We start from the raw sequence: 227,810 nt of genomic DNA on the forward strand, positions 1-227,810 counted from the left end.
CACCCAGCGGTCACCGGTCCAGGTCATGGCCTCGCAGTGCCCGTAGGCGACGCGTGCCTCCTCCACCAGACGTGCGTGCAGCTCCAGGAGGACGCACGCCACCGTCCAGTCCTGCCCGTCGGTCCCCTTGACCTGGCCTGCGGCGGGGGTCGCGGTCACGACCAGGCCGGCCTCCTTGGTCTGCCCGGACTGGCCGGCGGCGGTGAGGAAGTCGGTGACGTTGCCTGTCATCACCCAGTCCGCAGGGTCGGCATCACCGGTTGACCAGGACCGGTAGATCTCGTGCGTGGCCGGGACCGACATGGCCTGGATGACGGCGACGTCGATCGCTGCCAGCTGCGCCACGGCACCCTCCGGGGTCTGGGGGTAGCCGGTGGGGACGTCCACCGGACCGGTCCTCGTCGGTGAGGGGACGCCCAGGGGTTCGGCGACCGTGGTGGTCACCTGCCCCTCGCGGTAGGCGCGTGGGTCGTCCACGGCCAGCATCTGCGCGTCCGCGATCTGCTCGCGCCGGGCAGGCCCCTCCTGCGGCAGGGTGGCCTCGTCCAGCACGACCGGTGAAGGTGCCCTCTCCTGCGTGACCGGCCTCTGGGCAGGCTGTTCGGCCACGACCTGCCAGATGAACAGGCCCAGCCCGGTCAGTAGGACCAGTCCTGCACCCAGGGCTGCAGCGAGGATGGCCAGCAGCTTGCCCCGCCCCCACGCCTGCGGTGTCGTCGTGGGCATCTCAGACGCACCCGGTGCCCATCATCGCGTCCAGGATCCCCGGCAGGATCAGGTAGGCGATCACGGCGATGAAGACGATGACCAGGCCGATGATGCCGCCGGTGCTGGCGTGCGGCATGCCGAACATGCGTCCGCCGGCGATCGCGGCCACCGCGATGATGACGCCGAGGAAGAACAGGATGCCCACGCCCCACAGGACGTAGCCGAGGATGTTGTCGACGTGCGCCTGCGCGCCCGGGGGCGCCTGCGGGCAGACGGCGGCGACGAACGTGGCGGCCTGCAGACCGGCGTCGGAGACGTTAGCGAACATGCTGGGTGTTTCCCTTCTGGTGGTGGATAGAACTGCCAGCCAGCTGCAAGAGCTGGGCGATCGTGGTCGCGGCGCTGAGCACGCCGCCGGGCAAGGGTGAGGTGTCCAGACCGCGAACGGCCAGGCCGGGGTCGTGGGGCACCTCGACCAGGCCCTCTTCGAGCAGGGAACTGGTCCGCGGGCCGATGCAGGAGGCCACCTCGCGGGGCCAACGTCGACGTCTCGGGCCCTGGACGGCCACAACCACCCCTTCGGGAAGCGGGTCGAGCTCGTGCAGGACCCCCTCGAGCCGGCGCAGGCCGGGGACGGTGGCGGTGGTGACCAGCACCACCCGGTCGGCGTCCAGCACGCTCGAGCGGACCCAGCCGGCGGACCGCACCAGAGTGCCCATCGGCCATCCGGCGTCGAACACGTGCAGCACCGGCCCGTCCTGCGGGTCGGGGTCTGGGGCCGGGATCTGGTCGGGTGAGGCGTACCCGTCAAGCAGCCGGTCCAGGACCAGCAGGTCACGGTGGCCACGGACCCATCCCGACCCGGTCTCCCCCAGCTCGGCGGTGGCGAACCCAGTCAGGCCGCTCGTTCCGGCCGGACTGGCCTCGACCACCCGCACCGGGAGCTCCAGCGCGGTCGCGACCGCGACCGCGACCGTGGTGGCCCCGGCCGACCCGTGGCAGCCCAGGACGGGCAGCACAGGCGCGCCAGGGTTCCAGGGGGCGCCCTCGCCTTCTCTGGCAGGGGGTGCGTGCATGCGACGCGGCGGCAGGTCCGTGCCCCCTGGGCGGAACCGGCCGTCCTTGACGGCCAGCCAGGCGCGCTGCAGCTCGGCCACGCTGACCACGCTCACGATTCGCCCCCCGGTCCTGCCATGCGCTGGTGCCGACGCGCGATCGCCTGTCGCACGTCCTCGGTGGGCAGCTGGGCAAGAGCGGTCTTGGCCTCCTGCACCTGCCGCAGACGGCGGACACAGTCGTCCAGCTCGGCCAGCACCTGTGGGCCGGACGCCGACAGCTGCAGCAGCTGCTCAACATCGGCTCCAGCGTCCGGTTCGTTCATCACGCCTCCTAAAGCGCGGCAGCGAGGTCCTGGGTCTCACGCCGAGCGAACTGTTTTGGCGTAGGTGTCCTGCAGTGCCCGCAGCGCCCGCTCGGCCCGCCGGGTGACGGTCGCTCGGGACACGCTCCATTCCCTGGCCACGTCGGCAGCACTCGACCGGGCGAACAGGCCGCCCCGGCCGCGGCCACCGCGAGGGGTGTCGGCGTGCTCGGCCAGACGCAGCAGCAGGTGACAGTCGTCCTCGTCCACCACGCCGGCGCCGGTGGCGTCCTCGAGGAGCTCGTGCAGCGCGCCGATGTGGGCCGCCGCAGCACCCTGCGGTACGCACGTACCGACCGGGCGCGCGCCGACACCAAGTGCCATGAGCAGTTCGGGGTCTGCCGACGGGACCTCGGCGCGGGCCGCACGCGGATCCATCGACAACCCCAGGTCGGTCATCACCTCCCGACGCGTGTTCATCAGGACCGTCGCGGCGACCCAGATCCCTTTGGCCCAGCTGACGGTGCGGGCACTGATCCACAGCTGCGCGGCCACGAGCTCGTCGATCCGTTCGCTCAACGGCATCAAGGCATGGGCGATCCCCACCGCGCCCGGAAGAAGCAGCCACAGCAAGGCAGCCGTCGCCGCCGGGTCGTCCCCCCCGTCCGCCGCCCCCAGCTCGGCCAACGCCAGCAGAACCTCGTTCGCCTCATCCGGGGTCGCCAGCCTGACCCACCCCGGTAGCTCCAGGAGTTCGTCACAGACGCCCAGCACCGGGTGCGCGCACTGCCACTCCTTCCATCGGGCACACGCGGACACCAGCAGGTCCCCGTGCGGCTGCTCCAGACCAAGCTGCGTCGCCAGGCTCACCTCGAGCTCCTCTCGTCGTGCGATCACGACGAGAAAGGTCGCCAGACAACGCTCCCGGTTCCGTCTCTGCTAGGCCCGATCTAGCCGGTGCGCCAGAGGGGAGACGCTGTGAAACCGCAGGTCAGACCGCGTCTCTGAACGTCTCCGGAAAAGTCCGTGCGGACCCCTTGCCAATCCCGCCGGATCCCCGCACCAGCAGAAGTCGACCTGGCCGGCGACCCTGCTGGCACAGGTCCTTACGAAGGCGCTCGACCGGTGCGCCCCGGAGGAAGGACGTGACCATGAGTGACGCGGGACGAGGACAGCACGACGAGAGTGCGGAGTAGCCGCTTCCCTCCGGGAGCCATGACGGAGACAGGCGAACAGTCAGAGTGTTGTGGAGTCTGGTGCAGGCAGTCCCGACCGCCCACTGGGTGTGGGAGCGGCTACGAGAGGTCCTCTCTGCCCTCGGGGGATAGAGGAGCAGCGCCAGTGCGTGATGCGCGCTTTTATGTCCGGGCATAGAGCAACCCCCACGCGAGGGGGAGACTCCGGGGAGAGTTGCGTGGGGGTTGCTGCCTGCGGGGCCGCTAGGTCAGACGGCTTCCTTGCGGTCCTCCAGCCAACCGTGGCGATCAAGGATGCGCTGGGTACGTTCGGGCAGGTCGCCCGGTGGCAGGTCGGGGTCGTCGGTGCGGTTGCAGACGTCGGTCTGCAGCAGCCGGACCGCCTCGGCGGTGTTGCCCTCCCGTGCGGTGACCGCGACCAGGTCGAGCGTAGGGATCTCCTCGTCCGGGGCGGCGAGGAAGGCGATCTCCGCGGCCGCCCGCGCCCCGGCCAGGTCGCCGGTCTGCAGGTCGTGGGTGGCGACGATGTGGGCGACGTCGACCACCGCGCAAGTCATGTGGTGGTCGAGCCGGTCCCCCTCGAACAGCCAGGCCCAGCCGCCGCGGCGAAGCTGGTCGAAGGGGCGCCCCTGGACCAAGCGCAGCGCAGCCTTGAGGTCCTCGATGCCCTCGCCGCCGCCGCGGGCGACGGCCCGGGTACGGAGCCGGCGGAAGAGGTCGACGTCGACCAGCAGGCCGAGCACCTGGTAAACGTTCACGCCACGTTCGCGGGTGGCGGGGGCGTCCTGGACGTGCGGAATGTGCAGCTCGCCGGTGACCGGGTCGGTGCCGAGCCAGTCCCGGCACCGGCCGATGTAGTCGCGGGTCCTGGTCTCGGTGATCCCGAACGCTCGGCCGTCTGCACGGTGGTGACCCCGTGCGGATGCAGCGCCAGGTAGGCCAGCAGCTCGGTCATGTACCCCTTGCGCTCGGCCAACGGTTTGCCCCACGTCTTGGCCTGGACCGGGCCCAGCAGGCTGAGCCGGGGGACGCGGACGACCGGGTCCCACCATGCGGCCAGGTCGGCATCCAGGGTGGGGTCGGCCTGCAGCACCTGCCGGGCGACGTCGGGCTCCACGCGCGGGGCCAGCGTCGAGAGGTCCTCTGCCGTGGTGGCCGCCTCCTGCTCGTAGACCTCATCCCCCTCGGGCAGTAGCGTCGCCAGGTCCTGGTGGTCGACGGCCGCGTCCCGCCCGGCGCTGTGCTCAGGGCGAATGGCGCCGGCCTGGTCGGTCCAGCCCCGCCAGTCCTCCTCGCACTCATCGCTGTCAGGGGTGGCTACCGGCATCGGCACGTCGGCCTCGGCGTGCGACTGGGCCAGCAGCGCCGCGCACCCGGCCGCCTCGTCGGCAGTCAGGCCCACACCGACCAGGTCCAGCCCCGCGGCGGGGATACGTACCCGCCCGTCGGCGGTGGCTTCGATGTGCACCGCGGTGTCGGTAGGGGTGCCGCTGCGGACGACCACGGAAGCGCCCGTGCTCCCGGCGTGCTGGACCAGCAGCTGGCGCAGCTGGTCAGTGGCCGCAGACGCCACACCGTCGGCGCTGAGCAGGACCAGCCGGGCCGGCCAGGTGTCCTCGCCGTCCTGGCGCACCCGGGCGGTGGGCACGTCCCCCTCCCCCACCCGGTCGATCACGCCGACAACCTCGGCGACCAGGTCCTCGACGGCGCCGACGTCCGCGACGCGCACCCGGGCAGGGTTCATCGGGGCGACCTCGGAGGCGATACCGACGCAGTCCAGCCGGACCCCGGCCGACCACGGGTTCACCGCGACCTCCGCAGCCAGGTAGCGGGCCAGGTCGTCCACATACTCGTCCTGCCCGGTCAGGGCCACCTCCAGGTCCTCCAGGTTCAGCAACCACGCCGACCCGTCGTCCCCGGCGCCGATGGAGACCAGCAGCGGGAACGGTGCAGGAGCGTCCTGCTCGAGCGGGCCGATCTGCTCCACCGGCGTGCCAGCGGGCAGGAACCAGTGCTGCCCGTCCCCGGTGTCCTCCCACGGGGCTCCCAGGTCGGCCGGTTCGGACAGGTGCAGCCACAGGCCGTCACCGGCCAGCTGAACGGCCGCCACGGCCGGGACGGGGGCCCCGGTTGCAGCGCAGGCACCACCGAGGCGACGCAGGGCCTGGTCCAGCTGTTCCAGGGTGGGAGCCGCCGACCGGCCGCGGGTCTGGATCGTCTTCTCCACGGGGGCCAGGACCGGGTCGGGCGAGGCGAGGGCACGTCCGGGGCGGCGGGTCCGGAACCGGGAACGGCGGCGCAAGGTGAGCGCGAGGAACAGCGCCCCTCCCAGCAGGGCCCCGGACCCGACGATGCCCTCCAGCAGCCAGGCCGGTGGGGTGTCCTCAACAACGTCCCCGGCAGCGTCTCTGTCGTCTCCCCCAGCGTCTCTGCCGTCTCCAGCAGCGTCTCTGCCATGCCCGGCAGCATCCCCACCGACGACGGTAGGACCGACGTCTCCACCAGTGTCGGGTCCGGCCTGCGCGGCGCTGTCGACGATGGAGCTGGCGCCCGCGGCGGCACCCAGGGTGACGCCTGACCGGGCGGCCGCGCCACCTGCCGGGCTCGCCTCGGCGGGCTGCTCCGGCTCGGCTGCGTCGTCAGGGGTGTCTGGCTGGGCCCCCAGGGCGGTGCCGACGCCGGCGGTAGTCCGTGCACCCGCGGTGGTCGGCGCCGACCGTTCCTGCTCCTGGCCCCCGGCCGAGTCGGGCAGGTCCAGGCGCCAGCCGGGATAGATCAGGTCGGGGTCGCTCAGGCGTCGCCCGTCCGGCTGGACGGTGCCGGTGGAGGCCTCGTAGATCTCTGGCCACCGGTCGGCCTCGCCCAGGTGCTCGGCGGCCAGGCCGCTGAGGGTGTCGCCGGTCTGCACCACCACCTCCTGCTCCTGGCCGGCCTGCTCGCCGGTGCCTGTCCCGGCTTCGGTCGCGGGGAGCTGCAGCACCATGCCGGGGGTGACCCAGTCGGCGCCACCGGCCAGGCGCTCGGGGTTGAGGTCGACGATGCGGTGGTAGTCGTGCCCGGACCCCAGGTGCTGGGCGGCGATGGACCACAGGGTGTCCCCAGGGCGCACCACGTAGGGGTTCGTGGGCTCCTGCTCGGTGGTGGTTGCAGGAGTCGCCGTGACCGGGGCAGGGGCCGTGTCGGCTGCGGTTGTCACTGGGGCGGAAGCAACCGCCGGCGCGGTGACCGGGCCGGGGGCCGCCGTGGCCTCCGGAACGGTCCCGCCGGGGGCGGCGATGAACAGGGCCAGCGCGGCCACAACCAGGGGTCGCATGCCGGACTGGGGCAGGGACAGGGCCGGCAGCCTCGGAGCTCGGACGCCGCGCAGCGCCGAGACGGCCTCGACGACGATGCTCAGGCTCAGGGCGGCCCAGACCACCCAGCCGAGCAGCTTGGCCCCGGTCAGGGCCAGGGTGCCGTCGTCGGGGCTCAACAGGGCGTCGCGGACCTCCTCCAGGCTGGGGAGGGTCTCCGGCAGCGGATTCCCGCCCAGGGCCAGCAACAAGGCGGGCAGTCCCACCAGGATGCCGGCCAGGACGACCAGGGCGCCCAGGCCGATGAGGCGTTGACGCAGCTTCATTGCTCCACTCCTCCCACGGATCGGGTGATCCGTGCCTGCGCCGTGCCGGTGGCACTCAGGCTTCCCACGCCGATGATCGACAGGAACTTGGTCGGGTAGACCGAGGTGACGTCGACGCTGATGCTGGCCGGGCCGGTCACGGACGCCGAACCGGTGACTCCGGTGCTGGAAAGGTAGGCCTGCGCGGCCGCTGCGGCCTGGCCGGGGTCGGCCACCGCCCCCAGGCCGCGGACCCCGGTGGGCGTCTGCACCTGCTGGCCCCCGACGCGGGCGGCCTCACGGGCGGTGGCGCGGGCCTCCTGCATGGCGTGCAGGTGCCCGGAGACGTCCACCGCAAGCCCGACCATGATCAGGAACGAGGCCGCGATGACGATGACGAACATCCCCACTGAACCGCGCTCTGTCTGCTCCCGCAGGCCAGCCCTCACCCTGTTCGTGGTCATCGCGTTCACCCCTGCCTCGAGCGGTAGGTGTCGATCGGGGAAGACATCGTGGCCTCCAGGGTTCGGTTGCCAGGGATTCCTGGGAATGCCAGATCGGACATGTCGACCTGGCACGACACGGTCGCGGTCACCAGCCCTGGTGTGCCGGGGTCCTGCGCGAAGGCGCTGGTGTCCACCGACACCGACCGGGTCGCGCAGCGCACGTCCTGGTTGGCCAACGACGCCGACGCTGCCCCGGTCGCAGAACCGGACGCCTCCCCGGCCGACCGGGCGATCGAGGCGGCCCGGGCCGCCTCGGCGGCCGCGGCCTGCACGGACTGCTGGGCCAGGGCGTACCGGCCGGCGAAGAACACCGCCAGGACGAAGAACAGCAGGACCGGGCCCAGGACCACCATCTCCACCGACACCGACCCCCGGTCGAACCCGTCCCTGCGCGCGCGGATCATCCGGTGATCCTCTCGGTCGGGAAGCTGGCCGACTGGGCCACCGACGGGTTCAGGAAAGGGATCAGGCTCTGCGCCTGCCCGGTGACGGTCACCGTCGCGGTCGTGGCCGACCGCGACCCGGTGACGGCGGGGTCGATCACGACGCCACTGCCGGCATCGGCGATGAACGAGGTGGCTGCGGAGATCCCGGCACCGGCCGAGGAGCTCTCCGCGGCGGCGACGCGCGCACCCTCGGTGGCCGCGCCCAGGGCGACCGCGCGGGCGTGGAACCACAGGCCGCCCTGCACCATGCTGAACAGCAGCAGGAACACCAGCGGCAGCAGGACGACGACCTCCACCGAGCTCGAACCACGGTCCCGGGGCGTGGCACCCAGAACACGCACCCGTCCCCGGGGACGTGGTTCGAGTCGGCGGGTCATCAGCTCAGGCCACCCAGCTTGCCGGTCGCCCAGGCGGTCAGCAGGCCGACGATGACGGTGGCCAGGGCGAACAGGCCCAGGGCGATGACGACGGTCTCCACCGAGATCGACCCCCGCTCACCGCGGGAGATGATCTCCTGGCGCAGACGCCGCGGCCAGGTGAGCACCTGGGCGCTGTAGTGAAAAGTGGACTTCTTCATGGGTTTCTCCCCTTCGTGATGGTGCGGATGGTTCTTGAGTTCGTCGGATTGGTGTCCTGGCGGCAGGGTTCGCGTGGTGGTGCCGTGTCGGTCAGCTCCCCACCATGCGCAGGACCTGGGGGGTGATGAGGATGAGCAGGAAGATCATCCCGAGCAGGGTCATCGGCAGGGTCATCCGTTCGCTGACCTCGTTGGCGCGGGTCTTCTGCGCGGACAGGATCGCCGAGCGCATGCTGGCCGCTCGGGCCTTCAGCTGGGGGTAGACCCGTCCACCGTCCTCACCGGCCAGGCGCATGATGTCGGCCAGCTCGTGCAGGTCGGGCATGTCGATCTCGTCGCCCAGGTGCCGCAGCGCGTCCCAGGGGGTGATCCCCGACCAGCGGGTGCGTGCCAGCTCCTCCCGCATCCGACGAAACACCCAGGAGTCCCCGACCGCGGCCGCGGCCTCCATCGACTGCCTCGGGCCTGACCCGGAGGCCATCTCCAGAGCGACCAGGTCGACGAACGCGCCCAGGGAACGGGCGAACTCGACCCGGGCGTCGCGGGCGTCGGTGACCACGTTGTAGGTCGGGACGAACCACAGCACCACGGTCAGCACGAGGGTGGCCAGGACCGGGACGTACACCGGGATGGAGAAGGAGAACATGGCCGCGGCGGACAGGACGGGGCCGGCGACCAGGCCGATGAAGGCGTACAGGATCTTCTCGCCGTAGAACCGCGCCGGGGTCATCCCCAGCACGGCCAGGTCGGCCGGTGCCACTTTGCCCCACAGGTTGGCCGGCAGGTGCCGGGCACCCCAGGCACCCAGCACATCGCGCACGTCCCGGTCCGCACCGGACCCCTTGACCTGGGGTTGGGCCAGGGCGGCGTTCTGGGCCTCCCGGGCACCGGCCGGGGAGAGCCGGGCCAGCGCCTGCCCCAGGTCGGGGTGGGACGGGACCAGCTGGAACAGCACCAGAGCCAGGCCGGCCCCGACGAGCCCGCCGGCTGCCAGCAGCAGCTGCAGCGCGGTCATGCCGCACGCTCCCGCACGGAGGTGCCGATGAAGCGCGGCATCGGCTTGCCGCGGGCCATCGTGCGCAGCCAGATCAGCATCCCGACGTACATGGCCAGGAAGGTGCCCAGCAGCACCTGCCCGACCGGGGTCCCGTAGGGGGCGATGTAGTTCCCGGACAGGGACAGGAAGACCAGCACCGACAGGGTGATACCGGTGATCAGGCGCGCGTTGCTGCGCGGCTTGGCCCGGTCGGACTCGATCTCTCGCCGGGCGCGCACGTCCTCACCCACGGACTGCGCCAGCGCACCCAGCACGGTGGCCAGGCCGCCGCCGCGGCGGCGGGCCCCCAGGGCCAGGTTGGCGGCGATCAGGTCCCCGGTCGGGTCGTCCAGGTCGTCGGCGAAGGCCCGCAGCGCGTCCTCGGTGGCCCACCGGGCCCGCAGCCGGCCTGCCAGGCGGGTCACCTCCGGTTTGATCGGCTCAGGGGTGGAGCGCAGGGACCGCAGCAGCGCCTGCTCCAGCCCGACCCCTGCCCCCAGGGTGCCCGCCACCGTGCGCACCCACTCCTCCATCGCCTCCAGCCGCTGGACCTCCCGCTGCGCAGGGGGCGCGGCCAGCAGCACCGGGACACCGGCCAGGGCCAGCGGAGCGATGACCAGGGCGATCACCCACCCGGTCAGCACCGCCACCAGAGCGCCGATGCCCAGACCGATGCCGGCCAGCATCCGGGTGCGTGGGCTCAGCCTGCTCCGACGTGTGCTGGCCCGGCGTGGCCGGGCCGGGGGTACCGGCCGGGCCGTCAGCCCTGCTCCCAGGGCGAGCAGGCCACCGGCGACCAGGGCGCCGGCGACCGCGACGAGCACGGTGCTCATGCCCCGGTCCCAACTTGTGCGTCGGTGAACCCGGCCAGGTCGAAACCGAACCGGGCCAGGTCGCGGTAGTCGTCGGGCAGGACGTGCGGGCGGGCGACCGTGGACCCGGGGTCGGCCTTGAACACGTGCGTGACCGCGTACCCGGTCTGCTTCTCCCCCAGGGCGACGGCGATGATCTCGGAGACGAAACGGGACACCTGCGCGCTCCCGTCGTCGGCCGGCAGGGTCTGCTTGGTGACGTGGACCACGACGTCGACACCGGAGGCGACCGCCCGCAGGGCGAACTCATGGGTCGCGTGCTGCCCCGACTCCATGACGCAGGTCACCAGCTTCTCCACCGCCCCGACCGCGTGGGCCGCGTGCGTGGTGGAGATGGACCCCGACCCCGACTGCATGGCCTTGAGCATCGCCGCGGCCTCCGGGCCGCGGACCTCACCGACGATCTGCCGGTTCAGGTTCATCCGGAAGCTGCCGTGCAGCGCCTGGTCCAGCGTGTACTCCCCCGCCCGTGACCCGTCCGGGCCGACCTCACCGGACCCGGGCCTGGCCTCCCAGGCGAACACGTACGGGTGCCGGTCGGGCATCTGGTGCAGGTGCAGCTCGTGCTCGGTCTCGAAGGTGCCGATGACCTCATACCGGGGGATCTCGTTGCACAACGCCCGCACCATCGTCGTCTTGCCCGCACCCTGGCGCCCGAGACCACGACCGAACGCCCCGAACGGACCACCGCGGCCAGGAACGAGGCCGCGACCGGGGTCAACGCGCCCAGGTCGACCAGGTCCTCCAGGGACACCTGGGTCAACCGGTGCCGACGGATCACCACCTGCGGCCGCGGCGTCACCCACGCCTGCGCCGCCAGCCGGGCACCCCCGTCGAGGCGCAGGTGCAGCTCGGGGTGGGACGGGGAGAACGGGCGGGCGTTCACCTCCGAACGGGAGGCCACGAAGGACAGGAAGTCCACCAGCTCCTGGTCGGAGTCCGCCACCGGCGCCGCCATGACCTGCCGGCCCCCGGTGAGCTCCACGGTGACCTGGTCGTGGCCGAAGATCATGATGTTCTCGACCTCGGGATCATCGACCAGCGGCTGCAACCGGCCCAGCCCGAACACCGCGTCGAACACCGCCCGAGACAGGGCGTTCTGCACGTCGGCGTCCCAGGCGGCCTCCCCGGCGCGGAGCCGCTCGGTGGCCTCCTGACCCAGCAGCTCGGTGATGATCGCCCGTCCCCGCTCCTGCTGGGCGCCCCGGTCGTCCTCCCCGGTGGGGGTCCCTTCCTGGGACAGGCGGTCGGCGGTCTGCTGCCGCAGGCTGGCCACCAGCTCCCAGTCCAGTCCGCCCCGAGACCAGCCGTGCCGGCCCGACCGAACCCCGTCCCTGGTCTGCAGGAGCACGACGTTGTCGCCCCGACCCTGCTCCGGGTGGGAGGCACCACGTGCGCAGGGGTGACCGGCATGCTCGCCCGTGCCCTGGGTCAGGGTGAATCCCCCGCGCCGGCGGCCACGGGACGACCCCGCGGTGGTCTCCGTGGTGGGCGGGGTGGTGAACAGCGGCAGCCCGGTCGGGTCGCAGCTGGCCGTCCCCTCGGGCTGGACGGCGTAGTTCTCGATGCTCACGAGGGCACCTCACTCAGATCGCGGGTGGTGCTCGCGACCCGTTTCCGGGCGGCGTCGTCGAGGTGCCGCAGGCTGGCCACGAGCTTGCTCGAGCCCAGCCGGCGCACCTGCGCCCCGGCGGAGAACGCGGCCGCAGCCTTCGGGTCCCAGGCCACGGATGCCAGGACCGGGGACCGGCCGCCGCACAAAGGGGCCAGGACCTTGCCGACCTCGGCCTCGCTGTAAGGCCGACCGGGGCCGACGATCACCACGCCCAGCGAGGACGACCCACCGACCTCCTCGAGCTCGGTGTGCAGGGTGGCCAGCCACGACCGCAGGGCCGACAACGACACCAGGTCGGCCCGGCACACCACCAGGGCCAGGTCCGCCCCGTGCAGCAACGGCGTGGGCGACCCGGCCAGACCCAGACGCCCCACGTCGACCAGGACGTCCTGCCCCGTGCCCTCCAACGCCTTCAACGCGGCCAGCAACGGCTCCCACAGGCCGACCAGCCCCCGCGCCTGGCTGTGCGACCGGGTACCCGGCAGAAGCCCGACCTGTGAGTCGGGCAGGGACATGGTCAGCGACGGCAGCGCCGCCCGCAGCCGGCCCTGCTGCTGGGCCGTCCAGGCCTCCAGCAGCGCGTCCGGGGGCATCATCTGCCCGCGCAGGTACCCGGCCAGCATGGACGCACCGCCGGTGGGGTCGGCGTCCACCAGCACGGTGGGCCGTCCCCGGGACAGCGCCCACCCCAGGGCGGTCGTGGTCACCCCCGGAGAGCCGGAGGCCGAGGTCAGCGTGATGACCGCCATCTCAGTCGCCCTCGCGGCTGTCCAGCACCAAGGCGGCCCGCCCCGCGGAGGCCCACTGCGCGATCCGTGCCGCGTCCTGCTCCGGGACCAGGACCGAGACCACCGTCTGCGGCGACTCCACCGAGGCAGTCACGCCGACCACCTCGGCCCCGAACACGGTGTCCGCGGACTCGAACGCCGCCGGGTCCCCGGCCTGGCCGGGGGTGGCCACCACCCGCACTCGGTCCCCCACCATCAACGGTTCCCCGGGCATCAGCCCGGACGTCAGCGCCAGACCCACCACGGACTCCCCCGCGGCGGGGACGACCTGCTCGGCGGCCGCATCCGGGGTCAGCAGCGCCCCGGCGGACAGGTCGCGGGCGGCACGCTGCCCGACGAAGGAGTCCAGGTCGCCGGCCGGCACCAGCGCCAGGGCCGGGTCCGCGGTCACCTGGACCGTCATCAGGTCCGCCGCGGTGATCGTCTCCCCCCGCATCACTGTGTCCCGCACCGCCACCGCACTCGTGGCATCGGTGTTGGACAGGTACACCCACACCGCCAGCAGGGCCCCCATCACCACCAGACCCAGACCCGCCAGGGCAAGCAACGGCCGGCGGCGCAGCTTCGGCGGCGCCGCCACCCCGCCCGTCCCTGCCACAGGTGGTGATGTGCCGGGCGGGATCGAGCCGCCGGTGCCGCCCTGACCGTCGGCCTGGTCGAACTTCTTCGCCATGTGCGTCTCTCCCCGATCTTGCTGGTCTGGCGCGGTGCTTGCGCTGTCCCGCACCGAACCCGTGACGTTGCCTGCGCTACTGGCTCAGCACCTGGGCCTCCCCCATCACGATCTGCCCCTCCTGGACCAGGTCCATCTCGATGTTCCGGACCGGCCCAGGCCGGCCCAGGTGATGACCCAGTACGAGGTCGCCGAGACCGGGTAGTGCCCCTGTGCCTCGTACCGGTGGCCGCAGTCCGGGCTGTCCATGTCACCGAACCGGTCCTCGTACGGGGTACCCGGGGTCGTGCAGACCACCGTCGTCCCGTCCCCCATGTCCCACTCGATCCGGTCCACCTCAGCGGTGGCGGTCACCGACCACGGCCCGCTGGTCGCGGTCCTGGTGATCGGCCCCCACGTCGACCCGCCCAGGTCCTGCACCCACATCCACGTCGGCAACCCCACCAGCCCGACCCGGCCCGGCCCCTGCTCGGGCACGATCCCGATCTGAATCGCCCTCAGATTCATCGACTCCACCGCCGCCCGGACCAGCTCCTCCGGGTCCGGAGGCGCACCCCACGGCGGGGACGGTGCCCACCGAGGGATCGTGTCCGCAGGGAACGGATCGGACAGGGTCACTCCCCGGGAGCACCAGAAGATCGCCCCATCGGTCCGACCGCTCCACGCCGGATCGCTCCACGGCAGCTGCGGGTCGGCGTACTTCGTCCAGCACGCCCAGTCATACGACCAGTACCAGTCGTGCACGACGCACGGGACCACACGATCCACCAGCGGGTCAGCACACACCGGCTCCTCACCACCACTGCCATCCCCAGGATCCCCAGGAACGTCTCTCGGGAGCGCCGGGTAGTCCGGCGGCGGCGGCGGAACGTAGATGAGGCACTGGCCCGTTATCGGACTGACTTCCCGACACTCTGGCTCGGCCTGGGCCGGCGCACTGGCCAGGGTGGAGACGGTGGATCCCATGATCAGCGTCAGGGTGGACCACAGGATCGCTAGCCGTCGCACGGCTCGTTCCGATTCGTGTCCTCGACGATGTACCAGCCCAACTGGGCCGAGTCGTCACGCTCCAGGACGTAGTCCTGCAGCGTTCGATCCAATCGATCCTCCGTGATGACCGAGTTACCGTCCTCGTCAACCGCTTGGACAGCCGACACGTCTAGACACGCCACCGCCTCTGCTGTCTCCCCGCCGACGGTGACCTCGCGTGCCTCGACATCCATGGTCCCGCTGAAGCTGAGCTCTTGGGCCTGTGCCGCCATCACCTCGGTGACCCATTTCTCCCGGGCAGCGTCCCGAGAAAACGGATAGATACCTTCGATCGATTCATCGCCGTTGAAGGCGTCGCTCAACGCGACTGTGTAGAGCTGCAGCGTCTCCTCGATGTCAGCCTCGTCCTGCTCCTCTGCCGACAGCTCCGGCGGCGCACTGGCGGTCTGGGCGTCGTCGGCCGGCGCTTCGGTCGTCGCGACGGGTTCCGCGGTGGTTGGCGCCGCTGTGCTGGGCGCCGGCGTGGTGCTGCCAGCGCCGGGGGCATCGGAACAGCCAGTGAGGGCCAGCATCCCCACTGCGACCAGGCTCGCCAGTCTTATCCGGGTGCTCGACATACCTCGGCCTCCTTCCATGCCAACCAAAGCGGCCAACCTGCGGTCTGGGTCTCACGCCCTGACAAGTTGGCACATTACCGCTAGTCCCTGACGACCAACCGCCATTTCCAGAAGCTGTGGATAACGTGCAGCAACTGACCGGCGACCCCCTCTAGACCTTGGGCGATCTCGAGCCTAGAGGCCGGACCCAGCCCCGCCGAGGGTTCTTACCAAACCTTTACCCGAGTCCGCCCGACCACGGCGCCTGCTCAGATCAGGGCCGCTCGCCCGTAGCACTGCGAGCCCTCATCAGCGCCGCTTCGACCTGTGCGGGATCGACGTCTAGAGCACGGGCTAGCGCGCGAACGACATCCGCGCCTGGCACTCTGACGAAGTCCCCGCTCTCCCACCGTCGCAACGTCGACGACGACGTGCTGGCGATATCGGCGAGTTCTCTGAGAGTCATGCCTCGGACGACACGCAACTCGCGCAGCGTTCCGCCCTCTCTCCCATCGACTGCAAGAAGCTCGATGGGATCAACGCCCAGCACCTCTGCGACTCGAAGCAGCGTGCTAGGACGAGGCGTTGCGACGCCTCGTTCCCAGGCCGAGATGGCAGCAGCGCCCTGCACCCCGACCTTGAACGAGAGCGCATGCTGCGACATGCCCTTACGGAGCCGCAGTTCTCGTAGGTGACCTGTGTCCATACGTGGGCGGGCGTACGGGACGTGATTGGTCTCGCTCAAGTCGCCCACACCTTGAATATAGATGCGTGCCCACCGGCACATGGCGGATCGGGACTGCTGTACCTATAGGTGACATCTGGCTGACTATGGCCCGGGTCGACAGATGCTCGACCCCGGGGCAGGATCTAGGGCGCCGAAGGGAGATCCATGTACCTGGGTGTCGTGGTGATGGCCGTTGCCGCGGTCGTGCCCGTCCTTGCGCTGTATGCCCTCCACCGGAGAACGGCGGTGACGCCGGATCTCTTGGAGGTGCTTCCGTTCGAGTCAGGCTGGATCCCGGAGCAGCACGCGCTGTCCAGGTACCACGTGCGGTGGTACCTGACGACGCTAGTCTTCCTGGCCTTCGACGTCGAAATGCTCTTCATGTACCCCTGGGCCGTCGTCGTTGCCGAGATCGGGACCACGGCGGTCGTCGAGATGTTTCTGTTTCTGGCCGCGCTGTTCGTCGCCGTCCTGTGGGCATGGCGGGAAGGCGCGCTGCGATGGGTCTGAGCCACGCAAGCCTGGCTCTCGCTGCCCGGCACGCGCACGCCCTGGTGGTCGAGGTTCCAGGGTGGGCGCGCACGCGGATGCTCGTCGAGGGTGCGGTCGTCGGGCGCGGATGGCAGCTCGCGCCGTCCCCTGCAGATGCGGACGTCCTCATCGTGTGCGGCACGCCCGGACCACGGTTTTGCGAGGCCGTCGACCTCGTGTGGCAGCAGATGCCGGGGCCGCGGGTGCGCGTGCAGGCCCGGGGGCACAACGACGTCGTCGCCGTGCTCGACGACGCGCACGCCCTCCTCCTTGACCGCGTTCGCCACCGGCAGGATGCGGAGAACCGCCCAGGAGCAGACGACCTGCTCAGAGGCAGACGGCACGACGCGACGGCCGGGCACGACCGCGGTGGACACGACGACCACCCTGCGCAGGGTGACGCCGATGAAACGGTTCGTGGACAAGCTGAACACCGAGGCCATGCCGGTCACGAGGGTCCTGCACAGGAGACGGAATCTCTTCCGACGGGAGGAGGGGCGGAGACGACCCGCCCCGAGACGGGAGAGCAGCAGCAACATTCCGAGGGGCACGGAGCTCGCCATGCCGGCGGCGTCGACACAGAGCAGCATGACTCTGACACCCGGGAACACCACCACAGGCACCAAGGCCACGACACCGGCGATGCCCCCCAGGACCGCCGCGGGCACGAGGCTCACGACGGGCACCACGACGACAACAGGCACCATGACCATGGTGGAGGCGGTGCGGACGGCGGACACGCCCACCCTGAGCAGCACGCCGGACACGGCGGACACGCCGACCATGAGCAGCACGCCGGACACGGCGGACACGCCGACCATGAGCAGCACGCCGGACACGGCGGACACGCCGACCATGAGCAGCACGCCGGGCACGGCGGACACGCCGACCATGAGCAGCACGCCGGGCACGGCGGCCACGCGGGCATGGACATGGCTCCGGGCGGGCTTCCCCTGGCCGAGGGTGGTGGGGACCGGGACGGTCTGGAGATGGACGTCCTGGAGGTCCGGCTGGGCCCGGTGCTCCCTCACTGGCCTGCGGGCCTGGTGCTGCACTGCTCGCTGCAGGGGGACCTCGTGACGCAGGCCCGTGCTGAGGTGTTCGGCGCCGGAGACCAGGGCGGGGACGAGGCCGACGCGCGGGCACGCGGGCTCGACAACCTCGTCTCCGTGCTCGCGCTGGCCGGATGGGACGATGCGGCGGCCCAGGCCAGACGGATCCGGGACGCGGCACTGGAGACTGGCGGCGGGCCTTCGGACCCGGGCGTCGGACGGCTCCGCCGCCGGGTGCGTCGTTCGTGGGCGCTGCGCTGGTCGTTGCGGGGGCTGCGCCCGCTGACCGAGGAGGAGGTCCGCCACCACGGGCTGCCCGTGGACGTCGTGGGTGACACCTACGACCGCTTGCTTCGCATGGTGGACCGCGCGGCCGGCGGGGAACGGCGGCACGACGTCCGCCCAGCCGTCTGGACCGACCACCTGGCGCAGCTGGTCGTCGGACTGGATCTGGCAGCAGCGCGTCTGGTCCTGGCCAGCCTCGACGTGCACGGGCTGCGGGCCGGCCAGGCCGAGCACGAGGTGTCCCATGGTTGACCCGATCGCGATGCCGAACGTCGCAGGATCGGACTCGCCGGTCGTCACGGTGGCGCCCGGCTGGGCGTTCGCCGCGGTCACCGTTCTCGGGGCCCTCGTCGTGGTCGCCGCGGTGCTCGACGGTGCCCTCTCCGCACGTTCCAGCGGCGGGCCGGGCGGTGCACCCGGCGGAGCTGCCCGGCCCTTCGGCGAGGCCGCCCGGCTGATGCGGCAACGGCGTCGCACCACGGTGCAGGCCGACAGCCTGCTCTGGCGCATCGGTGGTGCGGGGCTGCTCGTCACGGCCGCGCTGATGGTGGCGGTCGTGCCGCTGGGCCGGTGGACGATCTTCGACCTGGACGTGGGCGTCATGTGGTTCAACGCCATGGACGTCATGGTCTGGGCCTTGGTGTGGTTGACCGGGTGGGGCGCCAACTCGGCGCACTCGCTGGTCGGGGGCTACCGGTTCCTGGCCCACGGACTCGGTTACGAGCTGCCCCTGATGTTCGCTCTGGTCGCCCCGGCGATCGCCGCGGAGAGCCTGAACGTGGGCAGGGTCGCCGCGGCCCAGGACGGGCTGTGGTTCGTGGTGTGGATGCCGGTGGCCTTCCTGGTCTACCTGCTCGGGGTCGCGGCCTTCTCGGTGGGGGGGCCGTTCGCCCCGGCGCTGGGCAGCGACGTCGCCGGCGGCGTGCGGGCAGAGCTGTCCGGTGTGGACCGGCTGGTGTTCGAGACCGGCCGCTACGCCCTGCTGGCGGCCGGTGCGGCGTTCGCGGTCCCGATGTTCCTCGGCGGAGGTGCCGGTCCGCTGCTGCCGGACTGGGCCTGGGTGCTGGTCAAGACGGTGACCGTGCTCTCGCTGCTGGTCTGGTTGCGTCGGCGGTTGCCGGCCTTCCGGCCGGACACGTTCATGGAGGTGGGGTGGCTGGTGCTGCTTCCGGCCGTGCTGGTGCAGGACCTGCTGGTGGCCGTCGTCGCCGTATGGAGGTCCTGACCGTGCTCGCAGACATCGCCTTCTGGGGCCTCGGGCTGGTCGCGGTCCTCAGCGGCGCCGCGGTCTTCTACGTCGACTCGATGGCCCGGGCCACGTACGCCCTGGCGCTGTCCTTCGTCGCGGTGGGCCTGCAGGTGCTGTTCCTGCAGCAGAACTACGTGGGCGTGGTGACGATCCTGATGATGGTCATGGAGATGGCGGTCATGGCCGTGTACATGGTCATGTTCATGGGGATGAACCCCGCCCTGATGCCGATGAGCATGGTGCACAGCAACAGGACCGCCGCCGCGGCGGCGGTCCTCACGTTCCTGGTGCTGGCGGCGGGCGTCCTGCTGGTGGACTGGCCCACCCGTCGGGGGAGCCCACCGCCGGACGTCACTGTGGCGCTCGGCGAGGCGCTGATGGGCCCGAAGATGCTCGTGATGGCCGTGATCAGCCCGGTCATGGTGGCCACCATCGTGGCCGGGGTCGTACTGGCGGCTCACCGCACCCGGTACGACCGGTTCGGCGACGACCTGAGGCGGCCCACCCCCGACGACCCCCAGCCCGGAGGTGTGGGCCGATGACCCTGGAGGCGACCCTGCTCATCGCCGCGGCGATCTTCTCCGTCGGTCTGTACGGCGCGATCTCCCAGCAGGTCGTCGTCATGGTGATGATGGGCCTGGAGCTGATGATCAACGCGGTCATCCTGGCCGCCGCTGGGTTCTGGTGGTTCCTGGCTCCGGCCCCCACCGGGCAGGTCCTGCTCCTGGTGATCATCGCCGCGATGACCCTGGAGATGGCGATGGGCTTCGCGGTCGCCACCCTGCTGCACCGTGAACGGCAGGCCGACATGACCGACATGGCCACGGACCTGTCCCGATGAACCAGACCACGGCCCAGGCCGCGCTGTGGCTGCTCGTGCTGCTGCCCGCGGTCGTCGGTGGCGCGCTGGCACTCTCGCGGCTCGAGCGTGCGGTGGTGCCCACATCCCTGGCCACGGCCGGCCTCACCGCCGCCCTGTCGGCGATCGTCGCCGTGGCCCGACCGCAGGTGTCGGTGCCGTTCATGGCCGGCAGCGACCTGGCCCTGGGCGTGGACGCCCTGTCGGCCCTGGTCGTGCCGACCGTGGCGGTCGTCACCCTGCTGGTGCTGCTGTTCTCCGCCGGTGAGATCCGGCGGTCGCGGGCACGGTTCCACGGGCTCATGCTGCTCTTCGCCTCCAGCGCGCTCATGACCGCGACCGCGCAGACGCTGCCCGCTCTGCTGTTCGCCTGGGAGGTCATGGGTGCGACGTCGTTCGCGCTGATCGGGTTCTGGTGGCGCGAGCAGCACCGGGTCTCCGCCGGGATCACCGCGTTCGTGACCACCCGCGGAGCCGACGTCGGTCTCTACCTCGCGGCCGGGGCCGCCCTCGCCGGTGGCGGCGGGCTGGCGCTGGCCGACCTGTCGGGCAGCAGCGAGGGGTGGCGGCACGTGGTGGCGGCCGGTGTCCTGGTCGCGGCGCTGGGCAAGGCGGCCCAGCTGCCGTTCTCGTTCTGGCTGTCCCGGGCGATGGAGGGCCCGAGCCCGGTCAGTGCGCTGCTGCACTCGGCCGCGATGGTCGCCATGGGCGGCTACCTGCTGCTGCGGACCGAACCGTTGCTCACCTCCACCGGCTGGGCCGCGCCGGCCGCGGCCTGGATCGGCGCGCTGACCGCGTTGCTGCTCGGAGTCGTGGCCCTGGCCCAGCAGGATCTCAAGCAGCTGCTCGCCGCCTCCACCTCGGCCCAGCTGGGGTTTGTGGTGATGGGTGCCGGGCTGGCCTCGGTCGGCGCAGGCGCGGCACACCTGGTGGCGCACGCCGCGACCAAGGCGCTGCTGTTCCTGGCCGCCGGGGCCTGGCTCACGGCGCTGGGCACCAAGCACCTGAGCGGCCTGCGCGGGGTCGCCCGGCGCTGGCCGCTGGTGGGCTGGGCCAGCACGCTCGGCGTGCTGTCGTTGGCCGGGGTCGCGCCCCTGGCCCTGTGGGCGACCAAGGACGCGGTCCTGGCCGCGGCTCTGGCGCAGTCGCCGTGGTTGTACGCGGTCGGCCTGGCCGCCGCCGCCCTGTCGGCGGCCTACGCCGGCAAGATCCTGGTCGCGGTGTGGCGGAGAGTCCCTGCCGCGGAGCGCGCCCTGGTCGAGGGGCACCTGGACGAGGAGGAGCCGGGCACCGGGCACGTCGGAGCGCTCGAACGCGCACCGATGGTCCTGCTCGCCCTGGGTGCGCTGGTGCTGGGCCTGCTCGCGCTGCCGCCGGTGGGCGACACGCTCTCCCGCGCTCTCGGGGAAGAACCTCTGCACCCCACCCTGCTGGAGATGCTGGCCTCGGCGGGGATCGCGCTGGCCGTGCTCGCGCTCCTCTGGTGGCGACCTGCACCGCAGCCCCGGTGGGCGCGCGGCTGGCTCGGTCTGGAACCGGCGACGCGGACCGTCGTCGTCCTGCCGACCCTGGCGCTGGCCCAGGTGCTGGCCCGCTTCGACGACCGGGTCCTGGACCGGGTCGTGACCGGGGCTGCCTCGGGCGCCCTGGGCCTGGCGCGCCGGGCGGCGAGGTTCGACGACCGGGTGCTCGACGGTGCGGTCGAGCTCAGTTCCGGGGCGACCGTGGAGGCGGCGCAGCGGGCCGGCCGGGCGGACGACCGCTGGTTCGACGGCGCCGCGGAGGAGCTCGCGGCAGGGGTGCGCCAGCTCGGTCGGATGGCACGTCGCCCGCAGAGCGGGCAGCTGCACCACTACTACGTCCAGGCCGTCGCGGTCCTCGCGGTCGGCGTCCTGCTCCTGCTCGCGGTGAGGTGAACGTGCTCAGTCTGATCGTCTTCCTGCCCATGGCCGCCGCGCTGGCCCTGATGGCCCTGTCACGCCTGGGCGACGGTGCTGCACGGTGGGTCTGGGTGGTCGTCGCCGCCGGCGACCTGGCGCTCGTCGCTGCGCTGTGGCTGACCTACGAGCCACCGGTGGCGGGTCGGCTCGCGTTCGAGGAGCGGGCCGAGTGGATCCCCGGGGTGAACAGCAGCTACCACGTCGGGGTGGACGGGCTGTCCCTGCCTCTGGTGGCGATGACGGCGGTGATCTTCCTGGCCTGCGCGGTCTTCGCGCTCCGCAGCAGCGACCGGCCCCGGACCCAGGCGGCGCTGTTCCTGTTCCTGCAGAGCGTGAGCCTGGGGCTCTTCGTCGCCGCCGACCTGATCCTGTTCTTCCTCTTCTTCGACCTGTCCATCGTCGGCATGTACTTCGTGATCGCCGGTTGGGGCCACGGCGAGGCCGGCCGGTCGGCGATGAAGTTCTTCCTCTACACCTTCCTGGGCTCCCTGGCCCTGCTCGCCGGTTTCATCGGGCTCTACATCGCCGCCGACCCGCACACGTTCGACATGGTGGAGCTGGCCGAGCAGACCCCGCTGGAGGGGTCGTCGCTGGCCGGGGGGCTGGTCCTGGCCGCGATCCTGGTCGGGCTGGCCGTCAAGACGCCCACGGTGCCGTTCCACACCTGGCTGCCCCCGGCGCACACCGACGCACCGGCCATCGGCTCGGCCGTCCTGGCCGGCGTCCTGCTGAAGATGGGCACCTACGGATTCGTGCGGATCGCGATGCCGATGCTGCCCGAGGCCTGGCGGGCCTCGGCCTGGGCGGTCGTCGTGGTCGGGATCGTGTCGGTCGTGTACGGCGCCCTGGTGGCGCTGGCCCAGACGGACTTCAAGCGTATGGTCGCCTACACCTCGGTCAACCACATGGGCTACGTCGTCCTGGCCGTCGGCGCCGCCGGGATCGTCGCCGACGACACCACGCAGGCGCGGTCCGTGGCGGTCACCGGCGCCGTCACCCAGATGGTCAGCCACGGCCTGATCACCGCTGCCCTGTTCCTCCTCGCGGGGGTGATGTGGGACCGGGCCGGCACCTACGACATGGCCTCCTACGGAGGTCTGGCCGGTCCTGCCCCCAGGCTCGCGACCCTGTTCGCCGTCGGTGCGTTCGCCTCGCTCGGCCTGCCCGGCCTGTCGGGTTTCATCGCCGAGTTCCAGATCTTCACCGGCAGCATCGCCGCGGCACCGGTCACCGCGGTCGCGCTGGTGGGCATCCTCATCACCGCCGCGCTGTTCCTGCGGGCGCTGCAGCGCATCTTCACCGGTCCGACGAGGGGCGTCTCCGCCGGCTTCGGCGACCTGCGTCCCGCCGAGCTGTGGGCCATCGCTCCGCTGCTGGCACTCTCGCTGCTCATCGGTGTCCTCCCCCGCCCGCTGCTCGAGGTGATCGAGCCCGCGGCGCAGGTCCTCGTCCAGCTCGTCGGGAGGTAGGCCGCGGTGGAGTCCATGGCCATGCGGCCGGCCCTGCTCGCACCGGAGATCGTGCTGTTCCTCGGCGGGCTCGCGGTGCTGATGGGCGGGTCCTTCCTGCCGCGGACCCGACAGTGGCTCACCCGTGTCGTCGCCGCGGCCGTCCTGCTCGTGGCGGCCACCCTGGCCGCCCTCGACCTGCCCGGCCCGGCGCAGGTGGCGATGGAAGGCACCTTCACGGTCGACACCACCACCGGGGTCGCCCGGATCGTCGCCGCGCTCGGCACCCTCGTCGTGCTGGCGCTGGCCTCCGACGAGATCGCCGGCACACCCCGGGAGAGCGAGACCTACGCGCTGCTGCTGTTCTCGACCACCGGCACCCTGATCCTGGCCGGGGCGGACGACCTGCTCGTCGTGACCGTCGGGTTCCTGCTGGCCAGCGTCCCCCTCTACGGCCTGATCGGGATCGCGCGCACGCCCCTGGGCGCCGAGGCGGCGATGAAGACCTACCTGCTGGGTGCCCTGTTCGGCATCCTCCTGCTGGCCGGGGTCACGCTGCTCTACGGTGTGTCAGCCACCACGCCTACGCCGAGCTGAGCGACCGGCTAGCTGACGCGCGGCAGGCGTGGTCGCCGCCGGCGTCGTGGCGGTGCTGGGTGGGTTGCTGTTCAAGGCCGGAGGCGCCCCAGGACACTTCTGGGTCCCCGACGCGGCGCAGGGTGCCGGCGGAGCGGTCGCGGCATTCCTCACCACCGTGCCCAAGATCGGCGCGGTGATCGCCGCCTACCGGCTCGTCGCGATGCTTCCCGACACCCTCGCCTGGCCGTTGCTGGTCGCGCTGCTGGCCGTGACCAGCATGACGCTGGGAAACCTCGCCGCCTACTGGCAGAGCGACCCCCGGCGACTGCTGGGCTGGTCCACCGTCAGCCAGGTGGGCTACCTGTTCGTGCCGGTCGCGGTCGCCGGACGCAGCGACCTCGCGCTGCCCTCGCTGCTGCTCTACCTGACCGGTTACACCGTCACCAACCTCTCCGCGTTCGCCGTCACCACCGCCCTCCCGCGACGGCGCGAGCTGCGCTCCTACCGGGGCATGGGCAGAGCCCATCCGTGGCTCGCCGCAGCCCTGGTCGTGGCGCTCCTCGGACTCGTCGGCACCCCACCCACCGTGGTCTTCGTCGGCAAGCTGACCACCACCGCCGCGGCCTGGGACGCCGGGTACGCCTGGCTGGCCGTCCTCGTCCTCGTCAACACCGTCGTCAGCCTCTTCTACTACCTGCGCTGGATCGCGCCCCTCTACACCCGCCCCGAGACACCGGAGCAGCACCAGGAGGACGCCGGCACACCCGGCCGTTGGTCACGCACCACCGCGATCGCGACCGCAGCCCTGAGTCTCCTCCTCGGCATCGGGTCCGGAGCCCTCTGGGCCTCCTTCTCCCCGTGAACCGCCCCTGCGCACCTCGAGCCCGGCAGCTGGGACGCCGGACGGTGCGAGGCCGACGGCTCGACGAGCGGATCCCACGGCCCCCTCGCCCCGCACGGGCCGGTTCCGGTCGCGACCGGTTCGCCCCGGGCCTACCGTCGGACGTGGCCGGCTCCCAGGCCGGCCCTGCACCAGATCCAGACACCGGCACCGACGCCGGACACGACGGAAGGGAGCAACACGATGACCCACCACGTGACCACGATGCTGAAGACCTACCCCAAGGACCTGGGGTCGATCGACCAGCAGAAGCTCGCCGAGTGCATCGAGGCGTGCTTCGAGTGCGCCCAGACCTGCACAGCCTGCGCCGACGCGTGCCTGGCCGAGGACATGGTGGCCGACCTGGTCACCTGCATCCGCAAGAACCTCGACTGCGCCGACGTCTGCGCCGCCACCGGCAACGTCCTGTCACGGCAGACCGGGAACAACCTCGAGACGACCCGGGCCGCGCTGGAGGCCTGCCGCACCGCCTGCCGGGCATGCGGCGAAGAGTGCGAGCAGCACGCCCAGATGCACGAGCACTGCCGGGTGTGCGCCGAGGCCTGCCGCCGCTGCGAGCAGGCGTGCGCCGACCTGCTCGCCAGCCTGGGCTGAACAGGTCGACGGGCGCCCGGTGCCCGGTGCCCGCTCCCGTGGGGTTGCTCCCGCGGGAGCGGTGCGGACTCAGGCGCGCGTTTCCTGGCCGTGGTCGGCCGCGTAGGCGGCGAACACCTCCTCGGGGTCGCCGCCGGTGTGCAGGAAGTTGTCGTCGAGCTCCGAGCTGAGCTGCTCGATCGCCAGTGACAGCTGACGCCCGCTGCGTCGCACGATCGTCTGCGACGAGGCCAGGGCCACGTCGCACAGCTGGAGCGCGTAGGGCAGCTGGCGTGCCAGCGCGAGGTCGGGCTCGCTCTCCTGGAAGTAGAAGCCCTCACTGTGCTGGGCGAAGTCGATGCGCACCTTGAGCACCTCGGCTGCGAGGGTGTCGAGCACCCGGGTCATCACCGCGGCGTCCTCGTCCTCCACGCTCTGCGCCCAGTCGCTGTCGGCCAGGCCCTTGAGCTCCAGGGCGAGGGAGCGACGACGGGACAGGGGCGGGTAGATCTGCGTGAACCACGTCAGGGCGGCGGTGAGCAGGGCGAACCCGGTGAGGGCCTGCAGGGGTGAAGCCGTCCGGATCCACAGGTCGGTCGCCACCATGTCCCCGTAGCCCAGGGTGGACAGCGTGACCGCCGACAGGTACACGGCCTCCAGGACGTCCGGGTAGTCCGAGGGATCCACCCCGGAGGAGTACATGAACCCCTCGGGGACGTGCGGCAGATAGATCAGTGCCCACCCGAGCAGCTGCAGCAGCACCCACAGCAGGATGACCAGGACCATCGCCAAGGGCCCCACGGTCGAGCCCAGGCGGTGCCCGGTCGCCCTGGAGATCCGCCACGCCCCGACCAGCACCAAGCGGCTCAGACGCCCCTGCCCGGTCGGGTGCAGCAGGGTGTGGAACATGTCGTGGAGACCGATCACGATCACCACGATCCCGGCGACGGTCGCCAGCACCTCCATCACCATGCGCCTCCCCCGGTGGTAGGCCTCCCGGTCTGCCGTCGGCACCAGCGAAGGAAGGGCACCTGTCCTGTCCCACGGGAGCTGAACCTCACGGGTTCGCCTCGAATTCCGGTACCGGGCGCTGCTCGGCCTCCTCGGTGGTGGTCACCGCGCCGTTCTGCTCGATGTCCTCCACGAGCCACTTCATCTCGGCGATCTCCTTGCGCTGGGCCTCGATGATCTCGTCGGCCAGCTCGCGCACGCGGACGTCGTCGATGTCGGCGCGCTCGCTGGTGAGGATGGCGATCGAGTGGTGGGGGATCATCCCGTTCATGTACGCCTGGTCCTCCACGAAGGTCTGGGACCGGGACAGCCACAGCGCGGTCAGGCCCAGGACGAGGGCACCGGCGATGATGGCGAGGTTGATCGTGACGTTCTTGTACATCATCCCCCACATGAAGCCGAGCATGATGATGGCCATCGCCGAGCCCATGAGCAGGGCCATGTAGACCCGCTCCTCGCTGAACGTCATGTGCGCCCAGGTCCAGGCGTTGGTGTAGGTCAGCAGGAACATCGTCACCGTCGAGGTGGTGATCATCGCGGCGAAGATCAGGTACATCTTCCGCTCGTGCTTCTTGTGCTGGTGCTGGTCCTGCTCGGACTGCTCGTGGGGGGAGGACTCGTGCTGGTCGTGCTGCTCGTGGGGGCTGGACATCATCGGTTCCTTCACGATCGGTCAGGGGTGGTGCGGTCAGGGGGGCACGGCGCGAGGGCAGGTCGGGCTCAGCCGTCCGGCTCGTCGAGGCGTCGGCGACGCTCCAGGTAGTCCTGCTCGTCGATCTCGCCGCGGGCGTAGCGCTCGTCGAGGATCCGGCGCGCCGCGGACCTACGGCCGGAGGCGCTCGCCTCCTCGGGCGCGTGCGCCGGTGGCTGGTCGACCGGTCCGCCTGTGCGGGCCCGGTCGCCGCCGGAACGGACCAGCAGCGCCACGACGGCCACGGTGGCGATGATGATCAGCAGCCACACGACCCACATCCAGCCCATGCCCATGCCCATCCCCCATCCGTTGCCATACATTCCTTCTCCTTCCGGTCGTGGTGGTGTCGGTCGGTCGGTGGGTCAGCTCTTGCCGGGCGGGGTCACCGGGCCTGGATCGTGCCCATCATGCCCAGGTCCTCGTGGTCCAGGATGTGGCAGTGGTAGACGGTCCGCCCACCGAAGTCGGCGAACCTGATGCGGACGGTGACCTCGCCGCCGGCGGGGACGTTGACCACGTCCAGCCACAACGGCTCCTCGGGGCGCCGTCCGTCCACGTCCATGACCTGCATCGGCCACACGTGCAGGTGGAAGGGGTGGTCCAGCGGGCCCACGTTGCCGATGGTCCACTCCTCGACGGTGCCCAGCCGCACCTGCTGGTCGACCCGGTCGGGGTCGAACGAGCGTCCGTCGATGGTGAAGTCCATCATCCCGCCCGGTCCGCGGCCCCCGCTCATCATGCCGCCGCCCATCATCCCACCCATGCCCATCTCCATGGTCAGCTCCCGGCGCCGGTCGACGTCGACGTCGCGCAGGTCGGCGAGCGGACCGTCCGGACCACCGGGGAGCCCGCCGGCGCCGCCCTCGCCGGACCCGCCGGCCCCCGACCCGCCGTCCCGGCCGACCTCGAGGTGGGCCAGGAGCTGCTCGGCGTCCTCGGGGCCGACCGCGCCGCCCATCATCTGGCCGCGGTCCACGGGTGCGGCGACCAGTTCGGCGTCGCCCTCGGTCAGGTCCACGAGCAGGTCCATCCGGTTGCCCGGGGCTAGCACGACCTCCTCCAGGCCCACAGGCGTCGTCAGCCGGCCCACGTCACGGCCCACGACCTGCCCGTCGGCACCCTCGCCCCGCAGGCGCAGCGAGACGAAGCGGGAGGAGCAGGCGTTGACCACCCGCCAGCGCTCCCGCTCGCCCGCCCGGCCGCGCAGCCGGGGCTCGAGCTGGCCGTCCACCAGGACCCGCTCGCCCTCGCGGCCCATCATCCGCTCCGGCATCGAAGGACCCACGACGGATCCGTCCTGGGACAGGGTGATGTCGGAGACGACCAGGACCCGCTCCCGGTCCACGGCCGGCGGGTCGTCCTCCTCCACGACGATCGCGCCGTAGAGGCCGGCGAACAGCTGGTCGGCCACGCTCCCGTGGTGGTGCGGGTGGTACCAGTACACCCCCGCCGGGTGGTCCTCGGGCAGCTGGTACTCGTACTGGTGGGCCTCCCCGGGCCCGACCTGCACGAAGATGTTGTCACCGTTCCCCTCGGGGGTGACGTGCAGCCCGTGCACGTGCAGGTTGGTGACATGGTCCAGCTGGTTGTCCAGCTCGATCCGCAGCAGGTCACCGGGCCGCAGCCGCAGCGTCGGGCCCGGCACCCCACCGTTGTAGCCCATCGTCCTGGCCGACCGACCGGCCACCTCGTGCGTGCCGAACCTGGCCTGCAGCTGCACGTCCAACCGGCCGTCGCTGCTGGCCAGCACCTCCGGCTCCACCAGCTCGCCCCCGGGATCCCCCGGCGCCCCCGGGGTCGTCAGCTCGCGCCACAGGCCGGTCCCGCCCACGACCGTGCTCACCACGCCCAGACCCCCCAGGGTCAGGGCGGTCCGCCGGCTGACCGACCTCACGACCCGTCCTCCCCCCCGGGCCAGCACGGCCCGACGCTCCTCGTACTCCTGCGTGCTCAGCTCTCCAGCGGCGTACCGCTCGTCCAGGACCTGCCTCGCCCGCGGCCCGCCGGAAGACGTTCGAAGGTCCGCGCCGCCGGAACCATCTGCCAGGCCACCAGCCAGCACGCGCACGGCCGTGTAGCCGAGCAGCGCGACCCCGACCACCAGCAGGACCGACCACAACCAGGTCACCGGGTCAGGCTCCGCCGTCGTGGAGGTGCTCCACCATGCATGTCAGGTCCTGTCACAGGTCCTCCAGCATCTGTTCCATCACGTCGATCTCGGCCTCCTGGTCGGCCACGACCTGCTGCGCCAGCTCTTGCGCGTCGGGGTCCTGCCCGTCGGTCAGAGCCCCTTCGGCCATCAGGATGGCCCCACGGTGGTGCTCGATCATCAGCTCCAGGAACCGGCGGTCGAACTCCTGCCCGGAGTGCGACTCCAGCTCGGCCATGGCCTCCTGCTGGGTCATCCCCTCCATCTGCATCGTCGTGCCCATGTCCCCGTGGCCCATGTCGGCCATGTCGTCCTCGGGCGCGGGTGGCTCACCCCAGGCCTGCAGCCAGGTGTGCATGAGCTCGATCTCGGGGCCCTGAGCCGCCTCGATCTGCCCGGCCAGGTCCTGCACCTGCGGGGTGGCGGCGCGTTCCTGGGCCAGCTGGGCCATCTCGACGGCGCCTCGTGGTGCACGATCATCTGCTGGGCGAACTGGGTGTCCATCGCGTTGTGCGAGGTCTGCACCGCCGCCGTCGCCGTCGCCGTCAGGGTCGGCGGGTCGTCGTCGGTCCCGGTCTGGCTGCTGCAGGCACCGAGCACCAAGGTCAGCGCGAGGGTGGCGGTCAGGACTGGTCGCGGTGCTGAGAAGGTCACGAGGGTCCACCCTGCACCGCTCACCTGCCGGGAAGCCTCAGGTTCGATGGAGATTCGATGGAGATCCCAGGGGCAGGGCCAGGCGGAGGGTCGCCCCCGTCCCCGGCCCGTCGCTGGCGGCGGACAACGTGCCCCCGTGGGCTTCCACGATGGCCCGGCTGATGGTCAGCCCGATGCCCGAGCCGGACCGGTCCCGGTCGCGCGCGCTGTCGCCACGGAAGAACCGCTCGAAGACGTGCGGCAGCTGGTGGGCGGGGATCCCCTCACCGTCGTCGACGATCTCGACCACCGCCACCGCGCCGTCGCGGACGGCCCGCACCGTGACCTGGCCACCGGGCGCCGTGTGCCGCAGGGCGTTTCCGAGCACGTTGGTCAGCACCTGGCCCACCCGTACCGGGTCCACGTCGACCACCAGGTGCGGGCCTGCGGCCGGGTCCACGTCGACGAGCAGATCCACCTGCTTGCGGGCGTACGCCTCCCGCATCGTCTCGGCAGCCAGGCGCAGCAGGTCGGGCACAGCCACCGGTCGCCGGTCCAGGAGGAGACGTCCCTCCTCGGCCCTGGACACCTCGTCGATGTCCTGGGCCAGCCGGGCCAGCCGGTCGGTCTGCTCGGCCAGCACGGCCCGGGTCTCCGGTCCCGGCGGCACCAGGCCGTCCGAGAGGCCCTCATGGTATGCCGTCAGCGTGGCGATCGGGGTGCGCAGCTCGTGGGCCAGGTCGGACAGCAGTCGCCGCCGCGTGTCCTCGACCCCTTCCAGGCGGGCAGCCATCACGTTGAACGCCTCGGCCAGCGTGTCCAGCTCGGTGCCCGAACCGACGTCGGGCACCCGGGCGTCGTAGTGGCCCCGCTCCAGCTCCTGGGCGGCGTCCGTCAGGTCGGCCAGGGGCCGGCGCAGCAGCCGGGTCAGGAACCAGGTGACCCCACCCGCCGCCAGCAGAGAGATCAGCAGCCCCAGGCCCACCGCGAGCAGCGAGGCGTCCCGGTAGGCCAGCTCAACGTGCACCATCTCCGACGCCCCCTCCGGCAGGCCAGCCCGGAGCAGGTGCTCGTGGAAGATCGGCGGTCCGACGACCGCAGCGACCAGTCCTACGGTCAGGGCACCAGCCACGAGCACGACGGCCTGTCCCACCAGCAGACGGGTCGCCAGTCCGGCCCTCCGGAGGACCCACGTCTCTTCCCGAGGGGCCCGCCGCGTTCGTCGAGGGGGCAGGTCCGTGCTCATCCCGGTCCCATCCGGTAGCCGACCCCCCGGACGGTAGCCACGTAGCGACCCTCCTCAGGGGCGTCGCCCAGCTTCCTGCGCAGGTGGGCGATGTGGCTGTCCACGAGATGTTCGTCACCCACCCAGCCGCCACCCCAGACCTCTTCGATCAGCTGGCGTCGGGAGAAGGCGGTCCGCGGGCGGGAGGACAGGGTCAGCAGCAGGTCACGCTCGGTCGGCGTCAGGTCCACCGGTCGCCCCGCCAGCCGCACCTCCAGACCCGCCTGGTCGACCTGCAGGTCACCGAACACCCGCATGGGCTCCACCGGGTGGTCCCCGCGGGAGCGGCCTGCCCGGGGTCGGCGGAGCATGGTCTGCACCCGGGCCACCAGCTCGCGCACGCTGAACGGTTTGGTCACGTAGTCGTCCGCGCCCACCGACAACCCGATCAAGGTGTCCACCTCGTCGGCCCGGGCGGTCACCACCACCACATAGCAGTCAGAGAAGGTCCGGATCCGGCGCAGCACCTCCACCCCGTCCATCCCCGGCAGCCCCAGGTCCAGGACGACCACGTCCGGGTCCTGGGCGCGCGCGGCCTCGACGGCCTCGGGGCCGGTGTGGACGACCGAGGTGCCGTAACCGGCCCGGGACAGGTAGCTCGAGACCACGCCCGCCAGTGCGCGCTCGTCCTCGACGATCAGGACACGGGCTTGATGGGCAGGGGAGTTCGTCACGGACATGCCCGCATCATCGCGCACCCGGGAGCGTGGCCCCGCCAGAACCTTCATCGAACCTACAGGCATCGCACGCAACAGACGCAGCAGACGGGACGAGACTCGCTGCGAGGTGGACCCCCGACCTGAGGAGAAGCGATGATCTGGAGCGGTATCGGCCTGACCACGCTGCTGGTCACGATCATGCTCACCGTCGCCCTCTGGACCACGGTCCTCATCACCGTCCGGGCTCTCCTGCCCCGCGGACGCTCCTCACGGAGGGGCCCGGACCTGGGCACGCGCCGACGCCGGACCGCCGGTCCCCCTCAGTGATGCTCCCGTGATCCGCCGGCGTCCTCACCGAGGACGAGGGGCGCAGAGGACGCCCGTTCGGACGACGGCAGCGGAACCCGTTCGACTCGTGACGCTTCTGTCGCGTTGAACTGCTCGCAGCGCCGGTAGACCAGTCCATGAGGATCGACGACGACCGACTCCCGCACCGCCCGCACCGGCCCGCTGAGGGCGGTGCGGGCAGCAGGGTCAGGGCATCGGGTGCGCGTGGCTGTGCTCCCAGCCTGCTTTGCCCTGGTGCATACCCGGATTGTGCGATCCGTCGAAGCCCATCATCTGGGCGTGCATCTGCACGTGCTGACCGAACGCGGCGTTGTCGTCGTCCGCCTGGGCAGACCCGGCGACGACCAGCCCAGGACCTGCCAGGGCGACGACAGCGAAGACCTTGACGAACTTGTGCATGAGTGTCCTTTTCGCGAGTGGGCGACAGCCGGTCGGCTGCCGCCAGTCCGATCGTGACACCCGCGGTGGGGGCTGGTGGGCCGAGGACGAGTTTCTCCATCAAACCTTCGTGATCGGGGTGAGGAGTCCTTGCCCGCCACGGTCAACCGTCGGCGGGCAGGGCCGGGGAACCGGGAGCTTGTGGAGGTTGGTTGGAGGCACCCGTCGACCGAACATCAATTCTCCATGGGACCGCCGCAGATCCGCTGCCCCGGCACGTGAGGCTGGTCCGTGTCCAGCCTGAGGCCGCAGAGAGGAACACGCGTGACGACCACCAGTACATCCCGACCCGTGCAGATCGAGGTCGTGGACAGCCCTGGATGCCACTCGTGCGACGAGACGCACCGCGTGCTCAGCGGGCTCAAGAAGGACGGGTATCTCATCGAGGTCAGGTCCTTCGACGCCCGCACCGCACCGGGTCAGGACCGGATGCAGGAGCACCGGGCCGGGCTCACCCCGCTGGTGCTCGTCGACGGGGCCTTCTTCAGCCAGGGCGGGGTGTCCCGCCGCGAGCTGATCACCCTGCTGGAGAACTGAGATGGGAGAGCTGCTCACCACCGGTTCGGTGCTGGCCGCTTTCCTCGCCGGAGGGGTGGCCCTCTTCGCCCCCTGCTGCATCGTGTTCCTGGCCCCCAGCTACCTCGCCGCGGCCGTCAAGAACCGGCGGTGGCGACTGCTCCCCCTCACCTTCCTGTTCGCAGCCGGTCTGGGCCTGGTCATGGTACCGATCACCCTGGGCATCGGCCTGGTCGCCTCCGCGGTCGCGAACTACCACACCCCGCTGTACTACGCCGGCGGCGCGCTCATGCTGGCACTCGCCGCAGTCAGCCTCTCCGGGCGCATGCTCACCCTCCCCGCCTCGCTGCGCGCGCCCGACACCCGGGGCGGCGACGGGCTCAGCTTCTTCAGCCTCGGCGTGTTCTCCGGCATCGCCAGCAGCTGCTGCGCCCCCGTCCTGGCCGGGGTCATGACCCTCTCGGCTCTCTCCGGATCCGCCGTCGGAGGTTTCGCCCTCGGTCTGGCCTACACCTTCGGGATGGTCTTCCCCCTGTTCGTCATGGCCCTGTTCTGGGACCGCTTCCGCCTGGGGGAGCGACGCTTCCTACAGGCACGCCCCGTCCGGCTGCAGCTCGGCGGCCGGGTCCTGGCCACCAACTCGATCAACATCGTGGTGGCGGCCGCCTTCACCGCGATGGGCATCTTCGTGATCTACCTCGCCGGCACCGGGACGATGACCAGCGGCCCGGAGTCCCAGGTCGAGATCGGCCAGGGCCTCGCCGGTCTGTTCGACCGCTTCGAGCAGTGGGTCTCCCCGCTGCCGGAGCCCTTGCTGGGCCTTGGCGTGATGGCGCTGGCCGCCGTCTTCGTCGTCGCGACCCTGCGTGACCGACGGCGCCCGCAGGCGAGCCCCGTCAGAAAGAGGGCGTCTCCGAGGCCGACGCCCCCGCCGACACCTGCCACCACGCGCCGGCGCTGCACACCGGTGCCGTCCCCGACGACGCAGAACACCGCTGAGGAGAAGACGTGTCCACCAGAGCCGCCCGCGAGTCCCGTCTCGCCAGGATCGAGGCGCAGGAGCAAGAGGCCGAGAAGCGCCGACGACGACGCCGGTTGACCGTCATCAGCGTCGCGCTCCTGGCCGTGGTCACCGTGGTCTCGGCCATGCTGCTGACCTCACGCCCAGCCTCCGACGCCCAGGCCCGCCCGGCGCCCACCTTCACCCTGACCGACACCGACGGCCAGGTGGTCAGCCTGGAGCAGTTCCGCGGAAGCAACGTCCTCCTCTACTTCAACGAAGGTGCCGGTTGCCAGTCCTGCCTGGTTCAGATGGCCGAGATCGAGAAGGACGAGGACCTGTTCGCGGACCTGGACCTCACCGTCCTACCCATCGTCATGAACACCCGCGACCAGATCACCCGCGACATGCAGCTCAACGGGGTGCGCACGCCGTTCCTCCTCGACGACGGCACCGTGTCCGACGCCTACAACACCCTGGGCAAGGGCATGCACGCCGGACTGCCCGGCCACAGCTTCGTCCTCATCGACCGCAACGGCCAGCAGCGCTGGTACGGGGAGTACCCCTCCATGTGGCTCTCCCCGACAGACCTCCTCATACAGGTCCAGGAACACCTGCCCGCCTGACCCACCCGCTAGGCCGCATCCTCGAGCTCACGCTCGTGATCCTCTCGGTCATCACGCGAGCTTCCCCGCCGACCACGCCGGCGCGTCAGGCAAAAACCACCGCTTGGTGGACAGTCCCGACGGTGGCGTGACCACCAGCCTGCGGTGTGGCCAAGCCCGAGCTGGGGGCCTCCGCCGCGGCTCTCGTGTTGGCCGCGGCCCGAAGTTGATGCCACGTGGTGGACCTCTCGTACTCGACTGGTGGGACCTGCCCACGCTTGAGTGGAGCTGGCCCTCCTTGCACAAGTCCACCCAGCCGGCATTCGCGTACGCGACCTCACGCCCTGCACCCATTCGAGCCGGCGGCACCTGTCGGCCACGTCATGCATTCTGAGATCCTGACGGCCTGCGGAGCCGCTGGCCTTCCGCCAAGTCCGTACACGCCATGGTCGACTCCGGGGTGCCAGTGCGTCGGGGGCACCACCGGGATGCGTAGACATCGGCTCCTGGCCGAGGGTGGCTTCGCTCTGCTGCTTGCCCGAGGGGCCGTCACGAGCGGTGTGACAGCCACCATGGCGGCAGGCGTCACTAGCAGTCTCAACTGGCACACTACTGCCACACCGGGAGCGTTTCGACTGTATGCCCAGGTCAAACGCTTGCGGGTTATACTCCCGTCACTCACCCCGAGGTCCTCGTCGAGGACAGCAGCAGACCCCCGGGCCGTCGGCCCGGGGGTCTGCTGCGTCCGTGGGGTGGGCGGCCGGCTCAGACCTTGGGGCCGCTCTCGCGCCCGGGCAGTCCGGACTCCTTGCCGGAGTCCTTCAGCTGGCGGGCCGCCTTCATCCGCAGCTGGCGGGCCTCCCGCACCAGCGTGGCGGACTTCTCGGCCTTCTTCTCGGTGCCCTTGCTGTCCCGCGGGGGCAGCAGGATGGTCTCCTCGGCGGCCATGCCGGCCGCCAGCTCGCGCCCCCGCTCCAGCTCGGAGTCCAGCTCGGCGCCCAGGACCAGCACGTTGTTGATGATGAAGATCAGCAGGAGCAGGACGATGACACCACCGAGGGCTCCGTAGGTCGCGTTGTAGCTGCCGAAGTTGGCCACGTAGAAGCCGAAGGCGGCCGCGGCCAGGATCGACACGACCACCGCCAGGGCGGCACCGGGGCTGAGCCAGCGGAACTTCGGCTGCTTGATGTTCGGGGTGCCCCAGTAGAGCAGCGCCACGACGACGATGAGGATGAGCAGGATCACCGGCCACTTGGCGATGTTCCAGACCGTGGTGGCGGTGCCGGAGAGCCCGATCGCGCCGAAGACCAGCTTGGAGACGGTGCCGGACAGGGTCACCGACAGGACGATGGTGATGAGCAGCAGGAGGATGACCACGGTCAGGCCCACGAGCCAGGGCCGCAGCTTCCAGACCGGGCGCCCCTCCTCGACCTCGTAGACGTTGTTCATCATCCGGCTGAACGCGTTGACGTAGTTGGACGCCGACCACAGGGCACCGAGCAGACCGACGATCAGCAGGATCCCCGCTCCCCCGGCCTCGTCCATGCTGTTGAGGTACTGCACGACCGTCTCGATCGTGCCCTGCTGCAGCCCCAGCTCGGCGCCCAGGTCCTCGATGGCCGTCTGCGTGGCCTCGCCCTGGTCGAGGAAGCTCAGCGAGGTCGACAGGGCCAGCAGCATCGGCGCCAGCGACATGATCGCGAAGTAGGTCAGCGCGGCGGCCAGGTCGGGGCCGCCGTCCTCGCCGAACTCGGCGACGACCCGCTTGGCCACGGCCTTCCAGTCGGGCTTGTCCAGCTCGGCGGGGCTGTCGGGCCCCCGCTCCTCGGCCTGGTCGAAGGCCCCCTCCTGCTGGTCGCGGGCCATGGTCTCCCGGTGCTGCGTCTCACTCACGCGCCCCAGTGTGGCACGCAGGTCCGACCCCGGCAGGTCGGGTCGCCCCGTCCGGGGCCCGACCCGGGTATGCCGAAGGGCCAGGTCCGGGGGCGGACCTGGCCCTTCTCGCGGTGCGCCCACAGGGACTCGAACCCCGAACCCGCTGATTAAGAGTCAGCTGCTCTGCCAATTGAGCTATAGGCGCGACAGCCGACGACTGTAGCACCGGGGGCAGCCCCCGCCCAAAACGCGCGGGGGGGGGGCGGGCACCCGCACCCACGGGCGCGACGGCATACGCAAGGATGGGCCCATGCGCGCCCTGGTCAAGCCCCGTCCCGGTCCAGGCCTGGAGCTGATGGAGGTGCCCGAGCCCTCCCCGGGGCCGGGCGAGGTGAAGATCCGGGTGCTGCGGGCCGGGCTGTGCGGCACCGACCTGCACATCGAGTCCTGGGACGACTGGGCGGCCTCGATGCTGCGGCCGCCGCTGGTCGTGGGGCACGAGTTCTACGGGGAGGTCGTCGAGGTCGGCGAGGGGGTGCCCGACGACGAGCGCTACGGGCTGCGGCCCGGCCAGCGGGTCTCGGTGGAGGGGCACGTGGTGTGCGGGCACTGCCGCAACTGCCGGGCGGGCCGGCGGCACATGTGCGTCAACACCTCCAACCTGGGGGTGAACCGGGACGGGTGCTTCGCCGACTACGTCGTGGTGCCGCACTCCAACGTGTGGGTGCAGCCCGACCTCATCGACCCCGACCTGGGCGCGGTGTTCGACCCGCTGGGCAACGCGGTGCACACGGCGCTGTCGTTCCCGCTGGAGGGCGAGGACGTGCTCATCACCGGGGCCGGCCCGATCGGGGTGATGGCCGCCGCGGTCGTGCGGCACGCGGGTGCCCGGCACGTGGTCGTCACCGACGTCTCGGCCCCGCGGCTGAAGCTCGCCGCCGCCGCGGGGGCGGACCTGGTCCTCGACGTGTCGACGGAGCGCATCGCCGAGGCCCAGGAGCGGCTGGGGATGACCGAGGGCTTCGACGTGGTGCTGGAGATGTCCGGCAACCCGCGGGCGATGGCCGAGCTGATCGACAACTGCACGCACGGCGCGCGGGTGGCGATGCTGGGCCTGCCCTCGGAGCCCTACGCGATCGACTGGGGCAAGGTCATCACGCACATGATCACGCTCAAGGGCATCTACGGCCGGGAGATGTACGAGACCTGGTACAAGATGACCGCGATGCTGCAGACCTCGCAGGTGCTGCGCGACCGCGTCCGCTCGGTCATCACCCACCGTTTCCCGGCCGAGCAGTGGCAGGACGCCTTCGACGCGGCCCGCTCCGGCGAGGTCGGCAAGGTCATCCTGGACTGGAGCTGAAGGAGAAACCATGTATGCCGTCAAGGACCAGCTGCGCGCCGAGCTCGACCAGATCGAGGCCGACGGGCTGACCAAGCACGAGCGGCTGATCACCACGCCGCAGTCCTCCCACATCGCCACCACGGCCGGGGAGGCGCTGAACTTCTGCGCCAACAACTACCTGGGCCTGGCCGACCACCCGCAGATCGTCGACGCGGCCCGGAAGGCCCTGGACGACTGGGGCTTCGGGATGGCCTCGGTCCGCTTCATCTGCGGCACCCAGACCCAGCACCGCGAGCTGGAGACCGAGATCGCCGACTTCCTCGGCACGCAGGACTCGATCCTGTTCCCCTCCTGCTTCGACGCCAACGGCGGCATCTTCGAGGTGCTCCTCGGCCCGGAGGACGCGGTGATCTCCGACGAGCTCAACCACGCCTCGATCATCGACGGGGTGCGGCTGTGCAAGGCCAGCCGCTACCGGTACAAGAACCGGGACATGGACGACCTGCGCGCCCAGCTGCAGGCCGCGAGCGACCAGGGCGCCCGACGGACCCTGGTCGTCACCGACGGCGCGTTCTCGATGGACGGCTACCTCGCGCCGCTGCCGCAGATCTGCGACCTGGCCGAGGAGTTCGGGGCGCTGGTCATGGTCGACGACTCGCACGCCACCGGCTTTCTCGGCGAGGGCGGCCGCGGCACCCCCGAGCACTTCGGCGTGATGGACCGGGTCGACATCGTCACCGGCACCCTGGGCAAGGCGCTCGGCGGCGGCTCCGGCGGCTTCGTGGCCGCCCACACCGAGGTCGTCGAGCTGCTCAAGCAGCGGGCCCGCCCCTACCTGTTCTCCAACGCGGTGGCCCCCTCGGTCGTGGCCGGCTCCCTGGCCGCGCTGCGGCTGGCCCGCGACTCCGACGAGCCCCGGCGCGTGCTGCGCCGCAACGCCGAGCTGTTCCGCACGCTGATGACCGAGGAGGGCTTCGAGCTGCTCCCCGGCGAGCACCCGATCGTGCCGGTGATGTTCCCCGGCGAGGACGGCGCCCGTCAGGCCAGCCAGGTCGCCGACGCCATGCTCGCCGAGGGCGTCTACGTCATCGCCTTCTCCTACCCGGTCGTCCCCCGCGGCAGGGCCCGCATCCGGGTCCAGCTCTCCGCCGCGCACTCCGAGGAGGACGTGCGCGCCTGCGTCGCTGCCTTCGTCTCGGCCCGCGAGCGGGTCGGCTGAGCCGGGCCCGACTCCTCAGGCGGGGGCGCCGCAGCCCCCCGCGCCGCAGGCGCACCCGCCGAGGCCTCCGCCCCCTCCGCAGCCGTCGGTGTCGACGGCGGCGGAGGCCGCACGCAACTCCTGGTCGGTCAGCGGCGTCGCACCGAGCCGCTCCCCCAACGTCGCGAACACCTCGACAAGCCGGCGCACGTGCCACTGGGGCTCGTCCACCTCGTGCCGGTGCACCTGGGCACCGGTGAACCGGTCGGCCAGCCAGCCGGCGTGGCCGGCGGGACTCACGGCGGAGTCGGTGCCCCACCACACGTCCACGGGGCAGCGGACCACGGCCGGGTCGACGCCCCAGGGCTCCTGCGCCTGGGCCAGGTCCAGCACGATCCCCTCGGCCCCGGCGTCTGCGCCCAGCCCCAGCTCCAGCTGCTCGCGCAGGAAGACCGGGTCCTGCAGGGCCAGGGAGTGCAGCATCCGCTGCTGCTCGTCCAGGTCGCGCACCCACTCGTGCTGCTCCATCGCCGGGCTCCCCGCGTCTGGGGCGACCGGGGCCTGCGGCCACACCAGGGTCAGGGCCGCCACCCGCTCCGGGTGCAACGCCGCCAGCGCCACGGCGGCGGGGGTGGCGCCGCCCGCCGCCAGCAGCCCGACCGGCCCGTCCACGCCGGCGTGCGTGAGCACGTCGAGCACGTCCTGGGCCAGCTCGCGCGCCGGACGGACCTCGCCGCCGGGGGTGTCGCCATACCCGGGCCGGTCCACGGTGAGCACCCGCAGCCCCAGCGCACGCAGCGCGTCCCGGGCGGGCGTCGCGCTGAAGCGGGAGCCGGGGGTGCCGTGCAGGGCCACGACGGGGATGCCGTCGGCGGCTCCCTGGACGCGGTAGGCGGTCCCGCTGGTGGTGGTCGGCGTGCTGTCCGTGCTGGTGGTCACGGGGCCCATCGTCTCAGAGCCAGCCCGAGCGCTTGAACGACCGCCGGAGCAGGAGGACGGCGACCACCATGAGGAGCACGGCGAGCGGGTAGCCGAGCACCCAGTGCAGCTCGGGCATGTGGTCGAAGTTCATGCCGTAGACGCCGGCGATGAGCGTCGGGACGGCGATCATCGCCGCCCACGCCGAGATCTGGCGCATGTCGGCGTTCTGCTGGACCCCGATCTGCGACAGATGGGCCGAGAGCACGTCGGTGAGCAGCGCGTCGTAGCTGTCGATGCTGGCCAGGGTCGTGTCGAGGTGGTCGGCCACGTCGCGGAAGTGCAGCTGCAGCTCCGGCGAGGTCACCGGCCCGTCCGGCTCGCTCAGCTCGAGCAGGGGCCCGCGCAGCGGCAGCGCGGCCCGGCGGAACTCCAGCACCTCCCGCTTGAGCCGGTAGATGGTGCTCGAGTCGGTCCGGTTGCCGCCGCCGAAGACGTCCATCTCGATGGCCTGCAGGTCCTGCCCGACCTCGTCGTCGATCTCCCGGTAGGTGTCGACCACCTTGTCGAGCAGGCCGTGCAGCACCGCCAGCGGGCCCTCCCGCAGCAGCTGCTGCTCGTGCTGCTCGAGCCGGGCCCGGACGCTGTGCAGCGGGGCGGCGTCCCCGTGGCGGAGGGTGACCACGAAGTGGTCGCCGATGATCGCCATCACCTCGCCGGTCTCGATGTCCGAGGTCGCCTCGACGTAGCGCAGCGTCTTGACGACGGCGAAGACCGTCCCGTCGTAGCTCTCCACCTTGGCCCGCTGGTTGCCGTGCAGCACGTCCTCCACGGCGAGCGGGTGCAGCTGCAGCTCGCGCCGGACGAGGTCGAACTCGTCGGGTCCGGGGTCCTTGAGCCCGACCCACAGGAAGTCGGCGTCCGGTCGCCCGGGCTCCCGGAGCGCGGCCAGCTCGTCGCTGAGGTCGCCGCACGGGTGCCGGTCGCCCGACCGGTAGACGGCCTGGTCGACGATCACCGCGGGGCCCCGGTCACGGCATACCGGACCACCGGCGCCGGCTCAGCCCCGGTGGAAGGTGCGGCGCAGCACGCCGAGCAGCAGCGCGGCCCCCGAGACGCCGCCCAGGCCCATCGCCAGCCGGTCGTAGCGCGGGGTCCCGTCGGCCTGGAAGGCCGCGTCGTTGGCCTTGCCCTTGAGCGAGGCGACGGCGTTGGTCTTCAGGGTCTGCGGGTTGATCCGGTAGGTGAGCTCGTCGACCGTGCGGGACATCCGGCTGCGGGTCGCCGCGATGTCGGCCTCGATCTCCTGGGGGGACCGTGCGGGCTTCTTGTCGGCCATGTGCGTCCTCGTCCTGATGGGGTGGGCGTGCTGATCACCTGAGACGATAACTCAGAACCCCTGTTCCCGAACCTCGGAGGTGCACGTCATGACCCGTCTGGAGCCCGGACAGCCGGCCCCCGCCTGGACCCTGCCCACCGCCGACGGCGGCGAGCTGAGCCTGTCCGACCTCGCCGGCCGGAAGGTGATCCTCTACGTCTACCCCGCGGCGATGACGCCCGGCTGCACCACTCAGGCGTGCGACTTCCGGGACAACCTCGGTGTCCTCGAACGGGCCGGGTATGCCGTCGTCGGCATCTCCCCGGACTCCCCCGAGAAGCTGGCCCGGTTCGCCGAGAAGGAGGGGCTGACCTTCCCGCTCGTCGCGGACGAGTCGAAGGAGGTGCTCACCGCCTACGGCGCCTACGGGGAGAAGCAGAACTACGGGCGGACCGTCATGGGCGTGATCCGGTCGACCTTCGTGATCGACGAGGAGGGCCGGATCGAGCTGGCCCGCTACAACGTCAAGGCGAAGGGCCACGTGCAGATGCTGGCGCGGCAGCTGGGCGTCGAGCTGGGATGACCGCGGTTAGGCTGGTCCGCGCGCGCTCGTGGTGGAACTGGCAGACACGCAGGATTTAGGTTCCTGTGCTCCGGCGTGCGGGTTCGAGTCCCGCCGGGCGCACCGCCGACCCGGTATGCCGCGCCGCTCACCCGGGCAGGCGCACCGTGCCGGACACGGTCGTGACGGTGTCGCCCCCGACCCAGACCTGCCCGTCGCGCCGCTCGACGTGCACGCGCCCGTCCCGGTGACGGCGCATCCCCTGCCCGGCGACGTAGCGGTCCGGCAGCCGGCCCGCGCCGACCAGCCACTGGGCCAGCCCGGCGTTGAGGCTGCCGGTCACCGGGTCCTCCCCGAAGTCCGTGCCGTCGCCGTAGAAGGCCCTCACCTCGACGTCCTTGCCGACCGACGCCGGGTCCGGCCAGCGTCCGACCAGGCCCACCTTGAGCAGCCCGGCGAGCGCCGGGACCGGCTCGACGGCCAGCACCTCCTCGGCGGAGCCCAGCTCGATGCCGATCCAGCCCGGCCCGTTGTCCACCCAGGCCATCCCCAGCACCCGGGCGGGGTCCAGGTCGAGGGCCGCCAGGACCTCCTCGGCCCGGGCGGGGTCGACCTCGCCCGACCGGAGCAGCGGCGGGGCGGCGAACGCCAGCCGCTCCCCGCGGCGGACCGTGACCAGGCCCACGCCGCACTCCTGCACGACCCGCCCGGCGTCCCGCGGCACCCCGCCGGCCTCGAGCCAGGCGTGGGCGCTGCCGAGCGTGGGGTGTCCGGCGAAGGGCAGCTCGCCACCGGTGGTGAAGATGCGCACGCGGTAGTCGGCCGCGGGGTCCGTGGGCGGCAGGAGGAAGGTCGTCTCGGACAGGTTGGTCCACCGCGCGAACTGCGCCAGGGTCTGCTCGTCGAGCCCGTCGGCGTCGTGGACGACGGCGAGCGGGTTGCCGCGCAGCCCGTGCGCGCTGAAGACGTCGACCTGGCTGAACCTGCGGGGGGTCGTGGTCACGATCCGCTCCCTCCTGCCTCGACGACGAGCCCTTCCCGCGCCACGCCGGGGGTGCGCACCTGCCACGTCCGGCCCCACGAGCGGGCCTCGGCCACCACCACGTCCACGAGGTCGGTCGTGGTCAGGCACAGGACGGTCGGGCCCGCGCCGGAGACGACGGCCGCGTGCCCCAGGGAGCGGAGACGGTCGACGGCGCCCATGGTCGTGGGGTAGACGTCGCGCCGCTGCTCCTGGTGCAGCCAGTCCTGCGTGGCGTCGAGCAGCATCGAGGGGTCGGCCGTCAGCGCGTGCACGAGCAGGGCCGACCGGCCGGCCTGCCGGACGGCGTCCCCCCGGGGCACCTGCGGGCCCAGCACCGCCCGGGCGGTGGCCGTGTCCACCCGCGTCCCGCGGGGCCGCAGGACGACCGGCACGACGTCGGGGTGGAGCACCGGGCGTGCCGTGCGCACCACGGAAGCACCGGGCATCCAGGAGACGGTCAGCCCGCCGTACACGGAGGCCGAGGAGTTGTCCGGGTGCCCCTCGGCGACCCCGGCGGAGGCGTTGACCAGCGCCAGGTCGGCGGCCGTGAGCTCACCGCCGCGGACCAGCGCGAACCCCAGCCCCAGGCCGCCCACGATCGCCGCGGCCGAGGAGCCCAGCCCCGCCGACAGGGGGATCCGGTTCCGGCACGTCAGCCGCAGCCCGTAGCCCTCCAGCCACCCGTGCCCCCCGGCCTCCAGCGCCTCGCGCAGGTGGCGGGCGACGAGGTGGCCCTCGTCGACGGGCAGGTCGGCGGCCCCCTCCCCCTCGAGCACGACCTCCAGGCCCACGTCCGCGGGCAGCACCTGCACGGCATACCCGTCCCGGATCCCCAGCCCCAGCCCGACGGCGTCGAACCCGGGCCCCAGGTTGGCGGCGCTGGCCGGGACCGAGACCGAGACGGTCGCGCCGACGGGCGGCGGCGACATCACTCCAGCTCGAGCGCGCGGGCGGCGCTCACCACGTCGACCGGGACCCGCACGGGGTCGACGTCGGAGCCGTCGGCGCCCTTGAGGGCCCACTGGGGGTCCTTGAGCCCGTGCCCGGTCACCGTGCACACGACCGTGGCGCCGGCCGGGACGAGACCGGCCGCGTGCGCCTTGAGCAGCCCGGCGACCGAGGCCGCGGAGGCCGGTTCGACGAAGATCCCCTCGCGGGTGGACAGCAGCCGGTGCGCGGCGAGGATCTCCTCGTCGGTCACGCTGTCGATCAGGCCCCCGGACTCGTCCCGCGCGGCCTCGGCCTGGGCCCAGGAGGCGGGGTTGCCGATCCGGATGGCGGTGGCGATCGTCTCGGGGTGGTCGACGGGGTGGCCCAGCACGATCGGGGCGGCGCCGGCGGCCTGGAAGCCGAGCATGCGGGGCCTGCGCGTCGCGGGGGTGGTCCCCCCGGCACCGGGTGCGCCGGGGTCGGCGTACTCGGTGTACCCCCGCCAGTAGGCGGTGATGTTGCCCGCGTTGCCCACCGGCAGGCAGTGGAGGTCGGGCGCGTCGCCGAGGGCGTCCACGACCTCGAAGGCGGCGGTCTTCTGGCCCTCGATCCGGGCGGGGTTGACGCTGTTGACCAGCTCGACCGGGTAGGCCTCGGCCAGCTTGCGGGCCACGGTGAGGCAGTCGTCGAAGTTGCCGTCGACCTGGATGAGGGTGGCCCCGTGCGCGATCGCCTGGGACAGCTTGCCCATCGCGATCTTGCCCTCGGGCACGAGCACGCCGCAGGTCATCCCGGCCTTGGCCGCGTAGGCCGCCGCGCTGGCGGAGGTGTTGCCGGTCGAGGCGCAGATGACCGCCTTGGCCCCCTGGCGTGCGGCGTCGCTGATCGCGGCGGTCATCCCACGGTCCTTGAACGAGCCGGTGGGGTTGAGGCCCTCGTACTTGACGTGGACCTGCGCGCCGACGAGCTCGGAGAGGTGCTCGGCGGGGATGAGCGGGGTGCCGCCCTCGCGCAGGGTGACCACGGTCCCGGTGATCGTCGCGGGGAGTCGGTCGGCGTACTCGGCGATCACGCCGCGCCACTGGTGCGCCATGGGCAGTCCTCGAGGGTCCTGGGGAGGGGGCAGGTCAAGGGTATGCCGTGCGCGGGCGTGGTCCGGACGTGGGCCGGGCGGGCCCCTGCGCCCGCCCGGCCCGTCCGGGTCCGCCTGCACCGGCCCCTCAGTCGCACCACCCGTCCTGGACCGGCTCATTGCGCGTGGGGCCCTCGCCGGCGGGCACGTCGTAGAAGGTGGCGTAGAGCACGACGTCGGTGTCCCCGCCGTTCCACGCCGTGTGGACGATGGTGCCGGGGTCGACGAACGCCTCGCTGGTGCCGTAGAGCCGTTCGACGCAGTCCGTGCTCTGCTGGTAGGTCAGCTGCCCCTGCGCGACGGAGACGACGACCGGACCCGGGTGGGTGTGCCACTGGAAGGCCGCCCCCGGGGCCAGGTCGACCCGGGCCACGATGATGTCGCCGGGGTCCTTGAGGTTGAGCACCTCGGTGGGCCCGCCGTCCAGCGAGCGCTTGATCTTCACCTCGATGTCGTCCGGGAAGTCGGCGCGGCCGGCCAGGACCGTGACCTCCGGCCCCATGGCGGGGGCGGAGGCTCCCGGGTCGTCGGCCGACGCCCCGGACGTCCCCAGGGCGGCCAGGCCCGCGGAGGCGGCCAGGGCCAGCGTGGCGGCGCCGGCGGTGCGCCGACGACCTGTCTGCGTGGTGGTCTGCATGGTCGTTCTTCCTTCGTGCTGCTCCGGCCCGGTCCCGGGCCGTCCGGGCTCCTGCCCCTGCGACAGGAGCTGTCGTCCCGTCACCGGGACGTCTCCCCCGTCGCGGGGGGGATGTTCTGGTTGACCCGGAAGGTGTTCTCCGGGTCGTAGCGGGCCTTGACCCGCGTGAGCCGGTCGTGGTTGCCGCGGTAGGCGGCCTTGACCCGGTCCGCCCCCTCCTCCATGAGGAAGTTGACGTAGGCGCCCCCGGCCGCGGACGGTCGCAGCGCCTCCCAGTAGTCCCGGCTCCAGCCGGTGATGAGGTCTCGGTTGGCGGGGTCGGGGTCGATCCCGACGATGACGCCGGCCCAGCCGCCGGACCGGTGGGGGAAGGCGGTCGCGTCCTCGGCCACCCTGGCGACGGCGCCGTCGACCGGGTAGAGGTGCATCGTCGACAGGGCGCTGGGCAGTCGGGTGCCGTGCTGCACGTGCGTGCTGACCGCCTCGTCGGTGATCCGGTCGTAGAAGTCGGCCTTCCAGTACCACTGGTAGCCCGGCGGGTAGAGGGCGTCGAAGGCGCTCTGCAGCGCGCTGAAGGGCATGTCGTGCAGGCCCACGAGCAACGGCTCCCCGAAGGCCGCCAGCTCGTCGAGCACCTCCTGGCCCCGGTCGTGCGGGCCCGTCCAGCACCAGACGATGTCGCAGACGTGGCGGTCCCACAGGGCCTCCGGGAAGGGTGGCCCGGAGGGCACCCGCAGCATCCCGAGCCAGCCGCTGACCTCCTCCGGGAGGGCGGGCAGGACCTCGCGGTACCACCGCAGAACCTCGGCGGCGTCCGCCGCGTCGTAGAGCACGGGACCCCCCAGGACGATCCCGCCCTCGCCCACGGGGTGGGAGCGGAACCGGAAGGAGGTGACCACCCCGAAGTTGCCGCCGCCGCCGCGCAGCCCCCAGAACAGGTCCGGGTGCTCGTCCTCGGATGCGGTCACGACGGTGCCGTCGGCGAGCACGACCTGCGCCTCGAGGAGGTTGTCGACCGTCAGCCCGTAGCGGCGCGAGAGGTAGCCGATGCCGCCGCCGAGGGTCAGACCCCCGACACCGGTGGTGCTGATCAGCCCGGAGGGGACGGCCCGTCCGGCCGGCACGGTGACGTGGTCCACGTCGCCCCAGGTGGCCCCGCCCTGCACGCGGACCGTCCCGTCCGAGCGGTCCAGGTGGACGCCGCGCATGGCGACAGGTCCACGACGAGGGCGTCGTCCCAGACTCCGAGGCCGCCGGCGTTGTGGCCGCCGCCCCGGACGGCGACGGTCATCCCGTGCTCCCGGGCGAAGAGCACCGCCCGGGAGACGTCGACCTCGTCGGCGCACCGGGCGATCGCGGCGGGACGGCGGTCGATCATGCCGTTGTGGACGGCACGGGCAGCGTCGTAGCCGGCGTCCCCCGGGAGGATGACGCTGCCGCGCAGGAGCGTGGCGAGGGTGTCCACGGGTACGGCGGTCTGGGTGGCGGTCATGGGTTCTCCTGAGGTCGGCGTCCGACCGGGGTGGTCGGGCGAGCCACGCCCGACGCTAGGGAGGACACCGTTCGCCCAGCGTTCGCACCGCCCCCGGTCAGCCCTCCGGCAGGTCCGCGAGCGAGAGCCGGCAGCGCTCGGCCAGCAGCCGGCTGCCCTGGGCCGTCGCCAGCTCCAGGGCGGCCTCGAGGGCTGGACGCCGCTCGCCCGTCGGACGCAGCAGCCCCCGTCGGCGCTCGATCTCGGGCAGCCACCACAGGTCCTCCTGGGCCCGGGCGTTGGCCGCGGCGGCGTCGAGCACGGCACGGGCCTCCGACGGGTCGGCGGTCACGTCGGCCAGCAGGCTCAGGAAGTAGCCGGACCGGGCCCCGACACCCGTGGCCCGCTGGTCGGTGATGGCGCGCCGGAGGCGGGCGGCACCGGCCTCGCCCCCGTCGATCCAGCCGTGCAGCGCCTCGCCCCAGCTGCCGTAGTAGCCCAGCTCGTAGCGCCCGCACTGCTGGGCGAGCTCGTCCACGAGCGGGACCAGACCGTGGCGGTCGTCGCGCAGGTGCGCCGTGACCGCGGCGTAGGCCAGGGCCAGGGCGCGGTCGTAGGGGTGGGTGCCGGCCCGGTCCAGTGCCTCCTGCGACGCGGTCGTGGCACCGTCCGTGTCACCGAGCAGTGCCCGGGCGTGGGCCGCCCACGCCCGGGCGTGCACCTCCGGGCGGGACCCGACCGCCAGCCGGAACGAGGTCAGGTCCTCGGCGATGGCTCCCTCCAGCTCGTCCAGCCCGTCCCGGGGCCGACCCAGGTGCACCAGGGTGGCGCCGACCGCGAAGCGGCCCACGGCCACCCTGACCCGGTCCCCCGAGCGGGTGGCCGCCGCCCGGGCCGCCTCCGCGGTCGCCAGGGCCTGCCGGTTGGCACCGCGCACGTAGTCGGTCCCCCACAGACCGGTCAGCACGTCGGCGAGCGCCGGGTCGTCGTGCAGGCGCCCCGCCAGCTCCTGCGCCCGCTCCAGGGTGCTGCGCAGCGACGGCGAGGTCCAGCCGTGCCGGGCGTTGAGGACCGCGGCGAGGTCGTGCAGGCAGTCCAGCTCGTCGCGGTCGCGCGCAGGTCCTGCAGGGAGCGCCTGCAGCTGGAGCGCGGCGGCCCTGAGGGACTCGATGGACCGGTCCGCGGCGAACACCCGGCCGGCCGCCCGGGCGGCCTCCCGCAGGTGCCGGACCGCCCGTTCGGGCAGGCCTGCCCGGGAGTACTGCTCCCCCAGCAGCGCGGCGACGTCCTCGAGGTGCTCGCCGTGCAGCCGCTCCAGCGCCTCGCCCACACGCAGGTGGACGAGCGCCCGCCGCGCCGGGGTCGCCAGCTCGTAGGCCGCGTCCCGGAGGAGGTCGTGGGTGAAGTCGTACCCCCCGGGACGTTCGACGAGGACGGCCGCCCGGCAGAGTTCGTCCAGCGCCTGGACGGTCGTCGCGTCGTCCAGGCCGCCGGCGAGCCGCAGGAGCGGCAGCGACGCCGACCGCCCGACCGCCGCGGCGACCACGGCCAGCTGCTGGGCGGCACCGCCGAGGACGGTCAGCCGGTGGGTCAGCACGCCGCGCAGGTCTCCCGTGGGCAGGTCCGCCGCCGGGAGGGTGCCGGCGCGCTCGTGCCGGACGAGGAGCCGGGCCGCCTCGACGAGGTGGAGGGGGAACCCGCCCGTGGCGGCGTGCAGCGCGGCGCAGCGGTCGTCGTCCCACCGTTCGTCCCCATGACGGCGGACCAGGGTGCGACCCTCGGACGGGGTCAGCGGCCCGGTGCGCACGACCAGGGTCGGCACCTGGGTCCGGACACCGGCCGTCCACCGAGCCAGGTCGGTGCTCTCCTCCAGTGCCCCGGAACGGGCGGTCAGGACGAGGAGGAGGCGGGCCGTCGGCTCCCACCGGGCCAGGGAGGACACCAGGTCGAGGGTGTCCTGGTCGACCCACTGGACGTCCTCCATGACGAGCACGGCAGGCGCCGAGGCCGCCAGCCGACGCACGAGGTCACGGACGAAGTCGAGCCGCTCCCAGCTGGCCGCACCCCGCGTCGACCCCTTCCCGGGCCCCGAGGGCAGCGGTCGGGCCGGCTCGCCCGCGAGCCAGTCGAGCACGGGTGCCATCGCGACCGCCCCGCCCATCGCGTGGCCACCGCCGGTGGCGGTGCGCAGGCCACGTCGCCTGGCCGCTGCGAGCAGCTCCTCCACCAGACGGCTCTTGCCCGACCCCGCCTCTCCGTGCACGAGGGCGACCCGCAGGCCGGAGGTGGTCGCGGCGTCGAGCTGGGACACGAGCGCCGCCAGCTCCGGCTCCCGCCCCACGAGCGGGTCCCTCTCCCCGGCGTCCGCCGGACGGACCGCCCTTCCGGGCGGGTCCTCCGACGCGCCGCCCGCGCGCCCCAGGAGCTCGGCCAGCAACGACTGCGCGGCGGCCCCCGGGTCGACCCCGAGCTCGTCCCGGAGCCCCCGGGCGCACCGGTGGTAGGCGGCCAGGGCCCCGGGTACGTCGCCGACGTGGGCCAGGAGGCGCATCAGGGCCACGTGGCCGGCCTCCTCGAGCGGCCGCAGGCGCACGCGCCGCCGGGCGGCGTCCAGGGCCGGCCCGTGGACGGGCGAGGACGGGTCCAGGCCGGTCGCCGTCCCGACGAGCAGGTCGCAGGCGTCGACGAACTCCTGCTCCACCTGCGCACGCAGGTCGACCGCCCATCCGTCGTCCAACCCGGGCAGCAGGTCGCCGCGGTAGGTGCCGAGCAGGTCGCGCCCCAGGGCGAGGAGCGTCTCCTCGGGGGCACCGTCGGGACGTGCGCCCTCCACGGCCGCCCGCAGCCCGGCGACCGTGGCGCGGAGGTCGAGGAGGTCCACCGTGCAGCCGGGGCCGTCGTGCCAGGTGAGGTCGGTGGCGGTGACCTGGAGGCACCCGTCCCCGGCGAACAGCCGGCGCAGGTGGTGCAGCTCGCGACGCAGGTTGGTCAGCGCCTGGGCGCCCGCGGTGTCCGGCCACAGGGCGGCGGCCACGGTGGCCCGGGGCTGGGGGACCCCGGCGTGGGCGGCCAGGTAGGCCACGAGCGAGACCGTCCGCGGCGAGCTGGGTGCGGCCGACCCGTCCTGCTGGACGGCGGCCCGCTCACCGAGCAGCAGGAACCGCATAACCCGTCTACCATCCCACGGGCGGACGGACCCGTGCTCGCTCCGGGCGGCCCCGACCCTACGGCTGCAGGGTCCTCAGGTCCTCGGACAGCGCCCGGAAGGCCTGCCCGCGGTGGGAGACGGCGTTCTTCTCCGCCGCGGAGTGCTCGGCCAGGGTGCGCCCGTCGGGCCGGAGCAGCAGCGGGTCGTAGCCGAAGCCGCCGTCGCCCCGCGGGGACCGGGCCAGGGTGCCCCGGCAGTGACCCTCGCGCACCACCTCCCGGCCGACGGACCCGGGGCCCTCCCCCGGCACCACCAGCGCCGCGGCGCACACGAAGCCGGCTCCCCGGTGCTCGTCCGGCACGTCGGCGAGCTGGGCGAGGAGGAGGGCGTTGTTGGCCTCGTCCCGCGAGGTGCCGGCGGCCTCGGCCAACGGCCCCGCCCACCGGGCCGAGAAGACCCCCGGTGCGCCGCCGAGCACGTCCACGGCCAGGCCCGAGTCGTCCGCGAGCGCCGGGAGGCCGGTGGCGCGCGCGGCATACCTGCCTTGAGCAGGGCGTTGTCGGCGAAGGTGACGCCCGACTCCACGACGTCCTCGAGCCCGGCGAAGGCGTCCAGGCCGACCAGCTCCAGACCGGTCCCGGCGAGGGCCTGGGCGAGGATCTCCCGCAGCTCGACGACCTTGGCGGGGTTGCGGGTCGCCAGCACGAGGCGACGGTCGGTGCCGGTCACCAGGTCGGAGGGCCCTGGTCGACGTCGGCGCCGACCTCGTGGGAGTCCGCGCCGCCCATGTCGTCGGCGCCGAAGGCGGCCTGCTGGCGCGCGGTCAGCTCGGCGCAGCCCTCCGCGGCGACGTCGAGCAGGGCGTCCAGCAGCTCACGGTCGAAGGGGACCCCCTCGGCCGTGCCCTGGACCTCGACGTAGCGGCCGTCGCCGGTCATGACCACGTTCATGTCCGTGTCGGCCGTGACGTCCTCCTCGTAGTCGAGGTCCAGGACCGGCTCGCCGTCGACGACGCCGACGCTCACCGCGCAGACGGAGCCGACGACCGGCTCGGCCGAGGCCTTGACCAGGCCCTGGGACCGGGCCGACTCGACGGCGTCCACGAGGGCCACGAACGCGCCGGTGATGGCGGCGGTGCGGGTGCCGCCGTCGGCCTGCAGGACGTCGCAGTCGATCTGGATGGTGTTCTCGCCGAGGGCCTCCAGGTCCACGACCGCCCGCAGGGACCGCCCGATGAGCCGGCTGATCTCGTGGGTGCGTCCCCCGATGCGGCCCTTGACCGACTCGCGGTCGGAGCGGGTGTGGGTGGCGCGCGGGAGCATGGCGTACTCCGCGGTGGTCCAGCCCTTGCCGCTGCCGCGGCGCCAGCGCGGGACACCCTCGGTGAAGGACGCGGCGCACAGGACGCGGGTGCGGCCGAACTCGACGAGGACGCTGCCCTCGGCGTGGTCGAGCCAGTTGCGGGTGATCCTGATCTCCCGCAGCTCGTCGGGGGCGCGGCCGTCGTGGCGGGTTCCGGTGGTCATGGGGCCAGCGTATGCCTCGCGCCGGCGGGCGGGAGCAGAGGACGGGGGCCCGCGACGGCGGCGTGCCCCGGACCTCGTCGAGGTCCGGGTCGCGCCGGGTCGTCGGGAGACGTCCTCAGACCTGCGGTCCGCTCCCGGGTGTGGAGCTCGTGGGGGCCGGGTCGCCCGAGGGCTCCTGGGCCTTGGCCTCCACCTTCTTCAGCGACCGCGCGGCGGCGTCGCGCCCACCGAGGCCGTAGGCCAGGGCCGCGGCTGCCGCGGCGCCGACGACGACGGCGCCGAAGGCCAGGTTGATGATCGAGTCGGCGATGCCCATGTACTTCAGGCCCATCGCCACGAACAGCGCGATCGTGGCCCAGTAGACGACCGTGGTGGCCGTGCCGGTGCCCATCGTGCGGCGCAGCAGGTTGGCGATGAAGACGCCGGCCGCGATGATCGCGCCGCCGAAGATGACCCGCCCGCCGAGGGCGGGGATCTCCTCGAGGATGTCGGTGACCTCCGGGAACTCCAGGACCCGGGCCGCCATGACCGCGAAGAACAGCAGGATGGCGATCTGGGCGACGCGGGCGATGATCGAGGAGGCGCTGCGACCCTCCGGGACGGCGCCCAGCTCGGCGACCGCCCGGTCGGTGCCCAGCCCGCGCAGGGTGGTCTCCAGCAGCTGGGCCGCGAAGCGGGCGATGACGTAGCCCAGGCCCAGCAGGATGGCCGCGGCGATGATCCGCGGGATCGCGTCCAGGATGACTGTGAGCATCTGCTCGGCCGGGTCGGAGATGGCCGAGATGCCCAGGATCTGCAGGGCGGCGATCGTGACCACGATGAGGATGACCGCGAACAGCAGGTTGGCCACGACGGTGGACAGGCGGGTCCCGGAGCCGGAGGCCGCCGCGTCGTCGGTGGCGGTGGCCCCGTCGCCGGCGGTGGCGGTGGCCGGCCGGCCCCCGGTCTCGGCGGAGGCGCGGTCGCCCAGGCGGGCGACGGCCCGGTCGAAGCCGGCGGAGTCGAGCGCGGTCTCGGTGATCTGCTTGACGATCTTGGCGATGATCCAGCCGATGAAGAAGACGAAGCCGGCACCGATGATGTTCGGCAGGTAGCCGAGGATGTCGCCCAGCATGCCCTGGACGGGAGCCAGGACCTGGTCGAGGGCGAAGACCTGCAGGATCGCGATCAGGCCCAGCAGCCAGACGAGCAGCGACCCGATCTTGCCGACGGCCTGGCCCAGGGACTCCCCGTCCCGGGCCTCACGCTGGAAGAAGTCGAGCTTGGCGACGAGCTTGGTGATGGCCCACTGGACGGCCTTGGCCAGGATCCAGGTCGCGACGAGGATCAGCAGGGCGAGAAGGGCCTTCTCGGCCAGCCCCACCCAGTCGTAGTCACGTCAGGCGTTCATGGTTGCTCCTTGCACGAGACAGCACGGACAGTGACTTGTGTCACTCCAGCCACGGTAGCAACTCTGGAAGAGTCCTGGGAGGTGGACGGGGCGTGGTCCCCGTAGGCGCAGGTCAGAGGACGGTCGCTGCGAGGAACACCAGGTATGCCGCGAGCGCCGCCCAGGCGACGCCGGCCACCCACGCGGCCGGGGCGCGCACGGCATACAGCACCCCGGCGAGGGCCAGGAGCGCCCAGCACAGCGGGTGCCCCCACCGCACCGCCAGCTGCTGGACCCCGTCGACCTCGGTGGCGCGGTCGGGCACCACCACCGTCCAGAGGGTGGCCATCGCCAGTGCCAGGACGGCACCGACGAGCCCGACGGTCCGGCGCCGGCCCTCCGCCCACCCCCGGACGTCCCGCACCGTCACGTCGGGCCCACCGGGAGGGTCGCGTCCGGGACGGCCAGCTCCACCTCGCCGGGCCAGACCTCCGCCGCCTCCGCCCGCGCCTCCTGCGGGTCGGTCCAGGGGGGCAGGTGGGTGAGCATCAGCCGGCGGGCGCCGGCGTCGCGGGCGGCCTGCGCGGCGCGCCGGGCGGTGAGGTGGACGCCCCGACCGGTGTCCCGCCCCTCGAGGTAGGACGCCTCGGACAGGACGAGGTCGGCGTCGGCCATCAGCGGCGACAGTCCCGGGCAGGTGTCGGTGTCACCGGTGTAGGCGAGCACCTGGCCGTCGGCCTCGACCCGCAGCCCGTAGGCCGGCACCGGGTGCAGGACGGCGTAGGGGGTGACGGTGAACGGGCCGACGGTGAACGGCCGTCCGTCGACGAGGTCGACGAAGGCCATCCCCTTCAGCGGCTCGGGTCCGGCGACCCCGTAGGCCCGGGCCATCCGCTCCGCCGCCCCCGCGGGTGCGTGGACGGTGAGGTCCTCGTCCGCCGGGGACGGCCCGTAGGCCCGGAGCACGCGCAGCCCGGTCAGGTCGAGGCAGTGGTCCGGGTGCAGGTGGGACAGGACCACCGCGTCCAGCCGCACGGGGTCGGTATGCCGCTGCAGGGCGCCGAGGGCGCCCGGCCCCAGGTCGAGGAGCAGCTGCCAGGTGCGTCCCTCGGCCCGGGTCCGCACCAGGTAGCAGCTGGCCGGCGAGGCGGGGCCCGGCAGCGAGCCGGTGCAGCCGACGATCGTCAGGTCCATGGCCCCATCGTGCCCGCCCGGCGTGGTCCGTGTCCCGTGCCGGACGTCACGACCTCAGACGTCGGCCCGCGGCCCGGGCAGCACGCGACGGAGGATGTCGGCGACGCTGACCAGGCCGACGACGTCGCTGCCGTCCGCGACGACCGCGAGCTGCTCGGCGCTCTCCCGCATCCGGCGCAGCGCCTCGTAGACCGGGACGCCCGGAGCGAGCACGAAGGCCGGTCGCGCCGTGGCCCGGACGGGGTGCCCGCCCTCCTGGGTGAGGGTGTCGCGCACGTGCACGACCCCCGGCAGCCCCCCGTCCGCCGTGGCCAGCAGGATCCGCAGGTGCCCGCTGCGGGCGGCGGCCTCCTGGACCTCGTCGACGGTGGCGTCCACGCCGACGGCGACCGGCTCCTGGTCCTGGGGCACCAGCTCGCCGACGGTGAGCCGCTCGAGCTCGAGGACGTCGGAGATCTGGCTCTGGAAGGACTCCTCCAGGACGCCGTGCGCGGCGGACTGCTCGACGAGGTGCCGGATGGTCTCGGCGTCCCGGCCGCCCACGGCGGCACGGTCGACCGGGGTCACGCCGCTGGCGCGCACCAGCCGGTTGGCCAGGGAGTTCACCCCCACGAGCAGGGGCCGGACCACGGTGACGAAGGCCCGCCCGGGGATGCCGACGAGCTTCGCGGCCAGCTCGGGGTGGGCGATGGCCCACGACTTGGGGGCCATCTCGCCCACGACGAGGTGCAGGAAGGTCACGAGCAGCAGCGACAGCGCGAAGGAGGTGCCGCCGGCGAGCCAGCCGGGGACGCCGAGGGCCTGCAGGGCCGGGCCCAGCCAGCTGTCGACGGCCGGCTTGGTGATCGCCCCCAGGGCGAAGGTGGCCGCCGTGATGCCCAGCTGGGCGCCGGCCAGCATGAGCGTGAGCTCGTCGATCCCGCGCAGGGCCGCGCGGGCGGACCGGGAGGTCACCGCCTCGGCCTCGAGACGGTGGCGGCGTGCGCCGAGCAGGGCGAACTCGATGACGACGAAGAAGGCGCTCAGGACGATGAGCAGGACGGTGGCCAGGAGCACGACCCAGGGGTTGGTCATCGGTCGTCCTCCTCGTCGGTGCCGTCGGGGCCGTCGGGGTCCTCATCCTGCTCCCCCAGCTCGCGGGTGATGAGCCGGACCCGCACCTCGCTGGGGACGTGCCGGGCCACCTCGAGCACCTCGATCTCCAGGGCCCGGGACACCGGTTCGTCCGAGACCACCTCGGCCGGGTCCGCCGGCAGGCCGACCGTCACCACGCGGCCCTCCTCCGGGAGGTCCCCCGTCTCGGCGATGACCAGGCCCGCGATCGTCTCGAAGTCGCCCTGGGGCAGGCGGTGGCCGACGGCCCGTTCGACCTCGTCGAGGTGCACGTCGCCGTCCATCCGCCAGCCTCGTCCTCCTGGCCGACGATGAGCTCGGGGGTGGCCTCGTCGTGCTCGTCGGTGATCTCCCCGACGAGCTCCTCGGCCAGGTCCTCCATGGTCAGGACCCCCGCGAAGCCGCCGTACTCGTCGATGACGCAGGCCATCTGCTGGCCGGCGCCGGCCAGCTCGTCGACGGCGTTCGGCAGTGGCATGAGGGTGGGCACGACGACGGCGGGACGCATGACGTCCGAGACCGGTGCCGCCGGGTCCGGCCGGCCCCGGAGGACGTCCACGAGCTGGACGACGCCCACCGGCTCGCCCGCGTCGTCGACGACGGGGTACCGGGTGTGCGCCCGGGCCATCAGCTCACGCACCTCGCCCACGGTCGTCCCGGGAGCGACCGTGTCCACCTTGGCCCGGGGGACCATCGCGTGCTCGACGTCCTGGTCCGGGAAGTCGAGGATGCGGTCCAGCAGCATGGACAGCTCCTCCGGCAGGTCGCCGCTCTCGCGGGAGTCGGAGACGATCCGGCCCAGGTCCTCCGCGGTGGCGGTGGTGTCGAGGTCGTGGATCGGCTCGATCCCCACGGCCCGCAGGAGCAGGTTGGCCGACTTGTCGAAGAAGCTGATCAGCCAGCCGAAGACGGCCAGGTAGATGAGGGTCGAGCGGGCCAGCCAGCGGGCCATCGGGCCGGCGTTGGCGATCGCGAGGTTCTTGGGGTAGAGCTCGCCGAAGAGCATCTGGACCACCGTGGCCACGGCCAGCGCGGCCACCGTGCCCACCGAGATGCTGACGGCCGCGGGCACGCCCACGCCCCCGAGCAGGGTGCCCAGGGCCTGCCCCACGAGCGGCTCGGCGACGTAGCCGATGAGCAGGCCGGTCACGGTGATCCCCAGCTGGGCGCCGGAGAGCATGAACGAGGTGCGGCCGGTGACCTTCAGCGCGCGCTCCGCCGCAGCGTCCCCGGACCTGGCCTGGGCGGCCAGCCGGTTGCGGTCGACCGACATGTAGGCGAACTCCTGGGCCACGAAGTAGCCGTTCGCCGCGATGATGAGCAGGATCGCCGCGATGCCGACGAGCAGGAGCAGGATCGCCCCGGTCATGGCCGGGGGCTCCTGCCCCGGCCGGCGGTCGCGGCGAGCGGTGTCACCAGGGTCCCTCCCACGGTCGGCCGCCGGCACTGCGCCGGCGGTGGTCCCAGGCTACCGACCCCGGATCAACCGAAGGGTGGAGGTCGCGGGGCGGCCGCGGCCGTGCCTCCGTCCATACCGTCGAGACATGCCTCGACGTCCCCCTCTCCGTCCCCTCACCGGCCGCCTCGGCGCACCGGTGACCCTCCTCCTCGCCCTGCTCGTCGCCCTCGGCCTGATCGGCGGCCTCCGGGGCGTGGAGCTCGCCGACGACCACCGCCCCGCCCCCACCGGCTCCGAGTCCGCGCAGGTCGCCGACCTGCTGGCCGAGCTGCCCGGCAGCGACCTGGGGCAGCTCGTCGTCGTGGTCACCCATGAGGACGGCGGGCCCCTCGCCACGGACGACCATGCGGCGCTCGGCCGGATGGGGGCCGTCCTGCCGGTGGCGGCCGGGGAGCAGGTCGCCGGGCCGGTCCCGAGCCAGGACGGCCGGGCCGCCCTGCTGCGGGTACCCGTGTCCGTCCAGGGGGAGGACGGCACCGACGTCACGCGCGCGGTCGTCGACGAGGTCCGTGCCGCGGTCTCCGCGGAGCTTCCGGAGGACCTGCGGGCCCGGACGACGGGCGGGCCGGCGGTCGCCGCCGACCTGGCCGCCTCCTTCGACGGGGCCGACGTCCGGCTGCTGCTCGTCACGGTCGCCGTGGTCGGTCTGCTGCTCCTGCTGACCTACCGCTCCCCCGTGCTGTGGCTCGTCCCCATCACGGTGGTGGGTCTGGCCGACCAGGTGGCCGCGGTGACGACGACGTCGCTGGGTCGGTGGCTGGGCCTGACCTTCGACGCCGGCATCATCAGCGTGCTGGTGTTCGGTGCGGGCGCCAACTACGCGCTGCTGCTCATCTCGCGCTACCGCGAGGAGCTGCGGGTCCACGAGGACCACCGGCAGGCGCTGCGCGTCGCCTGGCGCGGCACCCTGCCGGCCATCCTGGCCAGCAACGTCTCCGTCGTCCTGGCCCTGGCCACCCTGGCGCTGGCCTCCGTCCCCGGCACCCGTGGCCTGGGCGTCGCGGCGGCCCTCGGGCTGCTCGTGGCCCTCGTGGCCGCCCTGGTCGTGCTGCCCCCGGCCCTGGCCGTGGTCGGCCGCGGCGTCTTCTGGCCGTTCGTCCCCCGGCCCGGCGCCGACCGCGGGCCACGGACCGACCCCTGGGGGTGTGTCGCCGGTGCGGTCGTGCGACGGCCGTGGCGGGTGCTGACCGCCGGGAGCGCGCTCCTTGCGGTGATGGCGTCAGGGCTCCTCGGCACCCAGGTCGGTCTGACCCAGACCGAACGCTTCCGGGTCGCCGCCGAGTCGGTGGAGGCGCTGACGACGCTGTCCGAGCACTTCCCGGCGGGCGCGGCCCAGCCGGTGGTCGTCCTCGCCGCACCGGAGCAGGTCGACGCCGTGACCCGGGCCGTCGACACCGTGCCCGGGGTCGTCTCGGTCGCTCCCGGCCCCTCCGGCGCCACCTCGGCGGGCGACGTGGCGACCCTGTCCGTCGTCTCCGACGCAGCACCCGGTTCCTCCGCGGAGCGCGACCTGGTGACGGACCTGCGGGCCGCGGCGGACGGCATACCCGGGACCCCTGTCCTCGTCGGCGGCGCGCCCGCGACCGAGGTGGACGCCCGGGACGGGGCCCGCGCGGACCTGCTCCTGGTGGCACCCCTCGTGCTGGCCGTCGTGGCGGCGGTCCTGGCGCTGCTGCTCCGCTCGCTCGTGGCGCCGCTGGTGCTGCTGGCCGTCAACGTCGTGAGCACCCTGGCGACGATCGGCGCGGGCGCGTGGCTCGGCCGGACGTTCCTGGGGTTCGAGGCCCTGGACACCTCGGTGCCGCTGCTCGCCTTCCTCTTCCTCGTCGCGCTGGGGATCGACTACACGATCTTCCTGGTCCACCGGGTGCGCTCCGAGGTGCCCGGGCTGGGGACGCGGGCGGCGGTCGTGCGCGGGGTCGCCACGACCGGAGGGGTCATCACGAGCGCGGGGATCGTGCTGGCGGGCGTCTTCGCGGCGCTGGGCGTCCTGCCGCTCGTGACCCTCGGTCAGCTCGGGCTGATCGTGGGGCTGGGGGTGGTCGTGGACACCATGCTGGTCCGGACCCTGCTCGTCCCGGCCGTGGTCACGCTGCTGGGGGACCGCTTCTGGTGGCCGGCCCACCCGGCGCCGGCGGACGGGGAGGTGCGCGCCCAGGACGGCGGGCGGCTGCGTTCCCCCGTGCTGGCACGATGACCCCGTGAGCACGGCGGACCGGGAGAGCGACCAGGCCGGGATGGTCCGCCGCCTCGTGCTGGTCCAGCACCTCCTGCTGGTCGTGCTCGTCGTCGTGGGCGTGGCCCGGGCGCTGGCCACGGGGACGGCGCCCCTGCCGCTGCTGATCGCGAGCGCGGCGCTGCTGCTCTGGTATGCCGTCGGCGCCCGGGCCGCCTCCGTGCGGCTGCGGGAGCCGGGGCCGAGGTCGTCCGGCCGCACCGACGGGGGTCTGAGGGCGGGCGGCTGGTGGCTGCTGGGCCTGGTGGCCTGCTGGCTGGTGGCCACGGCCGTCTCCCCGGACCTGGTGTGGGTGGCGTTCTCGGTGTGGCTGCTGGCCGGCCACCTGCTGCCGCTGCGCGGGGCCGTGGTCCTCGGCCTGCTGGTCCTGGTCGTCGTCGTCGCGCGGGGAGGGCACGCCGAGGGGTGGAGCACCGCAGCCGTCGTCGGCCCCTCTGTCGGGGCCCTCTTCGCCCTGGCCCTGTCCCGTGGCCTGCAGGCGCTCGTGCGGGACAACGCCGAACGCCGACGCCTGATCGCCTCGCTCGTCGCGGCCCAGGAGGAGGCCGAGGAACTGCACGCCGAGCTGGCCCAGGCGCAGCGCGAGGCCGGGGTCCTCGCCGAGCGGACCCGGCTGTCGCGGGACATCCACGACACGCTCGCGCAGGGGTTCTCCTCCATCCTGCTGCTGGCGCGGGCGGGGACGGCCACGGACGACCCGGTGGGGCAGCGTCGCCTGCTCGACCAGATCGGGGCCAGCGCCGCCGACCACCTCGACGAGGCCCGTCGGGTCGTCGGTGCCCTCGCGCCCGCACCGCTGGAGTCCGGCCTGACCGACGCGGTCCGCCGGATCGCCGGCAGGTTCGAGGACGAGACGGGGGTCGAGGCGCAGGTGCGGGTCGACGGTGACGTCGGCGGCCTCCCCCCACCGCTGGAGGTGGCGCTGCTGCGCACGGCGCAGACGGCGCTGGCCAACGTCCGGCAGCACGCGTCCGCCCACCGGGTGGTCCTCACCCTCGCCGAGGCCGGGGATTCGGTGCGGCTGGACGTCGTCGACGACGGACGGGGGTTCGTCCCCGAGGAGGCCGGGGCGCGCCGGGAGACGCCCTCCCGCGGGGGCTACGGGCTGCGGGCGGCGCGGGAACGGCTCCGCGAGCTCGGCGGGGACCTCGAGGTGGAGTCCGGGCCCGGCCGCGGCACCGCCGTGAGCGCCCACGTGCCCCGCGGGACGGGCAGGGCGCCGAGGGGGTCGTGGTGAGCGCCACGACGACGGTGCGGGTCCTGGTCGTCGACGACCATCCGGTCGTCCGGGCGGGGCTGACCGCGCTGCTGTCGGTGCAGCCCGCCCTGGAGGTGGTGGGCGAGGCCGCGGACGGGCATGCTGCGATCGACCAGGCCGCCGCGCTGCGTCCGGATGTCGTGCTCTGCGACCTGCGCCTGGGGCAGGGGCCCGACGGCGTCGCGGTCACGCGCGCCTCCGTGCCCGCTCGTCCCCGCCGGCCGTGCTCATCCTGACCACCTACGACCACGACGCGGACCTGGTGCGGGCGGTGGAGGCCGGTGCCGTGGGCTACCTGCTCAAGGACGCCCAGCCCGCCGTGCTCGTGGCGGCGATCGAGACGGCCGGCCGTGGCGGGTCGGTGCTCGGCCCCGAGCTGACGCAGCGGGTCGTGCAGACCATGCGGGTCCGGCGGGCCGAGCTCTCGGGTCGGGAGCGGGAGGTGCTGCAGCTCGTCGCGGAGGGGTTGTCCAACCGGGGCATCGCCCGTCGGCTGGTGGTGAGCGAGGCCACCGTCAAGACGCACCTGAACCACGTCTTCGGCAAGCTGGGGGTGGACAGCCGGACGGCGGCCGTCGCCGCCGCCCGCGCCGCGGGACTGATCGGCTGACGGTCTGCCGGGTGCAGACCTGGCCGCCAGCACGGCTTGGCCCGGGCCGCTCGGCCCACGCCGCTCGGCCCGCACCGGTCAGCCCGTGGTCACCTCGTCCTCGCGGCCCACGAACGCCCGGTGCACCTGGTCCACCTCCGGGCCCAGGAACCGCCGCGCCAGGAAGGTGAACCCGTGCGGGTCCCCCGTCGTCAGCCACTGGTGCTGCGGCTCGTTGTCGGCCGGGGCGAGCAGGTCGCCGTCGGTGAGCACGCGGAAGAGGTCGGCGGCCGTGGCCGCGGCCGAGGAGACCAGGGTGACCTCCTCGCCGAGGACGTACTGCAGCGCCGAGGTCAGCAGGGGGTAGTGCGTGCAGCCCAGGATCAGGGTGTCCACCCCCTTGTCCTGCAGGGGCGCCAGGTAGCCCCGCGCCGTCTCGATCACCTCCGGCCCGCTGGTGATCCCGGCCTCGACCAGCTCGACGAAGCGGGGGCACGGCTGGGAGGTCACGTCGACGTCGGGGGGCGCGGCGACGAAGGCGTCCAGGTAGGCCCGCGACTGGTGCGTGGCCTGGGTGGAGATCACCCCGATCCGTCCCGAGCGGGTCACCGCCATCGCCCGGCGGACCGCCGGCCGGATGACCTCGACGACGGGGACGTCGTACCGCTCCCGGGCATCGGCCAGGACAGCGGCGGAGGCGCTGTTGCAGGCGATGACCAGGGCCTTGACCCCGTGGGCCACCAGCCGGTCGAGGCACTCGAGGGCGAACTGCCGGACCTCGGCGATCGGCCGCGGACCGTAGGGGGTGCGGGCGGTGTCCCCGAGGTAGAGGATCGACTCCTGGGGCAGCTGGTCGAGGATCTCCCGGGCGACGGTCAGCCCGCCGAAGCCGGAGTCGAAGACGCCGATGGGGGCGTCGGTCATGCGCCGCTCAGCCTCGTGGGGTGTCGGACCCGCCGGTCCCGTCGGACCCCTCGGAACCCCCGGACCCCTCGTGCGGGTCGGCGGCGACGAACGGGTTGGCCAGCACGCCGATCCCCTCGATGGTCACCTCGCAGCGCTGGCCGGGGGTGATCGAACCGACCCCGGCGGGCGTGCCGGTGAGCAGCACGTCCCCCGGAAGGAGGGTGAAGGCTGCCGACGCGTGCGCGATGAGCTCGCCGATGCCGAAGTGCAGGTCGGCGGTGGTGCCGTCCTGGCGGACCTCCCCGTCGACGGTCGTGACGATGCTCAGGTCGGCGACGTCCAGGTCGGTCTCGATCCACGGCCCGAGCGGGGTGAAGGTGTCCATCCCCTTGGCGCGGGCCCACTGGTTGTCACCCCGTTGCAGGTCCCGCGCGGTGACGTCGTTGGCGACCGTGTAGCCGAAGACGACGGAGGCAGCGTCCTCGGCCCGCACGTCCTTGCACAGCCGGCCGATCACGACGGCCAGCTCACCCTCGTAGGAGATCTCGCGGGCGAAGGCCGGGATCACCACCGGGTCCCCGGGTCCGCAGACGGAGGTGTTGGGGATGAAGAACATCATCGGCTCGTCGGGCAGCTCGTTGCCCATCTCCCGGGCGTGGTCGGCATAGTTGCGCCCGATCGCCACGACCTTGCTCCGCGGGATGACCGGGGCGAGGAGCCGGACGTCCTCGACGAGGTGGGTCTCGCCGGTCAGCTCGATCCGCGTGTAGAGCGGGTCGCCGGAGATCTCGGCGATCTTCTCGCCCGCCCCGTCCACAAGTCCGAAGCGGGGGTCGTCACCGGCGGTGAATCGGCAGATGCGCATGGTGCACAGGGTATGCGGTGCGCGCCCGCCCTCACGCGGCGCTCCTGCCCTCCCACGAGGGTGCGTCGAGGTCGGTCCAGGGCGGGGTGGGGTCGAACGGGCCGAACCGTCTGCCGCTGACGCGCCACTGGGCGATGAGCATGCTCGTGACAAGGCTGTTGTCCAGCGGTTCGCCGCCCCAGCCGCCGGTCACGGTGCGGGGGGTGATGGTCCGGTGGGCGAGGATCGCATCGGCCCGGCCGAACATCGGCGGGGCGGGCACCAGCACCTCTCCCCCGGCGTCGCGGAACTCGAACCGCTGCCGGCCCAGGGCCCTCACCACAAGCTGTCCCAGGTGGACGGCCCGGTGGCAGGCCCCGCACAGCAGCACCGCGTTGTCGAGGTCGGTGGCCCCTCCGCGGGACCAGAACACCACGTGGTGGGCGTGCAGGAACCTCGTGCGCCCGCAGCCCGGGGTCCGGCAGCCGCCGTCGCGCAGCCGCAGGGCCTTGAGCTGAGCCGTGGAGAAGCGGCGTCGTCGTCGCCCGAAGGCCAGCACGGCCCCCTCCGCGTCGCGCAGGACGCACCGGCTGTCGGCCCCGCAGAGCACCTCCTCGGCCGTGCCGTCGTCGAGCGCCGGCCCGTCGTCGGGTGCGACGACCCCCGGCTGCTGCTCCGCGGAGCAGCCCTCCCCGCCGACCGGATCCTGCCGGTGGACGAAGACCACCTCGGCCGAGGACGCCAGCACGGGCGCCTCCTGGGCGCTGAGGCCGATCTCCGCCAGGGCGAGGAGCGCCGGACCGGCCTGGCCCGGGGGTGGTGCCGTGCGGTCCACCGACTCCCCGCGCGGCTCCCCGGGGTGGGGCGCAGCACCGGCGTCGTGGTCGACCTCCGGGTCGGGCACCTCGCCGGGCTCGTGGACTACCGTGCGGATCCGCTCCAGCTCCGACCGGGTCAGGGCGGCCAGCAGCCGGCGTCCGTCCGCCGGCCCGAACCGGCCCCAGACGACGAGGTCGCCGCTGTCCTCGTCCCAGCGCCACTGCAGGGACTGCGGCGGCGGGTCGGACGGGCGCGGCGGCTGACCGGGCTCCGGGTCGGGGCGGCTGCTCCGCTCCTGCCGGCGCTCCTCCTCGGCCGCCACCGTGCGCAGTCCCGCGGTGATCCGCTCCACGTGGGCCGCCGGCGCGTTCCTGGCCAGCGCGACCAGCTCGGGCTCGGTCTCCTGGGTCGCGACCCGGCTGATCGCCCGCACCTTGGAGTAGGACAGCTCGCCCTTGCCGAACGCTCGGCAGTCTGCGGCAACGAGCGCAGCGAGCGGGCGACCCGGACGTGGTCGCGCGCCGTGCGCAGGCTCATCCCCGCACGCCACGACAGCCAGTGCGCCAGGCTGCGGATCCCCGGTCCCGCCCATCCGCCCTGCTCGTCGAACCGGCCCAGCAGCGTCAGGAACCGCGCGGTCGCCGCCGCGATCTGCCCGGCCAGCTGGGCGATCTCGTCCCCCAGGGCGTCCAGGTCGTCAGGCGTCAGGTGTCCCTCCCGCGTCGGCCCCGGCCCTGCTGCGTCCGACCCCTCACCGTCGCCGGGCTCGCGGACCGCCCCGTCAGGTGCAGCCACCTCGTCGTCCCCCACGGACATCTCCCCTCCTCCCCGAGCCCGGGCCCCTCCCGGCTCGTGCGGAGCACGCTAGGACGGGCCACCGACAGACCCGCCACCGGCCGTTCCTCACCGGCCCCGCGCCGCGACGGGCTGCTCCGCGGAGCAGCCCGGCCCTACCCTTGGACACCGTGCAGATCCTTCCCGAGCAGGTATGGCGTCGCCGCGCGGCCGAGCACGCGGCTGCGGTCGAGCAGCTGACCGCCGACCGGCTCGCCCGCAGGGTGGCGGGCCGCCGGCACCCGGTCGACGACTTCCTCTGGGAGTACTACGCCTTCCGCCCCGCCCAGCTCGCCCGCTGGCACCCCGGCCCCGGGGTCGCCCTGGAGGGCGCCGCCGACCGGGCCGGGTGGACGTCCTACACCCAGGCCGGCGGCACGGCATACCTCGACGTCCCTGCTTTCCTCGCCCGGCGCGGCCGGACGGTGGAGTTCGTGCGTGATCTGGTCTCGGCCACCCTGTCCCGACCGGGACGGTTCGGCTGCTTCGGCCTGCACGAGTGGGCGATGGTCTACCGTGCCGGCGAGGAGGAGCTGCGGCACCAGGGGTGGCCGCTGCGGCTGGGCCGCGAGGGCACCGACGCGGTCGTGGAGTCGCACACGATCACGTGCAGCCACCACGACGCGTTCCGGTTCTTCACGCCCGAGGCGGCCGGTCGCAACACGCTGTCCCCGACCCGCGAGGGCCAGCGCGACCTGGAGCAGCCCGGCTGCCTGCACGCGGCGATGGACGTCTACAAGTGGTGCTTCAAGCTGGCCCCGGCGGTGCCGAGCGAGCTGACCCTGGACGCCTTCCTGCTGGCGCGGGACGTGCGGGAGCTGGACATGCGGGCGGCGCCGTACGACCTGCGGGAGCTGGGCTACGCACCGGTGCGGATCGAGACGGCCGAGGGCAAGGCGGAGTACGTCGCCGCCCAGCGCGGCTTCACGACGCGGTCCAACGCGCTGCGGCGCCGGCTCCTGGCCGTGCTCGACACGCTCGCGGAGGACGGGGCCCGTGAACAGCTCGCGGCCCCCGGGTCCGCTCAGACCAGCTGGTAGAGCCAGCCGTGCCGGTCCTCGGCGCGGCCGTACTGGATGTCGAGCAGCTCCTGGCGCAGCGACAGGCTGACCTCGTGGGTGTCGGGCATCGTCAGCTCGCCGCCGTTCCAGGCCAGCCGGCCCACCGGGGTGATGACCGCGGCCGTCCCGCAGGCGAACACCTCGCTGATCTGCCCGGAGGCGACGCCGTCGCGCCACTCGTCGATGGTGAACCGGCGCTCCTCCACCGTCAGGCCCCGCTCGCGGGCGAGCTCGATCAGCGACGAGCGGGTCACGCCCGGCAGGATCGTCCCGGTCAGCTCGGGGGTGACGATGCGTCCGTCGGCGTAGACGAAGAACAGGTTCATCCCGCCCAGCTCCTCGACGGCGAGGTGCTCCTGCGCGTCGAGGAAGACGACCTGGTCGCAGCCGTTCTCGATGCCCTCGGCCTGGGACGCCAGGGAGGCCGCGTAGTTGCCGCCGCACTTGGCGGCACCGGTCCCGCCGGGGGCCGCCCGGACGTACTTCTCGCTGACCCACAGGCTCACCGGCTTCAGCCCGCCGGCGAAGTAGGCCCCCGCCGGGGAGCAGATGACCGAGAACAGGGCCCGGTTGCTCGGCCGGACGCCCAGCGCCTCCTCGGTGGCGATCATGAACGGGCGGATGTAGAGCGAGGTCTCCCCCGAACCCGCCGGGGGCACCCACGCCTGGTCCAGCCGGACGACCTCCTTGATCGCGTCGAGGAACATCGTCGGCGGCAGCTCGGGGAGCGCCAGCCGACGGGCCGAGGCGTTGAGCCGCTCGGCGTTGCGCTCGGGCCGGAAGGTCCACACCGTCCCGTCCTCGTGGCGGTAGGCCTTGAGCCCTTCGAAGATCTCCTGGCCGTAGTGGAAGACCGCCGCCGACGGGTCCAGCGGGATGGGGCCGTAGGGCGCGACGCGGGCGTCGTGCCAGCCCTGGCCCTTGTCCCACTCGATCATGGCCATGTGCTCGGTGAACACGTTGCCGAAACCGGGGTTCTCCAGGATCGCGCCGATCTCCTCCGGCGAGCGGCGCTGCTCGCGCTCGGTGACGGTGAAGGCCGTGGACGTCGTCGTCGTGGTCATGGCACGCAGCGTAGTCGCCCGTCCCGGCACCCGGTGCCCGGCCTGGCTACCCTGCCGGTGTGCCGCGCCGCACCGGTTCCACCGCGTCGCCCGGGTCCGCCCTCGCGCGCTGGCGGTTGCGCACCCAGCGGCTGACCGGTCCGCATGTCGACGACGCCGCCGCGGTCGTGGACCACCTGCTGGCGGTGCAGGCCGAGAACCCCGCCCGGACGGCGTGGGCGGTCGCGTCCCGCACCACGCGGAGGGATCCGGACGACCTGACCCAGCTGCTGGCCTCGGGCCGTGTGCTGCGCACCCACGTGCTCCGGCCGACCTGGCACTACGTGGCCCGCGACGACGTCGACCGGCTGCTCGCGCTCACCGGCCCGTCGATCCGCACGGTCTCCCTGCGCATGCTCACCACCGACCTCGGCGTGCCGGTGCGCGACGTCGAGCGGCTGACCGCGGCACTGCTCGACCTGCTCGAGGAGTCGCCCGCGCGGACGCGTCCCGAGGTGGGTGCCGGGCTCGCCGCACGGAGGTGGACGGTCGCGACTACTGGCACCTCGACGAGCCGCCCGCGGACGAGCCGGCCCAGCCCCGCGCCCACCTGCTGCAGGTCCTCGACGAGACCTACCGCGGCTTCCAGGAGTCGCGCTGGCTGCTGGACGAGCGGGGTGTCGTGCCGCGCGGCCGCGAACGGTCGCTGGGCATGGTGCTCCTGGACGGGCAGCTGGTCGCCTCCTGGCGCGACCGGCGCACCGCCTCGACGGTCCGCTTCGAGGTGTCCCCCCACCGGGCCCTGGCGGCAGCTGAGGTCGCCGCCGTGGAGGAGGCTGCGCAGAGGTATGCCGCGTTCCTCGGGCTGGCGGGCGAGGTGTCCGTGGCGACCGGCTAGCGGATCCAGCTCATCATCGCCCGCACCCGTCGGCCGACGTGCTCGATGGGGTGGGCCGCCCGGGCGGCGGCACGCCGGCTGGTCGCCCCGGCGGCCGGGTCGTGCCCGGGGCGTCCGTCCGGGCCGTGCTGGGTGGCGAAGCCGGCCTGGGTGATCTGCTCGACCCGGGTCCGCAGCTCGTGGACCACCGCGAGGTAGGCGACCTCCTCCTCGACCCCCTGCCGCACGAGCTCCTCGAACGCCTCCTCCACCGCCCGCTGGAGGGGTGCGTGGACCTGCTCCTCGGCATACCTCCAGGCGGTGGCCTGGTGCTCCAGGGTGGTGACGACCGCACCCGAGCGGAGCGACCCCATGGCGGCGGCGTAGGCGGTGAGCGTGGCCCAGGCGGCGCCGCTGCGTCGCGGCCGACCGCGACGAGGGCGGGGCAGCCGCGGCCGTCGAGGTACTCCTCGCGCACCCGGTCCCCGTCGCCGACGGCGCGCAGCATGGCCAGGTCGACGCCCTCGGGGACGGCCAGCTCCCCGGAGACGACCGGCTCGGCCGAGGTGACGACCACGAGGTCGCCCGGCTCGGTGTGCGCGGTGAGCAGCCGCTGGACGCCCGTGAGGTCGTGCTCGCCGGAGTCGCCGCCCGTGGGCACGAGCACGATGTCGCACCTCTGCACCGCGTCCTCGGGCGTGGCGACCGCCAGCCCCTCCATCTCCGCGCGCGCCGCCCCGCGGCTGTCCGGCGCCGTCCCCACCCAGACGTCGACCCCGCTGTCCCGCAGGTTCAGGGCGTGCGCGGCCGCCACGGCGTCGAACCCCAGGACGGCCACCTGCCGGTCCTGCAGGAGCGTCAGGTCGGCGGAGTCGGGGTCGAGCACGGAGGTCATGCGCCCAGCCTAGTGAGCACCGAGGGACACCCTCCCGCCGGACCTCACCGCAGGAAGAGCGCCCGCAGCCGCACGGTCGTCAGCCACATCCCGACGCCCGTCATCGCCAGGAAGTAGCCGACGTGCACGAGCGTCACCAGCCCCAGATGGCCCACCGACAGCTGCCGCATCAGCTCCACCGCGTGCCACAGCGGCATGGCCATGACGAACCACTGCACCGGCTCGGGGTAGACGGTGATCGGGTAGAGCGTGGCCGAGAACAGGAACATCGGCAGCATGGCGAAGTTGATGAGGTCCATCTGCTGGAAGGTCCGCATGAAGCTGGTGATCCCCATCCCCAGCGCGGCGAACCCGAGCGCCACGAGGACGGCCACCGGCACCATGAGGAGCGCCCACCAGCTGGTCACCAGGCCCATCAGCGCGAGCACCCCGAGGAAGCCCACCGCGTAGACGAAGCCCCGGAACAGGGCCATAAGGATCTCCCCCGCGGCCACGTCCAGCGGGCCGAGGCTGGTCTGCAGCATGGCCTGGTAGAGCTTGGCGAACCGCAGCTTGAAGAAGACGTTCCAGGTGGAGTCGTAGATCGCGCCGTTCATCGCCGAGGTGGCCAGCAGGGCCGGCGCGATGTAGGCGGCGTAGGAGATCGGCTGCCCGCCCGGCCCGACGACCTCGCCCACCAGGCCGCCCATCCCCACGCCCATGGCCAGCAGGTAGAGGACCGGCTCGAAGAACCCGGAGACCAGGATCATCCAGTTCTGGTTGCGGATGACGGTGAAGCCGCGCTCCAGGACCGCGCCGACGTTGCCCGAGGACAGGGACCGGAAGGGACGGGGACCGGGGGTATGCGGTGGGGCCGGGACCGGGGTCGCGCTCACGAGTGCAGCCTCCGGGTGTAGACGCGGACGCCGGCCAGCACCCCGCCGACGGTCAGCGCGAGCAGGAAGCCCAGGTGGACCGCGAGCATCAGGGGGGACACCGGTGCCCCGTAGCTGGCCAGCCGCGCCAGCTCGGTGCCGTGCCAGACCGGGGAGATCCACCCGATCCAGTGCAGGTAGGTCGGCAGCACGGACAGGGGGAAGAAGGTGCCGGCGAAGAGGAACATCGGCATGACGACGAAGCGCTGGATGAAGGCGAACTGGAAGCCCTCGTCCCGCAGCGTGGCGGCGTAGGCCTGGAGCGGGGCGCCGAACGCGGTGGCGGTGAGCACCCCGACCGGCACCACCAGCAGCGACTGCGCCCAGCCGCTCGGCGCGGCCCCGAAGGCCAGCATGACCAGCCAGAAGACCAGGGACTGGAGCACGAACCGGATGACCACGGCCACCAGGTGGCCCAGGGCGACCTGGCCCGGCTCGAGCGGGCTGGCCGCCGGCGCGTGGTAGAGCCGCTGCCACTTGAAGCCGGCCATGACCGGGTAGGTCATCTCGGCCGTGACGGACATGACGACGGTGGAGACGAGGAGCGCGGGCGCGACGAAGGTCAGGTAGTCGACCCCGTCGACGCTGCCCGCCCCCTGCTGCACGAGCGTGCCGAGCCCGATGCCCAGGGCGACCATGTAGATGAGCGGCTGGCCCACGGAGTAGAGCAGGATCGGCCAGAAGTAGGCCCGCATGCCCCGCAGCACGGTCTCGGCGTAGTACCAGACGCCGCGGGCCCGGGCCCGGGCCGCCATCACCCCGTGCCCGGGCGCCCGGCCGGAGTAGGCGAGCGCGTTGGTGTCCGCGTCCACGACGGCCTGCGCGGCGGTCGGACGCGGCTGGTGGTCAGTCAACGAGCGTCCTCCCGGTCAGCCGGAGGAAGACGTCCTCCAGGGACGACCGGCGCACCAGCGAGGTGATCGGGTGCAGGCCTCGGCGGGAGATCTCCTCCAGGGCCGCCTCGCCGTCGTCGGTGTAGACGAGGATGCGGTCCGGCAGGACCTCGTTGCGCGCCCCGACGCCCTCGAGGTCGGCGACGACCTGCGCGTTGCGCTGCGACCCGAACCGGACCTCCACGACCTCCCGGGTGGAGTGCTCCCGGATGAGCTGCCGGGGCGAGCCCTCGGCCATGATCCGGCCGTGGTCGACGACGATGAGCCGGTCGCACAGCTGCTCGGCCTCGTCCATGAAGTGGGTGGTCACCACCAGGGTGGTGCCGGCCTCCTTGAGGCGGAACAGCCGGTCCCACAGCACGTGCCGGGCCTGCGGGTCCAGCCCCGTCGTCGGCTCGTCGAGCAGGAGGATGCGCGGCTCGTTGACCAGGCCCCGCGCGATGGTGAGGCGGCGCTTCATACCCCCGGAGAGGTTGTCCACCTTCGCCTTGGCCTTGGCCTCCAGCTGGGCGAAGGCGAGCAGCTCGTCGGCCTTGGGGCCCAGGTAGGAGCGGGGCAGCCCGAAGTAGCGGCCGTACATGACGATGTTCTCGCGGACCCGCAGCTCCTCGTCGAGGTTGTCCTGCTGCGGCACCACGCCCAGGTGGGCGCGGACCTCGGGGCCCTGCCGGCCCGGGTCCAGCCCGAGCACGCGCAGCTGCCCGCCGGTGCGGTCGAGGGTGCCGCCGATCATCCGCATGGTCGTCGACTTCCCGGCCCCGTTGGGCCCGAGCAGGCCGAAGCTCTCCCCCGGGTGCACCTCGAAGTCGATCCCGTCGACGGCCACGAAGTCCCCGTACTCCTTGCGCAGCCCCTGCGCGCTGATCACCGGCTCGGTCACGTCGCAGGATGCTACGTCAGTTCTGGGCGAGCTCCTGCTGCACCCAGAGGGCCTCGGCCCGGTGCTGGGCCGCCCCGCCGGGCGTCTCGCTGATCACCGGCGCCCCCGCCTCGCGGACGACGGCCACCAGCTCGCCGGGGTCGATCCGCCCGGACCCGAGGTTGGCGTGCCGGTCGGCCCCGGAGTCGAAGTCGTCCCGGCTGTCGTTGAGGTGCACCAGGTCGATCCGGCCGGTGATCTCCCGGATCCGCCCGACCACCTCGGTCAGGGGGATGCCCCCGGCCCAGGCGTGACAGGTGTCGAGGCAGAAGCCCACGTCCTGCGCGCCCCCGGCCTGCTGGACCGCCTCCCAGAGCAGGGCGATCCGGTCGAGCCGGCGGGCCATCGCGTTGCCGCCCCCGGCGGTGTTCTCGAGCAGGAGCGGGACCTTGATGTCGGTGGCCTCGACCGCCTTGCGCCAGTTGTCGAAGCCCTTGGTGGGGTCGTCCGCGTCGCCCACGTGGCCGCCGTGGACGACCAGGCCCTTGGCGCCGATCTCGGCGGCGGCGTCCATGTGCTGCTGGAGCAGCTTGCGGCTGGGGATGCGGATGCGGTTGTTCGTGGAGGCCACGTTGATCATGTAGGGCGCGTGCACGTAGAGGTCGACCCCCGCCTCCTCCGTCGCGGCGCGGAGCGCCTCCGCCCCGCCGGGGTAGAGCACCTGGGGCCCCTTGTAGCTCTGCGGGTCACCGAGGAAGTGCTGCACGAGCGTGGTGCCGCGGGCCTGCGCCTCCGCCACCGGGTCGGTCTGGTCGACGTGCGCACCGATCCTGATCGTCATGTGGCTCAGCCTAGGTTCCGCGGGCGGAGGCCCACGAGCCGCGCCCCGCCCGGCCCCAGCACGGACCACGACTCGACGTCGATGTGCAGGACCGCGGCCGCCGAGGTGGGGAAGCCGGCCCCGACCGCCTCGACGATCGCGTGGTCGCTGCGGTGCGGCTCGGCCAGCTCGAGGGTGAGGGCGGCCACGACCGGCTGGTGCCCGACCAGCCACACCGTGGTCGCGTCGTCGTCGGCCTCCTGGACCGCCCCCAGGGTCGCGTCCACCCCGCCGTCGTAGACGCTGCGGGAGGGCCAGGTCGGCACCTGGTCGACGTCGAGCCCGGCACCCTGCAGGACCAGCTCGGCGGTCTGGCGGGTGCGGGCGGCGGTGGAGACGAGGACGAGGTCGGGCAGCAGCCCCTCGCCCGCGAGCCAGCGGCCCAGCGCGCCGGCGTCCTCGACGCCCCGGGGCGCCAGCTGCCGCTCGTGGTCACCGCCGGGGTCGGCGTGCTCGGCCTTGGCGTGCCGGATGACGACGAGGGTGCGGCTCATGGCAGCGACCGTACCGAACCCTCAGGCGTGCGCGCCTCCGGTCGCCACCACGTGGTCCAGGCGCCCCCGGTCCCGGTATGCCGTCAGCTGGCGGTGCAGGTAACGCCCCATCCGCGGGAAGGACGCGGGCGAGGCGCCGCCGACGTGCGGCACGACGAGGACGCCGGGGGTCGACCACAGCGGGTGCCCGTCCGGCAGCGGCTCGGGGTCGGTGACGTCGAGGGCGGCCCGGAGACGACCGGACGCGCACTCGGCCATCAGCGCCGCGGTGTCCACCACCCCGCCGCGGGCGACGTTGACGACGAGCGCGTCGTCGGGCAGGGCCGCCAGCACCTGCGCGTCGACGAGGCCGGTGGTCGCGTCCGTGAGCGGCACGCAGACCGCCAGCACGTCGGCCGTGGGCAGCAGCTCGGGCAGCCGGTCGGTCCCGTGCACCCGGTCGACCAGCTCGTCGCCCTCCCGGTCCCGGCTCGCCACGGCGACCACCTCGCACTCGGCGGCCAGCAGCCTGCGGGTCAGCGCCTTCCCGATGCCGCCGTAGCCCAGCACGAGCACGGTGGAGTCGGCCAGCGACCGCCAGGGCTGCCCCTCCGGGGTCGAGCGGTCCCACGTCTCCGCCGCCTGGGACAGGACGTGCTTGGGCAGGTGGCGCTGCGAGGCGAGCATGAGCGCCAGGGCCATCTCGGCGGTCGCGGTGTCGTGCACCTCGACGGCGTTGGCCATCTCGACCCCGTCCGGCAGGTACGGCAGGGCGTGCTCGAAGCCGGCCGAGGCCAGCACCACGCCCCTCAGCCCGGGCACCTCGTCCATCCGCCGCAGCCAGGGGCCGGCGACCATCGGCAGGGACAGCACGTCCACGTCCCGCCCCCCGCCGGGCACACGGTCGCGGTCCCGCGGGTCGTAGACCTCGACCTCGACGCCCTCGACCGGGTCGAGGAACGGGGCCAGGTCGGAGGGGACGGCGGCGACGACCGGCGCGGCCACCCTCAGCCCTCGACGCCCAGCGTGGTGAGGATCAGCTCCCGGGCCTTGGCCGCGTCGGCCTGGCCCCGCATCTGCTTCATCACCTGGCCGATGAGGGCACCGACCGCCTGCACCTTGCCGCCGCGGATCTTCTCGGCGACGTCGGGGTTGGCCGCGACGACCTTGTCGACCGCGGCCTGCAGGGCACCGTCGTCCTGGACCAGCTCCAGGCCGCGGGCGTCCGCCACCTGCGCCGGGGCCCCCTCCCCGGCGACCACGCCGTCGAGCACCTGCCGGGCCATCGAGTCGTTGAGCCGCCCGGACGTCACCAGCCCGTCGAGCTCGGCGACGTGCGCGGGTGTCACGCCCAGTTCGGTCACGGCGACCCCGTCGGTGTTCGCCCGGCGGGCCAGCACCCCGGTCCACCACTTGCGGGCGGCGGCCGGGGAGGCCCCCGCGGCGACGGTCTCCTCGATGACCTCCACGGCGCCGGCGTTGACGACGTCGCGCATCTCCAGGTCGGTGAAGCCCCACGCGTCCTGCAGGCGGCGTCGCCGCTCCGCCGGGTTCTCCGGCAGCGTGGCCCGCAGCCGCTCGACGTCCTCGCGGGACGGGGCGACGGGCACCAGGTCCGGCTCGGGGAAGTAGCGGTAGTCGTCGGCGTCGGACTTGGGCCGGCCCGACGTCGTGATGCCGGTGTCCTCGTGCCAGTGGCGGGTCTCCTGCAGGATGGCCTGGCCCGCGTCGAGCACGGCCGCGTGGCGCGTCATCTCGTAGCGCACCGCCCGCTCGACCGACCGGAGCGAGTTGACGTTCTTGGTCTCCGTGCGCATGCCCAGGGTGGTCGACCCCGTCGGCATGAGCGAGACGTTGGCGTCGCAGCGCATCGAGCCCTGCTCCATCCTGACGTCGGAGACGTCCAGCGCCCGCATGAGGTCCCGCAGCGTCGACACGTAGGCGCGGGCCACCTCGGGCGCCCGCTCCCCCGCCCCGGTGATCGGCCGGGTGACGATCTCGATGAGCGGGATCCCGGCGCGGTTGTAGTCCACGACCGAGTAGTCGGCCCCGTGGATGCGCCCGGTGGTCCCGCCGACGTGCGTGGACTTGCCGGTGTCCTCCTCCATGTGGGCCCGCTCGATCTCGACCCGGAAGGTGAACGCCTCCCCGCCCGCCTCGTTGGCCGGGACCTCGACGTCGACCCACCCGTCGAAGGCGATCGGCTCGTCGTACTGGCTGGTCTGGAAGTTCTTCGGCATGTCCGGGTAGAAGTAGTTCTTCCGCGCGAACCGGCACCACTCGGCGATCCGGCAGTTCAGCGCCAGGCCGATCCGCACCGCCGACTCGACCGCGGTGGCGTTGACCACCGGCAGCGCGCCGGGCATCCCGAGGCAGACCGGGCAGGTCTGCGTGTTGGGCTCGGCCCCGAACCCGGTGGCGCAGCCGCAGAACATCTTGGTGGCCGTCGAGAGCTCGACGTGGACCTCCAGGCCCACGACCGGCTCGTAGCGGGTCAGCAGCTCCTCGTAGGGCACGGTGGGGGCCGTCCCGGCCGTGGCTCTCGTCGCGGCGTTCACGCGCGCACCTCCTCGGTGTGGGTCCCGGCGGTGCCGGGGGTATGCCGTGCGCCCGGCACCTCGGGGGCGGTGGTGGGCACCTCGGGAAGCCGGTCGACGACCGGCCCGCCCTGCGCCCGGGCGAGCCGGGCCTCCAGGGCCGCGCCCACGGCATACAGGCGCTGGTCCTCCATCGCGGGGGCGAGCAGCTGGATGCCCACGGGCAGCCCGTCCTCCGGGGCCAGCCCCGAGGGGATGGACATGCCGGGGATGCCGGCGAGGTTGGCCGGGATGGTGGCGATGTCGTTGAGATACATCGCCATGGGGTCGTCCAGCTTGTCGCCGATCCGGAAGGCGGTGGTCGGGGCGGTGGGGCTGACGAGCACGTCGGCCTGCCCGAACGCCGCCTCGAGGTCGCGCGCGATGAGCGTGCGGACCTTCTGGGCCTGCCCGTAGTAGGCGTCGTAGTAGCCGCTGGAGAGGGCGTAGGTGCCCAGGATGATGCGGCGCTTGACCTCGTCGCCGAAGGCGTCGTCCCGGCTGGCGGCCATGACCTGCTCGGCGCTGGGGCTGTCCTCCGGGGTGGTGCGGCGGCCGTAGCGCATCGCGTCGTAGCGGGCCAGGTTGCTGCTCGCCTCGGACGGCAGGATGAGGTAGTAGGCCGCCATCGCGTGGGTGAAGTGGGGGCAGGAGACCTCGACGATCTCCGCGCCCAGGGCTCGCAGCTCCTCGAGCGCCTCGTCGAAGCGCTGCTGCACGCCCGGCTGGAAGCCCTCGCCGCCGATCTCCTTGACGACGCCGACCTTCAGCCCGGCGAGCGAGCCGTCCTCGGCGGACGCGCCGGCCACCGACTCCACGACGGGCGGCACGGGGGCGTCGATGCTCGTGGAGTCCATCGGGTCGTGGCCGCCGAGCACCTCGTGAAGGAGAGCCGCGTCGGCGACCGTGCGGGCGCACGGGCCGATCTGGTCGAGGCTGGAGGCCAGCGCGATGACGCCGTAGCGGCTGACCCCGCCGTAGGTCGGCTTGACGCCGACGGTCCCGGTGACGGCGGCGGGCTGGCGGATGGAGCCGCCGGTGTCCGAGCCGATCGCCAGGGGGGCGAGGAACCCGGCGACGGCGGCGCTGGAGCCGCCGCCGGAGCCGCCGGGGATGCGCTCCAGGTCCCAGGGGTTGCGGGTGGGGCCGAAGGCGGAGTGCTCGGTGGAGGAGCCCATGGCGAACTCGTCCATGTTGGTCTTGCCGAGGATGGGCATCCGGGCCTCGCGCAGCCGGGTGACGATGGTGGCGTCGTAGGGCGGCACGAAGTGCTCCAGCATGCGGGAGCCTGCCGTCGTGGTCAGCCCCTGGGTGCAGGCAATGTCCTTGACGGCGACGGGGACGCCGGCCAGGCGGGGCAGGTCCTCCCCAGCCGCCCGGGCGGCGTCGACCTCGCGAGCGGTGGCGAGGGCCCCGTCGGCATCGACGAGGAGGAAGGCGTTGAGGGCCGGGTTGAGCCGCTCGATGCGGTCCAGGTGCGCCTGCACCAGCTCCTCGGACGTGGTCTCGCCGGCGGCCATGGCGTCGGCCATCTGGACGGCGGTCATCCGGGTCAGGTCGCGCCCGGCATCGGTGGGGGTGGTCTCGCTCACGTTTGTCCTCACTCCTCGTCGAGGATGCGCGGCACGCCGAAACGCCCGTCCTCGGGGTCGGGGGCGTTGGCCAGGGCCTGCTCGGCGGTCAGGCTGGGTCGGACCTCGTCGGGGCGGGTGACGTTGACCAGCGGCAGGGGGTGGGACATCGGGGGCACGTCGGCGGCGGCGACCTCGTTGACCTGGCCGACCCAGTCGACGATCTGGTCGAGCTGGCCGGCGAGCCGGTCCAGCTCGGAGTCCTCGAGCTGGATGCGCGCCAGCATGGCGACGTGCGCGACGTCGTCGCGCGAGAGGTTGGACATGGCCGACAGTGTAGGTGGCCGTCGGAGCGTCGCCGTCCCCCACCGCCGCCGGGCGTCACCGGTCGTCGAGCTGCCGCAACCGCTCCAGGACCAGCTTCGGCGAGGGGTTGGTGTGCGGGACCCCGTCGATCACGACCGTCGGCACCGTCTCGTTGCCGCCGTTGACCTCACGCACGTAGGCGGCACCCTGCTCGTCCTCCCAGATGTTGATCCAGGTCGCACGGTCGCGGGCCGAGCCGAGCCGTGCCTTGAGCATCGCGCAGAAACCGCACCCGGGGCGCCAGTAGATGACGACGTCCGGTCGAGCCTCGGTGTCGCTCATGGTGAGGACCTCCTCGTGGGTGGGGCCGCCGCGTCCACGCCACGGTGAGGACCACCAGGCGACGGCGAGCGCCACGACACCGTAACCGACCGCGAACGCCGGCCGCCCGTCGCGGGCCGCGTCGACCACGACGAGGCCCAGCAGCAGGACGAGCAGCACCCAGAGCGGGCGGGACCTCACCTCCGGCCCTCGTCCCGCGCGGCACCGGCCCGGAGCACGTCGGCGGTGACCTCGACCTGGCCCCGGTGCTGGCAGAGCTCTTCGAGCACGTGGACCAGGGCGCCGCCCTGGGTCCGACCGACCGGCAGGGCATGGGTCTCCGGGCGGTCCTGCCCCACGCAGGGAGCGGCCCACTCGGCACCCGTGAGGGCCTCGACGAAGCGCTGCCGTCCTGCGGCCACCTGCGCCTCGAGGTCGGCGAGCGTCCCGACGGCCCGGAACTCCGCGTCCCGGTCGCGGTGGTTCGGCCGGCCGGCCACCTTGTGCCCCGCCCAGAAGTCCATGACCCCCACGCAGTGGACCACGACGGCGTAGGGGCTGTTGCTCCCCTCGACCTCGAGCCGGGCGTTCACCAGCTCCTCGCCGAGCGTCCTGCAGGTCTCGAGCATCCCCTCGAGCGCCCGGTCGACGAACCAGAGCAGGTCGTCGGGGTCCACCCGGCCGGTCACGACTCCTCCCCCGACGGGCCAGGCGGCGGCCCCTCGGCCAGCAGCCGCACGAAGCCCTCCTCGTCGAGGACCGGCACCCCCAGCTCCTCGGCCTTGGCCGCCTTGGAGCCGGCGTTGGCCCCGACGACGACGTAGTCCGTCTTCTTGGAGACCGACCCGGACGCCTTGCCGCCCCGGGAGACGATGGCCTCCTTGGACTCGTCGCGGCTGAAGCCCTCCAGCGAGCCGGTCACCACGACGGTCAGGCCCTCCAGGGTCCGCTCGACGGACTCGTCGCGCTCGTCGGCCATCCGGACCCCGTCGGCGGCCCAGCGCTGCACGATCTCGCGGTGCCAGTCGACGTCGAACCACTCCTTGACCGACTCGGCGATGACCGGCCCGACGCCCTCGACGGCGGCCAGCTCCTCGGTGCTGGCGGCCCGGATCGCCTCCATCGAGCCGAGCTCGGCGGCCAGGGCCCGGGCTGCGGTCGGTCCCACGTGCCGGATCGACAGGGCCACGAGCACCCGCCACAGCGGCTGGGCCCTGGCCTGCTGGAGGTTGTCGACCAGCTTCTGCCCGTTGGCCGAGAGCACCCGCCCGTCGACGACCGCGTCCTGCGGATCCGTCTTCCTCGCCGCGCGCGTGAAGAGCGGGACCTGCGCCACGTCCTGCGCCGTCAGCGAGAACAGCGTGGCCTCGTTGGTGAGCACGCCGGCGTCCAGCAGGGCGTTGACCCCCTCGGCCCCCAGCGCCTCGATGTCGAACGCGCCCCTGCCCGCCAGGGAGTAGAGCCGCTCCCGCAGCTGCGCAGGGCACTCCTTGGAGTTGGGGCAGCGGATGTCCTTGTCCCCCTCCTTCTCCGGCCGCAGCGCCGTCCCGCAGGAGGGGCAGTGGGTGGGCATGACGAAGGGCCGCTCGCTGCCGTCGCGCAGGTCGACGACCGGCCCGAGGATCTCGGGGATGACGTCGCCGGCCTTGCGCAGCACCACGGTGTCGCCGACGAGCACCCCCTTGCGCTCGACCTCGTGCTGGTTGTGCAGCGTGGCCCGCTCGACGGTCGACCCGGCCACCTGCACCGGCTCCATCAGCCCCCACGGGGTGACCCGCCCGGTGCGGCCGACGTCCACCCGGATGTCCAGCAGCTTGGTGGTGACCTCCTCGGGCGGGTACTTGTAGGCGATCGCCCAGCGCGGCGCCCGCGAGGTCGACCCCAGCCGGCGCTGCACGACCACCTCGTCGACCTTGACGACCACCCCGTCGATCTCGTGCTCGACGGCGTGCCGCTGCTCCCCCCACCGCTGCACATAGGCGCACACCTCCTCGATCGTGCCGACCACGCGCGTGCGTCCCGACACCGGCAGCCCCCAGGCCGCCAGGACCTCGTAGGCCTGCGACTGGCGGACCACGTCGAAACCCTCCCGGGCCCCGATCCCGTGCACGATCATCCGCAGGTCCCGCGACGCGGTCACCCGGGGGTCCTTCTGCCGCAACGACCCGGCCGCGGTGTTGCGGGGGTTGGCGAACGGCGCCTTGCCCGCCGCCACCAGGCCGGCGTTGAGCTCCTCGAAGGAGGACACCGGGAAGTAGACCTCCCCGCGCACCTCCACCAGCCGCGGCACCGGGACCGGCTCGGTGGTGCCCGCGCCCTCCTCCACGACGGCCCCCTCGACCAGGTGCTTGCCCCCGCCCTCGCCGACGACCCCCTCGGCCTCCTGCTCCTCGGGCGCCCGCAGCCGCAGCGGGACCCCCTCGATCGTGCGGACGTTGAGGGTGACGTCCTCCCCCGTCCGCCCGTCGCCCCGGGTCAGCGCCCGGACCAGCCGGCCGTCCTCGTAGAGCAGGTTGACCGCCAGCCCGTCGATCTTCAGCTCGCACAGGTAGCTCACCTGCGCCCCGCCCACCTCCCGCTCGACCCGCTCGGCCCAGGCGACCAGCTCCTCGGTGGAGAACGCGTTGTCCAGGCTGAGCATCCGCTCGAGGTGGTCGACCGCCGTGAACTCGGTCGAGAAGGTCCCGCCGACCACCTGGGTCGGGCTGTCCGGCACCCGCAGCCCGGGGTGCTCCTCCTCCAGCGCCTCCAGCTGCCGCACCAGCGCGTCGAACTCCCCGTCGCTGACGACCGGGGCGTCCTTGACGTAGTAGGCGAACTGGTGGCCCCGAATCTCCTCGGCCAGCTCGGCCCACCGGTGGCGGGCCTCCTCGGGCACGTCGTCGACCGGGTCGGGAGGGATGGTGCTCGCGTTCACCCGCCCATCCTGGCAGGGTCCACCGACACCGCAGGGGTATGCCGCACCCGCCCGGCCCCGCGCGGCCCGAGGCCGGCGCCGCGACCGCCCCGCCGCGTCCCGATGAGCAGCGAGCCCGCCAGCACGACCGCGGCACCGACCAGGACGAGCGGCCCGACGCTCTCACCGAGCAGCAGCACCCCCAGCACCACGGAGACGACGACGATCGGGTAGGTCACGCTCGTGGCGACGGTCGGGCCGGCGGCCCGCACCACGGCATACTGCATCGCCTGCGCGAGCCCGGTCCCGACCACGCCGAGCGCCCCCACCGCCAGCAGCGGGCCCCACAGGGCCCATCCCCCGGCGGACGCGGCCGGACCGGCCGGGGCCAGCGGCCCTCCGGAGGGCAGGTCGCGCAGCCACCAGTCGGCGAGCAGGAGCACGGGCACCTGGGCCAGCGCGACGAGCACCTGGGCCGCCGGCATCGACAGGCCGCCCGGGTCCACGCCGTGCAGGTGGCGGCGCACGTAGGTCCACCCGATCCCGTAGCTCGCCGAGGCCACCAGGACCATGAGCAGGCCGACCGGGTCCGGCCCGCGCTCGAGGGACCACGGCTGGGCGATGAGGACGACGCCCACGAAGCCGATGCCGACCCCGAGCTGGCGCCGCCGCCCGACCGGCTCGCCAGGCAGCAGGACCGCCGTCGCCACGACGGCGGCCACCGGGGTGGTGGCGTTGGCGATCCCGGCGACCGCCGAGGTCACCCGCACCTCGCCCAGCGCGAACAGCGTGCAGGGCAAGGAGCACAGCAGGGTGCCGGTGACGAGCAGGTGCCCCCAGGTGCGCCGGCCCCGGGGCAGCCGCGTCCCGGTCACCGCGACCAGGGTCAGCAGGACGGCCGCTCCAGGACGATCCGCAGGGCGGTCACCTGGACGCCGCTGAGGGCCTCCAGGCCGAGCTTGATGAGCAGGTAGCTCGATCCCCAGACCAGGGCCAGGGTCAGGTACCAGACCTGCCAGGGGACGGCGCCCGCGTCCCCGCGGGCAGGCCCGGGGCGGTCATCCCGCGGCGATCCCGGCCAGGCGGGCGGCAGCCTGCACGGTCGCGGCCGTGGTGGCCCGCGCCTCCTCGGGCGTCGAGCCGGCCAGGCCGCAGGAGGGGGTCACCGTCAGGCCGGCCAGGTCGGCGACGGGCAGCCCGAGCTCGCGCCAGCCCACCAGCAGCCGGTCCACGTGCTCGGCGGCCGTCGGGGTCCCGGGGCCGTCCGAGGGCAGCGCCCCGGCCCACAGGCCGACCCCGGCGTCGAGGAGGGTGGCCACGGCGTCCCAGCCGGGCCGCCGCAGGAGCGCGACGTCGAGGCTCACCGCGTCCACGCCGGCACGCCGCAGGAGGTCCAGGGGCAGGTCCGGTGCGCACGAGTGGACGGCGACCTCCACGGCCCCGGCGGTCCGGGCGGCCTCCACGACGTCGCGCAGCGCCCCCGCGAGCTCCCCGAGCTCGGGGGTGCGCAGCACCGAGTAGCCGGACTCCGACCGCACGCACCCCAGCGACACGGCCGTCAGCGACGGTTCGTCGAGCTGCAGCACGACGTCCGCGCCCGGCACCAGGCGGCGCACGTGCGCCACGTGGCCGGCGACCCCCTCGGAAAGGGAGGCGACCAGGTCGCGGGAGGCGCCGGGGTCCGACAGCACCCGGTCGCCCAGCGGCAGCCACACCCCGGCGGCCAGGGTCCACGGTCCGGCCACCTGCACCTTGAGCGGGCCGGCCCAGCCGTCGAGGGCCTCGGCCAGCTCGTCGAGGTCCTGCCCCCACAGCGCCCCCGCCCGGTCGTGGTCGCGTCCCGGGCGGTCGACGAGGCGCCACCCCTGAGGCTGCAGGTCCACGGGCAGGTCGACGAGCAGGTGGGCGCCCCGGCCCAGCAGGTCCGACCCCGGCCCCCGGGCCGGCAGCTCGGGCAGGTAGGGCATCCCGACGACCCCCTCGGGGACCGACGCGGTCAGCGTCCCGAGGACCACGCGCAGGGCCTCGCGCACGTCCGTGCCGGGCCACGAGCCGATCCCGGTGGCGCGCACCCCGTCCGCGGGCGGCATACCCGCGCCGGTGCTCATGCGGCCCTGCCCGAGGCGGCGATCGTGCCGGACCCGACCACGCGGGTGCCGTCGTAGAGGACGACCGACTGGCCCGGCGCCACGCCCCTCGTCCGCCCGTCCAGGTGGACGACGAGCCGCTCCGGTATGCCGTCGGCCCGCTCCACCCGCGCCGTCGCCGGGTGCTCCTCCCCGTGGGCGCGCAGCTGGGCGCCCACGCGTACCTCGCCGGTCGGGGCGGGTCCGCACCAGCGCACGTGGTCGGCGGTGACCAGGTCGACCCCCAGCAGCTCCTCGGGGCCGACGACGACCGTGTTGGACCGGGTGTCGGTCGAGACCACGTACCTCTTGGAGCCGTCCGCGGGCGGCACCTTCAGCCCGAGACCGCGCCGCTGGCCCACGGTGTAGCCGTGCGCCCCCCGGTGCTCCCCCAGCACGGTGCCGTGCTCGTCGACGACCGGTCCGGGCCGCTCCCCCAGCCGCTGGGCGAGCCAGCCGCGGGTGTCCCCGTCGGCGATGAAGCAGATGTCGTGGCTGTCCGGCTTCTTCGCGACCGAGAAGCCGCGGGCGGCGGCCTCCGCGCGGATGTCGGCCTTGACCGTGTCGCCGAGGGGGAAGAAGCTGCGGGCCAGCTGGTCGGCGTCGAGCACGCCGAGGACGTAGGACTGGTCCTTGGCCGGGTCCACCGCACGGTGCAGCTCGCGGCGGACCCCCTGCGGCGCAGCCGGATCGGGCACCTCGACCACCTGGGCGTAGTGACCCGTGGCGACCGCGTCGAAGCCGAGGGCCAGGGCCTTGTCGAGCAGGGCGGCGAACTTGATCTTCTCGTTGCAGCGCAGGCACGGGTTGGGGGTGCGGCCGGCGGCGTACTCGGCGACGAAGTCCTCGACGACGTCCTCGCGGAAGCGGTCGGCCATGTCCCACACGTAGAACGGGATGCCGAGCCGGTCGGCCACCCGGCGGGCGTCCCCGGCGTCCTCGAGGGTGCAGCACCCGCGGGCGCTCTCCCGCAGCGTCGAGGCGGACTGGGCCAGGGCCAGGTGGACCCCCACCACCTCGTGCCCGGCGTCGATCATCCGGGCGGCGGCGACGGCGGAGTCGACCCCGCCGCTCATCGCGGCGACGACCCTCATGCCCGGCTCCTGGAGGCGGCGTGCGCCCGCCGGGCTCGCTCGAGGGCGGGCGGGAGCGCGGCGAGGACCGCGTCGACGTCGGCCTGCTCGGAGCCGTGGCCGAGGGTGAACCGCAGCGCGCCCCGGGCCTCGCGCTCGGGCACGCCCATGGCCAGCAGCACGTGGCTGGGCCGCGGGACCCCGGCCTGGCAGGCCGACCCGGTCGAGCAGGCGATCCCGGCGGCGTCGAGCAGGTAGAGCAGGGAGTCCCCCTCGGCGTCGGCGACGCGCAGGTGCACGTTGCCGGGCAGCCGGTCGGTCACGTCGCCGGGCGTCCAGGTGCCGCTGACGCTGATGCCGTCGTCCAGCGCCAGCGCGCCCTCGATCAGCCGGTCGCGCAGCGCGGCGAGATGCCGGGCGTGGCTGGCCTGCTCCGCGGCGGCGTGGGCGACGGCCTCGGCCAGCCCGGCGATCCCGGGGGTGTCCAGGGTGCCGGAGCGCAGCTTGCGCTCCTGCCCGCCGCCGTGCGTGAGCGGCACCGGCGACTGGTCCCGGCCGGCGACGAGCGCGCCGACGCCCAGCGGGCCGCCGATCTTGTGGCCGGTGATGACGCCCAGGTCGACGACCGAGAGGTCCAGGGGGACCTGGCCCAGCGCCTGCACCGCGTCGCTGTGGAACGGGATGCCGTGCTCACGCGCCAGCTCGGCGAGCTCGCGGACGGGCTGCACGGTGCCGACCTCGTTGTTGGCCCACATCACGCTGACGAGCGCCACCGTCCCGGGGCCGCCGTCCGCGTCCAGCGCGTCCCGGAGGGCCTGCGGGTGGACCCGACCCTGGCCGTCCGGCTCGACCCAGGTGACCCGGGCCCCCGCGGCGCGGACGAGGTGCTCGACCGGGTCGAGGACGGCGTGGTGCTCGACGCCGCTGACGACCAGCCGGTCGCGACGGGGGTCGGTGGTGCGCCGGGCCGCGAAGGTCCCCTTGACGGCGATGTTGTCCGACTCGGTGCCGCCGGAGGTGAAGAGCACCTCCGAGGGCCGCACGCCCAACGCCTCGGCGATCCGCTCCCGCGACTCCTCGACGACGCGGCGGGCCGCCCGGCCCGGCGTGTGCAGCGAGCTGGCGTTGCCGACCTGCCGCATGGTGCGGGTGACGACGTCGACGACCTCGTCCAGCACCGGCGTGGTCGCGGCGTGGTCGAGGTAGACGAGACGGTCGGGAAGGGGCACCGCAGAAGTCTACGTCCGTCACCCTGCGCCGACGGCCGGACGAGGCAAAGCCCCCGGCCGCGGGGTCGCGGTCGGGGCCTTGCGGGGGGGTGCTCAGCTTGCGGGTCTGGACCTCCTGGGTGGCCTGGGGCAGGACCGTGAACAGGTCACCGACGACGCCGTAGTCGACCAGCTCGAAGATCGGGGCCTCGGGGTCCTTGTTGACCGCCACGATCGTCTTGGACGTCTGCATGCCCGCCCGGTGCTGGATCGCCCCGGAGATGCCCGCGGCCACGTACAGCTGCGGCGAGACCGACACCCCGGTCTGCCCGACCTGGGAGGCGTGCGGGTACCACCCCGCGTCGACCGCCGCCCGCGAGGCGCCCACGGCCGCGCCCAGGGAGTCGGCGAACTCCTCCACCGGGCCGAAGTCGCCGCCCGTGCCACGCCCGCCGGAGACCACGATCGCGGCCTCGGTCAGCGACGGCCGGCCCGAGGCCGCCTTCTGCGCGCGCTCGGTGATCCGCACCGCGGTGGCCGCCTCCGACAACGACACCGAGACCTCCTCCACGACCGGGGAGGCCGGAGCCTCCTGCGCCGGGACCGAGTTCGGCTTCAGCGTGACCACCGGCGTGCCGGAGGTGACCGTCGAGGTCACCGACCAGGACCCGGCGAACACCGACTGGGTGGTCAGCACGCCACCACCCTCACCGGGCTGGACGTCGACCGCGTCGGTGATGACCCCCGAGGAGGTCTTGATCGCCAACCGGGCCGCGATCTCCTTGCCGTCGTTGGACGAGGGCAGGATCACCGCCGCCGGCGACACCTTCCCCACCAGGTCGGCCAGCAGCTCGGCCACCGGCGCCACCAGGTGCTCGGTCAGCGCCGGGTCGCCCGCGGCATACACCTTGGTCGCGCCGAACCGGCCCAGCGTCTCCGCCGCCGCCTGCGCATCACCCCCGACCATCACCGCGGCCGGCTCACCCAGCCGGGCCGCGGCCGTCAACGCCTCGGCGGTGGACTTGCGGACCTGCCCGTCGACGTGGTCGACCAGGACGAGAACTTCAGCCATCAGATGTGCTCCTTCATCAATCTCGGGTCGACCGGCTCAGACGAACTTGCGCGAGGCCAGGAAGTCGGCCAGGGCCACCCCGCCCTGACCCTCGTCGGTCACGACCTCGCCCGCCGAGCGCGGCGGACGCTCGGTCGCCTCCACGACCCTCGTCCAGGCCGCGTCCAGCCCCACCTGCGCGGCGTCCACGCCCAAGTCGGCCAGCGACCAGGTGTCCACCGGCTTCTTCTTCGCCGCCATGATCCCCTTGAACGAGGGGTAGCGCGGCTCGTTGATCTGGTCGGTCACGCTCACCACCGCCGGCAGCGAGGCCTCCACCGTCATCGAGGCGGTCTCGTCGTCCCGACGGATCCGCACGGTCGACCCCTCCACCGTCAGCTCCGAGGCGAACGTCACCTGCGGCAGACCCAGCCGCTCGGCCAGCATCGCCGGCACCACCGACATCACCCCGTCCGTGGACGCCAGCCCGGTCAGCACCAGGTCCACCGGCGACTCCTGCCCCAGCCTGCGCACCGCCTCGGCCAGCACGAGCGACGTCGCCACCGAGTCCGACCCGGCCAACGCCTCGTCCAGCACGTGCACACCCCGGTGCGCACCCATCTGCAGGCTCTTCTTCACCGCCGCCACGGCGTCGTCCGGGCCCATGGTCAGCACCGTGACCTCGCCCTCGCCCGCCTCGACGATCTTCAGCGCCTCCTCCACCGCATACTCGTCCAGCTCCGAGAGCAGCCCGTCCACCGACTCCCGGTCGGTCGTGCGGTCCTCCTCGAAGCCCCGGTCGCCCTGGGCGTCCGGCACATACTTCACACAGACGACGATGTTCACGTCTCACGTCCTCGTTGGTCGGGGGCAGTCGGGCCCATCTTGTCATCTCGTCCCGGGCCCGACGCCAGGTGGCTTACTCATGGGTAACACAGGCGCGTCAGCGGCCCTCGAAGCTCGCCTTCCCAGGGCCCTCCTTGACGAAGGAGGTCATCCCGATCTCGCGGTCCTTGGTGGCGAACACCCCGGCGAACTGCATCGCCTCGATGGCCAGGCCGGTCTCCAGGTCGTTGTCCAGTCCGCGGTCGATGGCCTCCTTGGCGGCCCGCAGCGCGAACGCGGGGCCGTGCACGTAACGCTGGACCATCTCCAGGGCCCGCGCGTAGGCCTGGCCGGAGGGGACGACCTCGTCGACCATGCCCATCTCCCTGGCCTCGGCGGCGTCGATCTGCCGGCCGGTGAAGACGAGGTCCTTGGCGCGGGAGGGGCCCACGAGCCGGGCCAGCCGCTGGGTGCCGCCGGCCCCCGGGATCACGCCGAGCAGGATCTCGGGCTGGCCGAGCTTGGCGTCCTCGGCGGCGACCCGGAAGTCGGCGCACAGGGCCAGCTCGTTGCCGGCTCCCAGGGCGTAGCCCTCGATGGCGGCCACGACCGGCTTGGGGATGCGCGCCACCGCGCTGAAGCACTCCTGGATGTCGGCGGCCCGCTGCACCATGTCGGTGTAGCTCATCCGCTGCATCTCCTTGATGTCGGCCCCGGCGGCGAAGACCTTCTCCCCGCCGTAGAGGACGACCGCGGCCACCTCGTCGTCGGCGGACACGAGGCGGGCCGCCTCCCCGAGCGCGTCCTGCACCTCGATCGAGAGCGGGTTCATCTTCGGCCGGTCGATCCGGATCGTGGCGACGCTGGCCTCGATCTCGATCCGCACGAACTCGCTGGCCGTGGGGACGGTCCTGCTCACGCGTCGCCCTCCCGGCCGTCCGACCCGTCGGCGGGGGCGTCCTGCTGGGCCGAGGCGCCCCGCGTGCCGATCGACAGCCACGGGCCGACCTCGGTCCCCTCGGGGGCTCCCTCGGGCAGCTGCGGGTCGAGCCCCTGCTCGGCCCGCGACTTGGCCAGCACGTTGCGGTGCCACAGCGACAACGCCTGCAGGATCAGGCCGACGCCGATCTGCAGCTTGGCCTTGGGCTGCTCCTGGCGGGCGACGATCTGCTCGACCGCGAGCACGAGGTGGCCGGCGGCGATCCCGGCCTTGACGAGGTTCACCCCGAGGGTGATGTCGTTGCAGCCGTCCAGCCGCACGCGCATGTCCTCGGGGACCGAGTCGGCGATCTGCCACTGGCCAAAGACGCGCATGATGTCGAACTGCTCGCCCTGGACGACCTTGACGAAGAGCTTCTGGTCGCGGGCCTCGAAGGCCACGTCCCCCTCCTTGTCCAGGTCGGGGTTCATCTGCAGGTCCTGCAGGGCGTCGAGGACCCGGCCGCTGAGGGGGCGGTCCTGCGGCGGCGGGGGAAAGTTGGGCAGCGAGGTGGGATCCGTCATGGCCCCAACGTACCTCCCGCCCGGTCGGCCCCCTGCGGTGTGGGTGCGCGGGCAGCGGGCCCGGCGGACCTACCCTTGGCCACCATGGCCCCACCCCTCCGCCCCCGCCGCAGCACGGACACCCCGCCCCCTCCCGGGGTCACCAGGACGGCGGCCGGGACCGAGGTCGCCGTCGTCGCGGCCCACGCCACCGCGGTCGAGCTGTGCCTCTTCGACGGGGCGCACGAGCGCCGCATACCCCTGCGGCACCGCGCCCACGGCACCTGGTGGGACGAGGTCCCCGAGCTGACCCCCGGCACCCGCTACGGCTTCCGCGTCGAGGGCCCGTGGGACCCCGACGCCGGCCACCGGCACAACCCGGCCAAGCTCCTCCTGGACCCCTACGGGCACGCCGTCGAGGGCTGGGTGCGCTGGGGGCCCGAGGTCTACGGGCACGTGGTCGACACCTCCGGCCACGCCTCCCCCGGGACCCGGGACCCCCGGGACTCGGCGCCGTTCGTCCCCCGCTCCGTCGTCCTCGACCACGACTTCGACTGGGGCGACGACGCCCTGCCGGCCGTGCCGTGGTCGGAGACGGTGGTCTACGAGGCGCACGTGCGCGGGCTGACGATGCGGCACCCGGAGGTGCCCGCCCACCTGCAGGGGACGTATGCCGCGCTGGGACACCCTGCGGTCGTGGAGCACCTGCTGTCGCTGGGGGTGACCACGCTCGAGCTGCTCCCCGTCCACGCCTACGTCTCCGAACCGACCCTGGTCCGGCAGGGGCGGCACAACTACTGGGGCTACAACAGCCTGGGGTTCTTCGCCCCGCACGCCGGCTACGCGGCCGCCAACGACCCGCAGGGCGTGGCGGACGAGCTGCGCACGGCCGTGCGGACCCTGCACGCCGCCGGGATCGAGGTCCTGCTCGACGTGGTCTACAACCACACCGCCGAGCAGGCCTCCGCCTCCGGACCGACGCTGTCCTGGCGCGGCCTGGACAACGCCGGCTACTACCGGCTGGACGGGCGTGGGCGCGACATCGACGTGACCGGCACCGGCAACACGATGAACGTGACCGAGCCCGCGGTCGTGCGGATGATCCTGGACTCCCTGCGGCACTGGGTCGAGCACTACCACGTCGACGGCTTCCGCTTCGACCTGGCGCCGGCGCTGGGGCGCGGCCGCGACGACGGCTACGACCGCGACCACCCCTTCCTCGTGGCGCTGCGCGCCGACCCCGTCCTGTCCCGGGTCAAGCTCGTCGCCGAGCCGTGGGACGTCGGGGTCCACGGCTGGCGCACCGGTCAGTTCCCCCCGCCGTTCGCCGAGTGGAACGACCGCTACCGCGACACGGTCCGCAGCTTCTGGCTCGACGACGTCCGGCGGCGCCTGCACGGCGAGCCCGGGCACGGCATCCGCGAGCTGGCCACGCGTCTGGCCGGGTCGGCCGACATGTTCGCCGCCGGCGACCGGGGCCCGGTCGCGTCGGTGAACCTCGTCGCCGCGCACGACGGGTTCACCCTCGCCGACCTGACGGCCTACGACCAGAAGCACAACTACGCCAACGGCGAGGACAACCGGGACGGGCACGGCGACAACCGGTCGTGGAACCACGGGGTGGAGGGGTCGACCACGGACGCCACCGTGCTCGCCGCGCGCAACCGCTCGATCCGCAACCTGCTGGCCACCCTCGTCCTGAGCGCCGGCGTGCCCATGCTGGTGGCCGGCGACGAGATGGGCCGCACCCAGGAGGGCAACAACAACGCCTACAACCAGGACAACCAGATCTCCTGGGTCCGCTGGGACCTGCGCCCGTGGCAGCAGGAGCTCCTCGCCGACGCCCGCGACCTGCTCGCGCTGCGCCGCGAGCTGGCGCTCGTGCGCACGCCCCGCTTCCCCACCCACGAGCCCGTCCCGGGGCGGACCCGCCTGCGGTGGTTCACCGAGACCGGGCACGTCGTCGACGACGAGGGGTGGCTCGACCCGTGGCGACGCACCGTGGTGGCGGTGCTCGACACCCTCCACGCCGAGGACGGCGCGGAGCGGCAGGCCGTGGCGCTGGTCCTGCACGGCGGGCTCGACCGCGTCGACGTCGTGGCCCCCGTGGTGGAGGGGGTGCCAGGCTGGCGGCGGCGCTGGACCAGCGAGCCGGACCCGGCCGGCCCGGGGTCGGTAGACCCCGGGCAGGACCTGTCCGTCGGCGCCACCACCGTCACGGTGCTCGTCGGCGCCTGACCGGCCCGCTCAGGGCAGCGTGACCAGCCCCAGCTCGGCGGCGCCGGCCAGCTGCCCGTGGCGCGGGAGCACCCGCACCGTCCAGCCCAGCGCACCGGTGCGCGCCAGCCGCATCCGGCCGTCGAAGCGGTGCCGGCCCTCCTCGTAGGACTGGGTCGGCTCGAGGTCGACGTACTCCAGGTCGGTCAGCGTGTCCTCGGCGTTGGCCCGGCCGTAGGCCATCTGGACCCGCACCTGGTGCGGGTCCAGGTCGCCGAGGCCGACGAAGGCGTGCACCGAGATCTCGTCGCCGATCTGCGGGGCGTCCGAGAGACCGTCGGCGTCGACGTGGTCGATCCGCACCTGCGGCCAGCTGGCGTGCACCTGCTCGACGTAGGCGGCCAGGTCGCGGGCGCCGGCGAAGTCGTCGGCGGCGGCGGACCAGGCGGCGTGGGCGGCCGGCCAGTAGTACTGCTCGGTGTAGTCCCGCACCATCCGGTCGGCCAGGACCTTCGGGCCCAGGGTGGACAGGGTGTGGCTGACCATCTCCAGCCACCGCTGCGGCAGGCCGTCCTCGTCGCGGTCGTAGAAGGTCGGCACGACCGTCCGCTCGAGCAGCTCGTACAGGGCTGCCGACTCGAGGTCGTCCCGTCGGTCGGGGTCCTCGACGCCGTCGGCGGTGGGGATGGCCCAGCCGTTCTGGCCGTCGTACCACTCGTCCCACCACCCGTCGAGGATGGACAGGTTGAGCGCGCCGTTGAGGGCGGCCTTCATCCCGGAGGTGCCGCAGGCCTCGAACGGACGCAGCGGGTTGTTCAGCCACACGTCGCAGCCGGGGTACAGCTGCTGGGCCATGGCGATGTCGTAGTTGGGCAGGTAGAGGATCTTGCCGCGGACCTCGGGGTCGTCGGTGAAGCGCACCATCTGCTGGATGAGCGCCTTGCCGGTGTCGTCGGCCGGGTGCGACTTGCCCGCGATGAGCAGCTGCACCGGGCGCTCGGGGTCGTTGAGCAGCTTCTTGAGCCGCTCCGGGTCGCGCAGCATGAGGGTCAGGCGCTTGTACGTCGCGCCGCGCCGGGCGAAGCCGATCGTCAGCGCGTCGGGGTCGAGGACGTCCTCGGTCCAGCCGAGCTCGGCCTCGGTGACGCCACGGTCGCGCAGGGAGGTCTTCAGCCGGGCCCGGGCGTCGTCGATCAGCTGGGCCCGCAGCTCCCGCTTGGTGCGCCAGAACGCGTCGATCGGCACCTCGTGGATGCGGGTGAAGACCGACCGGGCGGCGGTCTCCGGCCCGAGGTGGGCCTTGGCCAGGTCGTAGAGCTTGCGGTCGACCCAGGTGCCGGCGTGCACCCCGTTGGTGACCGAGCCGATCGGCACCTCGTCCAGGTCGAAGCCCGGCCACAGCCCGGAGAACATCTCCCGGCTCACCGCGCCGTGCAGGCGGGAGACCCCGTTGACCCGCTGGCCCAGGCGCATGCCCATGACCGCCATGTTGAACCTCGAGCGGTCCCCGCCCTCGTAGTCCTCGGCCCCCAGGGCCAGCAGCCGGTCGAGGGGGACGCCGTCGAGCTGGCAGCCGTCCTCGGCGAAGTGGGCCCGGATGGCGTCCACGTCGAACCGGTCGATGCCGGCCGGCACGGGGGTGTGCGTGGTGAAGACGGTCCCGGCGCGCACCGCCCGCAGCGCCTCGTCGAAGGTCAGCCCCTCGCGGGAGACCAGCTCGCTGATCCGCTCCACGCCCTGGAACCCGGCGTGGCCCTCGTTGGTGTGGTAGACGGTCGGCTCCGGGGCGCCGGTGATCCGGGAGTAGGCGCGCAACGCCCGCACCCCGCCGATGCCCAGCAGCATCTCCTGCTCCAGCCGCTGGTCGCCGCCGCCGCCGTAGAGGCGGTTGGTGACCTCGCGCCGGGCGGCGTCGTTGGTCTCCACGTCCGAGTCGAGCAGCAGGAGCGGCACCCGCCCGACCTGCGCACGCCATACCCGCGCGTCCAGGTGGCCGCCCTGCGGCATCGCCAGCCGCACGACGACGGGGGTGCCGTCCTCCTCGCGCAGCAGCGACAGCGGCAGGTCGTCGGGGTCGAGGACGGGGTAGGACTCCTGCTGCCAGCCCTCGGCGTTGAACCGCTGGGCGAAGTAGCCGGAGGTGTAGAACAGCCCCACGCCCACGATCGGGATGCCCTGGTCGCTGGCCGCCTTGAGGTGGTCGCCGGCCAGGATCCCCAGGCCGCCGGAGTACTGCGGCAGCACCGAGGTGATCCCGAACTCCGGGGAGAAGTAGGCGATCGACCGCAGCTCGCGGTCCCCGTGCTCGGCGGTGCGGCCCGCGCCCTCCTGCTGGTACCACCGGGGCTTGGTCAGGTAGCGCTCCAGGTCCGCCGCGGCCTCGTGCACCCGGGTGACGAACGACTCGTCGGCCGCCAGCCGGTCCATGTCCGCGGTCCGCAGCGAGGAGAGCACCGCCACCGGGTCGTGCCCGCTGGCCTGCCACAGCTCGGGGTCGATGCTGGCGAAGATGTCGCGGGTCGGGGGGTGCCAGGACCAGCGCAGGTTGAGCGCCAGGTCGTGGAGCGGGGCAAGGGTCTGCGGGAGGACGGTGCGTACGTGCAGCCGACGGATAGCCTTCACACCGGTCGAGGATAGGGGACGGGGCTGCAACTTCTTGCACCGTGCTGGTGACGGCCTCGACGGACGGGCCGGGCGGCGGCGCGAGCGCCGACCTCAGGGTGACCGGCCCACCCGATCCCCGGTAGCGTGAGGCGCGTGACCGAGGACTCGACCACGCCCCCCGCCCAGCCCGACGCGACCCGATCGACCGATCCGTCCTGGCCCTCTTCGGCCAGCAGCCGGTCGGCCGCATCCCCGTCCTGGACGTCGAGCCCGTGGTCGACGCCGGCCGCCGGCCGACCCGCTCGGTGGTGGGTGAGCTGTTCCCCCTGTCCGCCACCGTGCTGCGCGAGGGCCACGACGCCGTCAACGCCACCGCCGTCCTCGTCGACCCCGACGACCGGGAGCACCACGTGCCGATGGTGCAGACCAACCCCGGTCTGTCGCACTGGGAGACGGTCGTGCACGCGGACCAGGAGGGGGTGTGGAGCTTCCGCGTGGAGGGGTGGTCCGACCCCTACGGGACCTGGGTGCACGACGGGACGATCAAGGTCGAGGCCGGCGTCGACGTCGAGCTGATGCTCGAGGAGGGGGCCCGGGTGCTCGAGCGGGCCCTCGACGAGGTCGACCGGCCCCAGGAGGACGCCGACCTGCTCGACCGCGCCATCGGCACGCTGCGGTCCAGCTCGCTCGACCCCGCCCGACGGCTGGCCGCCGGCACCGACGAGCAGGTGCAGGAGGTGCTCCGGCGCGCCCCGCTGCGCGACTACGTCAGCGCCAGCCCGAGCTACACCTGGTGGGTCGAGCGCCCCCTGGCGCTGACCGGGGCGTGGTACGAGATCTTCCCGCGCTCCGAGGGGGCCACCCAGGACCCGCGGACCGGGCTGTGGACCACCGGCACCTTCGAGACCGCCGCCCGCCGGCTGCCGGCCATCGCCGAGATGGGCTTCGACGTGGTCTACCTCACGCCGGTGCACCCCATCGGGTCCACCAACCGCAAGGGCCGCAACAACAGCCTGACGGCCGAGGAGCACGACCCGGGCTCCCCCTACGCCATCGGCGCCGCCGAGGGTGGGCACGACGCCATCCACCCCGACCTGGGGGACTTCGAGGACTTCGACGCCTTCGTCGAGGCCGCCCGGGAGCAGGGCCTGCAGGTCGCCCTCGACCTGGCGCTGCAGGCCTCCCCGGACCATCCGTGGGCGAGCGAGCACCCGGAGTTCTTCACCACCCGGGCCGACGGGACGATCGCCTACGCGGAGAACCCGCCGAAGAAGTACCAGGACATCTACCCGCTCAACTTCGACAACGCCCCCGCGACGATCTACGCCGAGGTCCGGCGGGTCGTTCAGGTGTGGATCGACCACGGCGTGAAGATCTTCCGGGTGGACAACCCGCACACCAAGCCGGTGGAGTTCTGGCAGTGGCTGATCGCCGACGTGGCGGTGGACCACCCGGAGGTCATCTGGCTGGCCGAGGCCTTCACCAAGCCCCGGATGATGCAGATCCTGGCCAAGGTCGGGTTCCAGCAGTCCTACACCTACTACGCCTGGCGCAACACGGCCGCCGAGCTGCGGGAGTACGTCACCGAGCTGGCGACCGAGACGGCGCCCTACATGCGGCCCTCGTTCTGGCCGACGACGCACGACATCCTCACCCCCTACATGCAGACGGGCGGGGCGACGGCCCACCTGGTCCGCTCGGCGCTGGCGGCCACCCTGGTGCCCACCTACGGCATCTACGCCGGGTTCGAGCACGTCGAGGACCGGCCGCGGCCGGGGGCCGAGGAGCACCTGGACAACGAGAAGTACGAGTTCAAGGACCGTCGCTGGGGCGAGGACGTCCCGGGGCGCACGGACCTCACCGGGTGGCTCACCACGCTCAACCGGATCCGCCGGGAGCACCCGTCGCTGCACTGGTTGCGCAACATCACCTTCCACGGCGCCGACGACGAGAACGTCCTCGCCTTCTCCAAGCACGGCGGCGGGGCCGCCGACGGCTCGGCGCAGGACACCGTGCTCGTCGTGGCCAACCTCGACCCGCACAACGTCCGGGGCACCCGGCTGCACCTGGACCTGCCGGCGCTCGGACTGGGCCTGGGCTGGGGGCGTACGTTCACCGCCCACGACCTGGTCACCGACCAGCGCTGGACCTGGGACTCCGAGCCGTGGGTGGTGCTGGGCCCCGGCTACGGCCACGAGCCGGTGCACATCATCCACGTGACGACGGACTGAGGACACCTCATGCGCGGACTCAACCTGCACCAGCCCGGACTGCGGAACGACCCCGACTGGTTCCGCAAGGCGGTCTTCTACGAGGTCCTCGTGCGGGCCTTCGACGACTCCACCGGCTCCGGCTCGGGCGACTTCACCGGCCTCATCAACCGCCTGGACTACCTGCAGTGGCTCGGCGTGGACTGCCTGTGGATCCCGCCCTTCTACGCCTCCCCGCTGCGCGACGGCGGCTACGACGTGGCGGACTACACCGCCGTGCTGCCGGAGTTCGGCACCCTCCCGGACTTCCGTGAGCTGATCTCCCAGGCGCACGCCCGCGGCATCCGGATCATCACCGACCTGGTGATGAACCACACCAGCGACCAGCACCCGTGGTTCCAGGCCTCGCGGTCGGACCCGGACGGCCCCTACGGGGACTTCTACGTCTGGTCCGACACCGATGAGAAGTACAGCGACGCCCGGATCATCTTCGTCGACACCGAGACCTCCAACTGGACCTTCGACGCGGTCCGGCGGCAGTTCTTCTGGCACCGGTTCTTCTCCCACCAGCCGGACCTGAACTTCGAGAACCCGGCCGTGCAGGAGGCGATGTTCGACGTCGTCCGGTTCTGGATGGACATGGGCATCGACGGCTTCCGGCTGGACGCCGTCCCCTACCTGTTCGAGGAGGAGGGGACCAACTGCGAGAACCTCCCCCAGACGCACGCCTTCCTCGCGGCGCTGCGCGCCATGGTCGACGAGGAGTACCCCGGCCGGGTCCTGCTCGCCGAGGCCAACCAGATGCCGGCGGAGGTGGTCGACTACTACGGCACCGAGGAGGCACCGGAGTGCCACATGTGCTTCCACTTCCCGGTCATGCCGCGGCTCTACTACGCCCTGCGTGAGGAGAAGGCCGAGCCGGTGGCCCGGGTGATGCTGGAGACGCCGCAGATCCCCCCGGGCACGCAGTGGGGCACCTTCCTGCGCAACCACGACGAGCTCACCCTGGAGATGGTCTCGGCCGAGGAGCGCTCGGCGATGTACGGCTGGTACGCCCCCGACCCGCGGATGCGGGCCAACATCGGCATCCGGCGCCGCCTGGCGCCGCTGCTGGACAACTCGCGCAGCGAGATCGAGCTCATCAACGCGCTGCTGCTGTCGCTGCCGGGCTCCCCGTGCCTCTACTACGGCGACGAGATCGGCATGGGCGACAACATCTGGCTCAGCGACCGCGACGCGGTCCGCACCCCGATGCAGTGGACGCCCGACCGCAACGCCGGCTTCTCCACCGCCGACCCGGGCAAGCTCTACCTGCCGGTGATCAGCTCGCTCGTCTACCACTACAACAGCGTCAACGTCGAGGCCCAGATCGCCAGCAGCTCCTCGCTGCTGCACTGGACCCGCGGCATGCTGCAGGTGCGGGCGGCCCACGAGGTCTTCGGCGTCGGCCGGTTCGAGCTGTGCGAGGCCGACAACGACGCCGTCCTGGCGTTCGTCCGGGCCCTGCCCGCCGACGACGACAGCGAGCGCGACGGGCACCCCGCCGTGCTCTGCGTCAACAACCTCTCCTCGCGCCCCCAGGCGGCCCGGATCACCCTCCCCGAGGAGCTGCACGGGGCGCTGGTGACGGACCTCTTCGGCGGCCACGGCTTCCCCGACGTCGAGGACGACGGCACCATCGTCCTCACCCTGGGCTCACGCGACTTCTTCTGGCTGGGCCTGCAGCCGGTCGAGCCCGCCGGCCCCACCCCCACCGCGCCGTCCACCCACTCCGAGGAGGGCTCCTGATGGCCACCCTGTCCCCCGACTTCGACGACTTCCTCCCCGGGTGGATCGCCACCCAGCGCTGGTACCGCGGCACCGGCCGCACCCCGCTGCTGCGCCGCATCGGGGGCATCCGGTGGGAGGACCCGCTCGGCGAGGTCGGGCTCGAGGACCACCTCCTGGTCGACGAGTCGGGTCCCGAGCCGGTCGTCTACCAGGTCCCGCTGTCCTACCGGGCCGAGCCGGTGGCCTTCCTGGCCCACGCCCTCGTGGCCACCGCGGAGCACGCCGAGCTGGGCACCCGCTACGTCTACGACGCCGCCCACGACCCCGTCTTCGCCCAGACGCTGCTCCAGCACGTCTGGTCGGAGCACGACGTGCCCTCCGCGCGGGCCCGACGGCTCGTCGCCGGCGGGACCGCCTCGACCCTGCGCGCCAGCCGGGTGCTGACCGGTGAGCAGTCCAACACCTCGATCGTCGTCGACCCGCACGAGGGCCGTCGCCCCGTGCTGGTCAAGCTCTTCCGCGTGCTCCAGGCCGGGGAGAACCCCGACGTGACGGTGTGCGCCGCCGTCGCCCGGACCGGCGACCGCACCGTCCCGGGGCCGCTGGGCTACGTCGAGGGTCGCTGGAACGACACCGACGGGCAGGAGGTCAGCGGCCACCTGGCCGTGGCCTCGGAGTTCATCGCCGGAGGGCGGGACGGGTGGGAGCTCGCGCTGGCCGCCGCCCGCTCGGGGGAGGACCTGTCCACCCCCGCGCATGAGCTGGGCGAGGCGACCGCCCGGGTGCACACCGCGCTCGCGGCGGCGTTCGGCACCGAGGACGCCGAGGCGCAGCGGGAGACGCTGGTCGCGCGCCTGCGGCAGCGGGCCCGGACCGCCTTCGCCGAGGTGGACGAGCTGGCCGTCCACCGCGAGGACGTGGACCGGACCTACGACGCGCTGGCGGACGTCCCGCTGCCGCCGCTGCAGCGCATCCACGGCGACCTCCACCTCGGCCAGGTGCTCCACGTCCCCGGGCGCGGCTGGGTGCTGCTCGACTTCGAGGGTGAGCCGCTGCGACCCATGGCCGAGCGCACCGCCCCCGACCTGGCCCTGCGCGACGTGGCCGGGATGCTCCGCAGCATCGACTACGCCGCCGCGACCGTCGACCAGGAGGGCGTCGACGCCACCGGCTGGGCCCAGGAGGCCCGCGCCGCCTACCTCCAGGGGTATGCCGCCGCCGCGGACGTCGACCTCGACGACCCCCAGGTGCGCACGCTGCTCGACGCCCTCGAGCTGGACAAGGCGCTCTACGAGGTCGTGTACGAGGCCCGCAACCGGCCCTCCTGGGTGCCGATCCCGGTCGAGGCGGTCCAGCGGCTGGTCTCCGGCGGTCGGGCCGGCCGGCACGAGGCTCCGACCGGCCCGGTGGCGGCGGCCGACGGTGGCGACGGGAGCTCCGACGAGCGTCCGGGCCGCCACCGCGCGGACCAGGGTCCCTCGGCCGCCGACTTCGGCGTGGCCGGGACGTCCGCCGAGGACGGTGCCGCGTCGCTGACCGAGGAGTCCGGCGAGGTGCGCAGCGTCGCGCTCCCGGAGGAGTATGCCGCCACCCCCGGTCCCGGCGAGCCCGACCCGGCCGCCGGCGGGGGGTCGGACGACCGGCCCGAGGACCTCCTCGAGGACGCCGGAGACCTCTCCCCGCTCTACGCAGGGGCCGGAGCGGGCGCCGACCAGGACGCGACCGCCGAGGGCGACGAGCAGGCCTCCCCGCACGTGCCCGCCAGCGGCGGCCGTCCGCATGCCCCCGTCCCTCCGCCGGAGGAGATGGTGGACGCCTTCCGCCCGACCCCGGCGGGGTCCCGGCCCGCCAGCGGCGGGCTTGCCCACGCCCCGGTGCCTCCGCCCGCCGGCATGACCATCACGACGGACCTGCCCGCCGGGCCCCGCCAGGGCGGCGAGGAGCCACCGCCGTCCGTGGACGTCGCGCAGCCGGCGGCCGCCCGGGAGTACCCGCCGGCCAGCGGCACCGCGCCCCGGTCCGCCGAGGGGGTCCTGCTGGATCCCGTGGTCAGCCACCGGCAGGCCTGGGAGGAGGCCAGCAGCTCCCCCGCGGTCGTGACCGGCCGGGTCGTGCGGGACGACGGTCCCGCCGGAGGGGCCGGGGTCCCCGGGGCCGGCGCCGCCGCGGACGCCCCCGGGACGGTGCGGCGCACCCCCCTGCCGCCGCCGCAGGAGCCGCCGGCACCGCATACCCGTCCCCTCGACCTGGACGAGGCCACGGACGTCGTGCACGGCCTGCACCGCAGTCCCCACCACGTCCTGGGTCCCCACGCCCACGAGGGCCACGTCACCGTGCGCACGCTGCGTCCCGGGGCCCAGGCGGTCTCGGTGCTCCTCGCCGACGGCCGGGAGCTGCCGATGACCCACGAGACCGGCGGCATCTGGGCGGCGGTGGTCCAGCAGGAGCAGGTCCCGGCCTACCGGCTGGCGGTCACCCGGGAGGGCGAGCGCCGGATCGTCGACGAGTCCTACCGGCACGCGCCCATGCTCGGCGAGACCGACCTGCACCTGCTCGGCGAGGGCCGGCACGAGGAGCTGTGGCGGGTGCTCGGCTCGCACGTGGTCACCCGGCGCGACGAGATGGGCGAGGTCACCGGCACCCACTTCGCCGTCTGGGCCCCCAACGCGCTGGCCGTGCACGTCGTCGGGGACTTCAACGGCTGGGACGGCAGCACCCACGCGCTGCGCGTCCACGAGGACGTCGGCGTCTGGGAGCTCTTCGTGCCCGGCGTGGGCGCGGGTGCCCACTACAAGTACGACATCACCGGCCCCGACGGCACCCGTCGGGCCAAGGCCGACCCGATGGCCCGCGCGACCGAGGTGCCGCCCTTCAACGACTCGGTCGTCACCGTCTCCACCCACCGGTGGAACGACGACGCCTGGATGGAGCGCCGCGCCCGGGAGGACATCCACCTGGGCCCGATGAGCATCTACGAGGTGCACCTGGGGTCCTGGCGGCAGGGGCTGAGCTACGAGCAGCTCGCCGACCAGCTCGTCCCCTACGTCAGCGAGATGGGCTTCACCCACGTCGAGCTGATGCCGGTCATGCAGCACCCCTACGGTCCCTCGTGGGGCTACCACGTCACCGGCTACTTCGCGGCGGACAGCCGGTTCGGTCACGAGGACGGCCTGCGCCACCTCATCGACCGGCTCCACCAGGTCGGGGTCGGGGTCATCCTCGACTGGGTGCCCGGGCACTTCGCCACCGACCCGTGGGCGCTGGCCCGTTTCGACGGGACGCCGATCTACGAGCACCCGGACCCCCGCAAGGGCTGGCACCCGGAGTGGGGCTCCTACATCTTCGACTACGGGCGCCCCCAGGTGCGCAACTTCCTCGTCGCCAACGCCTGCTACTGGCTCGAGGAGTTCCACGCCGACGGCCTGCGGGTCGACGGCGTCGCCTCGATGCTCTACCTGGACTACTCCCGGGAGGGCGACCAGTGGATCCCCAACCGCTACGGCGGCCGGGAGAACCTCGAGGCGGTAGAGCTGCTGCAGGAGACCAACGCCACCGCCTACCGCCGAAACCCCGGCGTCGTGATGATCGCCGAGGAGTCCACCTCCTGGCCCGGGGTCACCGCGTCGACCGAGGAGGGCGGCCTGGGCTTCGGCTTCAAGTGGAACATGGGGTGGATGCACGACACCCTCGGCTACCTGGCCGAGCTGCCCTACGCCCGGGCGCACCACCACCATGCGCTGACGTTCTCGCTCGTCTACGCCTACAGCGAGAAGTACATCCTGCCGATCAGCCACGACGAGGTCGTGCACGGCAAGGGGTCGCTGCTGCGCAAGATGGCCGGCGACTCCTGGCAGAAGTTCGCCACCACCCGGGCCTTCCTGGCCTACCAGTGGAGCCACCCGGGCAAGCAGCTGCTCTTCATGGGCAGCGAGTTCGCCCAGGACCGGGAGTGGGCCGACGGGGGCACCCTGTCGTGGGAGCTCACCGAGCGGCCCGACCACGGCGGTGTGCAGCGGCTCGTGCGCGACCTGAACCGGCTCTACGACGAGCTGCCGGCCCTGTGGCAGATCGACCACCACGAGGACGGCTTCGCCTGGCTGGACGCCAACGACGCCCACCGCAACCTCTACTCCTACCTGCGGTGGGGCAACGAGGGACCGGACGGGCTGCGGCCGGTCGTGGCCGTGGTCGTGAACTTCAGCGGGGTGCCCCAGCACCAGGTGCACGTCGGCCTGCCCTACGGCGGCCGGTGGCGCGAGGTGCTCAACACCGACGCCGAGGTCTACGGCGGGTCCGGCCAGGGCAACATGGGTGCCGTCCAGGCCTACGACGAGCCGCACCAGCGCCAGCCGTGGTCGGCCCTGGTCACGGTGCCGCCGATGGGTGCGATCTGGCTGGTGCCCGACCCGGTCGAGGCCGAGGAGGAGCCGCCCGCCCAGATCGAGCAGGCCGACGAGGAGCCGCCCGCCACGGCCGCGGTCTCGGAGGTGTCCGGCCTCGAGGCGGTCGAGGACGGCTCACGGACCACCGACGAGCCGATCCCCACGGCCACCACGGACACCGGGACCCCGGGCGCCGTGGACGACGGGACGACCGACGCCCCGGCAGCGGAGCCGGACGGGGACGACGCGACGCCGGACACCCGGCTCCGGGAGCCCGTGGACCCGGGCTACCCCGGGGAGGTCCCCGACACCGACACCGCCGACGACGCCGACGCCGACGCCGACGCCGACGGCACGGCATACCCCGACACCCGGCAGAGCTGAGGAGCGAGCACGATGGCACGACACGAGTGCGCCGGACAACCGGCCCGGCCCGAGGACCTGGTCGACGTCGCCTCCCTGGTGACGGCCTACTACACGCGGGTCCCCGACCCGGAGGACGTCGACCAGCAGGTGGCCTTCGGGACCTCCGGGCACCGCGGCAGCGCGCTGGACACGGCGTTCAACGAGGCGCACATCCTGGCCACGACCCAGGCCATCTGCGAGTACCGTAGGCAGCAGGGCACGACCGGGCCGCTGTTCCTGGGCCGGGACACCCACGCGCTGTCCGAGCCGGCCTGGGCCAGCGCGCTGGAGGTGCTCGTCGCCAACGACGTGACCGTCCTCGTCGACGCCACCGACCGCTACACCCCGACCCCGGCGGTGTCCAGGGCGATCCTGGCGCACAACCGGGAGGCTCCGGCGGCAGCGACGCGGACGGCATCGTGGTGACCCCCTCGCACAACCCGCCCCGGGACGGCGGGTTCAAGTACAACCCGCCGCACGGCGGCCCGGCGGACACCGACGCCACCGGATGGATCGCCGACCGGGCCAACGCCCTCCTGCGCGCCGGGCTGGACGGCGTCCGCCGGGTGCCCTTCGCCCGGGCCCGGGGCAGCGCCGGCAGCTACGACTTCCTCGGCGAGTACGTCCGGGCGCTGCCGCGCGTCCTCGACCTCGACGCCGTCCGCGAGGCGGGCGTGCGGATCGGGGCCGACCCGCTCGGCGGGGCCGCGGTGGACTACTGGGGGGCGATCGCCGAGGAGCACCGGCTGGACCTCACGGTCGTCAACCCGCTCGTCGACCCCACCTGGCGCTTCATGACGCTGGACTGGGACGGCAAGATCCGGATGGACTGCTCCTCGGCCGACGCGATGGCCTCGCTCATCGCCGCCCGGGACCGGTACGACATCGCCACCGGCAACGACGCGGACGCCGACCGGCACGGGATCGTCACCCCCGACGGGGGCCTGATGAACCCCAACCACTACCTCGCGGTGGCGATCGACCACCTCTTCGGGGGCGCCCGGCCGGACTGGCCCCAGGACGCGGCCATCGGCAAGACGCTCGTGTCGTCCTCGATGATCGACCGGGTGGCCACCTCCCTGGGCCGCCGCCTGGTCGAGGTGCCGGTGGGCTTCAAGTGGTTCGTCCCCGGCCTGCTCGACGGGTCCGTGGCGTTCGGCGGCGAGGAGTCCGCCGGGGCCTCGTTCCTGTGCCGCGACGGCTCGACCTGGTCGACGGACAAGGACGGGATCATCCTCGCGCTGCTGGGCAGCGAGATCATCGCCCGGACGGGCCGGACCCCCTCGCAGCGCTACGCCGAGCTCGTCGAGCAGCTCGGGGGCGGCGCCGAGATCGCCTACGCCCGGATCGACGCCCCGGCCGACCGGGAGGCCAAGGCCCGGCTCAAGGCCCTCTCCCCCTCGGACGTCTCCGCGGACGCCGTGGCCGGCGAGCCGATCACCGCGGTGCTCACCGAGGCCCCCGGCAACGGGGCGGCGGTCGGCGGGCTGAAGGTGACGACGGAGAACGCGTGGTTCGCCGCCCGCCCGTCCGGCACCGAGGACGTCTACAAGATCTACGCGGAGTCGTTCCGCGGTCCGGAGCACCTGGCGCAGGTGCAGGCCGACGCCCAGGAGGTCGTGGACGCCGCCCTGAAGGGCTGAGCGTCGGTCAGAACAGGGCGCTCATCAGGGCGCTGCGCGCCTTGCCGACCCGCGGGTCGGAGCTGCCGACGACGTCGAACAGGCCCAGCAGGTGGGTCCGCACGCGGTCGCGGTCCTCCCCCGTGGTGGCCCGCACGAGGTCCACGAGGCGGACGAAGGCGTCCTCCACGTGCCCGCCCACGACGTCCAGGTCGGCGGCGTCCAGCTGAGCCTGCACGTCGGTGGGCCGGTCGGCCGCGGCCTGGCGCACGGCGGTCAGGTCCATCCGGCTGGTGCGTTCCAGCAGCTGCACCTGGGCCAGGCCGAGACGGGCCTGCTCGTCGCCCGCGTCCTCCCGGAGAGCCTGCTCGTAGGCCTGCTGGGCCGCCGTCCAGTCCCCGCGCTCGACGGCGTCGTAGGCCGCCTGGTGCAGCGGGGGCAGCTCGGCCTCCGCGTCCTCGTCCGCCTCCCCGCCCGCTGCGTCGGCGTCGGCCAGCTCGACCCGCCCGGTGACCCCGTTCGTCACCGCCGCCTGCAGGAACTGGTCGAGCAGCTGGTCGACCTGGCTCATCGGCTGCACGCCCAGGTAGAAGGGCATCGGCTGGCCGCCCACGAGGCCGATCACCACGGCAGCGCGGTGACCTGCCCGAAGGTCTGCTGCAGCACGGGGGTGAGGGCCTGCATGACCCCGGGGGCGGCCGCCAGGTCGACGCCGACGACCTGGAAGCGTCCCTCCTTGTCCCGGGCTGCCTGGGCCAGCTCGCGCAGGTGCTGCACCGACTCGGGCACCTGCGGGGTCCACAGCACCAGCACCAGGGGGGTGGTCAGGCTGGCGTTGACGACCGCCTCGAAGCTGGCGTCGTCGGCGTGCACGAGCGCCCCGCTGCGCCCGGGGACGCCGTCACCGGCCTGACCGGTGCCGCCGCCGGCCGGCGCCGACGCCGCCTGAGCCGCAGCACCGGGGGCGGACGCGGGGGCGCCGGGCCGGCCGTTCCCGCCGCCGAGGCGGGACAGGTCGACGGCACCCCTCAGGGCAGCGGCGGAGAAGGGCTGCTGGGACATGGAGGCTCCTCGTACGACGGTGGTGCGGGTCGGGTGCTGGCTCCCCAGGGTATGCGGTGCCCGCGCCGGTCAGGACCCCCAGGCCTCGACCAGCTGCTCGCGGACGGCGATCATCTCGGGGGTGAACTCCTCGCCCTCGGCGGGTACCCGCACCCCCATGAACACCATGGTGCGCAGGACGGCCTCCTCGGTGACCTCGTCGATGCCGGCCAGGGTGGTGAAGGCCTCCGGCGGCGTGAGCACCACGTCGGGCTCGACGGTGAACGTGGTGTCGCGCAGGAGCGTCCCGATGACGAACGCCGACCCGTCCTCGAACAGCAGGGTCTTGGTGTCGTCGGAGATGAGCCAGTTCCTCTCCTGCAGCGTGGCCCTGCCCTCCACCGCGGCCGCCTGCTCCTCGGCGGCGTCCCGGACGGCCGGGCTGTAGCCGTGGGTGCGGTACTCGGGGATCTCCTCCGGCTGCGGCCAGCTGGTGTAGGCGGCGATCTCCTTCAGCGTGTCCCGCGGGGCGACGAGCAGGTCTCCCTTGCCCTCGCGCAGCACGGGGGTGCCGACCGACCGGGGGTCGAAGGTGGGCACGGAGGTCCCCGGGAGCATGGGGGCCTCCCAGATGATCCGGAAGTCCTCCTGCTCCCCGGTGCGGCTCTCCATGAGGTGCAGCACCGGCACCCCGTCGTCGGGCACGGTCTGCACGAGCAGGAACTGGGGCAGTTCCCCGTCCTCGCGGCTGATCGCCAGGACGTTGGGCTCGGCCGGGGCGTCCATCTCCGCCTCCGCCGACTCGCCGTTGACGGCCTCCAGGACGTCCGCGGCCTCCGCCGCGTCCCGGGCCGAGCCCATGACGGACTTGCGGTGGTCGTCCACGACCTCGTCCCCGTCGCCCCGGAGTGCCGCGTGCCGCCGCTCCAGGATGGTGGCGGCGACCTGCTCGGCGTCCTCGACGCTCATGACCGCGGTCGCCTCGTCGGTGCTCATGGCGACCGTCTCGTCCTCCGTGTCGCCCGAGGTCGCGGCGACGTCGGCCGTGGCGGTGCTGTCGTCGGCGTCGGCCCCCTCGGAGGTCGCGGTGGCCCCGTCCGCGTCCGGGCCGGCGGTCGTCGCCGGGCCGTCCGTGGCGGTGGCGCCGGTCGCGTCGTCGGCGGAGGAGGCGTCGGAGGAGCCGTCCCCACCGGTGCAGGCGGAGAGCGCGAGCGCCGAGGTCAGGGCGACCGCGGCGGTCAGACGGGGAAGTTTCATAACGAAACGGTAAACACCCCCGGCCTCCCGCGCCAAATCAGGGACCTCCCAGGTCCCTGGTCCGCACCCCCCGCCGGTCCGCGGGACCGCTCACCCACCGCTCCAGCAGCTGGTACCCGCCGTAGAGGACCAGCAGGACTGCCGTCACGTGCAGGAGCAGCGCCAACGCGACCCCGCTGATCACCCCGGCCTGCCAGTAGCGGCCCCAGGACAGGGCCAGGACCGAGGGGACCAGGACGGCGAAGACCGCCCCCAGGACCAGCTCCTGCTGCCAGGGCCGGTCCCCCATCCACGGCAGCACGTCGATTACGTCGAGGAAGTCCAGCGTCGCCAGCACCCCGACAAGGGCCACCAGGCCCAGCACGCTCACCAGCCGGGTGCGGTGCCACGGGTCCCGGCCCGCCCACAGCGTCCCCAGGGTCACCGCCGCCCACATCAGCCAGGCGCGGACCCGGCCGGTGCCCAGCTCGACCATGGCCGTGCGGAAGAGGCGGTCGGCCTCGTGCCGGTCGACCACCGGTCCCTCGTGCGACCCGGGCCGCACGAGGGCGTCGTGCAGCACCGCCGCGGGCAGGAACTCCCCGCTCACCGGCACCAGCCAGGTGAACAGGTGGGGCACCGAGGCCAGGTCGGTGGTGAAGGTGTCCAGGTCGGTGGGGACGACGAAGGGCTCGGGGTGGTCGGGCGAGCGGTAGCCGAAGCGGCGCAGCAGGCTGAAGTCGCGCCCGTCCACGCTGCGCAGCTCCAGCCGCAGCAGACCGCCGGTCTCCGCGTCGAAGAACTCCCCCGACCCCACCTCCGTCACCCCGCGGCGAAGCGGTCCGTGGCCCGGACCAGGGCGTCGAGGGTGCCCGGCTCGGAGAACGCGTGCCCGGCGTCGGGGACCACGACGAACTCCGCGTGCGGCATGCGGGCGGCGAGGTCGAAGGCCGTGCGGGCCGGGGTGCACATGTCCAGGCGGCCCTGGACGATGACGGTGGGCACGGCGGAGAGCCGGTCCGCGTCCGCCAGCAGCTGGCCCTCGCGCAGAAAGCCGCCGTGGGTGAAGTAGTGGTTCTCGATCCGGGCGAAGGCCAGCGCCTGGGCCGGCTCGGTGGCTTGGCGTAGCCATCCTCGTCCGGCTGGACGGTGATGATCCTCGACTCCCAGCCGCTCCAGGCGACCGCCGCCGGCAGGTGCACCTGCGGGTCGGGGTCGAAGAGCAGCTCGTGGTAGGCCTCCATCATCGCGTGCCGGCGGTCCGGGGCGACGGGGGCGACGTAGTCGGCCCAGTGGTCGGGGTAGACGTGCTCGAGGTGGCCGCGTTCGTACATCCACGCCAGCTCCGCCCGGCGCAGGGTGAAGATGCCCCGCAGCACCAGCTCGCCGACCCGCTCCGGGTGCCGTTGCGCGTAGGCCAGCGACAGGGTGGAGCCCCACGAGCCGCCGAACACCTGCCACCGGTCCACCCCGAGGTGCTCACGCACCCGTTCCAGGTCCTCGACCAGGTGCCAGGTCGTGTTCGTCGCCCACACCCGGGGGTCCACGGTGGTGGAGGCGTGCGGCCGCGACCGACCCGCCATCCGCTGGTCGACGAGCACGATCCGGTAGCGCTCCGGGTCGAACACCCGACGCTGCCGGGGCGAGGTGCCGCTGCCCGGGCCGCCGTGCACGAAGACCACCGGGCGGCCGTCGGGGTTGCCGGACTGCTCGACGTAGATCTCGTGCCCGTCCCCCACGGCAGGTGCTCCACGGCATACGGCTCGATCTCGGGGTAGAAGGTGCGTCGCTGCTCCACGCCCCCTGCCTACCACGCGACGACGACACCGGACGGCAGTAGTCTTCCTGGGCATGTCGACCAGCGCCGCCACCGCCGACACCGACCGCCCGTGGGCCTCCCGGCTGGCCGCCCTCGGACCCGGCCTGCTCGCGGCCTCGGCCGCGATCGGGGCCTCGCACCTGGTCTCCTCGACCCAGGCGGGGGCGCTCTTCGGCTGGCAGCTGGGGCTGGTCATCGTGCTCGCCCTCGTGCTGAAGTACCCCTTCTTCCGGTTCGGTCCGGAGTACACCGCCGAGACCGGGCTGAGCCTCGTCGAGGGGTATGCCCGCAAGGGCCGGCCCTACCTGCTCGTCTTCTTCGTGCTGTCCGCGCTGTCGTCGGTCATCTCCACCGCCGGCGTCACCCTCCTCGGGACGGTGATCCTCGCGTGGATCCTGCCCTCCTCCTGGGGGCTGGGGGTGCCCGTGCTCGCGGCCGCCCTCATGGGGCTCACCTGGTTGCTGCTGGTCGGCGGCCACTACAAGGCGCTCGACGGCGTCACCAAGGTCATCGTGGTCACGCTGGCCCTGGGCACCGTCGTGGCGGTGGTCATGGCCGCGGGACGCACCCCGGTGCGGGAGGCCGGCTTCGTGGACCCCTCGCCGTGGACGCTGGCCACCCTGCCCTTCCTCGTCGCCCTCGTCGGCTGGATGCCCGCCCCGGTGGAGATCAGCGCGCTCAACTCGCTGTGGGTCAAGGCCAAGGCGCAGGACCGCCGCCTGTCCCGGGACGGGATCCTGTTCGACTTCACCACCGGCTACGTGGTGTCCGGGATCCTGGCCCTGTTCTTCCTGGCCCTGGGCGTCTTCGTCCAGTACGGCAGCGGGGAGGAGCTGGAGATGGCCGGCGGCGCCTACATCCCGCAGCTCATGGGCATGTACGGCGAGGCCATCGGGCAGTGGGCCGTCCCCCTCATGGCGGTGGTCGCGTTCGTGACGATGTTCGGGACGATCATCAGCGTGGTCGACGGCTACGGCCGCGCGTGCGCCGAGTCGCTGCGCCTGCTCCGGGGGCAGCCGCGGATGAGCCGCCGGGCCAAGGACACCTGGATCACCCTCATCGCCGTCGTCGGCCTGGTCATCGTCATCTTCATGAGCGCCCAGCTGGCGGGCATGCTGCGGTTCGCGATGATCAGCGCCTTCCTCACGGCCCCGGTGTTCGCCTGGCTGAACTTCTCCCTCGTGCGGCACGAGCACCGGCTCTCCCCCGGCCTGCGCGCGCTCTCGTGGGCGGGCCTGGCCTTCCTCGCCGGGTTCGCCGTGCTCTTCCTGCTCAGCCTGACCGGGGTGCTGGGCTGATCAGCCCCGACGCACCATCCGCGCCTCCCGGACGCCCGCGTGGCGGTCGTCCGACACCGCCCCGTCGAGCTCGAACCCGTGACGCCGGTAGAACCGGACCGCCCGGTCGTTGCCCTCGGCCAGCCACAGGTAGGCCGGGCCCGGCCCGAGCACCTCGGCCATGAGCCGGGCGCCCAGGCCCCTGCCCTGGTGCCCGGGCGCCACGTTGAGCGCCCACAGCTGGTCGGGCGTCGGTGCGTCCTCGTCGCGCGCCGGGCCGCACATGAGCCAGCCCGCGGGATCGTCGCCGAACACCGCCACCCTGATACGGCGCCCGTCCGCGGGGACGGCGTCGCGGGCGTAGGCCTGGGCCACGGAGTACCACAGCGGCCGGAAGGTGTCCGCCGACAGCCCGTCGACGACCTCGTCGTCCATGAGCCCGCGGTAGGTCTCCTGCCAGACGCGGGCGTGCAGCTGCGCGAACGGCTCGACGTCCGCCATGACCGGGTCCCGCAGCAGGTATGCCGCCGGGTCGGGCTCCCCGGGTGCGCTCACCGGGGGTCCTCCGCCAGGTGGGTTCGGACGCGCTCCACCTTGCTGCGCAGCTGGTCCGTGCGCCCCGGACGCAGGTCGGCCTTGAGCACGAGCGAGACGCGCGGGCCGTGGGCCGCGACGGCGTCGCAGGCTGCCCGGACCACCGGCATCACCTCGTCCCACTCCCCCTCGACGGTGGTGAACATCGAGGTGAGCTCGTAGGGCAGACCGGACTCGCGGACCACCCGGACGGCGTCGGCGACGGCCTCGCTGACCGACCCGGAGCCGTCGGCGGCCACGGACGGGGCGACGGAGAACGCGAAGAGAGCCATGGCCCCACCGTACCGAGGCCGCCCGGCACCCCCGGGGTCAGCGGCCGAGGGTCTGCTCGACGACCGTGTCCGCCGCCGCGTAGGGTCGAGCCGGCCGGCCAGCACCTCGCCGACGGCCGTCGCCAGGATCCCTCCACCGTGCTCGTCCCCCAGCCGTTCCCGCAGCCGGGCCAGCGCCAGGGCCTCGACCTCGCGGGCCGCCCGCTCGCGGCGGCGGCGCTCCAGCTCGCCGTGCTCCCCCAGCCACGACCAGTGCTTGTCGAGGGCCGCCATGAGCTCCTCGACCCCCTCGCCGCGGTCCGCGACCGTCTTCACCACGGGCGGCCGCCACAGGTGGGGCTCGGTGCGGTCGCCGAGGGAGATCATGTGGCGCAGCTCCCGGACGGTGGCGTCGGCCCCGTCCCGGTCGGCCTTGTTGACGACGAAGACGTCCCCGATCTCCAGGATCCCCGCCTTGGCGGCCTGCACCCCGTCGCCCATCCCGGGCGCCAGCAGCACGAGGGTGGTGTCGGCCAGACCGGCGACCTCGACCTCGCTCTGGCCGACCCCGACGGTCTCGACGAGGACCACGTCGTAGCCGGCCGCGTCGAGCACCCGCAGCGCCTGCGGCGTCGCCCGCGCCAGCCCGCCGAGGTGGCCCCGCGAGGCCATCGACCGGATGTAGACGCCCTCGTCCAGGGCGTGGTCCACCAGCCGGATCCGGTCGCCCAGCAGCGCTCCTCCGGAGAACGGGCTGGAGGGGTCGACCGCCAGCACGGCCACCCGCAGGTCCCGGTCCCGCAGGGCCCGCACGAGCATCCCGGTCGAGGTCGACTTGCCCACCCCGGGGCTTCCCGTCAGCCCGATCGTGCGGGCCCCCGAGGCGTGCGGGGCCAGGGCGGCCATCGCCTCCCGCAGGGCCGGGTCGCCGTTCTCCACCAGGGTGAGCAGCCGGCCCAGGGCACGCGGGCTGCCCGCCCGGGCCTGCTCGACCAGGGCGGGGACGTCGACCTTCCGTCTCGATCGCATGGGACCAGCGTCGCAGAGGGTATGCGGTGCACCCGGCCCGGGTGCACCGCATACCCTCTGCGGACGTCAGGCCTGCTGCGCCGGCACCCGGACGATGAGGGCGTCGCCCTGGCCCCCGCCGCCGCACAGGGCGGCGGCGCCCACCCCTCCACCGCGGCGCTGCAGCTCGAGGGCCAGGTGGAGGAGGATGCGCGCGCCGGACATGCCGATCGGGTGGCCCATCGCGATGGCCCCGCCGTTGACGTTGACCTTGTCCGGGTCCAGGCCCAGCTCCTTGGAGGCGGCCAGCCCGACGGCGGCGAAGGCCTCGTTGATCTCGACGAGGTCCAGGTCGGTGGGGGCCAGGCCCTCCTTCGCGCAGGCCTTGGCGATCGCGCGCGCGGGCTGGCTCTGCAGGGTCGAGTCCGGGCCGGCCACCATGCCGTGGGCGCCGATCTCGGCGATCCAGCTCAGGCCGAGCTCCTGGGCCTTCTCCTTGCTCATGACGACCACCGCGGCGGCGCCGTCGGAGATCTGCGACGCCGACCCGGCGGTGATCGTCCCGTCCTTGCTGAAGGCCGGGCGCAGCCGGGAGAGCGACTCGACCGTCGTGTCGGCCCGGATCCCCTCGTCGGTCTTGAAGGCGACCGGGTCGCCCTTGCGCTGCGGGATCTGCACCGTCACGACCTCCTCGTCGAAGCGGCCCTCCTCCCACGCTCGCGGCGAGCTGGTGGCTGCGCGCGGCGAAGGCGTCCTGCTCCTCGCGGGTGAACTCCGCCGACCCGCAGTTGGCCCCCTCGGTGAGGTTGCCCATGGCCTGGTCGGTGAAGGCGTCCCAGAGGCCGTCGTAGGCCATGTGGTCGCGCACGGTGACGTCGCCGTACTTGTAGCCGCTGCGGGACTTCTCCAGCAGGTGCGGGGCGTTGGACATCGACTCCTGACCGCCGGCGACGACCACCTCGACCTCGCCGGCGCGGATCAGCTGGTCGGCCAGGGCGATGGCGTCGATCCCGGAGAGGCACACCTTGTTGACGGTGAGGGCGGGCACGTCCATGGGGATGCCCGCCTTCACGGCGGCCTGCCGGGCCGGGATCTGGCCGGCACCGGCGGTGAGCACCTGGCCCATGATCACGTAGTCGACCTGGTCGCCGGAGACCCCGGCCTTCTCCAGGGCCCCCTCGATCGCGAACCCGCCGAGCTCGGCCCCGCTGAACCCCGAGAGCGAGCCGAGCAGGCGGCCCATCGGGGTGCGGGCCCCGGCGACGAGGACGGACGTGGTGGGGGCGGACGTGCTCATCGGGAAGGACCTCCGGCGTCGGTGGTGGAAGCGGTGCTGCCTCCCACTGTAGTGCGCCGACCGGACGCTCCCGGCGGGCCCCGGCCGGGTCCTCAGCCCCCGTGGATCAGGGTCCCGGCCACGACCGTCGCCGAGACCCTCGTCGCCCGCAGCCGACGCGCCTGCTCGGGCGAGGTCGCCCCGGGCGCCCCGAGCGGGTCGTCCTCCAGGAGCACCAGGTCCCCGGGGGCGCCGGCCCGCACCCGTCGTCCGTCCACGGAGGCCGCGAGGGCCTCGACCGGGGTGAGCGCCTGCTCCGGGTGCCAGTTCTCGCCGTCGAGGGGACCGCGGTGCACGGCGGCCGCCGCGGCCAGCCAGGGGTCCAGGGGCGAGACCGGGGCGTCGGAGCCGAGGACCACCTCGATGCCGCGGTCGAGGAAGCTGCGCAGCGTGAACGTCCGGTCGGTGCGGTCGGGCCAGCACTGCTCGGTCACGACCCGGTCGTCGAGCAGGTGGGCCGGCTGGACGCTGGCCCGCACGGGCAGCCGGCGCCACCGGTCCAGGTCCTCGACCGCGACCAGCTGGGCGTGCTCGATCCCGCCCCTGGCCCCGGTCCGGCCGAAGGCCGTCAGCGCCTGGTGGACGGCGGCGTCCCCGATGGCGTGCAGGGCCACCTCCAGCCCGGCCCTGCGCGCGGTGGCCAGCAGGTCCACCAGCTCCTCGCCGCCGAGGTTGGGCGCCCCGGCCGGCTCGGCCAGGCTGGCCCCGTCGGCGTAGGGCTGGCAGCACCAGGCCGTCCGGGTGTTCAACGACCCGTCGCTGATGATCTTCAGCGGACCCATGGTGACCAGCCCGTCGGTGGCACGGATCGTGTCGCCCGTCCGCACCCCTGCGGCCAGGACCTCCTCCAGGCCCTCGGGATAGACCCCCACGCGGGCCCGCAGGGCCGGCAGGTGCTCGGCCACCCGGTCGCGCCAGTGCGCCCAGGGCCGGCCGAACTCCAGGTCGGTGATGCCGACGACCCCCAGGGCGACGGCGTCCGCCAGCGCCAGGGCCACCCCGGCCTCCGCCTCGTCGTGGGCGCCGGGCAGTCCGCCGAGGCGTTCGTAGACGGCGAACCACTCGGCCTCGGCGATGACGCCGTCGCGCCGGGGCGCACCGAGCAGGTCCATGGCCCGCGAGTTGAGCCACCCGTGGTGGCCGTCCCCGCTGATGAGGACGACGGGGACGTCGGGGGCGACCGCGTCCAGGTCCGCCGTCGAGGGGTCGCGCCCCCAGGTCGCGGGTCGGTGCCCCCACCCGGTGAGCACCCCGCTCGTCGGCAGGTTCCCCTCCGCCAGCCGCCGCCGCACCAGGTCGACGGCCTCGTCCGCGTCCCGGGCGCCCGACAGGTCGAGCCGGCTGCGCACGAGGCCCCACTGGCGCACGTGGACGTGGTGGTCCCACAGCCCCGGCAGGACCCACCGCCCGCCGCCCTCCAGCTGCTCCCCGCCGGGCGGCCGGGGCAGGGTCGGGGCGACCTCGGTCACCGTTCCGTCCTCGACGAGGACGTCGACGGGCGTGCCGGACGGGTCGGGCGCCGTTCCGTCGAGCGGCACGACACGCACCCCGCGGATGAGGAGAGAGTCCATGGGGTGGGAGTATGCCGCCCGTCCCCACCCGTGTCGGGCACCGGGCCTAGTCTGTGGTCATGAGCGCTACCCCCGGCCCGCAGGACCCCTCGGCGCAGAGCGTGCTCGGTCCGTTCCTCCTCGCGATCGACCACGTGGGCATCGCCGTGCCCGACCTGGACGCCGCGATCACCTTCCACCAGGAGGTCCTGGGCAACCGGGTCGTGCACGAGGAGACCAACCCCGAGCAGGGGGTGCGGGAGGCGATGGTGGCGGTCGGCCCGGCCGACACCGGCGGCGGCGCGCCGCCCACGATGATCCAGCTGCTGGCCCCGACCGGTCCGGACTCGACGATCGCGAGGTTCCTCGACCGGTCCGGGCCGGGCCTGCAGCAGCTGGCCTACCGGGTGGCCGACGTCGACGCCGTCTGCGTGCTCCTGCGGGAGCGCGGGCTGCGGCTGCTCTACGACGAGCCCCGGCTGGGCACCGCGGGGTCGCGGATCAACTTCATCCACCCCAAGGACGCCGGCGGGGTGCTCGTCGAGCTGGTGGAGCCTGCCGGGTGAGCCGAGGCAGCACGAGGCTGGTCCGCGGCCGCCGGATGCTGCGCCGGCTGCGCCCCCACCACGTCCCCCGGGCCGGACGGCGCGCCGTGCGCCGCTGGCAGGACTACCGCGAGCGCCAGCTGACCCTCCTCGCCGAGAGCAACCGGCTCCAGCAGGAGCTGCGCGACCAGGTGGCCGCCCCCGTGACGGTGGTCCCCGGCGTCCCGCCGCCGGGGGCGGTCGACGCCTCGGCCCCCGGCACCGCGGACCAGGACCCCCGGGCCGGTCGCAGCTGGTCGCTCGCCTCCCCGTTCTACGTCGGGTTCACCTTCGCCCTGGGCGCCCTGCTCGCCTGGCTGCTCGTGCAGAACCTGACCCGGCTGACCTCCGTGTTCACCTTCCTGCTCGTGGCCCTGTTCGTCACCCTCGCGCTCGACCCGGTCGTGCAGTGGCTCACCCGGAGAGGGTTCACGAGGGGGCCTGCGGTCCTCGTCGTGTTCCTGGGCCTGGTGGCGGTGGTCACCGTCGTCGGTCTGCTCGTCGTCCCCCCCATCGTGGCGCAGGCCGGGGCCCTGGTGGAGAAGTTCCCCTCCTACCTGCAGAACCTCGGCGGCCAGCCTGGCTGGCGACCTGGACGCCCGCTACGACCTCTCCGGACGGCTCACCGAGGAGGCCGACCGCCTGGCCACGGACGGGCGCACCATCTCCACCGTCTTCGGCGGCGTGCTGGGGGCGGCCGGCTGGGTCGCCGGCAGCCTCGTGGGTCTGCTGACCTCGGTGATCCTCACGCTGTACCTGCTCGCCACCCTGCCCACCGTCAAGGAGGCCGCCTTCCTCCTCGTGCCCAGCAGCCGTCGTCCCCGGGTCGTCGGCCTGGCGGAGGAGATCATGCGGCGGGTCGGCGGGTACGCCCTGGGGCAGAGCGCGGTGGCCACGATCAACGCCGCCTGCTCCTGGGTCATGATGCAGATCATGGGGATCCCCTACCCGGCCGTCCTCGCGGTGCTCGTCGGGCTGCTGGGCCTCATCCCCATGATCGGCGCCACCCTGGGCGCCATCATCGTCGGGCTCGTGGCGCTGACCGTCTCCCCCACGACGGTGCTCGTGGTCATCGTCTACTACGTGGTGTACCAGCAGGTGGAGAACTACGTCATCGTGCCCAACATCATGCGGCGGACGGTGTCCGTGCCCGGCGCGGTGACCGTCGTGGCGGTCCTGGTCGGCGGCACCCTCCTCGGGGTGCTCGGCGCGCTCATCGCCATCCCCGTGGCGGCGGGCCTGCTCCTGCTCTACCACGAGGTGATCGTCCCCCGGCAGCAGCGCACCTGACGACGACGGTCAGGCGAACGACCCGCCCGGGCGCCGACGCTCCCGGGCCGACCAGCACACCGTGTGCCAGTGCCGGCGGTTGTCCAGCTGCTGCATCCCGTCCACCGGCCAGACCACGGTGTGGGCCACGTCGGCGCCGACCTCGTGCTGGCAGCCGGGGCAGCGGTAGACCCGGCCGGTGCCGGTCGGCCCGACCTGCCGGACGGCCCACACCTGGCCCGCCCAGGCGACCTCCACGACCGTCGGGCCCCGGGGCCCGGGTGCGGGCGCGCCCGCACGCCCGGGGACCGGCCGTCCCCGGCGCCGAGGACGGTTGGACCGGGGAGCCACGGTCGGCCCGTCAGGAGGTGAAGGGGCGGTCCAGCAGGACGTGCTCCAGGAGCAGCGGGGACGGGCGCAGGGCGTCCGCCGGGAGCCCGGTGCCGCCGGCCGAGAGCTCCTCGCAGACCGCGAGCACCTCGTCCGCCCCGATCTGGTCGATCATCGCGAACGGCCCCGTCGGGTAGCCCAGGCCGTGCTGGAGGGCGGTGTCGATGTCGGCCACGCCCGCATAGCCCTCGTCGAGCATCCGGACCGCGTCGTTGAGGTGCGGCACGAGCAGGGCGTCCACGACCATGCCCGACCGGTCGCGGCAGACGACCGGCTCGGCACCGATCCGGGTGACGACCTCGCGCAGCAGGGCGACCGTGGCGTCGTCGGTCGCCGAGGACCGGCCGATCTCGACCACCTGGCCGTTGCCGGTGGGGGCGTGGACCTGGAGCACGGCCACCTTCTCCGGCCGCCCGGACAGGGCGCCGACGGCGACGGCCGCCTCGGGGTTGACCGTGGTCAGCACCGTGCCGGGGCCGACGACCTCGCCCAGGGCCTCCCACAGGTCCTCGCCCGTCGCCTCCACCCAGGCCTGGGCGTCGGCCAGCTCCTCCTCGCCCGGCGGCGGGGCGGGTGCCTGGGCCTCGACGACGAGGCCGACGTCCGCGAGCCGGGCGAGCTCCGCCCGGTCGGCGGGGTCCTCCACGCGGGTGACCGCATACCCGCCGTCCTGGAGTCGCGAGACGAGCTCGTCGGCCAGCTCGCCCGTGCCCACGACCCCGACGGCGGACAGGTCCGTCGCCGCGGCCGCGGACGGGGTCTGCTCGTCCTCGACGACCTGCCCGCTGCCCGGCGCGGCGTAGGTGTAGAAGCCGCGGCCGCTCTTGCGGCCCAGCAGCCCGGCGGTGACCATCCGCTCGAGCAGCGTGCTCGGCGCGTGCATGGGGCTGCGGCTGTGGGCGTAGATGACCTCGCCGATGTGGTGGCACACGTCCAGCCCGACGAGGTCCATCAGCGTGCAGGGGCCCATCGGCAGACCGGCACCCACGCGCATGGCGGTGTCCAGGTCCTCCCGGCTGACGTGGCCCTGCTCGAGCATCTTCAGGGCCGAGACGAAGTAGCCGAAGAGGAGGTAGTTGGCCACGAACCCGGCCCGGTCCCCCACGACGACGGGCTTCTTGCCGATCCGCCCGGCGAGCGCCACCACCGCGGCGGTCACGTCCTCGTCGGTGCGCAGGGTGGTGATGATCTCGACGAGCTTGAGGACGGGCGCCGGGTTGAAGAAGTGCATCCCGACCACGCGGGCCGGGTGACGGGTGCCGGCGGCGATCGAGGTGATCGACAGGCTGGAGGTGTTGGAGGCCAGGACCGCGTCCTCGCCGACGATGTCGTCCAGCTGGCCGAACACGCGGTGCTTGAGGTCGAGGATCTCCGGGACGGCCTCGACCACGAGGTCGGCGTCGGCCAGGTCGGCCATCCGGGTGGTGATCGTCACCCGCCCGAGGATCTCGGCCTGCCCGGCCTCGTCCAGCCGGCCCTTCTTCACGGCCCGGTCGGTCGAGGCCTGCAGGATCGCCCGGCCGCGGTCGGCGAGCTCCTGGGTCGTCTCGACGCCGACGACCTGCAGCCCTCCCCGGGCGAAGACCTCGACGATGCCGGCACCCATGGTGCCCAGTCCGATGACCCCGACGGTGCTGATCTCGCGCATGGGCCGATCCTCTCAGACGGCCGGGGGCCCCGCGGGCCGGGGTCGGGCCCCCGCCGGGCGTTAGGGTGGCCCGCGTGCGTGTCGTGATCGCCCGCTGCTCCGTCGACTACCACGGCGCCCTCGAGGCCCACCTGCCGCTGGCGACCCGCCTGCTCATGGTCAAGGCCGACGGGTCGGTGCTCGTGCACTCCGACGGCGGCTCCTACAAGCCGCTGAACTGGATGGCGCCCCCGTGCTCGATGGTCCAGGTGGAGCCGGACGAGCTGGAGCGCGAGGAGGGCGTCGAGCAGGTGTGGGTGGTCTCGCACGCCAAGCGGGAGGACACCCTCCGGGTGCGGCTGCACGAGATCCACGCCGACAGCTCGCACGACCTCGGGATCGACCCGGGCCTGGTCAAGGACGGGGTCGAGGCCCAGCTGCAGGCGCTGCTGGCCGAGCACATCGGCACCCTCGGCGAGGGGTGGACCCTGCTGCGCCGGGAGTACCCCACGGCGATCGGCCCCGTCGACATCCTGTGCCGGGACGCCGACGGCGCCACGGTCGCGTGGAGATCAGCGCCGGGGCGACATCGACGGCGTGGAGCAGCTCAGCCGGTACCTGGAGCTGCTCAACCGCGACCCCCACCTCGCCCCCGTCCAGGGGGTCTTCGCGGCCCAGCAGATCCGCCCCCAGGCCCGCGTGCTGGCCACGGACCGCGGCATCCGGTGCGTGACCCTCGACTACGAGGCCCTGCGCGGACGCGACGACGCCGCCTCCCGCCTGTTCTAGGTACCTAGGATTCCTTCACCGCGAGTGGACTGCGTGGGAATTCATCCTGTAGAGCAGGTCGCCTAACTCGGGTTATCAGCATTCCTCCCCTTGGCATTCATTGCAGACGCAGTCACGTGGTTCTCTAAGTCCACATTGCGCAGAGACGAGAACCACGCTTGGCACAGGCAATCGGTAAGGGCACTGGGGACTCAAGGCAACTGAGATCCTATGGTGGGAGCAGGACTCCATGCCCGCTCTGGGGAAAGGACATTCAGGCCTGTCGTCGGCAGGAGCGCACTCCCATCGTCGTCCTGCAGATGCAATTCTTCGATAATTGCCCTTCTGACGAAATCATAGACCTCTTGCGAACGGTCCTTAGAGCCCACACCTCCACCTTTCCTCGACGACGCTCCTCGTCGAAGCAACGCAATCAATTCTGGGATTCCGCGCTCCGCAGGCTGCAAAAATTCGTTGATTTTCGGATGGCCAATCAACGCCGCCCAGGCCTCCCGTTGGGACCAACGCCGCACGCTCGTGTCGCGATGAGGCACAGCGGCGAACCCCATGGGCGTCTTGCGATCGAAGGATAGAAACGGCAAAGGAAGCGCGTATTGTTGGCACATGAGCCTCTTCCCAAATACTTCGGCTTCCAGCAAGGCCACGTCGCAACTGACACCTTGACGTTCGGTCTCACCAGACTTGGGCACCCCCTCAGAGGTATGCATCATGGCCATCTGTCGCGGAGTCAGCAAGAGCACTGCAACAGGCGCGTCATTACCGAGTGTGGCGGCACGAGCGACACGCCCTCCCCCTCGTGACGTGAGCAAGGCTGCATAGATATATCCCCAGTAACCGATGTTACACATGACAACGTCTGCATCAGCGACCGACCCCGATAGGACAAAGAATGGCTCAGCCTCATGACCAGATTTCTCGGCATAATTTTCGAATTTCCATGCGAGATTGGCGATGTCGCGATTCGCACCGAAGGCTATTTGGGGGACTCGTTCGTATAGGGATTCTACCGCCCCTGCGGCCCTGGCAGAAATGTCCCGGAGAGGCCCGCCCGAGGCCAATTCATTAACCTCAGGAACATCACTCCATTTCCAATCCAATTGATACACTTGGTCGTGATCCACGTAGAATGCGCCAGTCCTCAAAGTCGAGGGGTACGCCAGAGGATCCCCCAACTGGCCGTAGATCGACTCTTCGCCGGAGATTTTCATGAAACTCCTCCATGGGTCAGCTGGGGCTTTATTGTCCCTGATTCGACGATAGTTTTCCACGGCTCCACGCCATTGCTCCGAAGACCATAAGGGCCTGGAAAAAAAGAAGGTGGTGTAGGGAGAGACCCCGTCAGCCGGGTCAGATTGACGAATGTTGTTGGTCTCTAAGTAGCGGCTAAGCAAGAAGGCATCTGTGTGATCGAACACCCCCGGCCAAACTAGAAGCCACCATGCCACGATCCGTCCCATGCGCCGCTGCAGGTATTCCGCCGCGACTTCGTTTTCTTCGTGTGCCCGCACGAAAGCGTCGAATATCGATGTCAGAGCGGCCGAATTTTCTAAGAACGTTTCCCTGCACGCCTCCGCCTCAGGTGTTTCCGCAGGAAATCTTGACCAATATTGCTGCAATTCATACCGGGTTGGAAATCTGGTTGCTTCAGGCGTCACTCTGAAGTCACGCGCTAAAGCTCTATCTGCCCACTTTGGCTCAGTAGCCGAAGCAAAGACTCGCACAATCATATCATACAACTCAAACCGCACACGAGCGAGGTCCTGAGAGTAGAACCTGGACGCAACGTCCACTGCCGGGGACTTGAGCGCCGACTCATGCTCCAGCTTCTGCATGTGCACACTGGTACGCCACGCCAGGATCGCCACCCAGAGCGATCCCGTCGCTGTGACTATCCCGACTGCTGAGCTCACCATCAGCCACTCAAATTGCAGCATACGCCCTCCAATGTTCGGCACGGCACACATGGCACTTCGACGTGTCAGTCTAGAGCGCTGACCAGTGGCCCGAGTCCAGACCAGACCTGGCTGGTTGCCTCCACACCCATCAGCCCCGCGCCTGTCACGTTACATGTGCTAAAGACTCCCAGGGGAGAGCACCAGCACATGTGGGGCAGGATAGCCTCATGGTTACCCGCCGCCGCGCCTCTATTGCCGCCCCGAACTCTCAGGCCACCCTTGCAGCTGCTCAGGTCTTGGAGGAGGGTGGCTCTGCGGTCGATGCTGCGGTCGCAGCCATGTTGAGCGCGACGGTCACGGAACCAGGGGTCGTGGCACCCCTGGGTGGATGCTACGTCAATGTGTGGCCTCCGGATGGCGACCCGGTCGTCATCGACGGCAACGTCGAGATGCCTGGGCGTGGACAACCCCTTGACCGCTTCGGATCCGGGCTCATCGAGTCCAGATCCGAGTACGGGGGCGGAATGGTCACGTTCGTGGGTCCCGGTTCTGTGGCGACTCCGGGCACGTTCGCGGGGCTTGGGTGGGCGCATGAACGTTTCGGTCGCATCCCATGGGCGCTTCTTATTCAGCCAGCAGTAGGCGTCGCGCGCGGCGGTTTTGCTCTGGGCCGTACATCGCAAAGTTATCTGGCGTTGGTTGCCGACACCATCATGTCGTGGGATCCGCACACGCGCGCACTACTGACTGTTAATGGCATGGCTCCAGAAGTGGGCCATATTATATGCGACGAAGTGTTGGCTCAAAGCTTAGAGGAGATCGGGGCCGAGGGCTGGCGCACGGTATACACCGGCGACATCGCCTCTAAGATTGATAACGATATGCGGGTACGCGGCGGACTCCTACGAAAAGCGGATCTGCAGGCATACAAGCCTGTGGTCAGGCCAGCACTGCGGACGGCCCTTGGTGAGTGGGGCCTCGCCTGCAACCCACCTCCCTCTGTCGGTGGACCCGTCCTGACAGCGCTCTTGCGACTGTTGAGTACTGTGGGACGTGAGATCACACCAGCGTCGGCCGCCGCAATCATGAAGGAAGTCTTGGACATCCGGCTGGATAGAATAGATACGGCCGCCGACCTGGCAGCGGCTGGTGCGGAACTCTTAGACACACTACATGCGATCGGTGCGACTGGTCTGCCCACCTCCCCCTCGACAGCCCACGTATCTATAGTTGACAGCCATGGCTTTGCCTGTGCCATCACAGCCTCTGCGGGCTACTGCTCGGGAATGACGGTCAGTGGCACCGGCCTCATGGCCAATAACGCGCTCGGGGAATTGGAACTTAATCGATTGGGCCTGCACAGTCTGCAGCCAGGAACTCGGTTGGCATCGAATATGGCCCCCACAACTGGAAGGAGTAAGGACGGAGCTGCAATTGCCATCGGATCGCCGGGGGCGGACCGCATCACCACGGCACTAGCCCAAGTCATCCTGCACGTCGCGTGCCACGGCGAGGACCTGCAGACGGCGGTCGACCGCCCCCGGATGCACCCGCGTCGCCTGGACGACGGTTCCACCCGGGTCGAGCACGAGCAGGACGCCATGATCGCCGCGAGCCTGGACGCCGCCGGGCTGGCGCGCCACGAGCACCCGTTGCACGTCATGTACTTCGGCGGCGTCGGCGCGGCGCTGCGGACCGGGGAGGGCCAGCTGCAGGCCGCGGCGGACCCGCGGCGCGAGGCCGCCACCCTCATCACCTGACCGGTCCACCGGCCGGCAGGCCCGCGTGGGACGATGCCGTCCATGGTCAACCTCACCCGGATCTACACCCGCACCGGCGACGACGGCACCACCGCGCTCGGGGACCTCGGCCGCACCGGCAAGAACGACCCCCGCCTCGTGGCCTACGCCGACACCGACGAGACCAACGCGGTCATCGGCGTGGCCCTGGCCGGGGCCAGCCTGCCCGTCGACGTGCAGCGCACCCTCACCCGGGTGCAGAACGACCTGTTCGACGTGGGTGCCGACCTGGCCATGCCCCTGCGGGCCAGCTACGACTGGGAGCCGCTGCGGGTCCAGGCGCCGTGGATCGAGGAGCTCGAGGCCGACTGCGACCACTACAACGAGCCGCTGGAGCCCCTCCGTTCCTTCATCCTGCCCGGCGGGACCCCCGGGTCGGCCCACCTGCACGTGGCGCGCACCGTGGCCCGGCGGGCCGAGCGGTCGGCCTGGGCCGCCCTGGACGTCCACGGCGACGCCCCGGCGCCCGAGGGGGCCGAGAAGGGGATCGGCGGGGTCAACCCGCTGGCGCCGAAGTACCTCAACCGGCTCTCCGACCTGCTCTTCATCCTCGCGCGCGTGGCCAACCGCTCCCAGGGGGACGTGCTGTGGCGGCCGGGCGGAGGTCGGGTGGAGGCGCCGGAACGTCGCCGGCGCCGGGGCCCTCAGGCCACGCGCGACTGACGGTAGCCGGGCGGGACGGCCTCGACCCAGGCCCGCAGCGCGGTGTAGTGCTGCTCGTCGAGGGCCAGCTCGAAGGTGGCCGTCCCGTAGCGCACCGGCACCTGGATCAGGTCCTGGCGACCCAGACCGTGGGCGTCGTCGGCGGTCAGCGCGGTCGCCACGCCCAGGTCCAGCTCCCCCCGCAGCCACGGACCGTCGGAAAGACCGCCCGGCCCACGCACGGCCAGGCGGTCCTCGGTGAAGCGGAGCATGCCCCGACGCCAGTCCGCGGACCCTCGTCGGTAGGCGGTCGGCATCGGCGGACAGATCAGGTCCTGGTCGGCGAACCGGTGGAAGAGGACCAGCCCCAGTCCCAGGATCACCAGCGCGCCGACGGCGGCCAGGAGCACCAGGACGAGGCTCTCCGGCATGGCGTCAGGCGGTGGCGGCGGTGGTCAGGCTGCCCGCGTCGACGCTGTCGGCGACGATGACGACGCGGTCGTGGTCGACGGAGAGGAAGCCCCCGTCGATGGTCACCGTCTCGGTCGAACCGCCGCCGGTGACGATGCGCACGTCCCCGGTGACGAGGACGCCCAGCAGGGGGGTGTGGCCCGGCAGGATCCCCAGCTCGCCGTCGATGCTGCGCGCGCTGACGCTCGCGGCCTCGCCCTCCCAGACCTTGCGGTCGGCGGCGACCAGCTGGACCTTGAGCTCACTCACGGATTCTGTCCTCTCGGGTACGGCGGTCGGTGCTGCCAAGTCTACCGGTCCTGCGGGCCTGCCCGGGACTCACGCCAGGCCCAGGTGCTCGGCCTCCTCCCACAGCTCGTCCCGGACCCGCGGGTGGGCGGTCCGTTCGATGAGGTGCCGCGCCTGCTCCTTCTCGCTGTGCCCGAACAGCGGCGCCACCCCCTGCTCGGTGACGATCGCCGAGGCCTGGAAGGAGGTGACCGGCTCGTCGACCATCGGCACGATCGTGGACACGTCGGCCTTGGGGTGCCAGGAGCGCAGCGCCATGATCGCCTGGCCGCCCTGGGAGTGCAGCGCCCCGACGATGAAGTCGGTCTGGCCGCCGAAGCCGCTGTGGATCCGGGCGTCGATGCGCGAGGCGTTGGCCTGCCCGAAGAGATCGACCTCCAGCGCGGTGTTGATCGAGGTCATGGACCGCTGCCGGGCGATGAGCGCCGGGTCGTTGGTGCGTTCGGTGCGCAGCAGGTGGACCCGGCGGTTGCCGTCGAGCCAGTCGTAGAGGTCCTGGGTGCCGAAGAGGAAGGACGTGGTCAGCGGGTGGTCGTCGTCGAGGGCCCCGGCGGCGTCGAGGGCGAGCACCCCGTCGGAGAACATCTCGGTCCACAGCCGCAGCCCCCGGTGGCCCGTCAGGGCCGCCAGCACCGCGTCGGGGACGGCCCCGATGCCCATCTGCAGGGTGGCCCCGTCGGGCACCATCGCGGCCACCCGCTCGCCGATGGCCCGCGCGTCCTCCCCCAGCGGGGCCGCGGCCGGAGGTGTCGGCAGCGGGCTGCTCGCCTCCAGCGCGAGGTCGATGTGCTCGACGGGCACCAGCGCGTCGCCGTGCGTGAACGGCATCCGGTCGTTGACCTGGGCCACGACCAGTCCGCCCCGTTCCCGGCAGGCCTCGACGGCGGCCGGCAGCACGTTGACCTCGATGCCGAGCGAGACCACCCCGTCGCGGGGTGGCGAGCAGTGCAGGAACACCGCGTCCACCGGCAGGGAGCGCCGGAAGAGCACCGGGACGAGGGACAGCCGCGAGGGTACGTAGCGCAGCCCCGGGTGCCGTCGCTGGCCTGCCCCCACGAAGCTGGTCTCGGCCACGACGCCGTCCCTCTCGGGCAGCCCGGGCGGGCCGTTGAGCGTGTTGAGCACGTAACGCTCCACGTGCTCGTCGAGGACGCGCACCAGCTCCCAGGGCACGCTGTGGTTGCCGGAGGCGACGACCCGGGGGGTGTCGGGAAGGGCGCGGAGCGCGGCGGCGAGGGCCGGGGTGTCGACGGTGATCACCCGCCCATTGTCCCGTCGGGCCGGCCGGGCCGTCGCCCGGGGTCGCCCGTCCCCGTCCCCCGACCGGGACGACGCAGGGCCGGCGCGGCTCGTCTCCGCACCGGCCCCTCCGCCCACCCCCACGGACGGGGGTATGGCGCGTCAGCTCAGCTGTTCTTCTCCAGCTCGGCGGCCTGACGCTCGACGTCCTCCAGCCCGCCGCACATGAAGAAGGCCTGCTCGGGCACGTGGTCGTACTCGCCGTCGGCGACCTTGGTGAAGGCCTCGATCGTCTCGGACAGCGGGACGGTCGAACCCTCGATGCCGGTGAACTGCTTGGCCACGTAGGTGTTCTGCGACAGGAACCGCTGGATCCGGCGGGCCCGGCCGACGAGGATCTTGTCCTCCTCGGAGAGCTCGTCGATCCCGAGGATGGCGATGATGTCCTGCAGCTCCTTGTAGCGCTGGAGGATCGACTTCACCCGCACGGCCGTGTCGTAGTGCTCGCGGGTGATGTAGCGCGGGTCGAGGATCCGGCTGGTGGAGGTCAGCGGGTCCACGGCCGGGTAGATGCCCATCGAGGCGATCGGGCGGGACAGCTCGGTGGTCGCGTCCAGGTGGGCGAACGTCGTCGCCGGGGCCGGGTCGGTGTAGTCGTCGGCCGGGACGTAGATCGCCTGCATCGAGGTGATCGAGTGACCACGGGTGGAGGTGATCCGCTCCTGCAGCGTGCCCATCTCGTCGGCCAGGTTGGGCTGGTAGCCCACCGCGGACGGCATCCGGCCCAGCAGCGTGGAGACCTCCGAGCCGGCCTGGGTGAACCGGAAGATGTTGTCGATGAACAGCAGCACGTCCTGCTTCTGCACGTCGCGGAAGTACTCCGCCATCGTCAGCGCGGACAGGGCGACCCGCAGACGGGTGCCCGGCGGCTCGTCCATCTGGCCGAAGACCAGGGCGGTCTGCCCGAGGACGCCGGCCTCCTCCATCTCCACGATGAGGTCGTTGCCCTCACGGGTGCGCTCGCCGACGCCGGCGAACACCGACACACCGCCGTGGTCACGGGCCACGCGGGCGATCATCTCCTGGATGAGCACCGTCTTGCCCACACCGGCGCCGCCGAACAGGCCGATCTTGCCGCCCAGCACGTAGGGGGTCAGCAGGTCGATGACCTTGATGCCCGTCTCGAACATCTGGGTCTTGGACTCCAGCTGGTCGAAGGCCGGCGCCTGGCGGTGGATGCCCCAGCGCTCGGTGATCTCCAGCGTCTCGCCCTCGGGCAGGTCGAGCACGTCGCCGGTGGCGTTGAACACGTGGCCCAGGGTCACGTCGCCCACGGGCACGGTGATCGGACCGCCGGTGTCCTGCACGGCCGCGCCGCGGACGAGGCCGTCGGTGGGCTGCAGCGAGATCGCGCGCACCATGTTGTCGCCGATGTCCTGGGCGACCTCGAGGTTGATCGTCTTCGTCTCGCCGCCGAGGGTCACCTCGGTCTTGAGCAGGTTGTACAGCGCGGGCATCTGCCCGGGCGGGAACTCGACGTCGACGACCGGGCCGATGATCCGGGACAGACGACCGACGCCGCCCTGCGACTGCTCCTGTGCCGGAGCCTCAGTGGTAGCCATGCTCATGGTTTCGGTTCCTTCTCACTTGGCGTCGGCGAGGGCGCTCGCGCCGCCCACGATTTCGCTGATCTCTTGGGTGATCTCGGCCTGGCGGGCCTGGTTCGCCAGCCGGGTGTAGGTCTTGATGAGCTCCTCGGCGTTGTCCGTGGCCGACTTCATCGCCCGCTGGCGGGCAGCCAGCTCGGACGCGGACGCCTGCAGCAGCGCGTTCCAGATCCGGGAGGTGACGTACTTGGGCAGCAGCGCGTCAAGGACCTCGCCGCCGTCGGGCTCGAACTCGTAGAGGGGGTAGATGTCCTCCTCCGTCGCCGGGCTGTCGTCCTCGACGACCTCCAGCGGCAGCAGCCGCACGACGTGCACCTCCTGGGTGACCATCGAGACGAACCGCGTGGAGACGATGTGCAGCTCGTCGACCCCGCCGTTCTCCGAGCCCGCCACGAAGTCCTCGGTCAGCCGGGTGGCGATCTCCTTGGCCACCTCGAAGGTGGGCGCGTCGGAGAAGCCGGACCAGGACTGCTCGAAGGAGCGCCCGCGGAACTTGTAGTAGCCCTCGGCCTTGCGCCCGGAGAGGTAGGGGACGAACTCCTTGCCCTCGTCGTCGACGAGCAGCTCGCGCAGCTGCTCGCTGCGCTTGAGCACGTTGCCCGCGTAGGCCCCGGCCAGACCCCGGTCGCTGGTGATGATGAGCACACCGGCCCGGCGGACCGCCTCCCGCTCGGTGGTCAGGGGGTGGTCGACGTCGGAGTAGCTGGCGACGGCGGACACGGCGCGGGTGATCGCGTTCGCGTAGGGCGTCGTCTCGGCGACCCGCTGGCGGGCCTTGACCACGCGGGAGGCCGCGATGAGCTCCATCGCCCGGGTGATCTTCTTGGTCGACTGGACGGACCGGCTGCGCTGGCGGTACTCCCGCTGCTGCGCTCCCATATCTCGCCTCTCTCGTGTGTCGGTGACGTCTGCGGTCGGTGCGTGCCTGCCGGCCGGGGCCGGGTATGCCGTGGGGCGCGCCCCACGGCATCCCCGCGGGGTCAGCGGCGACGGACCTTGATCTGCTCCTGGTCCACGTCCTCGTCCTCGAGGGCGTCGACGTTGTCGAAGTCCTCGTCCGAGCCCACGCGGACCTCCTGGCTGTCGTCCGGGCTGAACTCCTGCGTGAAGGCCTTCATCGCCTCCACGAGGGTCGCCTCGGTGTCGTCGCCGAGCTTGCCGGTCTCGCGGATGCCGTCGAGCAGGCCGCGCTGGTTGCGGCGCAGGTGGTCGATCCACTCGTTCTCGAACCGGCGCACGTCGGAGACGGGCACCGAGTCGATGTGGCCGTTGGTGCCGGCCCAGATGATCGCCACCTGCTCCTCCACCGGGACCGGCGAGGACTGCGGCTGCTTGAGCAGCTCCACCATCCGGGCGCCGCGCTCGAGCTGGGCCTTGGACGCCGCGTCGAGGTCGGAGGCGAACATCGCGAAGGCCTCCATCTCGCGGAACTGCGCCAGGTCGACCTTGAGGCGGCCCGAGACCGACTTCATCGCCTTGATCTGGGCGGCGCCGCCGACCCGGGAGACCGAGACACCGACGTCGATCGCCGGCCGGACGTTGGAGTTGAACAGGTCGGCCTGCAGGTAGATCTGGCCGTCGGTGATCGAGATGACGTTCGTCGGGATGTAGGCCGAGACGTCACCGGCCTTGGTCTCGATGATCGGCAGGCCGGTCATCGAGCCCGCGCCCAGGTCGTCGGAGAGCTTGGCGCAGCGCTCCAGCAGCCGGCTGTGCAGGTAGAAGACGTCGCCCGGGTAGGCCTCACGGCCCGGCGGGCGGCGCAGCAGCAGCGACACGGCGCGGTAGGCTTCGGCCTGCTTGGACAGGTCGTCGAAGACGATGAGGACGTGCTTGCCCTGGTACATCCAGTGCTGGCCGATGGCCGAGCCGGTGTAGGGGGCGAGGTACTTGAAGCCGGCCGCGTCCGAGGCGGGGGCCGCCACGATCGTGGTGTACTCCAGCGCGCCCTGCTCCTCCAGGGTGCCGCGCACGCCGGCGATGGTGGAGCCCTTCTGGCCGATCGCCACGTAGATGCAGCGGACCTGCTTGTCCGGGTCGCCGGACTCCCAGTTGGCCTTCTGGTTGAGGATCGTGTCGATCGCCACGGCGGTCTTGCCGGTCTGGCGGTCGCCGATGATGAGCTGGCGCTGGCCGCGGCCGATCGGGATCATCGAGTCGATGGCCTTGATGCCGGTCTGCATCGGCTCGTGCACCGACTTGCGCATCATCACGCCGGGCGCCTGCAGCTCCAGGGCGCGTCGGCCCTCGTCCTCGATGTCGCCGAGGCCGTCGATCGGCACGCCGAGCGGGTTGACGACCCGGCCCAGGTAGTTGTCCCCGACGGGCACCGAGAGGACCTCGCCGGTGCGGCGCACCGGCTGCCCCTCCTCCAGCCCGGAGAAGTCGCCCAGCACGATGACACCCACCTCGTGGACGTCCAGGTTCAGCGCCAGGCCGAGGGTGCCGTCCTCGAACTCCAGCAGCTCGTTGGTCATCACCGAGGGCAGGCCCTCGACGTGGGCGATGCCGTCGCCGGCGTCGACCACGCGCCCGACCTCCTCGCGGGAGGCGGCGCTCGGCTCGTAGGACTGGACGAACTGGTCCAGGGCGTCCCGGATCTCCTCCGGACGGATCGAAAGCTCCGTCATGTCTCTTCTCCTCGTCGTCGTCCGCTGGCGCGGCCCGGGTGTCTGTCGTGGCGGGTATGGGGTGGCTCAGCTGGTCATCTGGCGGCGGGCGTCGGCCAGGCGCTGGCTGACGGTCCCGTCGATGACCTCGTCGCCGATCTCCACCCGGATGCCACCGACGACGTCCTCGTCGATGACCACGTTCGTGTGGACCTGGCGGCCGTACTGGGTGCTCAGGGCTGCGGTGAGCCGCTCGAGCTGCTGCGTGGACAGCGGCACCGCGCTGGTGACGGTCGCGGTGACCTGGTCCTGCCGGTCGGCGGCCTGCTCCAGGAAGGAGGCGACGGCCAGGTCGAAGCGGCGGCCCCGCGTGCCGGCGACGGCCTGCCGGGCCAGGCTGACCGTCTCCGGGGAGCTGCGCACCGCCAGCAGACGGTCCACCAGGGACCCCTTCGCCTGCGCGTCGGCCCGCCGGTCCGCCAGGGCGGCCTGCAGGTCGGGGGTGCCCTCGACGATCCGGGCGAACCGGAACAGCTCGTCCTCGACCTGCCCCAGCCGGCCGTGCCGCTGGGCCTGGGCGAGCATGGCCTCGACGCCGAGCCGCTCGAGCGCGGTCACCAGGTCACCCTGGCGCGGCCAGCGCTGGGCCACGGTGGCCCGGGCGACGGACAGGGCGTCCCCGCCGACCTTGCCGGCCAGCAGCCGTTCCGCCAGGGCGGCCTTGTCGGCGCCCTCGCGGGAGGGGTCGGCCAGGTTGCGGCGCAGCGTCGGGTTGGCGTCGACGACCCGGGCCACGGCCCACAGGTCCTCGGCCACCCGGGCCGGATCGCCCTCCAGCACCTGCTGGAGGGCCTGGTCGGCCTCGTGGTAGGACCGGCGGAAGGCGCTCTCCATCAGCGTCCCTGCTCCGCCCCGAGGCGCTGCGGGCTGATCGCGCCCGACTCGAGGTCACCGAGGAAGCGGTCCACGATGCCGCTCTGGCGGGCCTCGTCGTGCAGCGACTCGCCGACGATCTTGCTGGCCAGGGCGGTGGAGATCGCACCGACCTCGCCCCGCAGCTGGACCATCGCCTGCTGGCGCTCGGCCTCGACCTGCTTGTGGGCGGTCTCGGTGATGCGGTTCGCCTCGGTCTGCGCCTGCTGGCGCATCTCGGCGATGATCTGGCGCCTGCTCCTTGGCCTGCTCGCGGATGCGCGCGGCCTCGGCGCGGGCCTCGCCGAGCTGGTCCTCGTACTGCTTCTTCGCCGCGGCGGCCTCGGCCTGGGCCTGCTCGGCCGCCTGCATCCCCGCCCTCGATCGCGGCCGTGCGCTCGGCGTAGACCTTCTCGAGGGTGGGGACGATCTTCTTGGCGACGAACCAGTAGAAGAGGCCGAAGACGATCAGCCCGAAGATGAGCTCGGGCATGTAGGGAAGGATCGGGACGGCATCCTCCCCGGCGCCGATCGGCTCGGCAGCCCTCAGGACGCCCGTCGCGATCGTGGTGTGCTCCACGAGCGGCTCCTCACGTGTGCGTGTCCCTCGGTGCCCTCACGGGCCCCGGCGGGACGGGTCTGGACGGGTCGGGGTCGGGTCAGCCGACGAAGAACGCGATGAAGAACAGCACCAGACCGAAGATGGCCAGCGCCTCGGCGAGCGCGAAGCCGAGGATGGCGATCGGCTGCAGCTTGCCCTGCGCCTCGGGCTGGCGGGCGACGCCGTTGATGTAGGCGGCGAAGATCAGACCCACGGCGATGGCCGGGCCGATGGTGGACAGGCCGTAGCCGAGCAGAGTGATGTCACCAGTCACGTCGTATCTCTTTCTGTGTGATGTCCCGACGGGGCGGCGCCCCGTCGAAGGCCTTGGAACTATTCAGTTGTGCGGGTGTGGTCGGTGGTCCGGGCGGGCGCCGGCCGTCGCGGGGACGGTCAGTGCTCGTCGGCGAGGGCGCCCCCGATGTAGGAGGCGGCCAGGAGGGTGAAGACGTAGGCCTGCAGGAACTGGACCAGCGCCTCGAAGGCGGTCAGCGCCACGCCGAGGATCCAGGCGGGGATGGCGACCAGCATGAGGCCGGGGTCGTAGGTCTTGAACAGGTACCAGCCGCCGACGATGAAGACGACCAGGAGCATGTGGCCGGCGAACATGTTGCCGAAGAGTCGCAGGGCGAGCGTCAGCGGGCGGGTGATGAAGAAGGTGATGAGCTCCAGCAGGAGGATGAACGGCTTGATCCACCCCGGCAGGCCGCTGGGGAGCATGCCGCCCAGGTAGGCGCCGATGCTGCCCTTCTTGCGCAGCCCCACCCAGTGGTAGACGACGTACACCAGCAGCGTCAGCCCGATGGGGAAGGCCACCCGGGCCATCGTCGGGTTCTGGAACGGCGGGACGATGCCCATGAGGTTGTTCAGCAGGATGAAGACGAACAACGAGAACAGGAACGGCACGAACGGCATGAACTCCTTGCTGCCGATCATGTCGCGCGCGATGCCGTTGCGGCCGAAGTTGTAGACCTGCTCGGTCAGCCACTGGCCCTTGCCGGGCACGAGGGCGGCCTGCCGGGTGGTCAGCCACAGCCAGACCATGAGGATGACGGTGGCGATCGCCATGAGCAGCATCGGCCGGGTGAAGTAGTACTCGGTGCCCGGGATCGCGAACAGCGGCTGCCAGAAGTCGCCCGGCGTGGGCGGGAAGTGGCTGGACTCGCCTTCAGCCATGGGCAGCACCAGCCCAGCGGCCGTCATGGTCGCACTCACGCGTTCTCCTTCACAGGGTGTTCGACGGGTGTCGGGGCTGGCTCCCGGACAGGGTGCGACGCCGTGGGGTCGCGGTGGGACACCGACGTCATGACCTACCGTACCTGAGCCAGATGACGTACATGGACAGCACCATCCCGCCGAGCACCCCGACGGGCAGCAGGAACCAGGTGCCCAGCAGCAGGTCGAGCACCCAGCCCAGCGCCCCGAAGCCCACCGGCCCGGCGAGCAGGTAGGCCAGCACGGCGTTGCCGAGGTCGGTCTGCCGGGCCATGCCCACGACCTCCCGCTCGGTGCCGCCGTGCGGCGAGGGGATGGAGGGGCGGGGCGGGTCGCCCGGGCGGCCGGCGTCGGGGCCCGGGGTGCCGGGGTCGGTCACCGGACCTCCCCCGGGAGCGTGACGTCCAGCTGGGGACGGGACCGCAGGTAGCCCACGACGAGGCCGGCCTGGAAGACCAGACCGGTGACGACGAAGGCGAGGACCAGCGGGAGGACCTGCAGCCAGGTTGTCTGCGCCAGCGCCCAGATCGTCACCGCGAGCACGGCCATCTGCACGATCAGGACGCCGAACGCCCCCGCCATGGTCGTGGCGGTGGGTCCGCTGAGCACCCCGCGGATGCCGAGCACCCCGAGGACGAACACGGCCGCGGAGATTCCCACCCCCAGCAGGGCCGACACCGCCGCCCAGCCGCCGGCGGCGGCCCACGTCAGCAGCGGGACCAGCACGACCAGGGGGGCGACCGGCAGCAGCCCGCAGAGCAGCATCGAGGCCACCGGCGTGCGCGCACGGCGCGTCGCGGGGGCGGCGGTCATGGCTGCTCCTGAGGGGTCGGAAACTTTGTGAAAGTTATCACAAGCCCCGGCGCCGGCCGGAAACCTGCAGGCCGGGCGGTCAGGCGGTCCTCGCCGGGACGCTCTCCGGACGTCGGGTGAGCGCGATCGCCAGGCCCAGCAGCAGCAGGATGCCCACGACGGAGACCCACACCGGCAGGTAGGCGAAGGAGACCGCCCCGACGGCGATGAGGCCGGACCACAGGTAGAGGACGACCACCGCCCGACGGTGGCTGTGGCCGATGTCGAGCAGCCGGTGGTGCAGGTGGCCGCGGTCCGGCTTCCAGGGCAGCTGCCCCGCACGGGTCCGCCGCAGCACCGCCAGCACGATGTCCAGGAAGGGCAGGGCCATGATGGCGATCGGGATGAGCAGCGGCAGCAGGATCGCGGTCGCGGCCGAGGCGGTCGCCACCGAGGAGCTGGGGTCGACCGAGCCGGTCATCGAGATCGTCGCGGCGGCCAGCAGCAGCCCCAGCAGCAGGGCGCCGGCGTCGCCCATGAACAGCCGGGCCGGGTGGAAGTTGTGCGGCAGGAAGCCCAGGCACACCCCGATGAGGGCCGCGCTGATGAAGGTCGCGGTGGAGAACACGTTGGGCGGGTCGAAGTTCGTGCTCACCAGGTAGGACCACCCGAAGAACGCCGAGGCGGCGATGAGCACGACCCCGGCCGCCAGCCCGTCCAGGCCGTCGATGAAGTTGACCGCGTTCGTGGACACGACGACGACGAGGACGGTGAGGGTCACCATGACCGGCTCGGGCAGGACCGTGACCCCGGCGATCGGCAGCGACAGGAGCTGGACGCCGAAGAAGGCCATCACGGCCCCGGCGACCACCTGGCCGGCCAGCTTGGTCGCCCAGTCCAGGTCCCGGACGTCGTCCAGCGCCCCGAGCAGCGTGACGAGGGTGGCCGCCGCGAGCACCCCGTAGAGCTGGGGCGAGGAGTCGAAGAGCTGCCCGTGGTAGGGCAGCTGGGAGCCGAGCACGACCGCGGCGGCGAAGCCGAGGAGCATGGCCACGCCCCCGAGCCGCGGCACCGGGGTGGCGTGCACGTCCCGGTCGCGCACGGGGGTGATCGCCCCGACGACGAGCGCGAGCCGCCGGACCAGCGGGGTCGCCAGGTACGTGACGACCGCCGCGGTCAGCAGCACCATGAGGAACTCGCGCACGTCAGGTCACCTTCCCCGACGGCCTCCGGTCCCCCGGGGTCGGTCGGTCGATGTCCGGCTCAGCCGGCCTGCGGCTCCGGGTAGGCCGGGTAGGAGGTGAGCAGCTCGCCCACCTCCGCCCGGATCTCCCGGGCGACCGCGTGGTCCGGGTCCCCGTCGGTCCGGGTCACGGCCCGGTGGATGAGCTCGGCGACGGTCTCCATCTGCTCGGGCCCCATCCCCTGGGTCGTCACGGACGGGCTGCCGACGCGGATGCCGGAGGCCACGTTCGGCTTCTCCGGGTCGAACGGGATGGCGTTCTTGTTCAGCACGATGCCGGCCGCGTCGCACCGGGCCTCCGCGTCGACACCGGTGACACCCACGCCGCGCAGGTCGTGCAGCGACAGGTGGGTGTCGGTGCCCCCGGTGATCGGGCGGATGCCACGGCTGTCCAGGCCGCCGGCCAGCGCCCGGGAGTTGTCGAGCACCTGCTGGGCGTAGGCCTGGTAGGCCGACGTCGCGCACTCGGCGAAGTTGACCGCCTTGCCGGCGACCGCGTGCATGAGCGGTCCCCCCTGCATCATCGGGAACACCGCCCGGTCGATCTTCTTGGCGTGCTCCTCCTTGCACACGATCGCGCCGCCCCGCGGTCCGCGCAGCACCTTGTGGGTGGTGAAGGAGACCACGTCGGCGTGCGGGACCGGGGAGGGGATGACCTTGCCGGCGACGAGGCCGATGAAGTGCGCCGCGTCGACCCAGAAGATGGCACCGACCTCGTCGGCGATGGCGCGGAAGCGCTCGAAGTCGATGAGCCGGGGGATCGCCGAGCCCCCGGCGAGGATGATCTTGGGGCGGTGCTCCTTGGCCAGCGCCTCGACCTGGTCGTAGTCGATGTCCTCGGTGTCGGGGTGCACGCCGTAGTGGACGGCGTTGAACCACTTGCCGGAGAAGCTGACCTTGAAGCCGTGGGTCAGGTGGCCGCCGTGGTCCAGCGACATCGCCAGGATGGTGTCCCCCGGCGAGGCGAAGGCGCCGTACACCGCCTGGTTGGCGCTGGCCCCCGAGTGCGCCTGGACGTTGGCGTGGTCGGCCCCGAAGAGCTGCTTGGCCCGCTCGATCGCCAGCTTCTCGACCTTGTCGACCTCCGCGCAGCCGCCGTAGTAGCGGGCGTCGGGATAACCCTCGGCGTACTTGTTCGACAGGGTCGAGCCTAGGGCCGCCAGGACCGCCGGACTGGTCTGGTTCTCGCTGGCGATCAGCTGCAGCCCGCTGCGCTGCCGGTCCAGCTCGGCCACGAGCAGCTCGGCGATCTGCGGATCCTGGTCCAGCAGGCTCGCGAAGCTGGGGCCGTAGTACGTGTCGGGGGTCACGGCGGTGGTCATGGGCCCCACTGTAGGGGGTCGTCCCCGTCGGCGGGGGGCGCGCCGCGACCGACTCAGCGGCTCAGGGTGCGGAAGGCCGTGGCCGGCACGGCCACCCCGCTCGGGCTCACGCTGCCCACGAGGTCCGCCGGCCCCGCCGTGCCCTGCCCGGCCGGGCCGTCGGGAGCCTCCTCGACCTCGGCGTCCACCTCCCCGGGCTCCCGCAGCCGCGTCGTGCCCAGGACCGCCCGGACGTCCTCCACGGACAGGGCACCGGTGCGCAGGAGCCCCGGCTCCTCCCCGGTGCAGTCCAGGATCGTCGAGGGCAGACCGCCCGTCCGGGGCCCGTCGTCGAGGTAGACGGCGACGGCCGCGCCCAGCTGCTCGACGGCCTCCGTCCCGGTGGTGGCGGCCGGGCTGCCGGTGACGTTGGCGCTCGTCACGGCCATCGGCCCCACCTCGGCGAGCAGCGACAGGGCCACCTCGTCGTCCGGCATCCGCAGCGCCACCGTCCCGTTCGTCTCGCCCAGGTCCCACCGCAGCGACGGCTGCGCGCGCAGCACGAGCGTGAGCGGACCGGGCCAGAAGTGCCGCATGAGGATGCGGGCGTACATCGGCACGTCGACGGCCAGGCCCTCCACGGTCCGCGGGTCGGGCACCAGGACCGGCGGGGGCATCTCCCGGCCCCGGTGCTTGGCCGCCAGCACCATCGCCACCGCCACCACGTCGAAGGCGTCCGCCCCCACGCCGTAGACGGTGTCGGTGGGCAGCACCACGACCTTGCCGGCACGGACCGCCTCGGCGGCCCGGTCGAGGGCCTGCTGCCGGGTCCGCGGGTCGGTGCAGTCCAGCAGCCGGTCCTGCACGGGCGGGCCAACGGGCATCGGGGTCTCCTCCGGCGGGGTCGGGGCGGGGGCTGACGTGCCGACCGGGTCGCCCGGCCGTCGGCACCCAGTGTCTCACCGCCACCCCGGGCGTGGTGCGCTCCGCCACGTCCCCGTGTCACCTAGAGTTGCGCGCGTCCCTCCGCTGCTCAACAGTGGAGGACGACGACCTGGGCGCACCCCGCGCCCGGGCCACCGAAGGAGAGTGAGAATCATGCGCGGAAGCGGCCTGATCTGGACGATCGTGGGTATCCTGCTCATCATTGCCCTGCTGATCTGGATCTTCTGATCACGACCCCTCCCCTCACGGCCCGCCCCGGTCCGCGCACGTCGCGGGTCCGGGGCGGTGTCGTTCACGGCCCGGCGCGGACCGCCCGCACCACCCTCGGCAGCCCCGCGAGGTCGTCGTGGTCCTCGACCGAGGACCAGCAGCCCTGGGCGGCCAGCGCCTCCGGCAGGCTGCGACCCTGCGCCTCGGCGTGCTCCATGAGCAGCACCCCGCCCGGACGGAGCAGCACGGCCGCCCGCGCGGCGACCTCCAGCGGCACCTGCAGACCGTCCTCCCCGCCGCCGTAGAGGGCCACCTCCGGGTCGTGCTCCCTCACCTCGACGTCGACCGGGACGGCGTCCGGGGGGATGTAGGGCGGGTTGCTCGTCACGACGTCCACCCGGCTGACCAGGTCCTCGAACGCCTCCTGCGCGCGGCCCAGCCGCAGGTCGACCGGGAGCCCGGTGCGCTCCACGTTCCGCACCGCGTACCGGTGGGCGTCCTCGGCCAGCTCCACCGCCCCCACCCGGGCGTCGGGACGCGCGTGGGACACGGCGAGGGCGATCGCCCCGCTGCCCGTGCAGAGGTCGACCACGGTCGGCGCGTCCACCTCGTCCAGGGCCGACAGCGCCAGCCCGACGAGCACCTCGGTCTCGGGCCGCGGCACGAACACCCCCGGCCCCACGACGAGGTCGACCCCGCCCAGGTGCGCCGTCCCGGTGAGGTGCTGCAGCGGCACCCGAGCGGCCCGGCGGTCCACGAGCTCCTGGTATGCCGTCACGCCCGGGAGCGGCACCACCTCGCCCAGGAGGCGGGCCCGGCGCAGCTCGCCCACGGACCGGCCCAGGACGTGCGCGAGCAGGACCTCCGCGTCGACGGTGGGGCTCGGGACGCCCGCCGGGGCCAGCCGGGCGGCCGCCCCGCGGACCAGCGCGTCGACGGTGTCCGGGGACCCGGTCACCGGTCGCCCGCCCGGGCCAGGCGCTCGGCCTCGTCGGCGTCGACCGCCGACTGCACCACCGGGTCGAGGTCCCCGTCGACGACCTGGTCCAGGTTGTAGGCCTTGAACCCGGTGCGGTGGTCGACGATCCGGTTCTCCGGGAAGTTGTAGGTGCGGATGCGCTCGCTGCGGTCCACCGTGCGCACCTGGCTGCGGCGCTGCTCGCTGGCAGCCGCCTCGGCCTCGTCGACGGCGATCTGGTGCAGCCGGGCGCGCAGGACCCGCAGCGCCGACTCCTTGTTCTGCAGCTGCGACTTCTCGTTCTGGCAGGAGACGACCAGCCCCGAGGGCAGATGGGTGATGCGCACCGCGGAGTCGGTGGTGTTGACCGACTGCCGCCCGGTCCGGAGGAGCGGAAGACGTCGATCTTGAGGTCGTTGCCGTCCAGCGCGACCTCGGCGGGGTCCTCGACGTCGGGCATGACGAGCACCCCTGCCGCGGAGGTGTGGATCCGGCCCTGGCTCTCGGTCACCGGGACCCGCTGCACGCGGTGCACGCCGCCCTCGTACTTCAGCCGCGCCCACGGCGCCTCGCCCGGCACCGGGGTGCCCGTGGCCTGGACCGAGACCCGGGCGTCCTTGTAGCCGCCCAGGTCGGACGGGGTCGCGTCGAGCAGCTCGGTGCGCCAGCCCCGCCGCTCGGCGTACCGCAGGTACATCCGCAGCAGGTCGCCGGCGAAGAGGGCCGACTCCTCGCCGCCCTCCCCGGCCTTGACCTCGAGGATGACGTCGCGGTCGTCGTCGGGGTCGCGGGGCACCAGCTGACGGCGCAGGACCTCGGCCGCGGCGGCCTCCGCCTGCTCCAGCGACGGGACCTCCTCGGCGAAGGACGGGTCGTCGACGGCGAGCTCGCGCGCGGTCGCGAGGTCGCCGGCGGCACGCTCCCAGGCGCGGTAGGCCGCGACGGTCGGCGTGAGCGCGGCATACCGCGTGTTGAGGCGCCGCAGGGCGGTCGGGTCGCCGTGCACGGCCGGGTCGCCGAGCCGCTCCTCGATCTCGGCGTGCTCGGCCAGGAGCGGGAGGGCGGAGCCGAAGTCGGAGGTGGACATCAGCAACCTCTCGGGATGGTGGGGCGACGGCCGACCTGGATGCGGGCCGGGAACGGCAGACGCCGGCCCCGCGAGCTGCTCGCGGGACCGGCGTCGGGAGACCTACTTGGCGTCGGCCTTCTTGCCGTAGCGCTCCTGGAAGCGGGCGACGCGGCCACCGGTGTCCAGGATCTTCTGCTTGCCGGTGTAGAACGGGTGGCAGCTGGAGCACACGTCGGCGCTGATGCGCCCGGACGTGGCGGTGCTGCGGGTGGTGAACGACGCCCCGCAGGTGCAGGTCACCTGGGTCTCGACGTACTCCGGGTGGATGTCCTTCTTCATGTCTTCTCCTAGGGGTGGCGGGTTCCCCGGGTCGGTGGCGCGGCAGCGCCGCCGTGAACCGGTGGGCCAACGGGACATTCTGCCAGAGCGGGGCGGTCCGGGTCCATTTCCGCCACTCCCGCACCCGGCCGTCCCGCAGGCGGCCCACGAACCGGCCACGCACCGCCACCCGCCGGTCCTGCACCACCAGCTCGTCCAGGTGGTGGGCGTCGGACTCGATGACCCGCTCGCCCCCGTCGACACGCCGCAACGCCTCCCGGCCGCGCATCGAGGGGTAGCCGGGCCGGTGGTAGACCGCGTCCTTGGCGAACCGGTCGAGCACGGCCGCCACGTCGCCGGCGTCGACCCGCTCGTCGTAGCATCGCGTGCGGGCCGTCAGGTCGGCGGCCCCGTCCCTCCCCCGTCCCTCCCCCGCCCCAGCGCGTGCCGCACCGCCGCCCGCATGGCGGCATACACGCCGCGGCCGGTGCAGGGCCCCGGGGCCACCTCGTCGCAGAAGGCGCGCACGCCGGGCACGTAGCTGCCCGCGGTCCGGGCCACGAAGTCGCCGTAGCGCTCCATCAGCGCGACCCGCTCCGGCGAGCCGGGGGCCGGCAGGGGGCCGTCGGCGAGGACGACGGACTTAGCGCCGCCGTAGGGCAGCTCGGCCAGCGCGTGCTTGAGCGTCATCGCCCTGGCCACCCGCCGGGCCTCCGCGAGACGGCGGCCCGCAGCCCCACCCGCTCGTCCCGGCAGGTGATCACCTGCTCGACGTCGAAGAGCTCGGGCAGGTCGTCCTCGGGGGACCCTGGCGCATGGCGCCAGGGTGCCCCCGCATACCGCTCAGTCCTCGTCGTCCAGCCGGACCGAGGACGTCTGCTGGACCTGGGTGAGGAACTCGTAGTTGTGCTTGGTTCGGCGGAGACGGTCGAGCAGCAGCTCGATGCCCTGCTGCTGGTCGAGCGCTGAGAGCACCCGGCGCAGCTTCCACATGATCTTCAGCTCCTCGCCGCCCATGAGGATCTCCTCGCGGCGGGTGCCGGAGGCGTTCACGTCCACCGCGGGGAAGGTGCGCCGGTCGGCCAGGTGGCGCGAGAGCCGCAGCTCCATGTTGCCGGTGCCCTTGAACTCCTCGAAGATCACCTCGTCCATCTTCGAGCCGGTCTCGACCAGCGCGGTCGCCAGGATCGTCAGCGAGCCGCCGTTCTCGATGTTGCGGGCCGCGCCGAAGAACTTCTTCGGCGGGTACAGCGCCGAGGAGTCGACGCCGCCGGACAGGATCCGGCCCGAGGCCGGGGCCGACAGGTTGTAGGCGCGGCCCAGCCGGGTGATGCCGTCGAGCAGGACCACGACGTCCTGGCCCAGCTCGACCAGGCGCTTGGCCCGCTCGATGGCCAGCTCGGCGACCGTGGTGTGGTCCACGGCCGGCCGGTCGAAGGTGGAGGCGATGACCTCGCCCTGCACGGTCCGCTCGAAGTCGGTGACCTCCTCCGGCCGCTCGTCCACCAGGACGATCATGAGGTGGACCTCGGGGTTGTTCTGGCTGATGGCGTTGGCGATCGCCTGCATGATCATCGTCTTGCCCGCCTTGGGCGGGGAGACGATGAGCCCGCGCTGGCCCTTGCCGATCGGCGCGACCAGGTCGATGACCCGGGTGGTCAGGTTCTTCTGGTCGGTCTCCAGGCGCAGCCGCTCCTGCGGGTAGAGCGGGGTCAGCCGGCTGAACTCGGGCCGCTGCCGGGCCTGCTCGGGGCTCTGACCGTTGATCGAGTCCAGCCGCACGAGCGCGGCGAACTTGCCACGGTCACGCTTGTTGCCGGTCGAGGAGACGGTCTGGGTGTGGTCCTGCCCGTCCTGCGGGGCCTTGATCGCGCCGGTGACGGCGTCGCCCTTGCGCAGGCCGTACTTGCGGACCATGCCCAGCGGGACGTAGATGTCCGTCGGCCCGGGCAGGTAGCCGGTCGTGCGGATGAAGGCGTAGCTGTCCAGCAGGTCGAGCACGCCACCGACGGGGACGAGCACGTCCTCCTCGGAGTAGCTCTCCTCGACGTCCCGCTGGCCCCCGGCCTGACCGCCCTGGCGCTGGTCCTCGCCCCCGGGGCCGCGCCCGCGCTTGCGGTCCCGGCTGCGCTGGCGGTTGCGCCGCCGGCGGCCACGGCCGTCGTCGTCGTCCTCCCCGCCCTGGCGCTGGTCGCCCTGACGCTGGCCGCCCCCCTGCTGGGAGCGGTCGCCGCCGTTCTGGTCGCCGCCGTCCTGTCCGCGGCCGTCCCGTCGCTGGTGCTGCTCGTCGCGGCGGTCCTGGCGCTCGTCGCGGCGCTGGTCGCCCTGACGCGCCGGCTGGTCGTCCTGCCCCTCCTGAGCGGGCTGCCGGTCCTGGCGCTCCTGGTCCCGGCGCTCCTGGTCCTGGCGGTTCTCCCCGCCCGAGCCCTCGCGCTCGTCGACGCGCGGCGCTCCGGCCGAGGAACCGGCACGACGGGTGCGGCGGGTGCGCCCGCCCTCCCGCTGGGCCTGGGCCCGGTCCAGGACGGCGTCGAGGGCGACCGCCGGCCCGCCCTTGTCGTCGGCACCCTCGCCGGAGGACCCCTCCTCGCGGGCGAGCTGCTCCGCCTGCGCGGGCTGCTCCTTGCGGGGGGTCTGCGCCGGGCGTCCGCCGCCGTCGCCGGTGCGGACGTCGCCACCGCCGCGGCGCTCGCGGATGGCGGAGACGAGGTCGGCCTTGCGCATCTTGGCGTCGACGGCGATGCCCATGCTCGAGGCGAGCTGCTGCAGCTCGGCCAGTCGGAGGGTGCTGAGCGCACCGGTCCTGGTCGTGGCAGCCTGACTGATGTCGGTCACGTACTGTCCTTCCCCCTCGGCCCGGGCTGCGCCGGACATGGGGTCCTGGGGTGTGGTCCGACGCGGACGGCGCCGGACGGGGACGTGCCACGGACGCGAGCCGGATCGTCGGTCGGGCGACCGGACGTCGATGGACGTCGGTCCGTGGATGGATGTTCCGGAGCTCGACCTGGACCGGCCGGACCGCTCACGGAATGGCCCCAACATAACACGGCGTCAGCCCCGGCGGACCACCCGCACGATGTCGCCCAGGACCGCCGAGGCGGTCTCGTCGCCGCCGGCGCCGGCCCCCTGCAGCCGCAGCGTCCCGGCGCTCTCGGCCTCGATGATCAGCACGTTCGCGCTCTCCCGGGCCTGGGCCAGCGGGTCGTCCTGCGGCAGGGCCACCGGCCGGACGGCGACCTCGACCCGTCGGTGCCCCGCGGACCCGCGGCACCAGGCGGAGGCGACCAGCTTGATCACGGTCCCCGCCCCCGCGGCCTGCCGGAAGTCCTCGTCGGTCAGGTCGGCGATGCCGCGCCGCTGGACGTCCTCGAGCGTGACCGGCACGCCCCAGGCCGCGCGGGCCAGGATGACGATCTTGGCCGCGGCGTCCAGGCCCTCGAGGTCCTCGGTCGGGTCCGCCTCCAGGTAGCCCAGCTCACCGGCCTGACGCACGGCCTCCTCGAAGGGCACCCCGCGACGGGCGACGAGGTCGAGCACGAAGTTCGTCGACCCGTTGACGACGCCGGAGATCGCCGTGACGACGTCCCCGGCGAGAGCCTCCCTGACCACGGACAGGACCGGGACCGCGGCGACCACGGCGCCCTCGTACTCCAGCGACGTGCCGTGCTCGTCGGCGAGGGCGTGCAGCGCGGGGCCGTGCTGGGCGATCAGCTGCTTGTTGGCGGTCACGACCGGCACGCCGCGCCGCAGGGCCCGCTCGACGAGGGCGCGGGCGGGCTGGATGCCCCCCATGACCTCCACCACCACGTCGGCCCGGTCGACGAGCGTCTCGGCGTCGTCGGTGATGAGCGAGGGGTCGATCCCCTCCCGGGGCCGGGCGGTGTCCCGCACGGCGACGCCGGCGAGCTCGAACCGGCGACCGGTCCGTCTCTCGTAGAGGTCCGCGCGCCGACGAGGCGGCGGGCGACCGCGGCACCGACGGTGCCGGCTCCGAGCAGGGCGATCCGGACGGGGGGTGCGGTCATGTCGGTCACATCCGTTCCGGGGCCGAGACGCCGAGCAGGGCCAGCCCGTTCGCAAGCACCTGCCGGGTGGCGTCGTTGAGCCACAGCCGGCTCCGGTGCAGGTCGGTGATCTCCTCGTCCGCGTCCACCGGTCGGACCCGGCACTCGTCGTACCACTTGTGGAACCGGCCGGCCAGCTCCTCGAGGTAGCGGGCCACCCGGTGGGGCTCCCGCAGCTGGGCCGCCTGGGCCAGCACCCGGGGGTAGTCCCCGAGCACGGCGAGGAGGGCGGCCTCGGTCTCGTGGCCGAGCAGCGAGGGGTCGAAGCCGTCCTCCCGGCGCACCCCGTCCTCGACGGCCAGCCGGGCCACGTTGCAGGTGCGCGCGTGAGCGTACTGGACGTAGTAGACCGGGTTCTCCGTGCTGCGGCGGGTGAGCAGGTCCAGGTCGATGTCGATGTTGCTGTCGGCCGAGGACCGGGTCAGGGCGTAGCGGGCCGCGTCCACGCCGACCGCCGAGACCAGGTCCTCCAGGACGACAACGGTCCCGGCCCGCTTGGACATCCGCACCGGCTGCCCGTCCTTGACGAGGTTGACCATCTGTCCGATGAGGATCTCCAGGTTGGTCCCCGGCTCGTCCCCGAAGGCGGCGCACATCGCCATCATCCGGCTGACGTAGCCGTGGTGGTCGGCGCCGAGCATGATGATCGCCCGGTCGAAGCCACGCTCGCGCTTGTCGAGGTAGTAGGCCAGGTCGCCGGCGATGTAGGCCGGCTGCCCGTCGCTCTTGAGCACGACCCGGTCCTTGTCGTCCCCGTAGTCGGTGGTCCGCAGCCACAGGGCGTCGTCCTTCTCGTACATCACGCCCAGCTCGGTGAGCCGGTCGACCGCACGGCGGACCGCCCCGGACTCGTGGACGGAGTTCTCGTGGAAGTAGACGTCGAAATCGACGCCGAACTCGTGCAGGGAGGCCTTGATCTCCTCGAACATCAGGGCCACGCCGACCGCCCGGAACCGCTCCTGCGCCTCCTCGTCGGGCAGGTCGAGCGCGTCCGGCTCGACCTCCAGGACCCGCCGGGCGATGTCGCTGACGTAGGCGCCGGCGTAGCCGTCCACGGGGGCCGGCCGCCCCTGGGCGGCGGCCAGCAGCGACCGGGCGAACCGGTCGATCTGGGCGCCGTGGTCGTTGAAGTAGTACTCCCGCACCACGTCGGCACCCGAGGCCTGCAGGACCCGGGCCAGGGCGTCGCCCACGGCGGCCCACCGGGTGCCGCCCAGGTGGATCGGGCCGGTCGGGTTGGCCGAGACGAACTCCAGGTTGATCCGCTCACCCGCCATGGCCTCGCCCCGGCCGTACGCGGCTCCCGCCTCGACGATCGTCCGGGCCAGCTCCCCTGCGCTGGCGGCGTCGACGGTGATGTTGAGGAAGCCGGGGCCGGCGACGTCCACCCGGGCCACGCCGGGCACCTCCGCGAGGGCACCCGCGAGCTGCTCGGCCAGCTGCCGGGGCGGCATCCCCGCCTGCTTGGCCAGCTGGAGAGCCACGTTGGAGGCCCAGTCGCCGTGCTCACGGGTGCGGGGCCGTTCGACGCGGACGGCCGACCGCTCGGGGACGGCGACGGACAGGTCCCCGCGGGCGACGGCCTCGGACAGGACGGCGTGGATGGCGTCGGCGAGCTGGTCTGGGGTCACCCCCGTGAGTCTAGTGGTGGCCACCGGCCCTCCCGGACGGCGCCGCAAGGCCCCCGTGGACGGCTCCCGGCCGTCCTCCGGCGGCCGCACGCGCGGTTCGGAGCAGCACCCGGTGCCTGCTACAGTTTCTCGTCGTTGCCCCCGTAGCTCAGGGGATAGAGCACCGCCCTCCGGAGGCGGGAGCGCAGGTTCGAATCCTGCCGGGGGCGCAACACTCTTTCCCGCACCTGCCCGTAGCGTGGCGTCCGTGGACACGGCATACCCCTTCGTCGACGGTGCGGAGCTGCGCACCGCGCGGACTATCCCAACCTCGACCCCGCCACCGGCCGCCCCCTGGGCGACGTGGGCCGGGGAGGCGCCGAGGAGGTCGACGCCGCGGTCCTGGCTGCCGCGACGGCCCAGCCTGCCTGGGCGGGCAGCACCCCCGAGCAGCGTGGCCGGGTGCTCACCCGCGTGGGCGACCTGGTCGACCGCGACCGGGAGCGCCTGGCCCGGCTGGAGTCCGAGGACACCGGCAAGCCGCTGTCCCAGGCACGCACCGACGCCACGGTGGCGGCGCGGTACTTCCGCTTCTACGGGCACGTGGTCGACGCCTACCGCGGCAGCCAGATCCCCCTCGGTCCCGACGTGCACGCCTACACGGTGCGCGAGCCCTACGGCATCGTCGGGAGCATCGTGGCCTGGAACTACCCGCTCCAGCTGGCCTCCCGCGCCCTCGCCGCGGCCACCGCGGTGGGCAACGCCGTCGTGCTCAAGCCCGCGGACGAGACCCCGCGGACCGCGCTGGCGCTGGCCCGGCTGTGCACCGAGGCCGGGATGCCGCCGGGCGTGGTCGGCGTGGTCACCGGCCTGGGCGCGGAGGCGGGCGCCGCCCTCGCCGCCCACCCGCTCGTGGCGCACCTGGGGTTCGTGGGGTCCACCGAGACCGGCCGGCTCGTCGCCCACGCCGCCGCGGACCGGGTCGTGCCCACCGTGCTGGAGCTGGGCGGCAAGTCCGCCCACGTCGTCCTCGCCGACGCGGACCTGGACCGGGCCGCGGAGGTCGTCACCCGTTCGCTCCTGCAGAACGCCGGTCAGACCTGCTCGGCCGGCAGCCGCCTCGTCGTGCACGAGTCGGTCCGCGAGCCGCTCGTGGACCGCCTCGTCGAACGCTTCACCGCCACGACCCTGGGGCCCGGCCTGGAGGACCCCGACCTCGGCCCGCTCGTCTCGCCGCGGCAGCAGGAGCGGGTGCGGGGGTATGTGGAGGGCGCGGCCTCAGGCGTGCTGCGGGTCGGTGGCGGCCCGCCGCAGGACGACCGGCTCGGCGACGGCTCCTACTGGCTGCCCACCCTCCTCGACGGGGTGGACCCGGACGACCCGGTCGCCCGCGAGGAGGTCTTCGGACCCGTCCTGGTCACCCATCCCTTCGTCGACGAGGAGGAGGCGGTGGCGCTGGCCAACGGGACCGACTACGGACTGCTCGCGGCCGTGTGGACGCGGGACGTCGCCCGGGCCCACCGGATGGCCTCCGCCCTGGAGGCGGGGCAGGTCTTCGTCAACGGCTACGGCGCCGGCGGCGGCGTCGAGCTGCCCTTCGGCGGGGTGGGCCGGTCCGGCCACGGCCGGGAGAAGGGGCTGGCCGCCCTCGACGCGCTGACCCGGGTCAAGACCGTCGTCGTCCGGCTGGACTGATCCCCCCACGGTCGGAGACGGGCTCCGTCCTGCGGCCGATGTCCCGCCGCCCGCCCGGGTGCTTGACTGTCCGCATGACGACCGCTGCGCCCGCATCCGAGGGCACGGGGATCTCGATCCGGGGGCTGACCAAGACCTTCGGCGAGCTCCGTGCCGTCGACGACCTCACCTTCGACGTGCGCCCCGGCCGGGTGACCGGCTTCCTCGGCCCCAACGGCGCCGGCAAGACCACCACCCTGCGCATGCTGCTGGGGCTGGTCCGCCCGCCGCCGGGGAGGCCCTGATCGGAGGGCGCCGCTACGTGGACCTGCCCGCCCCCCTGCGGACCGTGGGCGCGGCCCTGGAGGCCACCGGGTTCCACCCCGGCCGGTCCGGCCGCGACCACCTCCGGTCGCTGGCGGCGACCCACCGCATCCCCGACGCCCGCGCCGACGAGCTGCTCGAGCTGGTCGGCATCCCCGCCGCGGCCCGCAAGCGTGCGGGGGGCTACTCGATGGGGATGCGGCAGCGGCTCCAGCTGGCCGCGGCCCTGCTCGGCGATCCGCAGGTCCTGCTCCTCGACGAGCCGGCCAACGGGCTGGACCCCGAGGGGATCCGCTGGATGCGCGGCTTCCTGCGCCACCTGGCCCACGACCAGGGCAAGACGGTGCTCATCAGCTCCCACCTGCTGGCCGAGGTGGAGCAGACCGTCGAGGACGTCGTCATCATCGCCAACGGCCACCTGGTCCGCGAGGGCACGATGGACGCGTTGCACGGAGAGCCCGCCGCCCTGGTGCGCTCGCCCGAGCCGGAGCTGCTGGTCCGGGCCCTGGACCGCGCCGGGCTCGCCGCCAGCCCCCTGCCCGAGCAGGGCCCCGACGCCCTCCAGGTCCGGACCCCCGAGCTGGCCCGGGTAGGGGAGGTCGCCCTGGCCACCGGGCGTCCCGTGCACGAGCTGCGGGGGATGCGGACCGACCTGGAACGGCTCTTCCTCGAGCTCACCGACACCCCCGAGCACCGCAACCGCAACCTGGGGGCACCGCATACCCCCGCCCCGACGAACCCCGAGGAGACGTCCCGGTGACCGCTCTCGTGCGCTCCGAGCTCATCAAGGCGTTCAGCACCCGGACGGCCTGGGCGATGCCGTTGGCGATGTTCCTCGTCACGGCGCTCTTCACCGCGATCGGCGGCTTCTTCCTCGTCTACGCCGAGCTCCCGGTGGCAGGCACCACGATCCGGGCCCGGGACACGATGGACGAGGCGGTGCTGGTCCGGATGGTCTACACCGGAGCGGTGCAGATGGGGTATCTGCTCACCCTGGTGCTGGGCATCCTGGCCATGGGGTCGGAGTACCGCCACCGCACCCTCACCGCGACCCTCCAGGCGGTGCCCCGTCGGGGACGGATGATCGTCGGCAAGGTCCTGGGGCTCGTGGTGGTCGTCCTCGTCAACGGGCTGGCGCACGTCACCGCGGCGCTGCTGGCCGGAGGGGCGGTGCTGCTCTCGGCCGACCTGTCGGTCGCCCCGGACCCCGGCGACCTGGTCCTGACCATGCTGCGGCTGCTGCTGGTCCTCGTGCTGTGGGGCCTCATCGGGTTCGGGCTCGGTGTGCTGATCCCCAACCAGGTGGTCGCTCTCTTCGTGGGCGTGGCCTTCGCCTTCATCGTCGAGCCGCTGCTGGGGTTCGGGATCACCTTCTGGGACGCGGTGGCCGACGCCGCCCGGTTCTTCCCGAGCCAGGCGACGATGAGCACGCTGAACATCTTCGACGGTGCCGACGCCGCGACCACCCAGGCCCTCGGCGGTGCCGAGAACCCGCTCGCCTGGTGGGCCGGTGCGCTCGTGCTGCTGGCCTACGCGGCGCTCATGACGGCCGTCGGCTGGCTGCTGACCGCCCGGCGCGACGTGGCCTGAGGGGCGGCTCCTCCTCGTCGACCCGCGCGGCCCCCCGGACGGCGTCCGGGCCGGTGAACGGGCTAGGCTGTCCCTCAGCCGTGCACTGTTTCGCACACGCGTTGCACCCCCGGATGTGAGAAGAGGCGCAAACCCCGTGGCCAACCCCCCGAGCAGCGACACCACCCTCGCCGACTTCGGAGCCAACGAGTGGCTCGTCGAGGAGAAGCGGGAGCAGTTCGACCAGGACCCGGGGTCGGTCGACCCGGCCTGGCGACGATACTTCGAAGGCCAGGACGAGCAGGGCGGGAACGGGGCCGCGGGGGCGACCGGGTCGGGCGGTTCCGCCGCCCCGTCCGGTGACACCTCCTCCCCGGCCGGTGACACCTCCTCCCCGGCCGGCAACGGGCCGAAGGTCGCCAAGGCACCGCCCCGGGCGTCCTCCTCCGGCGGGGGCTCCGGCAACGGGTCCTCCTCCGGCGCCCAGGCCCGGAAGGCCCCGGCGAAGGACTCCGGGCAGAAGTCCGCCCCGGCGAAGGAGTCCGGGCCGAAGGGCGGCTCGAAGGACGCCGCTCCGACGAAGCCCCGGACCTCCGGCAAGAGCGGCGGCACGAGCTCGGCCGAGCAGTCGACGGCGGGCACGGCCGGCACCCGGGCGGCCGAGAAGCCGGTGGGGAACGCCAAGAAGTCGGGCGGCTCGGAGCCCCGCGTCTCGCGGGACGCCCCGGCCCCGACGAAGAAGGGGCCGCAGAGCGACGTCACCGCGACCCCCCTGCGGGGCGCCGTCGCCCGCGTCGTCTCCAACATGGAGAGCTCGCTGGAGGTGCCGACCGCCACGAGCGCGCGCAACCTGCCGGCCAAGCTGCTCATCGACAACCGGGTCGTCATCAACAACCACCTGGCCCGCTCGCGCGGCGGCAAGGTCTCCTTCACCCACATCATCGGCTTCGCGATGGTGAAGGCCCTCCAGGCGATGCCGCAGATGAACAACGGCTTCACCACCCAGGACGGCAAGCCGGTCCTGCTCGAGCCGGCCCACATCAACCTCGGCCTGGCCATCGACGTGCCCAAGCCCGACGGCAGCCGCCAGCTCCTGGTGCCCAGCATCAAGAGCGCCGAGGAGATGACCTTCTACGAGTTCTGGTCCGCCTACGAGAAGGTCGTGCGCAGGCCCGGGACAACAAGCTGACCGTCGCCGACTTCCAGGGCACGACGATCAGCCTGACCAACCCCGGTGGCATCGGGACGCTGCACTCGGTGCCGCGGCTGATGAAGGGCCAGGGCGCCATCATCGGCGTGGGCTCGCTGGACTACCCGGCCGAGTGGCAGGGCGCAGCGCCGGAGCGGATCGCGGCCAACGGCGTGAGCAAGATCCTCACGCTGACCTCGACCTACGACCACCGCATCATCCAGGGTGCGCAGTCGGGCGAGTTCCTCAAGATCATGCACGAGCTGCTGCTGGGCAAGGACGACTTCTACGACGAGATCTTCACCTCGCTGCGCATCCCCTACGAGCCCATCCGCTGGGCCCCGGACATCGCGGCCACGCACGACGACGACATCTCCAAGGCCAGCCGCATCCAGGAGCTCATCCACGCCTACCGGGTCCGGGGCCACCTCATGGCCGACACCGACCCCTTGGAGTACGTCCAGCGGCGCCACCCCGACCTGGCGATCGAGAACCACGGCCTGACCCTGTGGGACCTCGACCGCGACGTGCCCACCGGCGGCTTCGGCGGCAAGCCGCGGCTGACCCTGCGCAAGATCCTGGGCATCCTGCGCGACTCCTACTGCCGCACCGTCGGCGTGGAGTACATGCACATCCAGGACCCGGAGGAGCGGGCCTGGTTCCAGGAGAAGCTCGAGGTGCCGTTCGAGAAGCCGGCGCCGGCCGAGCAGCTGCGGATCCTGCGCCGGCTCAACGCGGCGGAGGCCTTCGAGACCTTCCTGCAGACCAAGTTCGTCGGCCAGAAGCGGTTCAGCCTCGAGGGTGGCGAGGCCGTCATCGCGCTGCTGGACAAGGTCCTCAGCCGGGCCGCCCAGGACGGGCTGGACGAGGTGACGATGGGTATGCCGCACCGCGGCCGGCTCAACGTGCTCGCCAACCTCGCGGGCAAGTCCTACGGCCAGATCTTCCGCGAGTTCGAGGGCAAGTCCACCCCGGGGTCGGTCCAGGGGTCCGGCGACGTGAAGTATCACCTGGGCACCGAGGGCGAGTTCCACGACGAGCAGGGCAACTCCACCAAGGTCTACCTGGCCGCCAACCCCTCGCACCTGGAGGCGGTCAACCCCGTGCTCGAGGGCATCACCCGGGCCAAGCAGGACCGGCTGGAGCTGGAGACCGGCACCGACGACTACGGCGTGCTGCCGGTCCTGCTCCACGGCGACGCCGCCTTCGCCGGGCAGGGGGTCGTGCTGGAGACGCTGCAGATGTCGCAGCTGCCCGGGTACCGCACCGGCGGGACCATCCACGTGGTCATCAACAACCAGGTGGGCTTCACCACCGCTCCCCACCACTCCCGGTCGGCGGTCTACTGCACCGACGTGGCGCGGACGGTCCAGGCTCCGATCTTCCACGTCAACGGGGACGACCCGGAGGCGGTCGTGCGGGTGGCCGAGCTGGCCTACGAGTACCGCCAGAAGTTCCACAAGGACGTCGCCATCGACATGGTCTGCTACCGGCGCCGTGGTCACAACGAGGGGGACGACCCGTCGATGACCCAGCCGCTGATGTACGACCTCATCGAGGCCAAGCGCTCCGTCCGCAAGCTCTACACCGAGTCCCTCATGGGTCGTGGCGACATCAGCGTCGAGGACGCCGAGGAGGCGCTGCGCGACTACCAGAAGCAGCTCGAGCACGTCTTCACCGAGACCCGGGCCGCGCTCAAGGGCGAGGGTGACGGCACCCACGGCCTGGAGCGGCCGCAGGCCCAGGACGAGGGCGACATGGCGACCCGGCAGCGGCCGACCGCGATCAGCGAGGAGATGCTGCACCGGATCGGCGATGCCTTCGCCCAGACCCCGGAGGGCTTCACCGTCCACCCCAAGCTGGGCAAGCTGCTCGAGACCCGCCGGGACATGGCCCACGAGGGCGGGATCGACTGGGCGATGGGCGAGCTGATCGCCTTCGGCTCCCTCGTCATGGAGGGCACCCCGGTCCGGCTGTCCGGCCAGGACTCCCGCCGCGGCACCTTCGTCCAGCGCCACGCGGTGCTCACCGACAACGAGACCGCGGCCAGCTGGACCCCGCTGCACCACCTCGCCGAGGACCAGGCCAGCTTCGAGGTCTACGACTCGCTGCTGTCCGAGTACGCCGTGATGGGCTTCGAGTACGGCTACTCGGTGGAGCGGACCAACTCGTTGGTGCTCTGGGAGGCCCAGTTCGGCGACTTCGCCAACGGCGCCCAGACCGTCATCGACGAGTTCATCTCCTCCTCGGAGCAGAAGTGGGACCAGCGCTCCAGCGTCGTCCTGCTCCTGCCCCACGGCTACGAGGGCCAGGGACCGGACCACTCCTCGGCGCGCATCGAGCGCTACCTGCAGCTGTGCGCCGAGGACAACATGATGGTGGCCTACCCCTCGACCCCCGCGTCCTACTTCCACCTGCTGCGGGCGCACGCCGTGGCCCGGCCCCGCCGGCCGCTGATCGTCTTCACCCCCAAGGCGATGCTGCGGCTCAAGGCGGCAGCCAGCAGCCCCGAGGACTTCACGCACGGCACCTTCGAGCCGGTCCGCCCGGACACGGCGGACCTTGACCGCGAGGCGGTCACCCGCGTGCTGCTGGCCTCCAGCAAGCTGGTGTGGGACCTGGAGGACGAGCGCCGCAAGCGGGAGGACTCCCAGACCGCGATCCTGCGGGTGGAGCAGCTCTACCCGCTCCCGGCGGCGCAGCTGGCCGAGGCGACCCAGCAGTACCCGAACGCCGAGCTGGTCTGGGTGCAGAACGAGCCGAAGAACCAGGGGGCCTGGCCCTTCATGGCGCTCAACCTGCCCGAGGCCCTGGCCCACCACGGCGAGGAGCGCCCCCTGCGGGTGGTCTCCCGGCCGGCGTCCGCCTCGCCGTCCACCGGATCGGCCAAGGTGCACGCCGTCGAGCAGGCGGCCCTGCACGAGGAGGCGTTCAGCCGACGCTGAGCCGTACGGAACAATGGTCCCCATGACCGACGACGCAGCCGGACCCGTCCTTCCGCCCGGACACACCGCATACCCTCCCGGACCCGAGGACGTCGACGACCTGGTGCGCCTCCTGCGCCGGCACGAGCGGGAGGCGCGCGGCTGGCCGGGCGCCGACAGCCAGGCCGTGGAGGCCGAGATCGCCGGGCGCGGTGCCGACACCCACCTGCACGAGGTCGTCCGCGACGACGGTGGCACCGTGCGGGCGTGGATCAACTGCCACGACCGGGCGGCCGGCCGCGTGCTCGTCGGCGTGACCGTCGACCCCGACCTGCCCGACGAGGCGGCCGACCCGCTGGCCCGGTTCGCGTACGGCCGGGCCGAGGAGCTCGGCCAGCTGGTGCTCCGCCGCCGCGGCATGCAGGAGACCCAGCTGGACTCGGGCGCCTTCGCCGACGACCCCAGGCAGCAGCGGTGGCTGACCGAGGCCGGCTACGAGCACGTCCGCGACTGGTGGCAGATGACCCGACCGGTCGACCCGGAGGCGGACCTGGACCAGCCCGGCCCGCGCGAGGGCGTGGAGATCCGCCGGGTCCGGCGCGACGACGGGGTGGGGATGCCGCAGGAGGAGGACCTGCGGGCGGTCCACCTCGTCCTCGAGCACTCCTTCGCGGACCACTTCAACTCCTACCGGGAGACCTTCGAGGAGTTCGTCTCGCGGCTACGGGAGGACCCGGGCCACCGGTGGGACCACTGGTGGCTGGCGACCGTGGACGGGCAGCCGGCCGGTGCCCTCGTGGCCACGACCGTCGTCGGCGGGGTCGGCCCCGAGGGGACGGCCCGCCCCGACTCCTCCTACGTGGAGTACATCGGGGTCCACCGCCGGGCCCGCGGCCGCGGGGTGGCCAAGGCGCTGCTCCGCGCCGTGATCGCCGACGCCGCCGCCCGCCGACGCAGCGCGGTGGGCCTGGAGGTCGACGCCGACTCCCCCACGCGCGCGGACGGGCTGTACCTGTCGATGGGGTGGCGCACCCGCTACACGACGCAGTCCTGGCACCGCACCCTGTCGCTGCCGGGATCGGAGGCCGTCGCGGGATAGCCTGCGAGGGTGTACTTCACCGACCGCGGGATCGAGGAGCTGGGCCAGCGTCGGGGCACCGAGGACGTGACCCTGGCTGGCTGGCCGAGCAGCTGCGCACGTTCGTGGACCTGCACCCCGAGTTCGAGGTGTCCGTGGACCGCCTGGCCACCTGGCTGGCCCGCGAGGACGACGACGAGTGAGACGAGAGGCGACGACGTGACGAGCCAGGGACGACCAGGCCCGACCGACATCGAGTACACCCCCAGCGCGGAGTTCCACGTGCAGCACGAGGGTCCGCGCGACATCGGCCTGTGCTTCGTGGGGGACGGGTTCGTGGCCGGCTACGGCGATCCCAAGGCACTCGGCTGGGTCAGCCGGGTCGTGGGCCGCACGCCCGCCCAGGAGGTGGCGCTGAGCTCCTACAACCTGGGGGTCAGGGGCAGCAGCTCGGCCGACGTCATGGCCCGGTGGCGCAGCGAGTGCCCGCCCCGGTGGGAGGGCCGTTCCGAACGTCGGCTGGTCGTCGGCGTCGGGGCCGAGGACGTCGAGCAGGGGATCACCACCGCCCGGTCCCGGCTCAACCTGGCCAACGTGCTGGACGAGGCCAGCTCGACGGGCATCGCCACCTTCGTCGTCGGCCCCACGCCCACCCTCGACGCCGAGGTGACGCCCGGCTGCAGGTGCTGGCCGAGGCCCAGGCCGACGTGTGCCACCGCCGCGGGGTGCCGTTCGTGGACTGCTTCGCGCCGCTGCAGGGCCACGACCAGTGGCAGTCCGACCTGGCGGCCGGGGACACCGTGCACCCGGGCCAGGCCGGCTACGGGCTCATCGCCTGGCTGGTCCTCAACGGGGGCTGGCACCGCTGGCTGCAGCTGGCGGACTGAGCCGCTCGACCCAGGCCTGCGCCTCGGCGTAGGCACCCTCGTCCGCGTGCTCGGGCACCTGGGCCGGTCGCCGGTCGGCCCGGGGGTAGGACCCCATGAAGTGGACCTCGCGGCAGGTCCGGCGCAGGCCGACGAGCGCCTCGCGCAGCCGGGCCTCGGCGACGTGCGCGTCGGCGTCGATCCAGAAGCAGTACTCCCCCAGCCCCTCCCCGGTCGGCCGCGACTCCAGCCGGCTCAGGTCGATGCCCCGCACCGCGAACTGCTCGAGGAGCTCCAGCAGGGCACCCGGGCGGTTCATCCAGATGAGGGCGACCAGCGTGGTGCGGTCGCTGCCCGTCGGCGGGGGGACCGCGACGCCGGCGCGCAGCACGACGAACCGGGTGACGGCGCCGTCCCGGTCGGCGATGTGCTCGGCGACCGGCACCAGCCCGTACGCGTCGGCCGCACCGGGCGCGGCGACCGCCGCGTCGTAGCCACCCTCCGCCACGGCCTGGGCCGCCCGCGCCGTCGACGCCTCGGGGACGAGCGCGGCGTCCGGCAGGTGCCGGGCCAGCCAGCCCCGGGTCTGCGCCATGGCGTGGGGGTGGGTGGCCACCGAGACCACCTGGTCGAGGGAGGTGCCGGGGCGCACCAGCAGGGAGAACTGCACCTCGACGTGCACCTCGGCGCAGATGCGCACGCCGTCCTCCCCGGCGTCCTGCAGCGCCTGGAGGGTGGCCGGCACCGAACCCTCGACGGAGTTCTCGAAGGGCACCACGGCGGCATCCACCTCGCCCCGGCGCAGCGACTCGATCGCGGCCGGGACGGTGGGGGCCGGCCAGGCCCGTCCCGCGCCGGCGGGGTGCCACTGGCGCACGGCCTGCTCGGTGAACGTGCCGGCCGGGCCGAGGTAGGCGATCTTCACACCTGGCACGATAGCGCCGGGGTCAGTAGGCGCCGTACTCCTCCGGCCGGAGGACGACCTGGACGGTGCGCCACAGGATCATCAGGTCCAGCACCGGGGTCCAGTTCTCGACGTAGTAGAGGTCCAGGCGGACCGACTCGTCCCAGGAGAGGTTGCTGCGGCCGCTGATCTGCCACAGGCCGGTCAGGCCGGGCTTGACGAGGAGCCGCCGGCGCACGTCCGCCTCGTAGGTGGCCACCTCCCGGGGCAGCGGCGGCCGTGGGCCCACCAGGCTCATCTCGCCCCGCACCACGTTGACGAGCTGGGGCAGCTCGTCCAGAGAGTACCTGCGGATGAACGCCCCGACCCGGGTGACCCGCGGGTCGTTGCGCATCTTGAACAGCGGACCGGCCCCCTCGTCGACCACCCGGAGGGCGGGGAGCATCGTCTCGGCGTCGGCGACCATGCTGCGGAACTTCAGCATCCCGAACGACCGGCCGCCCCGGCCCACCCGTTCCTGGCGGAAGAGCACCGGCCCGTCGCTCTCCCTCCGGATGGCCAGCGCCACGCCCAGCATCACGGGGCTGAGCAGCACGAGGGCCAGGACCGCGGCGATCCGGTCGGCCACGTTCTTGAGCACCAGCTGCGGGCCGCCGAAGCGTGGCGCCTCGACGTGCAGGAGCGGCAGGCCCTGCACCGGCCGGGTCAGCACCCGGGGCCCGGCGACGTCCATGATGCCGGGCGCCACGACCAGGTCGATGTCCGTGCTCTCCAGGGCCCACCCCAGACGGCGCAGCCCGGCCTGGCCCAGCCCGGCGGAGGAGGAGACGGCGACGACGTCGGCCCGGTGCTCCAGCGCCTTGACGAGCACGTCCGACTCCGGCCCCAGGATCGAGACCCCGGCCACCCGGCCCTCCCGGGCGTCGTCGACGCACGCGCCGACCACCTGGTAGCCGGCGTCCGGGGCCCGCCCCAGGGCGACCACGAGGCTGGCGACGTGGTCACGGTTGCCCACGAGGAGCACGCGGTCCGACAGGGCTCCCTGCCGGCGTTGGCGCACCAGCAGCGGCGGGCCTGCCACCGGCCCAGCAGCAGGAGGAAGGTGCCGAGGGGGAAGGCCAGGATCACGTAGCCGCGGGCGAAGTCCATCTTGAACGCGAACGCGGTGATCGCCACGATCGCGAACAGCCAGGACGACGCCTGGAACACCTGCCGGTACTCCTGCACGCCGTGGCCCACCAGCCGCCCGTCGTAGACGTTCTGCAGGTGCAGCGCGGTCATCCACCCCAGGATCAGCGCCACCGACACCGTCGTGTAGCTCACGGCGCCCAACGCGCTGTAGAGGTCCCTCGGCCCGGTCCCGAACCGGAACAGCTGGGCGAGGACCACGGCGACGGTGACCGTCCCCAGGTCCAGCAGCCGCAGCGCCCTCAGGTAGCCCCGGAGGTAGCGGCGCGCCTGCGGGTGCGGCCGCGCCTGCTCCCGGACCAGGCCCTCGGGCACCACGAACAACGACGCCGCACGTGGTGCGGCGTCGTCAGGATCGCCGTGAACCCCCTGCGGTTCACGCGGGATCTCCACCGACGAGGTCATGCGCTTCCCATCATCCACCCATGAACGGCCGCGGCGCCCCGACGCCGCCTGTGACTTTACCCGTTCTTTACCATCGCTCAGTTAACCAGCCAGGAGGGGTTCCGTCCACCCCCCGTCGGGACGGACCCTGACCGGGTCAGCGACGAGGTGCGAGCGCGTGGAGAAGATGCGGCACGGCGGCCTCGACCTGGTCCCTCATCGTGGCATACACGTCGTCGGACCGCCGGTAGGGGTCCACCACGTCGTGGTCGTCCGGCCGGGCCGGCCGACGACGTCCACGGTGCCCCGTCGCGAGCGCGGCCAGCTCGCGCAGCCGCTCGACAGGGTCGTCGGCCGTCGGCAGCTCCTCGTCGGGCAGCCCGGCCACGATGGCGGCCAGCTCACGCACGGTGAACACGCGCTTCATCGCCCGGGGGACGGTCCGGACGACCGCCGCCCGGTGGTCGCGGGTCGCGGTGAGGACCAGGTCCGCCTCCTCCACCATCGGGCCCGCCAGCCGTCGCGCCCGGAAGTCCTCGTGGCTGCCGCCCAGGCGCCGAGCACACCGGCCGCCCGCTCGTCCATCGGATGTCGACCAGGGCACCGGTCCCCGCGGACCGCACCTCGAAGGCCCCCGGCCCCCAGCGTTCGTCCAGCCCCTGCTGGAGGAGACGTTCGACGAGGGGCGAGCGGCACACGTTGCCGGTGCACACGACGAGGATCCTGCCGGTGTCCATGCGGCGAGCCTACGCGCGGCCGGGCAGGTCGACCCCCGCCCAGCGGGGTCCGTGGCCCACGAGGGTGGCGGTCCTGGCCTGCTGGTCGGCCTCGGTGCTGCCGGAGCGCTCCAGCACCACCTCCAGCCGGTCGTCGGCCAGGTGCTCGGCCAGACCGTGCCCCCACTCGACCACGGTGACCGAGTCCGCCAGCGACTCGTCGAGGTCGAGGTCGTCGAGCTCGGCCTCCCCGCCGAGGCGGTAGGCGTCGGCGTGCACGAGGGCGGGCCCGTCCACCAAGGAGGGGTGCACCCGGGCGATGACGAAGGTGGGCGAGGTGATCGGTCCCCGCACCCCGAGCCCGTGCGCGAGCCCCTGGGTCAGCGTGGTCTTGCCCGCGCCCAGGTCGCCGGTGAGCACGACCAGGTCCCCAGCGCGGAGCACCCGGCCCAGCGACTCCCCCAGCGCCCGCGTGTCCTCGTCGGTCGGCAGCAGCACCCGGCGCCCGGCGGTCACGACGGGCCTCCGAGGTGACGGCGGGGGACGCGCGGCCCGAACCGGGTGACGATCTCGTAGGAGATGGTCCCGGCCGCCTCGGCCCAGTCCTGGGCGGTCGGTTCCCCGTCGTCCCCGGCGCCGAAGAGCACGACCTCCTCGCCCGCCCCGACGTCGAGGTCGCCGACGTCGACGACGAACTGGTCCATGCACACCCGCCCCGCCACGGTGAACCGCCGACCGCGGACCTGGACCGGGGCGCGGTTGGAGACGTGCCGGGGCACCCCGTCGGCATACCCGAGGGGCACGTCGAGGAGCGTGGTCTCCCCCGACGTGGTGTAGGTGTGGCCGTAGGAGACGCCCTGCCCGCCCCGGACCCGCTTGGCGACGGCGGCGCGCGCCGTCACGCGCATCGCGGGACGCAGCCCCAGCTCGGCCGCCGTGGCCAGCTCGGGCACGGGCGAGAGCCCGTAGACCGACAGCCCGGGCCGGACCATGTCCCAGGACGCCTCGGGCGTGGTCAGGGTGGCGGCGGAGTTGGACATGTGCCGCACCTCGGGCCGCAGGCCGGCACGCTCGGCCACCGCCACGGCGTCGGCGAAGGCCTCCTGCTGGGCGCGCACGGTCGGGTGGGCGGGGGCGTCGGCGTAGGCGAAGTGGGTGAACAGGCCGCGCACGCGCAGCACCCCCTCGGCCTCGAGCCGGGCGGCCTCCTCGACCAGCTCGGTCCAGTCGGTGCGCGGGTCCCCCGCCCGCAGGGGTATGCCGTAGGCGCCGTTGCGGGCCAGGCCGGTGTCCACCTTGAGCTGGGTGGCCGCCGGGCGGCCGGTGGCGCGGGCTGCCTCGGCCAGGGCCCGCAGCCCCCAGGGGGCGACCGCCGCCACCTCGACGTCGGCCTCCACGAGGGGCCGCAGGTCGAGGTCCGGGGTGGTCAGCCAGGCCAGGACGGGAGCGGTGATCCCGGCGTCCCGCAGCGCCAGGGCCTCGGTGGGCTGGGCGACGCCGAGCGAGCAGGCCCCGCCGGCCAGCGCGGCCCGGGCCGAGGGCACGAGGCCGTGCCCGTAGCCGTCGGCCTTGACGACCGCCATGAGCTCGGTGCCGCCCACCCGCTCGCGCAGGGCGCGGACGTTGGCGGTGATCGCGTCCAGGTCGACGACGACCTCGGCGGGCCAGAGCGCGGGCCTCATCCCTCGGCGGCCCTCCCGGCCGCGACCGCCGCGAGCTGGGCCATCAGGCTGCCCGGCACCTCCGGGGTGGCGTCGTCGGCGACGGCGGCGGCGATCCGCTCGCCGAGCTCCTGCGTGCTCGCGCCCATCGCCTCTCCGCCGGGCGCCGGCAGGCCGGCGAGGACCGCGGCGGTGGCGGCCTCGACCGCGGCCGCCGCCTCCCCCTCCCCGAGGTGGCCCAGCAGCATGGCCAGGGACAGGCAGGCCCCGGCCGGGTTGGCCCAGCCCCGGCCGGCGATGTCCGGCGCCGAGCCGTGGATCGGCTCGAACATGCTCGGGTGGGCGCCGTCGAGGTTGAGGTTGCCGCTGGCGGCGACGCCGAGCCCGCCCTGCAGCACGGCGCCCAGGTCGGTGACGATGTCGCCGAAGAGGTTGTCGGTCACCACGACGTCGAACCGCTCGGGGCTGACCGGCAGGTGCATGCACAGCGCGTCGACGTGGACGTAGTCGGTCTCGACGTCCGGGTAGCGCTCCCCCACGCTCTCCATCACCGCCGTCCACAGCTTCCCGGCCTCGACCAGCACGTTGGTCTTGTGGCAGAGCGTGAGCCGCCCGCGCCGCACCGAGGCCAGCCGGTAGGCGAAGTCCACGGCGCGCTCGACGGCATACCAGGTGTTGACCGACTCCTGCACCGCCACCTGCGCCGGCGTGCCCACGTGGACCGAGCTGCCCTGGGCGACGTAGGCGCCCTCGGTGTTCTCCCGGACCACGACGAGGTCGCAGCGCTCGGGGGTCAGGCCCGCGATCGGGGTGGGCACCCCCTCGTAGAGGCGTACCGGCCGCAGGTTGATCGCCTGCTCCATCCGGCGCCGCAGCTCGAGGATGATGCCCCGCTCGAGGATCCCGGGGGGAACCCTCGGGCTGCCGATGGCGCCGAAGAGGATCGCGTCGTGCCGGTCCAGCTCGGCCGTGGCCTCGTCCGTGAGCAGCTCGCCGGTGGCCAGGTGGTGGTCGGCCCCGAGGGGCACGTCCGTGCGCCGGGTGCCGAAGCCGAACCGGGACTCGGCCGCGTCCAGCACCGTGAGGGCGGCCCGGGTGACCTCGGGGCCGACCCCGTCACCGGGCAGGACGGCAAGGGTGTGGCTGCGCATCTGGGACCTCGCGTGCGGTAGGCGTCGACGTCGGCTCGGCGGCGTCAGGGTTATGGTGGCTGCATTCTTGCAGCACCTGCCGCGCGGTCGTCCGGGGCCCGCGGCCCCACGCGAAGGAGGTTGCCCGTGCCTGGCCTGACCCTGGCTGAGAAGCTCTGGCAGCAGCACGTCGTCCGCTCCGTCGAGGGCGAGCCCGACCTCCTCTACATCGACCTCCACCTCGTGCACGAGGTGACCAGCCCGCAGGCCTTCGACGGGCTGCGGCAGGCCGGGCGCGGGGTGCGCCGGCCGGACCTGACGGTGGCGACCGAGGACCACAACGTGCCCACGACGCTGGGCCCGGTGACCGACCCGGTCTCCCGGACCCAGCTGGAGGCGTTGCGGGCCAACTGCGAGGAGTTCGGGATCGTGCACCACGCCCGGGGTCGGCGCGGCCAGGGCATCGTCCACGTCATCGGCCCCGAGCTGGGGCTGACCCAGCCGGGGATGACGATCGTCTGCGGCGACTCGCACACCTCCACGCACGGGGCGTTCGGCGCGCTGGCCTTCGGGATCGGCACCTCCGAGGTCGAGCACGTGCTGGCCACCCAGACGCTGCCGCTGCGGCCGTTCCGGACGATGGCGATCACCGTCGAGGGCGAGCTGCCGGCCGGGGTGGGCGCCAAGGACATCATCCTGGCGGTGATCAACCGGATCGGCACCGGCGGCGGGCAAGGCTACGTGCTGGAGTACCGCGGGTCCGCGATCGAGTCGTTGTCGATGGAGGGCCGGATGACGATCTGCAACATGTCGATCGAGGCCGGTGCCCGGGCCGGCATGGTCGCGCCGGACGAGAAGACGTTCGCCTACATCAAGGGTCGCCCGCACGCGCCGTCCGGTGCCGACTGGGACGCGGCCGTGGCGGCGTGGCGCGAGCTGCGCACCGACGACGACGCGGTCTTCGACGCCGAGGTGTTCCTCGACGCGGCGCAGCTGAGCCCCTACGTGACCTGGGGGACGAACCCGGCCCAGTCGGTCCAGCTGGGCGAGGCGGTGCCCGACCCGGAGAGCTTCGGCGAGGACGCCGCCAAGGAGACCGCGCGGCGGGCGCTGGACTACATGGGCCTGGCGGCCGGCACGCCGATGCGCGAGGTCGGGGTGGACGCGGTCTTTCTCGGCTCGTGCACCAACGGGCGGATCGAGGACCTGCGGGTGGCGGCCGAGGTGCTGCGCGGCCGGCACGTGGCCGACGGGGTGCGGCTGCTCGTCGTGCCGGGGTCGCACGCGGTGCGGCAGCAGGCCGAGGAGGAGGGGCTGGACGAGGTGTTCACCGCCGCCGGCGGCGAGTGGCGCCTGGCCGGGTGCTCGATGTGCCTGGGGATGAACCCCGACCAGCTGGCCCCCGAGGAGCGCTGCGCCTCCACGTCCAACCGCAACTTCGAGGGCCGTCAGGGCGCCCGCGGCCGCACCCACCTGGTCTCCCCCGCCGTGGCCGCGGCGACCGCCGTCCGCGGCACCCTGTCCTCCCCCGCCGACCTGGACGGCCCCACGTCGCCGGACGCACCGCATACCCCCGGCTCGAGCCAGGAGGCCCTGGTCTGATGGAGAGGTTCACCACCCACACCGGCATCGGGGTCCCGCTGCGGCGCTCGGACGTCGACACCGACCAGATCATCCCGGCGCAGTACCTCAAGCGGGTCTCGCGCACCGGGTTCGAGGACGGGTTGTTCGCCCGGTGGCGCGAGGACCCGGCGTTCGTGCTCAACCAGCGGCCTACGCGGGCGGCTCGGTGCTGGTGGCCGGGCCCGACTTCGGCACCGGCTCCAGCCGGGAGCACGCCGTCTGGGCGTTGCAGCAGTACGGCTTCCGCGCGGTGCTCTCCAGCAAGTTCGCCGACATCTTCCGCGGCAACTCCGGCAAGGGCGGCCTGCTGACCGCCGAGCTGGACCAGGGCGACATCGAGCTGATCTGGAAGCAGCTGGAGGCCGAGCCGGGGACCGAGATCACCGTCGACCTGCCCGCCCGCCAGGTGACCTGCGGCGACGTCGTGGCCTCCTTCCAGGTCGACGACTACGTCGCCTGGCGCCTGGAGAACGGCCTGGACGACATCTCGTTGACCCTGCGGCACGAGGACGACATCACCGCCTACGAGGCCGCCCGCCCCTCCTGGAAGCCGGTCGTCACCCCGGCCGTGGGGTAGGCTGGCACCCGGCTCCATCGGGCACCGAGGTCGGGTCCCTGCGACCGCCATCGTCTTGTACGCCGAGGGAGGTCCCGACGACCCGACCTCACCCCTCGTCCGACCGCGCCGCCCAGCCACCACCCTGTGGACGACCGCAATCGTCGAACCCTGAGGTGCGGCAGTGTCCCGCCATGAGCTCGACAACACCGCAGTCCACACCGAGCGCGCTGCCCCCGGGCGTGGAGACACTGGTGCGTCAGGCCCTCGCGGCCGGCCACGGGACGGTGACCACCGGCGACCTCACGTCGCTGGGTCTCGGACCCGCCCTTGTCCAGACCCTGGTGGCCCGACGGATCCTCACCAGGGTGACGCGGGGCGCCTTCGTCGACACCGGTCTGATGACCGCCGCCGACGAGGCCGGCCGGCACGTCCTGCGGGCGACGGCCGTAGCACGCACCTGGCCCAAGGACGTCCTCGTGAGTCACACCAGCGCGGCCCTGATGCACGGGCTGCCGTTGACGGTGCGGCCGGACCGCGTCCACGGCTGTCGCCGGTCGACCGGCCAGCACCGACGCACCCGGGCGTCCACCATCCACGGCGGCTATCAGGACGCCCGGTCGTCCACCATCCGCGGGGTCGACGTCCTCGAGCCGCGGTTCGTCATCCTGGGCGTCGCCGAGCTGCACGGCCGCGACGAGGCGGTGGTGGTGGGGGACGCCGCGCTGCACCGCGGTGTCGTCCACCGCGACGACCTCGAGTCGGCCGCCGACGCACGTCGTCACCACCCTGCCCATGGGGTCTTCATGTCCGCCGTCCGGGTGATGGACGACGCTGCCGAGTCGCCCGGTGAGAGCCGCTCACGCCTGCTCCTGCTCAACCTGGGCTACGACCCCCGGAGCCAGGTGGTCGTCCGCGACCCGGCCGGCAGCTTCATCGGCCGCGTCGACTTCCTGCTGAGGGGAACACGCGTCGTCGTGGAGTTCGACGGGTTGTCCAAGTACGCCACGGCCGAGGAGCTCGCCGCGGAGAAGCGTCGAGAGCTGCGTCTGCGGGCCGCCGGCTACACCGTGGTCCGCCTCCTGTGGTCCGACCTCGACCGACCGGAGAAGGTGCGCGCCCTCATCGAGGCCGCGCTCCAGGCCGACCGGTCGGCCGGCTGACTGGGAAGGCACACCGCCGACCGGTGCCGGTCACCGTGGTCGACCGTCGGCCAGACCAGGGTGAGGTCGGCTCCGTCGGACCGGCATCGGCCTGCAAGGCGATGGTGGTCCCGATAAACCAACCTCGCACAACCGTCAGGGGCGATGGGGCCCCAGGGTGGCATGCACGCCGACTCCACCCACCTTCCTGCCCACCCCCGCCCCCCTGTGACGAGCGCCACCTTGACCCGGCGTCACGTCGGTGGGCTAGAGTGCCACCCAATGACTGCTCTGCTCCTCCTTCCGCGCCGCAGCGAGACCTCCTAGGTCCGGCCCTCGCTGCGGAGTCGCGCTGTCCACGGACCGACAGCACCCGAAGACCCCAGCGAGAAGGAACCAGACCGGATGAGCATCCAGACCCAGACCTCCCCCCAGGACGTCGACGCGGCCGTACCCACCACCGACGGCACCGGCCGGGCCACCCACGTCGTCGAGCGCAACCCCCAGCAGCCCAGCGGCATGCCCGTGGAGCGCTACACCGCATACCCCCCGGTGGACCTGCCGGACCGCACCTGGCCGGGGCGCACGATCACGCGGGCCCCCCGCTGGTGCGCGGTCGACCTGCGCGACGGCAACCAGGCCCTCATCGACCCGATGACCCCCGACCGCAAGCGCCGGATGTTCGAGCTGCTGGTCCGGATGGGCTACAAGGAGATCGAGGTCGGCTTCCCCGCCGCCAGCCAGACCGACTTCGACTTCGTGCGGATGCTCATCGAGGAGGACCTGATCCCCGACGACGTGGTCATCCAGGTGCTGACCCAGGCCCGCGAGCACCTCATCGAGCGCACCTACGAGGCGATCGCCGGCGCGAAGCAGGCCATCGTCCACCTCTACAACTCCACGTCCACGCTGCAGCGCCGGGTCGTCTTCCGGGCGAGCGAGGACGAGATCGTCGACATCGCCGTCCAGGGCGCGCGCATCTGCAAGAAGTACGAGGAGCAGCTGCCGCCCGGCACCGAGGTCTACTACCAGTACTCCCCCGAGTCCTACACCGGCACCGAGCTGGAGTATGCGGTGCGCGTGTGCAACGCGGTCATGGAGGAGTTCGTCCCCACCCCGGAGAAGCCGGTCATCATCAACCTGCCGGCCACGGTGGAGATGGCCACCCCCAACGTCTACGCCGACTCCATCGAGTGGATGAGCCGCCACCTGAACCACCGCGAGAACGTCATCCTGTCGCTGCACCCGCACAACGACCGGGGCACCGGGGTCGCCGCGGCCGAGCTGGGCTACCTCGCCGGGGCCGACCGGATCGAGGGCTGCCTGTTCGGCAACGGCGAGCGCACCGGCAACGTCTGCCTGGTGACGCTGGGCATGAACATGTTCACCCAGGGGGTGGACCCGCAGATCGACTTCTCCGACATCGACGAGGTCCGGCGCACCGTCGAGCACTGCAACCAGCTGCCGGTGCCCGAGCGCCACCCCTACGGCGGCGACCTGGTCTTCACCGCCTTCTCCGGCAGCCACCAGGACGCGATCAAGAAGGGCCTGGAGGCGTTGGAGGCCGAGGCCGCCGAGATCGGGGTGCCGGTGGAGCAGCACCGCTGGGAGGTGCCCTACCTGCCGGTCGACCCCAAGGACATCGGGCGCAGCTACGAGGCCGTCATCCGGGTCAACAGCCAGTCCGGCAAGGGCGGCGTGGCCTACGTGATGAAGTCCGAGCACAAGCTGGACCTGCCGCGACGGCTGCAGATCGAGTTCAGCGGCGCCGTGCAGCGGCACACCGACACCGAGGGCGGGGAGATGAGCCCGGGCCAGATCTGGGCCGCCTTCCAGCACGAGTACCTCGAGCAGGACGGCCCCCTGGTGCTGCACGACTTCACCAACACCCACGACGAGGAGGGCCGGGTGCGGCTGCACGCCCGGGTCACCGTCGACGGCGAGGACCATGAGATCGACGCCGAGGGCAACGGCCCGATCGACGCCTCGTGGAGGGGCTGACCGGGCTGGGGATCGACGTGCGGGTCCTGGACTACTCCGAGCACGCGCTGTCGGCGGGCGAGGACGCGTATGCCGCCGCCTACGTCGAGTGCGCCATCGCCGGCGAGGTGCGCTGGGGCGTGGGCATCCACCCCAACACGGTCCGGGCGGCGCTGCACGCGGTGTGCAGCGCGGTCAACCGGCCGGGTCGCTGACGGGCCGGGCGGCCGGGGCGGTCAGCCCCGGCCGTCGCCCAGCAGCGTGGCCCCGTCCTCGGAGAAGGACCAGTAGGGGTTGTAGGCGATCTCCCACACGTGCCCGTCCGGGTCGGTGAACACCCCGGAGTAGCCGCCCCAGAACCGGCTGCACGGCGCGCGCAGCACCTCGGCGCCCGCACTCACGGCCGAGGCGAACTGCTCGTCGACGTCCGCCGCGCTGGCCACGTTGAGCCCGAGCACCTTGCCGCCCCACCCGTCCCCGCTGCCGGGGGTGTCCTCGGTGTCGTCCTCGATGTCGATGCCGGAGTCGACGGCCAGCGCCTGCCGGTCCCACAGCGCCACGACCATGCCACCGGTCTGGAAGAAGACGATGTGCTCCGGCGACGGGCCCGGCTGCCAGCCGAGCGCGGTGTAGAAGTCGCGGGCGCGGTCCATGTCGGACACGCCGAGGGTCACCAGGGAGAGACGCTGATCCATGCCGTCAACCTAGCAACCGCCCACCTCACCGCCCTCGGGGAGCCGTCCCGGCGAGCAGGTCCGCCACCGCCAGGGGTATGGCGTGGGCGACGCCGAGCGCGCGCACCGGGCCTCCCGGGGTGGCCCGGGAGGCGGCGGTGCCGTGGACGAGGGCCGCGAGCGAGCCGGCCTCCAGCGGGGCCAGCCCGGCGGCCAGGAGGACGCCGGCGAGCCCGGCGAGCACGTCACCGGCCCCGGCGGTGGCCAGCCACGGCGGGGCGTCCGCCTGGCTGCGGACCGGGACGGCGGGGTCCGGGTCGACGACGAGCGTCGTGGCGCCCTTGAGCAGGACCGTGCACCCGGTCAGCACCGCGGCGCGGCGGGCGTGGGCCAGGGGCGCCTGCTCGACCTGCTCCCGGGTGACCTCCTCACCGTCCGCCACCGTGCCCAGCAGCCGGGCCAGCTCGCCGGCGTGCGGCGTGAGGAGGGTCGGCGCCGTCCGTCGGTGGCCGGCGGCCAGCCACCGGCCGAGCAGCTCCAGCCCACCGGCGTCGACGAGGAGCGGAAGGTCCTGCGCGAACGACCCGGTCACCCGGTCGACCTGGTCGTCCTCGCCGTCGGGCCGGTCGCCCCCCCGCGCGTCGACGCCCGGCCCGACCACCATGGCCTGGACCCGACCGGGGCCGGGCACGACCTCGGGGCAGGAGGCCAGGACCAGGTCGGCGGCGCGGGGCGGCCCCAGGTAGCGCACCATGCCGGCACCGGCCTCCACGGCCGCGGTGCAGCACAGGACGGCGGCCCCCGGGTAGTCGTCGCTGCCGGCGACCACGCCCAGGACGCCCCGGGAGTACTTGTGGTCGGTGGCGTCGGGCACCGGCCAGCGGCCGGCGACGTCGGCGGGCTCGAGCCGCTCCACGACCGGGCGCTCGCCGGCCAGCTCCGGCGTCAGGCCGATGTCGACGACGCGGAGGCGGCCGACCGCCGGCGCCGTGGCCGGCAGCAGGTGGACCGGCTTGGCCACGCCGAAGGTCACCGTCTCGTCGGCCCGGACCCGGGGGCCCTGCGGGTCCTCCCCGGCCGGGTCGGCCCCGCTGGGCAGGTCGACGCCGACGATGTATGCGGTGCCCGGCACCGCCGCGACGGCGGCGGCCATCGCCCCCCGCAGGCCGGGGCGGCCCCCGATCCCGAGCAGCCCGTCGACGACGAGGTCGGCGGCCGCCAGCGCCTCGCGGGCACGGGCGGGCAGCTGCCCGGCGTCCGGTGCGACCTCGACCACCTCCACCCCGGCCTCGCGGGCCGCCGTCGCCCCGTCGGCGTGCAGCCGGGCGGCGACGCCGACCACGGTGACCTGGAGGCCGTCCAGGAGGGAGGCGGCCCACAGCGCGTCGCCCCCGTTGTCCCCCGGCCCGGCGAGCACGACCACCGACCTGGCCCCCAGCTCCTGCGCCCGGTCCCGCACGACCTGGGCCAGGGCGCGGGCGGCCCGCTGCATGAGGGCCCCCGGCGGCAGGCCGGCCCGCACCCGGTCCTCGACGACGCGGACGGTCGCGACGTCATACCCCTCGATCATGCGTGCCTCCTCGTGCCGGTGCGGTCGGTCCGGGCAGGACGTCCCCGTCTAGTCCGTGCCCTCCGCGACCACGACCGCCGAGGCCACCCCGGCGTCGTGCGAGAGGGACACGTGCAGGTGCGCCACACCCAGCTCGTCGGCCCGGGCCCGGACCGTGCCCTGGGTGCGCAGGTGGGGTCGGCCGGTGCTGTCGCGCACCACCCAGGCGTCGGTCCAGCTGAGGCCGACGGGCGCGCCGAGCGCCTTGGCGAGCGCCTCCTTGGCCGCGAACCGGGCCGCCAGGGACTCGGGGCGCAGGCCCAGCTCCTCGTCGGTGAACAGGCGCGGACCCAGCCGGGGGGTCTCCTGCAACCGGCGGGCGAACCGGTCGATGTCCACCACGTCGATGCCCACCCCGACGATCATCGCGCCCGGGTCACTCGACGGTGACGGACTTGGCCAGGTTGCGGGGCTGGTCGACGTCCAGGCCCTTGGCGGTCGACAGGTGCAGCGCGAACACCTGCAGCGGCACGACCGTCAGCAGCGGCGCCAGCAGCGGGGAGGTGCGCGGCACCCTGATCACCTCGTCCGCGAACGGGACCACGTCCTCGTCGCCCTCCTCGGCGATGACGAGCGTGCGCGCGCCCCGGGCCCGGATCTCCTGGATGTTGGAGACCACCTTGCCGTGGAGGCCGTGCTCGCTGTCCGGGGAGGGCACGATGACGAAGACCGGCTGCCCCGGCTCGATGAGGGCGATGGGGCCGTGCTTGAGCTCGCCGGCGGCGAACCCCTCGGCGTGGATGTAGGCCAGCTCCTTGAGCTTGAGCGCCCCCTCCATGGCGACGGGGTAGCCACGTGCCGGCCCAGGAAGAGCACCGAGCGGGAGTCGGCCATGAAGTAGGCGATCTCCTTGACCCGGTCCATCGTGGTGAGCAGCTCCTCGATCTTGGCCGGCACCCCCTGCAGCTCGGCCATGATCTCGGCGGCGTCGCGGCCGTAGCTCTCCCCGCGCAGCGAGGCCAGGTAGAGGCCGAGGATGTAGCTGGCGGTGATCTGCGCCAGGAAGGCCTTCGTCGAGGCCACGGCGATCTCCGGACCGGCGTGCGTGTAGAGCACGGCGTCGGACTCCCGCGGGATGGTCGACCCGTGCGTGTTGCAGATGGAGACCGTCTTGGCGCCGAGCTCCTTGGCGTGGCGCACGGCCATGAGGGTGTCCATGGTCTCGCCGGACTGGGAGATGGACACCACGAGGGTGTGGCCGTCGATCACCGGGTCGCGGTACCGGAACTCGTGGGCGAGCTCGACCTCCACCGGGATCCGGGTCCAGCGCTCGATGGCGTACTTGGCCACCATCCCGGCGTAGGCCGCGGTGCCGCACGCGACGATGACGATCTTGGTGACCGCCCGCAGCTCGTCCTCCTCGATGTGCAGCTCGTCGAGGCGCAGGTTGCCGTCGGCGTCCGTGCGGCCCAGGAGGGTGTCGGCGACCGCGTGCGGCTGGTCGTTGATCTCCTTCTCCATGAAGGTGTCGTAGCCGCTCTTCTCGGCGGCCGCCGCGTCCCAGGTGACCTCGTAGGCCTTGCCGTCGGAGGGGGTGCCGTCGAAGTTGGTCACCTCGTAGGTGTCCGGCGTGATCGTCACGATCTGGTCCTGGCCCAGCTCGAGGGCGTGCCGGGTGTGGCCGATGAAGGCGGCCACGTCGGAGCCGAGGTAGTTCTCGCCCTCGCCCAGCCCGACGACCAGGGGGGAGTTGCGACGGGCACCCACGACGGTGTGCGGCTGGTCGGCGTGCACCGCCAGGAGCGTGAAGGCTCCCTCCAGCCGGGCGACGACGTCGCGCATCGCCGCGGTGAGGTCCCCGGTGCGGGCGAAGGCCTCGTCCAGCAGGTGGGCCACGACCTCGGTGTCCGTCTCGGAGGTGAACTCCACCCCCTGCTGCGCCAGGGAGGTCTTCAGCGCGTGGAAGTTCTCGATGATGCCGTTGTGGACGAGGGCCAGCTTGCCGTCGCGGCCGCCCCGGTGGGGGTGGGCGTTCTGGTCGGTCGGCCCGCCGTGGGTCGCCCACCGGGTGTGGCCGAGGGCGGTGGCGGTGTCCGGGACGGGCGCGTCCACCAGGGCGGACCGCAGGTTGGCCAGCTTGCCGGCCCGCTTGCGGGTCTGGACCGCACCGTCGTCGACGACGGCCACCCCGGCCGAGTCGTAGCCGCGGTACTCCAGGCGGCCCAGGCCCTCCATCACCACGTCCAGCGCCGTGCCGTCCGCACGGGGGCCCACGTATCCCACGATTCCACACATGCGCCCAAGCGTACGTCCTGGCCTGCCGGGCCACGCCGAGGCCGGGTGCGAGAATGCCGCCCATGGCCTCATCGCCCTCCGGCCCGCCCATCCCCTCCCCCTACGTCGAGCTCGACCGCGACGACTGGGCACGGCTGCGGGACCAGCACCCGATGCACCTCGACGCGGCCGACATCGAGCGGCTCCGGGGGCTGGGCGACCGGCTGGACATGGCCGAGGTCGAGCAGGTCTACCTGCCCATCAGCCGGCTGCTGTCGTTCTACGAGCGCGCCACCGCCCGGCTGCACCAGGTGACCACCGACTTCCTCGACGAGCGGGCGGCCCGCACCCCGTTCCTCATCGGCGTGGCCGGCTCGGTCGCCGTCGGCAAGTCGACGACGGCACGCATCCTGGCCGAGCTGATCCGCCGGTGGGACACCCGCCCCTCGGTCGAGCTGGTCACCACCGACGGCTTCCTGCACCCCAACGCGGTGCTGGAGCGGCGCGGCCTCATGGGCCGCAAGGGGTTTCCCGAGTCCTACGACCGGCGGGCGCTGCTGCGCTTCGTCAGCGAGGTCAAGGCCGGGCGCGCGGAGGTGCAGGCACCGGTGTACAGCCACCTGTCTACGACATCGTGCCGGACGAGCAGATCGTCGTGCGCCGGCCCGACGTCCTCGTCGTCGAGGGGCTCAACGTCCTGCAGCCGCCGCGCGCGCACCCCAACGGCCGCGGTCCCGGGCTGGCCGTCAGCGACTTCTTCGACTTCTCGGTCTACGTCGACGCCCACGTGGGGGACATCAAGCGCTGGTACGTCGAGCGGTTCCTGTCGTTGCGCCGGACGGCCTTCGCCGATCCCGAGTCCCACTTCCACCGGTACGCCTCGCTCAGCGACGAGGCCGCCGTGGACGTCGCGGTCGACATCTGGGACTCGATCAACGCGCCGAACCTCATGGAGAACATCCTGCCGACCCGCAGCCGGGCCACGCTCGTGCTGCTCAAGGGCCCCGAGCACACGGTCGACCGGGTGCGGCTGCGCCGGCTCTGACGTCGTCGCCGGAGGCCTACAGGTCCGCGTAGCGGGCCCGGGCGATGCTGTAGACCCCGTAGAGCGCCAGGCCGACGGCCACGGATAGCAGGAGGGCGGTGCCCAGCGGCTGGGCCGCCAGCATCTTCAGGGCCCCGTCGAGCCCGGAGGACTCCTCGGGGTCGGCCTCGACCGCCGCGAGGCCGAAGAGCCCGCCCATGACGGTGAGCGCCACCCCCTTGGCGGCATACCCGACCGTGCCGGTGAGCTCCACCCCCCTGCCCAGGCCCTCGGACCGGGCGCCGCGCAGGTCCTCGAGGAACCGGCGGCTCAGCCCCTTGTAGACGTGGTAGACCCCGGCTCCGACCACCGCGAGCCCGACCAGCCCGACGAGGACCCGTCCGAGCGGCGCCTGGAGCAACGCGGCCGTGAGGCCGGCGCTGTCCTCACCCCCGCCGCTGCTGCCCCTGCCGGCGGCGAACGGCAGGGTGGTGACCCCCAGCGCCCCGTAGAGCACGGCGCGGCCGGCGGCGCGGGCACGGTCGGTGACCTCGCCCCCGCCCAGCAGGGCGTCCAGCACCTGCCAGAGCGCGAGGGCCAGGAAGCCCACGACGCAGGCCCAGAGGAGCATCGACCCGGCGGGAGCTGCCCGCAGCGTCGCCAGCGCACCGTCCTGGTCCGCCTCTCCCCCGCCACCGAGCGCGACGCGCCCGGCGATCCAGCCGATCATCAGGTGGATCAGGCCGCTGGCGGCGAAGCCGGCCCGGGCGAGCCGCCGCAACCAGGGGTGGTCCGCGAGCCTGCGCGCCGTGCGACCTGCGGTGGCCCGGACCGGGGTCTCGTTCACCCGGTCACGATGGCACGGACCCCGCTCGCGGGCGAGCGGGGGTCCGTGGTGGGGTCGGTGCGGAGCTGGAGCGGCTCAGTACCAGTTGACGGCCTGGGAGTGGGCCCAGGCGTTGCACGGCGAGCCGTAGCGCTCGGAGATGTAGCCCAGGCCCCAGGCGATCTGGGTGGCCGGGTTCGTCTGCCAGTCGCCCCCGGCGGAGGCCATCTTGTTGCCGGGGAGGGACTGGGGGATGCCGTAGGCGCCGGACGAGGGGTTCATCGCGGTGTGGTTCCACCCCGACTCCTTCATCCACAGGGAGTCCAGGCAGCCCCACTGGCCGTCGCCCCAGCCGTAGCTGGCCAGCATCGACCGGGCGATGGACCGGGCGTCCCCGCTGCTCACCGGCTGGGGGGCCGGCTGCTGGGGGGCCGGCTGCTGCGTCGGCTGCGGAGCGGGCTCCTGGGTGGGCTCCGGGGCCGGCTGCCGGGCGGCGGACCGCGAGGCGGCCTGCGACTCGGCCCGGGCCTCGGCCTGGGCCTGCTGCTCGGCGGCGGCCTCGGCCTGGGCCTGCTCCTCGGCAGCGCGGCTGGCGGCGGCCTCCTCGGCAGCAGCCTTCTCCTCGGCCGCCTTGCGCTCGGCGGCGGCCTCCTCCGCCCGACGCTCGGCGATGCGCTCGTCCGCCGTGCGGGCGGCCTCGACGCCCTCGCCGGTCAGGCTGGCCGACAGCCCGAGCGCGGCCGAACCCTTCTCCAGGCGCTCGGCGGCGGCGAGCGCCCCCAGGTCCTGGCTCGCGTCGGCCGACAGGCCGCTCACGGTCCCGCCGACGGCCGGCTCGGACTCACCCACGGCGGTCGGGGTGGACGAGGTCGCCGGAACCGTGGCGGTGGTGGCGTAGGCGGCCAGGGCGAGCGAGCCCGCGGCGATGCCGGCGGTGACGGCCGCGGCCGGGCCGCTCAGGCGGCGGGGACGGTGGGTGCCGTGGGCACGCCGGGAGGGCAGGGAGCAGCTCTTCACAGGGGGGACCTTTCGCAGACCGGTACGCCGCCGCCGGAAGGGACGCAGGGGCGCGTTCGACACGGGACCGGATGGGACTGGCGGCGTTACCAAATCGTGATCTGACCGTTCTACGGTGCCCGCCGAGGCGCCGCCTCGTCAAACTGACGGCCCCTGCCGTGACGAAGGTCACACCGTGGTCAGCCCAGGTGGTGCCCCTCCAGCATCTCGGTGACCAGGGCCGCGATGGGCGAGCGCTCGCTGCGCGAGAGCGTGACGTGGGCGAACAGCGGGTGGCCCTTGAGCGCCTCGATGACCGCGGCCACGCCGTCGTGCCGACCGACCCGCAGGTTGTCCCGCTGCGCCACGTCGTGGGTGAGCACCACCCGGGAGCCCTGGCCGATCCGGGACAGCACGGTGAGCAGCACGTTGCGCTCCAGGCTCTGGGCCTCGTCGACGATGACGAACGCGTCGTGCAGCGACCGTCCCCGGATGTGGGTCAGCGGCAGCACCTCGAGCATGTCCCGGGCCAGCACCTCCTCGACGACCTCGGCGGAGACCACGGCCCCCAGGGTGTCGAACACCGCCTGGGCCCAGGGGCCCATCTTGTCGTTCTCGCTGCCGGGCAGGTAGCCCAGCTCCTGGCCGCCCACGGCGTACAGCGGGCGAAAGACCACGACCCGGCGGTGCTGGCGGCGCTCCATGACCGCCTCGAGCCCGGCGCACAGGGCGAGGGCCGACTTGCCGGTGCCGGCCCGGCCGCCGAGGCTGACGATCCCCACGTCGGGGTCCAGCAGCAGGTCCAGGGCGATCCGCTGCTCGGCGCTGCGGCCGTGCAGCCCGAAGGCGTCCCGGTCGCCGCGCACGAGCCGGACGGCGTGGTCGGCGCCGACCCGGCCGAGGGCGCTGCCCGAGGGGCCCAGCACGGTCAGCCCGGTGTGCACGGGCAGCTCGGCCGCCTCCGGGGTCTCCAGCCGGGCGTGCTCGTAGAGCTCCTGCATCTGCGCGTCGTCGACCTCGAGCTCGGCCATGCCCGCCCACCCGCTGTCGACCGCGAGCTCGGCGCGGTACTCCTGGGCGTCCAGCCCGACCGCCGAGGCCTTCACCCGCATGGGCAGGTCCTTGGAGACCACCGTCACGTCGTGCCCCTCGGCGGCGAGGTTGGCCGCCACCGCCAGGATCCGGCTGTCGTTGTCCCCCAGCCGGAACCCGTGCGGCAGCGCGGCGGTGTCGCTGTGGTTCAGCTCTACGTGCAAGGACCCCCCGGCCTGCCCGACCGGGACCGGCTCGCTGAGGGTCCCGTGGGTGACCCGCAGGTCGTCCAGGGTGCGCAGCGCCTGCCGGGCGAAGTAGCCCAGCTCGGGGTGCTGACGCTTGGCCTCCAGCTCGGTGATCACCACGACCGGCAGCACCACGGCATGCTCGGCGAAGCGCAGCAGCGCCCCGGGGTCGGACAGCAGGACCGAGGTGTCCAGGACGTAGGTCTTGCGCCCGGTGCCGGGCAGGTCGTCCGCGGGCGCCGGCACGGGGACGGTCGTGCGCGTCGGGACGGAGGTGCGGGTCGGAATGGTCATGGCGGGCTCCCTGCGGACGCGCACCGGCTGCCACGCGTCCCGTCGGTGGTCGGACCGGGACCGGGCCCTCCGCCGACGGTGGGCCGGTGCCGGCCCTCCGCCGCGAGCCTGAGCTCCATGGATGGGCCTCCCGTGAGGTGGGACGGGTGCCCCTCCTCCGCCTCCGACGGTATGCGGTGTGACGGGGGCCACGTCGAACGCAGGGCGGCGTGTCGACGAGGAGCGGATGAACGGCAGGTGGCCGACCGGCGCCGGCGGCTCAGAGCACCTTGGACAGGAAGGACCGGGTGCGTTCGTGCTGCGGCGCGGCCAGCACCTCGGCGGGGTCGCCCTCCTCGACGATGACGCCGCCGTCCATGAAGACGAGCTTGTCGCCCACCTCCCGGGCGAAGCCCATCTCGTGGGTGACGACCATCATCGTCATCCCCTCCGCCGCCAGCGTCTTCATGACCTCGAGACGTCGCCGACGAGCTCGGGGTCGAGCGCGGAGGTCGGCTCGTCGAAGAGCATCATGTCCGGCTCCATGGACAGGGCCCGGGCGATGGCCACCCGCTGCTGCTGACCGCCGGAGAGGTGGGCCGGGTAGGCGTCCTCGCGGTCGGCCAGCCCGACCTTGGCCAGGTTGGCGCGGGCGATCCGGTCGGCCTCCGCCCGGTCGCGCTTGAGCGAGCGCTGCTGGGCGATGGTCAGGTTCCGCAGGACCGTCATGTGGGGGAAGAGGTTGAACTGCTGGAAGACCATGCCGATCCGGGCACGGACCGCGTCGAGGTTCGTCTCGGGGTCGGTGATGTCGATCCCCTCGACGAGGATCTGCCCCGAGGAGGGCTCCTCCAGGCGGTTCACGCAGCGCAGCAGCGTGGACTTGCCCGACCCGGAGGGACCGATGACGCACACGACCTGGCCGTGGTCGACGTGGAAGTCGATGCCCTTGAGCACCTCGACGTCCCCGAACGACTTGTGCAGGTCGCGCACCGCGATCGCGGGCGCGTCGGGGTCGGGACGGCGCACGGAGTCGCCGGGGCCGTCGTCGCCGGGGACGTGGGAGAGCTCGTGGATGTCGGCCATCAGCGGGACCTGTTCTGTCGGGTCTCCATCCACGCCACCAGCCGGGTGAGCGGGAGGGTGATGGCCAGGTAGAGGAGGGCGGCGAGGGTGAGGCTGGTGGCGGTGCCCGCCGTGGGCCCGCTCGTCATCAGGTCCCGGCCCAGGGTCGTCAGCTCGCGCTGGCTGGCGGCCAGCCCGATGACGAACAGCAGCGCCGTGTCCTTGATGAGCAGGACGAACTCGTTGGTCAGCGGCGGGACCACGATCCGCAGCGCCTGCGGCATGACGATCGAGGTCATGGTCCATCCCGAGGACATGCCCAGGGACCGGGCGGCCTCCGCCTGACCCTTCGGCACGGCCTGGATGCCCGCCCGCAGGGTCTCGGCGATGTAGGCGCTGGCCACGAAGACCAGGCCGAGCAGGCCGGCGCCGACCGGACCCCCGGGAGGGGTCCAGCCGGTGGCGATCGGGACGCCGAAGGCCATCCCGAGGATGACGATGAGGGAGGGCACGCCCCGGAAGAACTCCACCCACACCGTGGCCAGCCAACGGTAGGGCAGCACCGGCGAGAGCTTCATCAGCGCCAGCCCGAAGGCCAGCACCAGGCCGCCTCCGAACGCCACGACGGTGTAGCCCAGGGTGTTGCGCACCCCGGTGAGGATGAGCGCGGTGAGGTTGTCGCCGAGGCCGTCCAGGCTGAAGAAGTTGGCCTGCAGCCGTCCCCAGTCCAGGACGAGGGCCACGACGACCGCGGCCGCCAGGAGCACGGCATACATCGCCAGGTGGGTCAGGCGGCGCCTGGTGGTCCTCTTCACGGGAGGGACCCCCTTCTCGTGGTCGGGGTCGCTCAGCCCTCGCTGAAGTAGGTGTCGTAGATCTCGTCGTAGGTGCCCTCGTCGCGCAGCGTCTGCAGCTGCTCGTCGACCGCCTCGACCAGGGCCGTGTTGCCCTTCTTCACGGCGAAGCCGTACTGCTCGTCGGTGGAGTACTCCTCGACGATGGTGAAGTCGCCCTCACGGGTGTGCTCGAGGTTCACCGGCAGGTCCTGCAGCAGGGCGTCCACCTGGCCGGCCTGCATGGCCTGCCACATCTCGGCGTCGCCGGGGAAGGTGGTGATGTCCGCCTCGGGGGCGTTCTCCTCGGTGTAGGCCTTGCCGGTCGTGCCCTGCTGGACGCCCACGGAGCGGCCGGTCAGGTCCTCGATCGAGGCGATGTCGGAGTCCTCCGCGACCAGCAGCGACTGCTTGGAGTCGTAGTAGCCCTCAGTGAAGTCGAGGTTCTCCTTGCGGTCCTCGGTGATCGTCATCGCGCTGGCGACGAGGTCGCACTGGCCGGCGTTGAGCGCCAGGCCCGACTGCAGCGCGTCGAAGGAGGAGTCCTTGACCTCCAGCTCCAGCTCCAGGCCGTCGGCGATCGCCTGGACGAGATCCATGTCGAACCCGGTGTAGCCGGACTCGGTGCTCTCGTCGAAGTCCTCGAAAGGCGGGTAGGGCACGTCCGAGCACACCGTGAGCGTGCCGTCGGTGACCAGGTCGAGCTCCTCGCCGCCGCCGGCGGCAGTGGTGCCCTCGGCCCCGTCGTCCCCGGTCCCGCCGCCGTCGTCGGATCCGCACGCGGTCAGGGTCAGGGCGAGGCCGGCGGCCGCTGCGGCCGCGCTCAGGGATCGGAGGTTCATGCTCGCACTGTAGGGCACCCCCGGCACCCCGGACCACCACGCCACGCAGCGACCTCAGGTGCCGAAGCGCCGCTCACGCTCGGCGTAGACCCGCAGGGCCCGCAGGAAGTCCACCTTGCGGAAGTCCGGCCAGTAGGCCTCGCAGAAGTAGAACTCGCTGTGCGCGCTCTGCCAGAGCAGGAAGCCACCCAGGCGCTGCTCCCCCGAGGTGCGGATGACCAGGTCGGGGTCGGGCTGCCCCTTGGTGTAGAGGTGCTCGGCGATGTCCTCCACGGTGACCCGGTCGGCCAGCTCGGCGAGCGTCATCCCCCGGTCGGCGGCGGAGCGCAGCAGGGAGCGGACGGCGTCGGCGATCTCCCGTCGTCCTCCGTAGCCGATCGCGACGTTGACGAGCAGACCCTCGACCGCGGACGTGCGCCCCGCGGCCTCGGTGAGGGCCCGCACGGTGCGGTCCGGCAGCAGGTCCAGCGCACCGACGAGGTGGATCCGCCAGCGGCCCGCGGCGGCCAGCTCGTCGACGACCCCCTCGATGATCTCCAGGAGGGGCGCCAGCTCCTCCTCCGGCCGGTTGAGGTTGTCGGTGGACAGCAACCACAGGGTGACCACCTCCACCCCGGCCTCCTCGCACCAGCCGAGGAAGGGCGCGATGTTCTCCGCGCCGGCCCGGTGCCCCTCGGCCGACCCGGCCCCCCGCTCCCGGGCCCAGCGTCGGTTGCCGTCGAGCATGACGCCGATGTGCCGCGGCAGCCGCTGGGCCGGCAGCTGACGCCGCAGGGAGGAGGTGTAGGCCTTGTAGACCAGGTCCCGCGGCGTCTGCATGGGGCAAACCTACTCGGCGCCCCTGGGACGTCACGGGAAGGGAGAACCTACGTCTTCGTAACCTACGCCACCGTAGGTTAGCCTGGAGCCATGACACGCGATGCGAGCCCCGCCCGGCGCGCGGCGCACGACGTCGCCCGGCACGCGCACGAGGCGGTGGACGCCGCCGAGCACCGGGTCGAGACCCTCGTCGGGCAGCTCAAGCCCCACCTGCGCGGGTGGCTGCACCTGGGCATGGTCCCCGTCAGCGTGGTGGCCGCCGTCGTCCTCGTCGTCCTGGCGCGGACCCCGGCCGAGCGGGCGGCCACGGCCGCCTTCGGCATCACGGCGGTGGCGCTGTTCGCGACCTCGGCCACCTACCACCGCGGCCGGTGGTCCGCCCGCACGGCCGCCGTGCTCAAGCGGCTGGACCACGCCAACATCTTCCTCATCATCGCCGGCACGCACACCCCCTTCGCGGTCATGCTGCTCCCGCACGGACAGGCCCGCACCCTGCTGCTCGTCGTGTGGAGCGGCGCGGTGGCCGGCGTGATCTTCCGGGTCTCTGGACCGACGCCCCCCGGTGGCTCTACACGATGGTCTACGTGGCGATGGGCTGGGTGGCGGTGTTCTACCTGGTCCCGTTCTGGCGCACCGGCGGCCCGCTCATCGTCGGCCTCATCGCCGCCGGCGGGCTGCTCTACACCGCGGGGGCGGTGGTCTACGCGGCCCGGCGGCCCGACCCCTCCCCGCGGTGGTTCGGCTTCCACGAGGTCTTCCACGCGTTCACGGTGGCGGCCTTCTCGTCGCACTGGACGGCGGCGTTGCTGGCCGTCCTGGGCGTGCGCGCCGCGGCCGCCTGAGGACCTCAGGCCAGGGGGTCGCGCTCCTGGGCGTCCTCGGAGCGCTCCTGCCGCAGTGCGGCGACCCGCTCCTCCTCGCGCAGCCGCATGCGACGCAGCCGACGGGTCAGGTCCCGGCCCAGCAGCCAGATCGCGATCATCAGCCCGAAGAGGACGAGGAAGCCGCCCATCCCCGCGGTGATCTCCACCGACGTCGTGTTCATCCGGCGTGCCCCTCCTCGCTGCGCATGTCGTCCTGACCGTCGCCGTCCGCGTCCTGCGGCTCGGTCGAGCGCGCGGCCACGTCCGGAGCGTCCTCGTCGACGGGCAGCGGGGGCTGCCCCTCGTAGGCGAGCACGAGCTCGCCGTCCGCGTCCCGCTCGGGGGCGCGACGGCATACCTCGTCCGGGTCCGCCAGCTCGCGGATGCCGGCGAACAGGTCGTCCTCGGGCAGGTCCACCGGCACGAGCGAGCGGGCCAGCTCGAACTCCTCGGTCGGCCAAACCCGCTGCTGGACCTCCAGGGGGACGGCGAACCAGTGCCCGTCCGGGTCCACCTGGGTGGCGTGGGCACGCAGGGCGTCGTCCCGCTGCGGGAAGTGCTCGGCGCACCGGATCCGGGTGGTCAGCACCCGCCGCGGCCGCCGCCGGAGGTTGGCCCGCCAGTCGGCGTAGGGCGGCTCGTGGCCGGCCTCCACCATCGCCTCGTCGAGCCGTTCCATCCGCTCCGGGGACCAGCCGTTGTAGTAGACCTTCAGCGGCTGCCACGGCTCGCCCGCGTGCGGGTATGCCGTGGGGTCCCCGGCGGCCTGGAACGCCGCCATCGTCACCACGTGGGTCTGGATGTGGTCGGGGTGGGGGTAGCCGCCGTTCTCGTCGTAGGTGGTCAGCACGTGCGGGCGGAACTCCCGGATGACGCGCACGAGCGCCTCGGTGGTCACCGCCAGGGGCTCCAGCGCGAAGCACCCCTCCGGCAGGGGCGGCAGCGGGTCGCCCTCCGGCAGGCCCGAGTCGGCGAAGCCGAGCCAGGTGTGGCTCACGCCCAGGACCTCGGCCGCCCTGGCCATCTCGCGCCGGCGCACCCCGGAGATGTCCCGCAGGATGTCGGCGTCGTCCTTGAGCTTGTCGTTGAGGATGTCGCCGCGCTCGCCCCCGGTGCACGACACCACGCGCACGTCCACCCCCTCGGACGCGTAGCGGGCCGACGTCGCCGCCCCCTTGGACGACTCGTCGTCGGGATGGGCGTGCACGGCCATCAGGCGCAGTCCCTGCGGCGTGGTCATCGGGCTCCTTCGGGGATGGTCGGGCCGGGCGGGGCCCGGCCGACGTCATGACGGACAATGGGGAGGCGCCCGGCGTCGGCCGGGCCGTCAGCCTCCATCTTCTCACCCGCGCACGGCAGGACCGACCCCACGTGACGAGCAGCTCCCCCGGCCCCGGCCGTCCCCGCCGCCTCCGCCTCGAGCCCTCCGAGGAGGAGCTGGACGGGCTGCCGCCCCGGTCGACCCCGGCGCAGCGTCGACGGTGGTGGCTGGTCGGCGGCCTGGCGGTGGCCGTCATGGTGGCGCTCGCCGTCTGGTTCGGCCTCTCCGCGACCGTCGGCCGCGTGCACTGGGTCACGACCGGTCACCAGGTGGTCTCCGACGCGCAGGTCGACGTGCGCTTCGACCTGCGCCGCGACCCCGGCCGGGCAGTGGTCTGCCAGCTCGAGGCGCAGGACGCCAGCCACGCGGTGGTGGGCCGGACCGAGGTGACGGTCGGTCCGTCGCCGGAGTCGCCCAGCCGGCACGTCGAGGCGGTGCGGACGGCCTCGCCGGCCATCACCGGCTACGTCGAGCGCTGCTGGTACGCCGACGAGGCCCCTCCCGGCCGCGGCTGAGGCCGCCGGCCCTCAGGCCTGGTAGGGCTTGGCCTCGACGACCTTGACCTCGATCTGCTTGCCGTTGGGCGCGTCGTAGGTCACGGTGTCGCCGGGCTTGGCACCCATGAGGGCCGCACCCATCGGGGACTTCTCGCTGTAGACGTCGAGCTTCTCGTCCTCGTCGATGATCTCGCGGGAGCCGAGCAGGAAGGTCTCGGTGTCGCCGAACATCTCGACCGTGACGACCATCCCGGGCTCGACGATGCCGTCGTCGGCCGGAGCCGTGCCCACCACGGCGTTCTGGAGCAGGTGCTCGAGCTGGCGGATGCGGGCCTCCATCTTGCCCTGCTCCTCCTTGGCGGCGTGGTAGCCGCCGTTCTCCTTGAGGTCGCCCTCCTCGCGGGCCGCCTCGATCCGGCGGGCGATCTCGGTCCGACCCTCGTCCGTGAGCTGGGTCAGCTCGGCGCGCAGGCGGTCGTAGGCGTCCTGCGTCAGGTAGCTGGCGTCCTTGGCGGTCTCGGTCACGTCTGTTCCACTCCTCGTCTGGTGGGCCGCGCCCCCTGGGAGCGACCCAAACACAAGGTCCGGGCACCTTCTGCCCGGACCGTGGTCAACCTCCTACTGTAGTCGCCCGCGGCGGCCTGGTCGAGGCGACGGCTTCCGCCTCAGCCCGGGTCGACGCTGTAGCCGCGGTCGAGCAGCGCCTGCCGCACCTGGGCGGAGTGCTCGTGCCCCCGGGTCTCGAGGGTCAGGGAGATGGCCACCTCGTCGATCTTCAGGTGGGGGTCGCGGCGGTGGTGCTGGACCTCGAGCACGTTGCAGGTCATCTCGGCGAGCATCGTGAGCACACCGGCCAGGGCCCCCGGCCGGTCGGGCACGCGGACCCGCAGCTGCAGGTATCGGCCGGCGACCGTCAGTCCCTGCCGCAGGATGCGCAGCAGGAGGACCGGGTCGATGTTGCCGCCGGAGAGCAGGGCCACCACCGGCCCCTCGTAGCGCGCGGCCGCCTCCTGCCCCAGCTCCATCAGGTGGGCCGTCGCGGCGGCGCCGGCCGGCTCCACGACGAGCTTGGCCCGCTCGGCGAGGAGCAGCACCGCCCGGGCCAGGGCGCTCTCGCTGACGGTCTCCATGCCGTCGACCAGCTCCGAGACCAGCTGGAAGGGGACGTCGCCGGGCCGTCCGACGGCGATCCCGTCGGCCATCGTGGTCATCCGCTCGACCGGCACGGGGTGACCGGCCGACAGCGACCCCGGCCAGGCGGCGGCCTCCTCGGCCTGGACGCCGACCACGCGGACGTCGGGCCGCCGCGCCTTGACCGCCCGCGCGATGCCCGCCAGCAGGCCGCCGCCGCCGGTGCACACCAGCACCGTGCGCACGTCGGGGACCTGCTCGAGGATCTCCAGCCCGCACGTGCCCTGGCCGGCGACGATGTCGGGGTGGTCGAAGGGCGGGATGAACACGGCGCCGTGCTCCTGCTCGTGCGCGCGTGCCGCCTCGATGCAGTCGTCGATCGTGGTGCCCACCTGGTGGACGGTGGCCCCGTAGCCCTTGGTGGCGGCCAGCTTGGGCATCGAGGCCCCGTGCGGCATGTAGACCGTCGCCTCGATCCCGAGCAGCCGGGCGGCCAGGGCGACCCCCTGGGCGTGGTTGCCCGCGCTGGCGGCCACCACGCCCCGGTCCTTCTCCGCGGCCGTCAGCCGCGCCATCCGGGTGTAGGCGCCCCGCATCTTGAACGAGCCCGCGCGCTGCAGGTTCTCGCACTTGAGGTGGACGGGGACGCCGGTCCGGTCGGTCAGCGCCTGGCTGAACTCCACCGGGGTCGGGGTCAGCACGTCGGCGAGGACCTCGCGGGCCGCGAGGATGTCCTCCAGGGTCACGTCGATGTGGTCCGGCACCCCGTCAGCCTAGCGACCCAGGCCCCGTCCCGTCCCGTCCCGGTCCGGAGCCAGCTGCCCGGCGACGGCCCGGGCGAGGTCCGGCCGGGGGCCGGCGAGCAGACCAGCCGCGAAGAGCAGGTACGCGGTGTCCACCCGGGCCTGCGCCGCCGCCGGCGGGGTCCATCCGCCGCCGTGGTCGGACAGGACCGTCCGCAGCACCGCCCCGGCCTCGTCCGGCGCGGCGTGCCGCAGGACCCCGCCGGAGCCGAGCAGCAGACCCACCTCCTTCAGCGGCCGGGGAGCCTCGCCGGGCGCGCCGGGCCGGCCGTGGCGACGGGCCGCCACGAGCGCGGCCAGGGTGGCCAGCCGCAGGTCGAGGGTGCGGCCGTGGTCGTCGGCCGGCAGGACCCCGGGGTCGGCGTGCCCCCGCTCCGCCCAGGCGGCGAGGGCGGGGTCGTCGGCGCCGGGCAGGCCCTCGGTGGCGGCGGCCGCCAGCACCCCCGGTGCGCCCCACCGCATGCCGAGGTCGCCCTCCACGGTGCGCGCGTGCCAGAGCGGGGCCACGACCTGCTTGCGGAGGGAGGCGTCCTCCCCCTGGGGCGTGACGACCGAGTAGACGTCGGTGGTGGCTCCCCCCACGTCCACGACGAGGACGTCCTCGTCGCGGACGTCGGCCAGCACCTCCACGCCGGCCAGCACCGCGTCCGGGGTGGCGGCGCGGACGAGCCGGGCGAAGCGGGGGCCGCGGGAGAGGCCCTTGCCGCCGATGACGTGCCGGAGGAAGACCTCGCGGATCGCGCGCCGGGCCGGCCGGGGTGGACCACGCCGATCCGGGGCAGCACGTTCTCGGTGGCGGTGACCCGCCGTCCGGTGGCGGCCAGCTCCGCCACCACCTCGTCCCGGGCCTCGACGTTGCCGGCGACCACGACCGGCGCCGGCAGGCGGGAGCGGGCCAGCCGCCGGGCGTTGTGGACCAGGACCTCGGCGTTGCCCCCGTCGGTCCCGCCGACGAGCAGCACGACGTCCGGCCGGTCGGCCCGCAGCGCGGCCGTCCCGGCGGAGGTGAGCGCCCCCGCCGCGACGTGCACCACCCGGGCACCGGCCGAGAGCCCGACCCGGTGACCCGCCTCTGCCGTCACCGACCGCTCGTAGCCGACCACGGCCAGCCGCAGCCCCCCGCCGGCGCTGGAGCAGACCAGGACGCGGCCCTCCTCGGCCGCCTGCCGGGAGAGCGGGTCGGGGACGGGTGCCCGGGCGACCTCCGTCAGTGCGTGGTGCGCCGCGGCCACCCCGTCCAGCACGTCCCGCCCGGGACCGGCCGTCGTCGGCGCGGACGTGCGCCCCACCAGAACGCCGTCGTCGTCGACCAGCGCGGCCTTGGTGAACGTCGACCCGACGTCGACGAGGAGGGTGGTGCCGCCCCTCACAGGAGCGCGGTCAGCAGGGTGACGAGCAGCCAGACGGCCCCGACCCCGCCGAGGAGGCCGCCCCACAGCACCGTCCGACGGGCCGACAGCTCGGCCGTCCGCCGCTCCTGGGTCCCGAACCCCTCCGGCCCGCCCACGTCGGTGGACCCGGGCGGCCCGCCGAAGCCCGCCCTGACCTCCCGGGTCCGGGCCAGGGCCGCGCGCCCCCGCACGAGCAGCAGCACGCCGACGACCAGGAGGAGGAGCGGGACGGCGACGCGCAGCAGCCAGTCGCCGGTGGACCACGCCTCGGTCGCCAGGAGGGGCAGGGGTGCGGGCACGAGCGGCATGGGAGGCAAGGTGCCACACCGGGACCACCGACGCCACCCGTGGGACACTGAGGGGTATGCCGTTCTTCGACACGCTTCCCGGCCGTCCGCAGCCCCTGCCCGGCATCCCCGCGACGCACGAGGTCCTCGGGACCCCGCTGCAGGGACCCTGGCCCGAGGGCACCGAGGTCATCACCGTGGCCATGGGGTGCTTCTGGGGCGCCGAGCGCATCTTCTGGCAGCTGCCCGGGGTGGTGGCGACCGCCGCCGGCTACCAGGGCGGGACGACGCCCAACCCCACCTACGAGGAGGTGTGCTCCGGCCGCACCGGGCACGCCGAGGCCGTCCTCGTGGCCTACGACCCGTCGGTCACCGACCCGGAGCAGCTGCTCAAGGCGTTCTGGGAGAACCACGACCCCACGACGAGGAACCGCCAGGGCAACGACGTCGGGACGCAGTACCGGTCGGCGGTCTACTGGACCACGCCGCAGCAGGAGGCCGCCGCGAGGGCCACCGCCGAGGCCTTCGGCGAGGTCCTGGCCCGGGCCGGCCACGGCCCGGTCGTCACCGAGCTGCGCCCCGCCGAGGAGGCCGGGCCGTTCTACCCCGCCGAGGCCTACCACCAGCAGTACCTGCACAAGAACCCCGGGGGCTACTGCAACCACGGGCCCAACGGCTACACCTGCCCGGTGGGCCTGCTGCGGCAGGACGAGGTCCCCGCCCAGCAGGACGTCCTGCCGCCCCGCTGAGGCCCGGGGCGGGCCGGCCCTCCCGTCAGCCCCCGGACCCGGAGGGCACGGTCTGCACGTCCTCGGGCCGGGGCGCCTCGATGTCCATCGGCTCGCCCCAGCGGTCGATGGTCATCTCGGTGACGGCCCCGGCCGCCGTGTAGGCGATCCGACGCACGAGGTCGTCCTCGTCGACCCACAGGTCGTAGGTGATCTCGTCGCCGAGGGCGGCCGAGGCCTCCGCGGCGTCGCTGCCGGTCTGCCCGCTGGCGTCGAGCGCCGCCTCGTAGCGCCGCAGCTCCTCGCCGTCGACGTCCTCGGTGCCGGCGAGGACGACCTGGCCGGACCCCTCGCCCCAGTCCTCCCAGGTGGAGGAGACGTCGATGTCCTCCAGGCCGGCCCCGCTGTCCGCCAGCTCCTCCTGCGGGACCTGGAGGAACATGCCCTCGTCCGTGACCCCGGGCATCGAGACGTAGGCGGACCCGTCGACGACGATCATCCGGGTCGCCCCCAGGCCCGGCATCGTCAGGTCGGCGTCCACGGCGGGCTGACCGTCACCCAGGTCGACCTCGCCGACCATCTCCATCGTCTGGCCCCCCGTGGTGACGACCATGGCGAGCTCGTAGCTGGACATGACCTCCTCCCCGGGGGAGCGCAGCATCGCCAGGAAGTCCTCGACCGGGACCTGCTCGCCCTCGGCGGCCGTCGTGACCCCGCCGTCGTCGCCCGCGGACCCGTCGGAGCCGTCGGCGCCGGCCGTGGAGGCGGCCACGTCCTGGGTGGAGCCGGTGTCGGCGGCCCCGTCGACGGTGCCCGCCGTCGGGCCGCCTCCCCCGTCCGCGTCGTCCCCGCCGCCGCACGCGACGAGGGAGAAGGACAGGGCCCCGGCGGCGAGCAGGGCGACCCTTCGGGTCCCCGTGGTGGTGGTGCGCATGATGGTCCTACCTCCCTCGAGGGTCGGCGCCCGGGGCGCCGGCCGGATGACCCGACCATCGTGGCACAGGCACCCTGGAGGACCGCTGGTTCGGTCCCCAGGCCGGTGCTGTGCTCCAATGGCTTGCCCCCTGCCCTTCTCGCAGCAAGGTTCCCCAACGTTGAACGGCAACGCCCACTTCCGGCACCACGACACCGCCGTCCTGTCCGTCACGGCCGTCGACGCGCCGGTGGTCAAGACCTCGGCCGACTTCGACGCCGTCATCGGCGACTCCTACCGCCGCAACGGCCTGCGCCCGGGGATGCTCGCCGCGCTGGCCGGCATCGAGGAGCGCCGCTGGTGGGCCGAGGACCAGCACTTCGTCGACGGCGCGACCGAGGCCGGGCGGCTGGCCCTGGAGCAGGCGACGTCTCCCCCGACCAGGTGGGACTGCTCATCAACACCTCGGTGAGCCGCAGCCACCTGGAGCCCTCGATCGCGGTCAAGGTGCACGCCGACCTCGGCCTGCCGACCCACTGCCTCAACTTCGACCTGACCAACGCCTGCCTCGGCTTCGTCAACGGCATCCAGATGGCGGCGACGATGATCGACGCCGGTCAGATCGACTACGCGCTGATCGTGGACGGCGAGGGCTCCCGGGAGCCGCAGGAGCGGACGCTGGAGCGGCTCGCCGGCGACGGGACCACCGCCGAGGACATCCTGTCCCAGTTCGCCACCCTGACCCTGGGGTCGGGTGCCGCGGCCATGGTCCTGGGACGGGCGTCCCGGCACCCGGAGGGACACCGGGTGGTGGGCGGCGCCACCCGGGCCGCCACCGAGCACCACGACCTCTGCGTCGGCGACTTCACCGAGATGCGCACCGACACCCAGGGTCTGCTGGAGGGCGGGATGGGCCTGGCCACCGCCCTGTGGGAGGCCGCCCGCGGGGAGTTCGACTGGGACGAGATGGACCGCTACGTGGTGCACCAGGTGAGCAAGGTGCACACCGGACGGACCGCGGAGGCGCTCGGGCTGGACCCGTCGAGGATCCCGCTCACCTTCCCCACCCTGGGCAACGTGGGCCCCGCCGCGGTGGCGATCACGCTGGCCAAGGAGGCCGAGTCGCTGCAGCGGGGCGACCGGGTGCTCATGATGGGCATCGGGTCGGGCCTGAACATGACCTGCCTCGAGCTCACCTGGTGACCGTGGGCGCGACGGTCGGGCCGTCGGGGGTGCTCCGGTGAGCGCCCGGACCGGTCCTGCCCTCCCGCAGCGCATCCACGGGCCGGCGGGACGTGCCGTGCAGGACCCGGCCGGGCCGGGCGCGCGGGAGTTCCCGGGGGTGGACCCCGCGTGGTCGCGCGTCGTCGTCGCCCCCGACGCCGAGGGCACCCCCCGGCGCTGGCACCTGCTGGACACCGGTGCCGGGGACGCCTCCGGGCACGACGGGGACGTCCGCCCCACCCTCCTGTGCGTGCACGGCAACCCCACCTGGTCCTACCTGTGGCGGCGGGTGCTGGAGCAGGCGCCCGAGGGGTGGCGGGTGGTCGCGGTGGACCAGCTCGGGATGGGCTGGTCGGAGCGTCCCGACCGCCCCCGCACCCTGCCGCAACGGATCGCGGACCTGTCGGCGCTGACCGAGACCCTCGGCCTCACCGGCCCGGTCGCGGTCGCGGTGCACGACTGGGGCGGCCCGGTGGGTCTGGGCTGGGCCCTGCGTCACCGCCACCAGCTGGCCGGCCTCGTGCTCACCAACACGGCCGTGCACCAGCCGACGACGTCCGCTCCGCCTGCCGTCATCCGGCTCGCCCGCTCGCCGGGGCTGCTGGCGCAGGTGTGCCGCCGGACCCCGCTGTTCGTGCGGGCCACGACCGCCCTGTCGGTCCCCCCGCTGCCGGCGGAGGTCCGGCGGGCCTTCGCTGCGCCCTACGCGACGCCCGGACGCCGCGCGGCCGTCGCCGACTTCGTGGCCGACATCCCCTTCGAGCCCGACCACACCAGCCGCCCCGCGCTCGACGCCGTCGCGGAGGACCTGCACACCCTCGGCGACGTGCCCGCGCTCATGGTGTGGGGCCCGCGGGACCCGGTGTTCGGCCAGCGCTACCTCGACGACCTGCTGACCCGGCTGCCGCACGCCGACGTGCAGCGGTGGACCGGCGCCTCCCACCTCGTCCTGGAGGACCGGCCCGCGAGCGTGCCCGTGATCTGGGACTGGCTGGCCGAGCGGGTGGGCACCGCAGCGGCGGACGGTGCCGGCCGTCCCTCCGGTCCCGGGGTCGACGTCCCCCGGGTGCCGGTCCGCGTCGACGTCTCCCGGCCCGGGGCGACCGCCGTGGCCGAGCTGGGCGGGACCGGACGGCAGGTGACCTTCGGGCAGCTGGCCGAGCGGGTGGAGGAGGTCGCGGCCGCCCTGGCGGACGGTGGGGTGCGGCCGGGCGACCGGGTCGCCGTGCTCGTGCCACCGGGGATCGACCTGACGACCGTGGTCTACGCGCTGTGGCGCGTCGGGGCGGTCGTCGTCGTGGCGGACGCCGGTCTCGGGCTGGGCCGCCTGGGCGCGGCCCTGCGCTCGGCCGGGCCCCGGCACGTGGTCGGGATCGGCCGGGCCCTGGCGCTGGCCCGCGCGACCCGCGTCCCCGGTCGCCGGTGGCGGGTCGAGCCGGGCGGGGAGGAGCTGGACCGGCTCGCCGCGCGGGGCCGTGAGGTGGGCCCGGCGGTCCTGGCCGACCTCGGCGGGCCTCCCGGCGACGCCGACGGCGCGGTGCTCTTCACGTCCGGGGCCACCGGCCCTCCCAAGGGGGTCGTCTACACCCGGGACCAGCTGGGCGCCCAGGTCGCCCTGCTGCGGGACACCTTCGACCTCGCCCCGGGACAGGGGCTGGTCGCCGCCTTCGCCCCGTTCGCCCTCTACGGCCCCGCCCTGGGGCTGCGCAGCGCGGTCCCGGACATGGACGTGACCGCCCCGCACACCCTGACCGCCCCGGCACTGGCCGACGCGGTGGCCGCCGTCGGGGCCGACGCCGTCTTCGCCTCGCCCGCCGCGCTGCGCAACGTGGTGTCCACGGCGGACCGGCTCACGGCCGGGCAGCGCGCCGCCCTGGCCGGGCCACGGCTGGTGCTGTCGGCCGGTGCGCCGGTCCCCGTGGACCTGCTGCACCGGGTGCGCGAGCTGCTGCCCTCGGCCGCCACCCACACCCCCTACGGCATGACCGAGGTCCTGCCGGTCGCCACGCTCGACCCCACGGAGCTCGCGCCCGGTGCCGCGAGCGGCGCCGGGGTCTGCGTCGGGCGGCCCGTGCACGGGGTGGACGTCGCGGTGGCCCCGTTGGACGCCCACGGCGTCCCGGCCGACGAGCTCGCCACCACGCCCGGGACCGTCGGGGAGATCGTCGTGCGCGGCCCGCACGTCAAGGACCGGTACGACCGGCTGTGGGCGACCCAGCAGGCCACCGCGCGGCCGGCCGGCTGGCACCGCACCGGCGACGTGGGTCGGCTCGACGGCGACGGCCGGCTGTGGGTCGAGGGCCGGCTGGCCCACGTGGTCCTGACCGCCGACGGGCCGGTGCCCCCCTACCCGGTGGAGGACCGGCTGCGGGACGTGCCCGGGCTCGCGGACGTGGCCGTGGTCGGGGTGGGACCCGCCGGCGTCCAGCAGGTCGTGGTCGTCGTCGTGCCGGTCGGCCGCGGCGGGCGGCGCGCCCGGCTCACGGGCGCCCCCGGCGGCCCCGACCGGCTCGCCCCGCCCGAGGTCCGCGACGCCGTGCGGGACCGCGCCGGCGTCCCGGTGGCGGCCGTCCTCGTCCGCGACTGGCTGCCGGTGGACGTCCGGCACGCCAGCAAGGTCGACCGCACCGCCCTGGCCGCCTGGGCCGACGACGTGCTGCACTCCCCTGCGGGCCCCGCCGGACCGGCCGCCCTCGTGCGACGCGCCCTGCGGCCACGGGCCCCACGGACGAGGAGCCGCTGATGGGCTCCGGCCGGGTCCTGGTCACCGGCGCCAGCGGGATGCTGGGCCGGGCGGTCGCCGACCTCGCCGCCGTCCGCGGCTGGGACGTCACCGTGATGCAGCGCCGGACCGCCGGCGGGCCGCACCGGGAGGTGCTCGGGGACGTGCGCGACCGGGAGGCGGTCCGCCGCGCGGTCGCCGGGCAGGACGCGGTGGTCCACCTGGCGGCCAAGGTCGACGTGGTCGGACCGTGGATGGACTACGTCCGGACCAACGTGACCGGCACCCGGCACGTCGTGGAGGCGGCGCGGATGCACGGGACGGGTCGGCTGGTCCAGGTGTCCTCCCCGTCCGTGGCCCACACCGGTCGCTCCCTGGCCGGAGCGCCGGCCGGGGCCGCCAGCCCGATGCGGGCCCGGGGGCACTACGCCCGGACCAAGGCGGCCGCCGAGCTGTTCGCGCTGGCCGCGGACGGGCCGGACCTGGCGGTCGTGGCCGTGCGGCCGCACCTGGTCTGGGGACCGGGCGACACCCAGCTCGTCGGGCGCATCGCCGCACGGGCCCGGCAGGGGCGGCTCGCCCTCGTGGGCGCCGGCACCGCCCTGGTGGACACCACCTACGTGGACAACGCCGCCGAGGCGCTGGTGGCCGCGCTGGAGCACGCCGAGGAGGCGCACGGCCAGGCCCTCGTGGTGACCAACGGCGAACCGCGGCCGGTCGGCGAGCTCGTGGCCGGGATCTGCCGCGCGGTGGGGGCCCCGCCGCCGCGCCTGCACGTGCCCGTCCCGCTGGCCTGGGGGCTGGGGGCCGGGGTCGAGGGGGCGGTCGCGCTCTCCGAACGGCTCCCCCTGGTGCCGGCCATCACCCAGCCGCCGCTGACCCGGTTCCTCGTCGAGCAGCTCAGCACGGCGCACTGGTTCGACCAGCGCCGCACCCGGGAGCTGCTGCACTGGCGACCGTCCGTCGACGTCGACACCGGCCTGGCCCGGCTGGCCGCAGCCACCTGAGCACCCCGGCCCGGGCCCCGTGGCCTGCCCGACCCCCGCCCGGCCGCGCGGGACGGCGACCTAGACTGCCCGCATACCGCCCGACCGCGTCAAGGAGGACCCCCATGTCAGCGCCCCAGGCCGTCATCGTCGCCGCCGCCCGCACCCCGATCGGACGGGCGTTCAAGGGCTCGCTCACCAGCGTCCGCCCCGACGACCTGGCCGCCGGCGTGATCCAGGCCGCCCTCGACCAGGTGCCCGGCCTGGACCCCACGACCATCGACGACCTCTACCTGGGGTGCGCCGAGCCGTCCGCGGAGCACGGGTTCAACATGGCGCGCGTCGTCAGCGTGCTGCTGGGGCTCGACGGGCTCCCGGGCGCCACCGTGAACCGCTTCTGCGCGTCCTCGGTGCAGACGACCCGGCAGGCCTTCCACGCCATCCGCGCCGGCGAGGGGGACGTGTTCGTCAGCGCGGGGGTCGAGGCGGTCTCCCGCTACCAGAACTTCGCCGGCGCCGGCGGGGGCGACGAGAGCGTGAAGAACCCCCGGTTCGCCGACGCGATGGCCCGCACCGAGGAGACCGCGCGGACCAACGCCACCTGGACCGACCCGCGGGAGGAGGGTCTGCTCCCGGACGTCTACATCTCCATGGGGCAGACGGCCGAGAACGTGGCCACCTCGCTGGGCATCTCCCGACAGCGGCAGGACGAGTGGGGCGTGACCTCCCAGAACCGCGCGGAGGCGGCGATCAGGGCCGGCGTCTTCGAGCGCGAGATCGCCCCGGTCACCCTGGCCGACGGCACCGTGGTCAGCACCGACGACGGGCCACGCGCCGGTGTCACCCTGGAGAAGGTCTCCCAGCTGCAGCCCGTCTTCCGCGAGGACGGCACCGTGACGGCCGGCAACTGCTGCCCGCTCAACGACGGCGCCGCCGCCCTCGTCGTGATGAGCGACACCCGGGCCAAGGAGCTCGGCCTGACCCCGTTGGCCAGGATCGTCTCCACCGGCGTCTCCGCCCTGTCCCCGGAGATCATGGGCCTGGGACCGGTCGACGCGTCCCGACAGGCGCTCGCCCGGGCCGGGATGACGATGGAGGACATGGACCTCTACGAGATCAACGAGGCCTTCGCCGTGCAGGTGCTCGGCTCCGCCGACGCGCTGGGGATGGACTACGACCGGCTCAACGTGCACGGCGGCGCGATCGCCCTGGGGCACCCGTTCGGTTCCACCGGCGCCCGCATCTCCACCACGCTCATCAACGCGCTGCAGACGCAGGACAAGCAGTTCGGCCTGGAGACGATGTGCGTCGGCGGGGGCCAGGGCATGGCGATCGTCCTCGAGCGCCTGAGCTGACCCGCCCGGGGCCGGCCGTCGGTGCGGCGCGCACCGGCGGCCGGGGGTACCCTGACGGCCGATCCGTTCCCTTCCCCCGGTGAGGTGCCCCCATGGCTGCTGGTCTGGCCGCCCTGCTCGACGACATCGCCGCGATCGCCCGGGTCGCGGCCGCCTCGGTCGACGACATCAGCGCCGCCGCGGGGCGCGCGAGCATGAAGGCGGCCGGCGTCGTCGTCGACGACGCCGCCGTCACGCCCCGGTACGTCACCGGTTTCGACCCCAGCCGGGAGCTGCCGATCATCAAGAAGATCGGCCTCGGCTCGCTGCGCAACAAGCTGCTCTTCATCGTCCCCGCGGCGCTCCTGCTGAGCCAGTTCGCGCCATGGGTGCTCACCCCGCTCCTCATGCTCGGTGGCACCTACCTGTCCTACGAGGGCGCGCACAAGGTGCTCGAGTGGCTCGGCGTCGGAGGCCACCACGACGGCGCGAAGGACGCGCCGGTCGTGGAGCAGGGGCCCGAGGAGGAGAAGAAGATGGTCTCCGGTGCGATCCGCACCGACTTCATCCTCTCCTCCGAGATCATGGTCATCGCCCTCAACGAGGTGACCGACGAGCCGTTCCTCAACCGGGCGGTCATCCTCGTCGCCGTCGCGATCGGCATCACGCTGCTCATCTACGGGGTGGTCGCCCTCATCGTGAAGATGGACGACGTCGGGCTGCACCTGGCCGAGCGTCCCCAGGAAGGGGCCCAGCGGATCGGCCGCTTCCTCGTCAAGGCCATGCCCGTGGTCCTGAAGACCCTCTCCATCGTCGGCGTCGTCGCCATGCTGTGGGTCGGCGGGCACATCCTGCTGGTCGGCACCGACGACCTGGGCTTCCACCCGCTCTACGCCTTCGTGCACCACATGGAGGAGATCGTCGCCGGGTGGGTCCCGGGCGCGGCCGGCCTCGTGGCCTGGCTGACGAACACCTTCTTCTCGGCCGTGCTCGGGCTCCTCGTGGGGACCGTGGTCGTCGGCATCGTCTCGCTGCTGCCCTTCGGCTCGAAGGACGAGCACGCCGACGACCACGCCGACGCGCGGCACTGACCCGGCCGTCAGGGCAGGGCGCGCCGTAGGCCTGTCAACCGCTCCCCGAGCTCGCCAGGCGGCAGGCCCGCGGCCCGCCAGTCGAAGACCATCACCCGCAGCTGGTCCATGAGCACGGCCGGCCCCAGGTCCGGGACGGGCGCCCTGGGCACGCCGCAGATGTCGGAGACCTCGTCGGCCAGGCCCTGCACCACGGCCACCACGGCCGGGACAGCAGGAAGCGCGCGGTCCAACGGCAGCTGCTGCCACCGTCGGACCACGCGCTCCAGCTCGGCACGGACGACGTCGTCGTGGTCGTCGTCCATCCGGGGTCGGTCAGTCGCGCTGCAGGATCGAGAAGAGCCGCAGGAACTCGATGTAGAGCCAGACCAGGCTGGCGACCAGGCCGTGGCCGAGCAGCCAGGAGTACTTCTCCGGGGCCCCGCCGCGCACGGCCCGGTCCACGGAGTCGAAGTCGACCGCGAGGCTGTAGGACGCCATCCCCACGCCGAACAGCGAGATGAGGATGCCCAGCGGGCCGCCGTAGACGCCCCAGCCGTCGCCGAAACCGAGGAAGCCGGCGCCGATGTTGACGAGCAGGAAGACCAGGTAGCCCATCGCCATCATCCCGAAGATGCGGCGGGACTTGCTGGTGACCTTGATGAACCCCGCCTTCCAGGCGATGAACATCCCGGCGAAGGTCGCCATCGTGGCCACCACGGCGGTCGTCACGACGCCCGGGTAGGCCTCGTTGAAGGTCACGCTGACCGCGCCGAGGAACAGCCCCTGCAGCCCCGCGTGCACGAGGATGAGCGGGACGTTGACCTTCTTGCTGAAGCCGATGGCGAAGGACAGGGCCAGCGAGCCGAACATGCCCAGCAGCCACACCGGCATGGCGATCTCCGGCCTGGGGCCGACGAAGAACCAGGTGGCGCCGGTGACGGCCAGCGTCAGCCCGAACAGCAGCATGGTCTTGACGACGACGTCGTCCAGGGTCAGCCGGCCGGTCTGCGCGGGCCCGGCGGGCGCCTGGCCGTACATGTCGCGCAGCTGCTGGTCGGTGAGGGTCTCGCTCGGACCGGGCTGGTAGCCGGACGGGCCGGGGATGGTCGGGGAGCCCTGCGGCGGGGCGTAGCCGCCCGGCTGCGAGCCGAAACCGGCGTAGCCGCCCTGGGACGCCTCCTTGTCGATGCGGTTGAAGACCGGGTTGACGGCCATGGAACCTCCGTTGTCGTGCGGCACGGCGGGAAAGTCCCCCGACGTGTCTCTTTCCCAGGGTAGAACGTCGGTGGTGGCCCCCACCATTCCGGGAACCGGACCGCTGCGGGCCCTGTCCACAGCGCCTGTCCCTGACGTGACGTCCGGCGTTAGTCTGGAAGGCGCCCCGGCCCTGTGACCCGGGGCGCCGACGCCCGGACGGCACCCGACGTGCTCCCGCGGGGCGTCCCCGGCCACGACGAGGAGGTGGGTATGCGGTCGCGCCGCCACCCTGCACGTCCCCTCGTCGCGCTGCTCGCCGCCGGCGCCCTGACCGCCGCCTCCTCGGCGGCGTCCCCCGCCGTCGCGCCGACCGCCGCCGTCCCGGCGTCCCCGACCGGCACCCATCCGCACGTGCCGGCCCCCGCATACCCGCTGGGGACCTTGCTCCCGGAGCCGGTGACGGACCCCGACGACGCCTCGCTGCGCCTGGGCCTGGCGCCCCACCACGACCTCGCCCGGCGGCTGAACGAGCTGGTGGCCACCTCCGACCGGGTGTCCGCGCAGGTGGTCGGGTCCAGCGTCGAGGGTCGCGACCTGGTCCTGGTGACCCTGACCGCCCCGGAGGGGCCCGACGAGGCCCGCGAGCAGGACCGGCTGCGCGACCGCATCCTGGCCGACCCTGTCCGGGCCGCCCGGGACCAGGAGCTCCGGGAGCGCTACAAGGTGCCCGTGCTGATCACCGCGAACCTGCACGGCAACGAGTGGGAGGGCACCGACGCCGCCCTGCGGCTGGTCGAGGAGTGGGCCACCAGCGACGACCCGGACGTCCTGCAGACCCTGGAGAGCACCCGGGTGCACCTGATGGTCTCGGCCAACCCGGACGGCCGGGTGGGCAACTCCCGGCGCAACGCCGCCGGCTTCGACCTCAACCGGGACCTGCTCACGGTGTCCCAGCCCGAGACCCGCGCCCTGCGGGACGTCGTCGTGCGCACGCAGCCGGCGATGGTCCTGGACGTCCACGGCTACGTCAACGGACCCCTCGTGGAGCCGACGACCCCGCCGCACGGGGAGAACTACGAGTACGACCTGTTCCTCAAGCACGCCTGGCCCAACGCGCTCGGCATCGAGGAGGCGATCCTGGGGCTGGGGCTGGACGACGGCGACGGGGTCCGCCCGCCCCAGGTCCCGCTGCGCGACTGGGACGAGGGCTGGGACGACTGGCCCCCGATCTTCCTGCCCCAGTACGCGGCGCTGCACGGGGCGGTCGCGCACACCGTCGAGGTGCCGCTGCGCGTCAACAACGCCAGCTACGACCTACCCGAGGAGGAGCTGCGCCGCCGGGCGGCCGTCAACGTGGACGTCGCCCGGGCAGCCATGGGCGCCACCCTCGACTACGTCCGCGACCACCGGGAGGAGCTGATCGCCGACCAGGTGGAGATCTTCCGCCGTGGCACGGCCGGGGAGGTGCAGCGCCCGGTGCCCGAGGGACTCTTCGGCGTCGTCGGGCCCGAGGACGTCTCCGTGACCAAGTACCCCCGGGCGTACGTCGTGCCGGCGGGGGGCCGGCAGCGCTCGGCGCCGGCGGCCGCACGGCTGGTGCGCCACCTCCTCGACCACGGTGTGCAGGTGGAGCGGGCCGAGGCCCCGGTCGTCGTGGACGGCACCACCTACCCCGAGGGCAGCTGGGTGGTCGACCTGCACCAGGCTCGACGGGGGGTGGCCCACGCGCTGCTGGGCCAGGGCACCGACCTGTCCGACCGGGTCGAGGCGATGTACGACATCTCCGGCTGGAGCCTGGGCCTGCTCTGGGGCGCCGACGTCGTCCCGGTCCGCCCCGGGTCCGGGGACGGGTGGGACGTGCCCCGCGCACCGGTCGGCACGGTGCCCGGCCAGGGACAGGTCGCCCCGTCCTCGCGGGGATGGGTGCTCGAGCTGGCCGACCCGGCCGACGTCCGGGCGCTGGGTCAGCTGCTCTCCTGGGAGGTGGGCGCCACCCTGCTGCCGGACGGGACGGTGCACCTGCCCGTGTCGGCCGCCTGGGCCGTGGAGCAGGTGGCCGACGACCACGGCGTGCACCTGGCCGGCGCCTCGGCCGCCCAGGCGGAGGCGGCCGGGACGGAGGAGGCCGCCGTGCTCGCGCGACCACCGGTGGTGGGCGTGGCCGCGACCGCCGAGGAGCGGTGGGTGCTGACGGACATGGGGCTGACGGTCCGGCCCGTCGGCACGGACGAGCTCAACGAGGGCCTCGACCTGAGCGACCTGGACACCCTCTACGTCTCGACCGGGCTGGCGATGGACCAGCTGGACGAGGAGGCGCGCGCGGAGGTGCGCTCCTTCCTCGCCGAGGGGGGTGGGCTGGTGGCCCGGGGCGCGGCGGCGAACCACCTCGAGGACGCCCTGGACCTGCTCGACGTCACCGTCGTCGCCGGGCCGGGCGACGCCAACGGCGTCGTGGCCGTCACCGACGAGGACGGCCCCGTCGCCGGCGACGGCCCCGGGCACACCTTCGTCTACGGGCCGCGCTGGTTCACCGACCTGCCCGACGACGTGCACGTCGAGCAGCGGTTCGCCGACGACCCGCTCGTCTCCGGGCACTGGCGTCCGGGCGGGACCGGCCCCGACGCCGCCGCCGGGGAGGCCGTCCTGGTGCGCGGCACCACGGACTCCGGCGGCCGGGTCGTGCTCATCGGTTCCGAGCCGTTGTTCCGCGCCCACCCGCTCGGCCAGCACGCCGTCGTCGCCCGGGCGCTGCTGTGGACCGGCCTTCTGCCACCATGAGCACCGTGAGCCCGAGCACCCCCGCCGCCCTGGACGCCGCCGTCACGAAGATGCAGGAGGCCGGTGTGGCGGACGTCGCCGTCGACGTCTTCCGCCGCGCCTGGACCGACCTGGCGGAGGGACGCACCGGAACCCTCCCCGAGGCCGACATCGCGCCCGTCGAGGAGCTGGACCGGCTGGCCGACCTCGACCCGGACGCCGACACCGACGCCCTGGCCCGGACGGCGGTCGTCAAGCTCAACGGCGGGCTGGGCACCTCGATGGGGATGGACCGGGCCAAGTCCCTCGTGCCGGTCCGGGAGGGCCACAGCTTCCTGGAGCTGACGATCGAGCAGCTCCGGCACGCCCGGGAGCGGTCCCGGGCGCGGCTGCCGCTCGTGCTGATGAACTCCTTCCGCACCCGCGAGGACAGCCTCGAGGTGCTCCGTCGCCATCCGGACCTGCCCGTGGACGGGGTCGACCCGGACTTCCTGCAGAGTCAGGAGCCCAAGCTCCTCGCCGAGGACCTCTCCCCCGTCTCCTGGCCCGCGGACCCGGAGCTGGAGTGGTGCCCCCCCCGGCCACGGCGACCTCTACCCCTCCTTGCTCTCCTCGGGGATGCTCGACCAGCTGCGGTCCGCCGGGTTCCGGTACGCCATGGTGAGCAACTCCGACAACGTCGGCGCCGCGCCCTCGGCGGCGATCGCCGACTGGTTCGCCGCCAGCGGGGCCCCGCTGGCCATGGAGGTGTGCCGGCGCACGGCGGCGGACCGCAAGGGCGGGCACCTGGCGGTCCGGCGGGCCGACGGGCAGCTCGTCCTGCGGGAGAAGGCGCAGACCGCGTCCGAGGACGCCGACGCCTTCGCCGACGTGGACCGGCACCGGTACTTCAACACCAACACGCTGTGGCTCGACCTGGACCAGCTGGCCGCCGTCCTCGACCGGACCGGCGGGGTCCTGGGCCTGCCGCTCATCCGCAACGAGAAGCACGTGGACCCGACCGACCCGGGGTCGCCCCGGGTGGTCCAGATCGAGACCGCGATGGGCTCGGCGATCGAGGTCTTCGAGGGGGCCACCGCGATCGAGGTGCCGCGCAGCCGGTTCCGTCCGGTCAAGACCACCGACGACCTCCTCCTGCTGCGCTCCGACGTGTTCGAGCTGACCGACGAGGCCGAGCTGCGGCCCATCGCCGACCCGCTCCCTCTGGTCACGCTCGGTGACCACTACACCACCCTCGCGGCGTTCGAGTCCCGGTTCCCGCACGGGGTGCCCTCGCTGCGGCGGGCGACCTCGCTGACGGTCGAGGGCGACTGGACCTTCGGTCAGGACGTCCGGGTGGTCGACGACGCCGTGCTGTCCACGACCTCCGGGGCCCGGCCCGTGCCGGACGGGGCCACCGTCGGCCCGGACGGCGTCGGCTGAGCGCCCCCGTCCTCGGGCTGGCGCAGCCGACGGACCAGCCACAGGCCGGCTCCCACCGCGGCGATCCCCGACCAGGCCCAGGGCGGCACGACCCCCAGCGCGGCGGTGATCCGCTCCTGGAGGGTGAACTCCAGCTCGGTGGTGTCCCCCATGCCCAGGACGCCGGTGACGCCGGCGGTGCCGTCGAAGCGCAGGAACAGCAGTCCGATGACGATGAGCAGGACGCCGGACACGAGGGTGGTGGAGTGCACCTGCAGCGGGCCGAGCGTGAGCATCCGTCCGCGCAGCCAGCGCCGACGGCCCAGGTCGAACCGGTCCCAGGCCAGGGCCAGCAGGAACAGCGGCAACGCCATCCCGAACGCGTAGGCCGCGAGCAGCACGCCCCCGGCGACGGGCGTCTCCTGGGTGGCGGCCATCGTGAGGATGGCCCCCAGCACCGGGCCGGAGCAGAACCCGGCCAGCCCGTAGACGGCGCCGAGCAGCACGGTCGAGAACAGACCGGCACCGGGGCTGGTCCGCCGGGCCGCGAGGTTCTGCAGCCGTCCGGCGAAGGGGACGCTCAGCCCCCGGCCGAGGATCATGAGCACCCCCATCGCCACCACGAGCCAGCCGGCGGTGGTCACGAGCAGCTCGCGGTGGCCGTAGAACAGGCGGGAGGCCGCGGCGGCCCCCACCCCGAGCGGCACCAGCGTGATGAGCAGGCCGAGGTAGAAGGCGGTCGTGCGCACCAGCTGGGCGGCCGGCGAGGCGAAGGCGTAGGCGAAGAAGGACGGCAGCAGCAGCGCGCTGCACGGGGAGAGCAGGCTGAGCACCCCCGCGACGACCGCCGCGAGCAGCCCGACCTCCATCACTGGCCCGCCTCCGCCTCCGCCAGGGCCTCCTCGACGACCTGGACGAAGACGTCGGTCGGCTGGGCCCCCATGACGGGCTGCCCGTTGACGAGGAACGCGGGGGTCCCGGTCACGCCGATCGACTGGCCCTCCTGGAAGTCCCGGTCGACCGCGGCGGCCGCCTCCTCGGACTCCAGGTCGGTGAGGAACTGCTGCCGGTCGAGGCCGACCTGCTCGGCCACGTCGGCCAGGAAGTCGGGGGTGACCCGGCCGCTGTTGGGCGGCTGCTGGTTCTCGAACATGGCCTCCTCGAACTCCCAGAAGCCGTCCTGGGCGGCGGCGGCCCGACCGGCGAGCGCCGCCGTGCGTGACTCCTCGCCCAGGTAGGGGAAGTCGCGCCACTCGATCCGCAGGCTGCCCTCCTCGACGTACTCCTCGACGAGCACCGGCTCGGTCTCCCGGGCGAAGCGTCCGCAGAACGGGCACTGGAACTCCGAGTAGGCGATCATGACGACGGGGGCGTCGACGTCGCCCAGGGCCATGGGGTCGCCCTCCTCGCGACGGGCGAGCGACTCCAGGGCCGAGACGATCTCCTCCTCGGAGGCGTCGGCGGCCGGCGTGTCGACGCCGCCGTCCTGCTCCCCGCCGATGCCGGTGGACTGCCCGGACGAGCCGGCGGTGGTGTCGTCCCCGCCGTCGCCGCCCTGCCCGCCGAGCAGCAGGAAGGCGGTCACCGCGAGCAGCGCCAGCAGCACCGCCGCCGGGAGGAGCAGCCGACGGGCGCGGGAGCCGGTGCTGGTGGTGTTCTTCTCAGGCACGGATGGTCCTCCCGGAGGTGGACGGGAGGCCGCAGGCGAGCTCCCCGCGGAGCCGCTGGACGAGCGCCAGGCCCAGGAGGGCCACGGCGATCACCTGCAGCACGGGCTGGACGGGCTGGAACCAGGTCATCGCCCCGGCGTACCCGAGCGCCAGCAGGACGAGCTTGTTGCACACCGGGCAGCCCACGGCGAAGAAGGTGAGCAGCCCGCCCGCCAGCCCGCGTCGGCGGGAGGACTCGGCCCCGGGCGCCTCGGGGTCGACGGGCGACCGCACGTAGGTCGCGGTCAGCAGGCCGGCGAGCACGGAGGAGACGGCCAGCGACGGCCAGGCCCACCAGGTGACCGGGACGTCCCGGCCGAACACCGGGTTGGGGATGAGGTCGGTGGGGACGCCGATGAAGACGGCGGTGGCCACGGCCGTGGCCGCGGCCACGAGCCACCGACGGGCGCTCCACGAGCGCAGGGTGCCGAGTGCGGTGAGCAGGCCCATCTCAGACCCCCACCTCGACGGGCAGCCCGGCCTGGCGCCACTCCAGCATCCCGCCCTCGAGCCGCCGGGCGGCCCGGCCGGAGGCGCGCAGCAGCCGCACGGCGTCGGAGGCCATGACGCACCAGGCCCCGCGGCAGTAGGCCACGACCTCCCGGTCCGGTCCCAGGTCCGCCAGGACGGCCTCGACCTGGTCGAACGGGACCGACCGGGCGCCCTCGATGTGGCCGGCGCGGAACTCCTCGGCCGGACGGACGTCGAGCAGGACGACCTCGTCGGCCGCGAGCCGTCGCAGCAGCTCGTCCCGGTCCACCTCGTCGACGTCCCCCTGCACGTCGTCGCCCAGGTAGGCGGACAGGGCGCGGTCCACGTCGGCCGAGTGCTCCTGCGCCACCGTGCGCAGGGACGCGTACAGGTCGAGCACGTCGTCGCCGGCCAGGCGGTAGTGGACGCGCGGCCCGTCCTTGCGGGTGCGGACCAGGCTGGAGAGCTTGAGCACCTGCAGGTGGGCCGAGGCGGTGCTCACCCCGAGCCCGGCCTCCCGGGCCAGGGCCTCCACCGTGCGCTCGCCCTGGGAGAGCAGGTCGACCAGCTCGAGGCGCTTGGCGCTGGCGAAGGCCTTGCCCACCACCGCCAGGCGGTCGAAGAGGTCCTGCTTCTTCTCGTCCATCCGTTCCTCCAAAGATCGTTGGAAGACCGTATCAACGGGTGGACCCTCACCCAAGTCTGGGAGAACGGTGGGAGGACGGCGGTGGTACCCCCGACGGGACTCGAACCCGCACTGGGCCCATTTTAAGTGGGCTGCCTCTGCCGGTTGGGCTACGGGGGCGCCGTCAGGATAGCCCCGCGGCCCGCCGTACCCGGGCCAGGACGTCGTCGAGCATGTCCTCGGTCAGGGTGCCGGTGAAGGTGTTCTGCTGGCTGACGTGGTAGCTGCCGAGCAGGCGGACCTCCCGCCCCTCGGGGGTGCGCAGGAGCACCTCGGCGCCGTGCCCGAACCGTGGACGGGGACGGGGCACCTGCCACCCCACCGCCAGCGCGGCGCGCAGGAAGGCCTCCCAGCCGATCCCGCCCAGCGCCATGACGGCACGGACGGTGGGTCCGGCCAGCTGCAGCTCGCGCTCCAGCCAGCCGGCGCAGGTGGCCCTCTCCAGGGGCGTGGGCGCGTTGCCCGGTGGTGCGCAGTGCACGGCTGCCACCATCCGCAGGTCGGTCAGCTGCAGCCCGTCACCGGCGTGCGTGCTGTCCGACCGGGTGGCGAAGCCCGCCCGGTGGAGGGCGGCGAAGATCCAGTCGCCGGAGCGGTCGCCGGTGAACATCCGCCCCGTCCGGTTGGCGCCGTGGGCCGCCGGCGCCAGCCCGACGACGAGCACGGGGGCCGCGGCGGGACCCAGGCCCGGGGCGGGACGGCCCCAGTAGGGCTGGTCGGCGAAGGAGGCCCGCCGACCCACGGTGGCCACCTGCTCGCGCCAGGCCACCAGCCGCGGGCAGGCACGGCACACCGAGACCCGGGCGTCCAGCTCGGCCACGTCCCGGGCCCCGGCGGCCAGGCGTCGCACGCCGGCCGCCGAGCGGGCCGACCTCGTCGTCGCGGAGGCCGGATCCCCCGGCCAGCCGGTGCCCGGCGGGACGGGGGACGTGAACGGCTGCCCCGTGACGGGATGGGGACGGGGCCCGGGGCGGGGCGGTGGCACCGGCACGACCCCTCAGGCCTGCGAGAGGGCGATGCCGTCGAGGATGTCCGTCTCCGAGGCCCGCACCGTCGCCAGCCCGGCGTCGTGCGCGACCCGCTGCACCACGGTCCGCCACACCAGGGCTCCGGCCCCGATGACGTCGACCCGGCCGTCGTGCATGTAGGGCAGGGCCCGACGTCGTTCCCGGGTCATGAGCAGCAGGTCGGTGCACGCGTCGACGACCTGGTCCACGGGCACCTCGGCGCCGTGGATCCGGTCCCGCTGGTAGGCCGGCAGGTCGAGCGCGTGGGCCGTCACGGTGGTGACCGACCCGGCCAGCCCGACGAGCGTGCCGACGTCCGCGAGGTCGACGTCCTCGGCGACGTCCTGGACGGCCCGGACGATCTCCGAGAGGGCCGCCCAGACCTGGTCCTCGGTCGGCGGGTCGTCGTGCAGGTGACGCTCGGTCACCCGGACGCAGCCGAGGTCCACCGACCGGGCCGCCTCGACGGTCGTGGTGCCCCGGACCAGCTCGGTCGACCCTCCGCCGATGTCGACGACCAGGTAGGGGCCCGGGGCCCCCGCGGCGCGCAGGTCCCCGGTGGCCCCGGCGAACGACAGGACCGCCTCCTCCTGCCCGCTGACCACCTCCGGACGCACGCCGAGGTCGCCGAAGGCTCCCGGACGCCGTCGACGAACTCGTCGGCGTTCCGCGCGTCCCGCGAGGCGGACGTGGCCACGAACCGCACGCTCTCGCAGCCCGCGTCCCGGCACAGCGCGGCATACTCGCGCGCCGCGGCCAGCGTCCGGGCCATCGCGGGGGCCGAGATGCGCCCGGTCGCGTCCAGCCCCTCGCCCAGGCGGACGATCTGCAGCTGCCGGGTGATCTCGTGCAGCGCGGGCGTCCCGTCCGTCTCCTCGTGGAGGTCGGCCACGAGCAGTCGGATCGAGTTGGTGCCGCAGTCGACGGCACCGACCCGCCTCACCGGGGCTCGTCCTCGACGGGCAGGTGCGGCACCGTGGGATCCTCGCCGTCGTCGTCCCCCTCCTCGCCGCGGGTCTCGTCCTCACCCGCCGACGGGGACCTCTCGGACGCGTGCGCCCCGTCCCCGTGGTCGAGGGGGTGGTGGCGCCGGCAGGTGTCCTCGACGCCGGCCCGCCGCTCGTCGCTCTCCTCGTCGCTGACCAGCGCGCCGCAGCAGCCGTTCTCCCACCAGTCGGGCAGGGCCTCGATGGCCTCGTCGCCCAGCGGGTTGACCCCCGGACCCGCCGCGAGCGCGTGCGCGACGAGGACGTGCAGGCACTTGACCCGGTTGGGCATGCCCCCGGCGCTGATGCCGGCGATCTCGGGCACGTCGGCGAGGTCCTCGCGCCGGCGCAGGTAGTCGTCGTGCGCCTGGGCGTAGGACCAGCGCAGGGCGTCGTCCTCCTGGAGCCGGTGCGACATCTCCTTCATCATGCCGCTGCTCTCCAACGTGGAGATCGCCCCGGTCAGGCAGGGGCAGGTGGCGTAGTACGTCGTGGGGAAGGGGGTGCCGTCCGGGAGGCGGGGCTCGGTGCGCACCACGGTGGGGCACCCGCAGGGGCACCGGTGCGCGACGGAGACCACGCCGCGGGCGGGGCGTCCGAGCTGTCGCTCGATGACGCGCAGGTCCTCCTCGGTGGGGGTCTCGTCGAGGGTGGTGCGGTCGGGCTTGCTCATGGCTCCTTGGTCTCCGGAAGGCCCTCGTTGGCGATCCTCACCGACGCCCAGACCTGGCCGTACCACGGGCTGTCCGCGAGGACCTCGTCGCTGACGGGAGCCATGCCGGGCAGCGCCTCGGTGTAGTCGGTGCCGGTGTCGTCGACGACGGTGAAGGCGGTCTCGCCCTCCCGGACGAACCGGAGCCGCTCACGCGCCTGCTGCTCCACGTGGTCCTCGTCGTCCCAGAGGGCGAGCTCCTGCTCGAGGGCGGTGATCTCCTGCTTCTCGGCCTCGACCTGCTGCTCGGCGGCGCTGATCTCCGCCCGCTGGCGCAGGTAGCCCGAGAGCACGGGGGCGACGACCAGCCCCATGAGCACCACCAGCACGACCAGCGTCAGCAGCCGGCGCACGTGCGCCGGCGCGTGCCGGTAGGACGCCGCGGCCGAGGAACCGGCGCCGGCGACGGCCCGTGCCCCCGGCCGGTGGCCGGGGCGCCGGGTCGCCGGGGCCCGTCCGGGCCGGGGCGCCGGTGAGCGCCGGTCGCGTGGACCGCGCGCGCTGCTCATGGCGGGGGCTCTCCTCGTCTCGGCGTGGGGTCGTCGTCGTTCAGCGTAGGCCGTCCGTGCCCGGATCAGGGGCAGGTGGGGCGGGCCGTGCGCCGGGACTCAGCCCTGGGGGCGGAAGCGGGGGAAGGCGCCCGCACCGGCGTACAGGGCGGCCTCGTCGAGCTCCTCCTCGATCCGCAGCAGCTGGTTGTACTTGGCGACGCGCTCGGACCGGGCCGGCGCACCGGTCTTGATCTGCCCGCAGTTGGTGGCGACCGCCAGGTCGGCGATCGTCACGTCCTCGGTCTCCCCGGAGCGGTGGCTCATCATGCAGCGGAAGCCGTTGGACTGCGCCAGCGTGACCGCGTCGAGGGTCTCGGTGAGCGAGCCGATCTGGTTGACCTTGACGAGGAGGGCGTTGCCGGCCTTCTCCTCGATGCCACGGCGCAGCCGGGTGGGGTTGGTGACGAACAGGTCGTCGCCGACGAGCTGGACCCGCTCGCCCAGCCGCTCGGTGATCTGCTGCCAGCCCGCCCAGTCGTCCTCGTGCAGCGGGTCCTCGATGGACACGAGCGGGTAGGCGTCGACGAGCTCGGCGTAGTAGTCGGTCATCTCGGCCGCGGTGCGCGTGGACCCCTCGAAGGCGTAGGAGCCGTCCTCGTGGAACTCCGAGGCGGCCACGTCCAGCGCGAGGGCGATGTCGGGACCGACCTCGTAGCCGGCCTTGCCGATGGCCTCGACGATGAGGTCGAGGGCGGCCCGGTTGGACTCCAGGTTCGGGGCGAAGCCGCCCTCGTCGCCCAGGCCGGTGGCCAGGCCGCGCTCCTTGAGCACCGCCTTGAGGGCGTGGTAGACCTCGGCGCCCCAGCGCAGCGCCTCCCGGAAGGACCCGGCCCCGATCGGGGCGATCATGAACTCCTGGATGTCGACGTTGGAGTCGGCGTGCGACCCGCCGTTGAGGATGTTCATCATCGGTACGGGCAGCACGTGCGCGTTGGGGCCGCCCACGTAGCGGAACAGCGGCAGCCCGGCCGAGTCGGCGGCGGCCTTGGCCACGGCGAGGGAGACGCCGAGGATCGCGTTGGCGCCGATCTCGCCCTTGTTGTCGGTGCCGTCCGCGGCGAGCATCTCGGCGTCGACGAGCCGCTGCTCGGAGGCGTCGAACCCCAGGAGGCGGGGCTCGAGGTCGTCCATGACGGCCTGCACGGCGGCCTCGACACCCTTGCCCAGGTAGCGGCTCTCGTCGCCGTCGCGGCGCTCCACCGCCTCGAAGGCGCCGGTCGAGGCACCCGAGGGGACGGCGGCGCGGGCGACGGTGCCGTCGTCCAGGCCGACCTCGACCTCCACGGTCGGGTTGCCCCGGGAGTCGAGGATCTCGCGGGCGATGATGGCGTCGATGACGGCCATGAGGCTCTCCTTGCTTCGTCGGACCAGCGGTCGTGGGGGGCCCGGGCGGGTCACCGGGCGGCGGTCCCGCTCCGAGCCTATCCCCGGTCGGGGGCGGCGGGCGCCTCGGCCACCAGGTCGGCCAGCGTGCGTCGCAGGGCGGCGGCGGCATCCACGTCGACGTCGTGCAGGTCGAGCACCTCCTCCAGCAGCAGCGCCCCCGGGTCACGCCCTTCGAGCCGGGCCGCGGTCCACCCGCGCAGCCAGGAGGCGTGCCCGGCCCGGCGCAGCCGGGAGGCGACCTTCGTCGCGCGGGCGAGCTCGGGCATACCCGTGGGGATCCCGTCGAGGACACCCTGACGGCCCGGCTTCGTCCTGTTCTCCTGGGCCTTGAGCTGCTCCCAGCGCGACTCCACCTGGGCGGCGTCCAGGTCCTCCCCGCCCCCGGGGGCGAACACGTGCGGGTGCCGGTGCACGAGCTTGTCGACGAGGCCGGCGGCCACGTCGTCCACGTCGAACGGCTCCTGCCCGTGCTCCGCGGCGACCCGGGCGTGGAAGAGCACCTGCAGCAGTACGTCGCCCAGCTCCTCGCGGGCGTGGTCCCGGTCGGCGCCGTCGTCGTCGAGCCGTTCGAGGGCCTCCACCGCCTCGAAGGCCTCCTCGACGAGGTACGGCGTGAGGCTGGCGTGGGTCTGCCGGGCGTCCCAGGGGCACCCGCCCGGGCCGCGGAGCCGGTCCATCACCGCGACCGCGTCGAGCAGCCGGGCCCCGGGGACGTCCCAGGACGCCACGAGCAGCTCCAGCACGGGCGGGTCCTCCTCCGGCAGCGCCACGGCGAGCGCCTCGGACAGCCCCGGGTCCCCGTCGGCGGAGCCGAGCCAGACGACCGTGCCGTGCCGGGCCACGAGCGAGAGCAGCAGGTCGGCGAGGTCGCCGGGAGAGGGTGGCGCCCCCGACCTCTCGGGCCGGACCGGGCGGACGTCCACCCCGGCGGCGGCGACCCCCGCCGGATGGGGGGCGGTGGGGTCGGCCGCCACGACGTGGTCGGCCGAGCGCAGCGCGTCCCAGGCGTCGGCCGAGAGCAGCCCGGGAGCGACCCGGGGGCTGGCCAGCAGCAGGGTCAGCCGGCGGTGTCGAACCGGATCCACTCGGGCACCTCGGGCACGACGCCCCCGTTGTCGACGTCCCAGTCGCCGTAGCGCGGGTTGACCTCGACGTCGACGGCCGCCAGGTCCTCCTGGGTGACCGCCTGGGCACGCTGGACGACCTCGGCCATCTCGGGGTCCTGCATGATGGCGGGGTCGCCGAGCCGCAGCTGGTACTGGCGCGAGGTGGCCGCGGCGAGGGTCGCCGGGCCGGGGTCGTCGACGCCGCCGGCCGAGAGGACCTTGCGGACCTGGTTCTCGGACAGGTCGGCCGGGGACCCGGCGAAGACCTCCTCGAGCAGGGGCAGCAGGGCCAGGTCGGCGACGACCTGCTGGGGGCCGGCGGGCTGCTCGGCGGCCTCGTTGAGCTGGGCGGTGGCCTCCTGCAGCTCGGCCACGCTGAACTCCTGGCCGTTGACGCTGACACCGGGGTCGGAGCCGACGCCGGAGCAGCCGGCCAGGGTCAGGGCGGCGGTGAGGGCCAGGGCGGGAAGGGCACGCGAACGCTTCACGCGCGCCATCATCGCACGAGCACCGCAGGGCCCGGCCAGCCCGTCACCCGCCCTGGCGGGCCGCGGCGGCGACGTCGTCGAGGAGCACCGCCCACACGAGCTGGCTGGCCCACTCCAGGATCTCCCGGTCGCGCAGCGGCCTGCCCCCGACGCGGGCCGTCGTCGGGGCGGGGACGAGGATCTGGCGCAGGGCGGGCTTGATGATCGTCCCCGGGTAGAGCCGGTTGAGCCGCAGCTGCTGGCTGTCGCGCAGGCCCTCGACGGGTGCCAGGCGGATCATCTTGCCCTGGACTCCGATGTCGGCGATCCCCGTGGCCCGCGCGACCGTCCGCAGCCGGGCCACCTCCAGCAGGGTCTGCACCGGGGCCGGCGGCTCGCCGTAGCGGTCCACGAGCTCGGCCCGGATCTCGGCGAGCTCGTCCTCGTCCTTGACCTGGGCGAGCTTGCGGTAGGCCTCCAGGCGCAGGCGCTCCCCCGGCACGTAGTCGTGCGGCAGGTGGGCGTCGACGGGCAGTTCGATCTTGACCTCCGCGGGCGCCTCCTCGCCCTCGCCCTTGAAGCTGGCGACCGCCTCGCCGACCATCCGCACGTAGAGGTCGAAGCCGACACCCTCGATGTGGCCGGACTGCTCCCCGCCGAGGAGGTTGCCCGCCCCGCGGATCTCGAGGTCCTTCATGGCCACGGCGATCCCCGACCCCAGGTCGGTGTTGGCCGCGATCGTCTGGAGGCGGTCGACGGCGGTCTCGGTCAACGGCTTCTCCGGCGGGTAGAGGAAGTAGGCGTAGGCGCGTTCCCGGCCGCGGCCCACCCGTCCGCGCAGCTGGTGCAGCTGGGAGAGCCCGAGCAGGTCGGCCCGCTCGACGATGAGGGTGTTGGCGTTGGAGATGTCCAGCCCGGTCTCCACGATCGTGGTGCAGACGAGCACGTCGAAGCGACGCTCCCAGAAGTCGACGACCACCTTCTCCAGCTTGTGCTCGCCCATCTGGCCGTGAGCGGTCTCGATCCGCGCCTCGGGCACGAGGTCCCGCAGCCGGGCGGCCGCCTTCTCGATGGTCCCGACCTTGTTGTGGATGTAGAAGACCTGGCCCTCGCGCAGCAGCTCACGACGCACGGCCGCGGCGATCTGCTTCTCGTCGTAGCCCCCGACGAAGGTGAGCACCGGGTGCCGTTCCTCCGGCGGGGTGGCCAGGGTCGACATCTCCCGGATGCCGGTGACCGCCATCTCCAGGGTGCGCGGGATCGGCGTGGCGGACATCGCCAGGACGTCGACGTTGGTCCGCAGGGCCTTGAGCTGCTCCTTGTGCTCGACGCCGAAGCGCTGCTCCTCGTCGACGACGACGAGCCCCAGGTCCTTGAAGCGCACCGAGGAGCCCAGGAGCCGGTGGGTGCCGATGACGAGGTCGACCGAACCGTCCGCGACGCCGGCGACGACCTCCTTGGCGTCCTTGTCGGACTGGAAGCGCGACAGCGCCCGGACCGTCACGGGGAACTGGGCGTACCGCTCGGCGAAGGTCTCGTAGTGCTGCTGCACGAGCAGGGTGGTCGGCACGAGGACCGCCACCTGCTTGCCGTCCTGGATCGCCTTGAACGCCGCCCGCACCGCGATCTCGGTCTTGCCGTAGCCCACGTCGCCGCAGATGAGCCGGTCCATCGGCACCGACTTCTCCATGTCCGCCTTGACCTCCTCGATCGAGGAGAGCTGGTCGGGCGTCTCGGTGAAGGCGAAGGCGTCCTCGAGCTCGCGCTGCCAGGGGGTGTCCGGGGCGAAGGCGTGGCCCACGGTCGCCTGCCGGGCGGAGTAGAGCCGGATCAGCTCCGAGGCGATCTGCTTGACGTGCTTGCGGGCCCGGGCCTTGGTCTTCTGCCAGTCCGAGCCGCCGAGCCGGTTCAGCGAGGGCGCCTCGCCCCCGACGTACCTGGTCAGCTGGTCCAGCTGGTCGGTCGGCAGGAAGAGCCGGTCCGGCTGGCCGTGCCCGCGCGGCTTGGACGTGGCGTACTCGAGGACGACGTACTCGCGGGTGGCTCCCTGGACCGTGCGCTGGGCCATCTCGACGAACCGGCCGACCCCGTGCTGCTCGTGCACCACGAAGTCCCCGGGGCGAAGGGCCAGCGGGTCGACCTGCTGTCGCCGGCGGGACGGCATCCGGCGCATGTCCTTGGTGGAGCCGGCCGCCGAGCTCTGCCCGGTGAGGTCGGCCTCCCCGACCACGACGACGCCGCTGCCGGTGAGGGCGAAGCCCCGCCCGACCCATCCGCAGGTGACGGTGACGACGTCCTCGACGACGGCGGCGGAGTGGTCCTCGGGCAGCTCGAGCAGGAGCCGGTGCGGCACGTCCTGCTCGCCGAGCACCTCGGCGACCCGGCGGGCCATCCCCGCCCCGTCCAGGCTCAGCAGGACCCGGCGCCCCTGCTCCAGCCAGACGCGCAGGTCGCGCCCGACGGCCTCCCGGTCGCCGCGGTAGGCGTCCACGGGCGTGCTGGGCACGACCAGGGTCCGGACGCCGTCGTCCCCGCCGTCGTCCGCCAGCCCGGCCAGCTCGGCGTCGGCGACGAACGCGGTCAGGGACCACCAGGGGCGGCCGCTGGTCAGGGCGTGCCCCCGCATCTCGGCGAGCGACCAGGAGGAGGCGGTGCCCAGCGCCTGCTGCAGGTCGATGGGGGCGGCCCCGTCGGCGGTGGCGGCCGCGGCCCAGCTGGCCTGGAGGAACTCCTCGCTGGTGGCCACGAGGTCGTGGGCCCGGGTGCGCACCCGCTCGGGGCCCAGCACCACCACGCGCGACCCGGCCGGGAGCACGTCGACGAGCGTCTCCATCCCGTCGACGAGGACGGGGGCGAGGGACTCCATCCCCTCGACGGCGATCCCCTCGGCCACCTTGGCGAGCAGGTCGGCAGCCCCCGGGAGGCTGCCGACGAGGGCGGCGGCCCGCTCGCGGACCGCGTCCGTGAGCAGCACCTCCCGGCAGGGGGGCGCGTACAGCCCGTGCTGGGCGATCTCCAGGGACCGCTGGTCGGCGACCTTGAACCACCGGATCTCCTCGACCGTGTCCCCCCAGAACTCCACCCGGACCGGATGCTCCTCGGTGGGCGGGAAGACGTCGAGGATGCCGCCACGGACGGCGAACTCCCCCCGGCGCTCGACCATGTCGGTCCGGGTGTAGGCGGCGCCCGCCAGCGCCTCCACCACCTCCGCCAGGGGTCGGTCGTCCCCGGCCTGCAGCCGGACCGGGGTCAGCTCCCCCAGCCCCTTGACGATCGGCTGCAGCAGGGCCCGCACGGAGGCCACGACCACCTGCACCGGGCCGGCCTGCGGGTCGGTGGGGTCCGGGTGCGCCAGGCGCCGCAGGGTCGCCAGCCGCCGGCCCACCGTGTCCGACCGGGGGCTGAGCCGTTCGTGCGGCAGGGTCTCCCAGCTGGGGAACCCGGCCACCGACGTGCCGCCGTCGGGGAGCAGCTCGCCCAGGGCGGTCACCAGGTCGTCGGCCTCGCGCCCGGTGGCGGTCACGGCCAGGACGGGGGTCTGGTCGGCGCGTGCCAGCGCGGCCACGAGCGCCGGGTGGGCCCCGGCGGCGAGGGAGACGTCGACGGCCGGGGCGCCCTCCCGGGCGGCCTCCAGGACCTCCCCGGTCGCCGGGTCGGCGCACAGCAGGTCCACGACGGGTGACAGGTGCATGGTGGGTCCTTCGCCGGGAGCGAGCGTGTGGGGCCGGGAGGACGACCCGGCGGTCGTCCAGTCTAGGTGGCATGCTGGGGCCGGGCCCCGGGGCGTCCGCGGTGGACGCCGGCAGGAGGGGCCAGGGAGGATCTTCGACGTGCTGACCCGTCTCGTGCCCGCCCGGTGGTGGCGGACCTGGTATGCCGTGCTCGCGGCGCTCGTGCTCGCCCTGGGGGTGACCGGGGCCGCCCCGGCGGGCGCCGAGGAGCCGGTCAACCTCCCGGGGCCGGTGCACGACCCCGCCGACGTGCTCTCCGAGGCGGAGGAGGAGACGGCGGCCGAGGAGATCTCCCGGCTGCGGGAGGAGACCGGCCTGCAGCTCTTCGCCGTCTTCGTCGACCGGTTCACCGACGGCGGCCAGGAGGTCGACGGCCCGACCTGGACCGAGCTGACGTCCGCGGCCTCGGGCATGGGCACCGGCGACCTCGTCCTGGCCGTCGCCGTGGACCAGCGCCAGTACGCCGTGGGCGACGTCGGGTCCACCCTGCCGCCGCAGACCGTCGAGACGGTGCAGCTGCAGGACATCGAGCCCCGGCTGGCGCAGGACGACTGGGCCGGGGCCGTCGGCGCCGCGGTCGACGGCTTCGCCCGGGAGTACGCCGGCGGCGGCTCCGACGGGGGCGGTGGGGTCGTCGTCCCCGACGACGAGCCGGTCCACCAGCCACCTCGGGCGGGCTGGGCAGCGGGCTCGGGACGCTCTTCTTCGCGGCCCCGGTCCTGCTCGTCGCCGGCGCAGGCGTGATGTCCCGGATGGGGAAGAAGAAGCGGCGACCGTCGCAGGGCGTCCCCGTCCCCGCGTCGGCGCAGGAGGTCTCCCTGTCCGACCTGCAGCGGCAGGCGGCCGAGGCGCTCGTCTCGACGGACAACGCCGTGCGCTCGGCCGAGGAGGAGCTGGCCTTCGCCGAGGCCCAGTTCGGCGCCCAGCGCACCCAGCAGTTCCGGGGGGTGCTGGAGCAGGCGAGGGCCTCGACCAAGGAGGCGTTCTCGCTGCGGCAGCAGCTCGACGACGACCAGAAGGAGCCGGAGGACGTCGAGCGCAGCATGCTCGCCCGCATTCTCGAGCTGACGGGCACGGCCCGCCGGGCGCTGGACGAGCACACCCAGGAGTTCGCCACGCTGCGCTCGCTGCAGGACCGGGCGCCGCAGTTCCTGGACGAGCTGGCCGGACGGCTGGCCGAGACCCGCGACCGGTTGCCGGTGGCCGACCAGGAGATCCGGGGCCTGGCCGCACGGCACCCCGCCCAGGCCCTCTCGACCGTGCACGAGCACCGGCAGCAGGCCGGTCGCCTGCTCGAGTCCGCCGACGGCTTCATCGGCTCTGGCCGGCAGGCGCTGGAGCGGGACGACCGGGCCTCCGCGGTCGCGGCCGCCCGGGCCGCCGAGGAGTCGATCGGGCAGGCCAGCGTCCTGCTCGACCAGATCGCCCGGGCCGACGAGGAGCTGGCCGGCTCGGCCGAGGAGCTCTCCCGCCGGATCGCCTCGATCACGGCGGACCTGCAGGACGTGTCCCGGCTCGCCCCCCGGGAGCCGGTCGTCGCCCAGGCGGCCGACCGGGCGCGCAGGGCCGTGGAGAAGGGGCAGGAGGCACGCTCCTCCGGCGATCCCCTCCGGGCCCTGGCCGAGCTGGACGCCGCGGAGAACGACCTGGACACCCTGCTGGCGCCGCTGCGGGACGCCGAGGCCCACACGAGCCGGATGCGGGAGAACTTCACCCAGCGCGTGGCCCGGGTCGGAGCGCGGCTGCGCAGCATCGACGAGACCATCTCCACCCGTCGCGGGGCGGTCAGCAGCGGTGCGCGCACCCGGATCTCCGAGGCGCTGCGGATCTTCGACGAGGCCCAGCGCGTCGCCCAGGACCCTGCGACCGCGATGGGCCTGCTGACCCGGGCCGAGCAGCTCGGGGAGCAGGCGCTGACCGAGGCCCGCAACGACCTGGACAGCTGGGGCGGCTTCGGCGGCCCGGGCACCCGTCGCGGGGGGATCGACCCCCTGTCGGTCATCCTCGGCGGCATCCTGCTCGGCGGAGGCGGAGGCGGAGGCGGCCACCGGCACAGCGGCGGCTGGGGCGGCGGCGGGTTCTCCGGCGGCGGGAGCTTCGGGGGCGGAGGCTTCGGGGGCGGAGGAGGAACCTTCAGCGGAGGCCGGTTCTAGAGCCACGGCACGACCACACGATTCACCACGACCGCCGCAGGGCGGAGAGGAAAGGAAGTCGAGCATGACCCAGAAGCAGACCATCCTCGGACGGATCAGCCAGCTGGCGCGGGCGAACATCAACTCGCTCCTGGACCGGGCCGAGGACCCGGAGAAGATGCTGGACCAGCTCATCCGCGACTACACCAACAGCATCGCCGAGGCCGAGGAGGCGGTGGCCCAGACCATCGCCAACGTCCGGATGGCCGAGTCCGACCTGCAGGCCGACCGTGAGGCCGCCGCCGAGTGGGGCCGCAAGGCGTCGGCCGCGGCGGCCAAGGCCGAGCAGATGCGCTCGGGCGGCGACCCGGACGGTGCCTACAAGTTCGACAACCTGGCCCGGGTGGCGCTCAAGCGGCAGATCCAGCACGAGAACGACGTCCAGGCCGCCGAGCCCGCCATCGCCCAGCAGAACTCCACCGTCGAGCAGCTCAAGGACGGCCTGCGCACGATGAAGACCAAGCTGGAGGACCTCAAGGGGCGGCGGAGCACGCTGGTGGCCCGGGCCCGCAGCGTCGAGGCGCAGAGCAAGGTGCAGGACGCGATGTCCTCGATCGACGTGCTCGACCCCTCGAGCGACCTCGCCCGGTGGGAGGACAGCATCCGCCGCGAGGAGGCCCTCGTCCAGGGGCGGGCGGAGGCCCAGTCGACCCGGCTGGAGGACCAGTTCGCCGAGCTGGAGGACCACGGCGCGGACGCCGAGGTCGAGGCCCGGCTCCAGGCGCTGAAGAACCAGCAGGGCTGAGCGGGGCGCACCCCGCCACGGCAGGCAGGACCCCGCAGCCACCGGCTGCGGGGTCCTGCCGCGTCAGCGGGAGTGGTGGCGCTGCTGGGCGGCCTCGAGGCCGAGGTGGACCAGGTCGGTGACCGCGTCCTCCCCGTCCCCCACGAGCAGCTGGACCTCCTCGCGGTCCCGGGCCGGGAAGTCGGACAGCACGAAGTCGGCCGGGTCCTGACGCCCGGGGGGACGGCCGATGCCCAGCCGCACCCGCAGGTAGTCCCGGCTGCCCAGGGACCCGCTCACCGAGCGGAGGCCGTTGTGCCCGCCCTCGCCGCCGCCGCGCTTGAGCCGGACCACCCCGGGGTCGAGGTCCAGCTCGTCGTGCACGACGACGACCTGGTCGAGCGGGACCTTGTAGAAGCTGCGCAGCCCGGCCACCGGCCCTCCGGAGAGGTTCATGTAGGTCGTCGGCCGGGCGAGGACCACCCGCGGACCGGGCAGCCCGCCCGGGAGCGTGCCCAGCCTGACCTCCGCGGCCGTGGCACCAGGCACCTTGTGCCGGCGCAGCCCTGCCCCGGCCTGCTGCGCCAGCCGGTCGACCACCATGGCGCCGACGTTGTGCCGGTTGCCGGCATACCCGGGACCGGGGTTGCCCAGGCCGACGACCAACCAGGGTGCCTCCATCGGGGGGAACTCCTCTCGTGCGTGCACGGCCATGGCCACGTCCCCGCGCTCGGCGGGCGACGTGGCCATGGTCTACGGGCGGGCGGGAGCCGGTCGGCTCACTCCTCGGAGGAGGCGCCCTCGCCCTCCTCGGCACCCTCGGCCGGGGCCTCGGCGGCCTCCGCGGAGGCGGACTCCTCGTCGGACTCCTCCTGCTCGATGCCGGCCTCGGCCTCGGCCTCGGCCAGCTCGGCCTCCAGGGCCTCCTCGGACATGGCCTGGGAGACGTTGACCACGAGGGCCTCGGGGTCGGTGACCAGGGTGACGCCCTCGGGCAGCTCGACCTCGCCGGCGTGGATCTGGGTGCCGGCCTCCAGCCCCTCGACGGAGACGGTGAACACCTCGGGGATGTGGGTCGCCTCGGTCTCGACGGTCAGCTCGCCGTGGTCGACGGTGACGATCGTCTCCGGGGCGGCCTCGCCCTCGACGTGGACGACCACGTCGACGGTGACCTTCTCGCCCTTGCGGACGATGACGAGGTCGACGTGCTCGATGAAGCGCTTCACCGGGTCGCGCTGCACGTCCTTGGCCAGCGCGAGCTGCGTCTGCCCCTCGATGTCGAGGCTGAGCACGGCGTTGCTGTGCTTGAGCGCCATCATCGTCTCGTGGCCCGGGAGGGTGAGGTGGACGGGGTCGGTGCCGTGGCCGTAGAGGACGGCGGGCACCTTGTCGGCCCGGCGGATGCGGCGGGCCGCGCCCTTGCCGAACTCGGCGCGCTTCTCGGCGGTGATGCGGATCTGGTCAGCCATGCGGGAGGACTTCTTCCATGAGGGAGGCGGGTGGGACGGGCCTCGACGCGGGACACGGCACGGGCATCGCGGAGGCGCCGGCACCAGCCCGTCGTGCGGGCGGTGCGACACGCTTCGTCGAATCACGGCCACCGCAGACCATGCGGTGTCCCTCGCCGAGGCAACGCCCGGGAGTCTACCGTCTGCCCGGAGAGGGGGGAAATCCCTGCGGAGGACGGGTGGGCTCAGGCCTGGCCGTCGAACATGGAGGTGACCGACCCGTCCTCGAAGACCTCCCGGATGGCCCGGGCGACCAGCGGGGCGATCGACAGCTCGGTGACCTTGTCCAGGGCCCGGGCCTCCTCCGACAGCGGCAGGGTGTCGGTGACGATCACCTCGGTGGCCACCGAGTTTCGCAGGCGCTGGACGGCCGGGTCGGAGAAGATCGCGTGGGTGGCCGCGACGACGACGCCCTTGGCCCCGTCGGCCATGAGCGCGTCGGCGGCCTGGGTGATGGTGCCGCCGCTGTCGATCATGTCGTCCACCAGGACGCACATCCGCCCGGCGACCTCGCCGACGACCCGCTTGGCGACCGACTGGTTGGGCCGGGTGATGTCGCGCGTCTTGTGGATGAACGCCAGCGGCACCCCGCCGAGGCGGTTGGACCAGTACTCCGCGACCTTGATCCGGCCGGCGTCCGGGGAGACGACGGCCAGGTCCTCGCCGGCGTACTTCTCCTTGACGTAGTCGGCCAGGATCGGCAGGGCCATGAGGTGGTCGACGGGCCCGTCGAAGAACCCCTGGATCTGGGCGGTGTGCAGGTCCACGGCCATGAGCCGGTCGGCCCCGGCGGTCTTGAACAGGTCGGCCATGAGGCGGGCCGAGATCGGCTCGCGGCCGCGGTGCTTCTTGTCCTGGCGCGCGTAGCCGTAGAAGGGCAGCACCACGGTGATCCGCTTGGCCGAGGCCCGCTTGAGCGCGTCGACCATGATCAGGTGCTCCATGATCCACTCGTTGACCGGGGCGGCGTGGCTCTGGATGACGAACGCGTCGCACCCGCGCACCGACTCGTCGAAGCGCACGTAGATCTCGCTGTTGGCGAAGGCGTAGGCCTGGGTCGGCACCAGCGAGGTGTCCAGCTCCTCGGCGATCGACTCCGCCAGCGCGCGGTGGGCCCGCCCGGTGAAGACCATGAGGTTCTTCTCGGGGGTGCGGTGGATGCCGGTCATCAGCTCTCAGCTCTCCTGGGTGGGGGTCGGGTCGGCGGCGCCGTCGGGACGGGTATGCGGTGAGGCCGCCGGCGGCGGGACGTCCCCGGCGTCCTCCTCCCGGGCGAGGGCGTCCTCGGCGGCCCGGGCGGTGGCGGTGCCGGCCCGACGGCGGGCGACCCACCCGTCCACGTTGCGCTGCCGGCCGCGGGCCACCGCGATCTGCCCCGGCCCCACCCGGCCCTCGATGGCCGAGCCGGCCGCCACGTAGGCACCGTCGGCGATGTCGACGGGGGCGATGAGCACCGAGTCCGACCCGACGAAGCTGTGCCGGCCGACCGTGGTGCGGTGCTTGGCCACCCCGTCGTAGTTGGCGAAGATCGTGCCGGCGCCGATGTTGGCGCCCTCGCCGATGGTCGCGTCCCCGCAGTAGGTGAGGTGGGGCACCTTCGCACCGGCACCGATCCGGGCGTTCTTGGTCTCCACGAAGCCGCCGATCTTGCCGTCGCGCCCAGCTCGGTGCCGGGACGCAGGTAGGAGAACGGGCCGACCGAGGCGCCCTCGCCGACGACGGCCAGCTCGGCCTGGGTGCGCACCACGCTGGCCCGGTCGCCCACGACCGTGTCGGTCAGGGTGGTGTCCGGGCCGACGACGGCCTCGCTGCCCACGGTGGTGGCCCCGAGCAGCTGCACCGCGGGCCGCAGCACGGTGTCCCGGCCGATCGTCACGTCGGCGTCGATCCAGGTGGTGGCGGGGTCCACCACCGTGACACCCTCGCGCATCCAGTGCTCGACGGTGCGGCGGTTGAGCTCACGGCCCAGCTGGGCCAGCTGCACCCGGTCGTTGACGCCCTCGGTCTGCCAGAGGTCCTCGACCAGGTGGGCCGAGACCCGTCGACCCTCGTCCCGGGCGATCGCGACGACGTCGGTGAGGTACTTCTCCCCCTGGGCGTTGTCCGTGCCCACCCGGGCCAGCGCCGACCGCAGCAGCGCGGCGTCGAAGGCGTAGATGCCGGAGTTGATCTCCCGCACGTCGACGACGTGGGACCACTCGTCGCCGGCCTCCCGGTGCGCGAGGGCGTCCTTGAACTCCATGATGGCCACGACGTCCCCGGCGTCGTCCCGCACGACCCTGCCGTAGGACTTCGCGTCCGGCAGCTCGGCGGTGATGACGGTGACCGCCGCGCCGCTGCGCTCGTGCCGCTCGGTGAGCTCGCGCAGGGTGGACCCGGTGAGCAGGGGCACGTCGCCCATCGTCACCAGCACGGTCCCCTCGAGGTCCTCGGGCAGGGCCTCCAGGCCGCACTCGCAGGCCCGGCCGGTGCCCTTGACCTCGTCCTGGTCGGCGACCAGGGCGTCGGCGTCGAGCTCCTCGACGTGGGCGGCCACCCGGTCCCGCTCGTGCCGGACCACCACGGCCAGGTGGCGGGGGGCGGCCTGCCGGGCGGCGTGCAGGGCGTGCCCGAGCAGGGTGCGACCGCCGATGCGGTGCAGGACCTTGGGGGTGGTTGACTTCATCCGGGTGCCTTCGCCGGCGGCCAGGACGATGACGGCGGCAGGGTCGTGTGAGGTCACGGGCACGACTGTACCCGTGGCTGCGGCACGGCCGATCGGGCTGTTGGCATGATGGACCGGTGACCTCCCCCGCTCCCAAGAACGCCGCCCGCAACCGGATGACGGGGCCGCAGCGCCGTCAGCAGCTCATCGAGGTGGGGCGACGGCTGTTCGCCGAGCGGGGGTTCGAGGGCACGACCGTGGAGGAGATCGCCGCCACCGCCGGGGTGTCCAAGCCGGTCCTCTACGAGCACTTCGGCGGCAAGGAGGGGCTGTACGCGGTCGTCGTGGACCGGGAGATCCAGGCGCTGCTGGGGCAGATGACCGAGGCCCTGACGAAGGAGGGGGCGCACGCCCGCGCGCTGCTGGAGGCGGCGGCGATGGCCCTGCTGGACTACATCGAGAACTCCACCGACGGGTTCCGGATCCTCGTGCGCGACAGCCCGCCCGGACAGTCGACCGGGTCCTTCGCCAGCCTCATCAGCGACATCGCCAGCCAGGTCGAGCACATCCTGGCCGCCGAGTTCAGGCGCCGGCGGCTCGACCCCAAGACCGCACCCCTGTACGCCCAGATGCTCGTCGGCATGGTGGCCATCCCCGGCGGGTGGTGGCTGGACTCCCGTCGGATGAAGAAGGAGGACGTGGCCGCCCACCTGGTGAACCTCGCCTGGAACGGCCTCTCCGGCATGGAGGCCCGGCCCGCGCTCCGGACGGTCAGGGCCCGGAGGGAGTAGACCTGCGGCCGGACCACTAGGCTGGTGCGGTCCTCGCGGACGTTCCCCGGTTGCTCTGCTGGCAGGGGCCGCCTGACTTTGAATCAGGACTAGCGACGCAGGTTCGATTCCTGCCCGGGGAGCCGTGCACGGCCCTACTACAGTGGTCGCCATGGGTGAACCGGAGCGGGACGGCCCCGACCGGGACGAGGTCGACCGCATCGTCGCGGCCTGGCGTCGCGAGCGGCCCGACCTCGACGTCGCCCCGCTCGAGGTGCTCTCCCGGGTCTCCCGCCTGGCCCGGCACCTCGACCTCGCCCGCCGGGAGGCCTTCGCCGGCCGCGGGCTGGAGTCGTGGGAGTTCGACGTGCTCTCCGCCCTGCGGCGCGCCGGGGAGCCCTACCGGCTCACCCCGACCCAGCTGGTCCGCCAGACCCTCGTGACCAGCGGCACCATGACCAACCGGATCTCCCGGCTGGCCGAGCGGGGCCTGGTCGAGCGCACCACGTCCGAGGCCGACCTGCGCTCGGTCCTCGTCCGCCTGCGCCCGCCGGGCGGGACGTCGTCGACGGTGCCCTGGAGGAGCTGGTGGCCGGCGAGCGGGAGATCCTCGCCGCGCTTCCCCCGGCCGAGCAGGCCGACGTGGCCACGGTGCTCAAGCGCCTGCTCCGGCCCTTCGACGACCGCTGAGGGGCCCTTCCCCGGCACCCTCGGGCACGTCCCCGACCACCCGCCCACCACCCCCTTGCGCTGAACGCACGTTCAGTCCTAGGCTGACTGCATGTTCAGTCAGCCTCCCGCCTCGGCCCGGGAGCGCATCCTCACGGCGGCCGTCGACCTGTTCGGCCGCCACGGCGTCCGGTCGACGAGCCTCAAGGTGATCGCGGCCGCCGCCGGGGTCTCCCCCGCCCTGGTGATCCACCACTACGGCACCAAGGACGGGCTGCGGGAGGCGTGCGACGAGCACGTGGTCCGCACGATCAGGGAGGCCAAGACAGGGGCGATGGCCGACGGTCCGGGCATGGACCTGGTCACGCTCGTGGCCGGCATGGACGACGCCCGGCCCATGCTGCGCTACCTGGCCCGGGTGCTCGTCGAGGGCAGTCCCCACCTGGACGCCCTGCTGGACGACCTGGTCGACGACGCCCTGGAGTACACCGCCGAGGCCGAGCGCAGCGGCGTGGTCCGCCCGACCGCCGACCCCCGGGGCCGCATGGTCGTGCTGACCCTGTGGTCCCTGGGGACGCTGGTCCTGCACGAGCAGCTCCACCGGCTCCTGGGCGCCGACCTGCTGGACGACGGGGGCGACCTGCTGCCCTACCTGCGTCCGGCCGCCGAGATCCTCACCTCCGGCGTGCTGACGCCGGAGGCCCTCACCACCCCTCCGAGGCCCCTCATGAGCTCCGCACCCGTCATCCGCACCGAGGGACTCGTCAAGACCTTCGGCTCCACCCGTGCGCTCGACGGCCTCGACCTGCAGGTCGAGGCGGCGAGGTCCACGGCTTCCTCGGCCCCAACGGGGCCGGCAAGTCCACCACCATCCGCGTGCTCCTCGGCCTGCTGCGGGCCGACGGCGGCACCGCCCGGCTCTTCGGGCAGGACCCGTGGGACGAGGCGGTCGGGCTGCACCGGCGGCTGGCCTACGTGCCGGGCGACGTCGAGCTGTGGCCCAACCTCACCGGCGGCGAGGCCATCGACCTGTTCGCCCGGCTGCGCGGCACCCCCGACCGGGCCCGTCGCGACGAGCTCGTCGACCGCTTCGACCTCGACCCGGGCAAGAAGGCCCGCACCTACTCCAAGGGCAACCGGCAGAAGGTCGCGCTCGTCGCCGCGCTCGCCTCCCCGGTCGACCTGCTCCTGCTCGACGAACCCACGGCAGGGCTGGACCCGCTCATGGAGGTCGTCTTCCAGGAGTGCATCCGCGAGGCCCGGGCGCAGGGCACCACGGTCCTGCTCTCCAGCCACATCCTGGCCCAGGTGGAGGTCCTCGCCGACCGGGTCTCCATCATCCGCGCCGGCCGGGTCGCCGAGAGCGGCACCCTGCAGGACCTGCGGCACATGTCCCGCACCACGGTCGTGGCGACCGTGCGACGTCCCGCCGACGGGCTCGCCGACCTCCCCGGGGTGCATGCGCTCGAGCGCTCCGGCGACCAGGTCAGGCTGGACGTCGACGGCGACCGGGTCGAACCGGTCCTGCAGGCCCTGGCCGGTCTCGGCGTCACCGCCATCGTGGCGCACCCCCCGACCCTGGAGCAGCTGCTCATGCGGCACTACGGCGACGGGCCCACCGCCGACGAGGACGCGGAGGTGGCCTGAGATGGGGACGACGACCACCCGCCACCGCCAGGACCGCGCCGCCGACCCGGTCCTGGAGGACCGACCGGACCGGCCCACGACGGGCACCGGGACGCTGGTCCGGCTGATGCTGCGGCGGGACCGCATCAAGCTGCCCGCCTGGGTCGGTGGGCTGGGGCTGTTCATGGTCTACCTGGGGGCGGCCCTGCCCCAGCTGGCTCCGACGGAGGCCGACCTGGCCGCCGTGACCCCGATGGTGCAGCAGCCGGTGGGCCGGCTCTTCACCGGTCCCGCCTACGGGATGGAGGACCCCACCCACGCCAGCTTCTTCGCCGCCGGCTACCTGCTCTACCTGCTGCTCCTGGCCGCGCTGATGAACATCATGCTGGTCACCAGGCACACCCGGCTCGAGGAGCAGAGCGGGCGTTCGGAGCTGGTGCGGGCCGACGTGGTCGGCCGTCAGGCGCCGCTCACCGCGGCGCTCGTCGTGGCCGTCGTGACCAACCTGCTGGCGGCTGTCGTCGTCGGCGCTCTGGCCGTGGCCAACGGCTGGCCGGTCGCCGGGTCGGTCGTCGTGGCGGCCGCCGTCGCGCTGGTCGGGCTGGCCTTCGCCGGGATCACCGCGGCCGCGGCCCAGCTGAGCGCCTACTCCCGGGGCACGGCCGGGCTGGCCGGTCTCGTGCTCGGTGCCGCGTTCGCCCTGCGCGCCCTGGGCGACATGGTGGCCGTCGGCGGCAGCGCCCTGTCCTGGACCTCCCCCCTCGGCTGGGCCGCCCAGTCGGCGCCCTACGTGCTCGACCGGTGGGGGCCGCTGCTGCTCCTGCTCGCCCTCGCGGCGGCCACGACCGTCCTGGCCTACGCGCTCCAGGGCCGCCGGGACCTCGGGGCGGGCCTGCTCCCGCCACGGCGCGGGCACGAGCGGGGCGGACCGTCCCTGGGCACCCCGTGGGGCCTGGCCCTGCGGCTGCAGCGGGCTCCGCTGCTCGCCTGGGGCTCGGCCGCGGTCTTCCTCGGGGTGATCGACGGGGCCTTCACCCAGGTGATGCTCGACTCCGCCGACGCCCTCCCGGCCGAGATGCAGGCCATGTTCGGGGCCGAGCAGATGACCCTGGGCTACATCGCCTTCCTGTCGGTCTTCAGCGCGATGCTCGCCTCCGCCTACGTCGTGTACGCGGTGCAGTCGCTGCGCGCGGAGGAGGCGGCCGGGCGCGCCGAGCTCGTGCTGGCCACGCCCACGAGCCGGGCGGCCTGGGCCGGGGCGCACCTGGCCGTGGTGGCGCTGGGGGCGACGCTGATCATGCTGGTGACGGGGGTCCTGACCGGCGCGGCGGCCGCGGCCGTCACCGGGGACGGGTCGCTGACCTGGGACAGCACCCTGGCGCACCTCAACCTCGTGCCCGCCGTGCTCGCCGTCCTCGGCCTGGTGGCCCTGCTGCACGGGTGGGCCCCGGTGCTGCTGGCGCCGGTCGGCTGGGCCCTGGTGGGCCTGGTCGTCTTCGCCGGCACCTTCGCGGCCCTGCTCGACGTGCCGCAGGCGGTCGTGGACCTCTCGCCGCTGAGCCATCCGGCCCAGGTGCCCGTCGAGGCGGTGCAGATGACGCCGCTGCTCGTGCTGCTGGGGCTGGCCGTCCTCGGCGTCGGCCTCGGGCTGGTCGGCCTGCCACGCCGCGAGGTGGCCGGACGGTCCTGACCGGTCGCCGCCGGCGGTCCCGGGTCAGTCCTCGAGCACCTCGGAGACCTCCATCCACTCCTCCTCGAGCCGGGCCTCCTGGTCGGTCAGGTCGGCCAGCTCCGCGGTGAGCGTCGCGAGCCGGTCGGGATCGGTGGCGGCCCGGGCCATCTGCTCGTGGAGCCGGGCCTCCTGGGCGTGGATCCGGTCCAGCGCCCGCTCCACCCGGGCGAGCGTCTTGCGGGCCTCCCGCTCCGCGGCCGCGTCGGGGCGCGGGCCCCTCGGTGCCGGCGCGGTCCCCCCGTTCCTGCCTGACGGGGCGGCCGGGGCGGTCGGGTCGGTGACGCCCGGACGCGAGCTCCGCCCGGGCAGCTGCCGGCGCAGGCGGAGGTACTCCTCCACCCCGCCCGGCAGGTCGCGCAGCGACCCGTCCCCGAGCAGGGCCAGCTGCCGGTCGGTCATCCGCTCCAGCAGGTAGCGGTCGTGGGAGACCACGACCAGCGTGCCCGCCCAGCCGTCGAGCACGTCCTCCATGGCGGTGAGGGTGTCGATGTCGAGGTCGTTGGTCGGCTCGTCCAGGAGCAGCACGTTGGGCTCGTCCATGAGGAGCCGGACGAACTGGAGCCGGCGCCGCTCCCCGCCGGACAGGTCGCCGACCCGGGACTGCTGGCGGCCGCCGCTGAAGCCCAGCCGCTTGGCCAGGGAGCTGGCCGACACCTCCTTGCCGCCGATGACCGTGAAGGAGCGCACCTCGGTGATCGAGTCGATCACCGACCATCCCGCCACCCGGTCCAGCTCGCGCAGCTCCTGGGTCAGGCAGGCCATCCGCACCGTCTTGCCGACCTTGAGCCTGCCCCGGGCCAGCGGGTGCTGGCCCTGCAGCACCCGCAGGAGGGTCGACTTGCCGGCCCCGTTGACCCCGACGAGCCCGTACCGGTCCCCGGGGCCGATCCGCCAGGTCACGTCCTCGAGGAGGGTCCGGTCGCCCACCGTGACGGTGGCGTCGAGCAGGTCGAGCACGTCCTTGCCGAGCCGCGTGGTGGCGAACCGGACGAGCTCGACGGTGTCCCGCGGCGGGGGCTCCCCCTCGATGAGCGCGGTGGCGGCCTCGATCCGGAACCTCGGCTTGCTCGTGCGCGCCGGGCGCCCCGCCGCAGCCAGGCCAGCTCCTTGCGCGCCAGGTTCGCGCGCCGGTCCTCGGTGACCCTGGCCACCCGCTGACGCTCCACCTTGGCCAGCACGTACGCCGCGTAGCCGCCCTCGTACGTGTGCACCCGTCCGTCCTCGACCTCCCACGTGCGGGTGCTCACCTCGTCGAGGAACCACCGGTCGTGGGTGACGACGACGAGGCCGTTGCCGGACCGGGGGCGGCGCCCGGCGAGGTATGCCGCGAGCCAGGCGACGCCTTCCACGTCCAGGTGGTTGGTGGGCTCGTCGAGCACGAGCAGGTCCGGGTCGGCCACGAGCAGCGCCGCCAGGGCGAGCCGACGACGCTCGCCGCCGGACATCGGCCCGACGACGGCGTCCCAGCCGCCGACCGCGCCCGCGCCGGTGCCGCCGAGGAGACCCTCCAGGACCTCCCGGACGCGGGCGTCACCGGCCCACTCGTGCTCGGCGAGGTCGCCCAGGACGACCTCCCGCACGGTCGCCCCCGGCGGCAGGGTGTCGGTCTGCCCCAGCAGGCCGGTGGTGACGTCGCCGGTCCGCAGGACCCGGCCGGCGTCGAGCTCACGAGCGCCGGTGAGCACCCCCAGCAGGGTGCTCTTGCCGCCGCCGTTGCCGCCGACGACGCCGATGCGGTCGCCGTCGGAGACACCGACGGAGACGTCGTCGAGGAGCACGCTGGTGCCCAGGACGAGACGGGCCCGGTCGAGGGCGACCAGGCTGGCGGGAGGTGCCATCAGCCGTGCACCGGTCCCAGCGGGCCGCCGCGGACGGGGCCTGGCGGGGGCGGCGACGGCGTGCGGTGGTGCTGCACCACCTGGGCCCCGGGGACCGGTCCGACGACCCGGGTGATGTCCCCCGTCGGCCCGTTGGCGGCCAGCCCCACCGACAGGTCGATCGCCTCGGCCTGGGACCCGACGAGGAAGGCCACGGTCGGCCCGGACCCGGAGACGATGCCGGCGCGGGCCCCGAGCTCCAGGCCGGTGTCGAGGACCTCGCCGAGCAGGGGCTGGAGGGAGACGGCCGCCGCCTGCAGGTCGTTGCGCAGGGCGGCGGCCACCTCGTCGGTCTCCATCCGCCGCAACGCGGCCATCAGCTCGCCCGACGGCTGCGGGACGGGCAGGTCCGTGCTGCCCGCCTCCGCACGCAACCGGTCGCACTCGGCATACACCTCGGGGGTGGACAGGCCCAGCCCCTCCCCGACCCACAGCACCCAGTGCAGCTCGCCGCGGGCGAGCACCGGGGTGACCTGCTCGCCGCGGCCCGACCCGATGGCCGTGCCGCCGTGCAGGAGGAAGGGCACGTCCGAGCCCAGCCCCGCGGCGACGCCCTCGAGGGTGTCCTGGTCGACGTGGTCCATGGCCCACAGCTCCCGGCACGCCACGAGGGTGGCGGCGGCGTCGGCGCTGCCGCCGGCCATCCCGCCGGCCACGGGGATCTGCTTGTCGATGTCGATGCGCACCGGGCCCGAGCCGGCCCGCCGGCTGCGACGGCGCGCCAGCGCACGGGCGGCCTGCAGGGCCAGGTTGTCCGGACCGGTCGGGACCCGGTCGGCGAACGGGCCGGTGACGTGCACCGACCAGCGGGACGCGGGCTGCACCGTCACCCGGTCGTAGACGCTGACGGCGTGGAAGACGGTGGACAGCTCGTGGTAGCCGTCCTCGCGCAGGGGTCCCACGACGAGCTCCAGGTTGATCTTTCCGGGCACCCGGACGGTGACGGCCTCGGTGCTCCCGCCTGGACTCATGGCCTCACCCTATGGGTTCGGCCGCCGATCCTCCTGGCCGCCCGGACGCTGCCCCCCGTCGTCCAGGGCGCGTCCGCGATCCGGGCAAAGTGCGCCACGGTGAGCACCTCGCCGCGGGCCCTCGGGTCCACCCCGGCGGCCCGCAGCACCCGTTCGGCCCGCTCGGCCCCGCCGGCCCACCCGGCCAGCGCGGCCCGCATCGTCTTGCGCCGCTGCGCGAAGGCCGCGTCGACCACGGCGAAGACCTCCTGCCGCCCGGCGCGGGCGCCGGGGGGTCCCGGCGCACCATCGGACGAGGCCGGAGTCCACGTTGGGCGCGGGCCAGAAGACGGTGCGGCCGATCCGTCCGGCGCCGGTGACCTCGGCGTACCACCCGGCCTTCACGCTGGGCACCCCGTAGACCTTGCTCCCCGGGCCGGCCGCGAGCCGGTCGGCCACCTCGAGCTGGACCATGACGAGGACCCGCTGCAGGGTCGGCACGGTCGCCAGCAGGTGCAGGACCACGGGCACGGCGACGTTGTAGGGCAGGTTGGCCACGAGGGCGGTGGGCTGGGGGTCGGGCAGCTCCTGGACCCGCAGGGCGTCGGCGGGCACGACCGTCAGCCGGTCCACCAGGTGCGGGGCGAGGTCGGCCACGGTGCGCGGAAGCTGGTCCGCCAGGGACGGGTCGATCTCCACCGCGGTGACGTGGGCGACCTCCGGCAGGAGGGCGAGCGTCAGGGAGCCGAGGCCGGGGCCGACCTCGAGGACGACGTCCTGCGGACCGACCTCGGCCGCCCGGACGATCCGTCGCACGGTGCCCTTGTCGATGACGAAGTTCTGCCCCCACTGCTTGGTGGGGCGGATGCCGAGCCGCTCGGCCAGCTGACGGACCTGCGCCGGGCCGAGCAGGCTCTCCTCGTGATCGGTCACCAGGGTCCGTAGACCGTCTCGCTGGTCGCGGACAGCGCCTCGCACAGCTCCGGGACGCTCGTGCTCAGCGTCTCCGCCATGGCCCGCACGGTCAGCGGCAGCAGGTATGGCGCGTTCGCCCGGCCCCGGTGGGGGGTCGGGGTGAGGTAGGGGGCGTCGGTCTCCACGAGCAGCTGCTCCACCGGGGTCACGGCGAGGGCGTTGCGCAGGTCCCTGGCGCTGCGGAAGGTCACCGTCCCGGCGAAGGAGAGGTAGTAGCCGCGGTGGACGCACTCCCGGGCCATCTCCATGTCGCCGGAGAAGCAGTGCATCACCGTGCGCTCGGGGGCGCCCTCCTCGGCCAGGATCCGCAGCACGTCGTCGTGGGCGTCGCGGTCGTGGATCTGCAGCACCAGGTCCAGTTCCTTGGCCAGCGCGATGTGGCGGCGGAACGACTCCTGCTGCGCGGGGACGCCGTCGGGGCCGGTGCGGTAGTAGTCCAGGCCGGTCTCCCCGATCACCCGGATCCGGGGATGCCGGGCCAGGGAGGCGATCTCGTCGAGCACGGCGTCGAGGTCGCCGGCCGCCGCGTGCCTGGGCGCCTCGTTGGGGTGGACGGCGACGCCGCCGAGCAGAGAACGGTGCTCGTCGACGATCCCGTGCGTCCACCGGGCCGACCCGATGTCGCAGCCGATCTGCACGATCCGATCCACGCCCACCGCGGCCGCCTCCGCCAGCACGTCCTGCAGGCCGACGAACGGGGCGTCGTCGCGCTGGACGTCCAGGTGGCAGTGGTTGTCGACGACCGCGACCGGGAGCCGGTCGGGGGCCGGCGGGCGCTGCGCGAGCCGGGCGTCCGTCATACCTCCACCTCGTCCACGAGGCCGAGCCGGGCCCGCTCCTCCTCGACGACGGAGGGGTCGAGCTTGGTGAAGATCGGGGAGGGCTTGGCGACCGGGGCCCCGACGACGACCGGACGGTGCTCCCAGCGCGGCGTGGCGGTGTACTCCCCGGTGATGACCGGGTAGGGGTCGCGCCCGGGCTCGTCGAGGTCGGGAACCTCCTTGACCACCGGCATCGGCTGGAAGGTCCCCTCGCCCCCGAGCGCCCGGTGGACCGCGGTGGAGCTGTGCGGCAGGTAGGGGGAGAGCAGCGTGTTGAGGTCCACGACGGCCTGGGCGAGCACGTGCAGGACGGTGGCCAGGCGTTCGCGCTGGTCCTCCCCCTTGAGCTTGAACGGCTCGGTGGCCGAGACGTAGGCGTTGGCCTCCCCGACGAGGCGCATCGCCTCGGCCAGCCCGGCCTTCTGCTTGTGCGTGCCGATGAGCCGCCCGACGGTGCCGAACCCGGCCGCGACCTGGTCCAGCAGGGCCCGGTCGACCTCCTCGAGCGGACCGGCGGCCGGGATCTGGCCGAAGTTCTTGGCGATCATCGAGGCGGTCCGGTTGACCAGGTTGCCCCAGCCGGCGACGAGCTCGGTGTTGGTGCGCTTGACGAACTCCGGCCAGGAGAAGTCGGAGTCGGCCGTCTCCGGCGCGGCGGCGGAGAGGAAGTAGCGCAGCGCGTCGGGCTGGTAGCGCTCCAGCACGTCCCGCACGTAGATGACGACGTTGCGCGAGGTGGAGAACTGCCGGCCCTCCATGGTGAGGAACTCGCTGGAGACGACCTCGGTCGCAGGTTGAGCCTGCCGAACGGGCCGACCTGCCCGCCCCGGCTGCCCTGCCCGTTGTGCGCGAGCATCTCGCCGGCCAGATCTGGGAGTGGAAGGTGATGTTGTCCTTGCCCATGAAGTAGTAGGACAGCGCCTCCGGGTCGTTCCACCACTCGCGCCAGCGGTCCGGATCGCCGATGCGACGGGCCCACTCGACGGACGCCGAGAGGTAGCCGATGACCGCGTCGAACCAGACGTAGAGCTTCTTGGTCGGGTTGTCCGACCAGCCCTCCAGCGGGACGGTGATGCCCCAGTCGATGTCGCGGGTCATCGCCCGGGGGCGGATCTCCTCGAGGATGTTCTGCGAGAACTTGATGACGTTGGGGCGCCACAGCCCGCTGGCCTCGCGACCGTCGAGCCACTCCGCGAGCGCCTCGGCCAGGGCG

Annotated in this window: 189 protein-coding genes, 5 tRNA genes and 33 pseudogenes (2 of these 227 cut by a window edge); 69 read left to right on the plus strand and 158 right to left on the minus strand. The window is 73.3% G+C overall.

Translation table 11 applies throughout. The annotated features are described in order from the left end of the window. From BJF81_RS04635 to BJF81_RS21320, 20 genes are all read right to left on the minus strand, one after another. Window positions 1-726 carry the 5' portion of a hypothetical protein gene (locus BJF81_RS04635; RefSeq protein WP_075957342.1) on the minus strand. The gene continues 99 nt to the left of window position 1, outside the view, so only the first 726 of its 825 coding nucleotides appear in the window; the start codon lies at window positions 724-726; its stop codon lies beyond the left edge, outside the window. 1 nt (window position 727) lies between these two features. Beyond that, window positions 728-1,036, minus strand: coding sequence for a hypothetical protein (locus BJF81_RS04640; RefSeq protein WP_075957343.1), 309 nt, complete (start codon window positions 1,034-1,036; stop codon window positions 728-730). Continuing rightward, the gene (locus BJF81_RS04645) at window positions 1,026-1,880 is read right to left on the minus strand and encodes a hypothetical protein (RefSeq protein ID WP_075957344.1); all 855 of its coding nucleotides are present in this window, start codon (window positions 1,878-1,880) and stop codon (window positions 1,026-1,028) included. Before BJF81_RS04645 ends, BJF81_RS04640 begins: the two co-directional genes overlap by 11 nt. Then, window positions 1,877-2,089, minus strand: a complete 213-nt coding sequence (locus BJF81_RS04650; RefSeq protein ID WP_143780672.1) for a hypothetical protein — start codon at window positions 2,087-2,089, stop codon at window positions 1,877-1,879. The genes BJF81_RS04645 and BJF81_RS04650 overlap by 4 nt, the downstream gene beginning before the upstream one ends. A gap of 36 nt (window positions 2,090-2,125) precedes the next feature. After that, the gene (locus BJF81_RS04655) at window positions 2,126-2,938 is read right to left on the minus strand and encodes a hypothetical protein (protein ID WP_075957346.1); all 813 of its coding nucleotides are present in this window, start codon (window positions 2,936-2,938) and stop codon (window positions 2,126-2,128) included. Between the two features lie 574 nt (window positions 2,939-3,512). Continuing rightward, on the minus strand, window positions 3,513-4,022 hold the full coding sequence (locus BJF81_RS04660; protein ID WP_075957347.1) for a bacterial transcriptional activator domain-containing protein: 510 nt from the start codon (window positions 4,020-4,022) through the stop codon (window positions 3,513-3,515). Beyond that, a complete protein-coding gene (locus tag BJF81_RS04665; protein WP_075957348.1) occupies window positions 4,019-6,883 on the minus strand; it encodes a LysM peptidoglycan-binding domain-containing protein in 2,865 nt (954 codons plus the stop codon). The genes BJF81_RS04660 and BJF81_RS04665 overlap by 4 nt, the downstream gene beginning before the upstream one ends. Continuing rightward, window positions 6,880-7,266, minus strand: coding sequence for a pilus assembly protein (locus BJF81_RS17245; protein WP_143780673.1), 387 nt, complete (start codon window positions 7,264-7,266; stop codon window positions 6,880-6,882). Before BJF81_RS17245 ends, BJF81_RS04665 begins: the two co-directional genes overlap by 4 nt. 65 nt (window positions 7,267-7,331) lie before the next feature. Beyond that, window positions 7,332-7,772, minus strand: a complete 441-nt coding sequence (locus BJF81_RS04675; RefSeq protein WP_075957349.1) for a TadE/TadG family type IV pilus assembly protein — start codon at window positions 7,770-7,772, stop codon at window positions 7,332-7,334. Then, window positions 7,769-8,110, minus strand: a complete 342-nt coding sequence (locus tag BJF81_RS04680) for a TadE/TadG family type IV pilus assembly protein (protein WP_202817427.1) — start codon at window positions 8,108-8,110, stop codon at window positions 7,769-7,771. The genes BJF81_RS04675 and BJF81_RS04680 overlap by 4 nt, the downstream gene beginning before the upstream one ends. A gap of 80 nt (window positions 8,111-8,190) precedes the next feature. Beyond that, the gene (locus tag BJF81_RS17250) at window positions 8,191-8,391 is read right to left on the minus strand and encodes a hypothetical protein (RefSeq protein ID WP_143780674.1); all 201 of its coding nucleotides are present in this window, start codon (window positions 8,389-8,391) and stop codon (window positions 8,191-8,193) included. Between the two features lie 91 nt (window positions 8,392-8,482). Beyond that, on the minus strand, window positions 8,483-9,406 hold the full coding sequence (locus BJF81_RS04685; RefSeq protein ID WP_075957351.1) for a type II secretion system F family protein: 924 nt from the start codon (window positions 9,404-9,406) through the stop codon (window positions 8,483-8,485). After that, the gene (locus tag BJF81_RS04690) at window positions 9,403-10,260 is read right to left on the minus strand and encodes a type II secretion system F family protein (protein ID WP_075957352.1); all 858 of its coding nucleotides are present in this window, start codon (window positions 10,258-10,260) and stop codon (window positions 9,403-9,405) included. The genes BJF81_RS04685 and BJF81_RS04690 overlap by 4 nt, the downstream gene beginning before the upstream one ends. Further along, complete coding sequence (locus BJF81_RS19130; RefSeq protein ID WP_237770024.1) at window positions 10,257-10,928, minus strand: ATPase, T2SS/T4P/T4SS family; 672 nt, start codon at window positions 10,926-10,928, stop codon at window positions 10,257-10,259. Before BJF81_RS19130 ends, BJF81_RS04690 begins: the two co-directional genes overlap by 4 nt. A 940-nt stretch (window positions 10,929-11,868) precedes the next feature. After that, window positions 11,869-12,663, minus strand: coding sequence for a hypothetical protein (locus tag BJF81_RS04700; RefSeq protein ID WP_075957353.1), 795 nt, complete (start codon window positions 12,661-12,663; stop codon window positions 11,869-11,871). 1 nt (window position 12,664) lies between these two features. Further along, window positions 12,665-13,375 carry an SAF domain-containing protein gene (locus BJF81_RS04705; RefSeq protein WP_083663997.1) on the minus strand — a complete coding sequence of 237 codons (711 nt, stop codon included), beginning with the start codon at window positions 13,373-13,375 and terminating at the stop codon, window positions 12,665-12,667. Window positions 13,376-13,480: 105 nt separating this feature from the next. Beyond that, a complete protein-coding gene (locus tag BJF81_RS17255; protein ID WP_143780675.1) occupies window positions 13,481-13,882 on the minus strand; it encodes an ATP/GTP-binding protein in 402 nt (133 codons plus the stop codon). A gap of 488 nt (window positions 13,883-14,370) precedes the next feature. After that, window positions 14,371-14,982: a hypothetical protein gene (locus BJF81_RS04715; protein WP_075957355.1), complete on the minus strand. Its 612-nt coding sequence runs from the start codon at window positions 14,980-14,982 to the stop codon at window positions 14,371-14,373. A gap of 253 nt (window positions 14,983-15,235) precedes the next feature. Next, complete coding sequence (locus BJF81_RS04720; protein ID WP_158068613.1) at window positions 15,236-15,715, minus strand: helix-turn-helix transcriptional regulator; 480 nt, start codon at window positions 15,713-15,715, stop codon at window positions 15,236-15,238. A gap of 116 nt (window positions 15,716-15,831) precedes the next feature. Continuing rightward, window positions 15,832-17,139, minus strand: coding sequence for a hypothetical protein (locus BJF81_RS21320; RefSeq protein WP_446740534.1), 1,308 nt, complete (start codon window positions 17,137-17,139; stop codon window positions 15,832-15,834). Window positions 17,140-17,145: 6 nt separating this feature from the next. Here BJF81_RS21320 and BJF81_RS04730 point away from each other — a divergent pair, with 6 nt between their 5' ends. The 9 genes from BJF81_RS04730 to BJF81_RS04765 all read left to right on the plus strand — a co-directional run bounded on the left by BJF81_RS04730 (window position 17,146) and on the right by BJF81_RS04765 (window position 25,126). Continuing rightward, window positions 17,146-17,808, plus strand: coding sequence for a hypothetical protein (locus tag BJF81_RS04730; RefSeq protein ID WP_075957357.1), 663 nt, complete (start codon window positions 17,146-17,148; stop codon window positions 17,806-17,808). Beyond that, window positions 17,801-18,781 (plus strand): complex I subunit 1 family protein, encoded by a 981-nt coding sequence (locus BJF81_RS04735; protein ID WP_237770025.1) that lies wholly within the window; start codon window positions 17,801-17,803, stop codon window positions 18,779-18,781. The genes BJF81_RS04730 and BJF81_RS04735 overlap by 8 nt, the downstream gene beginning before the upstream one ends. A 2-nt stretch (window positions 18,782-18,783) precedes the next feature. Then, a complete protein-coding gene (locus BJF81_RS04740) occupies window positions 18,784-19,347 on the plus strand; it encodes an NADH-quinone oxidoreductase subunit J (protein WP_075957618.1) in 564 nt (187 codons plus the stop codon). Then, a complete protein-coding gene (locus BJF81_RS04745; protein ID WP_075957358.1) occupies window positions 19,344-19,646 on the plus strand; it encodes an NADH-quinone oxidoreductase subunit NuoK in 303 nt (100 codons plus the stop codon). The genes BJF81_RS04740 and BJF81_RS04745 overlap by 4 nt, the downstream gene beginning before the upstream one ends. Then, a complete protein-coding gene (locus BJF81_RS04750; protein WP_075957359.1) occupies window positions 19,643-21,580 on the plus strand; it encodes a proton-conducting transporter transmembrane domain-containing protein in 1,938 nt (645 codons plus the stop codon). Before BJF81_RS04745 ends, BJF81_RS04750 begins: the two co-directional genes overlap by 4 nt. Before the next feature lie 2 nt (window positions 21,581-21,582). Continuing rightward, window positions 21,583-23,073: a complex I subunit 4 family protein gene (locus BJF81_RS04755; protein ID WP_075957360.1), complete on the plus strand. Its 1,491-nt coding sequence runs from the start codon at window positions 21,583-21,585 to the stop codon at window positions 23,071-23,073. A 15-nt stretch (window positions 23,074-23,088) separates the two neighbouring features. Further along, on the plus strand, window positions 23,089-23,649 hold the full coding sequence (locus tag BJF81_RS20255; protein WP_269087309.1) for a proton-conducting transporter transmembrane domain-containing protein: 561 nt from the start codon (window positions 23,089-23,091) through the stop codon (window positions 23,647-23,649). 28 nt (window positions 23,650-23,677) lie between these two features. Beyond that, window positions 23,678-24,493 (plus strand): NADH-quinone oxidoreductase subunit N, encoded by an 816-nt coding sequence (locus tag BJF81_RS04760; RefSeq protein ID WP_269087310.1) that lies wholly within the window; start codon window positions 23,678-23,680, stop codon window positions 24,491-24,493. A gap of 222 nt (window positions 24,494-24,715) precedes the next feature. Further along, window positions 24,716-25,126, plus strand: coding sequence for a four-helix bundle copper-binding protein (locus tag BJF81_RS04765; protein WP_075957361.1), 411 nt, complete (start codon window positions 24,716-24,718; stop codon window positions 25,124-25,126). 69 nt (window positions 25,127-25,195) lie between these two features. Here the strand turns inward: BJF81_RS04765 and BJF81_RS04770 are convergent, their stop codons facing one another. The 7 genes from BJF81_RS04770 to BJF81_RS04800 all read right to left on the minus strand — a co-directional run bounded on the left by BJF81_RS04770 (window position 25,196) and on the right by BJF81_RS04800 (window position 31,557). Further along, complete coding sequence (locus tag BJF81_RS04770) at window positions 25,196-26,119, minus strand: potassium channel family protein (RefSeq protein WP_237770026.1); 924 nt, start codon at window positions 26,117-26,119, stop codon at window positions 25,196-25,198. A gap of 43 nt (window positions 26,120-26,162) precedes the next feature. Continuing rightward, window positions 26,163-26,768, minus strand: coding sequence for a DUF305 domain-containing protein (locus BJF81_RS04775; RefSeq protein WP_202817428.1), 606 nt, complete (start codon window positions 26,766-26,768; stop codon window positions 26,163-26,165). A 68-nt stretch (window positions 26,769-26,836) separates the two neighbouring features. Next, a complete protein-coding gene (locus BJF81_RS04780) occupies window positions 26,837-27,130 on the minus strand; it encodes an SHOCT domain-containing protein (protein ID WP_075957362.1) in 294 nt (97 codons plus the stop codon). A 62-nt stretch (window positions 27,131-27,192) separates the two neighbouring features. Beyond that, entirely contained in the window at window positions 27,193-28,938 is a 1,746-nt protein-coding gene (locus tag BJF81_RS04785; RefSeq protein WP_342447079.1) for a multicopper oxidase domain-containing protein, read from the minus strand. A gap of 52 nt (window positions 28,939-28,990) precedes the next feature. Beyond that, window positions 28,991-29,410, minus strand: coding sequence for a DUF305 domain-containing protein (locus tag BJF81_RS04790; RefSeq protein ID WP_237770027.1), 420 nt, complete (start codon window positions 29,408-29,410; stop codon window positions 28,991-28,993). A 240-nt stretch (window positions 29,411-29,650) separates the two neighbouring features. Beyond that, entirely contained in the window at window positions 29,651-30,748 is a 1,098-nt protein-coding gene (locus BJF81_RS04795) for a sensor histidine kinase (protein WP_075957622.1), read from the minus strand. A gap of 86 nt (window positions 30,749-30,834) precedes the next feature. Further along, window positions 30,835-31,557, minus strand: a complete 723-nt coding sequence (locus BJF81_RS04800; RefSeq protein WP_075957363.1) for a response regulator transcription factor — start codon at window positions 31,555-31,557, stop codon at window positions 30,835-30,837. A gap of 132 nt (window positions 31,558-31,689) precedes the next feature. Here BJF81_RS04800 and BJF81_RS17900 point away from each other — a divergent pair, with 132 nt between their 5' ends. After that, on the plus strand, window positions 31,690-31,863 hold the full coding sequence (locus BJF81_RS17900) for a hypothetical protein (protein ID WP_158068614.1): 174 nt from the start codon (window positions 31,690-31,692) through the stop codon (window positions 31,861-31,863). A gap of 207 nt (window positions 31,864-32,070) precedes the next feature. Here BJF81_RS17900 and BJF81_RS04805 read toward each other — a convergent pair whose 3' ends face one another. Then, window positions 32,071-32,283 carry a hypothetical protein gene (locus BJF81_RS04805; protein ID WP_075957364.1) on the minus strand — a complete coding sequence of 71 codons (213 nt, stop codon included), beginning with the start codon at window positions 32,281-32,283 and terminating at the stop codon, window positions 32,071-32,073. Window positions 32,284-32,613: 330 nt separating this feature from the next. Here BJF81_RS04805 and BJF81_RS04810 point away from each other — a divergent pair, with 330 nt between their 5' ends. From BJF81_RS04810 to BJF81_RS04820, 3 genes are read left to right on the plus strand one after another with little or no spacing between them, the layout of a single operon-like run. Continuing rightward, window positions 32,614-32,859, plus strand: a complete 246-nt coding sequence (locus tag BJF81_RS04810; RefSeq protein WP_083664000.1) for a hypothetical protein — start codon at window positions 32,614-32,616, stop codon at window positions 32,857-32,859. A gap of 1 nt (window position 32,860) precedes the next feature. After that, entirely contained in the window at window positions 32,861-33,937 is a 1,077-nt protein-coding gene (locus BJF81_RS04815; protein WP_083664001.1) for a cytochrome c biogenesis CcdA family protein, read from the plus strand. After that, complete coding sequence (locus tag BJF81_RS04820) at window positions 33,934-34,464, plus strand: peroxiredoxin family protein (protein WP_237770028.1); 531 nt, start codon at window positions 33,934-33,936, stop codon at window positions 34,462-34,464. The genes BJF81_RS04815 and BJF81_RS04820 overlap by 4 nt, the downstream gene beginning before the upstream one ends. A gap of 744 nt (window positions 34,465-35,208) precedes the next feature. Here BJF81_RS04820 and BJF81_RS04825 read toward each other — a convergent pair. Both BJF81_RS04825 and BJF81_RS04830 read right to left on the minus strand, forming a co-directional pair. After that, window positions 35,209-36,336, minus strand: a complete 1,128-nt coding sequence (locus BJF81_RS04825; protein WP_237770029.1) for a YihY/virulence factor BrkB family protein — start codon at window positions 36,334-36,336, stop codon at window positions 35,209-35,211. A gap of 114 nt (window positions 36,337-36,450) precedes the next feature. Next, a tRNA-Lys gene (locus tag BJF81_RS04830) sits at window positions 36,451-36,523 on the minus strand. 105 nt (window positions 36,524-36,628) lie between these two features. Here BJF81_RS04830 and tdh point away from each other — a divergent pair. Next, window positions 36,629-37,681, plus strand: a complete 1,053-nt coding sequence (gene tdh, locus BJF81_RS04835) for an L-threonine 3-dehydrogenase (protein WP_075957366.1) — start codon at window positions 36,629-36,631, stop codon at window positions 37,679-37,681. A 10-nt stretch (window positions 37,682-37,691) separates the two neighbouring features. Next, on the plus strand, window positions 37,692-38,882 hold the full coding sequence (locus BJF81_RS04840; protein ID WP_075957367.1) for a glycine C-acetyltransferase: 1,191 nt from the start codon (window positions 37,692-37,694) through the stop codon (window positions 38,880-38,882). A gap of 15 nt (window positions 38,883-38,897) precedes the next feature. On the opposite strand, the gene BJF81_RS04845 is transcribed toward BJF81_RS04840, so the two are convergent. Genes BJF81_RS04845 through BJF81_RS04855 form a run of 3 tightly spaced genes read right to left on the minus strand, consistent with a single transcriptional unit; the run spans window position 38,898 to window position 41,118 of the window. Then, window positions 38,898-39,800 (minus strand): alpha/beta fold hydrolase, encoded by a 903-nt coding sequence (locus BJF81_RS04845; protein ID WP_075957368.1) that lies wholly within the window; start codon window positions 39,798-39,800, stop codon window positions 38,898-38,900. Between the two features lie 13 nt (window positions 39,801-39,813). Further along, a complete protein-coding gene (corA, locus tag BJF81_RS04850; RefSeq protein WP_075957369.1) occupies window positions 39,814-40,797 on the minus strand; it encodes a magnesium/cobalt transporter CorA in 984 nt (327 codons plus the stop codon). Between the two features lie 42 nt (window positions 40,798-40,839). Further along, window positions 40,840-41,118, minus strand: coding sequence for a DUF3618 domain-containing protein (locus tag BJF81_RS04855; RefSeq protein ID WP_075957370.1), 279 nt, complete (start codon window positions 41,116-41,118; stop codon window positions 40,840-40,842). A gap of 88 nt (window positions 41,119-41,206) precedes the next feature. On the opposite strand from BJF81_RS04855, the gene bcp reads away from it, so the two are divergent. Further along, window positions 41,207-41,680, plus strand: a complete 474-nt coding sequence (bcp, locus tag BJF81_RS04860; protein ID WP_075957371.1) for a thioredoxin-dependent thiol peroxidase — start codon at window positions 41,207-41,209, stop codon at window positions 41,678-41,680. Window positions 41,681-41,702: 22 nt separating this feature from the next. Further along, window positions 41,703-41,782: transfer RNA gene (locus BJF81_RS04865), tRNA-Leu, on the plus strand. A gap of 25 nt (window positions 41,783-41,807) precedes the next feature. Here BJF81_RS04865 and BJF81_RS04870 read toward each other — a convergent pair. The 14 genes and pseudogenes from BJF81_RS04870 to BJF81_RS04930 all read right to left on the minus strand — a co-directional run bounded on the left by BJF81_RS04870 (window position 41,808) and on the right by BJF81_RS04930 (window position 56,572). Beyond that, window positions 41,808-42,662 carry a PhzF family phenazine biosynthesis protein gene (locus tag BJF81_RS04870; protein ID WP_075957372.1) on the minus strand — a complete coding sequence of 285 codons (855 nt, stop codon included), beginning with the start codon at window positions 42,660-42,662 and terminating at the stop codon, window positions 41,808-41,810. Continuing rightward, a complete protein-coding gene (locus BJF81_RS04875; RefSeq protein ID WP_075957373.1) occupies window positions 42,659-43,612 on the minus strand; it encodes a homoserine kinase in 954 nt (317 codons plus the stop codon). The genes BJF81_RS04870 and BJF81_RS04875 overlap by 4 nt, the downstream gene beginning before the upstream one ends. Beyond that, entirely contained in the window at window positions 43,612-44,706 is a 1,095-nt protein-coding gene (gene thrC, locus BJF81_RS04880; RefSeq protein ID WP_075957374.1) for a threonine synthase, read from the minus strand. Before thrC ends, BJF81_RS04875 begins: the two co-directional genes overlap by 1 nt. 127 nt (window positions 44,707-44,833) lie before the next feature. Then, the gene (locus BJF81_RS04885) at window positions 44,834-45,382 is read right to left on the minus strand and encodes a cupin domain-containing protein (RefSeq protein WP_075957375.1); all 549 of its coding nucleotides are present in this window, start codon (window positions 45,380-45,382) and stop codon (window positions 44,834-44,836) included. 80 nt (window positions 45,383-45,462) lie between these two features. Beyond that, window positions 45,463-46,590 (minus strand): FAD-binding oxidoreductase, encoded by a 1,128-nt coding sequence (locus BJF81_RS21325; RefSeq protein ID WP_446740535.1) that lies wholly within the window; start codon window positions 46,588-46,590, stop codon window positions 45,463-45,465. After that, entirely contained in the window at window positions 46,473-46,874 is a 402-nt protein-coding gene (locus tag BJF81_RS19140) for an FAD-binding protein (RefSeq protein WP_446740536.1), read from the minus strand. The genes BJF81_RS21325 and BJF81_RS19140 overlap by 118 nt, the downstream gene beginning before the upstream one ends. A gap of 97 nt (window positions 46,875-46,971) precedes the next feature. Next, window positions 46,972-50,019 (minus strand): ATP-binding protein, encoded by a 3,048-nt coding sequence (locus BJF81_RS04895; RefSeq protein ID WP_075957376.1) that lies wholly within the window; start codon window positions 50,017-50,019, stop codon window positions 46,972-46,974. Between the two features lie 58 nt (window positions 50,020-50,077). Then, window positions 50,078-50,733, minus strand: a pseudogene (locus tag BJF81_RS04900) (non-canonical purine NTP pyrophosphatase). Beyond that, the gene (gene rph, locus BJF81_RS04905; protein WP_083664002.1) at window positions 50,727-51,527 is read right to left on the minus strand and encodes a ribonuclease PH; all 801 of its coding nucleotides are present in this window, start codon (window positions 51,525-51,527) and stop codon (window positions 50,727-50,729) included. Before rph ends, BJF81_RS04900 begins: the two are co-directional and overlap by 7 nt. Window positions 51,528-51,642: 115 nt before the next feature. Further along, complete coding sequence (locus BJF81_RS04910; RefSeq protein WP_143780676.1) at window positions 51,643-52,890, minus strand: mechanosensitive ion channel; 1,248 nt, start codon at window positions 52,888-52,890, stop codon at window positions 51,643-51,645. A gap of 139 nt (window positions 52,891-53,029) precedes the next feature. Then, complete coding sequence (locus tag BJF81_RS04915) at window positions 53,030-53,326, minus strand: hypothetical protein (RefSeq protein WP_075957377.1); 297 nt, start codon at window positions 53,324-53,326, stop codon at window positions 53,030-53,032. Further along, a complete protein-coding gene (locus BJF81_RS04920; RefSeq protein WP_075957378.1) occupies window positions 53,323-54,090 on the minus strand; it encodes an MBL fold metallo-hydrolase in 768 nt (255 codons plus the stop codon). The genes BJF81_RS04915 and BJF81_RS04920 overlap by 4 nt, the downstream gene beginning before the upstream one ends. Window positions 54,091-54,144: 54 nt before the next feature. After that, window positions 54,145-55,164 (minus strand): CNNM domain-containing protein, encoded by a 1,020-nt coding sequence (locus BJF81_RS04925; RefSeq protein WP_075957379.1) that lies wholly within the window; start codon window positions 55,162-55,164, stop codon window positions 54,145-54,147. Further along, window positions 55,161-56,572, minus strand: a pseudogene (locus BJF81_RS04930) (hemolysin family protein). Before BJF81_RS04930 ends, BJF81_RS04925 begins: the two are co-directional and overlap by 4 nt. A 175-nt stretch (window positions 56,573-56,747) precedes the next feature. On the opposite strand from BJF81_RS04930, the gene BJF81_RS04935 reads away from it, so the two are divergent. The 3 genes and pseudogenes from BJF81_RS04935 (at window position 56,748) to BJF81_RS04945 (ending at window position 60,766) form a co-directional block, all read left to right on the plus strand. After that, a complete protein-coding gene (locus BJF81_RS04935; protein ID WP_075957380.1) occupies window positions 56,748-58,859 on the plus strand; it encodes an MMPL family transporter in 2,112 nt (703 codons plus the stop codon). Between the two features lie 4 nt (window positions 58,860-58,863). Further along, complete coding sequence (locus BJF81_RS04940) at window positions 58,864-60,135, plus strand: sensor histidine kinase (RefSeq protein ID WP_237770030.1); 1,272 nt, start codon at window positions 58,864-58,866, stop codon at window positions 60,133-60,135. Further along, a pseudogene (locus tag BJF81_RS04945) lies at window positions 60,132-60,766 on the plus strand (response regulator). Before BJF81_RS04940 ends, BJF81_RS04945 begins: the two are co-directional and overlap by 4 nt. A gap of 78 nt (window positions 60,767-60,844) precedes the next feature. On the opposite strand, the gene murI reads toward BJF81_RS04945, so the two are convergent. Genes murI through BJF81_RS18305 form a run of 3 tightly spaced genes read right to left on the minus strand, consistent with a single transcriptional unit; the run spans window position 60,845 to window position 63,747 of the window. Then, entirely contained in the window at window positions 60,845-61,669 is an 825-nt protein-coding gene (gene murI / locus BJF81_RS04950; protein WP_075957381.1) for a glutamate racemase, read from the minus strand. 7 nt (window positions 61,670-61,676) lie between these two features. After that, a complete protein-coding gene (locus BJF81_RS04955) occupies window positions 61,677-62,516 on the minus strand; it encodes a fumarylacetoacetate hydrolase family protein (protein WP_083664003.1) in 840 nt (279 codons plus the stop codon). A 31-nt stretch (window positions 62,517-62,547) separates the two neighbouring features. Next, window positions 62,548-63,747 (minus strand): HNH endonuclease, encoded by a 1,200-nt coding sequence (locus tag BJF81_RS18305; RefSeq protein ID WP_083664004.1) that lies wholly within the window; start codon window positions 63,745-63,747, stop codon window positions 62,548-62,550. A gap of 532 nt (window positions 63,748-64,279) precedes the next feature. Between BJF81_RS18305 and BJF81_RS04970 the strand changes: the two genes are divergently transcribed. Then, entirely contained in the window at window positions 64,280-65,188 is a 909-nt protein-coding gene (locus BJF81_RS04970; RefSeq protein ID WP_075957626.1) for a 3-methyladenine DNA glycosylase, read from the plus strand. On the opposite strand, the gene BJF81_RS04975 is transcribed toward BJF81_RS04970, so the two are convergent. Beyond that, window positions 65,173-66,273, minus strand: coding sequence for a branched-chain amino acid aminotransferase (locus BJF81_RS04975; RefSeq protein ID WP_075957383.1), 1,101 nt, complete (start codon window positions 66,271-66,273; stop codon window positions 65,173-65,175). The two genes, BJF81_RS04970 and BJF81_RS04975, sit on opposite strands and share 16 nt — an antisense overlap. Before the next feature lie 59 nt (window positions 66,274-66,332). On the opposite strand from BJF81_RS04975, the pseudogene BJF81_RS21330 reads away from it, so the two are divergent. Further along, a pseudogene (locus BJF81_RS21330) lies at window positions 66,333-66,586 on the plus strand (DNA glycosylase AlkZ-like family protein); the annotation flags it as partial. Further along, complete coding sequence (locus BJF81_RS04980; RefSeq protein ID WP_446740537.1) at window positions 66,488-67,150, plus strand: DNA glycosylase AlkZ-like family protein; 663 nt, start codon at window positions 66,488-66,490, stop codon at window positions 67,148-67,150. The pseudogene BJF81_RS21330 and the gene BJF81_RS04980, both read left to right, overlap by 99 nt. 13 nt (window positions 67,151-67,163) lie before the next feature. Here the strand turns inward: BJF81_RS04980 and BJF81_RS04985 are convergent, their stop codons facing one another. The 21 genes and pseudogenes from BJF81_RS04985 to BJF81_RS05085 all read right to left on the minus strand — a co-directional run bounded on the left by BJF81_RS04985 (window position 67,164) and on the right by BJF81_RS05085 (window position 87,499). After that, complete coding sequence (locus BJF81_RS04985) at window positions 67,164-68,024, minus strand: hypothetical protein (RefSeq protein ID WP_075957385.1); 861 nt, start codon at window positions 68,022-68,024, stop codon at window positions 67,164-67,166. Window positions 68,025-68,068: 44 nt separating this feature from the next. Further along, the gene (locus tag BJF81_RS04990) at window positions 68,069-68,899 is read right to left on the minus strand and encodes an ABC transporter permease (protein WP_075957386.1); all 831 of its coding nucleotides are present in this window, start codon (window positions 68,897-68,899) and stop codon (window positions 68,069-68,071) included. Beyond that, window positions 68,896-69,792: an ABC transporter permease gene (locus BJF81_RS04995; protein WP_237770031.1), complete on the minus strand. Its 897-nt coding sequence runs from the start codon at window positions 69,790-69,792 to the stop codon at window positions 68,896-68,898. Before BJF81_RS04995 ends, BJF81_RS04990 begins: the two co-directional genes overlap by 4 nt. Continuing rightward, complete coding sequence (locus BJF81_RS05000; RefSeq protein WP_075957387.1) at window positions 69,785-70,711, minus strand: ABC transporter ATP-binding protein; 927 nt, start codon at window positions 70,709-70,711, stop codon at window positions 69,785-69,787. The genes BJF81_RS04995 and BJF81_RS05000 overlap by 8 nt, the downstream gene beginning before the upstream one ends. A 16-nt stretch (window positions 70,712-70,727) precedes the next feature. Continuing rightward, entirely contained in the window at window positions 70,728-71,531 is an 804-nt protein-coding gene (locus BJF81_RS05005; RefSeq protein ID WP_075957388.1) for a deoxyribonuclease IV, read from the minus strand. A gap of 5 nt (window positions 71,532-71,536) precedes the next feature. After that, entirely contained in the window at window positions 71,537-72,064 is a 528-nt protein-coding gene (locus tag BJF81_RS05010; protein WP_075957390.1) for a SixA phosphatase family protein, read from the minus strand. 21 nt (window positions 72,065-72,085) lie between these two features. Continuing rightward, a complete protein-coding gene (locus BJF81_RS05015) occupies window positions 72,086-73,048 on the minus strand; it encodes an NAD(P)-dependent oxidoreductase (RefSeq protein WP_083664005.1) in 963 nt (320 codons plus the stop codon). 2 nt (window positions 73,049-73,050) lie between these two features. Continuing rightward, window positions 73,051-74,559 (minus strand): Asp-tRNA(Asn)/Glu-tRNA(Gln) amidotransferase subunit GatB, encoded by a 1,509-nt coding sequence (gatB, locus tag BJF81_RS05020; protein ID WP_446740544.1) that lies wholly within the window; start codon window positions 74,557-74,559, stop codon window positions 73,051-73,053. Window positions 74,560-74,597: 38 nt separating this feature from the next. Beyond that, window positions 74,598-76,166 carry an Asp-tRNA(Asn)/Glu-tRNA(Gln) amidotransferase subunit GatA gene (gene gatA, locus BJF81_RS05025; protein ID WP_075957629.1) on the minus strand — a complete coding sequence of 523 codons (1,569 nt, stop codon included), beginning with the start codon at window positions 76,164-76,166 and terminating at the stop codon, window positions 74,598-74,600. A 53-nt stretch (window positions 76,167-76,219) separates the two neighbouring features. After that, a complete protein-coding gene (gene gatC, locus BJF81_RS05030) occupies window positions 76,220-76,516 on the minus strand; it encodes an Asp-tRNA(Asn)/Glu-tRNA(Gln) amidotransferase subunit GatC (protein ID WP_075957392.1) in 297 nt (98 codons plus the stop codon). A 55-nt stretch (window positions 76,517-76,571) separates the two neighbouring features. Then, window positions 76,572-77,018, minus strand: a complete 447-nt coding sequence (locus BJF81_RS19145; RefSeq protein ID WP_237770032.1) for a glutaredoxin domain-containing protein — start codon at window positions 77,016-77,018, stop codon at window positions 76,572-76,574. After that, on the minus strand, window positions 77,015-77,506 hold the full coding sequence (locus BJF81_RS05040; RefSeq protein ID WP_075957393.1) for a DinB family protein: 492 nt from the start codon (window positions 77,504-77,506) through the stop codon (window positions 77,015-77,017). The genes BJF81_RS19145 and BJF81_RS05040 overlap by 4 nt, the downstream gene beginning before the upstream one ends. Continuing rightward, window positions 77,503-79,734: an NAD-dependent DNA ligase LigA gene (ligA, locus tag BJF81_RS05045; RefSeq protein ID WP_075957395.1), complete on the minus strand. Its 2,232-nt coding sequence runs from the start codon at window positions 79,732-79,734 to the stop codon at window positions 77,503-77,505. Before ligA ends, BJF81_RS05040 begins: the two co-directional genes overlap by 4 nt. After that, complete coding sequence (locus tag BJF81_RS05050; RefSeq protein WP_446740545.1) at window positions 79,731-80,732, minus strand: DMT family transporter; 1,002 nt, start codon at window positions 80,730-80,732, stop codon at window positions 79,731-79,733. Before BJF81_RS05050 ends, ligA begins: the two co-directional genes overlap by 4 nt. Window positions 80,733-80,771: 39 nt before the next feature. After that, complete coding sequence (locus tag BJF81_RS05055; protein ID WP_075957398.1) at window positions 80,772-81,821, minus strand: methionine synthase; 1,050 nt, start codon at window positions 81,819-81,821, stop codon at window positions 80,772-80,774. Continuing rightward, window positions 81,818-82,933 (minus strand): tRNA 2-thiouridine(34) synthase MnmA, encoded by a 1,116-nt coding sequence (mnmA, locus tag BJF81_RS05060; RefSeq protein WP_075957399.1) that lies wholly within the window; start codon window positions 82,931-82,933, stop codon window positions 81,818-81,820. The genes BJF81_RS05055 and mnmA overlap by 4 nt, the downstream gene beginning before the upstream one ends. After that, window positions 82,930-84,141 carry a cysteine desulfurase family protein gene (locus BJF81_RS05065; protein ID WP_075957400.1) on the minus strand — a complete coding sequence of 404 codons (1,212 nt, stop codon included), beginning with the start codon at window positions 84,139-84,141 and terminating at the stop codon, window positions 82,930-82,932. The genes mnmA and BJF81_RS05065 overlap by 4 nt, the downstream gene beginning before the upstream one ends. Window positions 84,142-84,238: 97 nt before the next feature. Further along, window positions 84,239-85,192: pseudogene (locus BJF81_RS05070) on the minus strand (electron transfer flavoprotein subunit alpha/FixB family protein); the annotation flags it as partial. 36 nt (window positions 85,193-85,228) lie between these two features. Beyond that, window positions 85,229-86,017, minus strand: coding sequence for an electron transfer flavoprotein subunit beta/FixA family protein (locus BJF81_RS05075; RefSeq protein WP_075957401.1), 789 nt, complete (start codon window positions 86,015-86,017; stop codon window positions 85,229-85,231). Window positions 86,018-86,114: 97 nt separating this feature from the next. Then, window positions 86,115-86,915 (minus strand): enoyl-CoA hydratase/isomerase family protein, encoded by an 801-nt coding sequence (locus tag BJF81_RS05080; protein WP_075957402.1) that lies wholly within the window; start codon window positions 86,913-86,915, stop codon window positions 86,115-86,117. Beyond that, on the minus strand, window positions 86,912-87,499 hold the full coding sequence (locus tag BJF81_RS05085) for a hypothetical protein (RefSeq protein WP_075957404.1): 588 nt from the start codon (window positions 87,497-87,499) through the stop codon (window positions 86,912-86,914). The genes BJF81_RS05080 and BJF81_RS05085 overlap by 4 nt, the downstream gene beginning before the upstream one ends. Window positions 87,500-87,583: 84 nt before the next feature. Here BJF81_RS05085 and glgX point away from each other — a divergent pair, with 84 nt between their 5' ends. Beyond that, window positions 87,584-89,716, plus strand: a complete 2,133-nt coding sequence (gene glgX, locus BJF81_RS05090; protein ID WP_075957631.1) for a glycogen debranching protein GlgX — start codon at window positions 87,584-87,586, stop codon at window positions 89,714-89,716. 9 nt (window positions 89,717-89,725) lie between these two features. Here glgX and glgP read toward each other — a convergent pair whose 3' ends face one another. Further along, a complete protein-coding gene (gene glgP, locus BJF81_RS05095; protein WP_075957405.1) occupies window positions 89,726-92,317 on the minus strand; it encodes an alpha-glucan family phosphorylase in 2,592 nt (863 codons plus the stop codon). Between the two features lie 182 nt (window positions 92,318-92,499). On the opposite strand from glgP, the gene BJF81_RS05100 reads away from it, so the two are divergent. From BJF81_RS05100 to pgm, 4 genes and pseudogenes are all read left to right on the plus strand, one after another. Then, a complete protein-coding gene (locus BJF81_RS05100; protein ID WP_075957407.1) occupies window positions 92,500-94,530 on the plus strand; it encodes an alpha-1,4-glucan--maltose-1-phosphate maltosyltransferase in 2,031 nt (676 codons plus the stop codon). 9 nt (window positions 94,531-94,539) lie between these two features. Beyond that, window positions 94,540-96,297, plus strand: a complete 1,758-nt coding sequence (gene treS / locus BJF81_RS05105) for a maltose alpha-D-glucosyltransferase (RefSeq protein ID WP_075957408.1) — start codon at window positions 94,540-94,542, stop codon at window positions 96,295-96,297. After that, the gene (glgB, locus tag BJF81_RS17905) at window positions 96,297-101,045 is read left to right on the plus strand and encodes a 1,4-alpha-glucan branching protein GlgB (protein WP_075957409.1); all 4,749 of its coding nucleotides are present in this window, start codon (window positions 96,297-96,299) and stop codon (window positions 101,043-101,045) included. Before treS ends, glgB begins: the two co-directional genes overlap by 1 nt. 12 nt (window positions 101,046-101,057) lie before the next feature. Next, window positions 101,058-102,709, plus strand: a pseudogene (gene pgm / locus BJF81_RS05115) (phosphoglucomutase (alpha-D-glucose-1,6-bisphosphate-dependent)). A gap of 7 nt (window positions 102,710-102,716) precedes the next feature. On the opposite strand, the gene BJF81_RS19150 reads toward pgm, so the two are convergent. The 5 genes and pseudogenes from BJF81_RS19150 to pip all read right to left on the minus strand — a co-directional run bounded on the left by BJF81_RS19150 (window position 102,717) and on the right by pip (window position 106,763). After that, window positions 102,717-103,316 (minus strand): tetratricopeptide repeat protein, encoded by a 600-nt coding sequence (locus BJF81_RS19150; protein WP_237770033.1) that lies wholly within the window; start codon window positions 103,314-103,316, stop codon window positions 102,717-102,719. Continuing rightward, window positions 103,310-103,750 (minus strand): hypothetical protein, encoded by a 441-nt coding sequence (locus BJF81_RS19155; RefSeq protein ID WP_237770034.1) that lies wholly within the window; start codon window positions 103,748-103,750, stop codon window positions 103,310-103,312. Before BJF81_RS19155 ends, BJF81_RS19150 begins: the two co-directional genes overlap by 7 nt. Before the next feature lie 69 nt (window positions 103,751-103,819). After that, window positions 103,820-104,986, minus strand: coding sequence for a hypothetical protein (locus BJF81_RS05125; RefSeq protein WP_075957410.1), 1,167 nt, complete (start codon window positions 104,984-104,986; stop codon window positions 103,820-103,822). 37 nt (window positions 104,987-105,023) lie between these two features. Next, on the minus strand, window positions 105,024-105,782 hold the full coding sequence (locus BJF81_RS05130) for a DUF1353 domain-containing protein (protein ID WP_237770035.1): 759 nt from the start codon (window positions 105,780-105,782) through the stop codon (window positions 105,024-105,026). Window positions 105,783-105,787: 5 nt separating this feature from the next. Further along, window positions 105,788-106,763, minus strand: a pseudogene (gene pip, locus BJF81_RS05135) (prolyl aminopeptidase). Between the two features lie 53 nt (window positions 106,764-106,816). Here pip and BJF81_RS05140 point away from each other — a divergent pair. Further along, the gene (locus tag BJF81_RS05140; protein ID WP_075957413.1) at window positions 106,817-108,082 is read left to right on the plus strand and encodes an NRAMP family divalent metal transporter; all 1,266 of its coding nucleotides are present in this window, start codon (window positions 106,817-106,819) and stop codon (window positions 108,080-108,082) included. Here BJF81_RS05140 and BJF81_RS05145 read toward each other — a convergent pair whose 3' ends face one another. The 5 genes and pseudogenes from BJF81_RS05145 to BJF81_RS05165 all read right to left on the minus strand — a co-directional run bounded on the left by BJF81_RS05145 (window position 108,083) and on the right by BJF81_RS05165 (window position 112,821). Continuing rightward, entirely contained in the window at window positions 108,083-108,616 is a 534-nt protein-coding gene (locus tag BJF81_RS05145) for a GNAT family N-acetyltransferase (RefSeq protein WP_083664006.1), read from the minus strand. Further along, the gene (locus BJF81_RS18525) at window positions 108,613-108,927 is read right to left on the minus strand and encodes an MTH1187 family thiamine-binding protein (RefSeq protein ID WP_075957414.1); all 315 of its coding nucleotides are present in this window, start codon (window positions 108,925-108,927) and stop codon (window positions 108,613-108,615) included. The genes BJF81_RS05145 and BJF81_RS18525 overlap by 4 nt, the downstream gene beginning before the upstream one ends. Before the next feature lie 141 nt (window positions 108,928-109,068). After that, window positions 109,069-109,935, minus strand: a pseudogene (gene meaB / locus BJF81_RS05155) (methylmalonyl Co-A mutase-associated GTPase MeaB); the annotation flags it as partial. Window positions 109,936-110,001: 66 nt separating this feature from the next. Next, window positions 110,002-111,211: pseudogene (locus BJF81_RS05160) on the minus strand (acetyl-CoA C-acetyltransferase). Between the two features lie 92 nt (window positions 111,212-111,303). Further along, window positions 111,304-112,821 carry an amidohydrolase gene (locus BJF81_RS05165; RefSeq protein ID WP_075957416.1) on the minus strand — a complete coding sequence of 506 codons (1,518 nt, stop codon included), beginning with the start codon at window positions 112,819-112,821 and terminating at the stop codon, window positions 111,304-111,306. Window positions 112,822-112,880: 59 nt separating this feature from the next. Between BJF81_RS05165 and mce the strand changes: the two genes are divergently transcribed. From mce to BJF81_RS20260, 3 genes and pseudogenes are all read left to right on the plus strand, one after another. Then, entirely contained in the window at window positions 112,881-113,366 is a 486-nt protein-coding gene (gene mce, locus BJF81_RS05170) for a methylmalonyl-CoA epimerase (protein ID WP_075957417.1), read from the plus strand. A 35-nt stretch (window positions 113,367-113,401) separates the two neighbouring features. Then, window positions 113,402-113,893, plus strand: a pseudogene (locus BJF81_RS21335) (AI-2E family transporter); the annotation flags it as partial. A 175-nt stretch (window positions 113,894-114,068) separates the two neighbouring features. Next, window positions 114,069-114,674 (plus strand): AI-2E family transporter, encoded by a 606-nt coding sequence (locus BJF81_RS20260; RefSeq protein ID WP_158068616.1) that lies wholly within the window; start codon window positions 114,069-114,071, stop codon window positions 114,672-114,674. Window positions 114,675-114,683: 9 nt separating this feature from the next. On the opposite strand, the gene BJF81_RS05180 is transcribed toward BJF81_RS20260, so the two are convergent. Next, on the minus strand, window positions 114,684-114,911 hold the full coding sequence (locus BJF81_RS05180) for a hypothetical protein (RefSeq protein ID WP_202817429.1): 228 nt from the start codon (window positions 114,909-114,911) through the stop codon (window positions 114,684-114,686). A gap of 103 nt (window positions 114,912-115,014) precedes the next feature. After that, complete coding sequence (locus tag BJF81_RS05185) at window positions 115,015-116,691, minus strand: 3-hydroxyacyl-CoA dehydrogenase family protein (RefSeq protein WP_075957420.1); 1,677 nt, start codon at window positions 116,689-116,691, stop codon at window positions 115,015-115,017. A 74-nt stretch (window positions 116,692-116,765) separates the two neighbouring features. On the opposite strand from BJF81_RS05185, the pseudogene nucS reads away from it, so the two are divergent. Continuing rightward, window positions 116,766-117,459, plus strand: a pseudogene (gene nucS / locus BJF81_RS05190) (endonuclease NucS). Window positions 117,460-117,650: 191 nt separating this feature from the next. Here nucS and BJF81_RS17280 read toward each other — a convergent pair. Beyond that, window positions 117,651-119,291: a hypothetical protein gene (locus BJF81_RS17280; RefSeq protein WP_143780679.1), complete on the minus strand. Its 1,641-nt coding sequence runs from the start codon at window positions 119,289-119,291 to the stop codon at window positions 117,651-117,653. Window positions 119,292-119,581: 290 nt separating this feature from the next. Here BJF81_RS17280 and BJF81_RS05195 point away from each other — a divergent pair, with 290 nt between their 5' ends. Further along, the gene (locus BJF81_RS05195; RefSeq protein WP_075957422.1) at window positions 119,582-121,114 is read left to right on the plus strand and encodes a gamma-glutamyltransferase; all 1,533 of its coding nucleotides are present in this window, start codon (window positions 119,582-119,584) and stop codon (window positions 121,112-121,114) included. A gap of 42 nt (window positions 121,115-121,156) precedes the next feature. Further along, window positions 121,157-121,816 (plus strand): cob(I)yrinic acid a,c-diamide adenosyltransferase, encoded by a 660-nt coding sequence (locus tag BJF81_RS05200; RefSeq protein WP_075957424.1) that lies wholly within the window; start codon window positions 121,157-121,159, stop codon window positions 121,814-121,816. Here BJF81_RS05200 and BJF81_RS05205 read toward each other — a convergent pair. From BJF81_RS05205 to argS, 23 genes and pseudogenes are all read right to left on the minus strand, one after another. Beyond that, window positions 121,798-122,226 carry a DUF2550 family protein gene (locus BJF81_RS05205; protein ID WP_075957426.1) on the minus strand — a complete coding sequence of 143 codons (429 nt, stop codon included), beginning with the start codon at window positions 122,224-122,226 and terminating at the stop codon, window positions 121,798-121,800. The two genes, BJF81_RS05200 and BJF81_RS05205, sit on opposite strands and share 19 nt — an antisense overlap. A 4-nt stretch (window positions 122,227-122,230) precedes the next feature. Further along, window positions 122,231-122,515, minus strand: coding sequence for a F0F1 ATP synthase subunit epsilon (locus BJF81_RS05210; protein WP_075957427.1), 285 nt, complete (start codon window positions 122,513-122,515; stop codon window positions 122,231-122,233). A 69-nt stretch (window positions 122,516-122,584) separates the two neighbouring features. Then, complete coding sequence (locus tag BJF81_RS05215; protein WP_075957428.1) at window positions 122,585-123,814, minus strand: acetyl-CoA hydrolase/transferase family protein; 1,230 nt, start codon at window positions 123,812-123,814, stop codon at window positions 122,585-122,587. 146 nt (window positions 123,815-123,960) lie between these two features. Next, complete coding sequence (gene atpD / locus BJF81_RS05220; RefSeq protein ID WP_446740538.1) at window positions 123,961-125,415, minus strand: F0F1 ATP synthase subunit beta; 1,455 nt, start codon at window positions 125,413-125,415, stop codon at window positions 123,961-123,963. Window positions 125,416-125,436: 21 nt separating this feature from the next. Then, window positions 125,437-126,339: a F0F1 ATP synthase subunit gamma gene (locus tag BJF81_RS05225; protein WP_075957430.1), complete on the minus strand. Its 903-nt coding sequence runs from the start codon at window positions 126,337-126,339 to the stop codon at window positions 125,437-125,439. Window positions 126,340-126,440: 101 nt separating this feature from the next. Then, window positions 126,441-128,090 (minus strand): F0F1 ATP synthase subunit alpha, encoded by a 1,650-nt coding sequence (atpA, locus tag BJF81_RS05230; protein ID WP_075957431.1) that lies wholly within the window; start codon window positions 128,088-128,090, stop codon window positions 126,441-126,443. 66 nt (window positions 128,091-128,156) lie between these two features. Beyond that, entirely contained in the window at window positions 128,157-128,963 is an 807-nt protein-coding gene (locus tag BJF81_RS05235) for a F0F1 ATP synthase subunit delta (RefSeq protein ID WP_075957432.1), read from the minus strand. Further along, window positions 128,963-129,217, minus strand: coding sequence for a F0F1 ATP synthase subunit B family protein (locus tag BJF81_RS21340; RefSeq protein ID WP_446740539.1), 255 nt, complete (start codon window positions 129,215-129,217; stop codon window positions 128,963-128,965). Before BJF81_RS21340 ends, BJF81_RS05235 begins: the two co-directional genes overlap by 1 nt. Window positions 129,218-129,640: 423 nt before the next feature. Next, complete coding sequence (locus BJF81_RS05245) at window positions 129,641-129,856, minus strand: ATP synthase F0 subunit C (RefSeq protein WP_075957433.1); 216 nt, start codon at window positions 129,854-129,856, stop codon at window positions 129,641-129,643. Window positions 129,857-129,975: 119 nt separating this feature from the next. Beyond that, window positions 129,976-130,797, minus strand: a complete 822-nt coding sequence (gene atpB / locus BJF81_RS05250; RefSeq protein WP_237770036.1) for a F0F1 ATP synthase subunit A — start codon at window positions 130,795-130,797, stop codon at window positions 129,976-129,978. An 88-nt stretch (window positions 130,798-130,885) separates the two neighbouring features. After that, a complete protein-coding gene (locus BJF81_RS18530) occupies window positions 130,886-131,176 on the minus strand; it encodes an AtpZ/AtpI family protein (RefSeq protein ID WP_075957435.1) in 291 nt (96 codons plus the stop codon). Next, window positions 131,173-131,610, minus strand: coding sequence for a hypothetical protein (locus tag BJF81_RS05260; protein ID WP_075957436.1), 438 nt, complete (start codon window positions 131,608-131,610; stop codon window positions 131,173-131,175). Before BJF81_RS05260 ends, BJF81_RS18530 begins: the two co-directional genes overlap by 4 nt. A 79-nt stretch (window positions 131,611-131,689) precedes the next feature. Beyond that, window positions 131,690-132,793: a glycosyltransferase family 4 protein gene (locus BJF81_RS05265; protein WP_075957437.1), complete on the minus strand. Its 1,104-nt coding sequence runs from the start codon at window positions 132,791-132,793 to the stop codon at window positions 131,690-131,692. A 59-nt stretch (window positions 132,794-132,852) separates the two neighbouring features. After that, entirely contained in the window at window positions 132,853-134,154 is a 1,302-nt protein-coding gene (locus BJF81_RS05270; protein ID WP_075957438.1) for a serine hydroxymethyltransferase, read from the minus strand. A 53-nt stretch (window positions 134,155-134,207) separates the two neighbouring features. Further along, window positions 134,208-135,017 (minus strand): L-threonylcarbamoyladenylate synthase, encoded by an 810-nt coding sequence (locus BJF81_RS05275; RefSeq protein ID WP_075957439.1) that lies wholly within the window; start codon window positions 135,015-135,017, stop codon window positions 134,208-134,210. A 353-nt stretch (window positions 135,018-135,370) separates the two neighbouring features. Continuing rightward, window positions 135,371-136,246 (minus strand): peptide chain release factor N(5)-glutamine methyltransferase, encoded by an 876-nt coding sequence (gene prmC / locus BJF81_RS05280; protein ID WP_075957633.1) that lies wholly within the window; start codon window positions 136,244-136,246, stop codon window positions 135,371-135,373. Beyond that, window positions 136,243-137,333, minus strand: a pseudogene (gene prfA, locus BJF81_RS05285) (peptide chain release factor 1). The gene prmC and the pseudogene prfA overlap by 4 nt, the downstream one beginning before the upstream one ends. Before the next feature lie 102 nt (window positions 137,334-137,435). After that, a complete protein-coding gene (gene rpmE / locus BJF81_RS05290; protein WP_075957440.1) occupies window positions 137,436-137,654 on the minus strand; it encodes a 50S ribosomal protein L31 in 219 nt (72 codons plus the stop codon). Window positions 137,655-137,784: 130 nt separating this feature from the next. Continuing rightward, window positions 137,785-138,126, minus strand: a pseudogene (locus BJF81_RS21345) (nuclear transport factor 2 family protein); the annotation flags it as partial. Further along, window positions 138,030-138,323, minus strand: a complete 294-nt coding sequence (locus BJF81_RS17285; protein ID WP_075957441.1) for a hypothetical protein — start codon at window positions 138,321-138,323, stop codon at window positions 138,030-138,032. The gene BJF81_RS17285 and the pseudogene BJF81_RS21345, both read right to left, overlap by 97 nt. 153 nt (window positions 138,324-138,476) lie before the next feature. After that, entirely contained in the window at window positions 138,477-140,468 is a 1,992-nt protein-coding gene (rho, locus tag BJF81_RS05305; RefSeq protein ID WP_075957442.1) for a transcription termination factor Rho, read from the minus strand. Between the two features lie 216 nt (window positions 140,469-140,684). After that, the gene (locus tag BJF81_RS05310; RefSeq protein WP_075957443.1) at window positions 140,685-141,713 is read right to left on the minus strand and encodes a homoserine dehydrogenase; all 1,029 of its coding nucleotides are present in this window, start codon (window positions 141,711-141,713) and stop codon (window positions 140,685-140,687) included. After that, window positions 141,664-143,328, minus strand: a complete 1,665-nt coding sequence (gene argS / locus BJF81_RS05315; RefSeq protein ID WP_075957444.1) for an arginine--tRNA ligase — start codon at window positions 143,326-143,328, stop codon at window positions 141,664-141,666. Before argS ends, BJF81_RS05310 begins: the two co-directional genes overlap by 50 nt. Window positions 143,329-143,465: 137 nt before the next feature. On the opposite strand from argS, the gene BJF81_RS05320 reads away from it, so the two are divergent. The 8 genes and pseudogenes from BJF81_RS05320 (at window position 143,466) to BJF81_RS05350 (ending at window position 152,952) form a co-directional block, all read left to right on the plus strand. Next, window positions 143,466-143,537 (plus strand) — tRNA-Arg (locus BJF81_RS05320). Window positions 143,538-143,670: 133 nt separating this feature from the next. Further along, window positions 143,671-145,002: an aldehyde dehydrogenase family protein gene (locus BJF81_RS05325; protein WP_237770038.1), complete on the plus strand. Its 1,332-nt coding sequence runs from the start codon at window positions 143,671-143,673 to the stop codon at window positions 145,000-145,002. 74 nt (window positions 145,003-145,076) lie between these two features. Next, window positions 145,077-146,065 (plus strand): annotated as a pseudogene (locus BJF81_RS20265) (ABC transporter ATP-binding protein). Beyond that, window positions 146,062-146,895 (plus strand): ABC transporter permease subunit, encoded by an 834-nt coding sequence (locus BJF81_RS05335; protein ID WP_083664009.1) that lies wholly within the window; start codon window positions 146,062-146,064, stop codon window positions 146,893-146,895. Before BJF81_RS20265 ends, BJF81_RS05335 begins: the two are co-directional and overlap by 4 nt. Before the next feature lie 136 nt (window positions 146,896-147,031). Beyond that, window positions 147,032-151,008, plus strand: a pseudogene (locus BJF81_RS05340) (multifunctional oxoglutarate decarboxylase/oxoglutarate dehydrogenase thiamine pyrophosphate-binding subunit/dihydrolipoyllysine-residue succinyltransferase subunit). Window positions 151,009-151,030: 22 nt separating this feature from the next. Then, the gene (locus BJF81_RS05345; RefSeq protein ID WP_075957635.1) at window positions 151,031-152,086 is read left to right on the plus strand and encodes a GNAT family N-acetyltransferase; all 1,056 of its coding nucleotides are present in this window, start codon (window positions 151,031-151,033) and stop codon (window positions 152,084-152,086) included. 9 nt (window positions 152,087-152,095) lie between these two features. Next, window positions 152,096-152,268 (plus strand): annotated as a pseudogene (locus tag BJF81_RS19175) (DUF6104 family protein). 49 nt (window positions 152,269-152,317) lie between these two features. Beyond that, window positions 152,318-152,952: pseudogene (locus BJF81_RS05350) on the plus strand (GDSL-type esterase/lipase family protein). Here the strand turns inward: BJF81_RS05350 and pheA are convergent. The 7 genes from pheA to BJF81_RS05380 all read right to left on the minus strand — a co-directional run bounded on the left by pheA (window position 152,912) and on the right by BJF81_RS05380 (window position 158,935). Further along, complete coding sequence (gene pheA, locus BJF81_RS05355) at window positions 152,912-153,856, minus strand: prephenate dehydratase (protein WP_202817430.1); 945 nt, start codon at window positions 153,854-153,856, stop codon at window positions 152,912-152,914. The pseudogene BJF81_RS05350 and the gene pheA overlap by 41 nt on opposite strands. Window positions 153,857-153,878: 22 nt before the next feature. Continuing rightward, complete coding sequence (locus tag BJF81_RS05360; protein ID WP_202817431.1) at window positions 153,879-154,916, minus strand: sugar transferase; 1,038 nt, start codon at window positions 154,914-154,916, stop codon at window positions 153,879-153,881. Between the two features lie 648 nt (window positions 154,917-155,564). Continuing rightward, window positions 155,565-155,912: a hypothetical protein gene (locus BJF81_RS17290; RefSeq protein ID WP_187345502.1), complete on the minus strand. Its 348-nt coding sequence runs from the start codon at window positions 155,910-155,912 to the stop codon at window positions 155,565-155,567. Next, complete coding sequence (locus BJF81_RS21350; protein WP_446740540.1) at window positions 155,809-156,144, minus strand: arsenate reductase/protein-tyrosine-phosphatase family protein; 336 nt, start codon at window positions 156,142-156,144, stop codon at window positions 155,809-155,811. The genes BJF81_RS17290 and BJF81_RS21350 overlap by 104 nt, the downstream gene beginning before the upstream one ends. Window positions 156,145-156,153: 9 nt before the next feature. Beyond that, entirely contained in the window at window positions 156,154-156,639 is a 486-nt protein-coding gene (gene tsaE, locus BJF81_RS05370) for a tRNA (adenosine(37)-N6)-threonylcarbamoyltransferase complex ATPase subunit type 1 TsaE (protein ID WP_075957447.1), read from the minus strand. Further along, a complete protein-coding gene (gene alr, locus BJF81_RS05375) occupies window positions 156,636-157,805 on the minus strand; it encodes an alanine racemase (RefSeq protein ID WP_075957448.1) in 1,170 nt (389 codons plus the stop codon). The genes tsaE and alr overlap by 4 nt, the downstream gene beginning before the upstream one ends. Beyond that, window positions 157,802-158,935, minus strand: a complete 1,134-nt coding sequence (locus tag BJF81_RS05380; protein ID WP_075957449.1) for a 3-isopropylmalate dehydrogenase — start codon at window positions 158,933-158,935, stop codon at window positions 157,802-157,804. The genes alr and BJF81_RS05380 overlap by 4 nt, the downstream gene beginning before the upstream one ends. A gap of 126 nt (window positions 158,936-159,061) precedes the next feature. Between BJF81_RS05380 and leuC the strand changes: the two genes are divergently transcribed. The 5 genes and pseudogenes from leuC to BJF81_RS21355 all read left to right on the plus strand — a co-directional run bounded on the left by leuC (window position 159,062) and on the right by BJF81_RS21355 (window position 164,430). Beyond that, the gene (gene leuC / locus BJF81_RS05385) at window positions 159,062-160,516 is read left to right on the plus strand and encodes a 3-isopropylmalate dehydratase large subunit (protein WP_202817432.1); all 1,455 of its coding nucleotides are present in this window, start codon (window positions 159,062-159,064) and stop codon (window positions 160,514-160,516) included. After that, window positions 160,516-161,114, plus strand: a pseudogene (gene leuD / locus BJF81_RS05390) (3-isopropylmalate dehydratase small subunit). Before leuC ends, leuD begins: the two are co-directional and overlap by 1 nt. Before the next feature lie 173 nt (window positions 161,115-161,287). Continuing rightward, window positions 161,288-162,256 (plus strand): endonuclease domain-containing protein, encoded by a 969-nt coding sequence (locus BJF81_RS05395; protein WP_143780682.1) that lies wholly within the window; start codon window positions 161,288-161,290, stop codon window positions 162,254-162,256. Window positions 162,257-162,754: 498 nt separating this feature from the next. Continuing rightward, entirely contained in the window at window positions 162,755-164,236 is a 1,482-nt protein-coding gene (gene leuA / locus BJF81_RS05400) for a 2-isopropylmalate synthase (protein WP_446740546.1), read from the plus strand. Next, on the plus strand, window positions 164,224-164,430 hold the full coding sequence (locus BJF81_RS21355) for an alpha-isopropylmalate synthase regulatory domain-containing protein (protein WP_446740541.1): 207 nt from the start codon (window positions 164,224-164,226) through the stop codon (window positions 164,428-164,430). The genes leuA and BJF81_RS21355 overlap by 13 nt, the downstream gene beginning before the upstream one ends. Before the next feature lie 21 nt (window positions 164,431-164,451). Here BJF81_RS21355 and BJF81_RS05405 read toward each other — a convergent pair whose 3' ends face one another. The 4 genes and pseudogenes from BJF81_RS05405 to glmS form a co-directional block, all read right to left on the minus strand. Continuing rightward, the gene (locus tag BJF81_RS05405; protein WP_075957451.1) at window positions 164,452-164,910 is read right to left on the minus strand and encodes a VOC family protein; all 459 of its coding nucleotides are present in this window, start codon (window positions 164,908-164,910) and stop codon (window positions 164,452-164,454) included. A gap of 25 nt (window positions 164,911-164,935) precedes the next feature. After that, a complete protein-coding gene (locus tag BJF81_RS05410; protein ID WP_075957452.1) occupies window positions 164,936-166,459 on the minus strand; it encodes an NAD(P)H-hydrate epimerase in 1,524 nt (507 codons plus the stop codon). A 48-nt stretch (window positions 166,460-166,507) separates the two neighbouring features. After that, the gene (locus tag BJF81_RS05415) at window positions 166,508-166,864 is read right to left on the minus strand and encodes a holo-ACP synthase (protein ID WP_075957453.1); all 357 of its coding nucleotides are present in this window, start codon (window positions 166,862-166,864) and stop codon (window positions 166,508-166,510) included. 10 nt (window positions 166,865-166,874) lie between these two features. After that, window positions 166,875-168,733, minus strand: a pseudogene (glmS, locus tag BJF81_RS05420) (glutamine--fructose-6-phosphate transaminase (isomerizing)). A gap of 53 nt (window positions 168,734-168,786) precedes the next feature. Between glmS and coaA the strand changes: the two are divergent. Continuing rightward, a pseudogene (coaA, locus tag BJF81_RS05425) lies at window positions 168,787-169,757 on the plus strand (type I pantothenate kinase). Between the two features lie 16 nt (window positions 169,758-169,773). Here the strand turns inward: coaA and BJF81_RS05430 are convergent. From BJF81_RS05430 to BJF81_RS05465, 7 genes and pseudogenes are all read right to left on the minus strand, one after another. Next, window positions 169,774-170,583 (minus strand): DUF1206 domain-containing protein, encoded by an 810-nt coding sequence (locus BJF81_RS05430; protein ID WP_075957454.1) that lies wholly within the window; start codon window positions 170,581-170,583, stop codon window positions 169,774-169,776. A 75-nt stretch (window positions 170,584-170,658) separates the two neighbouring features. Beyond that, window positions 170,659-171,579, minus strand: coding sequence for an aggregation-promoting factor C-terminal-like domain-containing protein (locus BJF81_RS18310; RefSeq protein ID WP_187345495.1), 921 nt, complete (start codon window positions 171,577-171,579; stop codon window positions 170,659-170,661). A 179-nt stretch (window positions 171,580-171,758) separates the two neighbouring features. Further along, entirely contained in the window at window positions 171,759-173,132 is a 1,374-nt protein-coding gene (locus BJF81_RS05440) for a PhoH family protein (protein WP_143780683.1), read from the minus strand. A gap of 259 nt (window positions 173,133-173,391) precedes the next feature. Next, window positions 173,392-174,197, minus strand: a pseudogene (locus tag BJF81_RS05450) (amino acid ABC transporter ATP-binding protein). After that, complete coding sequence (locus BJF81_RS05455; protein ID WP_237770039.1) at window positions 174,197-174,991, minus strand: amino acid ABC transporter permease; 795 nt, start codon at window positions 174,989-174,991, stop codon at window positions 174,197-174,199. The pseudogene BJF81_RS05450 and the gene BJF81_RS05455 overlap by 1 nt, the downstream one beginning before the upstream one ends. A gap of 32 nt (window positions 174,992-175,023) precedes the next feature. Then, window positions 175,024-175,851, minus strand: coding sequence for a transporter substrate-binding domain-containing protein (locus BJF81_RS05460; protein ID WP_075957457.1), 828 nt, complete (start codon window positions 175,849-175,851; stop codon window positions 175,024-175,026). A 54-nt stretch (window positions 175,852-175,905) separates the two neighbouring features. Continuing rightward, window positions 175,906-176,670: an isoprenyl transferase gene (locus BJF81_RS05465; protein ID WP_075957458.1), complete on the minus strand. Its 765-nt coding sequence runs from the start codon at window positions 176,668-176,670 to the stop codon at window positions 175,906-175,908. A gap of 234 nt (window positions 176,671-176,904) precedes the next feature. Here BJF81_RS05465 and BJF81_RS20825 point away from each other — a divergent pair. Beyond that, window positions 176,905-177,153, plus strand: a pseudogene (locus BJF81_RS20825) (hemolysin III family protein); the annotation flags it as partial. 107 nt (window positions 177,154-177,260) lie between these two features. Further along, window positions 177,261-177,512, plus strand: a complete 252-nt coding sequence (locus BJF81_RS20830) for a hemolysin III family protein (protein ID WP_342447086.1) — start codon at window positions 177,261-177,263, stop codon at window positions 177,510-177,512. 5 nt (window positions 177,513-177,517) lie between these two features. Here the strand turns inward: BJF81_RS20830 and BJF81_RS05475 are convergent, their stop codons facing one another. Beyond that, window positions 177,518-177,715, minus strand: a complete 198-nt coding sequence (locus tag BJF81_RS05475; protein ID WP_075957459.1) for a hypothetical protein — start codon at window positions 177,713-177,715, stop codon at window positions 177,518-177,520. Further along, window positions 177,712-178,773 carry a mycothiol conjugate amidase Mca gene (gene mca, locus BJF81_RS05480; protein ID WP_083664011.1) on the minus strand — a complete coding sequence of 354 codons (1,062 nt, stop codon included), beginning with the start codon at window positions 178,771-178,773 and terminating at the stop codon, window positions 177,712-177,714. The genes BJF81_RS05475 and mca overlap by 4 nt, the downstream gene beginning before the upstream one ends. A gap of 131 nt (window positions 178,774-178,904) precedes the next feature. Here mca and BJF81_RS05485 point away from each other — a divergent pair, with 131 nt between their 5' ends. Next, window positions 178,905-179,369 carry a DUF4307 domain-containing protein gene (locus BJF81_RS05485; RefSeq protein ID WP_158068618.1) on the plus strand — a complete coding sequence of 155 codons (465 nt, stop codon included), beginning with the start codon at window positions 178,905-178,907 and terminating at the stop codon, window positions 179,367-179,369. Window positions 179,370-179,381: 12 nt separating this feature from the next. Here the strand turns inward: BJF81_RS05485 and greA are convergent, their stop codons facing one another. The 4 genes and pseudogenes from greA to BJF81_RS19195 form a co-directional block, all read right to left on the minus strand. Then, window positions 179,382-179,876, minus strand: a complete 495-nt coding sequence (greA, locus tag BJF81_RS05490) for a transcription elongation factor GreA (protein WP_075957460.1) — start codon at window positions 179,874-179,876, stop codon at window positions 179,382-179,384. Window positions 179,877-180,016: 140 nt separating this feature from the next. Then, the gene (gene ilvA / locus BJF81_RS05495; RefSeq protein ID WP_187345496.1) at window positions 180,017-181,246 is read right to left on the minus strand and encodes a threonine ammonia-lyase; all 1,230 of its coding nucleotides are present in this window, start codon (window positions 181,244-181,246) and stop codon (window positions 180,017-180,019) included. 9 nt (window positions 181,247-181,255) lie between these two features. Beyond that, window positions 181,256-182,721, minus strand: a pseudogene (locus tag BJF81_RS21360) (glutamate mutase L). Further along, a complete protein-coding gene (locus BJF81_RS19195) occupies window positions 182,652-182,984 on the minus strand; it encodes a hypothetical protein (protein WP_075957461.1) in 333 nt (110 codons plus the stop codon). The pseudogene BJF81_RS21360 and the gene BJF81_RS19195 overlap by 70 nt, the downstream one beginning before the upstream one ends. Window positions 182,985-183,040: 56 nt before the next feature. Here BJF81_RS19195 and msrA point away from each other — a divergent pair, with 56 nt between their 5' ends. Beyond that, complete coding sequence (gene msrA / locus BJF81_RS05510; protein ID WP_075957462.1) at window positions 183,041-183,712, plus strand: peptide-methionine (S)-S-oxide reductase MsrA; 672 nt, start codon at window positions 183,041-183,043, stop codon at window positions 183,710-183,712. Between the two features lie 25 nt (window positions 183,713-183,737). Here msrA and BJF81_RS05515 read toward each other — a convergent pair whose 3' ends face one another. After that, entirely contained in the window at window positions 183,738-184,625 is an 888-nt protein-coding gene (locus BJF81_RS05515) for a hypothetical protein (RefSeq protein ID WP_075957463.1), read from the minus strand. Window positions 184,626-184,785: 160 nt separating this feature from the next. On the opposite strand from BJF81_RS05515, the pseudogene BJF81_RS05520 reads away from it, so the two are divergent. From BJF81_RS05520 to BJF81_RS05540, 5 genes and pseudogenes are all read left to right on the plus strand, one after another. Beyond that, window positions 184,786-185,807 (plus strand): annotated as a pseudogene (locus BJF81_RS05520) (3-oxoacyl-ACP synthase III). 37 nt (window positions 185,808-185,844) lie between these two features. Next, a complete protein-coding gene (locus BJF81_RS05525; protein ID WP_083664013.1) occupies window positions 185,845-188,571 on the plus strand; it encodes an alpha/beta fold hydrolase in 2,727 nt (908 codons plus the stop codon). Then, window positions 188,571-189,557 (plus strand): NAD-dependent epimerase/dehydratase family protein, encoded by a 987-nt coding sequence (locus tag BJF81_RS05530; protein ID WP_075957465.1) that lies wholly within the window; start codon window positions 188,571-188,573, stop codon window positions 189,555-189,557. Before BJF81_RS05525 ends, BJF81_RS05530 begins: the two co-directional genes overlap by 1 nt. Window positions 189,558-189,661: 104 nt before the next feature. Beyond that, window positions 189,662-190,891, plus strand: coding sequence for an acetyl-CoA C-acetyltransferase (locus BJF81_RS05535; protein ID WP_075957466.1), 1,230 nt, complete (start codon window positions 189,662-189,664; stop codon window positions 190,889-190,891). A 92-nt stretch (window positions 190,892-190,983) separates the two neighbouring features. Further along, entirely contained in the window at window positions 190,984-191,961 is a 978-nt protein-coding gene (locus BJF81_RS05540) for a DUF808 domain-containing protein (RefSeq protein ID WP_075957467.1), read from the plus strand. A gap of 8 nt (window positions 191,962-191,969) precedes the next feature. On the opposite strand, the gene BJF81_RS05545 is transcribed toward BJF81_RS05540, so the two are convergent. Both BJF81_RS05545 and BJF81_RS05550 read right to left on the minus strand, forming a co-directional pair. Next, window positions 191,970-192,266 (minus strand): hypothetical protein, encoded by a 297-nt coding sequence (locus BJF81_RS05545; protein WP_075957468.1) that lies wholly within the window; start codon window positions 192,264-192,266, stop codon window positions 191,970-191,972. 10 nt (window positions 192,267-192,276) lie between these two features. Continuing rightward, window positions 192,277-193,158, minus strand: a complete 882-nt coding sequence (locus tag BJF81_RS05550) for a Bax inhibitor-1/YccA family protein (protein WP_075957469.1) — start codon at window positions 193,156-193,158, stop codon at window positions 192,277-192,279. Window positions 193,159-193,332: 174 nt separating this feature from the next. Here BJF81_RS05550 and BJF81_RS05555 point away from each other — a divergent pair, with 174 nt between their 5' ends. After that, a complete protein-coding gene (locus tag BJF81_RS05555) occupies window positions 193,333-195,918 on the plus strand; it encodes a M14 family zinc carboxypeptidase (RefSeq protein ID WP_202817433.1) in 2,586 nt (861 codons plus the stop codon). Next, window positions 195,915-197,319: pseudogene (locus tag BJF81_RS21365) on the plus strand (UTP--glucose-1-phosphate uridylyltransferase). Before BJF81_RS05555 ends, BJF81_RS21365 begins: the two are co-directional and overlap by 4 nt. Here BJF81_RS21365 and BJF81_RS05565 read toward each other — a convergent pair. The 13 genes and pseudogenes from BJF81_RS05565 to mfd all read right to left on the minus strand — a co-directional run bounded on the left by BJF81_RS05565 (window position 197,220) and on the right by mfd (window position 210,069). Then, complete coding sequence (locus BJF81_RS05565; protein WP_075957470.1) at window positions 197,220-198,167, minus strand: cytochrome c biogenesis CcdA family protein; 948 nt, start codon at window positions 198,165-198,167, stop codon at window positions 197,220-197,222. The pseudogene BJF81_RS21365 and the gene BJF81_RS05565 sit on opposite strands and share 100 nt — an antisense overlap. Further along, window positions 198,167-198,967 (minus strand): DsbA family protein, encoded by an 801-nt coding sequence (locus tag BJF81_RS05570; RefSeq protein ID WP_075957471.1) that lies wholly within the window; start codon window positions 198,965-198,967, stop codon window positions 198,167-198,169. The genes BJF81_RS05565 and BJF81_RS05570 overlap by 1 nt, the downstream gene beginning before the upstream one ends. Then, complete coding sequence (locus BJF81_RS05575; protein ID WP_075957472.1) at window positions 198,960-199,457, minus strand: hypothetical protein; 498 nt, start codon at window positions 199,455-199,457, stop codon at window positions 198,960-198,962. The genes BJF81_RS05570 and BJF81_RS05575 overlap by 8 nt, the downstream gene beginning before the upstream one ends. A 1-nt stretch (window position 199,458) precedes the next feature. Next, entirely contained in the window at window positions 199,459-200,124 is a 666-nt protein-coding gene (locus BJF81_RS05580) for an ArsR/SmtB family transcription factor (protein ID WP_075957473.1), read from the minus strand. Between the two features lie 82 nt (window positions 200,125-200,206). Beyond that, a tRNA-Leu gene (locus BJF81_RS05585) sits at window positions 200,207-200,283 on the minus strand. Between the two features lie 4 nt (window positions 200,284-200,287). Next, entirely contained in the window at window positions 200,288-201,148 is an 861-nt protein-coding gene (locus tag BJF81_RS05590; RefSeq protein WP_075957643.1) for a uracil-DNA glycosylase, read from the minus strand. 12 nt (window positions 201,149-201,160) lie between these two features. Next, window positions 201,161-202,113: pseudogene (locus tag BJF81_RS05595) on the minus strand (Ppx/GppA phosphatase family protein). Next, on the minus strand, window positions 202,110-202,829 hold the full coding sequence (locus tag BJF81_RS05600; RefSeq protein ID WP_083664014.1) for a DUF501 domain-containing protein: 720 nt from the start codon (window positions 202,827-202,829) through the stop codon (window positions 202,110-202,112). The pseudogene BJF81_RS05595 and the gene BJF81_RS05600 overlap by 4 nt, the downstream one beginning before the upstream one ends. Continuing rightward, on the minus strand, window positions 202,826-203,377 hold the full coding sequence (locus BJF81_RS05605) for an FtsB family cell division protein (RefSeq protein ID WP_075957474.1): 552 nt from the start codon (window positions 203,375-203,377) through the stop codon (window positions 202,826-202,828). The genes BJF81_RS05600 and BJF81_RS05605 overlap by 4 nt, the downstream gene beginning before the upstream one ends. Window positions 203,378-203,476: 99 nt before the next feature. Then, window positions 203,477-204,763: a phosphopyruvate hydratase gene (eno, locus tag BJF81_RS05610; RefSeq protein WP_075957475.1), complete on the minus strand. Its 1,287-nt coding sequence runs from the start codon at window positions 204,761-204,763 to the stop codon at window positions 203,477-203,479. A gap of 77 nt (window positions 204,764-204,840) precedes the next feature. Continuing rightward, window positions 204,841-205,890 (minus strand): MazG family protein, encoded by a 1,050-nt coding sequence (locus tag BJF81_RS05615; RefSeq protein ID WP_075957476.1) that lies wholly within the window; start codon window positions 205,888-205,890, stop codon window positions 204,841-204,843. Beyond that, window positions 205,863-206,399 carry a hypothetical protein gene (locus BJF81_RS05620; RefSeq protein WP_141337333.1) on the minus strand — a complete coding sequence of 179 codons (537 nt, stop codon included), beginning with the start codon at window positions 206,397-206,399 and terminating at the stop codon, window positions 205,863-205,865. Before BJF81_RS05620 ends, BJF81_RS05615 begins: the two co-directional genes overlap by 28 nt. Window positions 206,400-206,442: 43 nt before the next feature. Beyond that, window positions 206,443-210,069, minus strand: coding sequence for a transcription-repair coupling factor (mfd, locus tag BJF81_RS05625; RefSeq protein ID WP_075957478.1), 3,627 nt, complete (start codon window positions 210,067-210,069; stop codon window positions 206,443-206,445). A gap of 139 nt (window positions 210,070-210,208) precedes the next feature. On the opposite strand from mfd, the gene BJF81_RS05630 reads away from it, so the two are divergent. The 3 genes from BJF81_RS05630 (at window position 210,209) to BJF81_RS05640 (ending at window position 213,046) form a co-directional block, all read left to right on the plus strand. Then, window positions 210,209-210,853, plus strand: a complete 645-nt coding sequence (locus tag BJF81_RS05630; RefSeq protein WP_075957479.1) for a TPM domain-containing protein — start codon at window positions 210,209-210,211, stop codon at window positions 210,851-210,853. An 8-nt stretch (window positions 210,854-210,861) separates the two neighbouring features. Continuing rightward, window positions 210,862-212,262: a hypothetical protein gene (locus tag BJF81_RS05635; RefSeq protein ID WP_143780684.1), complete on the plus strand. Its 1,401-nt coding sequence runs from the start codon at window positions 210,862-210,864 to the stop codon at window positions 212,260-212,262. A 64-nt stretch (window positions 212,263-212,326) separates the two neighbouring features. After that, window positions 212,327-213,046 (plus strand): PspA/IM30 family protein, encoded by a 720-nt coding sequence (locus BJF81_RS05640; RefSeq protein WP_075957481.1) that lies wholly within the window; start codon window positions 212,327-212,329, stop codon window positions 213,044-213,046. A gap of 63 nt (window positions 213,047-213,109) precedes the next feature. On the opposite strand, the gene pth is transcribed toward BJF81_RS05640, so the two are convergent. The 4 genes and pseudogenes from pth to glmU form a co-directional block, all read right to left on the minus strand. Further along, window positions 213,110-213,706: an aminoacyl-tRNA hydrolase gene (gene pth, locus BJF81_RS05645; RefSeq protein WP_075957644.1), complete on the minus strand. Its 597-nt coding sequence runs from the start codon at window positions 213,704-213,706 to the stop codon at window positions 213,110-213,112. Between the two features lie 98 nt (window positions 213,707-213,804). Further along, window positions 213,805-214,494 carry a 50S ribosomal protein L25/general stress protein Ctc gene (locus BJF81_RS05650; RefSeq protein WP_075957482.1) on the minus strand — a complete coding sequence of 230 codons (690 nt, stop codon included), beginning with the start codon at window positions 214,492-214,494 and terminating at the stop codon, window positions 213,805-213,807. A 224-nt stretch (window positions 214,495-214,718) separates the two neighbouring features. Continuing rightward, window positions 214,719-215,702, minus strand: coding sequence for a ribose-phosphate diphosphokinase (locus tag BJF81_RS05655; protein ID WP_075957483.1), 984 nt, complete (start codon window positions 215,700-215,702; stop codon window positions 214,719-214,721). 6 nt (window positions 215,703-215,708) lie between these two features. Continuing rightward, window positions 215,709-217,255, minus strand: a pseudogene (gene glmU, locus BJF81_RS05660) (bifunctional UDP-N-acetylglucosamine diphosphorylase/glucosamine-1-phosphate N-acetyltransferase GlmU). A 98-nt stretch (window positions 217,256-217,353) separates the two neighbouring features. Here glmU and BJF81_RS05665 point away from each other — a divergent pair. The 6 genes and pseudogenes from BJF81_RS05665 (at window position 217,354) to BJF81_RS05690 (ending at window position 221,932) form a co-directional block, all read left to right on the plus strand. Further along, window positions 217,354-217,968, plus strand: coding sequence for a TetR/AcrR family transcriptional regulator (locus BJF81_RS05665; protein WP_075957645.1), 615 nt, complete (start codon window positions 217,354-217,356; stop codon window positions 217,966-217,968). A 43-nt stretch (window positions 217,969-218,011) separates the two neighbouring features. Further along, window positions 218,012-218,090: transfer RNA gene (locus tag BJF81_RS05670), tRNA-Gln, on the plus strand. Window positions 218,091-218,119: 29 nt separating this feature from the next. Then, a pseudogene (locus BJF81_RS05675) lies at window positions 218,120-218,637 on the plus strand (MarR family winged helix-turn-helix transcriptional regulator). A gap of 91 nt (window positions 218,638-218,728) precedes the next feature. Continuing rightward, window positions 218,729-219,298: pseudogene (locus BJF81_RS21370) on the plus strand (TetR/AcrR family transcriptional regulator); the annotation flags it as partial. Between the two features lie 45 nt (window positions 219,299-219,343). Next, window positions 219,344-220,263: pseudogene (locus tag BJF81_RS05685) on the plus strand (ABC transporter ATP-binding protein). Window position 220,264: 1 nt separating this feature from the next. Beyond that, window positions 220,265-221,932 carry an ABC transporter permease gene (locus tag BJF81_RS05690; RefSeq protein WP_083664016.1) on the plus strand — a complete coding sequence of 556 codons (1,668 nt, stop codon included), beginning with the start codon at window positions 220,265-220,267 and terminating at the stop codon, window positions 221,930-221,932. 24 nt (window positions 221,933-221,956) lie between these two features. Here the strand turns inward: BJF81_RS05690 and BJF81_RS05695 are convergent. The 5 genes and pseudogenes from BJF81_RS05695 to metG form a co-directional block, all read right to left on the minus strand. Beyond that, window positions 221,957-223,812: pseudogene (locus tag BJF81_RS05695) on the minus strand (ATP-binding cassette domain-containing protein). After that, window positions 223,812-224,822 carry a 4-(cytidine 5'-diphospho)-2-C-methyl-D-erythritol kinase gene (locus BJF81_RS05700; protein ID WP_075957484.1) on the minus strand — a complete coding sequence of 337 codons (1,011 nt, stop codon included), beginning with the start codon at window positions 224,820-224,822 and terminating at the stop codon, window positions 223,812-223,814. The pseudogene BJF81_RS05695 and the gene BJF81_RS05700 overlap by 1 nt, the downstream one beginning before the upstream one ends. Beyond that, window positions 224,819-225,734: pseudogene (rsmA, locus tag BJF81_RS05705) on the minus strand (16S rRNA (adenine(1518)-N(6)/adenine(1519)-N(6))-dimethyltransferase RsmA). Before rsmA ends, BJF81_RS05700 begins: the two are co-directional and overlap by 4 nt. Beyond that, window positions 225,731-226,576 carry a TatD family hydrolase gene (locus BJF81_RS05710; RefSeq protein ID WP_075957485.1) on the minus strand — a complete coding sequence of 282 codons (846 nt, stop codon included), beginning with the start codon at window positions 226,574-226,576 and terminating at the stop codon, window positions 225,731-225,733. Before BJF81_RS05710 ends, rsmA begins: the two are co-directional and overlap by 4 nt. Next, window positions 226,573-227,810, minus strand: a pseudogene (gene metG, locus BJF81_RS05715) (methionine--tRNA ligase) (it continues 578 nt past the right edge of the window). Before metG ends, BJF81_RS05710 begins: the two are co-directional and overlap by 4 nt.

It is taken from the genome of Ornithinimicrobium sp. CNJ-824, from assembly GCF_001942405.1.
Lineage (GTDB): Bacteria > Actinomycetota > Actinomycetes > Actinomycetales > Dermatophilaceae > Ornithinicoccus > Ornithinicoccus kibberensis.

Excerpts from the sequence above, each read along its gene's own strand:
- BJF81_RS04690 (WP_075957352.1), bottom strand. The coding sequence starts at position 10,260 with ATGAGCACCGTGCTCGTCGCGGTCGCCGGCGCCCTGGTCGCCGGTGGC.
- pth (WP_075957644.1), bottom strand. The coding sequence starts at position 213,706 with ATGGAGGCACCCTGGTTGGTCGTCGGCCTGGGCAACCCCGGTCCCGGG.
- BJF81_RS05580 (WP_075957473.1), bottom strand. The coding sequence starts at position 200,124 with ATGGACGAGAAGAAGCAGGACCTCTTCGACCGCCTGGCGGTGGTGGGC.
- BJF81_RS05410 (WP_075957452.1), bottom strand. The coding sequence starts at position 166,459 with ATGATCGAGGGGTATGACGTCGCGACCGTCCGCGTCGTCGAGGACCGG.
- BJF81_RS05055 (WP_075957398.1), bottom strand. The coding sequence starts at position 81,821 with ATGAGCACCGGCGCGGGTATGCCGCCCGCGGACGGGGTGCGCGCCACC.
- msrA (WP_075957462.1), top strand. The coding sequence starts at position 183,041 with ATGCCGTTCTTCGACACGCTTCCCGGCCGTCCGCAGCCCCTGCCCGGC.
- BJF81_RS05260 (WP_075957436.1), bottom strand. The coding sequence starts at position 131,610 with ATGACCGCCGCCCCCGCGACGCGCCGTGCGCGCACGCCGGTGGCCTCG.
- BJF81_RS05640 (WP_075957481.1), top strand. The coding sequence starts at position 212,327 with ATGACCCAGAAGCAGACCATCCTCGGACGGATCAGCCAGCTGGCGCGG.
- leuA (WP_446740546.1), top strand. The coding sequence starts at position 162,755 with ATGCCCGTGGAGCGCTACACCGCATACCCCCCGGTGGACCTGCCGGAC.
- rph (WP_083664002.1), bottom strand. The coding sequence starts at position 51,527 with ATGACCACCGGAACCCGCCACGACGGCCGCGCCCCCGACGAGCTGCGG.
- BJF81_RS05225 (WP_075957430.1), bottom strand. The coding sequence starts at position 126,339 with ATGGGAGCGCAGCAGCGGGAGTACCGCCAGCGCAGCCGGTCCGTCCAG.
- BJF81_RS04780 (WP_075957362.1), bottom strand. The coding sequence starts at position 27,130 with ATGTATGGCAACGGATGGGGGATGGGCATGGGCATGGGCTGGATGTGG.
- BJF81_RS04705 (WP_083663997.1), bottom strand. The coding sequence starts at position 13,375 with ATGGCGAAGAAGTTCGACCAGGCCGACGGTCAGGGCGGCACCGGCGGC.
- BJF81_RS05665 (WP_075957645.1), top strand. The coding sequence starts at position 217,354 with ATGACGGGGCCGCAGCGCCGTCAGCAGCTCATCGAGGTGGGGCGACGG.
- BJF81_RS19155 (WP_237770034.1), bottom strand. The coding sequence starts at position 103,750 with ATGTCCCAGCAGCCCTTCTCCGCCGCTGCCCTGAGGGGTGCCGTCGAC.
- tdh (WP_075957366.1), top strand. The coding sequence starts at position 36,629 with ATGCGCGCCCTGGTCAAGCCCCGTCCCGGTCCAGGCCTGGAGCTGATG.
- BJF81_RS04920 (WP_075957378.1), bottom strand. The coding sequence starts at position 54,090 with ATGGACCTGACGATCGTCGGCTGCACCGGCTCGCTGCCGGGCCCCGCC.
- BJF81_RS05575 (WP_075957472.1), bottom strand. The coding sequence starts at position 199,457 with ATGGGCCTGCTCACCGCACTCGGCACCCTGCGCTCGTGGAGCGCCCGT.
- treS (WP_075957408.1), top strand. The coding sequence starts at position 94,540 with ATGCGCGGACTCAACCTGCACCAGCCCGGACTGCGGAACGACCCCGAC.
- BJF81_RS05465 (WP_075957458.1), bottom strand. The coding sequence starts at position 176,670 with ATGCAGACGCCGCGGGACCTGGTCTACAAGGCCTACACCTCCTCCCTG.
- BJF81_RS05655 (WP_075957483.1), bottom strand. The coding sequence starts at position 215,702 with ATGACCGGCATCCACCGCACCCCCGAGAAGAACCTCATGGTCTTCACC.
- BJF81_RS04885 (WP_075957375.1), bottom strand. The coding sequence starts at position 45,382 with ATGCAGACCACCACGCAGACAGGTCGTCGGCGCACCGCCGGCGCCGCC.
- mce (WP_075957417.1), top strand. The coding sequence starts at position 112,881 with ATGAGCGCTACCCCCGGCCCGCAGGACCCCTCGGCGCAGAGCGTGCTC.
- BJF81_RS05380 (WP_075957449.1), bottom strand. The coding sequence starts at position 158,935 with ATGCGCAGCCACACCCTTGCCGTCCTGCCCGGTGACGGGGTCGGCCCC.
- BJF81_RS04895 (WP_075957376.1), bottom strand. The coding sequence starts at position 50,019 with ATGCGGTTCCTGCTGCTCGGTGAGCGGGCCGCCGTCCAGCAGGACGGG.
- BJF81_RS05545 (WP_075957468.1), bottom strand. The coding sequence starts at position 192,266 with ATGGACGACGACCACGACGACGTCGTCCGTGCCGAGCTGGAGCGCGTG.
- BJF81_RS21340 (WP_446740539.1), bottom strand. The coding sequence starts at position 129,217 with ATGCGCCAGCAGGCGCAGACCGAGGCGAACCGCATCACCGAGACCGCC.
- BJF81_RS20830 (WP_342447086.1), top strand. The coding sequence starts at position 177,261 with ATGGGCTGGGTGGCGGTGTTCTACCTGGTCCCGTTCTGGCGCACCGGC.
- BJF81_RS04730 (WP_075957357.1), top strand. The coding sequence starts at position 17,146 with ATGGACATGGCTCCGGGCGGGCTTCCCCTGGCCGAGGGTGGTGGGGAC.
- BJF81_RS05005 (WP_075957388.1), bottom strand. The coding sequence starts at position 71,531 with ATGACGATCAGGATCGGTGCGCACGTCGACCAGACCGACCCGGTGGCG.
- BJF81_RS05125 (WP_075957410.1), bottom strand. The coding sequence starts at position 104,986 with ATGAAACTTCCCCGTCTGACCGCCGCGGTCGCCCTGACCTCGGCGCTC.
- BJF81_RS20255 (WP_269087309.1), top strand. The coding sequence starts at position 23,089 with ATGGCCATGCGGCCGGCCCTGCTCGCACCGGAGATCGTGCTGTTCCTC.
- BJF81_RS05405 (WP_075957451.1), bottom strand. The coding sequence starts at position 164,910 with ATGGATCAGCGTCTCTCCCTGGTGACCCTCGGCGTGTCCGACATGGAC.
- BJF81_RS04735 (WP_237770025.1), top strand. The coding sequence starts at position 17,801 with ATGGTTGACCCGATCGCGATGCCGAACGTCGCAGGATCGGACTCGCCG.
- BJF81_RS17245 (WP_143780673.1), bottom strand. The coding sequence starts at position 7,266 with ATGTTCGTCATCGTCATCGCGGCCTCGTTCCTGATCATGGTCGGGCTT.
- BJF81_RS04805 (WP_075957364.1), bottom strand. The coding sequence starts at position 32,283 with ATGCACAAGTTCGTCAAGGTCTTCGCTGTCGTCGCCCTGGCAGGTCCT.
- BJF81_RS05475 (WP_075957459.1), bottom strand. The coding sequence starts at position 177,715 with ATGAACACGACGTCGGTGGAGATCACCGCGGGGATGGGCGGCTTCCTC.
- BJF81_RS04975 (WP_075957383.1), bottom strand. The coding sequence starts at position 66,273 with ATGACCACGACGACGACGTCCACGGCCTTCACCGTCACCGAGCGCGAG.
- thrC (WP_075957374.1), bottom strand. The coding sequence starts at position 44,706 with ATGGCGCACCAGTGGCGCGGCGTGATCGCCGAGTACGCCGACCGACTC.
- BJF81_RS05540 (WP_075957467.1), top strand. The coding sequence starts at position 190,984 with ATGGCTGCTGGTCTGGCCGCCCTGCTCGACGACATCGCCGCGATCGCC.
- BJF81_RS17900 (WP_158068614.1), top strand. The coding sequence starts at position 31,690 with ATGATCTGGAGCGGTATCGGCCTGACCACGCTGCTGGTCACGATCATG.
- BJF81_RS04790 (WP_237770027.1), bottom strand. The coding sequence starts at position 29,410 with ATGGCCCAGCTGGCCCAGGAACGCGCCGCCACCCCGCAGGTGCAGGAC.
- glgB (WP_075957409.1), top strand. The coding sequence starts at position 96,297 with ATGGCCACCCTGTCCCCCGACTTCGACGACTTCCTCCCCGGGTGGATC.
- BJF81_RS05200 (WP_075957424.1), top strand. The coding sequence starts at position 121,157 with ATGGTCAACCTCACCCGGATCTACACCCGCACCGGCGACGACGGCACC.
- BJF81_RS17250 (WP_143780674.1), bottom strand. The coding sequence starts at position 8,391 with ATGAAGAAGTCCACTTTTCACTACAGCGCCCAGGTGCTCACCTGGCCG.
- BJF81_RS05690 (WP_083664016.1), top strand. The coding sequence starts at position 220,265 with ATGGGGACGACGACCACCCGCCACCGCCAGGACCGCGCCGCCGACCCG.
- BJF81_RS05440 (WP_143780683.1), bottom strand. The coding sequence starts at position 173,132 with ATGACCATTCCGACCCGCACCTCCGTCCCGACGCGCACGACCGTCCCC.
- BJF81_RS04650 (WP_143780672.1), bottom strand. The coding sequence starts at position 2,089 with ATGAACGAACCGGACGCTGGAGCCGATGTTGAGCAGCTGCTGCAGCTG.
- gatC (WP_075957392.1), bottom strand. The coding sequence starts at position 76,516 with ATGTCCAACCTCTCGCGCGACGACGTCGCGCACGTCGCCATGCTGGCG.
- BJF81_RS05275 (WP_075957439.1), bottom strand. The coding sequence starts at position 135,017 with ATGCCCGTTGGCCCGCCCGTGCAGGACCGGCTGCTGGACTGCACCGAC.
- BJF81_RS05530 (WP_075957465.1), top strand. The coding sequence starts at position 188,571 with ATGGGCTCCGGCCGGGTCCTGGTCACCGGCGCCAGCGGGATGCTGGGC.
- BJF81_RS05270 (WP_075957438.1), bottom strand. The coding sequence starts at position 134,154 with ATGACCACCGCCGTGACCCCCGACACGTACTACGGCCCCAGCTTCGCG.
- BJF81_RS04765 (WP_075957361.1), top strand. The coding sequence starts at position 24,716 with ATGACCCACCACGTGACCACGATGCTGAAGACCTACCCCAAGGACCTG.
- BJF81_RS05650 (WP_075957482.1), bottom strand. The coding sequence starts at position 214,494 with ATGGCTGACCAGATCCGCATCACCGCCGAGAAGCGCGCCGAGTTCGGC.
- atpA (WP_075957431.1), bottom strand. The coding sequence starts at position 128,090 with ATGACGGAGCTTTCGATCCGTCCGGAGGAGATCCGGGACGCCCTGGAC.
- BJF81_RS05600 (WP_083664014.1), bottom strand. The coding sequence starts at position 202,829 with ATGAGCAAGCCCGACCGCACCACCCTCGACGAGACCCCCACCGAGGAG.
- BJF81_RS04840 (WP_075957367.1), top strand. The coding sequence starts at position 37,692 with ATGTATGCCGTCAAGGACCAGCTGCGCGCCGAGCTCGACCAGATCGAG.
- BJF81_RS05515 (WP_075957463.1), bottom strand. The coding sequence starts at position 184,625 with ATGCGCACCACCACCACGGGGACCCGAAGGGTCGCCCTGCTCGCCGCC.
- BJF81_RS04935 (WP_075957380.1), top strand. The coding sequence starts at position 56,748 with ATGCCTCGACGTCCCCCTCTCCGTCCCCTCACCGGCCGCCTCGGCGCA.
- BJF81_RS19140 (WP_446740536.1), bottom strand. The coding sequence starts at position 46,874 with ATGACCGCCACCCAGACCGCCGTACCCGTGGACACCCTCGCCACGCTC.
- mfd (WP_075957478.1), bottom strand. The coding sequence starts at position 210,069 with ATGCACCTGTCACCCGTCGTGGACCTGCTGTGCGCCGACCCGGCGACC.
- BJF81_RS21350 (WP_446740540.1), bottom strand. The coding sequence starts at position 156,144 with ATGGACACCGGCAGGATCCTCGTCGTGTGCACCGGCAACGTGTGCCGC.
- BJF81_RS05140 (WP_075957413.1), top strand. The coding sequence starts at position 106,817 with ATGTCGACCAGCGCCGCCACCGCCGACACCGACCGCCCGTGGGCCTCC.
- BJF81_RS05700 (WP_075957484.1), bottom strand. The coding sequence starts at position 224,822 with ATGAGTCCAGGCGGGAGCACCGAGGCCGTCACCGTCCGGGTGCCCGGA.
- BJF81_RS05605 (WP_075957474.1), bottom strand. The coding sequence starts at position 203,377 with ATGAGCAGCGCGCGCGGTCCACGCGACCGGCGCTCACCGGCGCCCCGG.
- BJF81_RS18525 (WP_075957414.1), bottom strand. The coding sequence starts at position 108,927 with ATGGCTCTCTTCGCGTTCTCCGTCGCCCCGTCCGTGGCCGCCGACGGC.
- BJF81_RS04665 (WP_075957348.1), bottom strand. The coding sequence starts at position 6,883 with ATGAAGCTGCGTCAACGCCTCATCGGCCTGGGCGCCCTGGTCGTCCTG.
- BJF81_RS17285 (WP_075957441.1), bottom strand. The coding sequence starts at position 138,323 with ATGACGCTCAAGCACGCGCTGGCCGAGCTGCCCTACGGCGGCGCTAAG.
- BJF81_RS04855 (WP_075957370.1), bottom strand. The coding sequence starts at position 41,118 with ATGGCCGACAAGAAGCCCGCACGGTCCCCCCAGGAGATCGAGGCCGAC.
- BJF81_RS04815 (WP_083664001.1), top strand. The coding sequence starts at position 32,861 with ATGGGAGAGCTGCTCACCACCGGTTCGGTGCTGGCCGCTTTCCTCGCC.
- eno (WP_075957475.1), bottom strand. The coding sequence starts at position 204,763 with ATGGCCGTCATCGACGCCATCATCGCCCGCGAGATCCTCGACTCCCGG.
- BJF81_RS04745 (WP_075957358.1), top strand. The coding sequence starts at position 19,344 with ATGACCCTGGAGGCGACCCTGCTCATCGCCGCGGCGATCTTCTCCGTC.
- atpD (WP_446740538.1), bottom strand. The coding sequence starts at position 125,415 with ATGGCTACCACTGAGGCTCCGGCACAGGAGCAGTCGCAGGGCGGCGTC.
- BJF81_RS04985 (WP_075957385.1), bottom strand. The coding sequence starts at position 68,024 with ATGACCTCCGTGCTCGACCCCGACTCCGCCGACCTGACGCTCCTGCAG.
- BJF81_RS04775 (WP_202817428.1), bottom strand. The coding sequence starts at position 26,768 with ATGTCCAGCCCCCACGAGCAGCACGACCAGCACGAGTCCTCCCCCCAC.
- BJF81_RS05165 (WP_075957416.1), bottom strand. The coding sequence starts at position 112,821 with ATGGACTCTCTCCTCATCCGCGGGGTGCGTGTCGTGCCGCTCGACGGA.
- BJF81_RS05010 (WP_075957390.1), bottom strand. The coding sequence starts at position 72,064 with ATGAGCCGCACCCTCGTCGTCATCCGGCACGCCAAGGCCGAGCACGCC.
- BJF81_RS05460 (WP_075957457.1), bottom strand. The coding sequence starts at position 175,851 with ATGAACCTCCGATCCCTGAGCGCGGCCGCAGCGGCCGCCGGCCTCGCC.
- BJF81_RS05195 (WP_075957422.1), top strand. The coding sequence starts at position 119,582 with ATGGTTACCCGCCGCCGCGCCTCTATTGCCGCCCCGAACTCTCAGGCC.
- BJF81_RS04800 (WP_075957363.1), bottom strand. The coding sequence starts at position 31,557 with ATGTCCGTGACGAACTCCCCTGCCCATCAAGCCCGTGTCCTGATCGTC.
- BJF81_RS19195 (WP_075957461.1), bottom strand. The coding sequence starts at position 182,984 with ATGCCGCTCGTGCCCGCACCCCTGCCCCTCCTGGCGACCGAGGCGTGG.
- BJF81_RS05085 (WP_075957404.1), bottom strand. The coding sequence starts at position 87,499 with ATGACGGATCCCACCTCGCTGCCCAACTTTCCCCCGCCGCCGCAGGAC.
- mca (WP_083664011.1), bottom strand. The coding sequence starts at position 178,773 with ATGACCACGCCGCAGGGACTGCGCCTGATGGCCGTGCACGCCCATCCC.
- BJF81_RS05565 (WP_075957470.1), bottom strand. The coding sequence starts at position 198,167 with ATGGAGGTCGGGCTGCTCGCGGCGGTCGTCGCGGGGGTGCTCAGCCTG.
- BJF81_RS04675 (WP_075957349.1), bottom strand. The coding sequence starts at position 7,772 with ATGATCCGCGCGCGCAGGGACGGGTTCGACCGGGGGTCGGTGTCGGTG.
- BJF81_RS05205 (WP_075957426.1), bottom strand. The coding sequence starts at position 122,226 with ATGCCGGAGAGCCTCGTCCTGGTGCTCCTGGCCGCCGTCGGCGCGCTG.
- glgX (WP_075957631.1), top strand. The coding sequence starts at position 87,584 with ATGGCCCCACCCCTCCGCCCCCGCCGCAGCACGGACACCCCGCCCCCT.
- BJF81_RS05235 (WP_075957432.1), bottom strand. The coding sequence starts at position 128,963 with ATGGAGAGCGCCTTCCGCCGGTCCTACCACGAGGCCGACCAGGCCCTC.
- BJF81_RS04750 (WP_075957359.1), top strand. The coding sequence starts at position 19,643 with ATGAACCAGACCACGGCCCAGGCCGCGCTGTGGCTGCTCGTGCTGCTG.
- BJF81_RS05635 (WP_143780684.1), top strand. The coding sequence starts at position 210,862 with ATGGGGAAGAAGAAGCGGCGACCGTCGCAGGGCGTCCCCGTCCCCGCG.
- BJF81_RS04685 (WP_075957351.1), bottom strand. The coding sequence starts at position 9,406 with ATGACCGCGCTGCAGCTGCTGCTGGCAGCCGGCGGGCTCGTCGGGGCC.
- BJF81_RS05345 (WP_075957635.1), top strand. The coding sequence starts at position 151,031 with ATGACCGACGACGCAGCCGGACCCGTCCTTCCGCCCGGACACACCGCA.
- BJF81_RS17290 (WP_187345502.1), bottom strand. The coding sequence starts at position 155,912 with ATGGTGGAGGAGGCGGACCTGGTCCTCACCGCGACCCGCGACCACCGG.
- gatA (WP_075957629.1), bottom strand. The coding sequence starts at position 76,166 with ATGACCGCCGTCCAGATGGCCGACGCCATGGCCGCCGGCGAGACCACG.
- rpmE (WP_075957440.1), bottom strand. The coding sequence starts at position 137,654 with ATGAAGAAGGACATCCACCCGGAGTACGTCGAGACCCAGGTGACCTGC.
- BJF81_RS04715 (WP_075957355.1), bottom strand. The coding sequence starts at position 14,982 with ATGTCGAGCACCCGGATAAGACTGGCGAGCCTGGTCGCAGTGGGGATG.
- BJF81_RS05550 (WP_075957469.1), bottom strand. The coding sequence starts at position 193,158 with ATGGCCGTCAACCCGGTCTTCAACCGCATCGACAAGGAGGCGTCCCAG.
- BJF81_RS05415 (WP_075957453.1), bottom strand. The coding sequence starts at position 166,864 with ATGATCGTCGGGGTGGGCATCGACGTGGTGGACATCGACCGGTTCGCC.
- BJF81_RS17280 (WP_143780679.1), bottom strand. The coding sequence starts at position 119,291 with ATGCAGAAGCTGGAGCATGAGTCGGCGCTCAAGTCCCCGGCAGTGGAC.
- BJF81_RS04875 (WP_075957373.1), bottom strand. The coding sequence starts at position 43,612 with ATGTCGCCGCCGCCCGTCGGCGCGACCGTCTCGGTCTCGGTCCCGGCC.
- BJF81_RS19130 (WP_237770024.1), bottom strand. The coding sequence starts at position 10,928 with ATGGTGCGGGCGTTGTGCAACGAGATCCCCCGGTATGAGGTCATCGGC.
- murI (WP_075957381.1), bottom strand. The coding sequence starts at position 61,669 with ATGACCGACGCCCCCATCGGCGTCTTCGACTCCGGCTTCGGCGGGCTG.
- BJF81_RS17255 (WP_143780675.1), bottom strand. The coding sequence starts at position 13,882 with ATGAATCTGAGGGCGATTCAGATCGGGATCGTGCCCGAGCAGGGGCCG.
- BJF81_RS04700 (WP_075957353.1), bottom strand. The coding sequence starts at position 12,663 with ATGGCGGTCATCACGCTGACCTCGGCCTCCGGCTCTCCGGGGGTGACC.
- BJF81_RS05395 (WP_143780682.1), top strand. The coding sequence starts at position 161,288 with ATGAGCTCGACAACACCGCAGTCCACACCGAGCGCGCTGCCCCCGGGC.
- BJF81_RS04925 (WP_075957379.1), bottom strand. The coding sequence starts at position 55,164 with ATGACCAACCCCTGGGTCGTGCTCCTGGCCACCGTCCTGCTCATCGTC.
- alr (WP_075957448.1), bottom strand. The coding sequence starts at position 157,805 with ATGAGGCCCGCGCTCTGGCCCGCCGAGGTCGTCGTCGACCTGGACGCG.
- BJF81_RS04955 (WP_083664003.1), bottom strand. The coding sequence starts at position 62,516 with ATGCGCATCTGCCGATTCACCGCCGGTGACGACCCCCGCTTCGGACTT.
- BJF81_RS05535 (WP_075957466.1), top strand. The coding sequence starts at position 189,662 with ATGTCAGCGCCCCAGGCCGTCATCGTCGCCGCCGCCCGCACCCCGATC.
- BJF81_RS21325 (WP_446740535.1), bottom strand. The coding sequence starts at position 46,590 with ATGCGCGGCGTCCACCTGGACCGCTCGGACGGGACGGTCCGCGTGCAG.
- bcp (WP_075957371.1), top strand. The coding sequence starts at position 41,207 with ATGACCCGTCTGGAGCCCGGACAGCCGGCCCCCGCCTGGACCCTGCCC.
- mnmA (WP_075957399.1), bottom strand. The coding sequence starts at position 82,933 with ATGAGGGTCGTCGCCGCGATGAGCGGCGGGGTCGACTCCGCCGTCGCC.
- BJF81_RS04640 (WP_075957343.1), bottom strand. The coding sequence starts at position 1,036 with ATGTTCGCTAACGTCTCCGACGCCGGTCTGCAGGCCGCCACGTTCGTC.
- BJF81_RS05185 (WP_075957420.1), bottom strand. The coding sequence starts at position 116,691 with ATGCGCGAGATCAGCACCGTCGGGGTCATCGGACTGGGCACCATGGGT.
- BJF81_RS05710 (WP_075957485.1), bottom strand. The coding sequence starts at position 226,576 with ATGACGGACGCCCGGCTCGCGCAGCGCCCGCCGGCCCCCGACCGGCTC.